The sequence below is a fragment of the Aeromonas allosaccharophila genome (assembly GCF_016026615.1).
GTDB classification, from domain to species: domain Bacteria; phylum Pseudomonadota; class Gammaproteobacteria; order Enterobacterales; family Aeromonadaceae; genus Aeromonas; species Aeromonas allosaccharophila.
Map to the genome: position 1 here is coordinate 1,318,228 of NZ_CP065745.1, position 230,686 is coordinate 1,548,913.

A 230,686-nucleotide genomic window follows, 5' to 3' on the forward strand; every position below is an offset into this window, starting at 1 on the left:
ATCAGGACCACCACACGCCATGCTGTCCCATTTGGCAGTGGGCAAATAGCTTCGATTAGCTAATGGGGAGGCAAGCATACTTTTATATGATGAGAACCATGGCTCAACCTCATTGGAAACTTTTTGTCTAACAAACTCTATGTCTGTTTTCTCAAGTAATACGCCGGGATGTTCAAAAGCGAATACATTATGTGCAGCACAGAGTAATGAAAAAACAAAAACAAGATTTTTTACTTTCATAACATCTCCAATGTCTTTATCGCGACAAATCCTTCATCAATTACAGTAAATGGGCCACAAATTAATCCTCGTCATTATGTGACCCACCATTGCTTAGTCAGCCCTATAAAATCAATGGGGCAGAAATGCCACCGCTTCACGAGTGAGTCGGCCAATCTCTTCCCACTGTTTCTCTGCGATCAGTTTCTTGTCAACCATCCAGGAACCACCACACGCGATGACCCGCGGGATCGCCAAGTATTCATTGATATTGTGAGGCGAGATCCCGCCGGTGGGCATCAGCTTGATCTGGGTATAAGGTGCCAGCAGCGCCTTGATCATCGCGCTACCACCCGATGCTTCGGCCGGGAAGAACTTCAGCGTTGTCAGCCCCATCTCCAGCGCCGCTTCAATGGTGCTGGGGTTATTGACCCCCGGGATGATCGGGATGTCGAGCTCCTGACAGGCCTTGACCGTATTGGGGTTAAAACCGGGGGAGACGATAAAGGTGGCGCCCGCCTCTTTGGCTGCGATCACCTGCTCACGGTTGAGCACGGTGCCCGCGCCAATCAGCATCTCTGGTTGGCTCTGGCGCAGCAGCCGGATCGCCTCGACCGCGGCAGCGGAGCGGAAGGTGATCTCGGCAACCGGCAGGCCGTTATTGGCGAGTGCCGCCCCCAGTGGAATGATATCTTCAGCCTGCTCGATGGCGATCACCGGGATCACTTTCAGGGCTTGCAGTTGTTCAGTAATGGATGACATTCGGTTGACCTCGTTTAGTGTGATGCCGGTTGGCTGGCCTGCGGCCTGATGAAGCTGTCGGTGACGGTGCGGGTGGCACTTTCCGGAATAATCGCGCCCTTGTGCTGAATGACCATCCCCGCCAGTCGGTGCCCCATGCGGGCGCACTCGTCGATCGCCCGTCCTTGCAGGTAGCCAGCCAGAAAGCCGGCATTGAAGGAGTCACCGGCCGAGGTGGTATCCACCACCTTGCTGACCGCTTGGGTCGGGATAGTGATGGCCGGTTCCCCGGTTTGCAGGGCCTGGTAACAGCAGCCAGCAGCTCCCTGTTTGACTACGGCCTGCTGCACCCCGGCCGCCTTGAGGCGCTGCAGGGTCTGGGTCACATCCTCGTCCCCCCACAGGGCCTGCTCATCGTCGTCGGTGACTAGGGCCAGCGCGGTGATGGCCAGCAGTTGCTGGTAACAGGCCCGGGCGTCAGCCGGACTCTGCCACAGGGCGGGGCGATAGTTGCTGTCAAAGATGATCGTTACGCCCGCCCGGTGCAGTTCACCCAGCCACAGCAGCAGAGCCTGCCGATCTGCGGCGGGCAGGATCGCCAGCGAAATGCCGCTGAGATAGAGCGCATCCACGTCGCTGACGGCCTGCTTGAGCTGTGGCAACTGTGGGTGCTGCATCAGGTAACGGGCAGCCGAATCGTTGCGCCAGTAGAGAAAGGTGCGCTCGCCTTGCACATCAAGCTGGATAAGATAGAGGCCGGGATGGCGCTGCTGGTCGATGAGCACCGTACTGGTGTCAATCCCGGCCTGTTGCCAGCGCGCAATGATTTGCTGACTGAGAGGGTCTTGGCCCATGGCGGTCAGATAGCTCACTTGAATATCGGTGCGTTGGGAGGCACGCGCGAGATAGATGGCGGTATTGAGGGTATCGCCCCCAAATGCCTGCTGCATGTCGCCAAAAGGCATGCCATTGAGCTCAATCATGCACTCCCCGAGCAGGGCAATCTTACTCAACATAATCGATTTTCTCCTTGTTTATCCGGATCCCATAAACCGTTAAAATCGTGTAACTGTTGATGAGGAAAAAACCCCCTTCCAATAAAATTCCCCCCCATGATCCCGCCCAGATATTGTGGATCAACCAAACGACAGTGCTGGCCAGCATACATAACCGCAGGGGCCCACCCTCCAGCCGAAACAAAGCGTAAGTGCTGAGCATTGTTCCCAACACCGTCAGAAACTGCATGGGATGTTCCAGATATGGAATTACAAGACCACATGATGCAATCATGAATATCAACATGACTGCTTGGGTACGGTAATAACCTGACACCCACGTTCTCACCGCACATAACAGACAGCTAATTGCAGCAGCTACCGCCCCCAGCATTAAAAAATGTATCGATAAAAGCGCACCATTGAGGCAAAGCAGTGATCGCAGTTTCATATCTTGCCGTTGTATAAATGCCAACGCACCAATCATACAAGCCAGCAATCCGATCAATTGCGCTAACATCTCAACATAATTAGTCATACAGTATTCCAGAAAAACGCCTATCAGGTGGTAATGCAGCAATGCTTGATCATTAACGAGCCAGCCAGCCACCATCCACGGCCAGGGTATAGCCATTAATATAATCTGAAGCTGATGATGCTAAAAATACCACTGGCCCCATCATGTCATCCGGAATTCCCCATCGCCCAGCAGGAATACGCTCCAGGATGGCAGCATTACGATCATCATCAGCACGCAGTGCAGCGGTGTTATTGGTTGCCATATAACCAGGAGCAATAGCATTCACATTGATACCATGACTGGCCCATTCATTGGCCAGCAAACGGGTCAGTCCCATTACTCCACTTTTTGAAGCCGTATAAGAGGGAACGCGGATCCCGCCTTGATATGAAAGCATGGATGCGATATTGATGATTTTGCCACCATTTTCCTGTGCCATAAATTGCTTGGCAACCGCTTGCGACATAAAGAAGAGGCTCTTGATATTGATGTCCATCACCTCATCCCAGTCTTTTTCACTGAAATTGATCGCATCATCACGGCGAATAATACCGGCATTGTTAACCAATACATCAATGTGACCAAAATGCGATACGGCCTGCTCAATCAACAGTGGCAGCTCGCTAACTTTACTGACATCAGCCTTGAGACTCAAAAACTTTTGGCCAATTGCTTCAACTTTGATCATTGTGTCCGTTGGTTCAACAATATTGATACCAACAATATCACAACCAGCTTGTGCCAAGCCCAATGCCATTCCTTGTCCAAGGCCCGTATCACAACCGGTTACGACGGCGACTTTACCTTTCAGATCGAATGCGTTAAGAATCATGCTATTTCCTATGGCACGAGATTGCGTGCACCAGATTTAAAGTAAGATGCCGGTCGAAACGAATCGACCGGCAATATGGATATACGATGTTTTAGCGCAGGTCCTTGATAGCAACATGATCCATGTCACCAAATACCTGGTTTTCACCGACCATACCCCAGATGAACGTATACGCCTGAGTACCCACACCAGAATGGATAGACCAACTGGGAGAAATGACTGCTTGCTCATTTTGCACAACAATATGGCGAGTTTCAGCTGGCTTACCCATCATATGGAATACGGCAGCATCGTCCTGCATATTGAAATAGAAATAGACTTCCATGCGGCGCTCATGAGTATGGCACGGCATGGTGTTCCACAAACTACCATCCTCAAGTTGGGTCATCCCCATCAGCAACTGGCAGGTTGGCAATACATCAGGAACCAGATACTTGTAAATAGTACGGCGGTTGCTGGTAGCAGCATCACCCAAGGTTGTCGGAGCTGCTTCATCCTGAGTGATCTTTCGAGTCGGGAAAGCAGTATGTGCCGGGGCGCTATTGTAATAGAGTTTTGCAGGTTTATCGCTGCTAACACTGGCAAAACTCAGTTCACGGGCACCCTTGCCAACATATAATGCCTCGGCACTACCAATTTCGTAGGTAGCACCATCAACCATGACAATCCCCGGGCCACCGATATTAATAAGCCCCAGCTCACGACGCTCTAAAAAATAGGTCACACCAAATGCCTTGCCAAGATCATTGGCAAAACCCAACTCTGATGTAACCGGCATTATTCCGCCAAAAACGATACGATCAATATGGCTGTAGGTCATACTGACCCGATCGGCCGCAAAGATATCCTCAACTAAAAATTCGTTACGCAAGCCTTCGGTCTCAAGTTGCTTAGCATGTTCGCTATGAATACTTTCACGAATATCCATGATTTATCTCTTGTATCAGGTAGATAGTAAAGAGTGATGATATAGCCGATGGGCTATCAGTCATGTAGGTGTACATTCATCATGTAGGTGTACATTCATCATGTAGCACCATCAGCGATCAACCCTCATATAGAATGCATTAGTTCAACAGGCTCAAAGAGTGAGTAAAAATAACTCTGATATCATTTCTGTCTTGCTTGGCATTGGTGTCTTTAGACCTGAACAGTGCCGGCAGTACCGTCATATTGATATCCTTCACTGCACCCGCATTAAATTTATAGGTGATCAAAAAATCCAATGACTGCATGGTGCCATCATAAGTTCTCTGCTCTTTTACTTTCGACACATCAGATACCACATGCCATGCATAGTTTGCTGACGTACCAAGTGTTAGATTCGGGAGGCCAAAATCGAGCATGTTATATTTGATGCCAACCTTAACAGCTTTCGCTCCTGCCACATTATAATCTTCTAATGAGGACAATGTTTGCTGAAAATCGCGTTTGTCAGAGTTAGCCCATGGTGTCAATCTAAAATTGTAATCCTTAGTTGACTCTGATTTATTTTGGCTATAACCAGTGAAATAGGTTACGTTGTCTTTGGCAAGAGACAAGCCTGCCGCGACATAATACTCAAGTGAAGGTTCTTTAACGTTTGATTTTTCCTCTAGATATTTACCACCTTGGTAATACCCTGTGGAGGTAAGGACCGCGCCATTGTCAAACTTATGATTATCTGTCATCAGTAGATGCCAGTTTTTTCTATACCCCTCACCCTCACCATATGCCAGGTCATAGACAATACCATCGGCATCATATACTAAGCCAGCTGATTGAATATGATTGATAATCGCACCAGATTTTACCCCACTCAAGTTGGCTGCCTCATTTTGGTGCCATGTGTTGGTCATATCATGGAAAGAATCTGTCCAATCATTTCTGAATTGATCAGCCCAGGCATATGTTAATTTCACCTTACTTAAGGCAAGTGAGGTATCAATGCCTCGATAAGAGTGAGGATTCAGGCCCCAGCTATTTTTAATAGTACCTGAGTTGATGGTTGTATATCCACCGGTAATATTGAATAAGAAGTTATCATTTCCATACTTTGCTTTAAGTGCCGCGATTGGAATTGCCGCATAGCTTTTTTCACAAGGATTTAATGTACCATCTCCCTTGCAGTCATAATCATAAAGGAGGATTTCAGACTGTCCTACTGATTGCCCTAATTTGATATTACTAGCGGCCATAAAATCAAGACCAATCACATCTTTATAATACCCGCCTTTATAATCAATAGATATATTAGCCGTTTGGTTTTCAATCCCACCTTGAGAACCATCGGCTGAATATGAGCCGGTCTTTAGATCCTTAACTGCGCGTTGTCTTACATATAAAGCACTATTAAGACTTAGTTTTGAGTCGTTGATAAATGCTTGTTGAAAATCATCATTAACTGCGCCAGCCTCAGCACTTCCGTATACTGACATGAGTCCCAGCATGATCAACGTGGGAGTGAAAATTTTTCCTTTCATAGCTAGTCACCTTTATAAGCATATTTTTAATAATTGACAGTTAGTTCCGGAACCTGATCTTTATAACGAGCCAAGAGCACTTCATTATGTTCAGATGAACCTACAATATTTCCACTTTTGAAGACTGGTGGATTTGAACCAGCATCAGATATGCTCTTTATTAAATCTGAGAACAATGCCTGAATGAGATATATTCCATTTATCGATGATATCGGCGTGAATGGAGTACAATCGCCATAGGTTAAAATTGCATCACCAATAGGCACATTATTATCTATCGAGATACAAGCAACATCTCTTAAATTACAGCCAGAGGAATGTCGAGATGGTTGCGTATCGCAATACTGATAGCTTGTAATTCCGACCGTGAATGCACCATGTGACTTGGCCCAGTTGATAGCTTCTACGGGTGCAGGATTAATCCCTGATGTTGAGATAACAATAAGAGCATCTTTATCAGTAATATTATAAGCTGACAATTGCTCTGTGATGTATCCCTCTTGCTTCTCCAAATATGATGATCTTGCTGCGCCGTCATGCAACATCAACGGCTCAATAAAAATTGGTCGCACACAGGCAATCCCACCAGCCCGATAAAAAACATCCTCAGCAAAAATATGTGAATGGCCACAACCAAAGATATAAATTATGCCATTATCACAAACTTTATCTGACAGTTTTTTAGCAATATCAGCAATAATCTGACGCTGCGATTCATGAATGGTTGACAAGCTCTTAATTACGCAATTAAAAAATGTGTCTTGCATTTTCATTACCAATAAGTTCGCCATTGATTTGAATAAACTCGATACAGGGCTTCCATATAATAGTAGTCCCCCCATACGTTGCATTCATCTATGCCTTTGCCTAGCGCAAAGGCATAGACACCATGTTTCAATAACCCGTCACAATCCTCATCATTTCTCGATGTCATGTGGTCACTGAGGCTTTTCAGTAGTTTTCGAGATATGTGCTGGTAATCTGCATGCTCAAATAACTTGCTCGCTTCAAGCAGCCCACAGATGGCAATTGACAATGCTGAACTGTCTCTGGGTTGATTATCTTCAGCCTGAAAATAGAGATCCCAATATGGAATGCCATCTTCAGGTAAATGTGAGAAAAAGTACTCACATACTGCCGTATATTTTTCACTATCAGCCAGTTCTGGATGATACTTATAAGTTAATGGCAACCCTAGCAGAGCCCATGCCTGACCACGAGCCCAGCATGATGAGTCACTATACCCCTGAAATGTTTCACCTTTCAGCGGCAACTTATTGACTCGGTCAAAAAAATAGGTATGATAACTTGAATTATCTTCTCTTAAGATATTTTCAGTCACTCGCTTGAAGTGATTCACTGCTACGCTAGCGTAATTCTCATCACCTGATATTTCGTGAGCCCGATATAACAATGGCAAGTTAATCAATGAATCGATGATGAGTCGATATTCTTGATCATTATCCATATCTCCCCAAGCTTGAATAAATTTAGCATCAGAGTGATATCTGGCAATCAACTTGTCGGCTGCCAACACAATGGCGGAGTCGAACTCTTCAGTTTTAAAGACCTGCTTGGCTGCAAGTAATGACAGGCTGTAAAGAAAGCCGATATCATGGTGATCCAATACGACATGATTCGTCAATCTGGACACAAAGCTATCGATTATTTCTTGCAGCTTGTTTTTAAAAAACACATCGCCAGTAAACTCATATGCGATGAGCAACATGCCGGTCCAAAATCCATTGGTCCAATCGTTGTTATCTTTTAGCAAGTACCTATTATTAACAGCACAAGCTGATGGAAACTTGTCACCCATCTTTATTGCAAGGGTTTTAATCTTATAACAAGCCCATCTCAACTCATCTTTGACTTCCACATCAGTAATTGGAGTCAAGGCATCAAACTGAGCACTATTTAGCTTTTTCATTTTGAAAGTCTCTAGATAGTAAATACTCGACTTCTGTATTCACTCAATAGTTCTAAATTATACTCGTTGCCACCAGGTTGATTAATAGACCGTAAGATTGGAACAGAAATACCAGCTGCACAAACTAATTCTGTAGCTCGAATTGATATACAGTTTGCTATATATGCGACAGCGAGCGATGAAGTAGGCCCAATTTTTAATTCAGATTCCGGGATCTCAATTGAGCAATCACCTTTAAAACAGCAGTTGTCAATAACTACATCTGCAAGATCAGCAAGCTTCAGACCACTTGAGTGCTTTGCAATGGACTTATCAGCATCTTTCCTGTTAACAATGGCAATTATCTTGATGCCTGCACTTTTTAGTTTTTGTGCCAATTCAACCTGCAATGCTTTATTGCCAGAGTTAGAAATTATGACAAAGGCATCGTGTTGTTGAAGATCAAGGAGAGAGGCAAAAACATCTCCAACTCCCTCAACATTTTCAAACCAGCCACTATGGCCATAAAAGTTATCCAGTGCTCTGGTATTTACAAATCCCCCAGCTCGACCAGCAAACTCTATAGCACCTGCAAATGAGTGGCCGCTACCGATAGCATAAATAATGCCTTTATTCTTGACCGTGTTTTTGAAAATTTCAGCAGCACATTCAATTTGCTCAGTTTGGGTCTCACTAATCTTGTCAATGATGCTAAAAATATTATTCTTAAACTCAACAAGATGGCTCATGATGCAGTCCAGAAATTACTAGTAAATGATGTAATAAGTTCTTCACCATCATCAGGAACCATTCTGGCAGTGATCTTGATACCTCGATTAATCAAATCCAGTATTTCTAGTTTTTCAGCATGGGTGACACTAATGGAACGCTTCACTTGCGTGGTCTCGGGACGGTTGGACATGTTCCCGATATTGAACTCTTTAATGTCAAGGCCTGCATCTACTAGTTTTTTTATTACGCCTGGATGCTTTACCAATACCAACACTTGCTGACCAGCATATTTACCTGCAGAGATATTCTCTATGGCTGTCTGGGTAGAAATGATGGATGTATTAACCCCAGCAGGTGCGGCCATTCTTAATATGTTCTTTTCAACATCATTGCCTGCTACTTGATCATCGATCACCATGATTCTGTTGGCAGAATAATAGCTGACCCAGCGTGTAGCGACTTGACCATGAATCAATCTATCATCAATGCGGATATGTGCGATGCCTTTCATATTATTACCTGTTTGAGATTAAAAAATGCCAAGATTATAAGTAACGATACCAAAGAACATCAGAATGAAAATCACTTTGGTTGAGTTCATGCCTTTCAGGCCTAATAGCCAATAGGTCAGCAGTACCACAAACAAGGGCATCAAGCCGGGCATCAGTTGATCAGCAATATTTTGCAGTTTCAGTGAAACATCGCCATAACTAAACTCAAAGCTCAACTTGGCTTTCACCACCGTCGGAATAAGAGCACCAACGACAGTTAATCCCAATATATTTGCTGATTTTGTGATTTTATTTAGTTTGGTGCTAAGTTGCCCTACCAGTTTAACCCCTTCGTTATAACCGACTTTGAGGCTATAGCGCATGAACATTAAACGAATCAAACCAAAGGCTGGCCACAGCAACAATCCCAGAGGATTACCTTGTAGTGCCAGATATGATGCAATCGAACCACAAATTGTCGTCGGGATAACAAAAAAGAGGGTATCTCCAATCCCGGCCAACGGTCCCATCAAACCCATCTTGGTCGATGTAATTGCATCTTTTCCTTCAGTGCCAATATCATTTTCCAGCGCGATATTAACACCCAAAATTGATGCTGCCATCGTGTTATTACAATTAAAAAACTGGACATGATTATCAGCGGCAGAAACCAGTTCTTTTTCGGATTTATACTTGTGTTTTAGAAATGGGATAATGCTATAGAGGTACCCCAAGCCTTGCATTGTTTTATAGTTCCAACCAGCCTGACCAAAAAAGAACCAGCGCCAAAACACTTTATTTATTATTTTATTCATCACCCATAACCTCATTTTGTACATTAGTGGTTGCTTGAACAACATCATCATTGCTGTTGAAATATGCTATGGCGATAGCCACACCAACTAATGCAACCCCTAACACAGGTACAGACAAATAGGCAGACAAAAAGAAACCAATGATCAAAAAAGACATGTTCTTTTTAATTGGCAAATATCTTAACAGAATGGCAATACCCAACGCAGGCAACATTCCACCGGCTACTTTCAGGCCATTCATAATCGCCTCAGGGATGTAGGAGACGATATCATTAACAAACACAGATCCTAACGACAAAGCCAAGAAAACAGGAATCATACGGGACAGCGATGTGGGAATGATCCCTAGCAAGTTCATTTTCGCCGCTTTACATGGCTCGCCATTTGCAATAAGTCGCTCGGCTTTATTCTGAATAAAGGTATTGGTAAAGCGAGCCAAAACATCTAATTGCACCATTAGCAGGCCGATCGGGATTGCAATGGTTGCACCAAACTCAGCGCCTTTACCGCTCATCACAGCAAATGCGGTACCAAGCAGTGCGCCAGTCATATAATCAGGTATTGATGCCCCACCAAAGTTACCGACACCCAATACCAACAGGTTCAATGTACCACCTACCATCAACCCAGTTTGAATATCGCCCATAATGACGCCGGCAAAAAATCCAGCCATAGTCGGTTTAACAAGACCAAAGGTTGTGTTATTACCATCATAAATAGCCAGGGCAGAATATGCAGTCAATAGCAATATTTGCCACATTTCTATATGTTCAAGCATGTTATTCATCACCTGTAGAGATTGCTGTATTATAATCGCTTGGTTGCATCATAGAAATTCCATCTATGGCCGTACCAATAACGGTATTCAGTTCAATACCAGTCACGCTATCACCATCCAGCATAATGGTTTCCAATACCATATTTAGATTCATGCCTGTGAGCAATGACACTTTATCAGCCAGATCATTATTAATGATATATGATACTGCAGTATTGTATGGCGACCCATTTTTCAAATCTGAAATGATAATTATGTTCTGACTTGTTGTTATTTTGCTAGAGATGTATTGAATAAGTTTAGTAGCAAATCCACCAACACCACCAACTGCGGTTAACTCAATAACATGTAGATTTTCTTGCGGACCTAGAATGAGTTCAGCTGACTTTTTTGCACCACTCGCGATACCATCATGAGATATCAACAGTATTTCCACTTCCTGCTCCTCTTACCGATTCAAATTTTAAATAGAATGACTCAACTCTTTTAAATGTCTCGATATACTCGATAATTTCACCAGATGTTTTATAGGTAGTTCTTAATATTTTGACTACGGCACTTCCCTCTGGAATGGACAGAGCTTTAGCTATATGAACATCAACGTTACTAACTACCGTCACCTCTTCAGTGAATGGCATCGAATACATATCAATTTTATTAAACTCTGCCAAATGCTCGTACAATGATAAATACCCACTTCTTTCAGCCAGTTTCTTTGGGTCTAAATAGTTTTCTGGTATGTACGATGTCTGCACTGCATAGGGAATATCATTATCTGACTTCAATCTTACAATCTTATAAAAATAAGAGTCGAATACTCTATTCAATATTTTGTTAATCGACTCAGAAGCCTCTTTCGCAACATCAATCAATGTTACTTGTGATTTGTTCAACTTGACACTCAGATCACTCTCTGAAACCAACACATGCTTGTTTCTTTTAGACTTGGAAATAAAAGTACCTTTTCCTTGCTGTCTAAATAAAAAACCCTCATTGACCAGTTCATGGATGGCTTTTATCACTGTTGCTGAACTGACACCATATTTTAATTTTAATTCTGCTTCGCTATAAAATTTTTGTCCGGGAGTATATTTCCCTTCATTAATTTCTTGTATCAAGTCATTCTTGATAGTCAAATACTTTAAACTGCTAGACATTTACTGACCTCATACAAAGTGACTTCTCATATTTAAGAATTTTAAACTATCTGGTTAGGCAAAGAAAAGTCTCGATACCCGACGTGCTGCGCTCAAAACATCCGCTGGATACGCAAAACACCATAAATGCTATTTAGCTCACAACCTCAGTGCTAAATCGGGTAAAACTATCGGTGCCATATCGTCATGCTGTCAGTCTGTCAGTCTGTCAGTCTGTCTCTTCACTATGAACACAGCTTAACAGGTTAACCGGTTAAGTTAATGTCTGATCGACTCAGTTTGTGATGAAGCTCTGCATTTTTATAAAAATTCCTTAAAAAACATAAAGTTAACATAAAAATCACTAATGGTCTGAGAATGCTGCTAATCCCGCATCTCATTGCACATCACTATTCGTGGCGTCAGTGTCATGGTTCGTCACAAGTGACGAACGTCACACTTCGACACCGCACAGTCTCGGTACCACCTCGCGACAAAGAATTTAAAATCATTTAAAAACAGCAAGTTAAAATCAATTTCACGCCAACGAACAATCTGGCCCGTATTTTGCCAACCAGCCCCTATTCTCTCCGTTCGCGACACGACAAGGTAGGCTATGAACCGCTTCGTTATCGCTGACCCCAAGCTTTGTATTGGCTGTGGCACCTGTATGGCGGCCTGCAGTGAAGTACACAAGGCGCAAGGTTTGCAGCAAGCCCCCCGTTTAACCGTTATGCGACACGAGCAGGCGACCATGCCGGTTCAGTGCCGTCACTGTGACGATGCCCCCTGCATCAAGGTGTGCCCGGTCGAGGCAATTCGCCAGACCGGCGATTGCGTGCAACTCAACGAGTCGCTCTGCATCGGCTGCAATCTCTGCGCCGTGGCCTGCCCGTTTGGCGCCATCCAGAGCGGTGGCAGCCGTCCGGTGGCCATGGCCAACAGCTACGACACCTATATCCCCTGCTCCATCCGCTCCAGCAACCCTTCCACCTCTGCTGGCCTGCGCTGCTTTGGCGAGGATCTGCTGAGCTGGGAGCCGGGCGTGCGCAGCATCGCCGTCAAGTGTGACCTGTGCGAGTTTCGCGCCGACGGCCCGGCCTGTGTCGGAGCCTGCCCCTCCCAGGCATTGAAGCTGGTCAATGACGGCGACACCGAACGCGCCGCACGTATCCGTCGCCTGCAAGCGGCTGACACCAACCCGCAAGGGGCCTCTGCCTTCTCGGCGCCCGCCACTGCGCTCCCTGCCTCCGATTTATCTACCACAGAGGGAGTTCGCTGATGTTGTCCCCCCTTGTTATAGGCACCCTTGTGCTCTTCCTCTTGGGCGCTGCCGCCGGTCTGCTGCTGCAAAAGCTGCCCGCACTGGCCAACCGCCTCAACAGTGGCTTTGCCCTGCTGGGCTCGCTTTCGGGCCTTGTCGCCGCCCTCCAAACCTTTGCTCATGGCGCCCCCGTCGATGGCCAGCTCTGGCTGCTGGGCTCAGTTCACCTCGACATGCTCTCCGCGCTGATGCTGCTGGTGATTAGCACCGTCGGCGTCGCCGTCGCCCTCTACTCCTTTGCCTATATCCGCGAATATCAGGGCAAGGGCGATGTGGCCATCGGCGCGCTGATGAACCTCTTCCTCTTTGCCATGGTGGGCATGGTGCTGGCCGACAACGCGCTCGGTTTCTTGCTCTGCTACGAGCTGGTGACCCTCACTACCTACTGGCTGGTCAAGACCAACCCGGATGCCGCCAAACAGAGCCGTCTCTACTTGGTGATGAACCATATCGGCATGGCGCTGGTGCTGGTCGCCTTCTGGCTACTCTGCCGTGAAAGCGGTTCGCTGGAGTTCGCCGCACTGCGCGAGCACCATCTGGCGGGCGCCCTGGCATCCCTGGTGTTCCTGCTCAGCTTCTGCGGTTTTGGCCTGCGCGCCGGTTTCGTGCCGCTGCACGGCTGGCTGCCGGTGGCCGAGCCCGTTGCGCCGTCCCATATCTCGGCGCTGATGTCTGGCGTGATGGTGAAGCTGGGTCTCTTTGGCATCTTGCGGGTCAGCATCGATTTTCTCGGTGCCAGCCAGCTCTGGTGGGGCTACATGGTGCTGATCTTCGGTGCCTGCTCGGCAGTGCTCGGGGTACTGTTTGCGCTGGCCGAGCACGATCTCAAGCGGCTGCTCGCCTACCACACGGTGGAGAACATCGGCATCATCCTGATGGGGATGGGGATCGGCATGATCGGCATCGCCAACCAGCAACCGGCGCTGGTGGTGCTGGGGCTGCTCGGCGCCCTCTATCACCTGCTCAACCATGCCATCTTCAAGAGCCTGCTCTTTATGGGCACCGGCTCTGTGATGTTCCGCCTGCACACCCGTGACATGGACAAGATGGGGGGGCTGGCCAAACTGATGCCCTGGACCGCGCTGGCGTTCCTGATCGGCGCCATGGCCATCTCGGCGTTGCCGCCGCTCAACGGCTTTGTCAGCGAGTGGTTTATCTATCAGGCGCTGCTGTCCATGACCAAGCTCGGCACCTCCGTCGTCGCACCGCTCGCGGTAGTGATGCTGGCGGTAACCGGCGCCATGGCGGTGATGTGCTTCGTCAAGGTGTATGGCATCTGCTTCTGCGGCGCACCGCGCAGCGAGAAGGCGAGCCACGCCCGCGAAGTGCCGGGCGCCATGGTGGCAGGCACCCTGCTGCTGGCAGCCGTCTGTCTGGTGCTGGGTCTGGGCGCCCCCTGGATTGCCCCCCATATCGCCAGCTATGGCCAAGCCTTGGTAAGCGGCCAAATGAACGTGGCCACCGGCGCCACCCTGCTGCCACTCGATAGCTCACAAGCGATCCTCTCCCCGCCCGTTATCGCTATCACCCTGCTGGGGCTGTTCCTCATTCCACTGCTGGTACTGGCCATCTTCAAGGGGCCCAAGCTGGGTCGTCGTCACGCCGGCACCCCGTGGGCCTGTGGTTACGCCTATGAGGAGCGCATGAGCCTCACCTCCGGCGGTGTCACCCACACCTTGCGCCAACTCTGCGCGCCGCTCTATCGCAAGCAGCCGCAGCTCGATCTGGCCAGCGCCCTGCACGGGGTGAGCGATACCAGTGGGACGACCGGCTGGCTGCTGCACGGCATTGTGCTGGCGCTCTTTATCCTGATGGCAGTAGGAGTCTGATATGCCTGTTCTTGAAATGCCGAGCTGGGGCATGGTTGCCCTCGCTCTGACCCAGGCCATCGCCATGCTGGCGCTGGCCCCGCTCGCTACCGGTTTTAACCGGGTGCTGCGGGCCAAGATGCACTCCCGTCAGGGGCCGGGCCTGCTGCAGGATTACCGTGATATCGCCAAGCTCCTGCGCCGCCAGGAGGTGACCCCCGAGCCTGCCGGTATCATCTTCAACCTGATGCCTGCACTGCTGATCGCAGCTCTCTTGCTGGTAGGAATGGCGCTGCCGACCCTGACTCACGAGTCCCCCTTCCCCATCGCCGGGGATCTCATCACCGACATCTATCTGTTCGCCATCTTCCGCTTCTTCTTTTCGCTGGCGGGTCTGGATAGCGGCAGCATGTTTGCAGGGATCGGTGCCCGCCGAGAGCTGACTCTCGGCATTCTGGTGGAGCCCATTCTAGTGCTCGCCTGCTTCATCATGGCGATGATGGTGGGCAGCTCGGATCTGGGCAATATCAGCAGCTATGTGGCGACCCAGCCGCTGGCCGCACCTATCGCCACCCTGCTGGCCGGTGCCGCCTGCGCCTTCGCGGTGTTTGTCGAGATGGGCAAGCTGCCCTTTGACTGCGCCGAGGCCGAGCAGGAGCTGCAGGAGGGGCCGCTCACCGAGTATTCCGGTGCGGGTCTTGCCCTGCTCAAGCTCTCCATCGGCCTCAAGCAGCTGGTAGTGGTGCAGCTCTTTCTGGTGATTTTCCTACCCTTCGGCAAGGCGGCCAACTGGAGTCTGCCTGCGCTCATCGGCGCAGCACTGATCCTCGCCTGCAAGCTGCTAGTGGCCTTTTTGCTGGCCGGCATCATCGAAAACGCCATGGCCCGTACCCAGTTCGTGCGCACCCACAAGCTCACCCGCTATGGCTTGGGGCTGGCCCTGCTGGCGCTGCTCGCCTATCTGGTCGGGATCTGAGCCATGCCCGCCAGCACAGCAACTTTTTCCGATTTCACCATTTGTGAATGCTCATTCCCGAACATTAAAGTGAGAACTGCATGACCATCGCCATTTCGGATCGCATCGGCTGCGACTACATCCAGCAGGTGCGAGCCCAACTGCCCCACGCCATCGTCGACGAGGAGTGGCAAACTGCCGATCAGGCCACCATCACCGTCAAACCCACCAGTCTGGTCGAGACGGCCAGCCTGATTTTCCACCAGCTGGGGGGCTGGCTTCCGCTCTCCTTTGCCAATGACGAGCGTAGCCTCAACGGCCACTTCGCCGTCTACCACGTCTTCTCCATGGAGGGCGAGACCAAGTGCTGGATCACCGTCAAGGTGCTGGTGGATGCCGATACCCAGGAGTACCCCTCCATCACCCCGACCATTCCGGCGGCGGTGTGGGGCGAGCGGGAGATCCGCGACATGTACGGCCTGCGTGCCATCGGTCTGCCGGACGAACGCCGTCTGGTGCTGCCGGACGACTGGCCGGAGGATATCCATCCCCTGCGCAAGGACGCCATGGATTATCGCCAGCGCCCGATGCCCACCACAGATACCGAGACCTACCCCTTCGTCAACGAGCTCGGCAGTGATGCCAACCGCATCGTGCCGGTCGGCCCGCTGCACATCACCTCGGACGAACCGGGGCACTTTCGTCTGTTCGTCGATGGCGAAGACATCATCGATGCCGACTACCGTCTCTTCTATGTCCATCGCGGCATGGAAAAACTGGCGGAAACCCGCATGGGCTACAACGAAGTGGCGTTTCTGACCGACCGGGTCTGCGGCATCTGCGGCTTTACCCACAGCGTCGCCTACACCACCTCGGTGGAGAACGCCATGGGCATTCCGGTGCCCGAGCGGGCCAAGATGATCCGCGCCGTGCTGCTGGAGGTGGAGCGCCTGCACAGCCATATCCTCAACATCGGTCTGTCGAGCCACTTCACCGGTTTCGACACCGGCTTCATGCAGTTCTTCCGGGTGCGGGAGAAATCCATGACCCTGGCCGAGCTGCTGACCGGTGCCCGCAAGACCTACGGCCTCAACCTGATTGGCGGGGTACGCCGCGACATCTTCAAGGAAGATCGCATCAAGGGTGCCCAGCTGGTGCGCGAGCTGCGTGATGAGCTCAAACCCCTGGTGGCCATGCTGCTGGATACCGCCAACATCTCCTCCCGCCTCATCGGCATCGGCAAGCTCGACCCGCAAATTGCCCGCGATTTCAGCTGCGTCGGCCCCATGGTGCGGGCGAGCGGCTTCAAGCGCGACGTGCGCCGGGTCCACGACTTTGTCGGCTACCGCGAGCTGCCGATGGAGATCCAGACCAAGGCGGGTTGCGACGTGCAATCCCGGGTGCTGGTGCGCATCCACGAGCTCTACGACTCCCTCGACATGATTGAGTTCGGCCTGGAGCACCTGCCGGAGGGGCCGCTGTTGACCGAAGGCTTCACCTACCAGCCGGGCAAGTTTGCGCTGGGCTTTACCGAAGCGCCCCGCGGCGAGAACGTCCACTGGAGCATGACCGGAGATAACCAGAAGCTGTTCCGCTGGCGCTGCCGCGCCGCCACCTACGCCAACTGGCCTGCTCTGCGCTACATGCTGCGCGGCAATACCGTGGCGGATGCACCGCTGATTATCGGCAGTCTGGATCCCTGCTACTCCTGTACCGACCGGGTCACCCTGGTCGACCCCAAGAAGGGCAAATCCACCGTGGTCTCCTACAAGGAGATCGAGCGCTACGGCATCGACCGCAAAAACTCTCCGCTGAAATAAGGGGTCATCATGATCAAGCTGTTCAAGACCATCCTCAAGGCTGGCACCCCGACCGCCAAGTACCCCTTCGCCCCCTACGAGGTGAACCGGGATTTTCGCGGCAAACCGAAATATCAGGCGGATCAGTGCATCGCCTGCGCGGCCTGCACCAAAGCCTGCCCGGCCAACGCGCTGGTGATGGAAGTGGACATGGAGACCGGCGAACGGCGCTGGGAGATCTCCATGGCACGCTGCATCTTCTGCGGCCGCTGCGAAGAGGTCTGCCCGACCCATGCCATCGCCCTCTCCCCCGAGTTCGAGCTGGCGGTGACCAACAAGGCGGATCTCTATGAGGAGGCCCGCTTCGCGCTGGCCCCCTGCACCCTGTGCGGCACCTACTTTGCCCCGAGCAAACTGGTGGCGCTGGTGGAGGACACCCTCAAGCAGGCAGGCACGCCGCTGGCGACCCCGGAGCGACTGCACCACTGCCCCGACTGTAAACGGAAACAGAGCATGCTGAGCCAGCCTGACTCGGCCATGACTACAACACCGATTGCCACACCGATAGCCACACAACAGGAGTGGATGTGATGAGCAAGATCAAAGGCATAGAACCGGTTGTCGGCCATGCCCATACCCGCGCCGTGCCGCTGGCACAGGATCCCGAGATCACCAAACTCAAGAAAACCCTGCTCAAAGACATTCGCCGCTCGGCCTATGTCTATCGGGTCGATTGCGGCGGCTGCAACGCCTGCGAAATCGAGATCTTCGCCACCATCACCCCGCTGTTCGATGCCGAGCGCTTCGGCATCAAGGTAGTCGCCTCCCCCCGTCACGCCGACATCCTGCTCTTTACCGGCGCGGTGACCCGGGCGATGCGGGTACCGGCCCTGCGCGCCTACGAGGCGGCCCCCGATCCCAAGATCTGCATCGCCTACGGCGCCTGCGGCTGTGACGGCGGCATCTTCCACGACCTCTACTGCGTCTGGGGCGGCACCGACAAGATCGTGCCGGTAGATGTCTATATCCCGGGCTGCCCTCCGACACCGGCGGCAACCATCTACGGTTTTGCCGTGGCGCTCGGCCTGCTGGAACAGAAACTCAAAGCCACCAGCCACGAGGTGCAACCGGGTGAGCGGGTCGAACTGCGCCACACCGGCATCCCCAATGAAATCCGGGTGATGATCGAGCGCGAAGCGCGCCGCATGGCCGGTTATCGTCAGGGGCGGATCATCGCCGACGAGTTTATGGCCCTGCTCGAAGGGGCGACCCAGCAGGATGTGGATCTGCGCATCCAGAGCTACCTCGATCAGCACGACGATCCGCGCCTCTCGGAGATCGTCAACAACCTCGCAAATGCCTGCCTCAACCGGGCGGCCGGCAAGGGAGAGGCGGTACATGGCTGACGAGGTTTTCTTCTATCGCCTCTCGCGCAAGTTCGTCGACGAGCAGTTTGACGTGCCGGAAGAGGCAAAGGAGGTGATGTACTACAGCCTCGCCATCGGCCACCACCTCGGCATTGTCGATTGCCTGCGGGCAGATCTGGTCTGCTCGCTGACGGGTTATCGCGACTGGGTAGCCAAGCTGCCAGAGGGGAGTGAAGCGCGCCGCAAGATGGAGGGGTTTCTCACTTTTGGCGAGATCACCATCTATCGCGAGCACTGCCATATGCTGGCCTGCGCCTTCGACCGACTGCGCAAAGCCGACAATCTGCTCGATGAGCAGGAGCTGGGCTGGACCAACACCTTTATGGATCAGCTCACCGCCCTCTTTAACGACCCCCATATGTACCTGATGGTAAGGAGCCGCTGATGGGCTGCAATCTCGTGTTGACCGTGGGCAATGCCATGATGGGGGACGACGGTGCCGGCCCTTATCTCGCCGACAAGCTGCAAGTCGCCCCCCTGTCCGGCTGGACCCATATCGACGGCGGCATCGCGCCGGAAAATGTGGTCTACAAGGTGCGGGAGCTGCAACCAGATCGGGTGGTGCTGGTGGATGCCGCCGAGATCGGCGAGAAGGCGGGTACCCTGCAGGTGATCCCCCCCGAGACCATCGCCGAGATGTTTATCTTCTCGACCCACAATATGCCGCTCAATTTCCTCATCGACGAGCTCAAGACCTTTGTCCCCGAGGTGATCTTTGTCGGGGTACAACCGGCCATCGTGGCGTTCTCCTTCCCGATGACCGAGATGGTGAGCGGGGCCATGGATTATCTCTATGGCCATCTGGAGGATGCCAAGGATAGCAGTTTGTTAATAAAACATCTGGCGCAGTGGAATATTGCCAATGCCGAGCGATAACTATTTATCGAGTTGTTAACGACCGTTATTGACTGACGCTTTTGGCAATGTGATCGAGGCCCGATGTTAAATTAAAAACATCGGGCTAATTGTGCTGAACTTGATATAAAACAAGGTTCTTTGAATTTTTCAAAAAATCGCTAACCCTCGCTTTTTTATGACAAAAAAAGCGTTGCCAGTCACAGAAATTTGCCACAAAATGGCGGCCGTTACGGAAGTTGATGGGGTCTGGTGGCCTCCTCGGTCTTCAAAACCGATGTGAGCCGAGAAGGCTTTGGCAGGTTCGATTCCTGCCTCTTCCGCCAAATTTATCTATTGAGCAAATACCATTTCGCCGATCTTTATCGGTCTGGCATTTATGTTTTATCGCTTGTTCAATATGTTTGAAAGAATACCTGAGTAAAAGGTGCTTGCCGCTTGCCAATATAATCCGAACACAGGTTAACTCGCTGGCCAAAAATTAATTTATCAGCATCGATGAAGCATTAATTTTATACGCGCTCATTTATGCACTCTGTTTGCAGACATCCGCAAACTGCCAGCAGTGCCATAACCCGTCAGCTCGGCCTCTCTATCGGCAAACCGGTGTGCATATCAAACCCACGCACTGCACTGGTAATCCCATGCCGAACCCGTCTCACGCGCCAGCCATCTCCCACCGCCAGCCCGCATCCGGTCCGGCTGCCGACGATTCACAGCCAGATTCACGGCCAGATTCAGAGCAACAGTCCAGCCAGCAACACACGCGCCGTTTGCCGCAAGTGGAACAGCTGCTGCAGCAACCTTTTCTCGCCGGTTTTATCGAGGCGCTGAGCCGCCCGCTGGTGACCCAGGCGGTGCGCGACACCCTGAGTGAACTGCGCCAGAGCGAGGCGTTTCGCCAGCATGGGGTTGCCTCCGAGCAGATCGAAGCGCTGATTGCCAAACGCTGCCGGCAGCAGTTGCGCCAGCGTCAGACCCGGGTGATCAACGCTACTGGTACCGTGGTACACACCAATCTGGGGCGCTCGCCGTTAAGTGCCGATCTGTGGGACGAGGTGCGTGACCTTAACACTGGCTACAACAATCTGGAGCTGGATCTCGCCACCGGTAAACGCGGCGGACGCAAGGGGCTGATCGCCCCCCTGCTCCGTTGCCTCACCCAGGCCGAGGATTCGCTGGTGGTCAACAACAACGCCGCCTCGCTCTTTTTGCTGCTGCAGGAGGTGGCCAAGGGGCGCGAGGTGATCGTCTCGCGCGGCGAGCAGATCCAGATTGGTGGCGGCTTTCGCATCCCCGACATTCTGGCCCTCTCCGGTGCCAAACTGGTGGAGGTGGGCACCACCAATATCACTACCGCCAAAGATTACCTCGATGCCATCACCGATCAGACCGCGCTGGTGCTGATGGTACACAGATCCAATTTCGCCATTCGCGGCTTTACCGAATCCCCCGATATCGGCGAGGTGGCCCGCGCCCTGCCCGAGCACGTGGTGCTGGCGGTGGATCAGGGGTCGGGCTTGACCACCGAGGAGTTTGCACCGGATGAAACCTCGGTGCGCCAGTACATCAAGGCGGGGGCGGATCTGGTCTGCTACTCCGGCGACAAGCTGCTGGGCGGCCCGCAAGCGGGCATCATCAGCGGCCGCAGCGATCTCATCAAGCGGCTGGAAAAACACCCCATGATGCGCACCTTCCGCCCGAGCCGCATCGTCTACTCCCTGCTCGAACGCCTGCTCATCCACAAGCTCAACAAATCTCCCGTCGGCGAGGGTATCGCCCAGCGCACCTTGAGCAACCTGGCCGCCATGCAGGCTAGAGCCTCCCAGCTGATGGCCGCCCTGCCCGGCTGCTTTGTGCCGGTCCCCGCCCAGTTGGTGGTGGGCGGCGGCACCTTGCCGGACGAGTTTTACCCGGCACCGGCGCTGGAATGCACCGACCCGCGCCCGGCCCAGCAGCTGCTCGATGCGCTGCGCGAACTACCGGTGCCGGTCATCGCCACCGTGCGCCAGCAGAAGGTGCTGCTCAATATGGCCACCCTGCTGCCGACCGAGATGGAACTGCTGATCGCCCAACTCAAGGAGTTGCTGCTGCCCGCCCCGTTCAATGCAACAAATGCGACCGAGGAGCCCTGATCCCATGACCCCCTATCGCGCCGTTATCGGCCTTGCCGGCCACGTGGATCACGGCAAGACCCTGCTGATCAAGGCCCTCACCGGCATCACCACCGCCCGCGCCCACGAGCAGGCCATCGGCATGACTCAGGATCTCGGCTTTGCCCACTTCGATGACGGTCAGGGCAACACCATAGGTGTCATCGACGTGCCCGGCCACGAGCGCTATATCCGCAACATGGTGGCGGGGCTCTGGAGTCTGGATCTGGTGCTGCTGGTCATTGCCGCCGACGAGGGGTGGATGCCGATGACCGGCGATCACCTGCGCCTGCTCAAGGCGATGGGGGTGCCGCGTCTCTTGGTCTGCATCAACAAGTGCGATCTGGTCTCCCCCGACGAGCTTTTGCTGTTGGAAGAGCGCCTGCTGGAGCGGGTGATGGACGAGAGCGGCATGGTGCCCGACATCGTCAGCGTCAGCGCCAAAACCGGCGCCAATATAGCTGCCCTGCACGCCGCTATCGTACGTCAGCTTGCCGATCTGCCAGCCTCACACGCTGCTCGCGAACAGGGCGCCCCGCGACTGTATGTAGACAGAGTCTTTACCGCCAACGGCACCGGCACCGTGCTTACCGGCACCTTGCAGCAGGGCTGCCTCAGGGTGGGGGACAAGCTGCGCCTCTACCCCGCCGATCGGGAAGTGCAGGTGCGCTCCCTGCAGGCCTATCACCAGAGCGTCGACGAGATTGGCGCCGTCTGCCGGGTAGCGGTGGGCCTTAAAAAAGTGCCCCACAAGGCGGTGGCCCGCGGTCACTGCCTTACCAACGCCGCTGGCCAGTGCGAGGCGGCAACCCACCTTATCGTGCGACTCAACGCCGAGAGCCTGAGCGACAAGACGCTACGCCCCTCTCTGCACAACAAGGAGGTCGAAGTGGCCCTCGGCAGCTGGCATGGCCGGGCCCGTTTTGTCCCCATCAAGGAGACCCGGCTGGCACGGCTGATCTTTACCAGCCCCATCCCCTGCTTCTTCGGCCAGCCGCTTGCCATCATTCGCCACGGCAGCAGCGAACTGCTGCACGGCGCCCGTATCGTCTGGTGCGGCGATATCCACCCCGCCAGACGCAAAACGCTGCACGCCCTGCTGGGCGAGCTGCCGGATCTGCTGGAACACTACAACCCCGCTACCCTGCAGCTGGGGCTCAACGGCTATGTGCTGGCAAGCCGCTTTGACCAGCGGCCCGAGCAGGTCACCCCCCTCGGTGAGTGGCTGCTGGATAACTGCTGGCTGGCCCAAAGCCGCGACCAGCTGCTCGCTACGCTGGCCAGCGAACCGCTCAGCGCCATGGAACTGGCGACCCGCTTTGGCATCGCCTTGCCGGTCACTCAAGCACTGCTCCAGCAGCTTAAGAGCGAGCAACTCATTCGCCTGCACCATGACAAGTGGCAACCGGGCAGCGGCGAGTCGGAAGATGATTTGGGGGAAGAGGCGCAGCTGGTGCTCAAAGTAGTGCGAGATCAAGGCAAGGAGGGTTACGAGCCCGGTAAACTGGGCCCCGGCGGCGTGGAGCTGGACCCCTTTATCACCCGCAAGCTGCCCGCCGCCCTGCAGCAGGGCTTGCAGCAAAAAGGCGCTCTGCAAAAGCAGCTGCGCAATCTGGCGCGACTCAAGTATCTGGTGCAGCTCGATGGCCCCATCTACTACGACGCCGCCCTTTACAACCAGATGGTCGCCGACGTGCTGGCGGGCCAACAGGTGGGAGATCTGATCGACATGGCATCCCTCAAGGAGATCACCGGTTTGTCGCGTAAATACGCCATTCCGTTCTGCCTGCGCATGGAGATGGATGGCTGGGTACGGCGCGAGGAGAACGAGCGCCGGGTGCTGCGTTTGCCGCAGACTCAAGATGAGATGGAGCCGGCATGAGCGCCACCATCGCCCCCTCAGGCTCTTCCAATCCGGTCGCCAACCGGCTGCGCCGCGAATTTCATATCGACGGTATCGTGCAGGGGGTCGGCTTTCGCCCCTTCGTCTATGGGCTGGCACTGCGCCACGGCCTTGCCGGTTATGTGCTGAACGACGCCAACGGCGTCACCATAGGTGCCGAGGGCTCCGCCGAGCAGCTGGCCAGCTTTGCCCGCGAACTGCGGGAACTGGCGCCGCCCTTAAGCCGAATCGATCACTTCAGCGAGCGGGAACTGCCCTTCGCTCATGATCCCGACTTCGATGGCCAATTTCATGGCCAGTTTCGAATTAAAGCCAGCCAGCAGCAGAGCGCCGCCACGGTCGCCATCTCGCCGGATCAGGGAATGTGCGAGGCATGCGCCACGGATGTGGCCAATCCCAACGATCGCCACCACCACTACCCCTTTGCCAACTGCACCCACTGCGGCCCGCGCTACACCATCATCCGCCGCCTCCCCTACGATCGGCCCCACACCGCCATGGCGGGCTTTGCCATGTGCCCGCGCTGCGCGGCGGCCTATGAAAACCCGCTGGACAGACGCTACCACGCCCAGCCGGTGAGCTGCCCCGAGTGCGGACCACATCTCACCTGGCGCTCCGGCCGCGGCGATGCGCTGGCCGAGCGCGAGGATGCCCTGCAGGCCGCTGCAAGCGCCCTGCATGCAGGCGCGCTGATTGCAGTCAAGGGGATGGGGGGGTATCACCTGATATGTGATGCCCGCAATGAACAGAGTGTTGCCAGATTGCGAACGCTCAAGCGGCGCGCGCGAAAGCCGCTGGCGGTGATGGTGGGCTCCCTTGCCGAGGCCAAATTCCATGTCACCGGCTGCGAGGCAGAGTGGACGCTGCTCGCCTCTCAAGCCAAACCCATCACCTTGCTGCGCAAGCGCATTAACGATAATCGGCTCTCAGAATCCCTACTGACAACCGCGCAGCTGGCCGAGGGGATCGCCCCCGGCATCCCTTACCTTGGCGTCATGCTCCCCTATACCCCGCTCCATCAGTTGCTGCTGGATGCCTGTGCCATGCCGCTGGTCGCCACCAGCGCCAATGGGCGCGGCAGCCCAATCCTTGTCGAGTGCGAGGCGGTGGTCAGGGAACTCGGCTGCGAGATTGACGGCATCCTGGATCACAACCGCCCCATACTGCACCCCTGCGACGACAGTCTGGTGCAGTGGGCAGGCGGGCGACGCCAGACGTTGCGCCTCGCCCGGGGCTATGCCCCCTGCACTCCCAGCCTGCAAGAGGCGGTCAAGGCGCCGTTGCTGGCGGTCGGGGCGCAACAGAAGAACCAGCTGGCGCTCGCCTTCGGCCGCCAGCGCATCTACAGCCCCTATATCGGCGATCTGCACAGCCTGCCGATGCAGGAGCACTTCGAGCAGACCCTGGCCACCTTTCGCGAACTCTACGATCTCAAACCCGAAGTTCTGGTCTCGGATCGCCACTCTGGCTACCTCAGCCACCAGTGGGCCAAAAGCTATTGCCAAGATCAGGGTGCAACCCACCTCGAGGTGCAGCACCATCATGCCCACCTGCTGGGGGTGATGGCCGAGCACAACATCACGGGCCCGGTGCTGGGTGTTGCCTTCGATGGCACCGGCCTTGGCGATGACGGCACCCTCTGGGGTGGCGAGCTGCTGCTGGCAGATGTTCAGGGCTTTACGCGGGTTGCCCACCTCACCCCCTTCAAGCTGATCGGCGGTGAGGCGGCCATTCACGAGCCGGTGCGCCAGCTGCTGGGGCTGCTGTTTGAATCGCACAGTCCTGAGCAGATCAGTGCCCTCGATATTCCGTTGATCAACAAGTTGCCATCAGAGCGGATCAGCAACCTGCACCAGCTCTGGCATCTCGGTCGCAACGCCCCCTACACCAGCTCCATCGGTCGGCTGTTCGATGCGGTGGCGGCGCTGCTGGGGGTGATCGATACCCCGGATTACGAGGGCGAAGCCGGGCTCTTGCTGGAGGCGGCCGCCTTGCAGCTGCTTCCCGATGAAACGCCCTTCCCCCTCGCCTTTGGCCTGCACCAGAGCGCAGAGGGGCCGCTGCAGATCCAGTGGGTCGAGCTCATCAATACCCTTGTCAGCGAGCGGCGCACAGGCACCGCCACCGCCAGCCTGGCCGCCGGTTTTATCTGCGCCATCAGCAATCTGGTCATCGCCCTGGCCGAGCGCTTCCCCGGCTATCCGGTGGCGCTCGGGGGCGGCGTATTTCAAAACCGGGTACTGATGGATCAGCTGGTGCCCGCGATCGAAGCGGCCGGCCGGCAGGTATTGGCCAGCGAAACCCTGCCGCTCAATGACGGTGGCATCGCCGCCGGTCAGCTCTGGTTTGCCATCCACCATCTTGCCACGCTTCAGCCTGTCACAACCGGTTGTGCCACCTTGTCGGAGTCCTGAAATCCATGTGTCTATCCATCCCCTCTCAGGTGGTGCAGCTGCACCCCGAAGATAACTGCGTCACCGTCGATACCCTGGGAGTGCAGCGGCGCGTCAGCTGCATGCTGCTCGAAGAGCCCCTCCAGGTGGGCGACTATGTGCTGCTCCACATCGGCTTTGTGATGAGCAAGATTGACGAAGAGGAGGCGCAGGCCAGCCTCGATAGCTTCCGCCAGATGGTGGCCCTGATGCCCAAGCAGGATATCTTGCCATGCTGACACTCAATGATCTCTTTCAGGGCTTTCGCCAGCCCGAAGTGATCCGCGCCCTCGCCGCCCAGATCACCGAACTGGCCAAAGATCTGCCCGAGCCGCTGCGGGTGATGGAGGTGTGCGGCGGCCATACCCACACCATCATGAAGTACGGCCTGCACCAGCTGCTACCGGCCAGCATCGAGTTTGTCCACGGCCCCGGCTGCCCGGTCTGCATCATGCCCAAAGAGCGCATCGATCAGGCCATCGAGCTGGCTAGCCAGCCCAGCGTCATTCTGGTTACCCTGGGAGACATGATCCGGGTGCCGGGCTCCAAAGGCACATTGGCCCAACAGCGCGCCAAGGGGAGCGATATCCGCCCGGTCTATGACCCCCTCGATGCCCTGCGCATCGCCCGTGAAAACCCGGACAAAACCGTGGTCTTCTTCGCCATCGGTTTCGAGACCTCTACCCCCATGACAGCGGCGCTGCTGGCTGCGGCTGAAGCTGAAGGGATTGAGAACCTCTTGTTTCATATCAACCATGTGCTGGTGCCGCCCGCCATTCACGCGGTGATGGCCGACGGGGTGGCCAAGGTGAACGCCTTTATCGGCCCCTCCCACGTCAGCGTCATCACCGGCGCCGATATCTACCTGCCCATCGTCGATCGCTATCAGGTGCCGGTAGTGGTGAGTGGCTTCGAACCGGTGGATGTGATGGAGGCGCTCTTGATGATGGTGCGCCAGAAGGTGGAAGGCCGCTACGCGCTGGAGGTGCAGTACAGCCGCGCCGTCACCGCCAGTGGCAATAAAGCCGCCCAGCGGCTGGTCGAGCGCTATTTCGAGACCCGCGAGCACTTTCGCTGGCGGGGTCTGGGGGATATCAACGCCTCCGCCCTGCGCCTGCGCGATGCGTTTGCCAAGCGCGATGCGGAGCGTCACTTTGCGCTCAATCAGACCCCCATCGACGATCACAAGGCGTGCCAGTGTGCCGATATCCTGCGCGGCTTGGCCAAGCCGAACCAGTGCAAAGTCTTTGGCCGGGGCTGCACCCCGACCCAGCCCATGGGCAGCTGCATGGTCAGCTCCGAGGGGGCCTGCAATGCCTACTACCGATATATGGGGATCCAGGAACAATGAGAGAAATCCAACTTAGCCACGGCGGCGGTGGCGTCGAGATGAACCAGCTGATCAACCAGCTCTTCTTTCGCCACTTTGGTAACGAGATCCTGCTGCGCGGTGAAGATGCCGCCCTGCTGCCGGTAAACGGCCCCGTCGCCTTTACCACCGACAGCTTTACCGTCTCGCCGCTCTTCTTCGAGGGGGGTGATATCGGCAAGCTGGCCATCGCCGGTACGGTCAACGATCTCGCCATGATGGGGGCCAAACCGGAATACCTCAGTTGCAGCTTTATCATCGAGGAGGGGTTCCCCTACGCCGATCTCACCCGCATCGTCGAATCGATGGCCGCTGAACTTGCCAAGAGCGGTGCCCGCATCGTCTGCGGCGACACCAAGGTGGTGCCCAAGGGAGCGGCCGACAAGATCTTTATCAACACCAGCGGGGTCGGCACCTTCCCCATGCCCGAACAGAGCCGGGGCATCTCGGTGCGAAACCTCAAGGCCGGTGACGCCATTCTGGTGTCGCGGGATATCGGCAGCCACGGCGCCTGCATCCTGATGGCCCGTGACGCCCTGCAACTGGGATCGGAGCTCAAGAGCGACTGCACCACTCTCTGGCCGCAGGTAGAAGCACTGCTAAAAGCTGGCATTACCCCTCACGCCCTGCGCGATGCCACCCGCGGTGGCCTCGCCGCGGTGCTCAACGAGTGGAGCAGCGCCTCCGGCGTTGCCATCGAGCTGGAGGAGTCCGCCATTCCGGTGTGCGATCCGGTGCGTGGCCTGTGCGAGCTCTATGGCTTCGAGCCCCATGATCTCGCCAACGAGGGAACCATGGTGCTGGCCCTGCCTGCCGAACAGGCGCAGGACGCACTGGGCATCTTGCGGCAATTCAACCCCGCCGCCAGCCAGATTGGCGTGGTGCAGACAAGCGATCGCCACAAGGTGATCCTCAACAACCCCTGGGGCAGCCGCCGTTATCTGGAGCTACCGCAGGGGGAACTGCTCCCACGGATCTGTTGATCGGCAATGTCGTTCACCCATATGCCGTTTTCCCAATTAGGGGGAGGAGTCACAGCTCTTCCCCATATCGGTTAAGGAGCCACCATGCACGAAATGTCTCTGGCCATGGCTGCCATCGATCTGGCGGCCGAGCAGGCCACCCAGCGGGGCTTTAACAAGGTGACCGCCCTCTGGCTCGAGGTCGGCAGTTTCTCCTGCGTCGACCCGGACACCATTGCCTTCTGTTTCGAGGCGGCCGCCAAGGGCACCGCCGTCGAAGGAGCCCAACTTCACTTCCTGCACCAAGCGGCAGAAGCCTGGTGTTACGACTGCAACAAGACGGTCACCCTCACCGAGCGCGGGCAAGCCTGCCCCGAGTGTGGCGGATACAAATTACGAGTCGCGCAGGGCGATAGCCTGCGCATCACCGACATCGAGGTAAGTTGATATGTGTAGCGTATGCGGATGCGGCCAGGCGCGGATCGCCGGCCATGAGCACGATCATGAGCATCATCACGAACATGAACATCACCATGAACATGGTCATGAGCACGACCATCATCATGCTCATGACGCGCATCACCATCATGACCACGAGCAGAGCGCACCACGTACTCTGATCATTCACCACCACTACCACCATCAGGGGGATGTCCATCACCACTACCACGGCGTCCGGGCGCCAATGGGTGCAGAGGGTCATGATCACCCCCATGACCATCATCATGATCATGCCCACCCGCATCAGCATGGCCATTCCCATGACCACGGGCATTCCCACGCTCATCCACATGACCACAGCCATGAGCATGAGCATGAGCATGAGCATGAACATGAGCATGAGCATGACCATGACCATGACCATGACCATGACCATGACCATTTGCAGGCTGATCTGCACTACGGCAAAGGGGAAGCGGGATTGTCGGTCCCCGGTATGGGGCAGCGCCAGCTGATCGCCATCGAGATGGATGTGCTGGCCAAGAACAATGCCTTGGCGGCCCACAACCGCGAACACTTCGACGAGGCGGCCCAGCTGGTGCTCAATCTGGTGTCGAGCCCGGGTTCAGGCAAGACCACTTTGCTGTGCGAAACCCTGCGCCAGCTGGCCGACAAACGTCCCTGCGCGGTGATCGAAGGGGATCAGCAGACCAGCGCCGATGCGGATCGCATTCGTGCCACCGGCGTCCCTGCCGTGCAGATCAATACCGGCAAGGGCTGCCATCTGGACGCCAAGATGGTCCACGACGCCTGCCACCAGCTGCCTGCCAATGAAGGGGGCATCCTCTTTATCGAGAACGTGGGCAATTTGGTCTGCCCCGCCAGCTTCGATCTCGGCGAGAAGTACAAGGTGGCGATCCTCTCGGTCACCGAGGGGGAAGAGAAACCCCTCAAGTACCCGGACATGTTCGCCGCCGCCCAGCTGATGGTGATCAACAAGATTGATCTGCTGCCCTATGTCAGCTTTGACGTGACCCGCTGCATCGAGAACGCCAAACGAGTCAACCCCTATATTCAGGTGATCCAGGTCAGCGCCACCACCGGCGAAGGGATGGATGCCTGGCTCAACTGGCTGGCCACGGCATGAAACAGTTAAGCGCCGCTGATAACTGTGGATAACAAGAGAGGGAGGCTGATGCCTCCCTCTCTTTATCTGCGCACTTTGCCAACGGCTCTCTTTGTCCAGAATGGCCAGAGTTTCATACTCGCCCCTCACCCTAGCCCTCTCCCCAGGGAGAGGGAACCGTCAGCTCCCTTCTCCCCTTGCGGGAGAAGGGTTGGGGATGAGGGGGGAACTAACTATCAGGCCGCGCTTTCAGCCAACACATCCATCGCAAGTGGCACCTCACCAAAGCGCAGCACCCGATGGCAGATCTGGCGCAACAGCGCCTGCTGGTGACTGAAGATCACCATGCCAAGCCCGCGCTGCTCGCACTCAATCATTAACTCCCGCCAGAGTTGACGCTGAATTTGCGGATCCAGCTGGGCGGTCACCTCATCGGCAATCAGCAGACGGGTACGGGGATCGAGGGCGCGCAGCAGCGCGATGCGGGCCAGCTCACCGCCGGAGAGCTGGCCGGGTTTACGACTGAGCCACGCAGGCTTGACCATAAAGCGAGCCAGCATGGCGTCATCGGGGCGCCACACATCCCAGAGCGCCTGCCCTGTGGTGCGATAGGGATTGAAGGTGAGTTCCGGATGCTGGGGCACCAGCTGGATGGGGTTGTAGCCTTTTATCTGTTCAGGCACCGGCTGCCCATCCAGCCGCATTTCCCCGCTTCCCCGAACCGGTTGCCAACTCGCCAATACCCGCCCCAGCGTGGTCTTGCCGTAGCCGCTCGGGGCAGAGATGCCGAGCCGCTCGCCCGCTTTCACCGTCAGCGACAACCCCTGCCAGAGGGGGCGTTCCCCCTGGGCGATGGTGAGCTCTCGTACTTCAAACATCAGGAAACCTCCGGCACAGAGAAGAGCGTGTTGAACTCCGGCAGTGCCTGCCAGTGGGCACGGAGCATCTCGCTCCCCTGCCCCTGGCGCAGGTGGTGGCAGCTCAAGGTATCGCTCACCTGCCCCTGATGCAGCGCCACGATGCGATCGGCAAAACGGGCCGCCAGCGCCAGATCGTGGGTGACCCAGAGGATGCCGCTGCCCTGATTGGCCAATTCACGCAACTGGCCTAGCAGCAGACAGGCCAGCCCCTCGTCGAGCCAGGCAGTGATCTCGTCCGCCAGAATGTAGCGGGCGCCACCGAGCGCCGCGGTGCAGGCCAGAATGCGCTTGGCCATGCCGCCGGAGAGCTGGCGCGGGTATCTGTCCAGGGTGGCAGCGGGCAGCTGATAGCGCAGCAGTTGCTCGCCAAGCCGCTCGCGAGAACCGCTCTGGCCGCACAGACGCGCCGCGCGGCAAAGCTGGCGCTCCACCGTCAGCAGCGGATTGAGGGCGCTCACCCCCTGCGGCACATAGCAGAGGGTGTGGCCGCGCAAACGGGCACGGCTGGCATCGCACAGGGGCACGCCATCAAGGGAGATGGCGCCGCGCATCCGCAGGTTGTCTGGCAGCAGGGTCAGGGCACTTTGCAGCAGCAGGCTCTTGCCCTCGCCACTCCCTCCCACCAGCGCCACTATCTCCCCCGGCGCCAGTTGCAGGCTGATATCGGTCAGCAATGGCTGCCAGTTGCGCCGCCCCAGCCAGGAGTAGTGGGCAGCTTCTATGGTCACATGGTCGAAGCTCAGCATTGTTCACTCCCAAACCAGAGTTGTTGTAGGGCGCGGGTAGCTTGATCAAACAGTAAAACCAAGGTCAGCAGCATCAGACCGGGGAAGAGGGCCAGCCACCAGCCGCCCCCAGCCAGATAGCGCAGGGCATCGGCCAGCAGCAGACCAAGGGAGGCCTCATGAGCTGCCAGCCCAAAGCCGAGAAAACTCAAGGCGGCGCTGTGCAACACCGCATGGGGAAACATCAGCAAGGTGCCGATAAACCACTGGGGCAACAACCCTGGCAGCAGGTGGGTGCGCCAGCGACGCAGCGCCCCCATCCCCTGACAGCGGGCCAGTACCACATAGTCACTGCAGGCGATCCGCCGCGCCTCCGCGCAGAGGATCAGCGCCAGCTTGGGCCAGTGGGTGAGCGCCACCGCCAGGATCACCCCGCGCATGCCGCCCCCCACGGTAAAGCAGATCAGGATCAGCAGCAGCATATGGGGCAGCGCCAGCATGGCGTCGATCACCATTCGCACCGCCGCATCGCATCTGGGATGAATGAGCGACACGCTTGCCGCCACCATGGCCAGCAGGCCACTGCACAGGGCCGTACTGATCCCCAGCTCCAGACTGGTGAGGGTGCCCTGAAAGGCCCGCAACCAGAGATCCCGCCCCATCTGATCGGTGCCGAACCAGTGGGCCAGCGAGGGGGGCTGCTGGCGCGCCAGCAGATCCATCGGTACATCCTGAGCCGACAAGCTCCAGCCGTAAGCGGCCAGCAGGGCCAGCCCGATCAGGGCCACGGCCAAGCGCACGATGGAGGGGAACGGATTAAACAGCATGCTCGCCCTCCCAACCCCGGTTGATGTGGGCCAGCAGCAAACTGGCCACCGTGTTGCCAATAAAGACCAGCAGGGTGCAGAACAGCACTATGCCCATCAGCAAGGGGATATCTCCCCTAAGCCCCGCATCCACGGTGGCCTGCCCGAGCCCCGGATAAGAGAAGACCTTCTCTGCCAAGAGCGACCCGCCAATCAGCTCACCGAGGGAAGCAAACTGCAGGCAGAGCGCCGGAGTCAGGGCGTGGCGCAACACATGAAAACGCAGCATGGGCCAGCCGCCATCCCCTTGGGCGCGGGCGTAACGGATAAAGTCGCTCTCCAGCACCTCGGCCACCCGCCCCCGGGTATGCAGGGCAATGTTGCCCACCCCGAGCAGCGCCAGCGTGGTAACCGGCAGCAGCAGATGGCGCGCCCGCATAGCCCAGTCAGCCTCATCGGCAGCGAGGCCCGGCGTCCAGGCACAGCAGACAGGGAGCAACGGCCAGTGCACCGCAAACAGCGCCAGCAGCAACAGGCCGACCCAGAAGGTGGGCAGGGTGGCGAGCAGGTAGGCAAAGCGGCAGATAAGGCGATCGGGCCAGCGGTTGAGATAGCGACCGGCGCACAGCCCCAACAGAATGCCAACAAAGCCGGAGAGCAGCCAGGCACCCGCCAGCAGCAGGAAGGAGGCGGCAAAGCGGCTGCCAATCACCTGAGCCACAGGGGCGTTATAGAGCATGGAGTAACCGAGATCCCCCTGCAGCACCTGGCTAAACCAGTGCCAGTAGCGCAGCCAGAGCGGCTGATCCAGCCCCCAGCGGGCGGCGATGCGGGCGTACTGCTCCGGTGGCACATGGAGCAGATCGTTGCCGATATAGGCCTTGATGGGATCGATGGGGGAGTAGCTGAGCAACACAAAGGTCGCGACCGACACCAAGCATAAAAGCCCTGCCAAACGCAGCAGGGCTTTCACAGTGACGCTCATCATGGTGGACGAACTTAGCGGCACGTCCACCGCCAATCCTGCAGGTTGTTGAGGAGTGACCAGCTACCGTGGATCTCTGGCGCTCCCTTGCCAAGATCAATACAGCGGTTGGCCAGATAAGTGTGCTGCACATTGAGCAGCCAGGCCCAGGCGGCATCTCCCTGTACCCCTGCGCCGGTCTTGCCATCCCACTCAACCTGCTGCCAGAACGGCACGGCCGCCTGCCAGTCGGTGGCATCGAGCGCCTGCTTGAGGTGGCCATCCACCACAGGGTTGCTGTAATAGCCCGGGTTGTAGAACTCCACGCCGCCTGAGCCGCTCTGGTAGTGGTGATAGAGCTCCATGGGGTCCAGACTCCCCCACCCCATCAGCACCGGATTGGCGTGCATCTCGCGCTCCACCTGCTCCCAGCTGCCAGATTTGAGGCTCACGTCGAGACCGATGGGTTTGAGCATGGCCCGCACCGCTTCCGCCAGATCCCGGCGAGTACTGTCACCGCTGGTGTACCAGAGGGTAAAGGCGGCGCGCAGGTCGCCCTTGTGACGAATGCCGTCACTGCCCATCTTCCAGCCTGCCTCGTCGAGCAGGGTGTTGGCATGGGCGGCATCGCCATCCTTGAAGGCGGTGGCCTTGTTCAGCCAGGGCAAGCCTTCCACCGCGCTGTAAGCGGGGATGGCGTGCCCTTCCAGCAGCTGATCGGCCAACAACTTGCGGTCGATGGCGTAGTTGATGGCGCGGCGCACCGCCACATCCGAGGTCACGTCGTTGCCGATGGGATACCCCTTGGCATCTTTTTTACCAGCAGCAGGAATGGGGAAGACGATGCCGCGATTCTCCACACTCGGACGCACCCAAAGTTTGAGGGTGTCGGGTACGGTGGGCGCCAGCGAGGGGGCGATGCGCACCAGATCGAGTTGATTGCTCTGGGCAGCGGCATAGGCGCTCTCTTCATCGATAAAGACAAACACCAGCCGTTTGAAGTCGTTGTTGCCACCGGCGTAATAGGGGTTCGCCTCAACTACCAGCTGCTGACCGGGCAGGAAGCTCACCAACCGGTAAGGGCCTGCGCCGACTGGCTTTTGGGCGTACGCTTTGGCGTCGTAATCCTTCTTCGACACGATACCGAGCGATCCCAGCACGTTGACGAAGGTACTCTGGGGGGCGCTCAGGGTGATGGCAACCTCGGTAGGCGAGAGCACTTTGGCCGAGACAAAGTTGCCCATGTCGATCTTGCCGCCGCCCTGGGCCGCGCTGTTGTAGGTAAAGGCCACATCCTCGGCGGTGAGCGGCGCGCCATTGGAGAATTTCAGGCCGGGCTTGAGGGTAATGAGCCACCCCTTGCCGTCCTTGTTCGGGGTCACCGATTGGGTGAGCACATTCTGCCAGCCGAGATCGGCGTTTTGTTTAAGCAGCGGGCTGTGCAGCAGCAGGTAGCTGCCGTGGCTCCAGCCGAGCAGAGGGTCAAACCCTTCGGTGGGTTCACTGCCGATGGCAAGCTTGAGTTCGGCGGGAACCGGTTGGGCAGCGGCCAAAGCTGTGTGGGAGGCGGTGCCCAGCAGCAGAGTCAGCAGGGCGGCCGCACGGGTGCCACCGTAATGGCGAAGGGAATTGCGAGAAACAGTCATGGGGATCCTTCTTGTTTGTACCACTCACGCGTTATCACTCAAAAAAGAGGGGGAATGCGTGTCAGAAAGTGCAAGTTAGGGGCCAAAATGGCCCCCTATTCTAAACTTGATTTCGTGTGAAACCTAGTATCAATCGGGCAATGCAGGGACCTTTCTCGCCGCACCAAACAGTCGTCTGCGCCCCAGATCCACGCCGCCAGCCCCTTGCTGCACTGGCAAGGAGAGCAGCATTTTTAGGGTGCTGCTTACCAGTGAGCGCCCCTGCTCGGCCCCGAGATGGGGATCGAGCGGCGACATCAGGGAGCAGGCCAGCAACTGACCGCTTTCGGGTAGTTCACCCACCATAAAGGTCATGTTGCCGCAGGGGAGCTGCAGGGCGAGGCGTTCGCTGCTGCTGCGCACCGGCCAAAGCTGATCCGGCCCCGGCAACACCACCACGCTCAGCATCCAGGGGGTGAGCACGCAGCCGAGCCACTGACCTTCAAACAGCACGCACTCTGCCACGATGGGCATGGTGGCGTGATAGAAGGGCAACGCCTGCATCTCTTCGCGAGCGATCCGCTCATACTGAGCCACCAGCAACGGTGCGGGATTGGTGGCAAAACCGGCAAACTCCGGCACGGCATCAAGCTCGCTTAAATGGGACTGCGCCATAGGCCCTCCCGCACTTGTTCAGCTTTTTCCTGCTCAGAGAGCGGGATGGCAGGGGCGCCGACACTGGCCAGCAGGGTCAAAATCCGATCCGTCGCCTCCCCCATGGCGGCCGCCACTACGGGGGTGAGGCCGATGCGCGGTTCGAGGGATTCAGGCTCTATGCCGATCAGAGTGAGCCGCTTGGGCGACTCCCCCGTCATGTGCAGCGCCGAGAGCACGTCCGCCAGCCCCAGCTGGTGCGGGGAGATCTTGCGGCCAAACAGGGTCGGGACCTCCTCATCCTTCAGGATCACGACGGTGCCCGGCGGATTACCGCTGCGCACCGCATCCGCCAGAATGATGTGGTCGCGACTGGCCATCGCTTCAAGCAGCTCCATGCCCGCTGTGCCGCCGTCCAGCAGCTCGATGCCGGGGGCGAAACGGTATTCGCGCCCCAGCCCCTCGACGATGCGCACGCCGACGGCCTCATCGCTCAAGAGCAGGTTGCCCACGCCCAGGATCAGGGTGTTCATCACAGCACCTTCACCTGAGTCGTTTCGCCATTCTGGGTATCCACCACGTGGACCGCGCAGGACATGCAGGGGTCGAACGAATGGATGGTGCGTACCACCTCCAGCGGTTTGGCGGGATCCGCCACCGGGGTGCCCACCAGCGCCTGCTCGTAGGGACCAGGCTCGTCATTGAAGTTGCGCGGGCCAGAGTTCCAGGTCGATGGCACCACCGCCTGATAGTTCTCGATCTTGCCGCCCTTGATGACGATCCAGTGGGAGAGCATGCCGCGCGGTGCCTCTTCAAAGCCCACCCCGCGAAACTCCTTGTCCGCCGGGATCTCGGCCTTGATATAGGCGGTGGTATCCCCCTTGCCGATGTTGTCCACCAGCGCCTTCCACTGGTGCGCCAGGGTGTCTTTGAGCACACAGCAGCGCACAGCCCGGCCGATGATGCGGCCCATGGTGGAGTGCAGCTGTTCGGTCTTGATGGCCGAACCGGTCAGCGCCTTGTAGATGCCATTCAGCTGATCGAAATGCGCCACCGTCTCAGGGTGTTTGGCGGCCAGCTTCACCAGCAAGTCTGCGAGCGGCCCCACCTCCACCACCTTGCCGTAGAAGGTGGGGGATTTGACCCAGGAGTATTTGCCGTCATCCTGCCAGCCGGTGTAGTTGGGCTCGGTCTTGCCATCCCAGGGTTTGAGGGGCTCGTCATCCTTGTACCAGGCGTGCTTGTTGCTCTCGGCGATACCGTCCATCAACCAGGCATCCTGATGGTTCTCGATGGGGCGATAACCCGCCAGATTGCCATTCTCGATGTAGCCGCCCGGCATCAGGAAGCTGCCGCCATTGGCGTCAGTGGGCAGCTCCGGCACGCTCAGGTAGTGCTTGGCCCCCTGCCCCAGGGTCAGCCACTCGGGATAGTGTGCGGCGATGATGGCGGCATCCACCTTGTAGACCTGCTCGATAAACTCGCCGAGCCGATCGATAAAGCTCTTCACATAGAGCAGCCGCTCGAGGTTGAGCACGCTCGGCGCATCCAGATTGATGGGGTTGGCCACGCCGCCCACAGCCAGATTCTGAATGTGCGGGGTCTTGCCGCCCAGAATGGCGACGATGCGGTTGGCATCGCGCTGGCACTCCAGCGCCTGCAGGTAGTGAGCCACGGCGATCAGATTCACCTCCGGGCTCAGCTTCATCTCCTTGTGGCCCCAGTAGCCGTTGGCGAAGATGCCGAGCTGGCCGCTGGCCACCAGCGCGCGGATCTTGTCCTGCACCTTGGTCAGCTCATCGGCACTATTGAGGGACCATGTGGACACCCCTTTAAGGATATCCGCCGCTTTTTGCGGATTGGCCTTGAGGGCCGCCGTGATGTCCACCCAGTCCAGCGCGGAGAGCTGGTAGAAGTGAACGATGTGATCGTGGATGTTGTGGGCCGCGATAATGAGGTTGCGGATGAACTGGGCATTGACCGGCACCTTGGCGCCGATGGCGTTCTCCACCGCCCGCACCGAAGCGATGGCGTGAATGGAGGTACATACCCCGCAGATGCGCTGCACAATCATCCAGGCATCGCGCGGGTCGTTGCCCTTGACGATCTCCTCCATCCCGCGCCACATGGTGCCGGACGACCAGGCTTTGGTCACTTTTCCGCCTTCGATTTCGCAGTCAATACGCAGGTGCCCCTCAATGCGGGTGATGGGGTCTATGGTGATACGTTGGCTCATACGTTGGCTTTCCCTCGGGCCTGATAATCTTGGTGAACACGTTCAAGTGATGGCAGTACCGGCAGCAGCCGGATCAACAGCAAATAGGCACACACCTCGATGGCGACGAAGCCCAGGGAGATCAGTACCTCCTCCGCGGAGGGGAAGTAGTGGTAGCCATTGCCGGGGTTGAAGGCGAGCAGGGAGTAATCCAGTCGCCAGAGGGCTGCGCCCAGCAGCATGCTGAGGGCCCCCAGGAACAACATGCGTGAATCGCGGCGGCTCTTGTCCCAGTGGAACACCAGCAGCGGGAAGATCATCAGCGCAATCTCGCTCCAGAACATGATGGAGAAGCGATTGAGATCGGAGAGGTACTCCGACTTGTCATTGATGACGATCTCGGCAAAGCGCAGCGCCACAAACAGGATCAGGAAGATGTCGATCACCTGGGTCAGCTTGTAGAAGAGCGACTTCTCGTTGGGGCCCCGCCCCGCCAGTCCCGCCTGCACCAGAGAGCCCTCAAACACCACGATGGAAAAGCCCATGATGAATGCGGTCAGAAGCGAGAAGACCGGCAGCAGCTCGTAGCTTTGCCAGAGCGGATGGATCTTCTCCCCCGCCACGATCATCAAGGAGCCCATCGAGGATTGGTGCATGGTGGGCAGCAGGGCCCCCAGCGCCAGCACGAAGAACATGATCTTGTTGAGGCGAATGAGTGACGCTTTCCAGCCGAACTTCTCCAGCAGCACGGGCGCAAACTCCAGCGCCATCACCCCGATATAGATGGTCATGCAGACCGCCGTCTCGAACAACACCGAGGAGGTGTTGAAGTGACCGGGCAGGTAGAAGTACGGCAGGTTCCAGTAACGCCCCACGTCGATAGTGATGGAGAGACCACCGAGCGAGTAGCCGAACAGGCTCGCCAACAGCGCCGGTCGCACCAGCGGGTGATACTCGCCCCGGTTGAAGACATAGACCGCCCAGGCCAGCGCCCAGCCGCCACAGGCGAAACCGGTACCGATCAGCAGGTCAAAGGAGATCCACAGCCCCCAGGGGTAACCCCCGTTGAGATCGGTAACTGAACCCAGCCCGAAGAAGAGGCGTTTCAAGATCAACATGCCGCACAGTACGGCAAAGGGGGCCAGCACCAGTACCGGCCAGCTGACCAGCTTGCCGCCGAGCGGATGCGCCTTGTGATTACTCATGATCCTTGCCCCCCTTTGCTGAACTCTGATCTTTAATCTGAGCGCTGCTCTGATCATGACCATCATCGTGATGGTGATCGTGACCGTTCTTCTTGCTATTGCGACGAATGAGCACCGAGAGTCCAGTCAGCACCACCATGGGCAGCACCATCCCCTTGTAGAGGGTGTGCTGGATATGCTCGGAGCGGGCACCGGAGGAGAGCTCCGGCAAGTCGGGCATGTCGAGCTTGGTGTAAGGCACTCCGGCCAGTACCAGCACCTGGGTGCCGCCCCCCTCCTTCTCGCCATAGACGTAAGGCTGGTAGTTGGGCACCTCGTGCAGGTAGGGATCGTTGGCGCTGAAGGTCTGGCGCGGATAGGCATACTCGCTGCCAGGAGTCGCCAGCAGGCGGCGCTTGGCCTCGGCCATCAGCTCCTCACGGGTGCCAAAAATCACGGCGCCGGTCGGGCACACCTCGACACAGCCGGGCAGTTTTCCCTGATCGATCCGCTCAAGCCCCTTCTGGTTGCAAAGCTCGCACTTGTGGATCGCCCCCAGCGGATTGTCGTAGTCATATTTGGGCACATCGAACGGGCAACCCACCATGCAGTAACGGCAGCCGGTGCAGACGTCCGGATCGTAGTGAACGATGCCAGTCTTGGGATCTTTGGTAAGGGCCTGCACCGGACAGACCGAGACGCAGTTGGGATCGACGCAGTGCATGCACTGCTTCTTGATGTAGGCATAGCCATCCACCAGCTGATCCTTGTGCTCGCCAGTACCGCTCTTCCACACCTGAATGATGTTGTTGGTGTAGGGTGTCAGCTTGTCGTTGGTAGACCAGGTCTGTGCGCCCTCCGGATTGGACGGGTTGCCATTCAAACGCTGACACTCCGCCACACAGGCCTGACAGCCGACGCAGAGGGTGGAGTCATACAACATGCCGAGCGACCCGGGAATGGGCGGTTTGTTCTTGGCCGCCGCCATGGCGGTACCGGGCACGGCAGCCCCTGCCGCCAGTGCACTGGCAGAGGCGAATTTGAGGAAATTGCGTCTGTTCACGGTTACTCCTCCCGTGATGGGTGCTGCCCGGCTTCGTGGCGCTTCTGCTGGCGACCGAGTTCACGCACCGTCATCAGACTCACCCCCACCAGCACCCCGAGGGCGCCACCGATCAGGCCCGTCGCGGTGGGCGAGGTATAGCCCCCTTCCTGGATCTTCACATCGGGTTTATCCACCCGCGGGGTCGGGTTCTCTACCTTGGCTAGCTGGAAGATCCCCTTGCTGAAACCGACCCCCTGCTCGTTGCAGCCATAACAGGGGTGGCCGATGCCGACCGGCCAGATGCCGCCGCCCACATCGCAGAACTCCAGGGTCGAGCAGTTGCCATAGGTCTCAGGCCCCTTGCAGCCCAGATGGTAGAGACACCAGCCCTGACGGTGGCCCTCATCGCCAAACTCCTTGGCAAAACGACCTGCGTCGAAGTGCGGACGACGCTCGCAGTTCTCATGGATAAGTCGCTCGTAGGCAAACAGCGGACGCTTCTTGCTATCCAGCGCCGGCAGCTTGCCGTAGGTGATGTAGTAGGCAACCGTGGTGAGAAAGTTGTGGGAATTGGGCGGGCAACCCGGGATATTGATGATCGGCGTACCGATATTGCCGAGGGCCTCTTCGAGACTGACTGCACCGGTCGGGTTGCCGCCGCTGGCAGGTACACCGCCCCAGGCGGAGCAGGAGCCGATGGCGATGACCGCAGCCGCATCGGCGGCGGCGCGGCGAATATGGTCGACGATGGGCTCACCGGCCACCATGCAGTAGACGCCACCATCTTTGAGCGGAATGGAGCCATCCACCACCAGCACATACTTGCCTTTATAACGCTTGATGGCGTTGTGCTTGTTCTCTTCCGCCTGATGACCAAAGGCCGCCGAGAGCACCTCGTGGTACTCCAGCGAAATGGTATTGAGGATCAGGTTCTCGATGGTGGGGTGAGTGGCCCGCAGCAGTGACTCGGTACAGCCGGTGCACTCCTGCGCTCCAATCCAGATCACCGGCGGCCGCTCGGGGCTGGTGAGCGCGGTGGCCATCTTGGCGACGGCATTCTGACTTAATCCCAGGGTTGCGGCCATCCCGGCACACAATTTCATAAAATCACGGCGATTAATCCCATGAGCCGATAAAAAATTATCCTCGACCATTCTACTTATTCCCGTAGTGAGCACTTGTTTGATAAATGCTTAATAGCGGAAATGCTAAGGACTCACCCACCCTGCAGTATTGATCTCTATCAATTTCGACCGGCTTACCCCTATTTCCATAGCGAGCCACATCACAAATAAAATTAATTACCCCTAAAGAGATATTTGGCAACCCCATAAATTCAATGAACTTAATTGGATATTAAATAATTAATCGCCACATTCACTCTCTTTCGCTGTTAGCCAAATTAACATGTTCGATATTTTCGCCATACGGCTCATGTCACAATAATGATACTCAACAATAAATGACCCATTAAATATATCTTTACTCACCCCATTGCATATTCCACGCAATCACCCCCAGGCAAAACCCGACTGGTCGCCCCAAGTCAGAGCGGTCTCACCGCCAGCTGCCACCGGTAGCAGGCACGCCCTGCACGGCGCGATTTACCTGCATGTCGCTTGTCGCTTGGTTTTGCCTGCATCTTGCCTGCGTTGCAGGGCGACTCCTCTTGCCATCGCACACAGCGCCGCCCCGGCTGGCCTCCCTGACGCTTAACCCGGATCAATGAAAAGATGCCGCCGAGGTATTCATATCACCATGACTTCACCCACTCTTTATTGCCCTGCCTGTCGATGAGTAAAATATCGCGTTCGCGCATATGTTTACGCATCGGCGTGAATCTGCATTCAAATTAACTGTGAGAGAAAAGAGAAGGTTGAAGGCGGCCTGCAACATAGTGTTCATATTTAACGCGCGACGCATTCGCTCATCCGGTTACAGATGTTACTGCCAGCATTCACACTATTTACCTTCACGTCACCCTGCGTAATTAACCAGAGCGTAAATATCCATCCCCATCGATAAAGATGATAATTATTCTTGTTCAAGAGCGATCACAAGAAATTAGCTGTGATGATGATGACAAACGAGAGGCGTGTTAATCATCAGCCAAGCAGTGACTCCAGCAACTGCAGCGCCTGATCGAACTCGAACTCGTTGACCGCCTGGCTCACCTCTTGAAATGCAGCACGCAGCGGCGATGCACTGCCAACCAGATCAGCCTCTATCTGCTGACAGAGCGCCAACGCCTGGGCATCGCTCTGTGCCAGCAAGTCCCCCAACTGCTGCAGTTGCGCCGCCAGCATCTCGGCATCGATGCCCCGGGGGGCAGCCACCGTCACGGAGGGATCTGCCAGCGCGGCTTCCAACCCAGACAGCAGCGGCGTCAGCTCGGCCATCAGGGATGGCAAGCGGGTTGCGACTCCTGCATCATCCCCCTCTTCACCGGCGCGCTCGAGCAGCGCCGCCTGCGTCGCCACACCGATCGCCCCTATGGTGCTTGCACTGCCCTTGAGGGTGTGAGCCAGACGCCGGGCCGTGACCTTGTCATCCGACGCCCACGCCGAGTGGAAACTGGCTGCAAACCCCAGCTGTCCCTGCCAGAAGCGCTGCAACATATTGCGGTAGAGCGCACTGTCGCCCCCCATCACGGCCATGCCCCGTTGCACATCAAGGCCGGGCACGCCTTGCCAAGGGGTCGCATCGTCTGCCACCTGCAAGTTGCTGGCGGCCGCCAGTGGTCTGGCGGGTGTGATCCAGTGCGAGAGGGTCGCCAGCAACAGCGGCATATTCAAGGGTTTGGCGATGTGGTCATTCATGCCTGCCGCCAGCGCCTTCTCTTTATCTCCGGCCATGGTGCTGGCGGTCATGGCAATAATGGGGATCCCGGCCAGCGCCGGATCGGTGCGGATCAACCGGGTCGCGGTATACCCGTCCATCACCGGCATCTGGCAATCCATCAGGATGCCGTCAAAGCCGCGATCTTGCGCCAGCAGGGCGAGCGCCTGCGCCCCATCACAGGCACAGACCAGCGTGATCTGCTGCTTACCCAACAGGGCCAACGCCACCTCCCGGTTCATGTCGTTATCATCCACCAGCAGCAGACGAGCACCCGCCAGTCCATGACCGGGCAGCGCCACCTGATGATGGAGGCTTGCATCCGATAACGCCTCCTGCCCCACGGCGTCGCCCCCCAGCGCCTGACGCAGTGCCTGACACAGAGCCTGACAAAGTGCCTGTGGGGTAAACGGATGGGCCAGCACATCACAGAGCGGCAACCCCTGCGCAGCAACATGGCTGGCCACCAGTGCAGGATCGCCCGAGGTGATCAGCAAGACCGCGGGCGGCGCTGCCAGCGTGGCAATCTCCTGCAGCATCTCTGGCAACCAGCGATCCCCCTCCTGCCAGCCCAGCACTATTCGATCCCAGGGTTTTCCCGCCGCGATGCCTTGATGCAGCAGTGCCAGCACTGCGGCGGGCTCGTCCGCGCAGACAAGCTCAACAGGCAGCGCCGCCAACTGGTGGAGGATGGCCGCTCGCGAAGCAGGGCGCGGTTCCAGCAACAGCAAACGCTGCGGCGCCAGCTGTATGGCCACATGTTGCTCTTTCTCATGACCCTTATCCGCCACGGTCGCAAACCGAATACGGAAGTGGAACTCGCTGCCCTGCCCCGGGGCGCTCTCCACCCGGATCTCCCCGTCCATCAGTTGCACCAGATTGTGCGTGATGGCCAGGCCAAGGCCGGTGCCGCCATATTTACGGGTGGTCGAGCTGTCAGCCTGCTCAAAGGAGTGGAAGAGACGCTGGCACTGCTCGGCCGTCATGCCGATACCGCTATCCTGCACACTGCCCTGCAGCCAGATCTCGCCATCGCGCTCGTTACTGCGGGCCAGTCGGACAATCACCTCTCCCTGCTCGGTGAACTTGATGGCATTGCTGGTCAGGTTGAGCAGGATCTGGCCAAGCCGCAGGGGATCGCCGCGCAAACGCTCAGGCAGATCACCGGCCAGATCGAACAGCAGTGCCAGCCCCTTTTCCCGCGCCCGAAACGCCGTCAGATCCGCCAGCCACTCGAACACCTCGTTGAGCCGGAAATCCACCTGCTCCAGTTGCAGCTTGCCCGCCTCCATCTTGGAGAAGTCGAGGATGTCGTTGAGGATCCCGAGCAGGTTGTTCGCCGCTCTGTCTATCTTGCTCACATAGTTGTGCTGCTCGGGGGAGAGACTGGTTTGCAGCGCCAGATGGGCCATGCCGATGATGGCATTCATCGGCGTGCGGATCTCATGGCTCATGTTGGCCAAAAATTCGCTCTTGGTTCGGGTGGCATCTTCGGCGATCTGCCGGGCTTCGAGCATGGCGGCCTCCGCCTGCTTGCGGTCGCTGAAATCGAAGATGATCCCGTCCAGATAGACGGCCTTGCCCTCGGCATCATAGGTGGCGAGCCCGATGGAGTAGACCCAGCGGATCTGACCCCAGCGATCGAAGATGCGGTACTCGTTGATATATTGCCGGTGCTCGGCAATGGCCTTGATGGTGTTGCGGTTGCTCAGTTCGAGGTCATCGGGATGGATCAAGTCACCAAAATCGCGGCTGTTGCCCACGCCGACAAAATCGCTGGCGGGATAGCCGGTCAATTTTTCCGCCTCGTCGCTGACGAACAACATGGTCCAGGGGTGATGAGGCAGGCAGCGATAGACCATGCCCGGCACGTTGCGCACCATGGAGTGGATCCGCTGTTCGCTCTCATGCAACCGCTGGCGATCCACCGCAATCCGATCATGGGCCTCCCGCATGGCCTGCTCGGCGGCACGGATCGGGGTGATATCGACCAGGCTGCCGACCGCGCCGCTACGCCCGCTCTCGGCAAGCTCGATCCCGGAGAGAAAATAGAGCATGTCCAGAGGACGGCCATCCGGCGAGAGCAGACGCACCTCATGCTGCGTTCTGGCCTGACTGCCCGCCACCCTCTGCAAGGTGTTGCCCTCATCCACCGCATTCAGTCCGGCCAGTTGCGGCAACTCCGCCAGCCGCTTGCCCTCGACCGGGCGGGCGCCACCAAATGCGCTGGTAAAGGCGCGATTCACCCCCAGCAGGCGGCCCTGATTGTCGGTATAGAAGAGAGGATGTGGCAGGGTATCGATCAACGCCTGCTGAAAGGCAAACTGCTCGTTGCGCTCGCGAATGCTGCGGCGACGCAACATCCGCCCCTGCCAAAGCAGCGCCGAGATCAGGCAGATCAACAGTGCGGTCCCGAACAAAGCCACTCGCCGCCATCCTGACACGGCTTGATCCACATTGCCCAACAGCAGCAGCGTCCACTGCCCTTTGGCATCGTGCCACTCGATAGGCATGCGGCTCACCAGATAGTTATCCTTCCCGATCCGCACTTCACGGCCGTCGAGTGCAGGCAGGATCACCGGTTGGCGATCCGGTGCAAAGTAGTGTCCATAGAGGCGAGAGGCAAAGAGCTGCTGTTGCCTGACGGCAGAGTTTGGCCCCACTACCGCCATTTGCCAGTCACTCTTGTTACTGGCCATCACCACCCCGTCGGGCGAGACCAGCAAGCCGATGGCATTGCCCCACCCGGCCAGAAAGGTATCGAGCAGCGTCATCTCGTAGCGCGCCACCACCACCCCGGTAATGTCGCTTCCTTGCGCCCGATCGTGAGAGACCGGCGCCGCCACATAGATCATCCGCTTGCCGGTATTGAGGCTGACCCCGGCATCCACCGTTTCCAGCCCCAGGATCCCTTGCCTGAAATAGGAGCGAAACGACACATCCTGCCCGACGACATGGCGGCCAAGCGCATCCCAGTCTCGGACAATCACCCCAGCTTTATTGGTAACAAAGGCATGATTGGCCTTCACCCCCTGTGCCAGCACCTGTAGTGCTTCGCTGGGGGTGAGCTCCCCCCGCTCGAGCAGTGATGCTTGCTGGATCTCGCGGTTGAGGCGGCCAGCCAGCTGCACCGCCCCCATCCCCTTGCTTGAGAGGGTCAGTTGCTGCAGATTGTCGCCCTCGCGCTGAATGCGGGTATCCAGCGACTGGCGATACTCCTGCCGCTCCAGTTCCAGATAGAAGGCATCGACCAGCGTGGCCACCATCAGGGAGAGCAATAGCACGGCGGCAATCTGCCAGAGACGGGATTTCATGGTTGAAAACATGCTCCCTCGTTCTGCCCGGCAACCATCTGCGCCAACGCCGCCTCACCGGAGAAGGAGTGGTGATTGAGGCGCTCACCGAACAGCGAATTTATCACTTTGAGGGGGCCAGTTTTATCATCAACCAGCAGCGCCAGAGGACGAGCGGCGTCCGGGGCAAGATGTTCCATATCTCGTGACTCTCCCTGCCAAGATGGAGGATGGCGGCCCTTGCCAGCCTTCCTCACACCATAACGGATCCCCGAACTGGCAGCCACGACAACCCGGTTGAAATGTGCGCACTACCATGCCCGCACCAACACGTGACAAGGGATAAACCGGATAAAAGGAAAAAGCGGATATGGGATAGTGGCGGCGGCGCGCATCACAAGAGGGTCCGCGCCAACAGCCGTGGTGATATCAGATTGATCTCTTTATCCCGTTGGGGGATGTGCCAGCTTGCAGATTGATATTTCCAGCGCAAGGTAGCAGAGGTATCGATTGACCAGAGTCATGCACCCTATATTATCATGCTCAAAATGAGCTGGCAGGATACAGCGACAGATGGGCACATCAGATAGCCATATGGACATAGCAAAAATAATTTCCGGGCCCACGCTGGTGCTGGAAAAAGATAATGTGCACAGCGATGCGCTCTGCCATCAGTTACGTGCCATTGGCATAAGCCAGATTACGGTGGTGGAGAGTGTCGAGGCGCTGGAGCGGTGCATGGCTGATAGCCCCGCCGCAATGATCATCTGCAATATCGATATTGACTCAGCGAACTTGCTCACGCTGCTGAAAAATATCCGCAGTACGGCACCTCATCACACACTGCCTTTTTTGACCCTGACCTCAGGGACCGATCGCCCATTGATCGAACAATTTGTCCAGGCGAAAGTCTCTGACATTATTTTGACCCCGCTCAAGCCCGATACCCTTAAAACCAGGATCACCCGGCTGCTGTTGGCAACCAGTCAATCGCAGCACCCACTCTCTCAATTCGACTTCGGCCGTTTGCACCGTTTTTCCAACAGCGATCTGGTCGCCAGCAATCAGGACAGTCCCACCATTCTGGTGGTTGACGATATTCCAGATAATTTGATGCTGATCACCTCGGTATTTCGCAAAGAGTTTCATCTCAAGTTGGTCAAGGATGGCGAAAAAGCGATCAGGATCTGCCAATCGGATAATCCACCCGATCTGGTGCTGCTCGATATCATGATGCCCAACCTGAACGGATTCGATGTCGCCAGAATTTTGCGTGAACATCCCCACTCAGAGCACATCCCCATCGTCTTTATGACGGCTCTGGATGATATCTATTCCCGTAAACGGGCGATGAAACTGGGGGCCGTCGATTTTATCACCAAGCCGATCGACATCGAGATGCTGCGTTTTCGCATTGCCAATCTGATGCGGCTGGTGCATGCCAGAAGAGACCTGCAAAAAGAGTTCGATCAGATGCTTGAGCTCAACGCGCTCAAAGAGAGCCTCGAGTTTAATATCCGCTATGAAATCCGGGAGCCGCTGCTCAATGCGCTACACCTGCTGGAAGAGCTGGCCGCCGACCCGTCGCTCAACATGGTCCAAAAAACCCAGCTCTCCATCACCAGAAAATCGGTGGGCGACGCGCTGGCATTGACCCGTCTGGCCTCCGAGATTTACCAGATTGAAACCGGCTCCTTTGTGTTGAAAGCGGGTAAAGTCCAGCTCTTTGATATTTTCAACCGGCTCTCGGTGCAGTTCAAAAATCTCTATGCCGAGAAAAAGCTCGATATCAAGCTGACCAAACCCAAAAATTATCTCTATGACGAGCTGTTCATCGCAGGTGACGAATTTCTCTGTTATTCCGCATTTCAAATATTGATACGGCTCGCCTGCGAACATGCAACCCCCTCCTCCTGTGTGGAGATTGTCTGTCTGAAAAACCCTGACAGCATTATCTTGAATATTGATAGCTCGACCTTGCTGGATATCAGCCACGCCTTGTCTCTGTTCGATAAATCCCCCTCCTCTGATAACAAGGAAGCGCGCAGTCGCAATGGCTACCATGGCAAAATCATGCTGGAAGCCAATGGCGCCACCGTAACGGTGTCGCTCGATGAAGAGACCCGGTTGCTGAATATCTCGGCGCACTTCCCGCAAAAAGAGGATTTCAACCCATATCCAGAGTGAACCGGGTCAACGTCCTCGTGCCCCGCCATGACATCGCCGCGGATTATTTTCCTCTTCTGCGATGAACGCATAAAACACGAAGGATTTATCACCACCCTGCTATTCATCGTCATCTGGTCATCGTCATCTGGCAGTTTAACGCAACGGGAATTGTTCATGCATGCAGCAATAAGGGCCAACACCATGAAGCCATCGATTATTCCGTTGGGTTATCTGTTTTATGTCCCATCCGGCAGTCCTATCCATTAAGGAGATAACATGAATCTCATTCGCCGCGTTATCCCCCTGTATGTCCACATTGCCCACCTGTTTCTGGGCTTGCTGCTGGTGTTTGCCCTGCTCACCCTTGGTCACCAATATCAGCAGACCAAAACCATGTTGATGAATGAGGCGGAAGAGAGATTCAGCCTGATCGGCCAACTGACGACGCAGGAGCTGGAAGGGCTGTTCCGCTCCTCGGCCCTGAGTGTCAATCTGCTCGCCCAGCAGCGCCTGACCGAAGCCGACACCCTGGCAGCACGCATGGCGAACATCCCCTATATGGCGACCCTGCTAACAGGACAGCCCTCGGCCAACGGGGTCTATGCCGGTTACAACAACGGCGATATGTTCTGGCTGATGCGCTGGCCGACCGACACCGATGTGCAGCACCTGACGCCTCCCGCCAATACCCGCTGGATCGTCCAAAGTGTCCGGCATTTGGAGGCTGCCACCCTCACGGATATCTTCGCGCTGGCCGACAACCTCGCCATCATCGCGCACAAACAGGTATCAGGGCTCACATTTGATGCAAGAGAACACCCCTGGTTTATTCAGGCCAAGCAGGCCGGACGACTGGTGCAGACGCCCCCCTATATTTCGCTCGATTCTCAGGAGATGTACCTGAGCTTTGCCAAACCGATGCAAAACAGCGCTGGCATCATCGGAGTGAGCCTAAATCTGCGTTCCATCGAACACTTGCTCAAATCTGCCATGATCACCCCCAATATGCGGCTGGCCATCGTCAATGAGCAGGGGGAGCTGATTACCAGCCATAAAGGCGGGATGATCATTCACGGTGAGAAGGGGGGATATCGACTAGCCAAAGTCACTGAAGCCGACCTTCCCATGCTGCAACATCTGATCGATGCCAGCCAACGTCAGCATATGGATAAACTGACGTTTCAATCAGAAGAACGCGATTGGCAAGGTATGCATGTTGAGCTGCCGGAAGCGGATGAATCACGGCTATCACTCTGGATCGCCGCGCCTGTCGATGAACTGCTGGCCAAGGCCATCACCATTCGCAATCAGACCTTCCTTCTGTCGGGGATCTTTCTGATCCTTGCGCTCTTCGCGGCCATCAAGCTGGCCAGAACCGCCGCCAGGCCCCTCGATGCCCTGACACAAGAAGCAGGAAAAATAGCCCACTTCGACTTCAACGAACCGGTCAGGGTCAACACCTATATTGCGGAAATCATCGATCTCTCCCAGGCCATGGGCGACATGAAATCGACCATTCAGCGCTTTTTGCAACTTTCCACCTCCCTCTCCAGCGAGACCAGTTTCCCCCGCTTGCTGGTGCGGCTGCTCACCGAAATGCAGCAACTGACCGGTGCAACAGGCTGCATGCTCTATCTCTCCGATAGCGGCAACAAGACGCTGGATCTGGCGGGGTTGTGCTGGAATGGCGAGGTGCAGGAGCAAACGCCGACCCACAGTATCGGAACCCTCAATCAGCCAACACATCCACTGTTCCAGAGCTTGCAAGGGGTGGAACTGGAACCGGTTGCGTTGGTCTCCAGCGAATTGCAGATCCTGTTCCCCTACATCGAAGAGAGCGACACGCCGCTGACCTTCTGGCCGATAGCCCTGAAAAACCGCGATGGCCTACTACTCGGCACCCTGGTGTTTCTGATCGATGAACGGAAGAAGTCCCTGACTCCGCAGCGGATGGCCTTTGTCAAAGCCCTCTCCTCCACCGCCGCCGTGGCACTCACCACCCAGCGACTGCTGGAGGAGCAGCGCAATCTGCTGGAAGCCTTTATCCAGCTCATCGCAGGGGCCATCGATGCCAAGAGCCCCTATACCGGTGGCCACTGTCAACGAGTGCCCGAACTGACCAAGATGCTGGCAGAGGCGGCATGTGAGGCCCGGGAGGGGCCATTCCAACACTTCTCGCTCGATGAAAAACAGTGGGAAGCAATACATATCGCGGCCTGGCTGCACGATTGCGGCAAGGTGACCACCCCGGAATTTGTGGTCGACAAGGCCACCAAGCTGGAGACCCTGTGCGATCGCATTCACGAGGTCAGGATGCGCTTTGAAGTGCTAAAACGGGATGCCGAGATTGCCTACTGGCAGGCACGTCTCCATGGGGGTGATGACCTCGCGTTACAGGCCACGTTGCAACAGCAGTGGCAACAACTGGATGAGGAGTTTGCCTTCATCGCCCGCTGCAACGAGGGGGGCGAATTTATGGCCACGGAGGATATTACAAGGCTACAGCAGATCGCAGGCCGTACCTGGCAACGCACGCTCTCCGACCGGATTGGCATCTCTCAGGATGAGCTGGCGCGCAAACAGCGGGCCACGGAGTCACCGCTGCCGGTCACCGAACCCTTGTTGGCCGATCGCCCGGATCACCTCTTCACCCGCAGCAACCGCGACCGCCTTGCCCCTGACAACCCCTGGGGATTTCAGGTCAACACCCCCGAATACCTCTATAACCGCGGCGAGCTCTATAACCTTGCCATCCGCCGGGGCACCCTCACCGACGAGGAGCGCTACAAGGTCAACGAGCACATGATCCAGACCATCATCATGCTCGAAAAACTCCCCTTCCCCGCCAACCTGAAACAGGTGCCGGAAATCGCAGGGGGACACCATGAGAAGATGGATGGCAGCGGTTATCCCAAGCGACTGAAACGGGACGAGATGAGCATCCCCGCCCGAATGATGGCCATCGCCGATATCTTTGAAGCGCTGACCGCCGGCGATCGCCCCTACAAAAAAGCCAAGTCCCTTTCGGAGGCGATCCGCATCATGGGATTCATGCAGCAGGATCACCATATCGACCCCGAACTGTTTGCTCTCTTTCTCCGCTCCGGCGTCTACCTGCGCTATGCCGAGCGTTATATGAGCCCGGAGCTCATCGACGAGGTGGATATCAGCCCCTATCTCGCCAATCCTTGACCGTCACGAGGCACATGGGGTGACCTGATATGTGCGGTCTGGGGATCTGCACGCAGACCAGTCTGTCTGACACCGGTGGTCAACCCGATGCGCAATAGATCTGAAGAGGAGATTCACCCGACAGCCATGATAATCCTCTCCATGGCGCCTTGTTTGTGGCAGGGTTTATGGCTGACCCCACAGACACTTGCCAATTGAGGAAATCGAACAAGAAATCGAGAAAAATCAAGATAGATAGCCAAATAAAATAACAAACTTAACTATCATTAACTTGAACGTTTGAGAGAACGTGACCACTTCACATGGATCCAGCGCAATGACCACTGAACGGGAACAGTTGATCCGCTCACTGTTTGATGAGTACATCGAGATGTATTCATCACGGGATGACCGGCTCACAACACGTTTTAGCGACAATTTCAGCGGTTTTGCAGGCAGCAGCGATATTCTGGTTGCCGATAGAGAAGAGTGGGTCCGGATAACCCGCTGCGATTTTGCCCAGATCCCGGACAGGATCCGCCTGGACATACTCGATGTAGCCCTGCAAGATCTGGCCGCTGACGTGGTGGCTGTCACCGCCTTCTTCCATATCCATCTACCAAAATCAGAACCCATCTTGTCTCGGCAAACGGCCAGGCTGGTGCTGATCTTTCGGCATGAAGCCATGGAATGGAAAATTGCTCACAGCAGTATCTCCATCCCTTACGGTCTGGCTCGCGAGAACGAGATTTACCCGATGACCAATCTGGAGGAGCGCCAGCATGAACTGGAGCTCATTATCGAACTCAGAACCAAAGAGCTGGCGGAAGCGAACCGGAAACTGGAAGCGCTCAGCAATACCGACGGGCTCACCAACATTGGTAACCGCCGTCTGTTCGACAACTCATTGAACCAGGCCTGGGAGCGGTGCATGCATACCGAGATGCCGATTGCACTCATCATGCTCGACATCGATCATTTCAAGCAGTTCAACGACCTCTATGGCCACGTTGCCGGTGACGAGTGCCTTCGATTGCTGGCCCATACCCTGGCACAATCCGGACGCCGCTCGGGGGAATTGGTGGCCCGCTACGGCGGAGAGGAGTTTGTCATCCTGTTGCCACATGTCGAGCATCAATCCGCCTACGAGATTGCCCAACACATACAGCGGCTCATTTTTGCACTCGCGCAGCCACACGCACAGAATGCCACCGGTCTGGTGACCGTTAGCATGGGTGTCGCCTGCCTCAGGCCATCGCATCACCGGCAGCCATCAGAGCTGGTAAAACTCGCTGATGCCGCGCTCTACACCGCCAAATCATCCGGCCGTAACTGCATCAGAATCGCTGAGCCACGACATTGATAGGCCGGTAGTTTTTTACCCTGTTATAAAAAACCATCCAGGATATAGCCTTGATCGGATTTTCGCTCACTGATGGCACCCTTGGTATGCCCCAAGATCGCCGCCGCAGGCTGTAGCGGTACACCATGATTCTTGAATACGGTTGCCACGGTATGGCGCAGGCTGTGGAAGTCTTTGTCTACGGGGCACTGATGACTGAACCACGCCCCCCCCAAAATGGCTGTCACCGTCTTGTCGATGAGGTAACTCAGGGAACAACTGCCCCTGCTCTTTCCTGCACGAAGTCGATAAAGCCACCAGCAATCAGCGAGGAGTGAATAGGGATCAGGCGAGCACTGTTAGCCGTCTTGAGCTGCGGGTCTGGGCGGTATTCCCTGATGTTCAGGCACCACACCTTATCGACCTGCTGCACATCGCCCGCGTACAGCTGACAGATCTTATTGGCTCTCGCGCCGGTATACAGGCCGAGCAGCGCAATCCACTTGCGGTATGGCTTCTGTTCTTTCACTCACGGGATCAACCGCTGTTTCTCCGCAGATATGTACCCGCTTCGAGCATAGACCTCTTTGACCCGCGGTAGCTTGAGCTCAGCGAAGTGGTTGACGATGCCCTCGTGGTGATTACCTAGCCAGACGAACAACAGAGAGAGCTTTTGGAGGTACTTGTTGATAGTCGTCGGGCTCTTGCCTGAGTTCAGTAACTCGTCCTTGAACTTGACCACATCGGCCTTGCTATACGCGGTGGAAGATCTGTCCCCCACCGTTTTGATGAAGTAGCCGATGTAGTTCTTCTGATTACTGAGTTCTTTGGGAGCCCATGAAAGCGCCTTCTCTTTCAGATAACGCTCACTGAGTTCTGAGAGTACAGGGGATGCAATGGCAGAGGGTCCCATAGGGGCTAACTCAAGGGTTGGATTGGCTGCAGAAACAGACCATATCTGGCACCATTTTGTCGACAATGTCCCCTCTCCCCTGATGCGGGTCGCGCTCGGCTGACGCATGCCGGAGCGGCGCGGCATGGTGGATGCTTGCGGTATTACTCTTTGCTCCCAACCAGCAGCGCAGGCATTGCCTGCCACACCCGTTCGGGGTCGGGCTCGGCAATGGCGGCGGCGATCAGCTGCTCGCTCCAGCGACGATGCAGCAACCACATCCGCTGGCCCACCTCGCCATCAGCCTTGGTGCACTGCTTGGTGACATCGGCGGTGCGATAGAAGTAGCGCACCAGACTCGTGAGCTCCGGCTCGGGCCAGCGACAGCCAAAATCACGCAGCAAGGCTGACCAAAACAGCACCTGTCCCCGCTCATGTTGCTGCTCGACAATTTGAAGATCGGGGATGAGATCCATGGCGTGCCACAAGGCGCCATAGCCGACAAAGCGGCGATCCAGTTCCTCCAGCGCCTCATCCAGCAGCACCAGCGCCTGCGGCCAGCTGGTCGCCTGAATGCGGATCTGCTCCTGCGCCTCGCAGACCGACGCCAGCCACCCCATGGCAAGGCGGCAGATGATCGCCTCCTTGTTGGGATAGAGGTGGTAGAGCGATTTGATCCCCACCCCCGCCCGATCGGCAATGGCATTGGTATTGAGGGCCGCAAAGCCCTGCTCCTGCAACAGGCTCAGGGTCGCCTCCTCGATACGGCTGGCCACCGCCTGGCTGCGTTGTTGCTTCGGTTGGCGGCGCATGGCAAACGCCCGGGGTAACGGCCCCTCGGTCACTGACTCCTCTGACATACCTCCTCCCTGATTTGTTGGCCCATCGGCAACTCGGCTTGTTTGTGCATCAACAAGCGTGATCTGCGCCTCACTCGCCACCGATTGATGTGACATGGTAAACAAAACGTTAAATATTTGCAGCAATTGCTGGCATTTTTTGACCAAGCAACCATAAAGAGATCGCGCAATGTGCAGTAAACACTGCACTCAACCCGACCCTCAAGGAGATCACTGCATGGATTGCAAGGCATCACATCGTTCTTTCTCTCGCTCATGTTTGCTGCTCACGCCGCTGCTGGCCGCCACACTGGCGGGCTGCCAGCAAACGCAGCCGCCCACCGCCACGCGCACCCTTTACCTCAACGGCAAGATCCACACCCAGGATGGCCAACGTCAGGTGGCAGAGGCGATGGTGGTGAGCGGCGACCAGTTCCTCTATGTGGGCAACCGGCAAGGGGCCGAGGCGCTCAGCACCTCCGACACCCGAGTGGTCGATCTGCAGGGGAAGATGGTGTTGCCGGGGTTGCACGACAACCATATCCACCTGTTTGGCACGGTGGCGCTCGATATGTGCGATCTCGACGGCAAGCCGGTCGATCTCGGCGAACTGGCGGCCAAGGTGAAGCGCTGCCTGCCACGCTACGCCCCCAAGGCGGGCGACTGGCTGGTGATCAACCAGTGGTCCCCCTACGAGGGCAACACTCCCACCGCCTCCTATAAAACCGTGCTGGCAGCCCTCGATGCCGCAGCGCCCGACAATCCGGTGGTACTGGCCGGGGTCGATGGCCACGCCAGCGCCTACAACTCGCGGGCATTGGCGCAGGCAACCGACCAGAGCGGCAAACAGACCGGTTTCACCGCCGCCACCCTGGCACCGGGCGGCCTCTTTGCCCCCTTCAAACCCTATGTGGATCTCGATAGCGGCGTCATTCGCGAGGGCGCACGCAGCGCCATCCCCGCCCCCGACAGCGGCCTGCTCAGCGCCCGTGACGAGCAGGCGGCGAGCCAGTATCGCCAGATCCTGCCCGCCGTCTCGACCCTGATGGCCTCGCGCGGCATCACCAGCATTCAGGATGCCTGCGCCACCGACTTTATCCGCGATCGCCTGCGGGAGATGGAAGATAAGGGGCTGCTCAATATGCGGGTCACCGCCGCCACCTGTTTTCACGAGGATGACTACAGCGGCAAACTCGATATCGGCGGCCATCTGGCCAAGGCGAACCAAGTGCGCGACCAGTTCGCCAGCGATCCCCTGATCAAGGCCGATGCGGTCAAGATCTTCCTCGACGGCGTACTGGAAGGGGATCCCTTCAGCACGCCCCCCTTCCTGCCCAACGCCGGTATGCTGGCCAACTACCAGACCCCCCACCTCGCCATGGATCAGGCAGGCGAGCAGGTCACCATCACCGCCAACAGCGAGGATGCTGGCAGTAATGGGCTGGCCAACTACCGCGCCGCCGATCTCACCCGCTACGTAGGGGAACTCGACAAGGCGGGCTTTGGCATCCATATGCACAGCATCGGCGATCGCACCACCCGCATGGCCCTCGATGCACTGGAGGCAGCCCGCGCCAGCAACGGTGATCACGGCATTCCCCACACCCTCGCCCATCTGCAGGTGGTGCATCCGGACGATCAGCAGCGGCTCGGCCAGCTTGGCCTCTACCTCACCTTCACCTACGCCTGGACCAACCCCCAGCCCGAATACGACATGCTGGTCACCCCCTTTATCCAGCCGACCCGCAAGGGACAGCACCTTCATGAGGCGATGTACGATCCCAAGGGGTATCTCAAGCAAGCGCTCTATCCGGTGGCCACCTCACGCAAGGCGGGGGCCATTCTGGTGGCTGGCAGCGATGCGCCGGTCGACAGCCGCGATCCGCGCCCCTTCGTCAATATGGCCGCCGGGGTCAACCATGCGCCCCAAAGCGGCGATGACTTTCGGGCGAGCCAGCGCATCACCCTCGACCAGATGCTGGATGCCTACACCATCAACGGCGCCCGCGCGGTGCGTCAGCAGGCCGTCAGCGGCTCCATCGAAGCGGGCAAGTCGGCTGACTTTATCGTGCTCGACCGGGATCTCTACCAGCTGGTCGCCAGCGGCACACCGGAGCAGATCGCCGATACCAAAGTCACCCGCACCGTCTTTCGCGGGCAGACGGTCTTTAGCCAATAGGCTCAAGCACAATGGCGAGCGTTAGCATCTGGTCAGCGGCGATCTGAGCGTATGCAGCCAGCACAACGCCTCTTAAAAGCAAAATGCCGACCTTCGGGTCGGCATTTTTACAGGTGAAATCAGAGGAGCATTATCAAACAACGCGACCAGCTGATTGGCCCCTGCAGCGGCAGGATTGATTCACTTGCGAAACAGCATCAGTCAATTCGATTTCAGCAGCGGAACAATCTTGGCCCGTTCAATGTGGCCGCAGGTAATGGCTGTGGAATACGAACCGCCCGTCCGAATACGCTGCGCTATTCGCCCCCCCACGGGTTATCAATCAGGGCGACAAAGTAATTCGTAGGTTGGCGCAGAGCGTAGCGAAGCCCAACAGGCGAACATTATTGCGCCAACCGGAGCGGGATAAACAAGGATCTGGCTGAGCCGTAAACAGATTGACAGACATATTTCACGGTAAACTTTGGGCTTCACTTCGTGAAGCACCGGTCTACCATTTTTAGCCCAGCATACGAGATAATACGTGTGTACCAATAAAGCTACAAAATAATATATTCAGCCCTATTACATACATGTTTCTTCACAGCTTCAGCCATGATAATGTGAATTTACATTTCAGAACCTTGCATACCACACCTTTTTTAAGAGGCTCACCATGAACCCAGAAAAAATTCAATCTGATATTGATGCGCTGTTAACCTATATGAATGATGATTTGGAAAATTTAGGTGAAACAATCAAAGCTGTTTATTTTGGATTTAATAAAAATGAAAGTGATCGAGTAGCTATCGATGAGAAACTAAATTGGCCAGAAGAACATTTATTTAAAATAATAAATATTTGCAACTCTCGCGGACTTGTAACAAAAAACTTTAGGAACTTTTCACAGATTAAATTAACCGAAGAGGGTCAAAGCAGGGCTATCTCCGTAAAACATGGTAAAAATCGCTCATATGAGTTAGGTGCCAGCATGCAAATCTCAACATTGAATGTTAATGCACCCTCTCAAATTGGAAATGGAAACACTCAAAATATACAAAATATTTTCAACCAATTAATTCAAGATATTGACAATTCTCAGGCTTCAGCCGAAGAAAAGGGCGAAGCAAAAAGCCGACTTGCTAAATTTCTCGAACACCCCCTAGTTAACTCCATAGTTGGAGGGGTAGCAGGTTCACTAACTGGACTTATTTAATTATGGAAGATCTACATAAAACGATTAAGTTACGCTGCACTTTCTGTCACTCAGAACAGTTTGCCATACCTTATTCTGACTACACGCCTCCGAGCCATAGTTTTGTTGTATGTGCTAATTGCGGCAGAGAAAATGATGTTACATCCTTATTGATAGCAGCAAAGTCAAAAGGACTTTCGATTGCACAAGATTATGTGGAAGAATTAGTAGATAAAATGAAATCAGATATAGAAAAAGCATTTAAGAACAGTAAATTCATAAAAATAAAGTAACTTTACAATCATTAAACAATGATAACTATATTTGTACAGGCTGTAGGTTCGAATAGCGAAGCGTATTCGGACGTATGCGATAAATTAAGAACCGGAATCATAATAAAAAAGCCGCCCAATGGGCGGCTTTTTATTAGAGATAACAGGCTAACAGAAATTACCAGCCGGTCACTTCGCGCAGGGCCTTGCCGATATCGGCCAGGGAGCGGACGGTTTTCACGCCAGCATCTTCCAGCGCGGCAAACTTCTCGGCGGCGGTACCCTTGCCACCGGAGATGATGGCGCCAGCGTGGCCCATCCGCTTGCCGGGAGGGGCAGTGACACCCGCGATATAGGAGACCACCGGCTTGGTGACGTGGGCCTTGATATAGGCGGCCGCGTCTTCCTCGGCGTTGCCGCCGATCTCGCCGATCATCACGATCGCTTCGGTCTGCGGGTCGTTCTGGAACATCTCCAGAATGTCGATAAAGTTGGAGCCCGGGATGGGGTCGCCACCGATACCGACGCAGGTGGACTGGCCAAAGCCTTCGTCAGTGGTCTGCTTGACCGCTTCGTAGGTCAGGGTGCCGGAGCGGGAGACGATACCCACCTTGCCCGGCTTGTGAATGTGGCCCGGCATGATGCCGATCTTGCACTCACCCGGGGTGATGACACCCGGGCAGTTGGGGCCGATCATCCGCACGCCGGTCTCTTGCAGCTTCACTTTCACATCCAGCATATCCAGAGTCGGGATGCCTTCGGTGATGGTGACGATGAGCTTGATGCCAGCGTCGATCGCTTCCAGGATCGCGTCCTTGCAGAACGGTGCCGGTACATAGATGACGGAGGCAGTGGCGCCGGTCGCTTCGACCGCGTCACGGACGGTGTTGAACACCGGCAGACCCAGATGGGTGGTGCCGCCCTTGCCCGGAGAGACGCCGCCGACCAGCTGGGTGCCGTAGGAGAGCGCCTGCTCGGAGTGGAAAGTACCCTGACCGCCGGTAAAGCCCTGGCAGATGACTCGGGTGTCCTTGTTGATCAGTACGCTCATCAGTTGGCCTCCGCTGCTTTGACGACTTGCTGCGCGGCATCGGTCAGACTCTTGGCCGCAATGATGTTGAGGCCGCTCTCGGCCAGCTTGATACCACCCAGCTCGGCGTTGTTGCCTTCCAGACGGACCACGACGGGCACCTTGACCCCCACTTCCTTGACTGCACCTATGATGCCTTCCGCGATCATGTCGCAGCGCACGATGCCGCCAAAGATGTTGACCAGCACAGCTTTGACGTTGCTGTCGGAGAGGATGATCTTGAACGCCTCGGTCACGCGCTCCTTGGTGGCGCCGCCGCCGACGTCAAGGAAGTTGGCCGGTTTGCCGCCATGCAGGTTGACGATATCCATGGTACCCATGGCCAGACCGGCGCCGTTGACCATGCAGCCGATGTTGCCATCGAGGGCCACATAGTTCAGCTCCCACTGGGCGGCGTGCGCTTCGCGGGGGTCATCTTGTGACGGATCGTGCATCTCGCGCAGCTTGGGCTGACGATAGAGGGCGTTGGCGTCGATGTTGATCTTGCCATCGAGGCAGTGCAGGTTGCCCTGCTTGGTGATCACCAGCGGGTTGATCTCCAGCAGCGCGAAATCGCAATCCAGGAACATCTGGCCCAAGCCTAAGAAGATCTTGGTGAACTGTTTGATCTGATCGCCGACCAGACCCAGTTTGAAGGCCAGTTCGCGGGCCTGATAGGCCTGCGGACCCACCAGCGGATCGATGGCCGCCTTGTGGATCAGATGGGGGGTTTCGTGGGCAATCTTCTCGATATCCACGCCACCTTCGGTAGAGGCCATGAAGACCACGCGGCGTGAGCCACGGTCAACCACGGCGCCCAAGTAGAGCTCTTTGGCGATGTCGGTGCAAGATTCAACCAGGATCTTGGTGACCGGCTGGCCGTTGGCGTCGGTCTGGTAGGTGACCAGATTTTTGCCAAGCCAGTTCTGGGCGAAGGCACGGATCTCATCCTTGCTCTTGGCCACTTTCACGCCGCCCGCTTTACCGCGACCACCGGCGTGTACCTGGCATTTGACGACCCAGATATTGCCGCCAATCTTGTCAGCCGCTTCGGCCGCTTCTTGTGGGGTAGCGCAGGCATAACCTTCGGAGACCGGCAGGCCATACTCGGCAAACAGCTGTTTTGCCTGATATTCATGCAGATTCATAGATGCTCTATCCGTGTTGTAGGTATTTCCGTCCGGGGCTGGTGTTTCTCAATCCCCTGTGAATGGGGGCCTGGGAGGCCCCTCGTTATCTTTCAATCGCTCGGGTACTACAGTGCTTAAACGCCCGGCAACACACCCGGCTAGGGGCTTTGGCCCCTTGCCTGCGTGCTACAGGCTTAGACGTCCAGCAACAGACGGGTCGGGTCTTCCAGCAACTCCTTGACGGAGACCAGGAAGCCTACCGATTCGCGTCCATCGATGATCCGGTGATCGTAGGAGAGCGCCAGGTACATCATCGGCAGGATCTCGACCTTGCCAGCAACGGCCATCGGGCGATCCTGGATCTTGTGCATCCCCAGAATGGCGCTCTGGGGCGGGTTGATGATCGGGGTGGACATCAGGGAGCCGAACACGCCACCGTTGGTGATGGTGAAGTTGCCGCCAGTCAGTTCATCCACGGTCAGCTTGCCGTCACGGCCCTTGCCCGCCAGATCCTTGATGGCCTTCTCGATGTCCGCCAGGCTCATGTTGTCGCAGTCACGCAGCACCGGCGTCACCAGACCACGCGGGGTGGAGACGGCGATGCTGACGTCGAAGTAGTTGTGGTAAACCACGTCATCACCATCGAGCGCCGCGTTCACTTCCGGATAGCGCTTGAGGGATTCGACCACCGCCTTCACGTAGAAGGACATGAAGCCGAGCTTGATGCCGTGCTTCTTCTCGAAGATCTCGCCGTACTGCTTGCGCAGATCCATGATGGGCTTCATGTTGACCTCGTTGAAGGTGGTCAGCATGGCGGTGGTATTTTTCGCTTCCAGCAGACGCTCGGCAATGCGCTTGCGCAGACGGGTCATCGGTACCCGCTTGTCGGTGCGACCACCCAGCGGGGCAACCTTAGCTGCCGGAGCTGCAGTTGCGACCGGTGCGGCTGCCGCAGGCTGGCTCTTGGCCTTGATGAAGGCTTCCACATCATCCTTGGTGATGCGACCACCCTTGCCGGTACCGGTCAGCTTGGTCACGTCGATGTCGTGCTCGCCAATCAGGCGGCGCACCGAGGGGCTCAAGCCATCGGCACCATCATCGGCCACCGCTTCAGCGGGTTTCTCTTTGGTCTCTTCACCGGCCACCGGAGCGGCGGTGAGGATGGCAATCAGTTGACGGGACAACACGGTCGCCCCTTCCCCTTGCAGAATATCCCCCAGCACACCGGCTTGCGGTGCCGGCACTTCCAGCACCACCTTGTCGGTCTCGATGTCGACCAGCACTTCGTCACGGGCGACCAGATCGCCCGGTTTTTTGTGCCAGGTGGCGATAGTGGCATCCGCCACTGATTCCGGCAGATCCGGTACCTTGATTTCGATAGTCATCCAATCAGTTCCTTTTTACTTCTATGCCAGAGGCTTTACAGGGTAAGGGCATCTTCCACCAAGGCTTTTTGCTGCTTGGCGTGGACAGACATGTAACCGACGGCCGGTGAGGCTGACGCGGGGCGACCGGCATAACGCAGGGTGGCTCCGGCTGGCAGCACGCCATCGTAGTGGTGACGGGTGCAGTACCAGGCGCCCTGGTTCTGCGGCTCTTCCTGACACCAGACAAAGTCGGTGACATGGCTGTAATCGGCCAGAATGGCGCGCACTTCCTCTTCCGGGAAGGGGTAGAGCTGCTCAATTCGCACCAGTGCCACATCGTGCTGCTCGGCCTTGCGACGGGCATCGAGCAGGTCGTAGTAGACCTTGCCGGAGCAGAAGACCACGCGCTTGACCGCTTTCGGATCCAGCGCATCGATCTCGCCGATGGCGTTCTGGAAGGTACCGTCAGCCAGCTCTTCGAGCTTGCTCACCGCCAGCGGGTGGCGCAGCAGGGATTTGGGCGTCATGACGATCAGCGGACGGCGCATCGGGCGCACTACCTGACGGCGCAGCATGTGGAATACCTGTGCCGGGGTAGAGGGCACGCACACCTGCATGTTGTGCTGGGCGCACATCTGCAGATAACGCTCCAGACGGGCGGAGGAGTGCTCCGGGCCCTGCCCCTCGTAACCGTGCGGCAGCAGCATGGTCAGGCCGCACATCCGGCCCCACTTCTGCTCGCCGGAGGAGAGGAACTGATCCACCACAACCTGGGCGCAGTTGGCGAAATCACCGAACTGAGCTTCCCAGATGGTGAGGCCAGCCGGCTCGGCGCTGGCGTAGCCATATTCAAAGGCCAGTACCGCGTTCTCGGTCAGCACCGAGTCGTACACCTCGAACGGCCCCTGCTCGTCGTGCAAGTTGCACAGCGGGGTATAGGTGCTGGCATCGGTCTGGCTGTGCAGCACGGCGTGGCGGTGAAAGAAGGTGCCACGGCCGGAGTCTTCACCGGTAAAGCGGATGCGGGAACCCTTGTCCACCAGAGTGGCGTAGGCCAGGGTCTCGGCAAAGCCCCAGTCCACCAGCTTCTCGCCCGCGGCCATCAGACGACGGTCTTCGTAAATCTTCTCGACCTGACGCTGCAGCACGTGGGTGGCCGGATACTGGCTCACCCGCTCGCCGAGGCTCTTGAGGTGATCCATCGGCACGGCACTCTCATAGGCCATGTTCCAGTCGTGGCCAAGATAAGGGGTCCAGTCGACGGAGTGCAGCTCCATTGGCCGCCACTCCTTGCTCACCCGCTCGCCGCGATCCAGCGCTTCGCGATACTCGTTGACCAGTTCGGTCGCCCGCTCCTGAGCGAGGCTCCCCTCGGCCACCAGCTGATCGGCGTAGATCTTGCGCGGGGTCGGGTGCTGTTTGATCTTCTGGTACATCAGCGGCTGGGTCGCACTCGGCTCGTCCGCTTCGTTGTGACCGTGACGACGGTAGCAGACCAGCTCGATCACCACGTCGCGTTTGAAGGTGTTGCGGTAATCCAGCGCAATCTGGGTCACCAGCACCACGGCTTCCGGATCATCCCCGTTGACGTGCAGCACCGGCGCCTGAACCGCCTTGGCGATGTCGGTGCAATATTCGGTGGAGCGCAGATCACGATGGTAAGAGGTGGTGAAACCCACCTGGTTGTTGATGACGATGCGCACCGTCCCGCCCACGCCATAGGCACGGGTCTGGGACATGTTGAAGGTCTCGGCCACCACGCCCTGACCGGACATGGCCGAGTCACCGTGAATGGTGATGGGCAGCACGCTGGAGCCATCCTTGTCACCGCGACGATCCATCCGGGCACGGACCGAGCCGATGACTACCGGGTTGACGATTTCGAGGTGAGAGGGGTTGAACGCCAGCGCCAGGTGGACGTTGCCACCCGGGGTCGCGAAGTCGGAGGAGAAGCCCATATGGTACTTCACATCACCGGTACCCCAGGATTCGCCATGCTTGCCGGCAAACTCGTCGAACAGATCCTGCGCCCGCTTACCGAGTACGTTGATCAGCACGTTGAGACGACCGCGGTGGGCCATACCGATGACGGCCTCTTTGCAGCCCTGCTCACCGGCGCGACGGATCAGCTCCTTGAGCATGGGGATCATGGCGTCGCCACCTTCCAGCGAGAAGCGCTTGGCTCCCGGGAACTTGGCGCCCAGATATTTCTCCAGCCCTTCGGCGGCGGTCAGGCTCTCGAGGAAACGGGTCTTCTCTTCGAGGGTGTAGCTCCCCTTCCCTTCAATGGATTCGAGACGCTGTTGCAGCCAGCGCTTCTCTTCCGTGGAGGTGAGGTGCATGTAGTCGGCACCTATGCTGCTGCAGTAGGTCTTTTTCAGCGAGGCGTAGAGATCGGAGAGCACCATGGTCTCGCGACCAATGGCGTACGAGCCCACATTGAAGGTGGCCTCCATGTCTGTGCCCTGCAGGTTGTGGAATGCCGGATCCAGTTCGGCAACGGTTTCACGCTGCCACAGACCCAGCGGGTCCAGATTGGCATTCTGGTGACCACGGAAACGGAAGGCGTTGATCAGCTGCAATACCCGCACCTGCTTGGCATCCACTTGCGGATCGGAGACGGGGGCACTGTAGCGAGAGGGATCCTTGGCCAGACGACGGAAATAATCGCGGACCTGGGAGTGGGGTTGTTCAACCGCATGGCCATTGACCTGGGGCAGCTCGCTAAACAGGCTGCGCCACTCGTCGGACACGGAGTCAGGATTTTCCAGGAAGGATTCGTACAAATCCTCGATATAGCTTGCATTCGCACCAGCCAGGTGAGATGACTCCAACCAGGCCTTCATCACGCCGTTATGCATTTCTATCCCTTGTACTTCTTGTTACTGCTGCGCAGCTTGTAGGGGTTAAATAGCCATCCTGCCACGGGTGGGATGGCTATCCAGAAGTCGGGCCAGCGCGGGGCCGGCCCTGATACTAAACAGCCCGATTGAGCAACATCGACTTGATCTGGCCAATCGCCTTGGTCGGGTTCAAGCCTTTCGGACAGACGTTCACGCAGTTCATGATGCCATGGCAGCGGAACACGCTGAATGCGTCGTCCAGATTCCCCAGTCGTTCGGTGGTCGCGGTGTCGCGGCTGTCAGCCAGCCAGCGGTAGGCGGCGAGCAGCCCGGCCGGACCGATAAACTTGTCGGGGTTCCACCAGAAGGAGGGGCACGAAGTGGAGCAGCAGGCACAGAGAATGCACTCGTACAGGCCGTCAAGCTTGGCGCGCTCTTCGGGGGATTGCAGGTGCTCACGCACCGGCGGCAACTTGTCATCGTTGATGAGGAAGGGTTTGACCTTCTCCCACTGGGTGTAGAACTGGGTCATGTCGATCACCAGATCGCGGATCACCGGCAGGCCAGGCAAGGGGCGGATAACGACGTTATTACCCTTCTTCAGCAGATCGGAGAGCGGGGTGATACAGGCAAGACCGTTCTTGCCATTCATGTTGAGACCGTCTGATCCACAGACCCCTTCGCGGCAAGAGCGGCGGAAGGCGAGCGTGGGATCCAGCTCTTTCAACTGGATCAGTGCGTCGAGCACCATCATGTCGGAACCTTCAGGAATATCAAGACGATATTCCTTCATATGGGGGACGTTATCAACATCCGGATTGTATCTGTAGACAGAGAATGTGACGTTCATAGGGCTGGCTCCGCAATCAGTAAGTCCGGACCTTGGGCGGGAACGCCTCACGGGTCTTGGGTGACATGTTGACAGCGCGACGGGTCATGGACTCGGTGTCCGGGTGATAGAGGCTGTGGCACAGCCAGCTCTCGTCGTCGCGATCCGGGAAGTCAAAGCGGCTGTGAGCACCGCGACTCTCGGTACGGAAGTTGGCCGCCACCGCCGTGGCAAATGCCGTCTCCATCAGGTTGTCCAGCTCCAGGCATTCGATGCGCTGGGTGTTGAACTCTTTGGAGGTGTCGTCCAGACGGGCATGTTTAAGGCGCTCGCGGATGAGTTTCAGCTCGGCCAGCCCTTCTGCCATCGCATCCCCTTCGCGGAATACGGAGAAGTTGTTCTGCATGCAGCGCTGCAGGTCTTTGCGGATCTGCACCGGGTCTTCGCCGTCACGGCAATTTTCCCAGCGATTGAAGCGCGCCATGGCGGCATCGATATCGGATTCGGAGGCATCACGACCGTGATCCATCTCGCCCAGAGTGTTCACCAGATGCATGCCGGCAGCACGACCGAACACCACCAGATCCAGCAGCGAGTTGCCACCCAGACGGTTGGCACCGTGTACGGAGACGCAGGCAATTTCGCCCACCGCAAACAGGCCGACCACCGGCACATCGTTGCCATCCTTGTCTTGCGCCAGACACTGGCCATTCACGTTGGTCGGCACGCCGCCCATCATGTAGTGGCAGGTCGGGATGATCGGGATCGGCTCTTTGACCGGATCCACGTGGGCGAAGGTGCGAGAAAGTTCGCAGATACCAGGCAGACGGGATTCCAGCACCTCTTTGCCGAGGTGATCCAGCTTGAGCTTGATGTGCGGGCCCCAGGGACCGTCGCAACCACGCCCTTCGCGGATCTCGATCATTATGGAGCGAGCCACCACATCGCGACCGGCCAGATCCTTGGCGTTGGGGGCATAACGCTCCATGAAGCGCTCGCCATCTTTATTGAGCAGATAGCCACCTTCACCACGGCACCCTTCGGTCACCAGCACCCCGGCCCCGGCGATGCCTGTCGGGTGGAACTGCCAGAACTCCATGTCCTGCACCCCTACCCCGGCACGCAGCGCCATGCCGACACCGTCACCGGTGTTGATGTGGGCATTGGTGGTGGACTGGTAGATACGACCGGCACCGCCGGTGGCCAGCACGGTGGCCTTGGCCTTGAAGTAGACCACTTCGCCGCTCTCCATATCGATGGCGGTACAGCCAACGATGTGACCGTCCTGGTTTTTCACCAGATCCAGCGCATACCACTCGGAGAAGACGGTGGTCTTGTTCTTGACGTTCTGCTGATAGAGGGTGTGCAGCAGGGCGTGACCGGTACGGTCTGCCGCCGCTGCGGTACGAGCCGCCTGCTCGCCACCGAAATTCTTGGACTGACCACCAAACGGACGCTGGTAGACAGAACCGTTGTCGAAACGGGAGAAGGGCAGCCCCATGTTCTCCAGCTCATAGATGGCCTCGGGGCCGGTCTTGCACATGTACTCGATGGCTTCCTGATCACCGATGTAATCGGAACCTTTTACCGTGTCATACATGTGCCACTGCCAGTTGTCGTCGTGGGCATTACCCAGCGCAACCGTGATGCCGCCCTGAGCGGACACCGTGTGAGAACGGGTTGGAAAAACCTTGGACAACAGAGCGCAGCTCTTGCCGGACTGGGCAATCTGCAGCGCGGCGCGCATACCGGCACCACCGGCACCAATCACCACCGCATCAAATTCACGAGTTGGAATAGTCACCTTACACACCCCACAGCACGACGAAACCCGTCATCAGATAGACAAACAGCACCACGACCAGGGCAAATTGCAGCGCCCCGCGCAGCCCTACCGGCTTGATATAGTCAGTCAGCACCTGCCACAGACCAATCCAGGCGTGGATCAGTACGCAGAGCAGGGTCAACAGGGTGAATACCTTGGTGAAGGTTTTGGCGAAGAAGCCTGCCCACACCTCGTAGGTGATGTCGTTGAACGCGACAAATCCCACCAGATAGAGGACATAACAGGTCATGATGAGGGCGGTGGCGCGGATCAGGATGTAATCGTGAACGCCGCTGCGCCCGAAGGTTGCAGAATTGGTTACCATACAAGCACTCCCGCCAATACAGCCAGGATCGCGGTGATCACAAAGGCCACACGGGCACTCTGATTACCGGATTCCAGCTCTTCCCAATAGCCCATATCCATGACCAGATGACGCAAGCCGCCCACAATGTGGTATGCCAGCGCAGTCAGGATCCCCCACAGCACGAGTTTGACCAGGAAGTTGTCCATGATGGCAACCACGGTTGCAAACCCTTCGGGAGAGGCGAGTGAAGTACCAAGCATCCACAGCAAGATGCCCAGTGCAACAAAGGTAATGACCCCTGAAACACGGTGCAGGATGGATGCAATGGCAGTGACAGGAAAGCTGATCGTCTGTAGGTCGAGGTTGACCGGTCTCTGTTTGTTTTTCACGCTTGCCCACTCAGCTCCATTGAGCACGTTAGTTATTGTTTTAACTCACACTTGAGGGCACGGAATGGTGATTGTTGGTTTTTTGTTACCAAAACACTCTGAAAAAGCCAAAACGCGAGTTTTCGGTTTCACATCAGGCTTTGCCAAAGCGTTTCAAACACCTGCAGCCATGACCCACGTGGCGCAGTATATCGGCGGCCTTAACCGAAGACAATCAATTAGCTACAAAGAAAACACAAAATCGCAAACTCGATCGCATATTTAATTTAACATTTCATTAATGCCATTAATGGGGTTTCAGCAAAATTGACATTGATAAGGAACTCTGTTTCAAATAAGGCGCTCCAGCCACCTCGGTATGGGTAACAACCTTTGCCAGCGTCATAAAAGTCGTAATAGAGTAGGACTGGAACCAAATTATAAAGAGCAAAGGAGACGTGCTATGGCTGATAAGATAGCCACCCTACACCTGCCCGGAAAAGATCCGGTCGAACTGCCGATCCTCTCCGGCACCATCGGCCCGGATGTCATCGATGTCAGAAAATTGGGATCACAGGGGTATTTCACCTTTGACCCCGGTTTCATGGCCACCGGTTCTTGCAAATCTGCCATTACCTACATTGACGGGGATCTGGGTGTCTTGCTGCACCGGGGTTACCCTATCGCCCAGCTTGCTACCCAGGCCACCTATCTGGAAGTCTGCTATATCCTGCTGTATGGCGAGGCGCCCACCAAGGCGCAATATGCCGAATTCGAACGTCTGGTCACCCGCCACACCATGGTGCACGAGCAGATCGCCTTCTTCTTCCGCGGCTTCCGTCGTGACTCCCACCCCATGGCCATCATGTGCGGTGTGGTCAGCGCCCTCTCCGCCTTCTATCACGATGCCCTCGACATCAACAACGAGCAGCATCGCGAGATCTGTGCCTTCCGTCTGCTCTCCAAGATGCCGACCCTGGCTGCCATGTGTTACAAGTACTCCATCGGCCAGCCGTTCATGCAGCCGCGTAACGCCCTCTCCTATGCAGGCAACTTCCTGCACATGATGTTTGGCGTGCCGACCGAAGAGTACAAGGTCAACCCCATCGTTGAACGCGCCATGGACCGTATCTTCACCCTCCATGCGGATCACGAGCAGAACGCCTCCACCTCCACCGTTCGTCTGGCTGGCTCCTCCGGTGCCAACCCGTTCGCCTGTATCGCCGCCGGGATCGCCTCCCTGTGGGGACCGGCCCACGGTGGTGCCAACGAAGCCTGCCTGCGCATGCTGGAAGAGATCGGCTCGGTGGATCGTATCCCCGAGTACATCGCCAAGGCGAAGGACAAGAATGATCCGTTCCGCCTGATGGGCTTCGGTCACCGTGTCTACAAGAACCACGACCCACGTGCCACCGTGATGCGCGAAACTTGTCACGAAGTGCTGACCGAGCTGCAGATCAAGGATCCGCTGCTGGACGTCGCCATGGAGCTGGAGCGCATTGCGCTCTCCGACCCCTACTTCGTCGAGAAGAAGCTCTACCCGAACGTGGACTTCTACTCCGGCATCATCATGAAGGCGATCGGCATCCCGATGAGCATGTTCACCGTGATCTTCGCCATCTCCCGTACCATCGGCTGGATTGCCCACTGGAACGAGTTCCACTCAGACCCGGACAGCAAGATCGGTCGTCCACGCCAGCTCTACGTGGGCCACCCGCTGCGCGAGTTCACTCCGCTCGAGCAGCGCTAACCACTGCACTGATATGGTTTGTTACAAAGGCGGTCATTGACCGCCTTTTTGTTTGCCGCTTTAATGCCCCCTTTCGCGTTGAAGGAGTCCATCATGAAACCACTGTTTATCAGCGCCGCCTTGCTGCTGACCGCCTGCCAGAGCGCCCCCGCCCCGTCACAGGGGGAGACCCTCTATATCAACAGCCAGCTGGTCGATTGCGTCGGGGTTGGCCCGATGCAGTGCATGCAGGTTCGCAGCGATGAGCAGCAGCCCTGGACGCTGTTCTACCAGAATATTGAAGGCTTCCAGTTCGAGCCGGGTTACCGCTATCAGCTCACTGTCAGCAAGGAGCAGCTCACCGATGTACCGGCCGATGCGTCCTCCCTGCGCTATCAGCTGATCAAGGTGGTCAATAAAGTCGCAGCCCGTTAATCGCAGTCTCTCTTTTAGCAACGCATCCCCGCGCCGGGTGGCAACCCGCGCATCTCGTCTGTAAAAAACGGGAGGCCTTACGACCTCCCGTTTTTTCTAATTCACCCGCACCCAGTATCACACTTACTGGCATACGCTATTTTCCTGCGGCCGTTTGATCACGAATCCCCGCTCGATCCCGGCCTTGAATCCCAGCTTCTCGTAAAGCCGATGGGCCGCCTCGCGCCCCTCCCCCGATAGCAGCATCACCTTGTAGCACCTCTGCTCCCAGGCGAGGGCCAACGCCTTCTCCAACACCCGCTGACTCAACCCACGACAGCGAAACCGCTTGGCGGTGATCACGTGTTCTATGATACCAAATGGCCTACCCTCGTTGGTCAGCGTCGGAACGATCCCCAGCTGACAGGTCGCCGCCAGCTGACCATCCACCTCGGCAACAATAAGCCGAATGCGGGGATCGCTCAGCAGTGACTCAAGGGTCGCGATAGCCATGTCGGCTGCCAGCGGAGGATCATCGGGTCGCAACTCTCTGTAGAGCGCCAGCAACCCGGCCAGGTCAGTCACTCTGCACGTTCTGATCATCTCCATCCCTTCTCTCCATCCAGACCGACGATATCCACACGGTGTCAGCGCAGACACGAACGGGAGCATACACGGCTATTCCCCGCTCGTTATATGGATCCTGCAACTCAACAGGAGCGATCAGCTCGGTGCCAACACCATATGCAGCAGCGGATAGGGCTTGCCCTGACCATCCAGCGGCGAGCGACCCGTCACGGTGAATCCCATCTTCAGATAGAAGCCCACCGCCTGTGCGTTCTGCTCGTTGACGTCAACCAGCTTCGCACCGCACTGGCCGATGGCATGCGCCACCAGCAAGCGACCCACGCCACTGCCCCGCGCCTCAGGAGCCACAAACAGCATCTCCAGCTTGTCCTCGAGCACGCCGCTAAAACCCGCAATGTGCCCCTCTTCTGTGCGGGCACAGTACAGTGTCACCGCATCGAAATAGTGCTCCAGGATAAGCGGTCTGAGGGCCAGGATCTCGGCCTCTGGCAGGAAGTGGTGGGTTGCCCGCACTGAGGCCTCCCACAGATCAATGAGGGTTTGATAGTCTTCCCCGTTTGCGTGTGCAATCTGCATGGTTGTTTATCCACTTTTTAACATGACTAACCTTCAGCGTTGTTCGCATTCGTTACCCATGACGAGGAGCGAACATGATGATGGCCATTCCAATCAGAGCAATGAACGAACCAACAAGATCCCACATACTCGGCCGAATACCATCCACTAACCAAAGCCAGAAGATGGCGACGAAGATATACACACCGCCATATGCCGCATAGACACGCCCTGCAGCGGTAGGATGCAACGATAGTAGCCATGCAAACAGCATGAGACTCAATCCTGCGGGGATCAGTAACCAGATGCTGCGACCCTGATTCAACCAGAGATATGGCAAATAACAGCCAAGGATCTCGAAAAAAGCCGTAATCAGAAACAAGGCGATCGTTTTTAGCTCAAGCATGCGCGGCCTGTGCCCCCTGAAAAATGGGGAATACTAAAGCAAGCCACTGGATAACGTAAGCCGAGCACTCTCTTTGACCATCCATTCAGGCAAACCTTCAGCAACAAACCTGAGCAGTCTGCCCAGCAGGAGCAGGGCAGACTGTGGTTGATTAGCGAGCCTGTACCGCCTGCAGCAGCACCGACACATCGGCGCCAAAGTTGCGGCTGCGGATCGCTTCGCGGATATCCGCTTCGCTATAACGGCTGCCCGGGTAGACCACCACACAGGAGGTGTCGCCCGGTTTGAGGAAGTGGGTCTCGCCAAACGGGGTATAACGGGTGGCACCGATACTGATCAGCGCATGGGGAGGATGCCCCGCCTGCGCCAGCAACCCCTGAATATGCTCCGCCGGCCCCTCGTCCTGCTGATGGTTGAACTTGTCGATGGCCCAGTCGAGCAGCTGACCGTGGAAGTAGCTGTAATCGATGGCAGCGCTGTCTACCCCGTAAGCGTGCAGCTCACCATCGCGCTCCAGATAGCAGGCGATGCGATAGTCATCAAGCTCGCAACCGGCGGCAAAACCGGAGAGCGGCAGCAAGTTAGCCGCCAACCCCTTGCTCTCTTCACCCCAGTTCTTCTTCTCGCTGATCTTCTTGGCGTTGGGACGACGGATGGAGCAGTCGTTGTAGGCACCAAAGGCGCGGGGATGGATCGCCACCACCTGCTTGCCGGCATACTCCAGCTCGCACCAGAGCGCCACTTCAGGCTCGATCTGCACCTTCTCGTCACCGCTGACCGCCGCCTCCGGCAAGAAGATCGCCTTGTCGCTCAACGGGAATACCCCGAGCTGACCCGGATGACCCGGCACGAAGAAGGGGAACAGCGCCTTGGGCGCCGTGGTATCGCGCACCACGACCGCCACGAAGTCCGACGCTTCGCCCGCCTGCTCCAGATGACCGGCGAAATTGCCCGCCACCCCGAGTCCGATAAACTTGCTCTCTGCTGTCACTTGCATCTTGCTCACCTGCATCTTGCCCACGCAAGGTAGCAGGCTCGTCGCCCACTACCGCTAAAGTGGCAAGATTAAACCACAAGGGCCCCGCCTTCGCCCAGTCCGGCCCTACGGTGGTGTGCGCCAGTCCGCTTTTTTGACCCTGGTTGGCGACCGCTTGAACACCTTTAGCGCCGTCGAACCAAACCAGTCATCGCCAAAAAACGGCCCGCCCACCGTTCGCCGCAGCTCGCCACAACAGGAAACGAAGCGTTTCCGATATGCGCAGCCATTCTCCTTGGGCCTGCGCCCCAACTTTGCTAGGCTGCCTGCCACACAGGCTCACAGAGGGATCTTCTTGATGTCACAGGCGCACTTTCAGGGCCGCTTCGAAGTCGAGTTCAAATATCGGCTGGCGGATCGCCCCGACTTCCTCAAGGCACTGCTCGCCCTCAATCCGGAGGTCATGCTGGAAGATAATCTTGAGCAGGATCGCTACTTCGACACCCCGGACGATGCCCTTGCCCAGGCAGGCAAGAGTCTGGCAATCCGCACCATGCAGCCCTCCGGCATCCAGCTCTGGATCGTCAAGGGGCCCGAGGCGGATCGCTGCGAGGCGGTCAATATCAATGATGCGGACAAGGCCGTCAGCATGCTCTTGACCATGAACTACCGGCAGATACTCGAGATCACCAAAAGGCGCAGCATCTACTTCATTGGCCCGTTTCACGTCACCCTGGATCATCTGGCCGGGATCGGGGATTTTGCCGAGCTCGCCATCATGACCGATGACGAAAACCGGCTAGAGGAATATCGACGTGCACTGAATAATCTTGCAAAAAAGTTGGGGTTAAAGAGACGTGAGCATCGTTCTTACAAAGAGTTATGTGAACTCAATCAAGAAGTCGATGACATTTTTTTGATATAAAAATCATCGTATTACCTACCATTTAATGCCTATAAATCAAACAAGGGAATGTATTTTGAAACACTATCTATGTGCAATCGTCTCATTGCTCGCCGCCGGATGCAGCTCTACATATCAACAATCTGATGTACAAGCCATCACCCAGAAACTCGATGCCACTCAAGGAGTGCTTATTTCTCAACCTCAAGATGGCTCTTATGAAACGACCCAATATCAGAACTCGGGGCAGATGACAGCCCAAGCAATCTATACTGCGTTTTCCAAAAAAGCCCACAACGTCGAGTTGACGGCCCAATGTCATGGCGATGCTTGCCTCAATACCATCTCACCAACCGAATTCAGATACTATGTAAAACCCGTCATTCTCCATTGGGAAGAGCGTGCAACAGAATGGTCAGGGAAACCAGATGTAATTGAAATACAAGTGGTTATCTACGATACACTGAGCAAAAAAAGCATCGCTAATAGTTCGTTCAAAGGGAAAAGCAAATGGCTGACGTTCGGTGGTGATCACCCGCAAGATCTGCTGACAGAACCCGCTGAAAAATACGTGAATAGCCTCTACTAGCGAAATAAAGAGAGATAACGATGATCGACAAACTCGCCTGGCTCACCTTTAAAGATCAGCAACTGCTCTGCGCCCGCTCCCACGGCAAGACGAGCTACTACATCCCCGGCGGCAAGCGGGAACAGGGCGAGAGCGATGAGGCGGCGCTGATCCGCGAGATTGAGGAGGAGCTGGCCGTCACCTTGCAGCCCGATACCCTGCGCTTTGCCTGCGAGTTCAGCGCCCAGGCCGATGGCAAACCGGCTGGGGTCGAGGTGCGACTGCGCTGCTACACCGGCGAAGCGAGCGGTACTCCGGTCGCCTCGGCCGAGATCGCCGAGCTGCGCTGGCTCGACAGCTCTCACCTCAATGAGCTCTCCCCCGTCTCCCGTCTGCTGTTTGCCTGGCTGGTTGAGCAAGGGCTTATTCGCTAATCCCACAAACGAGAGCGGTGCAAACAAAAGAGGTGAGCCAATGACTCACCTCTTTGCATCACAAGTTGCACTGCTCAGCGCAGTTGCACCGCTCGCGCCTGAACTTCCGGCAAGGCAAAGGCATCTTGCGCGGCGATGAGTTGCAGCTCGTAAGCCTGCTGGCGCCAGGTCTCTTGCAGCACCGCATCTACCGAGGCGTTGGTACGCTCGAACGCGCTCACCGCATCGTGGCCTGCCAGCAAATTCGCCAGCATCAGGGCGCTGATAAGATCGCCCACACCTACCGGCTGGCGGGCAAAGTCGTAGAGCGGACGGGCAATCAGGTAATCCCCTTGCGGGGTTGCCAGCAGCATTTCGAAGCGGCTGGAGTCCTGCGCCGCACGACCCAGATGCTTGACCAGCACCAGCTTGACGCCGCGAGCCAGCAGCTGATGGGCGGCGGCGCGGGTTTGATCCAGATCCGCCAGATGGGTATCACAGAGGGTCTCCAGCTCCAGCAGGTTGGGGGCCATCATATCGGCCACCGGCAGCGCCTGCTCGGTCAGGAAACGGGTGACACCGGGAGCGACGATACACCCCTTCTCCGGATGGCCCATCACCGGGTCACAGAAGTAGATGGCATCGGGGTTGGCTGCCTTGACGGCGTTGACCACGGTCAGGATCTCGTCACCCTGCTCGGCGGAACCAAGATAGCCACTCAGCACGGCGTCACAGCCGCTCAACGCCTCGATATTGCCCAATCCTTTCACCAACGCGCTGATATGACCCGCTGGCATCGCCATCCCCTGCCACCCCTGGGCATATTGGGTATGATTGGAAAATTGCACCGTGTTGATGGGCCATACATCCATACCAAGGCGGCGCATGGGGAAGACGGCCGCGCTGTTGCCGGCACAACCAAAGACCACGTGGGACTGAATAGAGAGAACGGATTTCATCGGGAATACCACAGCAAAGGATCAGCAAGGTGGGCAATATATCGGATGAAGATAACGATGCGCCACCTTGTCACGGGATGAACAGGCAATTTCCTGACTAAAGACAGGTTTTTTTCGCCATTTGGCCAGCGTCGGCAGGGTAAGCGGCGCCATGATGCCCGCGCCCCCATCCCTCACATCCCGTTACGTTCAACAGCATGACGGGCAAAGTGATAGACCCATCCCTCATCACGGGGCATGTCACTGGGTGGCTGAACCAGCTCGGGCAACACGGTCACCTTGCCACCTGCGGCATATTGCAGCGCCATCAGGGCGCACAGCGCCGCATCGTAACGATCGGTGCCGACCAGCACGTCCGCAGGCAGCAAGGCCGCCAGCTCGGGTCTGGCAGGGGATGCCTTGCCGCCCATTTTGGCCAATGCCGGATAGACCTCCAGCACGGCACGACTGGCCTTCGGGACAACGGTCGGCACCAGTTGCAGATCCGAGAGCTGTGGCAGCATGGAGAGCGCCAGGGTGGCGTTGTTGCCGAGCCGATCGAAGGTGGCAGAGAGCGGTTTCTTGCCGTATTGCTGATACAGCCAGCGCTCGCAGTCGCGATAGGCGTAGGGGTTGTCTATCTCACGCTCGGGAACGGCGCAGCTGTGTGGCTGGCCATTGAGCAGATCACGCAAGGCGCGGGGAAAGGCGAGCGGCGCATCGATACCGAGTGCCAGTTGCGGGCAGGCTTCTACCTGCATCAGGGTCAGCTCGTTTTGCAGGGCCGGGCGCAGCAGGGCGGCCAGATCCGGCGCCACCCGCGAGCTCAGGCGAAACAGCGGCGACACCCCGAGCCAGTGCAGGCGATTGGAACCGGCCTGCCAGCCCACCACAGCCACCGCCTGGGCGCTGCCCTGCCAGCCACGTACATCCCAGCCGATCCCGATTGCACTCATCTGCCCTGCCGTCATCAATTACCTCTTTTCGCCTGTCACACGTTGCAAGAGGCACAGGGTAATCAGCAGAGGCCCTTAACGCAAAGCGAACTGCTTTGTCAGAACGATTTTTGGAAGTTCACCAGCGGCAAAATGGGGAAAATGCCGTTGGCGGCGTAGTTGGCCAGCCCGATCTGCAAGCCATCAAGATGCTTGGTCGCATTGATAAAGCCAATCTGGAAGGTGGTACGCTCGGCGTAATTGACGAAGCCGACGTTGGCCAGTGCATTGCCCTTGGCGATATTGACCGCCCCCCAGTTAAGCCCCTGCACATTGTTGGTCAGGTTGACCAGCCCGAGATTGACGCCGGTATCCTGCCCCTCATGCCAGTTGATAGCGTTGATGGCCACCCCGCCAAACTGGTGGCGCACCCGACCGGCACCGAGGAAGATCCCGAGCTGCAGGCCGCTGAACTGATCCACATCGGAGAGGGCGAAGATCGGCAGATCAATACCCTTCACCTGACCGGTCCGACCGTAGAGCAGCGAGGCGCGCGCCCCTTCCACCTGATGGGACGCGGGCAAATTGACCCCGGGCAGCGAGACCTGCACCGGAGTACTGGCCTGCGCGACACCGCACAGAGTAAGGGCGCTGCATGCCAGCAGCAGGCGGGAGAGTGTCATGGGACGTTCCTTGGGCCATTGAGAGTGACCCGATCCTAACAGTCAGGGGAGAGTATGGGCACACCAGCAGGGACGAGGTGCGTCACGATACGTCACGGGTGGCCCTCTCACCTGTCCATCAGGTCTTGCGAAAGCGCCACCTTAAGGACAATCGGCCACTTTTTCGCAGCGATTGGCCCCTCTTCCTTTCTTTGCCTGAGCGAACTGCCTAAAATAGTCGCCCTGCTGTATCCGGCATTCATCCATCTAGAGGATTTTCCATGGAGACGTTTCTGCTCGAAGGCCACCCCTTCGTTGCCTTGTGTGACCTTATCAAACATCAGGGGTGGGCCGATTGTGGCGGCGCAGCCAAAGCCCTCGTTGCCGAAGGGCTGGTCGAGGTGGACGGTCAGGTCGAGACCCGCAAGCGCTGCAAGATCGTGGCCGAACAGGTGGTCAACTTCAACGGCATGAAGGTTGTGGTCAAAGAGGGCGTCAGCCCGGAGATTGGCTAAGCCCGTCCCGAGGTGCCACGCTCTGGCAACCCGCTAGCTGGCCTTGATCGACAGGGTCAGCACAAAACGCGCCATCGCCTCATCCCCGTTCAATGACGGACAGGTGGCCACCACCTGGATGGGGCGATTGATGCGCTGACCGCTTGCCAGCGACTCGTCGATCATGGCGTCGATCTCCTCCCCCGCTGCGCAGTCGAACTGCACATCCCCCTCCGGTCGTTTCAAAAACTCCCCCTGCACATCCTTGAAGGCGAAGTGCACCTTCTTGCGCCGCTGCCGCCCCTTCTCCATCACCAGCAGACCACCTACCAGATCGGCGCCGGTCGCCAGCACGCCAAAATACATGCTGCCCAGATGGTTGCGGGTACGCCAGCCAAGGGGAATGCGAATGCGCAGCGCCTTGGCGTTCATCTCTTCGATGATCGGGGCACAAAACCCGATGACGGGAATGTAGCGCCAGGCAAACAGCCGAAGCGCCAGATTGGCTTTGAAGCGTTGCAAATCCATATGCGAACTGATCCGATGAGTTAATGTAAACAACATGTTGCCTGCATCTGTGGCATTCGACAAGCACAGGGATCACGGTTACGACCTTTTGATCGGCGTAAAAAAAGAGGGAACCGCACCGGTTCCCTCTTCTCGTTCATCTCTCTGATAACAGCAAATGTGCCACTCAGGCGCGCTTCTCTTCGAGCCAGGCCCCCTGACTCTGCATCTCGAACAGCTGGGCATAGTGACCGCCGAGGGCCATCAGCTCGCTGTGGCTGCCCCGCTCGCTCACCTGACCGCGGGAGAGCAGCAGGATCTCGTCCGCATCGACGATGGTCGAGAGGCGGTGGGCGATGGCGATGGTAGTGCGGCCACGACGGGCGGCAGAGATCGCCTGCGACAGCGCCAGCTCGGTCTGGGAGTCCACGCTCGCCGTTGCTTCATCCAGAATGAGGATGCGCGGATCCCCCACCAGCGCGCGGGCAAAGGAGAGCAGTTGCCGCTGGCCGGCGGAGAGGTTCTTGCCCCCCTCCTCCATCAGGGTGTTGATCCCCTGTGGCAGGCTGCGCACAAACTCGGCCAGCTGTACCTCGCTCAGCGCTTGCCAGAGCCGCGCTTCATCTATTCCGGCGCGGCCGAGACGCAGGTTCTCCGCCAGGGTGCCGACGAAGATAAAGGGATCCTGCTGCACCAACCCAATGCTGCGGCGCACCGCCGCCAGCGACAGGGTATCCAGTGCGTGATCATCGAAGCGGATCTGCCCCTGATCCAGCGGATAGAAGCCCATCAGCAGGCTGATAATGGTGGACTTACCGCTGCCGGTATGGCCCACCAGCGCCAGCATCTGGCCCGGATTTGCGGCAAAGCTGACCTCCCGCAGCACCTGCTGCTCACCATCGTAGGAGAAGCTCACCCGCTCGAAACTGACCCGCCCTTCCAGCGGGAGCAGCTCGCCGTCGGTACTCTCGCGAGTTTCATCGAGCAGGGCAAAGACCCGCTCCCCCGCCACCATCGCCTGCTGCAGCTGGTTGAGCTGGTTGGTCATCTCGATGAGCGGCTCGATCATCCGTCCCAGATAGCTGATAAAGGCGTAGAGCACCCCCACCTGAATGGCACCCGCGCTGCTCAACACCTCATGGGCAAACAGCGCCAACAGGCCGATCAGCACCATCATGTAGAAGAGATCGATGAGCGGACGCAGCAAGATGCCGTTGATCTTGAGGCTCTTGATCCGTGCCGCCCAGTGTTGCTGATTCACCTCGGCAAAGGCGTTGGCAAAGTGACGCTCCTGCACCATGGCCTGGATCACCGGCATCCCCTGCAGCGACTCGTTGAGGCGGCTGTTGATGTCGGAGAGCAGGCTGCGGGTCGCTCGCACCACCGGCACGCTCAGTTTCTGGTAGAGCCACATCACCCCACCCACCGCGGGCAGCAACAGGGAGCAGACCAGCATCAGCCGCAGATCCAGCAGCGCCATGGAGATGAGAATGCCGCACAGCAGCACCACTTTTTGCACCAGCAAGCCGATCACCTGCACATAGAGGTTCATGATCGCCTCGGTGTCGTTGGTGATGCGGGAAATCAGCGAGCCGGAGCGATGCTTGTCAAAGTAACGGGCCGGCAAGCGGATGGCGGTGGCAAATACCTGCTCGCGCAAGGTTTGCACTACCGCCTGGGCGATGCGGTTAAAGCGCAGGGATTGCAAATAGAAACCCGCCGCCGAGAGCACCTGCAACCCCAGATAGCCTGCCGCAATCAGGGCAATGGTGGGCAGCACGATATTGCGTGGCGCCAGATAGTCATCGATAAAGAGCTTGATCAGCAGCGGCCCGGCCACTTCGGCGCCGGTGGCGAGCAGCAGGCAAATCCCCGCCTGAATGAGCCAGCGAGGATAGCGGGCGCAGTAGGCGAGCAGTCGTTTAATAGTCGGATTCACAGGCTCTCCTCCACCGCTTCTTCGAGACGCTGGTAACGCACCATATCTGCGTACCAGCCATTGTGCGCCATCAGGGCCCCGTGATGACCCCGCTCGCTGACGGCCCCCTGCTCCAGCACCAGGATCTCGTCGGCCTGCTCCACCGCCGTCATGCGATGGCTGACCAGGATCAGGGTGCGACGATGGGCCTTGAGGGCGTGCAGAATCTGCTGCTCGGTGTGGGCATCCACCGCCGAGAGCGCATCATCGAGCACCAGAATAGGCGCCTCCAGCAGCAGGGCGCGGGCAATGGCCAGCCGCTGTTTCTGGCCACCAGAGAGGGTCACCCCCTTCTCCCCCACCTCGGTCTCATACCCCTTGGGGAAACGCACGATGTCATCGTGGACACAGGCAATGCGTGCCACCCGCTCGACCTCCTCGCGGCTCGCATCGGGTTTGCCGAGGGCAATATTGGCGGCGATGGTGGTAGAAAACAGGAATGGCTCCTGCGGCACATAGGCAAACTGGCTGCGCAGAGTACCGAGCGGCAGCTGCTCAATCGGTACTCCCCCCATGGCAATCGAACCGTCAGTCGGATTGGCGAGGCGCATCAACAGCTTGAGCAGAGAGCTCTTGCCTACCCCGGTGCGTCCCACCACCCCGAGCATGCCCCCTTGCTTGAGGGTAACGTCGATATCCGCAAGCAGGGTGCGCTGCTCAAGTCGATAGCTCACCCCGTTGATCTGCAGCGGAAACGCAGAGGTAAATGCCGCTGGCTGGGCGGGCTCTTCGATATCGCTGCGCTCCCCAAGCAGGCTCTCGATGCGGGAGTAGGCGGCGCTGCCCCGCTCGATGATGTTGAACAGCCAGGCGATGGCAAACATCGGCCAGATCAGCTGGCCAAGGTACATGGTGAAGCTGGTGAGCTCCCCCAGAGTCAGCTCATCGCGCAGCACCAGCACACTGCCCCCCGCCACCGCGAGGAAGTAGGAGCAACCGATGCAGAGATAGATGACCGGATCGAACTTGGCATCGATGCGGGCCACCGCCATATTGCGTTCCCCCGCCTGTCTGGTCAGCTCGGCAAAGCCTTCATCTTCCAGCGATTCGACTGCATAGGATTTCAGCACCCGCACGCCGGAAAGGGCCTCCTGGGTCTTGTTGTTAAGCCTGGAGAAGGCCCCTTGCGCCGCCTTGAACTGGGTGTAGATCTGGGTGCCGAAGCGGTTCATGAAATAGGCCATCACCGGCAGCGGCAACAGCGAAACCAGCGTCAATTGCCAGGAGTACTGGCTGCACATGATGGAGAGCACCAATACCCCGACCATGATGGAGTCCACCAGCGTCAGCACCCCTTCGCCAGCGGTCATCTCCACCGCCTGAATGTCGTTGGTGGCATGGGCCATCAGATCGCCGGTACGGTGACGCTGATAAAAATCAGGGCTCATCCGGGCGAAATGGCTGAACAGACGATTGCGCAGGACATACGCCAGCCGGTAGGAGGCACCAAACAGCATCACCCGCCAGACGTAGCGCAACAGATAGATGAGCACGCCAAGCCCGAACAGCCCGGCCAGATAGCGCATCAGGGTGCCATTGTCGAGACCGCCCTTGGCGATGCCATCCACCACCCAGCCCACTACTTTGGGCGGAATAACGGTCAACAGAGCCACCATCAGCAGCAGGGCGATGGCGGCCAGATAGCGGGGCCACTGCTCCTTGAAAAACCAGCTCAATCGTAGAAATACGCTCACACCACCAACCTTTAGCGCTGTCTGCCCGTGACCGCTCCAAGGAGTAGCCATCTGACAGATCACACAGAACAATAGAAGAATGAAAACAATCGCCTCCGGCTGGAGGCGATTCGAACGAAAGCTCATCATATCCCGAACAGGGATGGTTGAGAATAATTACTATTTAATTCACTGTGACATGCGATCATCCCCTAACGAATAGGGATTATACGAATTTTCATGCTGCTCACCGGTCAACAAGAAGTGTGACACCTCTTCTCGGGTCTGGCTGAAGACCTGCTGCAACTGCTCCAGATCCGTCTCGCTCAGCACCTCGTTTTGCCGCAAACGCCACTCCAGCTCACCGGCCACCAGCTGCAGGCGGGCCGCCGAGATATTGGCCGACACCCCCTTGAGGGTGTGCAGCAGCTTGCTGGCCACCTCGGGTTGCTGGCGGCGCAGGGCGGAGCGGATCTCCCACAGATCGTCCTTGTGCTCCGACATGAACAGCTTGAACAGGATCTGCAGCGCTTCCTTGTCCTGCTCCAGCCGCTTGAGGGCATCCTGCAGATCGAGGATCCCCATCATATCCGGCGGTTTCACCTCCATGATCCCCGCCTGCTCAACCCCTTGCGGCTTCACCCACTGCAGCAGGTTGTTGTAGAGATCCAGCTTGCTCACCGGCTTGGTCACATAGCCATTCATCCCCACTCCCAGACAGCGATCCTTGTCACCGGGCATGGCGCTGGCGGTGAGGGCAATGATGGGCACATCGTGCTTGTCGACCATCTTGCGGATCTGGCGGGTAGCATCGAGCCCGTCCAGCACCGGCATCTGCAAATCCATCAGGATCACGTCAAAAGGCTGCTCGGCGACCCGCTCCACGGCCTCCCGACCATTACTGACCACGCACACCACCGCATCGACCCGCCGCAGATACTCGATGATCAGCTGCTGGTTAACCCGGTTGTCTTCCGCCAGCAGCACTCGGGTACCCTGCAGCAGGGATTTGAAGTGTTGCTGATCCCCCTGCGCCTCGGCCTTGCGCAGGTTGAGTTCATAGGAGCTGCCGTTGAGCAGCTCATCCACCTTGGCCAGCAGCGCGTTCTCGGTCATCGGCTTGGGCAGAAAATGGGTCAGCCCCATGCTGTCCATCCGGGCGTGCAACCCCTCTCTGGCCCAGGCGCTGATCATCAGGATGGGGATCCGCCGCCACTGGCTGTGCTGATACATCTCCAGCGCCAGATCGAGCCCATCCTCCTGACCCATGCGCCAGTCGAGGATCGCCAGCCGCAGATTTGGCCCCTCTTCACGGAGCAGCTGGCGGGCACGCGACAGGGAGTTGACCGGCAGCACCCGCACGCCCGCGCGAGTCAGAATGTCCCGGGCCAGATCCAGCACCAGCTCGTTGTCATCCATCACCATCACCAGCGGCTGGTTTTCGAAGAAGACCTTCCGTCCTGCCACGCCGTAGACTGCCTGCGCCATCGGGATATCGAACTGGAACAGGGAGCCCACACCGGGCTTGCTCTGGACAATGATCCTCCCCCCCATCAGTTCGACCAGCCGCTGGGAGATATTGAGACCCAGACCCGAGCCGCCATATTTGCGGGTATTGCCCGCCTCCAGTTGGGTAAAGGCCTGAAACAGCTGGCTCTGCTTCTCTTCGGCAATGCCGATACCGGTGTCACGCACACTGAAGCGGATCCGCATTGGATGGGGATTGGCCAGCTCGATGGAGACTTCGACTTCACCGCGCTCGGTAAACTTGATGGCGTTGTTCACCAGATTGACCAGCACCTGCCCCAGTCGCAGGGGATCCCCGCGCAAGAAGACCGGCACCTCAGGCGACTTGCGAATGATCACCTCCACATGTTTGCGCTCCGCCAGATCGGCAAACATGCCCGCCAGCGAATCGAGCTGCTCGCTGAGATCGAAGTCGATCTCCTCCAGCGTCAGCTTGCCGGACTCCACCTTGGTCAAATCGAGGATGTCGTTGATCAGCAGCAACAAGGTATCGGATGAGGATTTGATCTTGCCCAGATAATCCCGTTGTTGCTGATCCAGTTCGGTCTGCAGCGCCAGCGAGCTAAAGCCGATGATGGCGTTCATGGGGGTGCGGATCTCGTGGCTCATGTTGGCCAGAAAATCGCTCTTGGCCTGTGCCAGCAAGCCGGTCTGGCGCGACAATTCGCTCAGCTTCTGATTGCGACGCCACAGGGTGAAGGCCACCAGCGCGAAGCAGATCAAGGCCCCGCACAGCGCCATCAAATAGAAGCGGTTCATCAGCGAGGAGGCTCGCTCCAGCTTGTCGATTTTCCAGCGCACCAGACTCTCGATCACATGCATGTCGATCAGCTGGTAACGCAAGGCGTGATAGGCGACCACCTGTTGGCTCATGTCCTTGCTCAGGCGGATCAGGGTAGCGATTTCCGGCAGGTGGCCGTAACGGGATACCATCTGTTGCTGCAACCGGGCCAGCGTAGTCTGCTCACGTTTGTCCCAACTGCGCTGCAGATAGTTGCTCAGCTGCGCCAGCTCCTCTACATCGCGGTGCAGCGCACTGTCTGACGGGCTTATCTCGCCCACCTTTTTAATCTGGGCCTGCAGGGGCGCATTGATATACTCGATGGCCATCTCCATGGCATGGAGGCTGGCCAGCGCCATCAGATAGGTCTCCATATCCTCAAGCAGCGCCTGAGACAACTCGTCTTGCGCCAGCTCGGGATCGCTGCGTACCTTGCGCACAAAACCGTCAAGGGTGATGGACAACTGGTTCAGGCGCTGCTGGACATTGCTGTCATTGGCCTGCTCCCGCCCAAGCAGATAGACGGTATCGGCGTTGATCCGGTTCAGCACTACCTCGGCCGCTTCGTTCAGGTCGTGGGCCTGTTGCTGCTGACCGAGCGACTGCCAGCAGTAGCCCGAAAAGGCGAGCAGCAAGGCAACGATCAGCCCTGGCACAGCACGGTTTTTCCGTGATCCTTTTTTCATCCCGTCTCGACTCTCATCTGGTGGTCGCTGAATTATCCGGTTGGGCAATGAACCTTGGGGGGAATTATCCACTCCTGCCGGTCACTGTGTTACCGTTATTGCTCTGATACTTCGCTGTTGTTTCGCTATTGCGTCATTCTGGCCCCTCATCATATCTCCGGCCAGCGCAGATCGAGAAGGAACCAATTATGTCATTTGTCACTACTTATTGTAGCCACTGCTTTACCAGGAACCGCCTGCCCATTACCCATATCGATACATCCGCCAAGTGCGGGCACTGCAAGGCCCCCCTGTTTAGCCAGACCCCTTGCCTCGGGAAGGCGGATAACTTCGATACCCTGATCAACTCCGATATCCCGGTCGTGGTCGATTTCTGGGCCAGCTGGTGCGGCCCCTGCCAGCAGTTTGCCCCGGTATTTCATGATGTTGCCCATGAGCTCGAACCAAGAATGCGCTTTGTCAAAGTCGATACCGAGCAGCAGAGCGCCATTGCCGCCCGTTACGCCATTCGCAGCATCCCCACCTTGATGGTCTTCAAACAGGGCAAACTGGTGAACCAGATAAATGGCTCCTTGCCCAAGAGCATGTTCAAGCAGTGGCTGGAGCAGTTCATGGATGTTTGATTTATATTTCAGACATGTTTTATTTATGTGTTCATTTCCTCATTTTTATCAATGCTTGTGTGAGTCGAGGCTGATTTTCAACATGTGAGCCTGTTTCAAACAAGTGAATGGATGTAATCTCGGCAACACAAAAACAACCATAAATTAACCGAGAGAACATTATGCACACATCGGCTGTACCCTCTGCTCCATCTCGCTGGCTGGACATCAAATCAGGGATCGTCATCCTGGATGTCCTGCTACTTTGTGCCATGCTCGCCTGGCTCCCGTTTGATCCCATGGTCAACAAGGGGCTGGGCATTCTGGTCTTTATCGCCATTCTCTGGCTGACCGAAGCGCTGCACGTCACCATCACTGCCCTGCTGGTTCCCCTGCTGGCCACCGTGCTCGGGGTGTTTGACATGAGCAAATCCCTCACCGACTTCGCCAACCCGATCCTGTTCCTCTTTTTCGGCGGTTTCGCCCTCGCGGCCGCCCTCTCCAAGCAGGGACTGGATACCCTGATGGCAGGCAAGGTGATGCACCTGGCCAATGGCCATCTGGGTTGGGGCATCATCCTGCTCTTTACCATCACAGCCGCCATGTCAATGTGGATCAGCAACACCGCCACTACCGCCATGATGCTGCCACTGGCGATCGGTATGCTGGCTCGCCTCGATAGCAAAAAAGATCGCACTACCTTCGTGTTCGTTCTGCTGGGGATCGCCTATAGCGCCAGCATCGGCGGCATCGGTACCCTAGTGGGCAGCCCACCCAACGCCATCGCTGCCGCCCAGATGGGGATCGGCTTCACCGACTGGATGAAGTTCGGTATTCCGGTGGTGCTGATCTTGATGCCCTGCGGCATTGCCCTGCTCTATCTGGTGACCCGGCCACAGCTCAACCACCGCGTCGAGATCCAGGATGTCACCATCAACTGGACCCGCGAACGTAAAGTGACGCTAGCAATCTTCCTGACCACCGTTGTGCTGTGGATCGGCTCACAGCCTATCTCCAACGCCTTTGGCGGCATCCCGCAACTCGACACTCTGATTGCCATGGGCGCCATTGTGGCCATCGTGGTCAGCCGCGTTGCCAGTTGGGATGATGTCAACCAGAACACCGACTGGGGCGTGTTGATGCTGTTTGGCGGCGGTCTGACCCTGAGCGCCATTCTCAAGGCCACCGGTACCAGCGCCTTCCTGGCCAGCCATCTGTCGGCCGTGCTCTCCCACGCCAATATCTTCGTGATCCTGTTGATGCTGGCAGCGTTCGTGGTGTTTTTGACCGAGCTGGTCTCCAATACCGCCACTGCAGCCCTGCTGATCCCGCTGTTCGCCGGTGTGGCAGAGGCGCTGGGTGTCTCCCCCATCGTGATGGCGGTGTTGATCGCTATCGGTGCCTCCTGCGCCTTTATGCTGCCGGTCGCCACCCCACCCAATGCCATCGTCTTTGCCAGCGGCCACATCCGCCAGAAGGAGATGATGAAAGCCGGTATGGCCCTCAACGTGGTCTTCACCGTGTTGCTCGCCCTGCTGGCCTACTTCGTTGGCGATATCCTCTGATCCACCTCCCCCCGATAAACAAAAACCCCCGCATGTTTGCGGGGGTTTTTTCATTTCTGCATCTGATTAGCCGATGTTGCAGGGCTTCAGCGCCCAGATCCGATCCACATAGTCCTGAATAGAGCGGTCGGAGTTGAACTTGCCCATGGTGGCCGAGTTGATGATGGCCTTCTTCGCCCACAGCGCCGGATCCCGATACCAGGTATCAATCAGCTTGTGTGCATCCGAGTAGGACTGGAAGTCCGCCAAAGTCAGGTAAGGATCCCCCCCTTCCAGCAAGGAGCGCTTGATAGAGGCCAGCTCACCCGGACGACCCGGCGTGAAGTAGTCAGTATCAAACCAGTCCAGCACGGCTTTGAGCTCGGAGTTGGCATAGTAGAAGTCGTACGGGTTGTAACCGCGCGCCTTCAGCGACTTCACTTCGTCCACGTTCAGACCGAAGATGGCACAATTCTCGGCACCCGCCTCTTCAGCGATCTCGATGTTGGCGCCGTCCAGCGTGCCGATGGTGATCGCACCGTTGAGCGCCATCTTCATGTTGCCGGTACCTGAGGCTTCGTAGCCAGCAGTGGAGATCTGCTCGGAGACATCTGCCGCCGGGATCAGCTTCTCGGCCAGGCTCACGCGGTAGTTCGGCATGAACACCACTTTCAACTTGCCCTGGATACGGGCGTCGTTATTGACCCGATCCGCCAGCTTGTTGATGGCATAGATGATGTCTTTGGCCAGCTTGTAACCAGGCGCCGCTTTGGAGCCGAAGATGAACACGCGCGGGTGCATGTCATAGTCCGGGTTGGCCAGCAGACGACGATAGAGCGCCATGATGTGAATGAGGTTCAGCTGCTGACGCTTGTACTCGTGCAGACGCTTGATCTGAACGTCAAAGATCGCCTCGGCACTGACATCGATACCGGTTTCGTCCTTGATGACCTTGACCAGCTTCTCTTTGTTGTGACGCTTGATGGTCATGAACTGCTGCTGGAACGCCTTGTCGTCGGCAAACTTGGTGACGGCGCGCAGCTTGTCGAGCTGCAACGGCCACTCCTTGCCCACCACTTCGTTATAGAGCTCGGCCAACTCGGGGTTGCAGGCCAGCAGCCAGCGACGCGGAGTCACCCCGTTGGTCACGTTGCACATTTTTTCCGGCCACAGCTCGGCATACTCGGGGAAGAGATCTTCTTTCACCAGCTTGGAGTGGATTTCGGCCACACCATTCACTTTGGACGAACCGATCACGCACAGGTTGCCCATGCGCACCTTGCGCACATCTCCCTCTTCGATGATGGAGAGCTTGGCCTTGATGGCGTCGTTACCCGGCCACTTGGGCTCGACCAGCTCGCTCAGGAAACGGGCGTTGATCTCGTAAATCACTTCCAGATGGCGAGGCAACACCTTCTCGAACAGACTGACCGACCACTTCTCCAGCGCTTCCGGCAGCAGGGTGTGGTTGGTGTAGGAGAATACGTGATAGCAGATGGCCCAGGCGGCATCCCAGTTCAGATCTTCCTCGTCCACCAGCACCCGCATCAATTCGGGGATGGCGACAGTCGGGTGAGTATCGTTGAGCTGAATGGCAATTTGCGCGGCAAAGTTGCTGAAATCGGCACCATGGACCCGCTTGTAGCGGCGCATGATGTCCTTGATGGAGCAAGCACAGAAGAAGTACTGCTGGATCAGGCGCAGTTCTTTACCTGCATCGGTCTCATCGTTCGGATAGAGCACCTTGGAGATGGTCTCGGCCTGGGCTTTTTCAGCCTGGGAGTCGATGTAACCACCGGCGTTGAACACGTCCCAATCGAAAAACTCGGAGGCACGGGATTCCCACAGACGCAGGATGTTGACGGTGTGGCCACCAAAACCGACCACCGGAATATCCCAAGGCACCCCTTTGATCTTGCGACCGGCGTGCCATACCTTCTTCAGGCCGCCATTATCACCAAACACGGTCTCGACGTAGCCGTAGAGCGGCACTTCTTGCACCGACTCGGGACGGCAGATCTCCCAGGGGTTGCCATATTCACGCCAGGAGTCCGGGCGCTCGATCTGGCGGCCATCCTGGATCTCCTGACGGAACAGACCGTGTTCGTAGTGGATACCGTAACCAACCGCCGGATAGTTCAGGGTGGCCAGCGAGTCGATAAAGCAGGCAGCCAGACGACCCAGGCCGCCGTTGCCGAGTGCCATGTCGGGCTCTTGTTCGCACAGATCGGTCAGTTCCAGACCGAGTTCACCCAGCGCCTCTTCGCAAGTCTTGTAGAGGGAGAGGTTGTGCAGGTTGTTGGAGGTCAATCGTCCCATCAGGAATTCAGCAGAGAGATAGTGAATCGCACGAGTATCTTTCTTGAAATGAGTCTGCTGAGTGCGGGTCAGGCGCTCGTACACCTGTTCATTGACGGCCGCCGCAGTGGCTTTCCACCACGCTTCGGGAGAGGCTTTCTGTTCGCTTGTTCCCAAGGTAGAACGCAGGTGACGCACGATACTCGCCTTGAGCTGATCTTTATCCAGTTGGAGATCCTGGTCTGTCTTCTTCTTGGTAGCCATAAACCATATTCCTTCGTTACAAATAAAATTGTTATCCCGCTTGCGGGACCGGCGCTGTTGTTATCTCAAAATATGTACCGGCGTGAGAATACTAACTAAAGCGGCAGAATTAAAAGTTAACGCAAGTCACACTTTAACCGATAAAAACAGCCTGAAAAGCTTGAAAACCCTTTCCTTTAACTGATTGCGAAAAAACAAAAATTTCCTTTATTATCAGCAACTTAATGAACACATAAAAATATTATGGCATGAATAGGTTTTCAGAGATTGCCAAGCCTTGAAAATCCCTGAAAATAGGCAACAAGACGGCGCATTGAAACCGGTTTCAATGCGCCTGAAAAATTACCGTATAAATATGAAGCAATCATTGCACCCTCAGCGATGTGCCTTGAACTGATTGCTCAATGGATCGTAATGGTACCCAATCTGATCCAGACGCCCTGCCAACTGCTCTTCACTCATATCGTAATAGGCCAGCAACTCCTCCAGCCCGTCACACTCAAGCCTTAGCTTCTCATTGATGATGCCCAACAAGATGTTGGCATCCAGACGCTGCAAGGTACTGATATCCATGGCGGCACCTCCTTTAAATGACCTGTATAACCATGGGCGGTTACACAAGGTTTGTCCATAGAACGAAAAACACCCAGCCGGTTTTATATTAAATAACGTTTAAAAACATGATGTTATTAATAGCACATGCCAACACCATCACATTTTTCAGCAAAAACACCTTGTCTCTGCCTCAGGATAGAACTACTGTATGCACATACAGCTTGGATATTCATACAGGAAACCGTATATGAACCAGCCCCTGCACTCACTGCCCTTTGCGATGAATCGAGCCATGAGCAACCCCTGGCCAACCAGAACCGCCTGCAAGGCAGAGTCGGCTCATTATGGTGTGACTATCCAAGCTGAGGATCAGTTTCTCAGCGAGCTGAGCAAGTTAGGTGACTCTCATACCGGCTGGATCTTGTTGATCGCCCCGCCGGGACGCCCCACAGCAAGCCACATGGAAGAGCGAGGCATCGATCCCAACAGAGTACTGGTGGTACACAGCCCCAAAATCAAGAACTGGCAGCAAACCCTGGAACGCAGCCTGGGCAATGGTCACTGCGCCGCTGTGTTTACCTGGCTACCCGAGCAAATCGAGCTGGATCACGTCAAGCTACAGCGACTGGGGCAGCAATCTGGCGTACTCACCCGCTTCTTTGGCACTCAGCGCGCCAACCCCAACACACCTCTGCTGGCCTATGCAGAGCAGGATATCTATCTCAACCATTAAGACGAACGCTGACAAGGCAAATGTACAGCTCGTCGTGATCGCATCCCGTGCAACCCATGTGACAACGTTGCTGTGTTTTTTCTGAGGAAAAAACATGTCACGAGCATGATGACAGCACCAGGAAGCAATCCGGCACTGCCTGCTCTATACAGAACTAGTGAAACATGTGGAGCAGAAGGTAGCCTGATGACAACGATCTCTGCCCTCAGGCAACCCTCTTCTTGAAATAGTGGGTAACAAGGGGTATAACCACGCGTTTTATCAGGTGTATTAAGTGAGCGGTATGATGCAAGCCCCCTTTTGGCAGACCAAGAGTCTGCAGCAGATGACTGAGTCCGAATGGGAATCCCTCTGCGATGGTTGTGGCAAATGCTGCCTCAACAAGCTGATCGATGAAGATACCGACGAGCTGGTGTTCACCAATGTCGCCTGCAACCTGCTCAATACCAAAACCTGTCAGTGCTCTGATTATCTCAATCGCTTCAAAAAAGAGCCTGATTGTCTCCAGATCACCCATGACAAGATCGCCGAATATGACTGGCTCCCCTCAACCTGCGCCTACCGCCTGCTGGCTGAAGGTGACGCCCTGCCAGAGTGGCATCCTCTGCTGACCGGCAGTCGCTCCGCCATGCATCAGGCGGGTCAATCCGTACGTGGCAAGGTCATTCACGAGGAGCAGGCCGGTGAGTGGATCGATCACATCATCACCTGGGCAAGTTGATACGCTGACCCCGCCATGTTCATAGTGACAAGAGCTGCACATTGTGTGGCCCTTGTTGTTTCTGCAAGCACGTTGTAGTGGCATAGGCCGAGCAGCGCAATCCACTTACGGTATGGCTTCTGTTCTTTCACCCACTGGTTCAACCGCTGTTTCTACGCAGAGGTATACCCGTTTCGATTCCACTGCTGAATGTTGCCCCTATGCCCCCATCCGCGGTGGTTTATGTCCAAGCAAGATGTCTTCATCTATTTGCACGGGCCGCCACTCTGGAATATATGAACGAGCTCGATACAGGATGGTAAATCCATGGGTATCCAAGTCACCCTGTTGATGCAAGACCAAAACCGATAAACATATAGCTTGGATCCGGTTAAATAAGGTCATTATTTTCGAATGGCGATTGGTGCTGGCTTGATTATTATAGGGCTTGTTGATATAGCTAAACTCTGAGTTTAAAACAAACAGATGGGTAGTATTGTGAGAGATAACATCATGCTTATGTTGCAAGGGGTGGATGGAGAACATGTTCTCTTCCAGTATGCAACAGCGTTGGCAAAAACATTAAATGGGAAATTGACTTTAGTCCATGTCATTTTCAATCAAAAAGAAAATGCTCGCGTTCTTAACGTGGATATACGCAGTTCAATCAGTGACCGAGAACGAGCAATAAGGCAAAAGATAAATGAATGGAGATTAAGCACAGATATAATGCCCGAGATAGAAACGCTATTGACCGATAATATCAGCAATGACCTTCAAACTCTGTTAGAACAACGAAAAATAAATTTATTGGTTATTGGCCACCATCAACACTTGATCGACTATTCACTAACGCCCCTGCTTATAAAAACACTGTGTATCCCTGTACTTATCTATCCGTTAGATAAATATATATAGATTCGATATTCATCGCCAGATAGGCAAAATGGACTTTCTTTGAATGCGAGATACAATGTGCTTGGAGATGGCATTCCTCCATATGCATAAGCAAACAAACCGCCGCTGTGGCTAATGATGCCTACGTTTCAGTCCAGGTCAGGGCTGCGTAGCTATATGCACCACTGTCCTGGAGTCTCAGCACTAAAGGACGAAATGATATGCTTAATTCGATTCTAGCCATCAGTTGTGGTGCCTCACTAGGCGCTATATCAAGGTGGTTATTGGGAACAGCGCTCAATGCTATCTTTCCCACTATTCCCCCGGGGACTCTCATTGCAAACTTGCTGGGAGGCTATCTGATTGGAATCGCTATCGCGTTCTTTTCGGCAAACCCGGCCCTCTCCCCTGAATGGCGCCTGCTAGTGATCACCGGCTTTCTCGGTGGCTTAACCACCTTCTCCACATTTTCTGCCGAAGTGAGTTCATTACTGCAAGCAGGACGATTCGTTTGGGCTGGCGCAGCGATTGGTGTTCATGTGGTCGGCTCACTGGTGATGACCATTGCAGGAATGTGGTCGATGTCTATGTTGCAACGTCTATGACTGGAGGATTTATGAAAGGCTATCAATTAACTTTTTACACTCGGCAAGATCGTTCAATACAGGGTAAACCATTAGCACAATGGTTGGTTGAACAAGCGAAAAACCTCGGTATCCAAGGTGCGACATTATTAGCGGCTAATGAAGGGTTGGGACATGATCGCCGGTTACACTCTGCTCATTTTTTCGAACTGTCTGACCAACCATTGGAAGTAACACTCGCAGTAACGGAGAGCGAAGTTAACCTTATGTTTGATGCACTTAAAAATAATAATACCAGCGTATTCTATACATTAATACCGATAGAATTTGGCATGTCTGGCGAACGAGACTCTGATAATTAGATGCAACCAAATTATTCTACATAAGTTTAATATGCCGCCACTCATCAATATCTGATCAGTGGCGGCATCAATCAACCATCATGTTTTATGCTTTCATTGCCTGTTCCAGCGCAACGGCAACCGCGACAGAGGCGCCCACCATGGGATTATTCCCCATACCGATCAACCCCATCATTTCCACATGGGCAGGAACCGAGGAGGAGCCGGCAAACTGGGCGTCCGAGTGCATGCGCCCCATCGTGTCGGTCATGCCATAAGAAGCTGGCCCTGCCCCCATATTGTCCGGGTGAAGTGTCCGACCGGTGCCGCCACCTGATGCCACAGAGAAGAATTTCTTGCCCTCAAGCAGACGCTCTTTTTTGTAGACACCCATCACCGGATGTTGGAAGCGCGTGGGGTTGGTGGAGTTGCCCGTGATGGCGACATCGACTTGCTCATGGTGCATGATAGCCACACCTTCACGTACATCATCCGCGCCATAACAGCGAACCGCCGCTCTCTCCCCTGCCGAATAGGCCTTCTCACGAACAATATTGAGCTTGCCGGTGGTGTAATCAAACTCGGTCTGAACGTAGGTGAAACCATTGACCCGCGAAATAATCTGGGCTGCATCTTTTCCCAAGCCATTCAGAATGACGCGCAGCGGATTTGTCCGGGCATTATTTGCTGAACGGGCCAACCCGATCGCCCCTTCTGCCGCGGCAAATGATTCGTGGCCCGCACAAAAGGCGAAACAGTCGGTGTCTTCACGCAGTAGCATTGACGCCAGGTTGCCGTGCCCAATCCCCACCTGGCGATCGTCGGCGACAGAGCCCGGGATACAGAAAGCCTGCAAACCTTCGCCCAGGGTCTGTGCGATGTCAGCTGCCGATACCTGACCTTTTTTCAGTGCCGCGGCGGCGCCAATCAGATAGGCCCAGCCAGCATTTTCAAACGAAATGGGTTGGATTGATTTGACGATTGCCCTGACATCGACGCCTTGCTTCAGACAAATCTGTTCGGCTGCCTCCAGCGAGGCGATATCATAACTGGCAAGGAATGGGGTGATCTGTGCGATACGTCTCTCGTATCCTTCAAAGAGTGCCATGGTCTTGTCCTTATTCTTTGCGCGGGTTGATAGTTTTAACTGCCTCGGCAAACCGGCCATAAGTGCCCGTTGCCTTCCGTAGTGCATCCTCAGCCCCCATGCCTTTCGATATGTGATCCATCATCACGCCAAGCTGAACAAACTTGTACCCGATGATTTCATTGTCGCTATCAAGCGCCAATTCAGTGACATATCCCTCCGCCATCTCCAGATAGCGGGCGCCTTTCAGATTTGTGCCGTACATGGTACTGGTCACACTGCGCAGCCCTTTGCCGAGATCTTCCAGACCCGCACCAATAGGGAGCCCTCCTTCAGAGAATGCAGTCTGGCTGCGCCCATAGATGATTTGTAAAAACAGCTCCCGCATGGAGACGTTAATGGCATCACACACCAGGTCCGTGTTCATGGCTTCCAGAATGGTCTTGCCAGGAAGGATCTCGGCGGCCATGGCTGCGGAGTGCGTCATTCCGGTGCAGCCAATTGTTTCAATGAGCGCCTCTTCGATAATGCCGTTTTTGACATTTAACGTGAGCTTGCACGCCCCCTGCTGAGGGGCACACCAACCCACCCCATGAGTGAGGCCAGACACATCGGTCACCTCTTTGACCTTGATCCACTGCCCCTCCTGAGGGATCGGGGCAGGCCCATGATTGGGACCTTTGGCAACGACACACATCTGCTCAATTTCATGAGTTTGCATCATGATACGGATACTCCTTCGTCTCGGTGAGTTATCCAAAAACCATAGGCCCATACCAATGATGATGATGTGGGTATGATCAAAGAAATGCGCGAAAACCTTAATGTATGTGTGCGTACCTGCATTCGATGGGGATCAATGAAACGCGCACCGCCCCTAGCGCCCCCCGTGCTTGTGAAAACGCATAGCAAGGTGCAGCCAAGAGACATCATCCAAAGACACCGCGATGGTGTTTATAACGACATGATTAAAAACAATTTATTTATAAAAATGGGAGGCCATGCGGCCTCCCTGAACACCTGTTTCTTACCGATTTAAAACCAGCTTTGCACTGCCTCTCTGGCCGGGATCCCACCTGCATGTACCACCTTCTCATCAATGACGACAGCTGGCGTAGACATCACCTTGTACTTCATGATCTCGGGCAATGACTCGACTTTCTCAAGCTGGATCTCGACCCCCAGCTCATCTACCACCTGCTGGATCAGTTGAACCGTGTTCTTGCAGTTGGCGCAGCCCATGCCCAGCACTTTTACCTGTTTCATCTCATACTCCTCATCAAGAAATTAACGGCGATACGAAGTTAAACACCCACCCAACCAGCGTGAAGGAGACCAGCAGCACCAACAGCAAGGTGCCCAGCAATGGCCACTTCATCACTTGTTTGAGCAAAATAAACTCGGGAAAACTAGCCGCCACTGTGCTCATGCAAAATGCCAGTGTGGTGCCGATGGGCAAACCATTGACGATCAGGCTCTCCATCACCGGGATCACCCCGGTCGCATTGGAATAGAGGGGAATGCCGATCAGCACGGCAGCAGGAACGGACCACCATTGGCCTGCCCCCAGGTGAGCCGCAAGCCAGCCATCAGGGACAAAGCCATGGAGTGCGGCGCCGAGCCCGACCCCGACGATGACCCAGAGCCACACCCGTTTGAAGATGGTGAGGGTTTCCTCTTTGGCAAAGGCATGACGCTTGGCCAGCGAGAGGCGCGGGGCATCGGCATGCGGCTGGACGATATCACCTTGCTGATGCTGCCCTTGCTTGAGGGCCTCGACGGCAAAATCGGCCAGCCAGCGCTCGGCCTTGATCTTGTCCAGAAACGCCCCACCCAGCATGCCAACCGCCATGCCAACCACCACGTAAATCAGGGTGAACTTCCAGCCCAGCAGACTGACCAGCAACAGAACGGCCACTTCGTTGATAAGCGGTGAGGTGATGAGAAAGGCCATGGTGATCCCGAGTGGGATACCGGCTGAGGTAAAGCCGAGAAACACCGGGATACTCGAACAGGAGCAGAAGGGGGTGATGGCACCAAAGCCGGAGCCCAGGAGATAGCCCAACCCTCTATGCTTGCCCGCCAGATAGTCCCTCACCCGTTCGACATTCAGGGAGGCCCGCAGCATGGCCACGATATAGATCATGACCAGCAGTAGGGCAAAGATCTTGCTCACATCCTCCACGAAGAAATGCAGCGCATCCCCCAGCTTGGTTTGTGGGCTCAGGCCCAACTGCTGATAGACCAGCCAGCGGGCAAGATCGGTGAAAATCTGAAACATAATGGCTCCATCAACATCGGTGTTATCCAGAAGACGTTGCATGTCCGCAAAGGATGCTCATATTTTCTCTTTTTTTATTACTAGCGCCGCGATCTCATGGCTTGCGCCCGGCGCTTAGCACCATCAGTCACTGAATACCAGTGAGTCCAGGACCCCTTGCCCGCTATGAACGCCCCCTTCTGTCGATCCGGCCGATTTGCTACGAATGAGATATCCCGCAAAGCGCCGCGCTGGCAGGATGGTCATCTATCTGCACGGTGAAGATCCCCAGCTCACTGATCAAATCCGTCACCCGATGCAGCTCTCCTTTGCGTACTGTCCAGGCTGGCATGGCTCTGGGAACAGGATGTAAGCGGCGCATCAGTGACCAGGCCTGATATTGGAGTGGGTCAAGCATTGCCAATTTTGTCGGGACGTCCGCCCCAAACAGACAATGCCCACCGCCTTCCCCTTGGTTTTTAAGTACCCAGCTGTCGGAGGGGGCCGCTTTGATAAAGCATGCGCTATCAGGGGTCACAGGATGCATTTCCCCTAACACGCCTCTGACTGTGTCAGCCTCTTGCGGGGTCAGGCCAAATGCAGCGAATCCCTCTTCTCCCAGACGCGACAGCAGCATTTGTACTCGCTTGCTGGTCGCCAATTGCTGGGCGACCGTGGCATTGACGGCGACTCTGTGTCGCTCAATCAACACACGGGTCGCCATCAGCGCCTGACAGCATCTCTGCTCGTTGAGATCGGCTGCCTCATAATCCGAATATTGGTATCCGGCCCGCAGATAGACGGTATCGAGGGGGCCGACACCATCGAGGATCAACCTGTTGTTGGCGCCCGTGCTCAGCTGATTATGCAGTTCACGAAAGGTTCTGCGCCGGGTCTCAATTCCTTTGCGCTGGAGAGCCAGCTCAAGCAGGTGTTGATCAAACACATTGTTTTCATGCTCCTGCACAATCATCAGAAACCTTGCCGGGCCGGGGTCGCCAAACTCGCGCTTAATCTTGAAAGTGGCCTCGGCAATGCCAGCTGACAACCCTTCAATGGCATCATTGCCGACAAGTTCACCCATCGCCTCGGGTGACAACTGCCCATATTCAGCAGGCCATTGCCGTTGCAGATAGTGGTGCAGTTCATGTATTCGCTGACCAAATGGCCCCATGCCCGCGGCGATACCATTGAACTCGACCAGCTTGTGGCCATCGCGCTGGTCGTCCATAAAGTCGCTGCGCATGATAAGCAGTGACAGCCGGGGTGCCTTGGTGGCTGATGAGTGGATCTGTTGATGCATGCCAAGCAGCGCTGAGAAGAAGGGGTCGCCTGCCGTGATGGGGTGAATGGCATCGTATAAAAAACCATGATCCTCAGCGACGGCATAGATCAGCTTGCTTAAGGTCTGGGCCGCACTTTTCAAATGCTGGTAGTCTCCCCAGCGGATCGGGGTAGGCGTCAGGGTAAACGGGGTATGCACGGCAGAATAGAGCGACTCTTTAAAGGCGACACCGTGGGTTAATGCCCACTCGACTGCATCATCCCTGATTTTCTGAATGCCAAGAGAACTCATCATTCACTCCTGAATATTGACTCACGAACCGCAACATCGGGTTGCCCGGTACTCATCTCCCTCGGAGACGCCAACATGGCAAACCAGTTGAGCCATATCGGGCTGGCCCCAATGGCATGACGGTCAAGGCAGCCAGGAAACCCTGGATGAGTACCTGGCCGAAGCCAAAAAAATAAAGAAAAGGCCAAGGAGAACACCTTGGCCTTTTTGCTGAGCATCGTTCATGGCTTACTTCACCGCCGGGGTGAAGCAGCAGACCCGCCCCGAGCTGTCCAACCTGACCTGACAGTCCAGAGAAAGCTGCTGACGCAAGCGCGCCCTGGCTCGCAACAGACGCGACTTGGCGGCGGCAAGGGTCAAGCCGGATCGGGCGGCATAATCCGCCTGCTTCATGCCATCCAAATCACAGTGTCTGAGAATATCCCGATCAGCCTGAGCAAGCTTCTCCAGCACTCTGGGTAAACAGCCCGCCAAGGAGTCGACCGCATCGATCTCCCCCTGCTGCATGGCCAACTCGTCAGATAGTGGCAGCAACGGGCGTAATCTACGGCTTTTATCAATCACCAGATCTCTGGCGACTTCAAACAGCCAGGCCCTGGCATTCTCGATGGCGCAAAACTTGCCCTGCTGGCGAATTGCCCGCAAGAAGGTCTCTTGCAACAGGTCATCGGCATCCATCGGGCTGCCAGATTGCTTGAGTAGCCACCCATAGAGCTCATGTTCATGCTGCTGCCATGCCGTCATCAGGCAAGGTGGTGCCCCGGTTGGCTCGGTCACTTGATGCGTTTTCCCTGTGCATCTACCACCTGCTCTCCATCCTCCTTGGTGAAGGCCCCTTGCTGAGGGTTCGGCAGGATATCGAGCACCACTTCTGATGGACGGCACAGCTTGGTGCCAAGCGGCGTCACCACGATGGGGCGGTTGATCAGAATGGGATGCGCCAGCATGGCGTCAATCAACTCGTCATCGCTGAATCTCTCCTCGGCCAGCCCTAACGCTTCAAAAGGCGGCACGTTTTTGCGCAGCAAGTCGCGCACCGGCATGCCCATGGCAGCAATCAATGCAACCAGGACCTCACGGTTTGGCGGTGTCTCCAGATAGTGGATAACGGTCGGCTCAACGCCTGAGTTACGGATAAGCTCCAGCGTATTGCGGGAAGTGCCACAGGCCGGGTTGTGGTAAATGGTGATCTGGGTGTTATTCATGATTAAGCCTCTGCGTTGAGATAGTTGCGTTTCATTCTAAGCGCCACATTGACCAGAGCGATCAAGACCGGCACCTCCACCAGCGGGCCTATCACACCGGCGAATGCCTGATCCGAGTTCAACCCGAACACGGCAATGGAAACCGCAATGGCCAGCTCGAAGTTATTGCCGGTGGCAGTGAAGGCGATGGAGGCGTTCTTGTCATAGGGAATACCCAGCTTCTTGCCAACCAGGAAGCTGGTGAAGAACATCAGTACGAAATAGACCACCAGAGGCACGGCAACCCGCAGCACATCCATCGGCAACTCGACGATCATCTCGCCCTTGAGGCTGAACATCAGCACGATAGTGGCCAGCAAGGCGATCAACGTGATGGGAGAAATAGCCGGAATAAAACGCTCGGTGTACCACTTCTCCCCTTTCGCCTTGACCAGATAGTGACGGCTCAGGAAGCCTGCCAGGAAGGGAATGCCCAGATAGATCAGCACACTTTCAGCGATATCCAGCATGGTGATATCCACTGCGAAGCCCTGCAGGCCGAACAGCGGCGGCAGTACGGTAATAAACAACCAGGCCATGAAGCTGTAGGTGAGGATCTGAAAACCGCTGTTGAGCGCCACCAGGCCAGCACCATACTCCTTGTTACCACCACCGAGATCGTTCCACACCAGCACCATGGCGATGCAACGCGCCAACCCGATCAGGATCAGGCCCACCATGTAGTCCGGGTAGTCATGCAGGAATGTCAGGGCGATGACAAACATCAGGATGGGGCCGACCAACCAGTTCATGACCAGTGAGAGGGTTATCGCCTGACGGTCGCGGGTCATGGCGCCCATGGTGCCGTAATTCACCTTTGCCAGCGGCGGATACATCATCAGGATAAGGCCGATGGCGAGCGGCACATTGGTGGTGCCGACCGACATCGCCTCGTTCCACTGGGCCACCTGAGGGAACAGATAGCCAATCCCGACCCCGATGGCCATGGCGACAAAGATCCAGAGGGTCAGATTGCGGTCGAGAAAACTCATTTTTTTGCTGACGGGCAGATCGCAGCAGGCGTTGGTACTCATCAAGAGACTCCATGAGGGGTGGATGAAACAAAGGACTCAACCCGGGCAAATGCCCCTGTTGGTTGCACCTTGGCAGTAAACTCTCGCGGGTGCATGTCACACAGCCCGGTGGACAGGGTGACACAGCGCTTGCAGTGCTTTCACGCCCACCGGTTCGACAGCTTGCAAGGGCACCACGGCATAACGCTTCGCATGCTCCTGCTTGACCGCGTCGATATGGGGCTGCTGACGATACGCTCGCTGGGCCAGCAGTGGCGAGGTGACGCTGGCTGGGGCCAGCATATGATTGACCACCCAGGCCCAGGGCTCGATACCGGCGCGGCGCAGGTCGGCTTGCAGGTTGGCCGCCTCCTGTACCGGAGTGGGTTCGGGCAGAGTGACGATCATCACCTTGGTCTGTTTCGGGTCTTGCAACTGCATCATGGGGGTGGTGAAGTGCATCCCCTTGCCCCCCATCTGACGGGCAATCTCCCGGTGATAGGCGCCGGTCGCATCGAGCAGCAAGAGGGTGTGGCCGGTGGGCGCCGTATCCATCACCACGAAGCGCTTGCCCGCCTCGCGGATGATCCGCGAGAAGGCCTGAAACACGGCTATCTCTTCGGTACAGGGGGAGCGCAAGTCTTCTTCCAGCAGGGCCCGGCCCTGGGCATCCAGACTCGCCCCTTTGGTGGCCAGCACCTGGGCACGATAACGCTCGGTTTCGGCATGGGGATCGATACGGCTGACCTCCAGGCTGGGCAGTTCCCCTGCCAGTGTCTCTCCCAGATGGGCTGCGGGATCCGAGGTGGTCAGGTGAACCGGCAGGCCCCGACTGGCAAGCTCCACCGCCACCGCTGCCGCCAGGGTGGTTTTACCCACACCGCCCTTGCCCATCAGCATGATGAGCCCGTGGCCATCTGTGGCCAGCTCATCGACCAGTTGCTGCAATCCGGGGTGTTGTTCAGTAGCAGCGCATTCGATCTCATTAACCCCACTGACAGGGCTTGCACCGAGCAACTGGCGCAGGCTATCGACCCCCACCAAATTGGTCGCCAACAGCGGCACTTTGTCTTGTGGCAAACTTGCCAGCAGCGCTGGCATATCAGCCATCGCCTGCTGCTCACGTTGCCATACGGCTGTCGCCAGGAGGTCATCCGCCAGCTCGCTTTGCGGGAAGATGCCATTGATGACCAGTTGCTGATTGGCAAGGCCGATGGTCGCCAGCTCATCATGGGTACGCGCCACTTCCCGCAAGGTTGAGGCTTGCGCCCGGGCGACCAGAATAAGCCGGGTTTTCCCCGCATCGGAAAGGGCAGCCACGGCCTCTGCGTATTGGCTACGCTGTTTTTCCAGTCCCGCCAACGGCCCCAGACAGGAAGCATCGCCTTTGCCCTGCTCCAGAAACTCGCTCCATGCCCCTGGCAATTGCAACAGACGGATGGTATGGCCGGTCGGTGCCGTATCGAACACGATGTGGTCGTATTCCCCCACCAGGCTGCTGTCGGTCAACAGGGCGGTAAATTCGTCAAAGGCGGCGATCTCTGTGGTGCAGGCACCGGAGAGCTGCTCTTCAATGCTGCGCACCACGCTGTCGGGCAGCTTGCCGCGCACCGGGCCAACGATACGTTCGCGATAAGCCTTTGCGGCGGCTTGCGGGTCTATCTCCAGTGCTGATAACCCACTGACTGCCGCGATGGCGGTAATGCTGTTGCCTATTTGGGTATCGAACACCTGGCCTACGTTTGATGCCGGATCCGTGCTGACCAGCAGTACCCGTTTGCCACTACCACACAAGGCAACCGCACTGGCACAGGCCAGCGAGGTTTTACCCACCCCACCTTTACCGGTGAAAAAGAGAAACGGGGGCGCATCATTGAGAAACGAGTAGTTCAGCAACGGGGACATGAGAGACTCCTATCAGGAAGAACGAGGCAATTAACCGAACAGAGAACTTACCAGCCAGGCGATGACGCTTAGCAGCAACCACTGCTGCCGGAGCAGCATCCACTCTTGACGATCCCTTTGATGGCACCGGCTTTGTTGGACTCGGCTGCTGGCTGTTCACCTTCGGCACCATCACTTTCTGGTGCTTTCGGTAGCTCCAGTCCTGCATAGCGGATCAGTTCAGCGCGGCTGGGATAGCGACCGGTGAGCACCACCTGGCCATCAACCAGCGTCACCGGTAATCCTTCTTCACCGGACAGTTCCAGAAAGGAAGCCACTGCCGGGGTCTCGGCGAATACCAGAGGTTGCTGAGCCAAATTGAACCGAAACAGTGAAGCCCCCTGCTGCTTAATCCATTCGGCGTCACCGGCAAAGGTGACCAGTGCCTGATCCACCTCTGCGCCACATACGCCGCTGGAGCAACACAGGGCCGGGTCGAATACTTGTATCAGTCTCATGGTCTACTCCTTATTGCAGCATGGCTGCGCAGGTAATACATGGGGTGAGCAGCCAGACTCCGCCCTCATCACCCCGCAGGCTTCCGGATGACCGGCGCAGCACTCCTCGGTGAGGTAACCGATCAAGTCGAGCATCAGGGGAATATTGGCGCGGTAACGCAAGAAACGGCCCTCTTGCTCCACTGAGACAAGGCCTGCATGCAGCATGGCTTTCAGATGGAATGAAAGAGTGTTCGGGGCGATATCCAGTTCACTGGCAAGCTGGCCAGCGACCATCCCCTCCAGCCCTGCCTTGACCAGCAGACGCCATACATCGAGGCGGATACCGGATGCGAGAGACTCGAAGACTTTAGTGGCTGTATCTTTATTCATTTGAACCTCTTCATTCATTTCATGAGTACAACTATACAAGAGTAGTTGAAATGATCAACCCACCCAGACCTTGCTATTGATGTATTTAGGTACAGCTGCTGTTTACACAACACTCTTCACGGAAAAACGCGATGATCTCTTCCAGCACTTCATATTGAGAGACGCACAGCAGGGTACGACTCTCCCGGTTCTGCTTGACCAGACCAACCGAGACCAGCGCGGCAATGTGGTGGCTCAGGGTCGATGCGGGAATGGCGAGCTGCTTTTGCAACTCTCCGACAGGCAGGCCCTGCTCCCCCGCCTTGACCAAATGCTTGAAAATGAACAACCGAGTCGGATGACCCAGCTCTTTCAGTGCCTTGGCAACTTCTTCCAACTCCATAGCTCACTCTCCTTGATGGAACATATTTCGATAATACCAGAAATATCTTGACCACCCCAATGATTCGACTATTTTGGAAATATGGTAAATCAAAGAGGACATGAAAATGAATGACTGGTTAACCATGCTGACAGATGCATCTCAGATGTTTTTGTTCCTGGCCTTCGAGCTCTCTGTGCTGTTTCTGGTGATCAGTGCCGGGGTCAGCTTGATCCGCCAGAAGATCCCCGATACAAAAATCCAGGCCATGCTGGGAGCGCGAAAAGGAAGGGGCTATTTAATCTCTGCGGCACTGGGTGCATTGACGCCCTTTTGCAGTTGCTCAACCATTCCAATGCTGCGCGGACTCTTGTCTGCCAAAGCCGGTTTTGGGCCAACCCTGACCTTCCTGTTTGTCTCGCCGCTGCTCAACCCGATCATCGTCGGCCTGATGTGGGCCACCTTCGGCTGGAAAGTGACGGTACTGTATGCCGTGATTGCCGCAGGCGTTTCGGTGCTGGCGAGTATGCTGCTGGACATGCTGAGGTTTGAGCGTCATGTGATTGACCCCAAAGAGGCCAAGCAAAGTAGCTGTGGCACCGGTTGTGGCACCACAACAAGTAAGCCTACCAGTGTGAGTGCAACCACCTGCTGTGCAAGCAATGCTATCAAGTCCGTCAAACCGCTAAAGGCTCAGGCATCCTGCTGTACTGCGCAACCCGATGAGACCGCACCCACTCTCTCTTGTTGCGCAGATGGCACTGCGGCACTGACCCAGGCCCCGGTCATTCCCACAGCCTTCGCTAAGGCACGTATCGATGCCTGGCAACAATTCAAAGAAGTGCTGCCTTACTTGTTGCTGGGGGTGCTGATAGGGTCATTTATTTACGGTTTCATCCCCGCCGAATGGATAGCGGCCCACGCAGGGGCAGACAACCCACTGGCGATCCCGTTCAGCGCCATCGTGGGTATTCCGCTCTATATCCGGGCAGAAGCCGTTATCCCTCTGGCATCGGTATTGTTGGGCAAAGGGATGGGCATGGGGGCCGTGATGGCACTGATTATCGGTAGTGCAGGAGCCAGCCTGACCGAGGTGATCCTGCTCAAATCGATGTTCAGAACCCCGATGATTGTGGCATTCCTCACCGTCATTCTGGGAATGGCCGTCATGATGGGCTACCTGACCCAACTGCTGTTTGCATAAATGACAAAGGGCCTTCTGAAAAAGAAGGCCCTTTTGTGTGTAACTGGTTGCACCATGACCATCATGGGCGACGGAGCCCCAGCCAGCTTTATTTATTCACATGCGACGAGTTTGTTCCGAGTACGGAGAGATTTCTTGATGTCTTTGCGGCAGCCACAGGGGAACACTGTCACCTTGCGGTAGTACCAGATGCCTTGAGGAGTGAGCCAGAGATTCACTATGAAGACTCCTGATCCATCCACATCAAGTGGATTACCAAGAGGTCTGAAGGGGGTAATTAGCTGTAACTTATTGAATTGCAGAAACAAGTGGTGGCCCTACCAGCCACATCCCGGCACTCGAGTCCCCCGCCTTGGCTGCTACCTTCCGGTCCTGACCAGGTTGACGAGTTATCAATGCGAGAGGACCAATAGGACCACCGGCGAGGAGAATAGGCAAACTGGTCTCTCAATGCAATGGCTTTCTACCTTCCAACAGTTCGTTTGCCTTATTTTTCAACAATCTGCCGAATGAATCAGCTAAACAGCATAAATTTGGCCCCCACCAGCAGCATCAGCAGGGCAAATGCCTGCTTGAGGCGTTTTGGTGACAGACGATGCGCCAGCTTGGCACCAATGCGGGCGAACTGGGTACTGGTCAGCACAATGCCCAGCAGGGCGGGCAGATAGATGTAGCCAACACTCCACTCGGGCAGATCGGCATGACCCCAACCGGCATAGAGGTAGCTCAGGCTGCCCGCCAGCGCGATGGGCATGCTGCAGGCCGCAGAGGCAGCGACCGCATTGCGCATCGGCACCGAGTTCCAGCTCAGATAAGGGACGGTCAGCGAGCCACCGCCAATGCCAAACAGCGCCGACATCCAGCCGATAAGGGTTCCGGCGATGCCTGTGCCGAGCGGCCCCGGCATATGACGCTCCGCTTTGGGTTTGAGGTTGAGCCCCATCTGCAGCGCCATGCTCCAGGCGAAACAGCCGATGATGATATTGAGGGTACTGGCACTGAGCAGATTGGCAGTCATGCCACCGAGCCAGGCACCGACCAACATACCGGCGCCGAGTCGGCGGATCATCACCCAGTCGACGGCGCCCGCCTCCTGATGGGCTCGCAGCGAGCTGAAACCGGTGAAGATCATGGTGGGCAGCGAGGTGCCGAGAGCCAGATGGGTGATGATGTCAGGGTCAACGCCCTGGGCGTGAAAGGTCATAACCAGCACGGGCACTATGATGAGACCGCCGCCGATCCCGAACAGTCCCGCCAGCATTCCGGCGAATGCCCCCAGCAGGAGGTAACCCATAAACAGCATAAAAATTCCTGTCTTAAACGGAAAATGGCCACACCGGCCAGATAACAGATCAATATCAGCATGAAAAAAAAGAGATGGCGCGAGGGCCATCTCTTCATTGTGCCGGTTAGTGCAGTGGAATGGTACCGTCCATCACCTTGTAGAAGGCCAGCACGGCGCAGCCGAGCAGGGCCGCCGTCATCCCCTGCTCCAGCCGGTTAAGGCCGCGCAGACCGTGATGCTGACGCGCCTTCCAGTAGATGAAGATGCCCGGGCTATAGAGCAGCGCCACCAGCAGCAGGTACTCGGCACCGGCAGCATAGACCAGCCAACAGCCGTAGACGGTTGCCAGCAGGGCCAATAGCAGATCACGCTTGCGCTGATGGGGTTGACCCTCATAGGTCTCCCCTTTCAGTGCCAGCTTCAGGCCATAAGCGCCGGAGAAGACGTAAGGCACCAGCGCCGCCGAGGTAGCGATGTTGACCAGCGCCAGATAGGTGCTGTTCTGGAAGTAGATGATGATGAGGAAGGTCTGCACCAGACAGGTGGAGCACCAGAGCGACACCTGCGGCGAGCCGTTCTTGTTCTCCTTGGCAAACCAGCCCGGGAACACGCCGGTCTTGCCTGCAATGTAGGGCACTTCCGCGGCCAGCACGGTCCAGCTCAGCAAGGCGCCCATCACCGACACCACCAGACCGATGTTGATAAGCCAGGCGCCCCAGGGGCCGACCACGGCTTCGAGGATCATGGCGGTAGAAGGGTTCTTGAGCGCCGCCAGTTGCGGCTGACTCATGACACCCAGCGAGAACAGGGTCACCATCACATAGAGCGTCAGGGCGCCGAGCAGCGCCAGCACGGTGGCGCGGCCCACATCCTTGCGATGACGGGCACGGGCAGAGACCACCACGGCCCCTTCAATCCCGATAAAGACCCAGAGGGTCACCTTCATGGTGGACTTGACCTGATCCATCACGGAGCCCAGCTCCATGTTGTTCTGGCCCCAGATATCCAGGGTGAAAGTATCCATGTTGAAGGCCAGCAGGATCGCGACGCAGAAGACGATGAGCGGCACCATCTTGGCGATGGTGGTGACGATGTTCACCAGCGCAGCGACCTGCACCCCGCGCAGCACCAGCGCATGCACCGACCAGATCAGGATGGACGCGAGAGTGATGGCGACCGGCGTATTGCCATCGCCGAAGATGACGTTGTCCGGCGTATCGAAAAAGTAGCTCAGGGCGCTGAACACCACGATGGCGTAGGAGACGTTGGCCAGCAGTTGGCAGAGCCAGTAACCCCAGGCGGCGTTGAAACCGATGAAATCGCCGAAACCGGCTTTGGCATAGCTGAAGATACCGCCATCGAGATCAGGGCGGCGCATGGAGAGGTTCTGGTAAACCAGTGCGAGACAGATCATGCCAAGGCCAGTGATGGCCCAACCCAGGGCGACCGCCCCGGCACTGGCATGCGCTGCAATGTTTTGTGGCAGACTGAAGACCCCGGCGCCGACCATAGAGCCGATCACCAGCGAAATGAGGGCGCCCAGCCCTAGTTTCTTGTCCATCTCAATCCTGTTTATTTAGGCGGCGGCAGAGCGTCCGTATTCATACTGCACGCAATATGGGAGGGGCTAGAAATCCTGACCCCGTGAAAAAGGCGGCAACTATATTGCATGACTATTCCGACCGCAATCCCTCGTCCCGTCAATCATGCACCGCCTTGACCGCGCGCAATTTTACAGCACTGACCCACATGGCCTGTGAGCTGGCTCAAATTAACCAAGACCCGTTGATATTTCTCATTTTTCTGCCAACGTGACCTGACTCGCATGGTCCCCATGCATCGCCATTCAGCCCCTCGCTGTATAAATAATCTGCATAAAAAAGCCCCCGTGGAAACACCGGGGCCCCATGGTGTAAATCTCTATAAACGCAAACCGCCATCCAGTTCTATCATCCGTCCCGACAGATAGTCGTTGGCAAGAATAAAGCTCACCGTCTCGGCCAGCTGTTGCGCCTCGCCAAGGGTGCCGACCGGAATGGCCTGCTGCATCCGCGCCATCGCCTCCGGCTTCATCGCCGCCGTCATGTCGGTGGCAAACACCCCGGGGGCGATCCCCATCACCCGAATACCGTGGCGGGCCAGCTCCCGCGCCCAGGTCACCACCAGCGAAGCAACCCCCGCCTTGCTGGCGGCATAGTTGCTCTGGCCAATATTGCCGGCGCGGGCGATGGAGGAGATGTTGATGATAACGCCCCCCTGCCCCCCTTGCGCCATCAGCGCCGCCCCTTCGCGACCGCAGAGGAAGGTACCGGTGAGGTTGACGTCAATCACGCTCTGCCACTGGGCCAGCGTCATCTTCTCCACCAGCTCGCCCTCTTTCACCTTGATCAGCATGCCGTCGCGCAGAATACCGGCGCAGTTGATGAGGCCGTGCAGCACGCCAAAGCGTCCTTTAATGGCGGCAAAAACCGACTCAACCTCGACTTCGCTCGCCACATTGCAGACAAACAGCTCGCACTGGCTATCTTGATCGCACTGATCATTCTGACTGCGCACCATTGCGGCGGTCGCCTCCAGATCGGCGCAATTGATGTCGAGCAGCGCCAGCGTCGCCCCCTGTGCGCCCAGGGCAAGAGCGATGGCGCGTCCCAAGCCACGTCCGGCGCCGGTAATAACGATGACCTTATCTTTGATATCCATCAATGCTCCTTGTAGCTGGTCGAGGGGAGATGCTTTGAAGAGAGGTGGCCCGTCAGGCGGGATCCTGTTTATCCAGATAGAGTTCGACAATGCTGGAGAAATCCCGACTCCCCTGCCCCTGGGCGGCATGCAGGTTGAACAGGTTGCGCGCCAGCGCCCCCATGGGCACCGCGCTGTGGCCATGCTCGGCCAGCGCCATGGCCAGCCCCAAATCTTTCACCATCAGACGGGTCATAAAGCCCCCCTGATAGTGGCGGGCGGCAGGCACATTCTCCATCACTCCGGGCCAGGGGTTGTAGCGCTCCAGACTCCAGTTGTTGCCCGAGCTCTTGCCCATGATGGTGGAGAGCACGGCGGGATCCAGCCCCTCCTTCACCCCGAGCGCCAGCGCCTCGGCAGTGCCCGCCATATGGATCGCCAGCAGCATATTGTTGCACATCTTGGCGATCTGCCCCGCCCCCAGCGTCCCGGCGTGAAACAGGTTCTGCCCCATGCTGGCGAGCAGAGGTTTTGCCGCCTCAAAATCCGCCCCATCGCCGCCGACGATAAAGGTGAGCGTCCCGGCGGCAGCACCGGCAACACCGCCAGAAACAGGGGCATCGATAAAGCGCAAGCCGCGCGCGCGGGCCGCCTCCCCGACCTGACGGGCAGAATCGACATCGATGGTGGAGCAGTCGATCACCAGTGCGCCAACCGGCAGGGCAGCCAGCAGATCCTGCCCGCCTCGCTCACCGGCGCTCTCGCCCAGCCAGAGGGCGCGCACATGCTCTCCCGCAGGCAGCATGCTGATCACCACCTCGCAGCCGGTCACCGCCTCGCGGGCATCCCCCGCGGCGATGCTGCCAGCCGCAATGGCACGATCAATGTTGTCGGCAACCAGATCAAACACCTGCACCGTGTGCCCGGCCCTGGCCAGATTGGCCGCCATGGGGCCCCCCATGTTGCCGAGCCCGATAAACCCTATCCTTGTCATCCCGCTTGCTCCTTGCGTTGCTGATGGCGGCGTCCGCCGGTTGCCAAGATGTTATTCCTTGCAGGCCAATGGATTGCTCCCCTGCGGCCAGCGATAGAACTGATCCAGCCACTCCCCCTCTGGTGGTAGCTGCTGCCAGCGGGGATCTTTATCCTTGTCGATCAGCAGTGCCCGTACCCCTTCCACAAAATCGCCCTTGAGCACGCAGTTGACCGAGAGGGTCAGCTCCTCGGCAAATACTTCGGCCAGTGAGTTGCGGCGAGCCTGCCAATATTGGCGCCACAAAATGGCGCGGCTGATGGGGCTGCCGGTGCGGCAGATTTGCTGCGCCTGCTGGAGCACAGCTTCATGTTCCTCGAACTGGGCCTCGAACAGCCGCACCAATACCCCTTGCAGCGTGCGTCCTGCCAGCAGGGCATCGATCCTCTGTTGATGGGGTAACAGCACAGGCGTAGGCAAGCGGGCCGCCACCTCACCATGCAACCCTCTGAACAGCAGATCGATCTGCTCACGGGGATCACCACTGCCAGTCCAGTCGAGTACGGCGAGGTGTGACAGCAGCGCACTGCGCTCGCCACTGGCGATGGCGTGATCCGCCAGCCCAAGACCGATGGCATCACTCCCGTTGAAGCGGGCACCGGTCAGACCGAGCCAGAGCCCGAGCCGCCCCGGCATCCGACTTAAAAACCAGCTCGCCCCTACGTCGGGGTAGAGTCCTATGGTCACCTCCGGCATGGCGAACAGGCTTCTTTCGGTGACAACCCGAAAATCGGCTCCGGCAAACAGGCCAATGCCGCCCCCCATGCAGATACCGTCCGCCACGCAGATAAGGGGCTTGCGGTAACCGTGGATATGGTGGTCGAGCCGGTACTCCTGCTCGAAAAAGTCGCGGGCATACTCGAACAGTTCCGATCCGCTCGCCTCCTGCTTGCGGTAATAGAAGGAGCGGATATCGCCACCGGCACAGAACGCCTTCTCACCCGCCCCCTGCAGCAGCACACAGACGATGGCGGGATCCTGTTCCCAACGGGTCAGCGTCTGTTGCAGGATCTGGATCATCGGCAGGCTCAATGCGTTGAGAGACGCAGGGCTGTCGAGGGTCAACACCCCGATCTGATGGCCATCTTCGGTGGGATAACAGCTAACCTTGACCGGCTCACTCATAAACGGCTCCGTATGGATTTATTCTGTTGGGCCATATTGCCAGCGTGGTGAGCGTTTCTCCAGAAAGGCAGCCACCCCTTCACGCTGGTTGGCATCGCTAAAGAGATCGAGAAACAGCGCCTGTTCAAGGGGCAGGGCCGCATCGCGCGGGCCACTGCGGCCCTGATTGATCAGGGTCTTGCAGGCGCGCAGGGCGCTCGGGCTCTGACGCTCCACCAGATGGGCCATCTGGTGCGCCGCCTCCCACGCCTGACCGGTTTTCACCACCTCCTCCACCAACCCCATCTCGTAGGCCAGCGAGGCACTCACCTTCTCGCCGCAGAGGATCATCCGCTTGGCCCAGCCTGGCCCCACCAGCTCGGTCAGGCGCTGGGTGCCACCGGCACAGGGGAGCAAGCCCACCGAGGCCTCCGGCAGTCCCAGCAGCGCCTGCTGCTCGGCGATGCGGATATCACAGGCCAGTGCCACTTCCAGCCCGCCTCCCATGGCATAGCCATTGATGGCGGCGATGCTGACGCCGTGAAAACGGGTCAGCGCCTCGAAGGCCTTGCCAAAGGCGTCGACCACCTGACGAGCCCGCTCGAGATCCCCCTCGACAAACATATTGAGGTCAGCACCGGCGCAGAAGAATTTGTCGCCCGCGCCGCGGATCACCAGCGCCACCACGTCGGGGCGGCTGTCGAGCTCCACCATCATCTGCAAAAAAGCCTGCAGGCTGGCGAGGGTCCAGGCATTGGCAGGGGGATGGTCGAGGGTGATATAGGCAACGTGGCCATGATATTCGAGTCTGATCCTTGTCATAACATTATCCTTGTCGATGAAGCTGCAGCCATGATGACAGGCTTGAATGACACCAACCTGTGGCTGGCTCACAAAGCCGAAACCGGCATGGCATGGCGCAAATCGGGTGGCAGGAGACACACCCTTGCTGCGACCACCGGTTAACCCAGCGACAAGCCGGGGTCGGCCAGCAGGCGACGCGCGATGATGAGTCGCATCACCTCGTTGGTGCCCTCCAGAATGCGGTGTACCCGTGTATCGCGCAGATAGCGCTCGAGCGGATAATCGCGGATATAACCATAGCCGCCAAAGAGTTGCAGAGCCTCATCGCAGACCCGATAACCCACATCGGTGGCAAAACGCTTGGCCATGGCACACCAGGCACTCTTGTCCGGTGCCCCGCGATCCAGCTTGTCGGCGGCCTGACGTACCATCAGGCGAGCCGCCGCCAGTTCGGTCGCCATGTCGGCCAGGCGAAACTGCACACTCTGGAATTCGCTGATCGGGCGACCAAATTGCTGACGCTGCTGCACATAGGCCAGCGCATCATCCAGCGCCTGCTGGGCGGTGCCCACCGAACAGGTGGCGATATTGATGCGACCCCCATCGAGGGCCTGCATGGCGAATTTGAACCCTTCCCCCTCCTCACCCAGCCGGTAGTTGGCGGGAATACGCACCCCGTTGAACGCCACCTCCCGGGTTGGCTGACTGTTCCAGCCCAGCTTCTCTTCGGGCTTGCCATAGACGATGCCCGCGCTGTCGGCCGGCACCATAAAGGCAGAGATACCGCTCGCACCTTCACCACCGGTTCGGGCCATCACCACCAGCACGTCGGTGCTGCCCGCTCCAGAGATAAAGACCTTGGTCCCCTCGACAAGATAATTGTCACCCTCGCGCACCGCCCGGGTTTTGAGGGCTGCGGCATCGGAGCCCGCCCCCGGCTCGGTGAGGCAATAGGAGCCCAGCAGCTCGCCGCTGGCCAGTTTGGGCACCCACTGCTCGGCGACCTCGGTGGGCAACCAGCTGCCCAGCATCCAGCTCACCATGTTGTGAATGGTCAAATACGCCGTAGTAGAAGTGCAACCCATGGCGAGGCGCTCGAAGATGAGGCTCGCATCGAGGCGCGGTAGCCCCAATCCGCCAAACTGCTCCGGGGTATAGAGACCGCAAAAACCGAGTTCGGCCGCCTGCTTGATGGTCGGGATCGGAAACTCGTGTTCTTTATCCCAGCGCGCGGCATGGGGTTTGAGCGCCTCATCGGCAAAGGCGGCGGCCGCCTCCACATACGCCTGTTGATCATCGGTCAGGGTAAAATCCATCTTGTCGTTCGCTCCCTTGTTGCCCCGCGCTTATTTTCCTGAGTTAGTGCTTTATGACGCGGCGCCCACACACTGGTCATTCGGATCTGCCACTATGGCGCTGTTGTCGTGGTAGCTGATGACACTCTCACTACCATCTCTCTATCGACACACAACAGATTAACAATTGATTTACGTTTACGCTAACGTAAACTTAAGACAGAGGTGAAGTACAACAATGGACCGACCACTGCCAGCCGTAACGCCGAGTCAGCCGGTCGAACCCACCTTCCTACCCGACTGTCATATCCGCAAGGAGAGCATGGATGCAGATGGATGAGACCCTGAATGCCCTGACCGAACAGGTTGCGGCCTTCTGCCAGAAAGTGATCGCCCCACGCGCCAGCGAGATCGATCAGAGCAACGCCTTCCCCCGTGATCTCTGGCCCCGGATGGGTGAGCTGGGGCTGCACGGCATCACGGTGGCTGAGGAGTATGACGGGGTGAACCTCGGCTATCTGGCCCACGTGCTGGTGATGGAGCAGGTGAGCCGCGCCAGCGCTTCGGTCGGCCTCTCCTACGGCGCCCACTCCAACCTCTGCATCAACCAGATCCACCGCCACGGCACGCCGGAGCAAAAAGCCCGTTACCTGCCGCCGCTGGTGAGCGGCGAGCATGTGGGGGCGCTGGCCATGAGCGAGCCGGGTGCCGGCTCCGACGTGGTCAGCATGCGCCTCACCGCGGTGCGCGAAGGGGATCACTTCGTGCTCAATGGCAACAAGATGTGGATCACCAACGGCCCGGATGCCGACACCTTCGTCATCTATGCCAAGACAGATGCCAGTGCAGGCCCCAAAGGGATTTCCGCCTTTATCGTCGAGGCAGGCACTCCCGGTTTCACCACCGCCCAGAAGCTCGACAAGCTGGGGATGCGCGGCTCCAGCACCTGCGAGCTGGTGTTTGACAACTGCCGCGTACCGCAGGAGAACCTGCTGGGCCCCTTGCACGGCGGGGTCAAGGTGCTGATGAGCGGGCTGGATTACGAGCGGGTAGTACTGGCGGCGGGCCCCCTTGGCATCATGCAGGCCTGCATGGACGTGGTGCTGCCCTATGTGCGCGAGCGCAAGCAGTTCGGCCAGGCCATCGGCGAGTTCCAGCTGGTGCAGGGCAAGCTCGCCGACATGTATACCCGCCTCGCCAGCAGCCGGGCACTGGTCTACTCGGTGGCGAGCGCCTGCGATCAGGGCCGCACCAGCCGCAAGGATTGCGCCGCCGCCATCCTGTTTGCCGCCGAAAACGCCACCCAGATGGCGCTCGATGCCATCCAGCTGCTCGGAGGCAACGGCTACATCAACGAGTACCCCACCGGTCGGCTGCTGCGGGACGCCAAGCTCTACGAGATCGGCGCTGGCACCTCGGAGATCCGCCGCTGGCTCATTGGCCGCGAGCTAATGGGGGAGAACGCATGAGTCGTATCCACTCCCGTCTCGACACGGCGAGCCCGGAATATGCGGCCAATCGGGCCGCCATGCAGGGGCTGGTCGATGATCTCCATGCTCGCATTGCCGAGATCGCCCAAGGGGGCGGTGAGGCCAACAACGCCCGCCATCAGGCCCGCGGCAAACTGCTGCCCCGTGAGCGTATTAACCAGTTGCTGGACCCGGGATCCCCGTTTCTCGAGCTCTCGGCGCTGGCTGGCTGGCAGGTCTATGACGAACCGGTGCCAGCAGCCGGCATCATCACCGGCATCGGCCGGGTCTCTGGGCGCCTGTGTATGCTGGTGGTGAACGACGCCACCGTGAAGGGCGGCACCTACTACCCGCTCACGGTGAAAAAGCACCTGCGCGCCCAGGCCATTGCCGAGCGGCTGCGCCTTCCCTGCCTCTATCTGGTGGATTCCGGCGGTGCCTTCCTGCCGATGCAGGACGAGGTGTTCCCCGACCGGGATCACTTTGGCCGCATCTTCTACAACCAGGCCCGCATGTCGGCCCAGAACATTCCCCAGCTGGCGGTGGTGATGGGGCTCTGCACCGCCGGGGGTGCCTACGTCCCTGCCATGGCGGACGAGTCGATCATGGTCAGGGAGCAGGCCACCATCTTTCTGGCAGGCCCGCCGCTGGTCAAGGCCGCCACCGGTGAGGAGATCAGCGCCGAGGCCCTGGGGGGCGCCGAAGTGCACTGCGCCCACTCGGGGGTGGCAGATCATATGGCCCGCGACGATGCCCATGCGCTGGCCATCGCCCGCACCCTGCTCACCCATCTGGGCAGTGACCATGCTCCGATCTCGGGCTTGGCCTCGGGCAGCCCAACCTACGATGAGCCAACCTACCCGATAGAGGAGCTCTACGGTCTGGTGGGCACCAGTCTCAAACGCCCTTACGACGCGCGCGAGCTGATCGCCCGACTGGTGGATGGCTCGGACTTTGACGAATTCAAGGCGCTGTTCGGCACCACACTGGTGACCGGCGTTGCCCGTATTTGCGGCATGGAAGTGGGGATCCTCGCCAACAACGGCGTGCTGCACAGCGACAGCGCCCAGAAGGGAGCCCACTTTATCCAGCTCTGTAACCGCCGCGCCATTCCGCTGATCTTCTTGCAGAACATCACTGGTTTTATGGTGGGGAGTAGCGCAGAAAAGGAGGGGATCGCCAAGCACGGCGCCAAGCTGGTCACAGCGGTGGCCTGCAGCCGGGTGCCCAAGGTAACGATCATCGTCGGCGGCAGCTTTGGCGCTGGCAACTACGGGATGTGTGGCCGCGCCTATGAACCCGACTTTCTCTTTAGCTGGCCTAACAGCCGCATCTCTGTCATGGGGGGAGAGCAAGCTGCCGGGGTGCTGGTGCAGGTGCGTCGGGACAAACTGGCAGCCGAGGGCAAAGACTTAAGCGAGCAGGAGGCCGCCGCCATCCGCGCCCCGGTGATCGAGCAGTATGAGCGCCAGGGTCACCCCTACTACGCCAGCGCACGGCTGTGGGATGACGGCGTCATCGACCCGGCCCAGAGCCGCACCGTGCTGGCGTTGGCACTGGCTGCCTGTCAGGGTGCCCACATTGAACCCGAGCAGTACGGCATCTTCCGGATGTAAGGAGCAAACCTATGTCAGATCCACTCACTTCCTCCCAGAACCCGTTTCGGCTGGAACGGCATGGCCCGCTGGCCGAGCTGGTGCTGTCGCGCCCGGCCCGCCACAACGCCTTTGATGCCGAGCTGATGCTGGGGCTGCTCGACTGCCTCGATGATCTGGCCCATCTTCATGGTCATGATCTCGCCGAACGCCCTCACGCCCTGCTGCTGCGGGCCGAGGGCAAACACTTTTGCGCGGGCGCCGATCTCAACTGGATGCGCAATCTGGCCCACGCCGATTTCGAGCACAATCGCGAAGACGCCCGAGTACTGGCGCGGCTGATGCAGACCCTCGACGAGCTCCCCTTCCCCACGCTGGCGCTGGTGCAAGGGGCAGCCTATGGCGGAGCGCTGGGGCTGATCTGTGCCTGCGATCTGGTGCTGGCCAGCGACGATGCCCGCTTCTGTCTCTCCGAGGTGAGCCTGGGCCTGGTGCCTGCGGTGATCAGCCCCTACGTGGTACGCACCATGGGGATGCGTCAGGCGCGCCGCTACATGCTCAGTGCCGAGCCGTTCGATGCCATCACCGCCTGTCGGCTCAATGTGGCGCATCAACTCTGCAAACCGGATCAACTGCTGGCGGAGGGACGGGCGCAAGCCCTGCGTCTGTGCCGCAACGGGCCGGAGGCGATGAAAGAGACCAAACGGCTGCTGGCGGCCATAGAGGCCCACCCTTCCCGCCTGCACGAAGAGAAAACTGTCGAGACCATCGCCCGGGTTCGGGTGGGACTCGAAGCCCAGGAGGGGATGCAAGCCTTCTTCGACAAACGCCCTCCCGCCTGGCGTCCCCGTTTCAAGGATGAGACATGACCCATCACACCCCGATTAAAGGTCTGCTGATCGCCAACCACGGCGAATATAACCGGAGTGCGGATCAACACGTTTTGCACTTGTGCGCCTTGAACAACAGGGAGCCACAATGACTCATCACACTCCGATTAAGCGCCTGCTGATCGCTAACCGCGGCGAAATCGCCGTGCGCATCATCAAGACGGCGAAACGCCTCGGCATCCACACCATCGCCCTCTACTCCGATGCCGACGCCAATGCCATGCACACCCGTCTGGCCGATGAGGCCTGGCATCTGGGGCCCGCACCGGCCAGAGAGAGCTATCTCGACACCGGCAAGGTGCTGAAGATTGCCAAAGAGGCGCGCGCCGATGCCATCCATCCCGGTTACGGTTTTCTGTCGGAAAACAGCGACTTTGCCACCGCCTGCGAACAGCGCGGCCTGCGCTTTGTCGGCCCAAACGGTGCCGCCATTCTCGCCATGGGCGACAAATCGGGGGCCAAGGCGCTGATGCAGGCGGCCGGTGTACCTGTGCTTCCCGGCTATCACGGCACGGATCAGCGGCCGGACTTTTTGCGCGATCAGGCGAGCCAGATTGGTTTCCCGCTACTTATCAAGGCCGCCAGTGGCGGTGGTGGCAAGGGGATGCGCCGGGTCGACCAGCTGGCTGACTTTGACGAGTCACTGGCAGCAGTCAAACGGGAGGCCACGGCCGCCTTTGGCGACGATCGGGTGCTGCTGGAGCGCTATCTGCCCCAGGCTCGCCATGTTGAGGTGCAGGTGTTTGCCGATAGCCTCGGCAACGCCATCTATCTGGGGGACAGGGACTGCTCCTTGCAGCGACGCCACCAGAAGGTGATTGAAGAGGCGCCCGCCCCCAACATTCCTCCGGCTCTGCGCCGCGCCATGGGGGATGCAGCCGTGGCCGCTGCCAAGGCCATCCACTATCAGGGGGCGGGCACCATCGAGTTCCTGCTCTGCAAGGATGAGTTCTTCTTTATGGAGATGAACACCCGGCTGCAGGTAGAGCATCCCGTCACCGAAGCGGTGACCGGACAGGATCTGGTGGCCTGGCAACTAGCGGTGGCCGAAGGCAGGCCGCTGCCGCTGTCTCAGGATAAAGTGGTGCTGCGCGGCCATGCGGTGGAGGCGCGCCTCTACGCCGAGGATGTGGCGGCCGGTTTTCTGCCCGCCAGCGGGCCTATCCACTGGCTGCACTGGCCCGTTGGCGTGCGCATCGACACCGGCGTTACCGCTGGCGATGAGGTCAGCCCCTATTACGATCCCATGATCGCCAAGCTGATCGCCCACGGCCAGAACCGCGCCGAGGCGTTCGCCCAACTGGCTGATGCGCTTGCTGCGCTGGATCTTGGCCCGCTGATCCACAACGGCCCGCTGTTGCTGCGCCTGTGTGAAGAGCCTGACGTCCTGGCCATGGGCCACCATACCCAGTGGCCCATCCCCACCACAGCGCAGCCCATTCCTGAACTCGCCTGGCCGCTGGCGACCCTCTGGCTGACGAGCCGCCCTGCGGGCCCCTCCCCCTGGCAGCAAGCCTGCGGATTTCGGCTGGGGCCGGATCGCTGCTGGACGGCAGCGGTGCGCATCGGCGATGAGCGCCGGGTATTGACCCTTCACGATCATGACGGTCAGTTTGGGTGGCAAGGGGAGGCCTGTTGCTACCAAAAAGGCGATGACCATATCCGGCTGCAACAGGGGATGTGCTGGCGGCAGATCCCCATCCATTCGGTCGCAGGCTCGGAGGCAACCTTCATCATGACCCTGGCGGGTCAGCGCATCCGTTTCGCAGCCGATGATCAACAACACAGTCACCACCATGATCAGGTAAATGAGAAGGCGCAGGGCGCCATCGCCCCCATGCACGGCATCGTGGTGGCCGTGCTGGTCGAGCAGGGACAAGCGGTCAACAAGGGGCAACCCCTGCTGGTGCTGGAGGCGATGAAGATGGAACACCAGTTGCGCGCAGAGCGGGACGGGGTAATTGAAGCCCTGCAGTGCAAACAGGGCGAGCAGGTGAGCCAGGGGGCCGTACTGGTACGCTTTGCCGAAGAGATAGCCATACAGGAGGATCACCCATGAACCGATCACAGGACGTCCGTGACGACAGGGTCAGTCTGGTGGAGATGGGGCCGCGAGATGGCCTGCAAAATGAAGCCAGCCCGCTGGCACTGATCCAGCGGCTGGAGCTGATCCAGCGCCTGGCCGACAGCGGCCTGCAGCGCATCGAGGTGGGCGCCTTTGTCTCTGCCAAAAAGGTGCCGCAGATGGCAGACTCCGCCGCACTTTTTCAGGCGCTACCGCGCAAGGGGCCAACACGTTACGGCGCCCTGGTGCCCAATCTGCAAGGCTTGCAGGCCGCCATCGCCGCCCGCGCCGACGAGATTGGTCTCTTCACCGCCTGCTCCGACGGTTTTACCCGCGCCAATATCGGCATCAGCGTGGAGGAGTCGCTGGTGCGCTTCGCCCCGCTGGTGCAGGAGGCGCGCAGCCTCGGGATCAAGGTGCGCGGTTACCTCTCCACCGTCATCGCCTGCCCGTTCGATGGCCCAACCCGCCCGAAACGGGTCGCCGCCATGGCCGAGCAACTGCTGGATCTCGGCTGCCACGAAATTTCGCTGGGGGACACCATCGGCGTCGGCACTCCGGGCACGGTGGCGCCCATGCTGGATGCTGTACTGCACGAGATCCCGGCGGGGCGGCTCGCGGTCCATTTTCACGACACCTACGGCCAGGGGTTGGCCAACCTGCTGCCCGCGCTGGAGCGCGGTATTCGCACCATCGACTGCTCGGTGGCGGGCCTTGGCGGCTGCCCCTATGCGCCGGGCGCCTCAGGCAATGTGGCGTCAGAGGAGGTGGTCTACCTGCTGCATGGCCTTGGTATGACGACGGGGGTGGATCTCGACAAACTGGCGGCCACCGGCCAGTGGGTCAGCGAGCAGCTCGGTCGCCCCAACGGCTCGCGGGTCGGTCAGGCCTTGCACGCCAATGCCCAGCGGCTGCGTGCCCGCCTCTGCCAGACACTTGCCCACCCACAGGAGTCATGACCATGTCCCGTTCCCTGCCCGGCAAGGAGATCACCTACAGCATTTCGGAATTGGCCCACGAGTTCGATGTCACGCCGCGCACTATTCGCTACTACGAGGACGAGGGGCTACTCACCCCGCTGCGGGAGGGGCAAACCCGCATCTACAACCACCGGGACAAGATCAGGCTCAAGTTGACCCTGCGCGGCAAACGGTTGGGGTTTAGCCTGGCGGAGATCCGCGAGCTGTTCGAGATGTATGACACCGACCGCTCGAGCAAAACCCAGCTCCACTCCATGATCCAGCTCATCGAGGAAAAGCGCGGCGCCCTGCTCCAGCAACTGGAAGATATCCAGATGGTGATGACCGAGCTGGAGGCGGCGGAACAGCGCTGTGTTAATTCCCTTAACAGCTTGAAAAGCGGCGCAGATTAACCGAATCTGGGAACAAGCTATTGCCCTGGGGATCCCATGAGATATTGGTGCTGGTTTTTGCTCTTGTTCAGCCTGTCTGGCTGGAGCCATCCCCTCATCAAGGTTGGCGGATACCCCTATGCCCCCTTCGTGGTCAAGATCTCCGATTCCCACTATGAAGGGCTGACCCTGGATCTCATCGACCAGCTCAACGAGATCCAGCAGGAGGTGAAATTTATCTTTGTCCCCACCTCGGCCGCCAACCGCTACAAGGCGCTCGATCTGGGCCGCTTCTCGCTGATGCTGTTTGAAGACAGCAAATGGGGCTGGCAAACCGACAAGTTGAAGATGACAGCCCCCTTTCTCGGCGGTGGCGAAGTCTATGTGGCACTGCAGAAAGCGGGCCGGGATCAACGCTTTTTCGATGACCCCTCCCAGCACCACCTTATCGGGGTGACCGGCTACCACTACGGCGTCGGCCAGTTCAATGCCGATCCCGTCTACCTGCAGCGCAAGCTCAATATCACCCTGGTCAAGGACAACATCAGTGCCCTGCAAGCCCTGCTCAAAGGGCGCGGTGAGGTGGCCATTATCAACGTCTCTTACCTTAACCAGTATCTGCTGGCCCATCCCGGCACCGCTGAACAGCTGCTGATCTCGCAAAAATGGGATCAACATTACCAGCACCGCGCGATTCTTCACCCCGCGGCCCCCATTACCCCTGCCCAGCTGGAACAGTGGCTGGCAGCGCTGCAACAAAAGGGTGAACTGGATCGCCTTTGGACAAAGTACGGCGTACAACAGCACGCAACCCCATGATTACTATCCAGCTTTTCTGTACCATGGCGGGAACCAAATGGGAGTGCACCAAATGAACACCACCGAGCCCGCGTCCCCCAAGCCCCGCTTGCTGCGCTACCTTGCCTACGCTTTCCTGCTGTTTCTTATCCTGATCACCCTGCTGCTGTGGCAAACCCCTCGTCTGATCCAGCGCTATCTGCCCGGCTGGCTGGCCGAGCACTACGGTCTGCAGCTGACGCTGGGGGAGATTGACGTAGGACTGCGCAACCCATCTCTCACCCTCGGCGCGACTGCCCTGCTCGATGCCAAACAGCAGCCCATCATCCGTTTTGAGCAGCTCTTTATCAGCCCCGACCTGCAAGCCAGCTGGCAGCAGAAAGGGGTCGTGCTTTCCGCCGTCACTCTGACCAAACCCGTGGTGCTGCTGCAACGGCTGGCCGACAAAAAAGGGGACGTTCGACTCAATCTGACCGATGCGCTGGCCACCGTGCTCGCCCCTGCGCCCTCCCCCGAGCCCGAGGCAACGAGCGCCCCGCTGCTGGTCGATATTGCCAGCCTCGCTGTCACTGACGGGCATGTGCGCTATCAGGATCAACGCAAGGAGAGCGAACCCGGCTGGCTGCCGCCCCTCAATCTGGAAAAAGTGACCCTTAAGCTCGATAACCTGCGCACCGAGGCAAACCATCCGACCGCCTATCAGCTGAGCGCCGCCATCAACGGCAACAGCAGCCTCGCCGCCCACGGCAAACTCGATGTGATGAGCGGCATGGGTCAGGGCAAGGTGAGCCTCAAGCAGGTCGAGCTGAAACCCTTCGCCCCGCTCTGGGCCCCCTACCTCAAGCTGGATCTGGCCAAGGGCCACGCCAATGCAGAGGTGGAATACCAGCTCAAAGAGGGCAAGCAAGAAGTGCAGTGGCAATTGTCAAAAGGCAAGCTGACGCTGGACAACTGGCAGCTTAAAAAACGCAAGGGCGACGAGTTTGCCCGCTTCAGCCAGCTGGCCCTGAGCGAACTGGCGGTCGATGGCCAGAAACAGTCACTGCAGATCGGCAAGGTGACCCTGCAGCAACCCCTGCTCAAGGCCACCCTCAACGCGCAGCAAGAGCTGGATCTGGCGGATCTGCTCATTGCACCGGCCCCCGCCAAGCCCGTCAAAGGGGCCAACGCCGCAAATGCGGCGCCCAAGTCGGCACAACAAGCAAAGACAGCAGGTAACGGCAAGAAAAACAAGGCAGACAAACCCTGGCAGTGGCAGATCAGGCAGATCGCCATCGACAAGGGTGCTCTCACCCTTACCGAATCGAGCAGCGGCAAACCGCTGGCACGCCAGCTCTCCGGCCTCAAGCTGGCGCTGGGGCCACTGGGCAGCAAGGGGGAGCAACCGAGCAAACTGACTCTGGCCACCCATTTCAACCAGAACACTCCCCTCACCTTTGATGGCCAACTGACCCTGACCCCTTTCGCCTTAAGCGGCGACATCAACCAGCAGGGACTGCCCCTGACGCTGGCACAACCCTATCTGGCCGATCTGGTACGCATCAAGGTGCAAAACGGGCTGCTGAGCAGCAAGACCCGACTCGATCTTGCCACCACAACCCAGGGGGATCTCAGCAAGCTGAGCCTGCAAGGGGGGCTCGATGTCAACGGGCTCAAGGTGGTCGATCGGGCAGACAATCAGCGGCTGCTGGAGTTCAACACCCTGGCTCTCACCGGTCTGACGTACGACGGCATCAGCCAGCAGATGCGGATCAAGGAGATTGCCCTGAACAAACCCTTCGCCCGCATCGAGATCCACGAGGATGGCACCACCAACTTGCAACAGCTGCTCTTGCCACAACCGGCAGCGACCAACAGCACTCAAGCGGCTGCAGGCAGCAAAACTCCCGACTTTCGTTTCACCATCGACCAGCTGCGCACCGAGCAGGGCAACCTGCGCTTTGCCGATCGCAGCCTGAGTCAGGATTTCGTGGCCGATATCGCCTCACTGGGCGGCCAGAGCCGTCATATCAGCAATATTCCGGGGCAACGCTCCGATCTCGCCTTTAACGGCAAGGTGGATCGCTATGCGCCGGTGACCATCCGCGGCGGCACCAACCTGCTGGTTGCCAACCCGCTCCTCGACATCGCGGTCGCCTTCCACAATCTGGAGCTCACCACCTTTACCCCCTACTCGGGCACCTATGCCGGTTATGCCATCGACAAGGGCCAGCTCTCCATGAAGCTGCACTACAAGCTGGAGGGCAACCGGCTGGAGGGGGATAACGACATCACCATCAAGAAGCTGCAGCTGGGCGAGAAGATCAAGAGTGAGCAAGCCAAAGATCTGCCGCTGGGGCTGGCCATCGCCCTGCTGAGCGATGCCAACGGGGTAATACAGATGAACCTCAAGGTGAAGGGGGATCTCGAACAACCGGACTTCAGCATCGGCAATATCTTCTGGGATGTGCTGGGCAACACCCTGAGCAAGGCGATCACCTCCCCCTTCTCCCTGCTCGCCTCGCTGGCTGATGGCACCGACGATCTGGACGAACTTCCCTTCCTGCCGGGGGATCCCGATCTCACCCCCACCCAGCAGGAGAAACTGGTCAAGCTGGCGCAAGCCCTCAAAGATAGACCCAAGCTCAGCATGAATATTCGCGGCAAGGTTAACTTCAACGAGGAGCGCCCCATCCTGCAACGGCAAAAGCTGGAGCGGGTACTGGCCAAACTGACTGGCAATCAGGCGGATCTCGACCTGCTGGAACAGGACCCCGCCCTGCAAGAGGCGCTGGCCCAAGCCTACGAAGAGCGCTTTGGCGAAGATCTGGAAGATCTGGCCGATCGGCTCCATCTGGATGAAGAGAGCGCGGCACTGCGGGCCCAGGCAGTGATCCTGCTGCGGGATCAACAGCTCATCACCGCCAAATCCCTGCGCAATCTCGCCATGCGCCGGGCACAAAATACCAAGGAGTTTCTGGTCGACAGCCAGGGGATCACCCCGGAGCGGCTATTCGTGCTCGACAGCCAGGTCAAGGAAGAGGACAAGGAAGCCAAAGTGATCCTGACGCTGGATCAGTAACGCCGCCGCACAGCGCAAAAAGCGTAATAAAAATACAACCCCTCAACTATTTTGACACCTTTTGCTCACCAAACAGCCTGCTTTGGTGAGCATTTGGCCTCTGATGCAAATAATCACGTAGTTTTTTTACGATTTATCCCCCTTGCCCCCTTGCGGGCGCGCCACAGCCTGCCTAAAATCGCGCGTCTTTTGTTAACCCCCCACCTCTATTTTTGGAGAACGCCACGTGAGCGAAAAATTGGCCAACCCTGCCCCTCTGGGTCTGATGGGTTTCGGTATGACCACCATCCTGCTGAACATCCATAACGCAGGTTTCTTCCCCATCAGCGCCATGATCCTGGCCATGGGCCTGTGCTACGGCGGTATGGCCCAGATCGTCGCGGGTATCATGGAGTACAAGCGTGGCAACACCTTCGGTGTGACCGCCTTTATTTCCTACGGTTTCTTCTGGTTGAGCCTGGTGTTCCTGCTGGTGATGCCGACCATGGGTCTGGCCGAAGCCACCCCGCACGCCTACATGGGCTGGTATCTGCTGCTGTGGGGTGTCTTCACCCTGTTCATGCTGGTCGGTACTGTCAACTACCCGCGTGCCAAGCAGTTCGTGTTCGCCTCCCTGACCGTGCTGTTCTTCCTGCTGGCCGCCCGTGACTTCACCGGCAGCACCCTGATCGGCACCATCGCCGGTTTCGAAGGCATCATCTGTGGCGCCAGCGCCATCTACCTGGCCATGGCCACCGTGATCAACGAGCAGTTCGGCCGCACCGTGATGCCGATCGGCGATCACAAGAAAGCCGCCGCCGTACAGCTGAAAGCCGCTGCCTGATAGGCAAGCCATTCAGATAGTAAAAAAGCACCCTCGGGTGCTTTTTTACTATCTACGATGCTGGATTTGCTGCTCAGGATTCACAACAACCGACTATCTCCCTCTCCGGCTAATAGACGGGTTGGCGGAAAACGACTCGCCGGGTCCTGACTAAACAGCAGGCTCAGCTGACGGTAAACCTCGGGATAGACGCTACGAAGCCGCAGCGGATCGGTAAAGAAGCACTCGCAGCTGACGGCAAAAAACTCGGCGGGATGTTCGGCCGCATAGGGATCGATGGCGGTTACCTCGTCCCGATCGAGCTGCTGGCACAGTTCATCGAAGGCGGCCTGAAAGGCTTGCTGCCACAGCTGGCTGCTCATCTGCCCCGGCAACGGCGGCGTGCCGTCCGCCTCACCACCCAGCATGTCGAGCTTGTGGGCCAACTCGTGGATCACCAGATTAAAGCCGTCCCAGTCGCCATCCTGCTGCAGCTCGCTCCAGGCCAGCACCAGCGGCCCTTGCGGCCAGGATTCACCGGCGTTCTCCTCTTCAACCTCGCTCACCAGCCCGAACTCATCCTGCACCTCCTGGCGTCGGGTCACGGGTTCGGGAATGATGATTATTTCGTGAAAGCCGCGATACCAGTCAACGCCGAGGTGCAAGATGGGCAACGCCGCCTGCAGCGCCAGCACCGCCTGTTGACGAGGGCTGAGCGCTACCCCGATCAGGGTCAGGGTCTTGCGTTTGAGCAGCTGTTGCCCCAACCCGATAAGCGTGGTCTGCTCGGTGTCGCTGAGCCCTTGCAAGATAGGCACTGCCGCCAGCGCCTGACGCCACAGCGCCAACTCATCCTCACTCATGGACGTTTGCGGGCGAGCACCCAGCCATTTGAACCATCCCAGCACGCCTACTCCTTCTTTTGATGCAAAAAACAGGTCACAACAGTTTGACGAACCGTTTCGGCCGCTCCTGATAATCCTGCGTCAGATAGAAACGGTGGGCCGCCTCGCGCTTGAGACTGCTGGAGAGTTCCAGCTGGGCGCAACCTGCGGCCCGCGCCATCTGTTCGGCTCCTTTGAGCAAGGCTGCGCCCACTCCCGCCCCTCTTGCCCCTTCATCGACAACCAGCGCCGAGATCAGGCCCCATGCTGGTGCAACATGCAGCGGTGCCAGCTTGTGCCACACCAACACGCCGACCACCTTGTCAGCCTGGGAGGCGAGCAGCACCGAGCTCGCGGGATCCGGCGCCAACAGGCGCGCCGTCACGTCTGCGCCCTCGGCAGGATACCCCAATTGGGTGAACAGGTGGGCGATGGCGCTCCCGTCGTCGGCCTCAGGGGGACGGATCGTCAATATGTCAGAGGTATCTTTCATTGTTGGCCTCATGCATTGTTGGCCTCATGTTTGCTTTCCATTGTGTTACGCCCGTCACATTGCTCGGCGCAGATCAACAAGGAGGATCTCATCTTTACTCATAGAAAACGCTGCCTGCCATTATCCACCCACCCTTGTCAATTCACAAATTTGCAACAAAACGACATTTTTAGCTGGGAAGCACCGATACAACTCGATATGTTACAAGCCATGCATGGCGCGCCTTTGCGCTCTGCTTAACCCCTCAACCCCGTGCTCGTTTGTTAACTGGATTGTTAACAGTCAGGGCCGAAAACAGTGACAGAGAGCGAGGCCAAGATCTCGCCAAGACAGCGCCACAAACACAACAAAGGAGTTGTTGTACATGAATGAAATCGTCAATGCCATCAATGGTGTAATCTGGAGCCCTGCGCTCATCTACCTGTGTCTGGGGGTCGGTCTTTACTTCTCCCTGCGCACCCGTTTTTTGCAACTGCGTCATATCAAAGAGATGGTGCGGCTGATGTTTGATGGCAAGAGCACCGATGCCGGTGTCTCCTCCTTCCAGGCGCTGGCCATGACCCTGGCCGGTCGCGTGGGTACCGGTAACATCGCGGGTGTGGCCACCGCCATCACCTTCGGTGGCCCGGGCGCCCTGTTCTGGATGTGGATGGTGGCCTTCCTCGGCGCCAGCTCCGCCTTCGTGGAGTCCACCCTGGGTCAGGTTTACAAAGAGAAGATCAACGGTGAGTACCGCGGCGGCCCGGCCTTCTACATCGAGAAAGGGCTTGGCATGAAGTGGTATGCCTGGACCTTCGCCATCGCCACCATCTTCGCCTGCGGCGTGCTGCTGCCGGGGGTGCAGGCCAACTCCATCGGTTCCAGCCTGCAGACCGCCTTTGATATCGATCCGAACGTCACCGCCGCCGGTCTGGCGCTGCTGCTCGGTTTTATCATCTTCGGCGGAGTCAAGCGTATCGCCAGCTTCGCCAGTACCGTGGTGCCCTTTATGGCGCTCGGCTACATCATCGTGGCTTGCGTCATTATCGCCCTCAACATCTCTGCCCTGCCGGGCGTGATCCTGCTGATCTGGAAGAGCGCCTTCGGTATGGATGCCGGTTTCGGTGCCATTCTGGGTCTGGCCATCATGTGGGGTGTGAAGCGCGGGGTCTACTCCAACGAAGCGGGTCAGGGTACCGGGCCGCACGCCTCCTCTGCTGCGGCAGTAAGCCACCCGGCCAAGCAGGGTCTGGTGCAGGCGTTCTCCGTCTATATCGACACCCTGTTCGTCTGCTCTGCCACCGGCTTTATGCTGCTGATCACCGGTCTCTATAACGTACAAGGGCCGGACGGCGCCGCCCTCTACACCGGTATTGCCGGTATCGCTGCGGGCCCGGGCTATGTGCAGACCGCCATGGAGAGCATGATGCCGGGCTTTGGCAGCATTTTCGTGGCTATCGCGCTGTTCTTCTTCGCGTTCACCACCATCGTTGCCTACTACTACATCGCCGAAACCAACATCGCCTACATCAACCGCAAGATAAATCGCCCCTGGCTCACCTTCTTGCTGAAGATTGCGCTGATGGCCGCCACTGTCTACGGCACCGTCAAGACGGCGGATCTGGCGTGGGGCATGGGTGATATCGGGGTCGGTCTGATGGCCTGGCTCAACATCATCGCCATTCTGCTGCTGCAAAAGACCGCCTTCACCTGCCTGAAGGATTACGAGGCGCAACAGGCACAAGGGCTGGATCCGGTGTTCCACCCGGAGAAGCTCGGCATCAAAAACGCCGATTACTGGGTGGGCAAGCGCTCCGAAGAGAATCTGGAACTGGAGAAATCCGGTCACCCGTTCGAACCGGATCAGGATCGCAAGATCTCCTGAACCTGAACGACATAAGACATCAATAAAGATGGCAGCCTCGGCTGCCATTTCTTTTTCCTGTCACCTCATCTCAAAGCGGATTGCGGCGCGGCCCGAATGGCAGACGCCAGCGAAACAGGCTGTTAAAGGTAGCCCGCCACTGATTGGGGCGCCCCAGGATCTGCTTTTGCAGCCGGGTCTCCTCTTTGAGCATCGCCTCGTCACTGCGGGCCCAGGCCTGGCTGTAGAGCTGCTTGATCCCCGCCAGCGCATCGGGCGATTTGGTGATGAGGGTGCGGGCAAACTCCCGCGCCTCCACCAGCGGATCGGCACAAACCCGGCTCACCAGCCCGAGGGATTTGGCCTCGACGGCATCCAGCTCACGCCCGCTCATGGCCAGCTCCATGGCGGTATCCACCCCCATCAGGTTGCGCATGGTGACGCTGCCGCTCATGTCGGGAATGATGCCCCACTTGATCTCCATCACCGAGAACCGGCAATCGGGGGTACTGAAACGAAAATCGGCGCCAAGGGCGATCTGCAGGCCACCGCCAAAACAGACCCCCTGGGTCACCGCAATCACCGGCACCGGCAGCTGGTGCCAGCCATAAGCAACGCGCTGGGCCAGATTGGTCGCCTCGTCCGCTTCGCGCTTGAGAATATCGAGCGCCGCTACCGGCTGTCTCAGCATGGATTTCACATCCAGCCCGGCGCAGAAGGCCCGCCCCTCACCGTGCAGGATCACCGCCCGCAATCCCTTGTGCTGCGCGAGCTGCGTCAGTGTCTCATCGATGGCGCTGAACATGGCGCGGTCCAGCGCATTGAGTTTATCCCCCCGCGCCAGCATCACTTCGGCAATCCCGTCGTGGATCTCGCACTTGATCCTTGGTTTTTCCATCTCCCTTGTCCTCTCCTTGATCCCTGAAACTGACTCACTGGTCATACCACCACGTTATCAGAGTGTTATCATCCGGTACAGCTGAGACTAAAGTCGGCTGGTCGCCTCTCCCTCCCTTTGTCACACTGGGAGCTGCATGAGTGCCGCAAGCCAGCAGAGGACGCTGTCATGTCAACCCTGTTCAATTTTGCCAGACCACCGTTCGACCGACTGGACGAGGAGGCGCGCGAGCGGCTCTCACGCCACCTTTCGCTCTGCTATTTTCGGGCCGGGGATCTGCTGCTCAAGGAGGGGGACGAGCCTCCCGGCCTCTATCTCATCATCAAGGGGGCTGTAGAAGAGTCGGCCCCTCACCACCCGTTTGGTGATTACGGGGTCGATGATCTGTTCGATGTGCGCGCCCAGTTTGACGGCCGCTGCCGCCACCGCTTTACCGCGCTGGAAGATAGCCTCTGCCAGCTCATCCCTCGTCACACCTTTCTGACGCTCTGTGAGCAGGATCCGCAGTTTGCCAGCTACTTCACCGCCAATCTGGCCGAGCGCCAGCAACAGCAGGAGCAACGCGAGCAACTGGGTCAGAAGAATCTGGCGGAATTTATCCTGACCCGCATCGAACCCGGCCATCTGCAACCACCGCTTATCGTCGACAGCAAGCTGTCGCTGCTGGCGGCGACCGAAGCCATGGTGAGCAAGGGGACCGATTGCCTGCTCTACCCGGCCCACGATGGCTCCCTCACGCTGGCAACCCGCAAGACCTTGCTCCACGCCCTGACCCTCAAGGGATTGCCGCTGACAGCGCCCCTCTCGGTGCTGACCCCCACACCGCTGATTGGTCTGCCGCTGGAGAGCTATCTGTTTGATGCCCTGCTGCTGATGACCCGCCATCGCATCAAGCGACTGGTGGTGTGGCGCGGCAACGAGGTGGCGGGCATTTTGCAACTGACCCAGGTGCTGGGGCTCTTCTCGACCCACTCCCATGTGCTGACCTTGCGCATCGCCCGCGCCGACAGCCAGCCAGCACTGGAGGCGGTGGCCCGCGAGCAGCAGCAATTGACCCGCTCGCTGTTTGCCCAAGGGATCCACACCGCCTTTTTGATGAAGCTGATCGCCACCATCAACGAACAGCTGATCGCCAAAGCCTTTGCGCTGGTGATCCCCCCCGAGGTGCAGGATAACGTCTGCCTGCTGATGCTGGGCTCGGAGGGGCGCGGCGAGCAGATCCTCAAAACCGATCAGGACAACGCCCTGATCCTGCCAGAAGGGCTGACATGGCCCACCCAAGCCGCGGATCTGGCCGAATTCAGCGCCCTGCTGGAGCGACTCGGCTACCCCCTCTGCCCCGGACAGGTGATGGTGAACAATCCGGCCTGGGTAAAAACGGGCAGCGAGTGGCAAAGCGCCATTGCCAGCGCCTGCACCACGGCGAAAGAGGATGAGCTGCTCTGGCTCGCCACCCTGGCCGATGCCCACCCCATCGCGGGAGATCGCCAGCTGCATCTGCCTGTTGCCAGAGCACTGCGCGAGCAGCTGGCAGACAGGCGGGATCTGCTGGCAGAGATGGTGCGACCGGCTGTGGCCTTTCATGCCCCCCTCACCCTGTTTGGCCGACTGGAGCAGCCACCGGAAGGGTTGGATCTGAAGCGGGGCGCACTGTTCCCGCTGGTACACGGTATCCGCATGCTGGCCATTGAGGGGGGAATAATGGAGACCTCGACCCTGGGGCGCATCGATGCACTGGTGGCCGCCGAGCGGCTCAGTGCCGACTATGGCAGCAATCTGGCGGAGGCGTTCCGGCTCTTTATCCGACTGAGGCTGCGCAGCCAGCTCAAGGGGGGCAACAGTCGGGTGCAGACACAGGATCTCAGCCACAGCGAGCGGGATCTGCTGCGTCAGGCGCTGCATCAGGTGAAGAAGTTCCAGCAGTGGCTCACCTTGCACTTTCGTCTGAGACAATAACCATGTTGAGCCGCGCTCGACGCTACTGGTATGGCCGCGCCTTCCGAACGGGCGAGTTCGCGCCGCTCTTTGCCACCCCACCCGAAGATGAACGGATCGCCCTCGATTTCGAGACCACCAGTCTCGATCCCGAGCAGGCCGAGATCGTCTCCATCGGGGCGGTGCGCATTCAGGGCAACCGGCTGCTGACCGGCGAGGCGCTCGCCATCAAGGTGCAGCCACCGGCCAGCCTGACCAGCCAATCGGTGGTGATCCACGGCCTGCGCCATCAGGATCTGCAACAGGGGATGACGCTGGAAGCCGCGCTGCGCCTGCTTCTGGCCTTTATCGGCCCCCGTGAACTGGTGGGCTATCACATCGCCTACGACCTGCGCATTCTCAATCTCGCCTGCCAGAAATTGTGGGGATTAACCCTGCCCCAGCGAGGGATCGAGGTAAGCCAGCTCTATCACGACCACCTTTATCGCCGCTATCCCGATGCGGCCATCGACCTGCACCTGAGTGCCATCTGCCGTCACTTGGCGCTCCCCCCCCTGCCCGCCCACGATGCCCTTGCCGATGCCACTACAGCCGCGCTCATCTACCTGCGCCTCACCTGCGGCTCACCGCTGGCTTATCCCAAAGTCTAATTGCCCGCAAATAACATTTAATTCACATTTTGCTTACATGAGCAGGTCCCCTGCTCGTCGGGGTTACCCCATCCACCGCTGACACTTATGTCATGGAGAACTGCAATGGAACAGCAAAGCTACCTGAGGATCCAGCAAGATCCCAACTTCCAGGAGCTGGTCGCCAAGCGCCAGCGTTTTGCCTGGGCCCTCTCGGCTCTGATGCTGGGACTCTACCTGGCGTTTATTCTGCTCATCGCCTTTGCCCCCGGCTGGCTCGGCACCCCGCTCAGCGACAGCACCACCGTCACCCGTGGCATTCCGGTCGGGGTGGGACTGATCCTCTCCTCCTTCGTGCTGACCGGCATCTATGTGTTTCGGGCCAACGGCGAGTTTGACGAGCTGAATCAGAAGATCCTCAAGGGAGTGCAGTCATGAGCGCAAAAAGCATGAAAGGCAACTTGCTGCTGTTGGCCTCACTGGCCTCCTCCCCCCTGATGGCAGCGGATGCGCTGACCGGCGAGGTACAACGCCAACCCCTCAATGTGTCGGCCATCGTGATGTTTGTGGTCTTTGTGGCCGCCACCCTGTTCATCACCTACTGGGCTTCCAAGCGCAACCGCTCGGCCTCGGATTACTATGCGGCCGGTGGTCGTATCACCGGCTTCCAGAACGGTCTGGCCATCGCCGGTGACTATATGTCCGCCGCCTCCTTCCTCGGGATCTCCGCGCTGGTCTACACCTCCGGTTACGATGGCCTGATTTACTCCATCGGTTTTCTGGTGGGCTGGCCCATCATTCTGTTCCTGATCGCGGAGCGACTGCGCAACCTCGGCAAATACACTTTCGCCGATGTCGCCTCCTATCGCCTCAAGCAGACTGAAGTGCGCACCCTCTCCGCCTGCGGCTCACTGGTGGTGGTCGCCCTCTACCTGATCGCCCAGATGGTCGGTGCCGGCAAACTGATCGAGTTGTTGTTCGGTCTGCAATACCATGTGGCCGTGGTGCTGGTCGGTATCCTGATGGTGCTCTACGTGCTGTTCGGCGGCATGCTGGCCACCACCTGGGTGCAGATCATCAAGGCAGTGATGCTGCTCTCCGGTGCCAGCTTCATGGCCATCATGGTCATGAAATCGGTCAACTTCGATATCGGCGCCCTGTTTAGCGAAGCGGTCAAGGTACACGAGAAAGGGATCGCCATCATGAGCCCGGGTGGCCTGGTCGCTGACCCAATCTCCGCCATCTCGCTGGGTCTGGCATTGATGTTCGGTACCGCCGGTCTGCCCCATATCCTGATGCGTTTCTTCACCGTGAGTGACGCCAAGGAAGCACGCAAGAGCGTCTTCTTCGCCACCGGCTTTATCGGTTACTTCTACATCCTCACCTTCATCATCGGCTTTGGCGCTATCCTGCTGGTCAGTACCAATCCGGCCTTCAAGGATGCTACTGGCGCGCTGCTGGGCGGCACCAACATGGCAGCGATCCACTTGGCCAATGCGGTGGGTGGCAGCCTGTTCCTCGGCTTCATTTCTGCCGTGGCGTTTGCCACCATTCTGGCAGTAGTTGCCGGGCTGACCCTGGCGGGCGCCTCTGCGGTCTCCCATGACCTCTATGCCAGCGTGCTGAAGAAGGGCAAGGCCAACGAGACCGATGAACTGCGCGTCTCCAAATACACCACTGTGGTATTGGGTGTGGTGGCGATTGGTCTGGGGATCCTGTTCGAGAAGCAGAACATCGCCTTCATGGTGGGTCTGGCCTTCTCCATCGCGGCCAGCTGCAACTTCCCGGTGCTGTTCCTCTCCATGTTCTGGTCCCGTCTCACCACCCGTGGCGCCGTCTACGGTGGCTGGCTGGGACTGGTGAGCGCGGTGACCCTGATGATCCTGGGCCCGACCGTGTGGGTGAAAGTGCTGGGTCATGCCCAGGCTATCTTCCCCTACGAATACCCTGCCCTCTTCTCCATGGGCTTGGCCTTCGCCGGGATCTGGTTCTTCTCCATCACCGACAGCTCCCAGAACGCCGCTGACGAGCATGCCAAGTTCCTGCCGCAGTTCGTTCGTTCACAAACCGGGCTCGGTGCCTCTGGCGCCACCTCCCACTGATGATGGGATGACACACGCAAGCCGGCCTCGTGCCGGCTTTTTTCATGGTGGCTCCCTCTGCGGCCAAATAGCCATCTGACCGATCCAGATCACAGTTCTTGCTAAAACTTTTTGGGGATCTGTGCCATAATGCGCGCCATTTGACAGACCAACCGGGACACTCATCTTGTTAAGCAGCAATAACATCACCATGCAATTCGGCGCCAAGCCGCTGTTCGAGAACATCAACGTCAAGTTTGGCGGCGGCAACCGCTATGGCCTTATTGGCGCCAACGGCTGTGGCAAGTCCACCTTTATGAAGATCCTCGGCGGCGATCTTGAGCCCAGCGGCGGTAATGTGAGCCTGGACGTCAATGAGCGCATCGGTAAGCTGCGCCAGGATCAGTTCGCCTACGAAGATACCCGTGTCCTGGATGTGGTCATGATGGGTCACACCGAGCTGTGGGCAGCCATTGCCGAGCGCGATGCCATCTACGCCAACCTCGAAGCAACAGATGACGACTACATGAAGGCCGCCGAGCTGGAAGGGCTGGTCGCTGAATATGACGGCTACACCGCCGAAGCGCGTGCCGGTCAGTTGCTGCTGGGTGCCGGTATTCCCATCGAACAGCACAACGGTCCGATGAGTGAAGTGGCCCCGGGCTGGAAACTGCGGGTGCTGCTGGCACAGGCGCTGTTCTCCAACCCTGACATCCTGCTGCTGGACGAACCGACCAACAACCTGGATATCAACACCATCCGCTGGCTGGAGCAGGTGCTCAACGATCGTGAAAGTACCATGATCATCATCTCTCACGACCGTCACTTCCTTAACTCCGTCTGTACCCACATGGCGGATCTGGACTACGGCGAGCTGCGCGTCTATCCGGGCAACTACGATGACTACATGCTGGCCGCCACCCAGGCACGCGAGCGTCTGCTGGCCGACAACGCCAAGAAGAAGGCCCAGATCGCCGATCTGCAATCCTTCGTCTCCCGTTTCAGTGCCAACGCATCCAAGTCCAGCCAGGCCACCTCCCGCCTCAAGCAGATCGACAAGATCAAGATTGAGGAAGTGAAGGTCTCCAGCCGTCAGAACCCCTTCATCCGCTTCGAGCAGGAGAAGAAGCTCTACCGCAACATCCTGGAAATCGAAGGTGTATCCAAAGGCTACGGTGAGGCGCCCCTGTTCAAGGGCCTCAACATGATGCTGGAAGTGGGCGAGAAGGTCGCCATTCTGGGTACCAACGGTATCGGTAAATCGACCCTGATCAAGACCCTGGTCGGCGAGTTGGCGCCGGATACCGGCACCATCAAGTGGTCCGAGAATGCCCAGATCGGCTACTACGCTCAGGATCACGCCGAAGACTTCAACACCGATCTCAACGTGTTTGACTGGATGGCCCAGTGGAAACAGGAGAACGAAGACGAGCAGGCGGTTCGCTCTATCCTCGGTCGTCTGCTGTTCACTCAGGACGATATCAAAAAGCCGGTCAAGGTGCTCTCCGGTGGTGAACAGGGCCGCATGCTGTTCGGCAAGCTGATGATGCAGCGCCCCAACATCCTGATCATGGATGAGCCGACCAACCACCTAGACATGGAATCTATCGAATCCTTGAACCTGGCCCTCGAGATGTACAAGGGCACCCTGATCTTCGTCTCCCACGACCGCGAATTCGTCTCCTCCCTGGCGACCCGCATCCTGGAGCTGAGCGAAGACGGTATCCGCGACTTCGGCGGTACCTACGAGGATTACCTGCGCACTCAGGGCGTGGTTTAACCTCTGCTCTGCACACGCTAGCAATGACAAACCGGCACCTATGTGCTTAATGCCAGTCAGTTAAGCCTGACTGGCATTGTTTTTATTGGCTTTTTTCACACTATACCTCTGTGGCCTTGGCTTCACGCAGCGGGGGTTACTTCGATCCCTTCGCTCCGGCAACACAAACTGTCCCGCTTGTCTCTCCAGCTCAGCCACCCGCTTCGGGATAGTCCCCGGTGACATGTACGGCATGCAGCTCAGTTCATGGATGAGGTATACCGACGCCATGTGAAAACTCAGCTGGCTCGCCGTGTATCCCTTCAGGCTCGCCGCCATCTTCACCATCTGGCTGCGCAGCAGGTTGTACGCCAGCAGCACACCCCACAGCTCCTGTCGTATTCCAGCCGCCTTCTTGCTGCGCAGGGTCAGTCGGTGTTGTTGCAAACTGTGCTTCATCTCCCGATAGCCCGACTCAATTTCCCTGCGGTGGCTGTAAAACTCGATGATGTCGGCACCCGGGAAGCACATCGGGTCAACCATCGAGGTCCGTACCTGCCGCTCCTTACAATTGATAGTGCGGGTCAGCAAGCGGGTCTCCACCGTTTCGGGCAACTGTGGCCACTTCTTGCGTGCCTGTGGACTGGTCGTCAGATGCACTAGCACATCCTGACGCCCCAGCTGCGCACCATCTCGTTGACGGCGCAGCTCTCCATGACCGCTTGAACAAGCAGGTGGCTGGTGAGATCAATCTGGCAGAGCATGCGCACCTGCGGATAAGCGGTCTCGCCATGCTGGGTGCCGGCTTGGCAAACGCAGTAGCATTGTCCGGGGTATTGGGCGTGTGCCACATCCCGCCATCGACGGCGAGCAGTTGCAGCCCGGCCCAGCCGGGGTGATTGGCCTGCTGGTGCCAGCGCGAGGCGGTCTCGTGAAACAACCGCTCGATGCTCTTGTCCCCGAGCTTTTGCGGGCTTGCAGGAAGGCGCTGGGGGCAACAAAGGGACGGTCACCGGGCAACAGGATATCGAGCTGATTGACCAGCTGGGTCATGGGGACATGGCGGAACATGGCCATGCCGATGATGGCCCAGACCAGACGCTCCATGGGCATACGGCGACGGCGCAGGGTCACGACGCCCTCTTCACCGAGCAGAGTTGTGATGAGCTCGGGGGAAATGAGGTCGGAGAGTGACTCAAACTGAGTGGGATTGCTGGCGTGGAGGAAGTCGAGAGCCTGTACGATACGCATAAAAAATCCGAAACCAATCAACAGGTTTCGGATTTTTACACATCAGCAGGATCGGTCAATGGATCCTTAACTGATCGGCATTACCGTTGCCCCACCTTTTTTACCTGCCAATCGCAACCAAATTCCCCCTCTCGCACACGACCCGCCCAATCCGTTGCCACCGGTCATCTCTCTGGCTTGATCTCTGTCATAAACGTGCGTTTGCTCGCGGTTAACCCCCTTCAGCCCGACTAGAATCAGGGTAGATAGGCGGCCCCAGGGCCCGAGGAGGTTATCATGATCGAGTACACCAGCAAGCGCATCGTCTGCCCCCACTGCGGCCACCACACCATGGTCGAGCTGGATGCCAGCCAGGGTGATCAAGAGTTCTACGAAGATTGCATGGCCTGTTGCAATCCGATCCATCTGCGGCTCCATCGCGACGAAGCCCGCGACTGTTTGCAGTTGTTTGTGGATGCGGACGACGAGCAGATGTTTTGAATCTATGTCCTGAACAATGGTCCTGAACAATCGATGCCCGGGACACAGGCAACCCAACGGGTAAAATGCCAGTCAGTCAAGTCTGGCTGGCATTGTTTTTATTAGCTTTTTAATCGCTTTGCTGCCAGCGCGGCAGGTTGGTCCGAAGTGCCGCCCACCGCTCTTGCCCTATTCCTCCTACCTTCTTGCTGCGCAGGTCAAGCCCCTGTCTGTTGCCAGCTGCGTTTCTCATCGTCACTGGTTGCTTGGGAGAACTGCCCATATACATTGCCCAAAAGCGGAGAGTGCCGAAGGGTATCGTCAGGCCCATCAACGCAGCCGGCCAGCGAGCTGACCATGGCAAACATGATGAAGAGTATTTTGGAAACATATTCTTATTGCAGATAACAACTTGCAGATAACCACTTGCAGACAACAACCAAAACCAAATCTCAAATTGGTCACTCGTTGTCAATCTGACTATAGCGCGTTAACATTCCAAATCCCCTGTATGGCTGTCAGAGAGAAAGATGATGAGTGAAGAAAGCAGCACTCCTGCGCTGAATCGAGGCCCTGTTGATCACGATGTACGGGATCAGATCGTGGTTGCAGCCACCGAGCATTTCCGCCGCTACGGCTATGGCAAGACCACTGTGTCTGATTTGGCAAAATCTATCGGATTTTCAAAGGCATATATTTACAAATTCTTCGCGTCAAAACAGGCGATTGGCGAGAGTATTTGTGCAAACTGCCTCGATGAAATCCAGGAGGATGTTCGAAGAGCGATTGAACAGGTTGATCAGCCGCCCGAGAAGCTGCGCCGGATGTTTCAAGAGATCATTAAGGCAAGTTGTCGGTTGTTCTCCGCGGATCGAAATCTCTATGAAATAGCGGCTTCAGCCGCAGCAGAACGCTGGCAAGCCACCCTCGTCTATGAGCAGAACATCCAGACATTACTGCAAGATATCCTGCAGGAGGGGCGTAAAACCGGTGACTTTGAGCGAAAAACCCCGTTGGATGAAATAACCGCGGCAATTTATCTTGTTATGAGGCCCTATTTAAACCCCCTCATGCTGCAACACAACTTCGACTGCATTGACAAGGCTCCGACCCAGTTATCTAACCTGGTGCTGCGCAGCCTCGCGCCATAGCGATTGTGACCATTGACCAATTTGGTCACTTGAATCACATTACCTCCTGAACCGTTCTTCATGGAGGCTTGTGTATGTCTCGTCACCGCATACTTGCAATTATTACTGCGTTACCGCTGGCCCTGACGGCTTGTAGTGAGCAACAACCATCTGATCCACGTACGCAAGTACCGCTGGTGCGCACCGTCACGGTCCATGATGCTGAGGTTGGATCACGCTCTTTTACCGGGGTCGTCGCAGCTCGCATTGAGAGTGACTTGGGATTTCGTGTCTCTGGCAAGGTGCAGCAACGCCTCGTAGACACAGGGCAAACCGTTAAACAGGGTCAACTGCTGATGCGTATTGACCCTGTCGATTTGAAACTCGCCGCACACGCACAACAGGAGTTCGTTGCGGCGGCCAGAGCAAGAGCGAAACAAACCGCGGAAGATGAAATCCGTTACCGAAATTTACGCGGTACGGGTGCGATCTCCGTTGCCACTTACGATCAGGCCAAGGCGGCGATGGAGACAGCCCAAGCCGAACTGCGAGCCGCTGAAGCACAAGCAGCAGTGGCCCGTAATTCCACCGGTTATACGGATCTGATCGCCGATGTTGATGGCACCGTAATCGCAACTCTGGTGGAGCCTGGGCAAGTCGTTAATGCCGGGCAAGCCGTTGTGCGCATTGCTCACGCAGGGGCGCGTGAAGCCGTCATTCAATTGCCAGAAACATTGCGCCCGCCATTGGGCTCCCGGGGTCAGGCAACACTCTTCGGAAGACGCGATGGCACAGCGGCGGCAACGTTAAGGCAGCTGTCGGACGCAGCAGACCCGAGCACTCGCACCTTTGAAGCACGATATGTGCTGACGGGTTCACTGCAAAATGCACCTTTGGGTTCCACCGTTACCCTCCATCTGACCGAGGATCCGGTTGCGGCAACTGCGGGCATTCAGATCCCGGTCAGCGCCTTGTTCGATACCGGTAAAGGCCCTGGCGTGTGGCGTGTCCACGGCCAACCGACAAGGGTCTCATGGAGCCCTATTACGGTGTTGAACCTTGGCAGTGACGCTGCCCGCGTTGCAGGCCATATCAAGCAAGGCGATCTGGTGGTCGCCATGGGTGCGCACTTGCTTCATGAAGGGGAGTTGGTACGCACGCTCGCCCCCTCTGCCGATGTGACAACAGAGGATGCACGCCCATGAGCAAACGCCGCTTCAATCTGTCGGCGCTTGCGGTACGCGAACGCGCCATCACGCTGTTTCTGATCCTGCTGATCTCGCTGGGCGGGGTCACGGCCTTCTTCAAACTGGGGCGGGCCGAGGATCCCTCATTCACCATCAAGGTCATGACCATCATCACCGCCTGGCCCGGCGCCACCGCGCAGGAGATGCAAGATCAGGTCGCCGAGAAGATCGAAAAGCGACTGCAGGAGCTGCGCTGGTATGACCGCAGCGAAACCTACACCCGTCCGGGGCTGGCCTTCACCACGCTGACCTTGCTGGATAGCACCCCGCCGTCGCAAGTGCAGGATGAGTTCTATCAAGCCCGCAAAAAGATCGGCGACGAAGTGCGCAATCTGCCACCCGGCGTGATGGGGCCATTTCTCAACGATGAATATGCCGATGTGACCTTTGCCCTGTTCGCACTCAAGGCAAGGGGCGTACCACAGCGTGAGCTGGTCCGGGATGCGGAAATGCTACGCCAGCGCTTGCTGCATGTGCCCGGGGTGAAGAAGGTCAACATCGTTGGCGAGCAGTCTGAGCGGATCTATGTCGAGTTTTCCCATGAGCGCCTGGCCACGTTAGGCGTCAGCCCGCAAGACGTGTTCGCGGCCCTCAACGGCCAGAATGCCTTGACGCCAGCCGGCGCCATCGAAACCAGGGGACCCGAGGTGTTCATTCGCCTGGACGGTGCCTTTGACGAGCTGCAAAAAATACGCGATACCCCCGTCGTGGCGCAGGGACGCACGCTGACGCTATCTGATATCGCGACGGTGAAACGGGGTTATGAAGATCCGGCGACCTTGATCATCCGCAATGGCGGCGAACCTGCGCTGCTGCTGGGGATCGTGATGCGCGACGGCTGGAACGGGCTCGATCTGGGCGAAGCCCTGGATAACGAAATCACCGCCATCAATGCCGAGCAACCGCTGGGCATGAGCTTGAGCAAGGTGACCGACCAGGCCGTCAACATCAGTTCGGCGGTCGATGAGTTCATGATCAAGTTTTTCGCGGCGGTACTCGTGGTCATGCTGGTGAGTTTTGTCAGCATGGGCTGGCGTGTTGGTGTCGTGGTCGCCGCGGCCGTGCCATTGACGCTGGCCGTGGTCTTTGCCGTGATGCTCGCGACCGGTAAAAATTTCGACCGCATCACCCTGGGGTCACTGATCCTGGCTCTGGGGTTGCTGGTGGACGATGCCATCATCGCCATCGAAATGATGGTAGTGAAAATGGAAGAGGGCTATGACCGCATCGCGGCGTCGGCTTACGCCTGGAGTCACACCGCGGCGCCCATGCTCTCTGGCACCTTGGTCACGGCCGTCGGATTCATGCCCAATGGTTTTGCGCGCTCCTCGGCGGGTGAGTACACCAGCAACATGTTCTGGATCGTCGGCATCGCGCTGATTGCCTCCTGGGTAGTGGCCGTGGTGTTCACGCCATACCTCGGGGTCAAGTTGTTACCCGATGTCAAGAAAGTCGCAGGCGGCCACCATGCTCTCTACAACACGCCGCGCTATCAGCACTTTCGCAAACTGCTGGGCAACGTCATCGCCCGCAAGTGGCTCGTAGCAGGCTCGGTGGGCACGTTGTTCGTGGCATCTGTGCTGGGTATGAGCATGGTGAAGAAGCAGTTCTTCCCGATCTCGGACCGCCCTGAAGTCCTGATCGAAGTACAGATGCCCTACGGCACCTCGATTACCCAGACCAGCTTGGCGGCAGGCAAGGTGGAAGCCTGGCTGGCCAGGCAGGAGGAGGCCAGGATCGTCACCGCCTACGTCGGCCAGGGGGCTCCCCGTTTCTTTTTCTCGATGGGACCTGAGCTGCCCGATCCGTCGTTTGCCAAGATAGTGGTGCGTACGGACAACCAGACCGAACGTGAAGCCCTGAAACACCGTCTGCGGCAAGCCATTGCCGAGGGACTGGCCCCCGAGGCACGGGTGCGCGTCACCCAACTGGTGTTCGGCCCCTACTCCCCCTTCCCCGTGGCCTACCGGGTGGCAGGACCGGATCCGGCTGTGCTGCGCAACATTGCGGCTGACGTGCAACAGATCATGCACGCCAGCCCACTGATGCGCACGGTCAACACCGACTGGGGAGCCCGCGTGCCGACGCTGCACTTCACCTTGCAGCAGGATCGACTGCAAGCGCTGGGGCTGAACTCAAGCTCGGTAGCACAGCAACTGCAGTTCCTGCTCAGCGGCATACCGGTCACTGCGGTGCGGGAAGACATTCGCACGGTACAGGTCGTTGCGCGATCGGCGGGCAACAACCGGCTCGATCCGGCCAGAATTGGCGATTTCACACTGGTTGGAGCCAATGGACAGCGGATCCCGTTGTCGCAAGTGGGCAAGGTCGATGTCCGCATGGAAGAGCCGGTCATGCGCCGACGTGATCGGGTACCGACCATCACGGTACGGGGTGACATCGCCGAAAACTTGCAGCCACCAGACGTATCGACGGCGATCACCCGACAATTGCAACCCCTCATCGCTGCACTGCCAGCTGGTTACAGCATCGTAGAGGCCGGATCCATCGAGGAGTCAGGCAAGGCAATGGCGGCCATGTTGCCGATCTTCCCCATCATGCTGGCCATCACCTTGCTCATCATCATCCTGCAGGTGCGCTCGATGGCGGGCATGGTCATGGTCTTTCTGACCAGTCCGCTGGGTCTGATCGGCGTGGTGCCGACACTGTTGCTGTTCCAGCAGCCCTTCGGCATCAATGCGCTGGTTGGCCTGATTGCACTGTCGGGCATCCTGATGCGCAACACGCTGATATTGATCGGGCAGATCCGTGAAAACGAGCAGGCCGGGCTAGACCCTTTCCATGCGCTAGTTGAAGCGACCGTGCAGCGTGCTCGTCCGGTCATTCTGACTGCGTTGGCGGCAATCCTCGCCTTTATTCCGCTAACCCATTCGGTGTTTTGGGGAACGCTGGCTTACACGCTGATCGGCGGCACCTTTGCGGGCACGATCCTGACGCTCGTGTTCCTGCCCGCCATGTATTCAATCTGGTCCAGGATCCAGCCTGGTTGAAACAGGGATCAGCAAAACGTTGGAATGAGATAAACCCCGTCCTGGTGCTGAAGGTTATCGATGCCTCTTCGAGCTGGCAGATACAAATGAGATGCGCGCTCACCGCCCTGACACGGCACAGTGCCAGGGCGGTGATACCACTATTGGCGCGCCGCCAGCACCCGCTCCACGGTATCGACGATTGCCTGGGTCTGGGGATCGATCTCGATATTGGTCTGCCAACCCGCTTTGACCCAACCGAGGTTGGTGCGGGCCAGGGTCTCGGGGATCAGGTGAACGCAAAACTCCCGCTCGCGCACCTCACCGATGGTCAGACTGATGCCATCAATGCCGATGTAGCCCTTGGTCAGCACATATTTCATCAACTCGGGGGCGAGGCGATACCACACCTGACGGTTGTTGGGGGTGTCGATCACCGAGGTGACCTCTGCCATGCCGATGATATGGCCGGACATGGCGTGGCCACCGATCTCGTCGCCAAAGCGGGCCGCCCGCTCCACATTGACCTTGTCCCCCACCTGCAACAGGCCGAGGTTGGTGAGGCGCAGGGTCTCCTGCATCAGATCGAAGCTGACCAGATCTCCCTCGACCCGGGTGACGGTCAAGCAGCAGCCGTTGTGGGCAACCGAGGCACCGAGGGCCAGCCCTTCCCCCCACGCCGGGCTTGGCATGCGGATCACATGGGTACGGAAGTTGGGTTGCTGCTCGATGGCCACCAGTTCGGCGGTCCCCTGCACTATGCCAGTGAACATCTCTCGTCTCCTGCGACGGCAAAAAGGGCAGGTTAACCTCGGGCAGAGGGTGAGACAAGGGTACAGGCTGACAAGCTTGCGCCCGATCGCTATAGTGACGCCGTTCACATCCGGGTAAACAAGGAAAAAGAAATGCAGGTATATCAATGTTGTGAAGCGATCCGCATCGCCTATAACCAGATTGGCTCCGGCGAGCAGGGCTATGTGCCAAACGCCATCGCCGCCACCATCCGCGCCCTCAACGCCGTCGCCGCCGATGAGCGGGTACCCGCCGAACTGCGTGAGCAGGCGGCCTATGCCGCGGCCAACCTGCTGATCAGCGATCACGAAGACGCCTGATCCTGCCCCCTGGGGCGGCAACTATTTCGTCCTGGATGAATTTCAGGCTAGAATGCCTCCCCCGCCCTTTGCACTTTCGTCCGAAAGTGCAAAGGCTCTTCCCGATTTCCGCTCTTTTTTACTCTTATCTGATCCACTCGGAGGTGTCAGTGCAACGTTATTGGTCCGAGGCGAAGCAGCTCGTCCGTCTAGCCAGCCCCATTCTGGTCGCCCAGGTGGCCCAGGTCGCCATGAACTTCGTCGATACCGTGATGGCGGGACAGGTGAGCGCGGTCGATCTGGCGGCCGTGTCGGTGGCGTCCAGCTTCTGGTTACCGGTGATCCTGCTGGTGCAGGGCATCATCATGGCGCTGACCCCCATCGTCTCCCAGCTCAACGGTGCTCGCAAACGGGAAGAGGTGCGCCCGGCCGTTCATCAGGGCTTCTGGCTGACACTGATCGTCACCCCGCTGGCCATGATCGCGCTTTATTACAGCCCGCTGGCGTTGCAATTTATGGATGTGGAGCCGGTGATGGCCGCCAAGACCAGCGGCTATCTGCATGCCATTCTGTGGGGCCTGCCCGCCTTTGCGATGTTCCAGGTGCTGCGCAACTTCAGCGAAGGACTCTCCCACACCATGCCCACCATGGTGATCGGCTTTGTCGGGCTGGCGGTCAATATTCCCGCCAACTACATCTTCATTCACGGCCACTTCGGCATGCCGAAACTGGGCGGGGTAGGTTGCGGTGTGGCCACCGCCATCGTGCTGTGGGCCATGCTGCTGGCGATGATCCTCTATGTGAAGCTCTCCCGTCACTTCACCGAGATCCGGCTTTTCTCCCAGCTGGTTCGCCCCAACGGCAGCCAGATCTGGCGCCTGTTTCGCTTGGGGTTCCCCATCGCCATGGCGATCTTCTGCGAGGTGACCCTGTTTGCCGTAGTGGCGCTGATGCTGGCCCCCTTTGGCGCCGAAACGGTGGCGAGCCACCAGATTGCACTCAATTTCTCCAGTCTGGTCTTTATGCTGCCGCTCTCCATCGGGGTGGGTGTCACCATCCGGGTAGGCCACAGCATCGGTGAAGGCCAGCCCCATCACGCCCGGGTGGCCGCCCGTACCGGTCTTATGCTGGGCGTGAGTGTCGCTGCACTCACCGCTACGGTGACCGTGCTGCTACGGGAGCACATCGCCAGCATCTATACCGATGACCTGCAGGTGATCGCCCTGGCGGCCACCTTGCTGTTCTTCGCAGCCATCTACCAGCTCTCCGACTCGGTGCAGGTGGTCGCGGCCGCTGCGCTGCGCGGTTACAAGGATACCCAGGCGATCTTCTATGTCACCATCGTCGCCTACTGGGGACTGGGGCTGCCCACCGGCATGATCCTGGGTCTGACCGACTGGCTGGTACCGCGGATGGGGCCACAGGGCTTCTGGATTGGCTTTATCGTCGGCCTCACCAGTGCGGCCCTGATGCTGGGGGCAAGATTGCGCTACATCTACGGCCGTTTTGCCACTCCGGAGGCCTGCACCACCCTGTCGCGGGCTCAGTAACAGGGCTTGGTAAGCGACAACTCGCCTGCAAAATCAACAGGCTGCGCAAGAACTGGGCAAACAGTCTCCTTTGTGCATATGGCCTGTTGACAGCCTTGGGGGGCATGGGTAGTATGCCGACCACGCCAGCAATGCTGGTGCAGTGAAGTGGGTTTGTTGCTCGGTTGGTCAGAGCATGACCTTGGCATGGTGAAGATTGTGCCGTTGGTTCGAATTCATTTCATCAAGTGGGTTTATAGCTCAGTTGGTTAGAGCACTACCTTGACATGGTAGGGGTCGTTGGTTCGAATCCAATTAAACCCACCACTTTTTCTGTGATGCGTCCTTAGCTCAGCTGGTTAGAGCACCACCTTGACATGGTGGGGGTCGGTGGTTCGAATCCACTAGGACGCACCATTACAGAACACTGATTATGCGTCCTTAGCTCAGCTGGTTAGAGCATCACCTTGACATGGTGGGGGTCGGTGGTTCGAATCCACTAGGACGCACCATTCAGTTTGAAAGATATGCAGATATTCCAGATGTGGGTTTATAGCTCAGTTGGTTAGAGCACTACCTTGACATGGTAGGGGTCGTTGGTTCGAATCCAATTAAACCCACCACTTTCCTGCATAAAGAAGTCAAAAGTCGCATTGCGCACCCTGCGTCCTTAGCTCAGCTGGTTAGAGCATCACCTTGACATGGTGGGGGTCGGTGGTTCGAATCCACTAGGACGCACCAGATTAAAAAAGCCCGCTCATCGAGCGCAATGCTGTTCACTTAAGCGGAGCCGCATTGCGATTTACCGGAAAACGGGTCTTTGATATCTTCACCGCCCTGGGTCTCGATGGCCTGGGGCGTTTTTCTATGAACATGACGCCTATGCAGCCCCGCAACTCCGCCAACCTCCGTGGGGTATGGGCTGGCGATAACGCGCCCGCCATCACTGCCATCTGGTTCGCGATGAACTGACAGGCAAACTTGAAGCTCACTTCATTAGGCGCTCGCTGATGGGCTACGGCGGCCTGGCTCGCCTCCCGCCTGACCAGATTGTATCCAAGCAGCAATCCCCACAGCTCCTGATAAACCAGGTCCACTTTCTTGCTTCTCAGCGTGATGGCGTTGTGCTGCATCGCGCTTTTGATATCCCGGTATCCCAGCTCGATTTCCCAGCGCTCGTGGTACAGGGTTGCCACCTGCGTTGCGCTGAATCGCGCCACGGGCAGGGAGGTAAAGACCGTTTTCTCCTTGCCGGCCACCTCATAGGTCACTGCACGAACGTGCCAGTGCGTCGGCAACTCGGGGTTTTTCTTGCGTGCCTGAGGCGAGACCGTCATTTGCAACAGACGGTCACCGTCGCCATAGCGCTCCAGTTCCGTATATACCAGCCCCTTGCGTTCCGGGATGAGCCAGTGACGGTCGGTGTCTTCGGCCTGAATACGCAGCAACAGGTCGGCACCGAAGAAGCCTTTATCCAGCAGGGTCACCGAATTGTCCGGCAATGAGTGAATGAACTCGCTGGCCAGGGGAATTTCCCCTTTGCGGTACGGGCTGATGGCCGCGTTGGCAATGACATGCGAGCGGACATTCATCAGCGTGACCAGCCGCAGCATCGGGTAGGGTGTCTGCCGGTTGGTTGAGGTGTTACCCGAGCCGAAATGCGCCCTGAGTTCAGGCATATCCTGGGTACGGAACAGGGCTCCATCGATGGCAAAGACCTGTAAACCGTGCCACTGGTCTTCAGGATAACGTTCCCGTCCCCACACATCGGCACACTGCTTGAACAGCCACTCGAGCGGCTGTTTGCCGAGTCGCTGACGGGCTTGAGACAGGGCACTGTCCGCGAGCAAGGCGTCATTGGCCAACCCTTCTGCACAGATATTGAGGCGCCGAGCGACCTCGGAGATGGGCTCATTACGGAAAAAGGCCATCCCCACGACGAGCCACAAGACCATATCAGAAGGTAAGCGGCGGCGGCGAATAGTGGCCTTTTCAGACAAGGTGGCAGCGGCAGTAATCCATTCGTCGGGAATATGGTCGGCAAAAATGGCCAGCCGAGCCAGCATGTCGCCAGATGTCTCAATAACATCGTTCAGGTCGTTTGCAATAGACATAAAAAAATCCGGAACCAGTGACTGGTTCCGGATTGTCCTACAGCAGAAGGATCGGTCAATGGATCCTTAACTGATCAGCATTGCGCTCATCGAGCGGGCTTTTTGCATTCTGTCCAGTCACTCCCCTACCCCGCCAATCCGTTCAGTACCGACCGGGCAATGGCGCAGAGCCTTGTTCCAATAAAAAGCCCGTGTCATCCGATAAACGACACGGGCCGGATAGACGCCGCCAGACCTTCAGCTCTGCACGGCAATCTCGTACTTCTTTATCTTGCGATAGAGGGTGGCAATCCCTATCCCCAGCGCCTGTGCGGCCAATTTCTTGTTGCCAAGCCGCTGCAGGGTCTCTTCAATCATCTGTTTTTCCATGCTCTCAAGGCCGCTCTCACCCGGGACGGATTCAGGCAGCTTCTCCGACATGGCCGCGAGCGGTGCGGCGGCAGGGACATTGAACGCCGCATCCAGATTGGTCACCGGGATCGACTGGGCCGCCACGCGATGGGGCTCCTGATTGCGGATGATGTTGGGGGGCAACAGGCTGGCATCGATCACCTCGCCCGCCTGGCTGACGTTGACCAGATATTCGATGAGGTTGCTGAGCTCACGGACGTTGCCCGGCCAGCGATACCCTTTGAGCAGCGCCATCACCTCGGGCGCCAGACCGGGATAGACGATGCCGATGCGGCTGGTGTGCAGGTTGAGGAAGTAGTGGGTCAGCAGCTCCACGTCCCCTTCCCGCTCCCGCAGCGGCGGCAGGTTGAGGGGGATGACGTTGATGCGGTAGTAGAGATCCTCGCGAAACTTCCCTTCGGCGATGTATTGATCGAGATGCTGGTGGGTGGCGGCGATGATACGGATATCCACCGGCACCGGCCGGCTGGCCCCGATAGGGGTCACCTCCCGCAGCTCCAGCACCCGCAGCAGCTTGGCCTGCATGGTGAGCGGCATGTCACCAATCTCGTCGAGGAACAGGGTGCCCTGATGGGCCGCCTGAATAAGGCCCTGCTTGCCGCCGCTGGAGGCGCCGGTAAAGGATCCCTTCACATAGCCAAACAGCTCGCTCTCGAGCAGTTGTTCGGGAATGGCGGCGCAGTTAATGGCGATGAAAGGTTTATCCTGACGCGGGCTCAAGCGATGGACGGCGCGGGCCACCACCTCTTTACCGGTGCCGCTCTCGCCGCAAATCAGCACGCTGGAGGGGCTCTGGGCGATGCGGTGCAGCAGCCGCTTGAGGGTGCGCATCGGCTTGCTCTCACCGATAAGCTGATCGATCCGCACATCCGGATCCGGCTCCTGAACCAGACCTGAGTGGGACTGGTGAAACGCCATCAGAAAGAGCTGCTGGCCCTGCACATGGTGCAGCTGGCCGATGATCAGCTCCTGACGTCCTTCGAAGGTGATGATGTGCTGGATATGGCCACTCAGCCCCTGCCGGGAGAAGGTGAGCGGACGGATCCCCACTTCGCGCCCCTGCAGTTGTTCCTGCTGGCAACCCAGATGATGGAGCGCCGCTTCGTTGGCGTAGAGCAGTTGACTCTTGTCATCGAGCAGCAGGCAGCCCTGATCCATGTTGGTCATCAGATTGAGGAACACCTTGTTGACCCCGTCCGACAGCCCGCGCGAATCGAGCAATTTGGCCACAAAGATGGTGGATATGTGGCGCACATAGTCACACACATCCTGCAGATTGTTGTTGAGGCGCGCCTGCTGCTCGTCGCTGAAGGCCACCAGACTGATCACCCCGATACAGCGCTCGTCCACCATGATGGGCACCCCGAGGAAGGCGCGCTCACGGCAGCTCTCCTTGCAGGTACAACCGTCACACACCGGATCATCGCTGGTGTGGGTAACGATCTTCTCCCGCTGGTTATCAATCACATAGCGCAGCAGGCGGGAATCCCCCTCCAGCTGACGTCCGAAGAACTTGCCATAGGGCCCGGTGCCAGCCACCCGAACCATATCGGCATCCACAATCTCGACCTCAAGCTGCAGCACACTCGCCAGCATCTTGGCAAAGCGCAAGATGGTCGGCTGGATCTGCATCAACAGACATTGGTTGCTCACGGATCTCATCCATCATTCCTTTTTGTTCTTGTTATCCTCCCCCTAAAGGGAGTCATGCTGGCCAGATACTAAGGGATATCAGGAGCAACTACTTCGGGGGGGATCACGAAAAGGGAAAATGGACGCTATTCTCAGAACCTTCTGAGGTGCGGATAAAAACCAATAAAAACAGAAATATAGAAGATGGCTTCCGGCTTAGCCCGGCAGATGGAGCGCGAGCCAGACCGCCAGCGGGATCACCAGCACAGAGAGAGCATTGCCGCCGAGCACGATGCTGGCCACCTTGTCCGGCTGACAGTGATACTGCTCGCAGAGCATGTAATTCAACACCGCTGGCGGCAGCGAAACCGACAACATCAACAGCGGGATCCACTCCGTCTTGAGGGGCAACAACCAGATCGCCAGCAGCAACGACAATCCCCCCGCCAGCAAATAGAGCAGGTTGCACTTGAGCGCGAGCCCCAGGTGATCGAGTTCCCCTTCCATCAGCCGAATGCCCAATGCAAACAGCATCAGGGGCACCGAGATCTGACCGAGCAGCGAGGCCGTGGTGACCACATATTCCGGTAGCGTGATATGCAGGTTGGCCACCAGCAAACCGGCCAATGCGGCCCACAACACAGGGCTGCGCAGCCACAGCCAGCGGGAAGTATTGGCCGAGAGGATAAACATGCCGACCGAGAAGTGCAGCAGGTTGGAGAGGACAAAGAGGATCACGATGGCCCCCAGTTGCTGCTCGCCAAACGCCAGCACCATCAAGGGGATACCGAGATTGCCGGTATTGCGGAACATGGCGGGCAAGATCAGTGCCGCCCGCTCAATCCCTTTGAGTTTGAGCAGCGCGAGCAGCAGGCCGGGTAGCAGAATAACCAACGCCCCCGCCGCAATCAGCGGCAGATGCTCCGCCAGCGCCAGCGGATACTTGACCAGCGCGGAGAAGACCAGCGCCGGGGTAAACAGCTCGATATTGGCCCGATTGACGTAACCGAGGGCAGCCCCAGGTCGCAATCGCCCATAGAGGGCGCCGAGCCCGACGACCCCGAACACCGGAATGACGATATTGAGCAGGGCGCTGAGCATGGGCGGCGTCCGTTACAGTTCGCGGGCCGGTTTGCCCATCAACACCACCGGATCCAGCGTCACTTCCAGTGCGCCGTTGCTGACCCAGAGCTGGCCATCGGAAATGGTGCAGGTAAGGTGCATGGTGCGCTCGACCATGGCGGTAAGCGGCAGGGTCTGGCTGTCGGAGAGCTCGATGATGCTGAGGTTGTCGTGCTGGCTCAGCTTGCCCTGGTTCTGCTTCCACCAGACGCTGGTGCCACGGCCACCGTAGAGATAGAGCACGACCTGACGGGCGCGGTTGCAGGCTTTTTTCAGCCGTTTTTCATCGGGCTGGCCCAGTTCAATCCAGAGTTCGATTTCATCCGAGTAGTTCTTGCACCAGAGCTCGGGCTCGTCATCGGCGCTCAGTCCCTTGGTGAACTCCAGTCGCTCGGCGGCGTGCCAGGCAAAGGCCGCCAGCCGGATCATCATCCGCTCATCGGTTTCGGAGGGGTGGCGGGCCAGCGTGAGGGAGAAGTCCTGATACAGATTGCGATCCATATCAGACAAACTGATCTGGGCCTTGAATACGGTTGCCTTGAGAGCCATAGAAAACCTTGAACACCTGAATAAGAGAAAGATGATTGAAAAATACGGGCGCCAGTGTAATCAAAATCGGCGACGGGTTCGACCATCCTGACCAAACATTTCCCCTTCCCTGCCGGGATAAGTGCTTTAAAAGACACAAAAAACAAATGCCAGTCCGAAGACTGGCATTTGGCGGCATGAGAAGCGACTCACTTCTCGGCGGACTGTACTCCGAACGCGTTCAGCAGCATGCAACAGGTCACTGCCACCGCCACGAATCCGCTCAGAAAGATAAAGGGCATGGCCCCATATCCCAGTACTGTCCAGATGGTGTGTTCAAGAAGACTCATTGTTGTGTCCTTCATCCGGTGAAAGGTGTGTTCCTTCTGGCGGATATTGGCTCCGCTCTTGATGACTCCATTTGACCTCAATCAGCGGTTGGGTCCTATGCCACCAAAGTGATAAATGCAGGGTTCATTTGCGCTGGATCAAGCTTTTTGGCCAAATATCCATGCAGTTCAAGCAATTACCACCGCCAATCAAGGATAGACACAAACTCGGCAGAATAAAAAAACGCGCCGGATGGCGCGTTTCTTGGACAGCACAGGCAAGGGATCAGTTGTCGCACAGATCGCTTGGCATGTCCTGACGCAGGCGAGTCCACAGCTTGCCGGACTCGATACCGTACTGACGCACCGTCATGAAAACGGCTTCGTGGTTCTTGGTCTCCGCCAGATTGAGCAGGGTCTTGTAGTAGGCATCTGCGGTCTCGCGAGCTTGCTTGTCGGAGAAGTAGTAGCTGCCGACTCTGCTATACAACCCTTTGAAACCATTCAGGATCAGGGCGTAGATCGGATTGCCGGAAGCAAACGCCAGCTGGTGGTGCAGGCGATAATCGAACTCGGCATAAGCCTGGGCGTTGTTCTCGACCCCATCGGCGCCACGCAGGATCTCGGCGGCCTGCTCCGGATTGTGACGGATCGCCCCGCGGATAAAGATGGTGCAGATGTGGGTACGGGCGGAGAGCAGCTGAGCTATCAGATCAGGTACCTTGTCCTGATCCAGACGAGCCAACGTCTCCAGAATATTGAGGCCGGAGGTTTCCCAGAAATTGTTCACCTTGGTCGGCTTGCCATGCTGGATGGTCAACCAGCCATCACGGGCCAGTCGCTGCAGCACTTCGCGCAAGGTCGTCCGCGTCACCCCGATCAACTCGGATAATTCACGCTCGGCGGGCAGAATAGATCCGGGAGGAAAGCGATTGTTCCAGATGGACTCGATGATGTATTCCTCGGCAAACCCAGCTGGGCTCTGCGCTTTTATAACCATGAATTGACTCTGTTGTAATGCGTAAAAAGGCTGACGAATGATATCAAAGCGATGATGGCTGGCAAGCATAAGGTCAGTCCTCTGCTCACATATGGCAAATATAGTGTTGGGAATATGTATCTAATCGCCGCAGGGGAGCCAGCCAACCCCGACAAGGTGGTTATAAAACAGACACATGGGCAGAGATCCATCGGCTATCATTTATAATCGTCACGCTTTTTGATTAAAATCACGAGGAATCAGACAGATAAAGGCCAACATCCGGAGGCACAGGTCGAATCATCCTTGACTGCATAGAAGCAGATCCTAACAACAAAGTTGAGACCCATTATCATGCCAATAAGCCTAGGGCAGGCATTCGCCAAGAACTTCTTGGGCAATGCACCACAGTGGTATAAAAGCGCCATCTTGCTATTTCTGGTGATCAATCCGATTGCCTTCCACCTTGATCCTTTCATTGCGGGCTGGTTACTGGTCGTTGAGTTTATCTTCACCCTGGCCATGGCCCTCAAGTGCTACCCCCTGCAACCGGGTGGTCTGCTCGCGATCGAAGCCGTGTTGATCGGCATGACCTCCGCCGATCAGGTCAAACACGAGCTGGTCGCCAATATCGAAGTGCTGTTGTTGCTGGTGTTCATGGTGGCAGGCATCTATTTCATGAAGCAGCTGCTGCTCTATGTCTTCACCAAGCTGCTGATCGGCGTACGCTCCAAGATCCTGCTCTCCCTCTCCTTCTGTCTGGTCTCCGCCTTCCTGTCGGCTTTTCTCGATGCCCTGACCGTGATTGCCGTGGTGATCAGCGTCGCCACCGGCTTTTATGCCATTTATCACAAGGTCTCGTCCGGCAAGGAGTTTGGTCACAGCCATGACCATACCGATGATAAGGAAGTCGCCGAGCTCAATCGCCAGGATCTCGACGATTTTCGCGCCTTCCTGCGCAGCCTGATGATGCATGCCGCCATCGGTACCGCGTTGGGCGGTGTCTGCACCCTGGTGGGCGAGCCGCAAAACCTCATCATCGGCGAGCAGGCTGGCTGGAACTTCGGCGAATTTGCCATTCGCATGTCCCCCGTGACCATCCCTGTCTTTATCTGCGGTCTGCTGACCTGCGTGTTGGTGGAACAGTTCCGCTGGTTTGGCTATGGTGCCCGCCTGCCGGACACGGTTCGCGCCATCATGGAGGAGTACAACCGCTACGAAGAGGCAAAACGCAGTCAGCAAGACAAGGCCAAGCTGATCGTTCAGGCATTGATTGCGATCTGGCTGATCGTCGGTCTGGCCATGCACCTGGCAGCCGTTGGCCTGATTGGCCTCTCGGTCATCGTGCTGGCGACCTCCCTGACCGGGATCACCGAGGAGCACTCACTGGGCAAGGCTTTCCAGGAAGCGCTGCCCTTCACCGCCCTGCTGGCGGTCTTCTTCAGCGTGGTTGCCGTCATCATCGATCAGCAGCTGTTCAAACCGGTGATCCAGCTGGTACTGGCAGCCAAACCGGAGAATCAGCTGGCCCTCTTCTATCTGGCCAACGGGGTGCTCTCCATGGTCAGTGACAACGTCTTCGTTGGCACCGTCTATATCAACGAGGTGAAGACTGCGCTGATCAATGGCGCCATCGACCGCGCCCAGTTCGATCTGCTGGCGGTGGCCATCAACACCGGTACCAACCTGCCATCGGTCGCCACCCCGAATGGTCAGGCCGCCTTCCTGTTTATGCTCACCTCTGCATTGGCGCCGCTGCTGCGTCTCTCTTATGGCCGCATGGTCTGGATGGCGCTGCCCTATACCATAGTGCTGGGACTGGTCGGCTTCTTCGCCGTGGAGTTGCTGCTCGCCCCGACCACCGAGTGGTTCTATCAGCACGGATGGCTGGTGATGGAGAGTGCGCTGCCGGCAGTGCAGCCAGCGCTTCATTAATCCGTGACTACGGATCCCGGGGGCCCTTCAGGGCCCTTTTCTTTTCTGCCCCGCTCTGCTCTAATTCAGCCACTGTTTTTTCTGAGAGATCAATGAGATGATCGAGTTTCTCCGCCGTATCGCAGCCCATCGGCTGGCTTGGGGTCTGCTGGCAGCATCAGCCCTGTTCCTCGAGTTGTGCGCCCTCTTCTTCCAGCATGTGCTGGGCCTCTCCCCGTGCGTAATGTGCGTTTACGAACGGTTGGCGACCCTGGGTGTGCTGGCCGCCGGTCTGCTCGGCATGGTGGCGCCGGATAAGTGGTATGTTCGCTGGAGCGCCATGTTGCTGTGGGGCTACAGTGCCTTCCGCGGCTTCCAGCTGGCACTCCAGCATGTGGACTATCAGGTTAACCCCTCCCCGTTCAACGTCTGCAGCCCGTTTGCCGACTTCCCGAGTTGGGCCCCGCTCGATCAGTGGCTCCCCTGGCTCTTTATGCCGGAAGGGGATTGTGCCCAGATCACCTGGCAATTCTTCGGTTACTCCATGCCCCAGTGGCTGGTCGTCATCTTCGCCGCCTATCTGCTGGTCTTCACCGTGGTGGCCATCGGCAATCTGGTGAAAGGACGCTGCTGCAACTGATCTGCATCTCTGCGTAGATATAAGAAGGGGGGGCCATAGTGGCTCCCCCTTCTCGTTCTGTCTGACCGTATTTTGTCTGACTGTCGATTACGCCTTGGCGGCGCCCATCTTGGCCTTGACCGCGCCAATCACCATGGGCAACAGGGAGATACCGATGATACCGAAGATCAGCAGGGTAAAGTTCTGACGCACCACCGGCAGATTGCCAAAGAAGTGGCCTGCATAGACAAAGGAGAGTACCCACAGCAGACCGCCAACCAGGTTGAACGCCAGGAAGCGCGGATAGGTCATGGCCCCCATCCCTGCCACGAACGGCGCAAAGGTACGCACGATTGGCAGGAAGCGGGTGATGATGATGGTCTTACCACCATGCTTGGCATAGAAGGCGTGAGTCTTGTCCAGATAGTCGCGACGGAAGATTTTGGAATCGGGATTGCGGAACAGTTGCTCACCGAAGAAGTGACCGATGGTGTAGTTGACCACGTTGCCGAGCACGGCCGCGATGATCAGTACCCCGGCCAGGGTGTGGACGTCCAGCACGCTGCCCACGGTGAGGGCACCGGCGGCAAACAGCAGGGAGTCACCCGGCAGGAACGGCGTCACTACCAGCCCGGTTTCACAGAAGATGATCAGAAACAGGATGGCGTAAACCCAGACGCCATAGTTCTCGAACAGCTCTTTCAAATGCACGTCAACGTGCAGGATAAAGTCGATAGCAAAGAGGATCAGATCCATTTTTTCCATACCCATAAAGTGAACGGCGTGGAGTCTACGCCAATGCGATCCGGGTCACAATCTTCGGAACTGCCTCTTTTTCATCCCGCTGCGGCAGACGTCAAATAAAACCGTTTTACCGCAGCTTGCCACGCGATGCATCAGGAGCAACCCGAAGAAGCGGACTTCCCTATGTATGAGGCGCCTGCTCAAGATCGCTGCGCACGGCGGGGGGCAGGCAACGCTCCCAGCCCCACAACAACACCAGCAGCAGGGTCACGTCATCGAGCCAGCCCAGCAGGGGCACCACGTCGGGAACAAGATCCACCGGACTGATGCCATAGAGCAGGATAAGGATCACCAGTCCCTTCGCCCACCAGGGGGTGGCAGGGTGACGAAAACCCTGATAGAGACGACGCAGTCGTTGCCAGATAAGCCAGCGTTTGCGGCTCATGACTCGATCAACTCGCTGCGCAGCCGCTGGATCTGATCCCGCAGTGCCGCCGCCTGTTCGAACTCCAGATCCCGGGCATGCTGGAACATCTGTTCCTCCATCCGTTTGATCTCTTTGGCAATCTCGCTGGCTGAGCGGGCGTGGTACTCCCCTTGCGGCTCGGCGGCCTTGCGACTCCCCTTGCCTGCTTTGCCTGCACTGCGGCTGCCCCCCATGTCCATCACGTCCCCCACCGACTTGTTGAGCCCCTTGGGGGTGATGCCGTGCTTGAGGTTGTGGGCATGTTGCAGGGCGCGGCGCCGCTCGGTCTCCTCGATCGCCACCTTCATCGAGTTGGTGATGGTATCGCCGTAGAGAATGACCTTGCCGTTGAGGTTGCGCGCCGCGCGGCCGATGGTCTGGATCAGCGAGCGGGTCGAGCGCAGGAAGCCCTCTTTATCCGCATCCAGAATCGCCACCAGCGACACCTCCGGCATGTCGAGACCTTCCCGCAACAGGTTGATGCCCACCAGCACATCGAACTTGCCAAGGCGCAGATCGCGGATGATCTCCACCCGCTCGACCGTATCGATGTCGGAGTGGAGGTAGCGCACCTTGACGTCGTGCTCCGCCAGATACTCGGTCAAGTCTTCCGCCATCCGCTTGGTCAGAGTGGTGACCAGCACTCGCTCCTCCACCGCGACCCGCTTGCGGATCTCGGAGAGCAGGTCGTCCACCTGGGTAGTCACCGGGCGCACCTCGATCTCCGGATCGAGCAGGCCGGTAGGGCGCACCACCTGCTGCACCACATCGCCACCGGACTTCTCCAGCTCGTAGGGGCCGGGGGTCGCCGAGACAAACACCGTCTGCGGCATCAGCGCCTCGAATTCGTCGAACTTGAGGGGCCGGTTGTCGAGCGCCGAGGGGAGCCGGAAGCCGTACTCCACCAGGGTCTCCTTGCGGGAGCGGTCCCCTTTGAACATGGCGCCGATCTGCGGCACCGTGACGTGGGATTCATCGATGATGAGCAGGCCATCCCCCGGCAGGTAGTCAAACAGGGTGGGCGGCGGCTCCCCCGGCGCCCGGCCGGAGAGGTAGCGGCTGTAGTTCTCGATACCGGAGCAGTAGCCCAGCTCCTGCATCATCTCCATGTCGAACTGGGTGCGCTGGCTGATGCGCTGCTCTTCCACCAATTTGTTGAGGGACAACAGCTGCTCGCGACGGCTGCGCAGCTCCTCCTTGATATGCTCGATAGCCCCCAGAATGGTCTCGCGCGGGGTGGCGTAGTGGGTCTTGGGGTAGATGGTGTAGCGCACCACCGTCTGCTCGATGGCGCCAGTCAGGGGATCGAACTGGGAGAGCCGCTCCACCTCCTCATCAAACAACTCGACCCGCAGCGCCAGCTTGTCCGACTCGGCAGGATAGATGTCGATCACTTCGCCACGCACCCGGAAGGTGCCGCGTTGAAACGCCATGTCGTTGCGGGTGTATTGCAGCTCGGCGAGGCGGCGCAGAATATCCCGCTGGTTGATCACATCCCCCACTTTCAGGTGCAGCATCATGCTGAGATAGGCCTGGGGATCCCCCAGACCATAGATGGCCGACACAGAGGCCACGATCACCACATCGCGCCGCTCCAGCAGCGCCTTGGTGGCCGACAATCGCATCTGCTCGATGTGATCGTTGATGGAGGCATCCTTCTCTATAAAGGTGTCGGTGGTCGGCACATAGGCTTCAGGCTGGTAATAGTCGTAGTAGGAGACGAAATACTCCACCGCGTTGTCGGGGAAGAACTCCTTCATCTCGCCATAGAGCTGGGCGGCCAGGGTCTTGTTGGGTGCCAGGATCATGGTCGGGCGGTTCAGGGTAGCGATGACATTGGCCATGGTGAAGGTCTTGCCCGAACCGGTCACCCCGAGCAGGGTCTGGTGGGCCAGCCCCGACTCGATGCCATCCAGCAGCTGGGCAATCGCCGCGGGCTGATCCCCGGCGGGTTGAAACTGGCTGGCTAACTTGAACAATTTGCTCATGAACACTCCCGACACAAAACAGCAGAGGAGCAGTGTAACCGAGGGGCTGGCAGCGGTACACCCGCGCCATCACCCACACGAATGGCTTGACCACCTTTGGCACCTTCTGTATAGTGCTCCTCCTTGCTCGATGTTCCCCCGTAGTTCAGTCGGTAGAACGGCGGACTGTTAATCCGTATGTCACTGGTTCAAGTCCAGTCGGGGGAGCCAATTCCTCACCATCTCGGTGCAAGTTATCCACTTTAGTGCCCTCTCCTGCCAATTTTAATGCACAAGATCCCTCTTGCTGCTGACGCTCCCTTTTGTTACCCGTTCCGGCCCGACAGAGTTTTCTCCTGTCGTTTATAACTATTTGATTTTTATACAAACATTTTTCTTCCGGTATTTTTTGAACAGCACTTGCACCCCAGTAGTGGCGCGGCTTTGCGGGCAATGAACAAGATTCATGAACAGGGTTATCCACAGATTCTGTGGGTAAGTGCAGCAAACCCTGTCAGGACGCGGGATTGCCCGTTGTTGTCATCGGCAAGAGCCCGTTTTGCCAGCAAACCTGATTTTATGCTGTTTTGCCACGGACGCTGTAACAGGCTGGCAACAGGCTCTATTGGCACTTTCCTGAGACATCTTTTTGCCAGCCCTTTTCCCGTGAGCAAGCGGATAAAATCAAGCGATATTTGCATGGTTAGCACGGCGGCTCACCTGTGGTTGAATATGCCGAAACTGCGCTCCGGCGACCGGCTGGACAGCAGAATCTATAATATTGCCCACGACCGGGCCGCGTCGGTAGCGGGCAGCATTTTTCACTAATTGACATCCGCTGTGGCAGCAAAAACCTCCTGATTTCATCCGCTTGTCTCCCTATCCCGCCGCCTTGTCCGCAAATAGCGTCCGATAACGTCCGATTAATCGTCCCGTTGCGCTTCTTTATTGGGGATAGATACGGCACAATATCGACCCCACTTTTTTCCTCGGTTTTTCCGGGCATGACCATAGATTTCGTGACACTGCTACATCAAAGCGACTCCCTGCTGCTGTTCGTGGTATTGGCCTTCGGCCTGCTGCTGGGCAAAGTTCGTCTTGGCAACTTCCAGATTGGCAACACCATCGGCGTGTTGTTCACCGCCCTGCTGTTCGGCCAGATGGGCTTCGAATTTGCTGCCACCACTGAAAACGTCGGCTTTATGCTGTTCATCTTCTGTGTGGGGATCGAGGCGGGCCCTCACTTCTTCAGCGTCTTCCTGCGCGACGGCATCCACTACATCACCCTGACCCTGGTGATCTTGCTGACCGCCCTGCTGCTGACGGTGGGGCTCGCCAAGTTCTTCAATCTGGGGCCGGGCATGGCGGCGGGGATCCTGGCGGGTTCCCTCACCTCGACACCGGCGCTGGTGGGTGCCCAGGATGCCCTGCGCAGCGGTCTGCTCAACCTGCCCCATCAAACCGATATGCAGGCGGTGCTCGACAACATGGGTATCGGCTACGCCCTGACCTATCTGGTCGGTCTGGTGGGGCTGATGCTGGTGGTGCGCTACCTCCCCTCGCTAGCTCGTCTCGACCTCAATACCGAGGCGCAGAAAATCGCCCGCGAGCGGGGGCTGTCCGACAGCGAGAGTCGCAAGACCTATCTGCCCATCATCCGCGCCTACCGGGTCGGCCCCGAGCTGGCGGCCTGGATCGGTGGCCGTACCCTGCGCGAGACCGGCATCTACCCCCATACCGGTTGCTATGTGGAGCGGATCCGTCGCAACGGTATTCTGGCCAGCCCGGATGGTGACGCAGTCATTCAGGAAGGGGACGAGATCGCTCTGGTGGGCTATCCCGAGAGCCACGAGAAGCTGGACGTCAACTACCGCAACGGTAAAGAGGTGTTTGATCGCAACCTGCTCGACCTGCAGATCGTCACGGAAGAGATCGTGGTAAAGAACGACTCCGTGGTGGGCCGCCATCTGGTGGAGCTCAACCTCACCGAGAAAGGGTGCTTCCTCAACCGGGTGGTGCGCTCCCAGATCGAGATGCCGTTCGATCGCAACATCATGCTGCAAAAAGGCGACGTGTTGCAGATCAGTGGCGAGAAGCAGCGGGTCAAACTGCTGGCCAACAAGATCGGCTTTATCAGCATCCACAGCCAGACCACGGATCTGGTGGCCTTCACCACCTTCTTCGTACTCGGCCTGTTAATCGGCTCCGTCTCGCTGGTATTCGGCCAGATCGAATTTGGCCTCGGCAACGCCGTCGGCCTGCTGCTGGCGGGCATTCTGATGGGTTACCTGCGGGCCAACCACCCGACGGTCGGCTATGTGCCGCCCGGCGCGCTCAGATTGGCCAAGGATCTTGGTCTGGCGGTCTTTATGGTGAGCACGGGTCTGAAAGCCGGTGGCGGCATCCTCGACCACCTCAGCGAAGTCGGTATGGTGGTGCTCTTCTCCGGCATGCTGGTGACCACCTTGCCGGTGCTGGTGGGCTATCTGTTCGGGGTCTGGGTGCTCAAGATGAACCCCGCCCTGCTGCTCGGCGCCATCACCGGTGCCCGTACCTGCGCTCCGGCGATGGATGTGGTCAACGAGGCCGCCAACAGCTCCATTCCGGCGCTCGGTTACGCCGGTACCTATGCGGTGGCCAACGTGATGCTAACCCTGGCAGGCTCCTTTATCATCGGCTTCTGGTTCTAGCCAGTGGCCATCAAATTACCGCCAACAGAGAAGGGAGCCACAGGCTCCCTTCTTGCTATCTGACTGACTAGCAGGCTCATTGGTGTGACGTCACCTGACAGCAGCCATCTGCGCTGACCTCTGCCACAAACGCACTCCCCCTATCCCACGATAACTGATGTTCTGCTCTGCTCTGCTCTGCTCTGCTCTGCTCTGCTCTGCTCTGCTCTGCTCTGCTCTGCTCTGCTCTGCTCTGCTCTGCTCTGCTCTGCAGCATTGATGACAGAGCCCGAAGACAAAAAAAGCGCCCTGAGGCGCTTTTTTCATATCAACCGGATGATCAGGCTTTGAACTTGCTGAACACCAGAGAAGCGTTGGTACCGCCAAAGCCGAAGCTGTTGGACATGACGGTGTTGAGCTCGGCCGCTTCGTACTCGCGTACGATGGGCAGACCCACGGCCTTCTCGTCCAGATTCTCGATGTTGATGCTGGGGGCAATAAAGCCGTGTTCCATCATCAGCAGGGAGTAGACAGCCTCATGCACGCCCGCAGCGCCCAGCGCATGGCCAGTCATCGCCTTGGTCGCGGAGATCTTGGGACCGTTGGTACCAAACAGAGTCTGGATTGCTTCCAGCTCTTTGGTATCACCGACCGGTGTGGAGGTGCCGTGAGTGTTGATGTAGTCAACCTTGCCCACACCCTGCATCGCCATCTTCATACAACGCACCGCGCCTTCACCGCTCGGCGCAACCATGTCGTAGCCATCGGAGGTGGCACCGTAACCGGTCAGCTCGGCATAGATATGAGCACCACGCGCCAGCGCATGCTCCAGCTCTTCGATCACCAGGATGCCGCCGCCACCGGAGATAACGAAACCGTCGCGGTCCGCATCATAGGTACGGGACGCTTTTTCCGGCGTGTCGTTGTACTTGGTAGAGAGGGCGCCCATGGCGTCAAACTGGATGGTAGAGGACCAGTCCAGCTCTTCACCGCCGCCAGCGAACACCACATCCTGTTTGCCAAGCTGGATCAGCTCCATGGCGTGACCGATGCAGTGAGCAGAGGTAGCGCAGGCAGAGCTGATGGAGTAGTTGACACCCTTGATCTTGAACGGGGTTGCCAGACAGGCAGAGGTGGTCGAGGACATGGTGCGCGGCACCATGTAAGGGCCCACCCGCTTGACCCCTTTCTCGCGAGCGATATCGCAAGATTCGGAGGTGTTTTTGCCGGAGGCACCGCCTGAACCGACCACCAGGCCGGTACGCTCGTTGGAGACCTGATCTTCCGGCAGACCGGCATCTTCAATGGCCTGCTGCATGGAGAGATAGGCATACGCCGCCGCATCCCCCATGAAACGCATGACTTTACGGTCGATCAGTTCAGACGGATCGAGTTTGATGTTACCCCAGACACGGCTACGCAGGTTGTGCTGTTCGAACTGCTCGGAATAGGTGATGCCGGATTTACCTGCTTTCAGGGAGGCCAGCACTTCTTCCTTGTTGTTGCCGATACTGGAGATGACGCCGATACCGGTGATCACTGCTCTTCTCATTAATTCATCTCGTCTGGAAAAACTGGCGCCAAGTCTACCCGCTTTCGGCTGCCAAACTGGTCTGCTTTCACGTAGAATGCCCGCGATTTTGTGACGCGAGCCGAGGAAAACGTGAGTCAAACATCCTTACATCATGCCCGATTGGATTGGAATGAAGCGGGAACTCCTGTCTCCAGTGACTTCGGGGATGTGTACTTTTCCAATAATAACGGTCTAAGTGAAACCCGCTACGTCTTTTTGCAGCAAAACCGGCTACCTGCGCGATTTTCGCACCACGATAGTGACAGTTTCGTGATAGGTGAAACAGGTTTCGGCACAGGTCTTAACTTTCTGGCGACAATGCAAGCCTTCCTGGAACAGGCGCCCCAATCCGGCAACGGCTCCCGTCTGCACTTCATCAGTTTCGAGAAATATCCCCTGACTCAAGGCGATCTGCGCAAGGCGCTGGCCGCCTGGCCCGAGCTTGGCCACTTGAGCCAGGATCTCATCGCCCAGTGGCCGCTGCCGGTATCCGGCTGTCATCGCCTGCACTTTGCGGGCGGTCGCGTTCGCCTCGATCTCTGGTTCGGCGACATCAAGGATATGCTGCCGCTGGTACCGCACCGGGCAGAGGGTCTGGTCGATGCCTGGTATCTGGATGGTTTTGCCCCGGCCAAGAACCCCGAGATGTGGACGCAGGAGCTGTTTGATGGGCTGGCCCGTCTCGCTCGCGAGAACGCGACCATCTCTACCTTTACCTGTGCTGGCTTTGTGCGCCGCGGGCTGATCGCATCCGGTTTTGCGATGAAAAAAACCAAGGGCCACGGCACCAAGTGGGCCATGTTGATCGGTGAGCGCTGTGACAAGGCTCCCGCGCAGACGATCGCCAACCATTATGCGCGTCCGGTAGGCAGGGATGGCGAGATTGTGATCATCGGCGGTGGCGTCGCCTCGGCCATGACCGCACTCTCCCTGGTGGAACGGGGCCGCAAGGTGACCCTGCTGTGCGAAGATGGCGAACCGGCCACCGGCGCCTCCGGCAACCGCCAGGGCGCGCTCTATCCACTGCTTAACGGCGAGCACGATGCGCTGTCGCGCTTCTATTCGCTGGCCTTTGGCTATGCTCGCCAACGGCTGCTGGCACTGGTCGAGCACCATCCCATCGCTTTCGAATTATGCGGTGTGGTGCAGCTGGGCTATGACGACAAATCCCGCGCCAAGCTGTCCAAGATGAGCCAGGGCCCCTTCCCGCCCGAGCTGATGCAACCCCTTTCCGCCGCAGAGGCCAACACGATCGCTGGCCTGCCCAGTGGACATGACGGTATCAGCTATCCGCTGGGGGGCTGGCTCTGTCCGGCCGATCTCACCCGCGCAGCGCTAAAAGAGGCGCAAGCCAGCGGCCTGCTGCAGGTGGAATACCACACCCAAGTGGTCGCCATTGCCGAGCAGACCGATGCTTGGCACATAGAAAGCCTGGATGGCCGCTACTGGCAGACCCCTAATCTGGTGGTCGCCGCCGGTCACCAGTTGCCCGCTCTGCTCCCCTTTGCCGAACTGCCGCTCTATCCGGTGCGCGGTCAGGTGAGCCATGTGCCGACCACGGCTAGCTTGCGTCAGCTCAAGACTGTGCTCTGTTACGATGGCTACCTAACCCCGATGCACAACGAGCAGCACTGCATCGGCGCCAGTTATGGCCGCAACCAGAGCAGTCTCGAGTTTCGAGCCGAGGAGCAAACCCAGAATCAGGCGCGGTTGCAAGCCTGTTTGCCGGAGCAAGCCTGGCCTGCAGAAGTGGATGTGAGCGGCAATGAAGCCCGCGTCGGAGTGCGCTGCGCCAGTCGGGATCACCTGCCGGTAGTGGGGCCAATCGTCAGATTGCAGGGGCTGGCGGATCACTATGCCAATCTGCAGCGTGATCAGCATAATGCCCAACCGCTGCCTCTTCACCCCGGCCTCTATGTGCTGGGTGCGCTCGGCTCACGGGGTCTCTGCTCGGCGCCGCTCTGTGGTGAGCTGCTCGCCAGCGAGATCTGCGGCGATCCCCTGCCGCTGGCCGCCGATCTGCTGGAGGCGCTCCACCCTGCCCGTTACTGGGTACGCAAGCTGCTCAAGGGCAAAGCACTGGCCTGAACCGGACTCTGCAAGCAATCTGCAAACAAATAGAATGGCCGCCCATCGGGCGGCCATTCTATTTATCAAATCGTGCGATAGTGAGGAGGGTTGGCAGGATATCGGGCCCTATCCCCTATATAGAATAGCGCTCACTGGGGCCAATGTACCCCGAGCTGTTCGCCGTAGCCGGTCTGACGCTGAAAATCATCGAGTCGCCCCTTGACCTTGCTCAGCTCGCCGCTGCCCGCCGCCCACGCGGCATAGCGCAGCGCCTGACAATCTGCATGGTCGGGTAGCGCCGCAATCGCCCCGCCCACCTGATTGGCCCCTTGCAGCACCATCTCCTTGAAGCGGGACTCGTAGTCAAACATGCTTGAGAGCAGCCGCCCCCAGCGCTGACGGGCAGGATCGTTACTGCTCGCGCTCTCACGCCAGCGGGGCAGCAATACAGTGGCGTTGGTGGTGACCGTTACCCGTTTAAGCTGGCACTGCCCCTGCAACTGCTCGGTCTCCAGCTGCCAATCGAGCTGATAGCTCGCTTTCCCGAGTACGGGCTTGCCATTCACTTTGGGGGCACTGGAAACAATCGCACGGGCAAGCTGGTCCGGACTGGTTGCATTGACCTCATAAAAGCGGACATTGATGCGGGACTCTGGCACCACTTGTGGTCGGCTCGGCTGAGCCTGACTCATCAGGGGCAACAGCAACAACCCGACCCCCACTACTCCATAAACCTTGCTGACCATGCCAGACTACCTTCCTTGATTGCACGGGCGGAGTACCAACCTTGGTGAACCCCACCGCCACACAGATGACGGGTATAGCCTATGTGTGACGACGAAGCGGCGCAATACAATGATGGGCCCAGAAATCAGAGCACGCTCACAGGTTGCGTGAGCAGAGTATGGCACAAGGCCAAAACTGTATTTTTATTGAGCATGGCGGCTGATACGCTGCCAGTCGAGGTGGTAGTTTTTCACATTGATGTCATGACCATCTATCTGAATAAAATGATCATTTTTAAGACGGTTGGCAAAAAAGTCCTGATCTGCCCCCTCGTTGAGCCACAGCTCGCAAAGACCCCGTTTTCCCTCTTTGGCATAAAATCGCGGGGTGGCCAGTAGCGCGACCCCATCCACCCGGATGGCGTGACGGGCCAGGCAGTTTGCTTCGGTGGTTTTGGATGCCAGCGCGGCAAAACGGGGTCTGTTCCCCTCGGCGACCACCAGTACGCCGTAAGAGTGGGGTGCCATGAGACGCCGCATGGCGACCGCCTGATGGGGGCCGGTTTGATGAAAACCGTCATTGGTCACCGCAAACACGCAAGTAGGTGAAAATAGCAGTGAAAGCAGAAAAAGACAGCGTTTAACGCCTATAAAACCACCAATCGCCATATAAAAGCCTCAAAAGATACCCAAAGCTGGCAAGGGTAGGTAGCCAAACCCGCTGGGTAAAGTGCCTTTACCTTTCTTTAATTCTGTTCACGGGGTTAAACGTTGATTTAGCTCACACAACATCCGGTTTCCGGTCGCCAGCCTACCCCTATCGGAATAGACTCCCTCCACTCTCATCCAATCAGAAGGCAACATATGCTGGAACTCATTATTGGCACCCTGGTCACCCTGGTGGTGGGCCGTGCCATTTTCAAAGGATACTCCGCGACCGGGGTGCTGCTGAGCGGCGGCTTGCTGCTGCTGGTCGTCACCGCCATGATGGGCAAGCCGGTACTACCGAGCAAGGTCGTCAGCACCGGTTACATTGCGACCGATATCTTCGAATACATCCGCTTCCTGCTCAACGATCGTGGCGGTGGACTGGGGATGCTGATCATGGTGCTGTGCGGCTTCGCCGGCTACATGAGCCATATCGGCGCCAACACCATTCTGGTCAAGCTGGCCAGCAAACCGCTTGGCATCATCAAGTCCCCCTACATCCTGCTGGTGGCCGCCTATCTGGTTGCCTGTGCCATGTCGCTGGCGGTGAGCTCTGCCACCGGCCTCGGCGTGCTGTTGATGGCAACCCTGTTCCCGCTGATGGTCAACATGGGGATCTCCCGTGGCGCGGCAGCCGCCGTGTGCGCCTCGCCAGCCGCCATCATTCTGGCACCGACCTCCGGTGACGTGGTGATGGCTGCTCAGGCCGCCAACATGCCGCTGCTGGATTTTGCCTTCAAGCTGACCCTGCCCATCTCGCTGGTGGCGATCGCCTGTATGGCGGTGACCCACTTCTTCTGGCAGCGCTACCTTGACCAGAAATCCGGCGAGCACAACGAGCCGGTTGCCCCGGGCGATCTGGTGACGACGGCACCTGCCTTTTACGCCATCCTGCCGTTCACCCCCATCATCGGGGTGCTGATATTTGACGGTAAATGGGGCCCGCAGCTGGATATCGTCACCATCATCGTGATGTGCATGGTGTTGGCCAGCCTGCTGGAACTTGTCCGCATCCGCAATGGCAAGGAGCTGCTGGACGGTCTGCAGGTCTGCTGGCGCAACATGGCTGACGCCTTTGCCGGTGTGGTCATGCTGCTGGTCGGTGCCGGTGTCTTTGCTCAGGGTCTGATGACCATCGGCTTTATCGACACCCTGCTGACCCACGCCCAGGATCTCGGCTCGGGTGGCATGATCATGATGCTGTCACTGGTGGTGATCACCACCCTGGCCGCCTTCACCACTGGCTCGGGCAATGCCCCCTTCTACGCCTTCGTGGAGCTGATCCCCAACCTGGCCAGCAGCCTGGGCATCAACCCGGCCTATCTGGTGATCCCGATGCTGCAAGCCTCCAACCTGGGTCGCACCATTTCACCGGTCTCCGGTGTGGTGGTCGCCTGTGCGGGGATGGGCAAACTCTCGCCGTTCGAGGTGGTCAAACGTACCTCCCTGCCGGTGGGCGTCGGCCTGCTGGTGGTGATCATCGCCACCCAGATCATGGTGCCCGCCTGATCGCTGACCAGCCCGGCACCCTGCCGGGCTGGTATCCTCCCCCCCCTTTGCAGTAGACTCGGTGCTCATTTTCCCCTAAGGAGGACCGAGATGAGTATTACGGTTCAACTTGCCCATTTCAGTGATTGCCACTCCCACTTCGATGGCGCGCCCATGAGCTTCTCCCCTGTCGGTGAAGGCCAGTGGCGCACCCAGTGCGGCGGTTATGCCCGGATCCTGACCCGTCTGACCCAACTGCGTGCCAAAGCCGCAGCAGCTGGCCAGCGTTTTCTGTTTCTGCACGGTGGCGACTCCTTTCAGGGCTCGCTCTATTTCAACCGCTTCAAAGGGCGCGCCAACGCCGACCTGCTCGCCATGCTGGCCCCCGATGCCATGGTGCTCGGCAACCACGAGTTCGATCTGGGCAACGGCCCGCTGGTGGAGTTCTTGCGCCAACTCGATTTTCCGGTGCTGGCCGCCAATCTGGACAACAGTCAGGAGCCGGCCGACACAACCCTCGGGCTGTGGGATATCCCCCACCTCTACGACGCCCATCAGCCCTGGCATCGCCGGGTGATCGACGGGGTTCCCTTTGCGCTGCTTGGCATCACCCTTGCCCAGATGGCCGCCATCGCCAACCCGGATCCCCATACCCGTTTCCACGCGGTGGCCGACACACTCAGCAAAGTGCTGCGGGAGATAAAGAGCGAAGGGATCCGGCATATCGTGCTGCTGAGCCACCTCGGGCTGGATCAGGACAAGCTGCTGGCCGAACGCTTCCCAGAGCTCAGCCTCATCATCGGCGGCCATACCCACAGCCTGCTGGGAGATCTCGCGCCGCTGGGTCTGCCAAGCGAAGGCAGCTATCCGCTGATGAACAACGGGGTGGCCATTTTGCACGCCGGCCACAGCGCCCTCTGCCTCGGCGTCTGCGAGCTCACCTTCGATAAGGCGGGCCGCGTCGTGCAAAGTCAGGGGCAGCTGGAGTGGCTCCCCTGGCAGCCCTGGCCATTCGCCTCCACCCCACCCGCCGGGCTCACCTTCTGCGAGCCGGATCCACAGCTTGAACAACATCTGGCCAAACGCTACCGGCCGGAGATCGAGACCATGAGCCAGCGCATCGTCACCCGGCTGGCGGCGCCATTGCCCCATCAGCGGCTGCCGGATGCCGCCCAGCCCCACGGCAGCCAGCTCGCCCCGCTGGTGGCCCGTGCCATGCTGACGGCCGCCCGTGAACAGGTGGGTGAAGTGGACTTTGCCCTGCACAACGCCGGTGGCGTGCGCTGCTCGCTGGAGCCGGGCCCCTTGAGCGAAGCGGATATCGCCGGTCGCCTGCTGCCCTTTGCCATCCCACTGACTCTCTATCGGGTGCACGGTCACGAGCTGGCGGAAGCGCTGGAGAATGCCATCGACAACGCCACCAACAACGGCGTAGTCGGCAATGGCAACGGCAGCTTCCCCTACACCGCGGGAATACGATTCACCTATCAGGCCGATCGGCCCAAGGGCCAGCGCATCACCCGACTGGAGTGGGAAGCCGCCCCCGGCCAGTGGCAAGTGGTCAATCCCGAACAGGTCTATCGCGGGGTGTCGAGCGCCTATACCGCCTCCGGCAAGGAGGGCTACACCGCACTGGCGCGTACCCTGACCCAGCACAATCAGGAGCTCGGCATCACCCTGGCCGACGCTTTTATCCGCTGGGCTCGCCACCTGCCCACGCTGGAAGCGCAGCCGCCCCTGCTTGAGTACATCCGTTGATGCAGAGGGGGGGATGGCGTTGCCACATTCCCCTGACGGCCAATATTGCCGCAGCCAGCGCCCGGTTCCCTGCAAGAACCGGGCTTTTTCGAGAATATTTGCCCCACACGGGCCCACCCCATTGCATCGTACTCACTAGCTCGGCAAGATAGGCCCGCTTTCAAGACCAGCTGCAGGAACAGGCGACTTCATGAATCACTCCATCCGTTTCACCCCTCCTCGCGTCAACCCGGGCATCAAGTCAGCCATCGTGCTGCTGACCGCCCTGCTGGCGCTGCTCTTCTGTCTGCGCAACCCGCTCTTCCATGCAATGGCGCCGGGCTTTGATGCCTCGCTGTTCGCTGTGATGGGCAAGATGTGGAGCGAAGGGGGTGTGCTCTATCGCGACATGATCGACATCAAGGGGCCGATGATCTTCGCCCTCGATGCGCTGGGCTATGGAATGGGGGGATTTGTCGGGATCTGGGCGCTGGAGTGGGTGCTCTGCTGGCTCGGTCTGCTGGCCAGCTGGCAGGCCTTTGCCCAGCTTGGCCTCTCGTTCAAGGCACGTCTCGGCGCCATGCTGGCGGTGTTGGCTCTCTACGGTACCCGTTACTACTACGGCAACATGACCGAGGACTGGACCTTCCACCTCGCCCTCATCGCCCAGTGGGCCTTTATCACCCTGCTGCTGGACAAGGGATTTCGCTGGTGGCCCGCACTGGTGGCGGCCCTCACCTTCGCCATCGTCGCCTGGATGCGCACCAACAACGGCGCCTTCTGGGGCGCCTGGTATCTGGTGCTGTTCTGCCACTGGTGTCTGCACGAGAAGTGGCGCGACGCCATCTTGCTGCTCATATCCAGCCTGCTGGGGCTGGCGCTGATTGGCGGCCCGCTTTACGCCTACTTCCAGCAACATGATCTGCTGGCGGCCTTCAAATACTACGCCTTCGACATCTTCTTCGAGGGGAGCTACGGCAACGGCTTCTCCCCTATGGTGGGCGCCGTCGGCCTGCTGCGCACCGGCCTGGTGATGCTGCTGCCCGCCTTCATTATTCTGATGCTGAGCCGCCGTCAGGAGTGGTATCTGCCCGCCCTGCTGGCGACCCTGTTTGGGGTGCTGTTTACCCTGATCGCCAACTCGGTCTCCGGCCATGTGTTCGATCACTACGATGTGCTCTATCTGCAACTGGCAGTGCTGCCGCTGGCGGTATTGCTGGATCGCAGCGAACAGCAGGCAGACGCCATCGGCCTGCTCTGCATCTCGCTGGTGGTGCTCACCGCCAGCTGGCTGCTGGCGCAGCAGCTCGCCTTTGGCTGGAGCACCAAGGAGTGGTCCCTCGAGCGGGTCAACGAGGTGCTCGGCACCAGCCTGCTGTGGGCGCTACCGGTGCTGATCCTCATCCCCCTCTGGCGCGCCTGGGATGTGCGCAGTGCCACCCCCTGGCTGGCGACGCTGGCCATGCTGCTGCTGATGATCAACAACGCCTGGGAAGGCACCCTCAAGGGGCGCCCCTTCAATCCTGCCGCCCAGGTGCGGGTCGATCGCATCAAGGCCGAGACCAGCCCGAGCGACAAGATCTGGGTCGATGGCATCCAGCCGCAATATTATCTCTGGACCGATCGCCAGCCAGCCTCCGCCTACCTCTTCTTTGCCAACGTCAATCCACCCTATGACGTGCGCGAGCGAGTGCTGGCCGATATCCAGCGCCAGAATCCGAAGTTCATCATCGCCAAGCCGGATCGGGTGAGCGAAGAGCTTAAAAAGCCCAGCTCCCCCTCCCATCTCGCCTTCTATCAATACCTGACCAACCACTATGAAGAGGTGGATCCGGGTCTCTATCGCCGACGTTGATCATCCATGCGCCCCGCAGGGCGGCCATTGTTGCAATGGCCGCCCTTTTTCTTACGCCAGAACGCCTTTCCGCGGCGGCCCGTAGTAGGCAAGCCCGCCCGAGATAACTACAATGACGCTCTTTTTGATGTGACGAGTGACACCATGGCGGAACTGACTTATCTGGGCGGCTATCCCGACCCCCTCAAGGCACAGGTACAGCAGCTGATCGCGGCAGGCAAGCTGGGGGAAATGCTGGCCAAACGCTATCCGGAAAGCCACCCGATCCAGAGCGACAAGGCGCTGCTCGCCTACACCATGGAGCTGAAGAACCGCTACCTCAAGAGCTCGGCGCCCCTGTCAAAGGTGGTGTTCGATGGCAAGATCAACGTCATCAAGGATGCCCTCGGCCTGCACACCTACATCAGCCGGGTACAGGGCAGCAAGCTCAAGACCAAGAACGAGATCCGCATCGCCGCCCTGTTCAAGGAGGCGCCGTCCCCGTTTCTGAAAATGATCGTGGTGCACGAGCTGGCCCATATCAGAGAGAAGGATCACAACAAGAGCTTCTACCAGCTCTGCCAGCATATGGAGCCGGACTATCATCAACTGGAGTTTGATCTCAGGCTCTGGCTCACCTGGCGCGATATCGACAAGGCCAGCCGCTAGGCTGACAACCGTTTCAGGGAGGAAACATGTCATTTGCCGCCACCCGCTTTATTGCCACTGTGGTAATGGCCAACTTGGGCCGCGCAGCCCATCCCCGCTTCACGTCACGCGGGCTGCTGGTCCTGCTGCTTCTGCTCGCGGGCCACAGCGCCCAAGCCGATGAGCGCTGGCAGAGCGACAGCTATCTCACCGAGAGCTTTATGGCCATCGCCATGGAGCGGGAGTATGGCGAAGCCAAGCAGACCCGTTTTGCCCGCTGGCAGCAGCCGATCCGGCTGCTGCTTGTCAACGAGTCGGGCGACAAGCCGCTGCAGGCCGACGTGGTGAAGGTGCAGGCGGCCCATCTGGCCCGCATCACCGGCCACCCCATCAGCATGGTGACCGCAAAGCCCAACCTCACCCTGATCATGACCGACTACAGCAAGATGAAGAGCTGGGCCAACCGCACCATGGGGGGCGACCCGTCGGTCGGGATGGCACTCAAGGAGGGACTCTGCCTGGCCAACTTTGCAACCAATGCAAAACACGAGATCAGCCGTGCCACCATCATCATTCCGGTAGACTACAGCCGGGCCAAGGGGCGCTTTCTCGACTGCGTGGTGGAGGAGTTCACCCAGGTGATGGGGCTGCCCAACGACTCGGACAAGGTGTTTCCCTCCATCTTCAATGACAACAGCATCGACAGCTTTTTGACCGGGCTGGACTATGTGCTGCTCAAGATGGCCTACCATCCGGCCCTCAAGCCAGGGATGAGCAGCGACGAGGTACGCGCAGCCCTGCCCATTGCGCTGGCCGACCTGCGTGCCAAAGGGGAGATCCGCGAGGCCAATCGCCGGGTGCAGCAGCAGAGCCTGAAAAGCTGGGCGGGACTGTAATGGTCCGGGCTCAACCCCAGAGCCAGACAAGCTACCGCGAGCCTCTCACCACCAACAAAAAACGCAGCCACCTGGCTGCGTTTTTTGTTATCCGAGGATCGTCGGATCATTCGCGGGCATGCCCGTTTATCGAACGCCCAAGTTATCCATTGACCGTGCGGGATCAGGAGGCGACGTTCTCTTCCGGCATCCAGCTCTCGGCGTTCTCCCACACCTCCTGCACCATGGCTTCGGCCAACTCTTTGTCTTCCTTGCTGGCTCGGCTGACAGTCAGGGCCATGGCGCTGCCCGGCGCGACCCGCACATGGATGTCGGGGAATTTTTCGCCAAGCTGCTTGAGCAGCTCCTGACGCAGCGCCTCCATGGTCGAGGTCGGGATCTGATGTTTTCTGTCGATGATGATTTCAAGACGCATAGGAAACTTCTCCATGATTTATAACTGTATTTTTATCCAGTATTCATGGGAAGTAAAGTGCCATCTTGCATCAATCAGAAAAGATCCAGCTGCTGGCCGCAGATCCGGTCGAACGATTCGCCGATAAAGGGCAGGATGGCGTCGGCGATGGGCCGTAACTGCTTGTCGATATAGTGTTCGTAATCGATGGCGCTGCGCCGATACTCCAGCGGTTCGGGGCCATTGAGGGTCATCAGATAGGCGATGGCGCCCCGATGCTGATAGAGCTGGGGCAGACCGCGGCGCAAGTTCTCCTCATCGGCCAGTCGCGCCGCCCGCACATGGGGCGGCACATTCTTCTGATACTCCTCGAGCTTCTGGCGTAGCCGTTTGCGGTAGATAAGCAGATCGTCGTGACGACCGGCGCGAGTCTCATCCACCATGGTGCGCACATAGCCGCTGGGATCTTCATCGTGAAACACCAGCTCATAGAGGCGGGTCTGAAACTGCTTGGCCAGCATGGTCCAGTCGGTACGCACCGATTCGAGCCCCTTGAATACCAGCTGTTCACTCCCCTCGCTGGCCTTGCCAACCAGCCCCGCATAGCGCTTCTTGCTCCCCTTCTCCAAGCCGCGGATGGTGGGCATCAGAAAGCGGCGGTAGTGGGTCTCGTACTGGATCTCGAGATAACTCGGCAGATCGAACTCGCGCCTGATCAGTGCAGCCCAGTTATCGTTGATCATTTGCGCCAGTCGCTGGCCGATCTCGTCCGCCTCATCCGGGCTGGTCTCGCGCCCCAGATGGACAAAGGTGGAGTCGGTGTCGCCATAGATCACCTCGAACCCCTTCGCCTCAATCCACTCGCGGGTCTGCTGCATGATGCTGTGACCGCGCAGGGTGATGGATGAGGCAAGTCGCGGATCATAGAAACGGCAGCCCCCCGAGCCCAGCACCCCATAAAAGGAGTTCATGATGATCTTGATAGCCTGGGAGAGTGCCTTGTTGCTGGCCGCCTTGGCTCTATCCCGCGCCGCCCACAGGGTGGCGATGAGATCCGGCAAGAAGTGCCGCTCGCGGGAAAACATGGCGCCGCGAAAGCCGGGAATGGCGTGTTCTGGGTGTTGCAGCCCCTCCACCAGTCCCATGGGATCGATACAAAAGGTGCGGATGATGCTGGGATAAAGGCTCTTGAAATCGAGCACCAGCACATGGCGATAGAGACCGGGCTTGGAGTCCATCACATAGCCGCCGGGGCTCGCGAGCCCCCCGTCAGCAGGCAGATTGGGCGCCACGTAGCCGCCGCGATGCAGCCGCGGCAGATAGAGGTTGGTAAAGGCCGCCACCGAGCCCCCTACCCGGTCCAGCTCCAGCCCGGTGAGGGAGGCGCGCTCGATGGCAAAGGGGATGAGGTGGCAGTAGTCGAAGATCTCCCACACCAGTTTGCAATCTTCCAGGTTGTAGCGGGCCAGCGCCTCCTTGTCGGAGTGGAACAGCTCGGTGATCTTCTCCCCCCGATTGGCCACATCCTCGATATCCTTGCCACGGCCAAGCAGTTCGCTGGCCACCGCATCCAGACTGTAGCTGGCAAACTGCCAGGTGGCGCTTTTCAGGGTATCGATGCCATCGAGCACCATGCGCCCGGGGATGATGACGTTGCCGGTCTGGGGATCATTGCGCGATGAGCGCCAGAAGCAGAGCTCGCGCCCCCGCCCCAGCCGCAGACGCCGCTTGTTGAGCTCGGCGCGGCGCAGCAGCAGGCGAAAATCGAAATTAACCACGTTCCAGCCAATCACCAAATCGGGGTCGTGCAGGCTGAACCAGCTCTCCAGCGCGCCAAGCAGGGCGCTTTCATCCGCCACCCACTCGACCTTGGTGCCCCAGCTCTCGGCATCCGCCTCCGGTGCGCCGATCATGATGACCCGTGCATCCTGCTCGCTGTAAAGACCGACCGAGAAGAGCGCACCGTCCATGGCGCACTCCACGTCGAGGGACACCCATGAGAGGCTGGGCGTCACCGCCTGCGGCGCACAGCGTGCCTCGTTGACCTCCCAGTAGCCCTGCTTGCCGCCCTTCTTCACCGCCCGGCCATCGAAGCGCACGCCAGCTGTGATGAAACGCTCCATCAGAAAACGCTCCGGCAGCCGGATATCCGCCTCGAAGTGCTCGAGCCCGCGAATGAGCAACAGCTCGATGGCGCGGTGAAAGGCGCTCAGGGTGGCGAAATAGCAACCCACCACAGGGCGACCGTCGAAGGTGTGCATCGGCAGACGGCGAAACCGCCCGCTCACCCCGGCGCCTTTGAACAGCTCGGCCGCCTCCGCCATATGGCTCTGTGGCAGAAAGAAGACCGGCTCCTGCCCCGGCACCACCACCCGCACCGGTCCCTGCGCGCTCCAGAGCCACATCACGATTTCGGTGGTGGCGGCGTGCCCGTTGCGGCCGCGCACGTCCCGACCGTGGCGGGTCAGGATAAAACCGTCGAGCGGCGGGGTGGCGGGTACGATGGGCTGGGTTGCAGTCATGAAGGTAAAGGGGCTGTCCGAGAATGGGACTATTGTACGTTCATACAGTGCCAGCTCGCAATCGTCACGCAGGCTGCGAGGCGGGAGTCAAACTGGTAAGCTCGATCCGGTCGTTATTCCCGCCCATCCGGTTCTGACCACTCTTCGCCGACGAAAGGAGTCTCTGTGGCAATCTATTCCCTGCTGGATCAGCTGGCTATCCCCTACCAGCGTTTCGATCATCCCCCCGTGTTTACCTGTGAGGAGGCGAGCAGGCTGCTGCCCGACCTGCCCGCCGCCAAGACCAAGAACCTCTTTTTGCGCGATCCGAAAAGCGAGAGGCTGTTTCTGGTGGTGAGTCCGGAGGAGCGCCGGGTCGATCTCAAGGCGCTGGCGGTCATGCTCGGGGTCAAACGGCTGAGCTTTGGCTCCCCCGAGCGGCTCGATGCGGTGCTCGGTCTCACCCCGGGCTCGGTGACCCTGCTCGCCATGGTGCGCGATAGCGAACAGGCCGTGGAGCTGGTGGTGGACGAGGCCATCTGGCAGGCCGAACAGGTGCAGTGCCATCCGCTGGTCAACACCGCTACCCTGATCATCCGCCTCGACGACGTGCGCCATCTGCTGACCCATCTGGGCCGCAAGGCAATCGTGATGCGCTTGCCAGCGGCAACCTGCGATTAACACGAGGGTTGGCGGTGGGGGCAACATTGTCGCCAATACGGCCATATTGCTCGCAGCACAATTGACTGACAAAACAATAAAATGGCGCCATACCACCCGATAAATCGAGTCAGCAGTCGCTATCGTGCATGAAGTCGGGAGCAAGCGCATCAGGCCATTTAACCAATTGATAATAGGTTGAATTCATGTTGTGATCGGCCACTGCCAGCAGGCGATACCCCATCGCCCGTTCGTTCACAGGTGACCGTTCCAGAGAGCCCTCGATGCCAAGTCTGTTTTCCTCGGCCCAGTTGTTGAGTCTGGTGCTGTTCGTCACGCTGTCACATATGGGGGTCGCTACCATTTTCGCCGCCATGTGGTACAGCCATCGCCAGATCAGGGCGCTGCTCTACTGGGCGGGAAGCGAGCTGGCCATCGCCGGAGCCTTCAGCTGTCTGCTGCTGCGCCCCCTTGAGGGCGAAGCCTCGCTCGCCAATATTCTGCTGACCAACCTGCTGCTGATGGCGACCCCTCTGCTCTATGAACGGGGGATGCGCCACTTCTTTCGGCGTGAAGCCGACCCGTTGGGCTGGCTGCTGCCCGCCGTCACCCTCGGCGGTTTCGCCCTGTTTGCCCTGACCACCCTGCAGCAGCCCCTCTCTGATGTGCACAGCCGGATCATCGTGCTCTCCGGCGTACTCTCGCTGCAGATTGCGCTGCTTATCTGGCAGCTCTGGCGCTACCAGCGGCTGGCCCCTGTCTATCGGGTGTTGCGCTTTGCCATCCTGCTGCTCGCGCTGCAACTGCTGTTGCAACTGCTGCGGATCGCCAAACACCTCTGGCAGCCGGAGCTGGCGGCCAACTCCTTCACCGATCCGCTGCTCGGTCCGGTGATCCTGCTCAGCCTGCTCTTTACCATCGCCCGCAGTTATCTGTTGCTCAGTCTGGTTCACACCCGCCAGCAGCAGGCTATGCTGGCCACCCAACGCAAGCTGGAGCGGCGTGCCAATCAGGATGAGCTGACCGGCCTGTTCAGCCGCCACTATTTTGAACGCCAGGTGACCCTGTGCGCCCGCGAGATGGCGAACCCCGGCCAGCTGCTGCTGATCGATCTGGACAACTTCAAGCAGATCAACGACCGCCACGGCCATCCCGCCGGCGATGCCATGTTGCGGGCCGTGGGCCATGTGATCGCCAATACCCTGCCTGCCGAGGGGATGGCCGGTCGGCTCGGTGGCGATGAGCTGGCCCTGCTGCTGATGGCAGACCCGCAGAGCCTGCCCACCTACTGCCACGGCCTGCAGCAGCAGATCGCCGAGGCAACCGGAGCGCTGGCGGGAGGGCCAATCAGCCTCAGTATCGGCCTCACCTCGCTGCATCCTGGCGAGGGGTTTGCAGCGGCCTACCTGCGGGCGGATCGGGCACTCTATGCCGCCAAGCAGGCGGGGCGGCAACGGGCCTGCGTACTGGAGCCCCACCACAGCGAACCGCAACCGCTACAACCCAGCGTGCTCCTGTCATGAGATCGGTTCCCGCTCTGCAGTGCCGCCCGGCCAGGCTGGCAGATGCGCCGGCCTACCGCCGCTATGTCACCGAATGTGCCGAAGCGGGACTGCCGCTCTATCAGGTGGCGCAATTTGATCCGGACGGCTGGCTACAGAGCCTGCTGGACCACGCCGAAGGGCGCAATCTGCCCGACAGATACCTGTCTGCTACTACCTATTTTGCCCTCGATGGCGGAGAGATCATCGCCACCCTGCGCCTGCGTCACGGCGACAATGAGGCAACCCGCCAGTGGCTGGGTCATATCGGTTACGAAACCCGCCCCTCTCGCCGTGGTGAAGGGGCCGCGACCGTGCTGCTGTGCTGGGTGCAACAGCAGGTGCTGGTGGCACCGGTGCTGATAAGCTGCGGCGAAGATAATCTGGCCTCCCGCAAGGTTATTACGGCAGCCGGTGGCGTGTTGCTGGGGCGGCGCTTCCATCCAGGAGATCGCCGCTGGCTGGAGATGTACCAGCTAGCCCCCCGGCCGCAGTCGATGCAGCAATAAAAAGAGCGCCCCGAAGGCGCTCTTGTGGCGAGAGTGGCAAGCCGTTAGTAGCTGTCTTCCTGCTCGGCCTTCATCCGGGCCTGGCGGGCATAGGCCTCCTCCTCGGCACTCTCGATCTCGTGCAGCACGGAATCGAGATCGATGGCGGCACGGCTCTCTTCAAAGTGGCCGGTCAGCTCGCTCTCGGGGGTGAGCTTGCCATCTTCAAACAGCGCCCACATCTCCTGGGCATAACGGGTCTTGAGCAGCTCGGGGGCATACATGCCGTAGTAGTTGCGCATGTTGTTGACGTCCCGCTCCAGCATCACCTTGGCCTGGTTGTTGGCGGCGGCATCCACCACCTGGGGCAGGTCGATGATGACGGGGCCCTGGCTATCCACCAGCACGTTGAACTCCGAGAGATCGCCGTGAATAAGGCCGGCACAGAGCATGCGCACCACATAGCGGATCACCTGGTGGTGATCGATGACCGCCTGCTCGGGAGTGAGTGCCACATCGTTGAGACGCGGCGCGACATTGCCATCCTCGTCGGTGATAAGTTCCATCAGCAGGACGCCGTCGAGGCAGACATAGGGCTGCGGCACCCGCACACCGGCCGCAGCCAGCTTGAACAGGGCATCGACTTCGGTGTTCTGCCACACCTCTTCATGCTGCTTGCGGCCGTACTTGGAGCCCTTCTCCATGGCGCGAGCGCTGCGGCTGTTACGCACCTTGCGCCCCTCCTGATAGACCACGGCCTGCTTGAAGCTGCGCTTGGAGGCCTCTTTATAGACTTTGGCGCAGCGGATCTCGTCGCCGCAGCGCACTACATAGACGTCGGCCTCTTTGCCGCTCATCAACCGGCTGACGACCTCATCGACCAGGCCGTCATCAACCAGAGGTTGGATTCGATTTGGAATTTTCATGGCCGCCCTTTTACCCTATTTCCGCTCTCGAAGATAGCTCCGCGCACGCTCACCTGCCTCTCCCTTTCATAAGACACCCTTTTATCCCCTGTTTGCGCTGTTTTTGTCCAGCTGAGCGCCTGAAAAAACGGCACGGCCCGCTTACTTTAACCCGCCGCTGAAGCAACAAAAATGGCCCGCAAGCGGGCCAACTTTCAAGGCTCTGGCGGCAAGCCCTGACGAATGCGCCGGATCCCCGCTTCATAGAGGCCGTCATCCCCCTCCGGATGCTCCAGGGTTTCGAAGATCTTGAGAAACCACATGTACTGCTCGGGATGGCGGGCCACCTGCATCTCCACCACCCGGTTCATGGCATTGACATCCGCCAGCAGATCCGGGGTGGGATAGGGGTCGAACGGCGGCTCGATCTCCAGCAGATAGCGCCCCTCATCCTCGTCATAACTGGCGAAGATGGGTACCGCTCTGGCGCCAGTCAGTTTCACCAGCTTGGGCAGCGCGGGCAGGGTCGCCTTGGGGTGGCCGAAGAAGGGAACAAACACGCTCGCCTCGCGGCCGTGATCCTGATCCGGCAAATAGAAGAAGCTGGCACCGGCGCGGATCGTCTTGACCGCCGGCTTGATGCCGACACTGCGCTCATACACCTTGCCCGCCTTGGCCCGCTCGCGGTTGATGTACCAGTCAAACACCTGATCCTTCGGGCTTTTCATCATGGTACACATGTTGATGCCCATCATGGAGAAGTAGCGGCCGATCATATCGACCGCCCAGGTGTGTGGCACCACCAGGATCAGTGGTCGACCCGCGTCCTGCTCCACCTGCACATGCTCCCAGCCGGTGACCTTGATACGGCGGGTCAGCCGCGCCTTGCTGCGCCAGCTGAGCTCGCCAAAGCCCATAAAGGTCTTGAGCCCGACCCGGATCGATTTGAGCAGCAGCGCCTGGCGCCCGGCGGCGTCCAGTGCGGGAAAGCAGATCTTGAGGTTGGTATCAGCGATATAGGCCTGCTTTTTCGAGAATCGCAGCAGGGTCGGTGAGACCAGATCGGCAAAACGATCCCGCAGCCTCGTTGGGGTAAATGCCAGCAGGGAGAGCAGCCCCAGCGCACACCAGCTCCCCCACCATTTGGGATGGAGCAGGCGAGTATGAAATGAGGTATCAAATACCGGGTCTAACGGGGACATGGCGGCCATCAAGTCATCAAAAACAAACAGTTATTGTAGTTATCCTGACATTTTTTTCTACCCTCAAGCGGCTGGCCACCAGCCTGCAAGGCACTGATCAGAGTAGTTATCACAAAAAAATGGCCCACATGGGGCCATTTCAATGCATACAAATTCAGGATCAGCCGTGGGGCGACAATCCCTTGCGGATCCGGCGAATACCCTCTTCGTAGCGGCCATCCGGCCCCTCATGATCTTCACGGGTATCAAAAATCTTGAGGAACCACATGTACTGACCGGGATGACGGGTCAGCTGCTGCTGCACCATATCGTTCATCCGGCAGGTGTCGGCCATGACATCCTCGGTGGGATAGTTGTCGAATGGCGCGTCAATCTCCAGCCGGTAGCAGTGGTTCGCTTCATCGTAACAGGCGAGCAACGGCACCGCCTTGACGCCACTGACCTGCACCAGACGGGGCAAGGCAGGCAGGGTCGCCTTGGGGTGGCCAAAGAAGGGGGCGAAGATGCTCTTCTCGCGGCCGTGATCCTGATCCGGCAGGTAGAAGAAGCTGCGACCGCTCTTGATGGTTCTGATCACCGCCTTGATCCCGGCGCTGCGCTCATAGACGCGGCAACCGTTCTTGGCCCGTGCCCGGTTGAGGTGCCAGTCAAACACCGGATTGCGCGCCCGTTTCATCATGGTGCACATGGGCACCCCGCGCTGGGTGAAGCAGTAACCGGCGGCATCCACCGGCCAGGTGTGGGGCACCACCAGGATCACCGGCCGACCGGCAGCCCGCTCCGCCTCGATATGTTCCCAGCCACTCACCTGCATCCGGCTCATCAGGTAACGCTGGCTGCGCATGGTGAACTCGCCGAATCCCAGCAGACTCTTGAGGCCGACCCGGATCGAGGTCAGCGCAATGGCATCGCGCTCTTCCGGGCTCTTGTCCGGGAAGCAGATCTCCAGATTGGTTCTGGCGATATAGAGCTGCTTTTTGGACACACGCAACACCAGCGGCGCCAAAGCATCAGCCAAACGATCGCGCAATCGCACCGGCACAAAAGCCAGCAGCATAAGCAGGCCAAGGGCCAGCCAGCTGAACCAGTAACGGGGATGCAGAAAACGGGTTTCAAAGGAGGAGTTAAATACGGGATCTTGGGGAGACATGATTCGGGGTCAAGCAAAAAAGTTGTGGTGCATTGTAGTCATCCTGACAGGTAATACCAGTTAATTTCATGGCCAGCAACCCGACACGAGCGCGAGGTCAAAAAACCACAAAAAAATGCCCCGCACTGCGGGGCATCTTGCTTATTACACAACCAGAGTGGTGGCTCTTTGTCCATCCATCGTATGACTGGTTGTTTATCCCGTCGCTCTCTGAGCGCACTGCCTGACCATGTTCCGATGTCACCTCGTCAAGCGTTAGCGGTGAGCCCCCTGGCGAGCCATGCCGTTGTTCATTGCGGTATCACGCTGCGGCAGAAAGAACATCAGGTAACGCAGTGCCACATAGCCGACGATGACGGTGGCGACGCCCAGCTCGAAGTGGGCCAGCAGTCTGATCTGCTCCACATAGTGGGCAGCGTGCGCAAACCCTTCAACCAGATGGGCCACTTTGAACAGGGCGGTGGCACCGATCACCAGCGGGAAGGTGAATGCGGCATAACCCGGCGAGAAGGGCAGACGCAGCAGTTTGATGAAGGCCAGATAGATGATGCCGGTCATCAGGATGGCGATCCCCAGCAGCACGGCCACCAGCAGCAAGGAAGGATCCTGGCTGACGGTCAGGTAACCTGCCAGAGAGAGGCTGGCAGGGGCCGCCAGGATCGCGATGGTCGGTTTGGCTGCATCCGGCACTTCATGGCTGAAGATCAGGCGATAGAGCATCAGCGGCAGCATCAGGCCGTAGCAGATGATCCCGAACCAGAGCAGACCGTTGGCCAGCGGGGCAAACTGACCGCCCGGAAAGGCCACGTCCGCCACGATGATCCCCACCGGCGGCACGAACCAGCTCGGCACCATGTGATGGATTTCAAACTCTTTGGCGCGATGCCAGATAAAGGTGGCCAGGAACAGCAGGTGAACCGCCACGGCAAACAGCCAGAGGGCCTCGCCCGCTTGCGGCGCAATCATCCCCAGCGCTTTCGAGACCACCATGGTGCCCATAGCATAGGTCGGTACCACGCTGCCCACCACGGGGTGAGCGAGATCCTGCAACAGCAGGCGGGGGTGAAGCAGAAACTTGAAGGTCAGGATCACCAGCAACACGGCGGCAACGGCGGCGCCCAGCAGCTGCATCCGGCCATCGAAGTGACCGGCATTCTCCCAACACCAACCAAGGCTGGCGATGCCGAGCGCCAGACCCGCCATGGGGGTTGGGGCGGCAGCCAGTGATTTACGGGTTCTTGCGATCATGATGACACCTTTCTATTGATGACTATGGCGATAGGATAATGGCCCCTTATCGTTTACGATATCTAAATGAATTAAATCAATCGTTCAGGAAAACCAAACAGCATGAAACTGACCCTGCAGCAGCTGAAAGTGTTCGCCACCATTGCCCGCTACGGAAACCTTGGCCTTGCCGCCAATGAGCTCTGCCTGAGCAAGGGGGCCGTCTCCCAGTCGCTGCAGGAGCTGGAGCGCCAGCTCTCCACCCCGCTGTTTGACCGCATTCACCCCAGATTGCAGCTCAACAACGAAGGGCGCCTGCTGCAACCGGCCGCCGAAGAGCTGCTGACCCGGATGCAGGATATCGAGAACCTGTTCAGCCCCGATGCCGAGCCGAGTGGCCAGCTGCGTCTTGGCGCCAGCCAGACCATCGGCAACTACCTGCTGCCGACCCTGCTCGCCAGCAGCAGACAGGAGCTGGGGCTGCCCCCCAAGGTGACCATCAACAACACCCACCTGCTCTGCCATGCGCTGGCCAACTTCGAGCTGGATATGGCGCTGATCGAGGGGGAGAACCACCACCCCGACCTGCTCGCCGAACCCTGGCTGCAGGACGAGATGCTGGTGGTGGCGCCCCCCGGCCACCCGCTTGCCGACAAGGCGGAGCTCTCTCTCTCCCGACTGAGCGGCGAGACCTGGGTGCTGCGTGAAGCGCAATCTGGCAGCCGCGAGCAGTTTATCCAGCAGATCCAGCCCGAGCTGCCCCGCTGGCAGGCAGGGCTTGAGCTCAACACCCTGGAGGCGGTAATGCTGGCGGTGGAAAAGGGGCTGGGGATCTCCTTTATCTCCCGGCTGGCGGTCTCCGATCGGCTCAAGGATGGCCGACTGGTGGCCCTTCCCCTCACCCGCCGCTTCCCGCGCCAGCTCTCCCTCATCTGGCACAAGCAGAAGTACCACTCCGCCTCCCTGCGTCACTTTCTCCACTTCTGCCGGGCTCAGGTGAATGATGCCGAGGTGATCAGCCCGGACTAACCCCCGGCCAGATCATCGATAGCAAACCAGAGCGTCAATGACGGAAAAAGCAAAGAGGGAGCCACTGCTCCCTCTCTTTGACTTGCTTGCTGATTATCACTTCGCCAGACTGCGCAACCAGCTGATCTCCTCGCCCCAGATGGACTCGTCGATGGTCTCGAGGATCAGCGGAATGCGATCGAAGCGATCATCATTCATGATGTGGTGGAACACCGCCTCCCCCAGATTGCCCTCGCGCAGGCTGTGGTGACGATCGACCCGGCTACCGAAGGTGCACTTGGCGCCGTTGATATGCATCCCCTTGAGATAGTGAAAACCCACAGTGCGGTCGAACTCGGCAAAGACGGCGGCGCAGCTCTCGGCGGTGCGCAGATCGTAGCCCGCGGCAAAGGCGTGGCAGGTATCGAAACAGATCCCGACCCGGCTCTTGTCCTCCACCCCCTCGATGATGGTGGCGAGCTGCTCGAACGACCAGCCGAGGTTGGTCCCCTGCCCGGCGGTATTCTCGATCACCGCCGTCACCCCTTCACTGCGCTCCAGCGCCCAGTTGATCGACTCGCTCACCAGCTTGAGGCTGGCCGCCTCTGGGATCTGCTTGAGATGGCTGCCGGGGTGGAAGTTCAGATAACAGAGCCCCAGCTGCTCGCAGCGCTTCATCTCGTCGAGAAAGGCATCGCGGGATTTGGCCAGACCATCGGGATCCGGGTGGCCAAGATTGATGAGATAGCTGTCGTGGGGCAGGATCTGCTCCGGCAGAAAACCGGCCTTGTCACAGGCCGCCTTGAAGGCGCTGATGGTGGCCTCCGACAAGGGGGCCGCCTGCCACTGACGCTGATTCTTGGTAAAGAGGGCAAACGCGTTGGCCCCGATGGCCTGGGCGCGGGCGATGGTATTCTCCACCCCGCCGGCCGCACTGACGTGGGCTCCGATATATTTCATACAATCTCCTCAATACGGCAAGCCGCCATTATGCCGATCTCGCCCAATCCCGCCAAACCGGAATAGTCGATAAGCCTGATCGTTTTTGCGGGCTAAAAAGGATTCGTTCAGGTTCGAACTTTATGATATTCACTCCATGACCGAGGAGCTTGCGATGAACCTGCCGATGATTGACAACACCAAAGAACCCTTGCTGAAATTTGCCTCCATGCCCCCCCATCGCCAGTGGGCGACGGCGTCAGCGGCAGGGATTGCCCAATTCCTCGAAAATCAGGGCAAAACCGTGCATGCGCCCCGTTTCAAGGCCGAGCCGGACACCCGGCTGGCGGACGAGATCCGGGAGGATGATTTGCTGCCCTATCTCGCCAATGCCGTGACGCACTACTTCAGCACCCCGATGTCCATTGAAGAGCTGTTTCTGCACGCCAAATAAGCGAAAGCCACCCATTTTACAACGCATCTGGCTGTTACCCCGCCAGACCCCATACCGATGAGATCACCGAGCACACTTTTGCTCATCTCGATGTACGGTTGCCTCCCTCCTGCGCAGTGGTAGTCTGCGGGATGCTTGGATCAGGCATCCCGCAGCCTCGTCCACCATCCCCATCCCAAGGCGTTATGTGCGGCCGTGACGGCGCAGCCACACACCCTTGACTGCCCCGGCCAGCAGCAACAAGATCGCCACACCGAGCAACAACAAACCGATGGGGATCAAGCCGAAGGGTTCATGCAAAGTGCCATCTTCAGCGACGGTAGAACCAATCAGTTCAAAAGCCACCAGACAGCACACGCCCATGGCCGCCAGCACGGCACCGGTACGCATCATGATTGTCATGATCATCAAACACGCCTTTTCATCTTGAACGAGCCACCCATTCTCCATCCCGATGTGAAGGGAGGGTGAAGTGAACGAGGCTTTTCGATTAAGGACGGGCAACCAGATGCGATCGACAAAATACGGCGCTCGGCGGCGGGTGAGCAATAGCTGGCAAGGGCTTGAGCGGCGCCCACAAAAAAACGCAGCGTATCGCCTGAGCGATAACGGCTGCGTCTTTGGGTCTCTCGTCCGTCCCCCTTGCCGTGGCCCGAATGGCCAGCGACAAGGGAGCAAGAATGCGCGGGGAGAGTCGCCTTAGAAGGGCATTTTAAAACCTGGCGGCAGTTGCATGCCACCGGTCAGTTCGCCCATCTTGGTCTTGTTCTGCTCTTCCACACGACGCACGGCATCGTTGCACGCGGCAGCGACCAGATCTTCCAGCAGCTCCTTGTCATCTTCCATCAGGGAGGGGTCGATCTCGATGCGACGGACGCTGTGGCTACCGGTCATAGTGACCTTGACCATGCCAGCACCGGCTTCACCGGTCACTTCCATCTGAGCCAGCTGCTCTTGCGCCTTCTGCATACGCTCTTGCATCTGTTGGGCCTGTTTCATCAGGTTCCCCATTCCACCTTTACCAAACATATGTCGTCTCTCGTCTTGAAATCCGGCATCCAGCGCCGGTCTGTGGGCTTGTCTGTCCTAGATGGGGACAGCCAAACTGCTTTTCAACCGGAAGCGAGCTCCCGGCCACGGAATTTAGCGGTTGAGGGGCTCGATGCTCTCGTGATGAAGCACGGCACCAAACCGCTGAACTAAAAACTGCACGTTGGGATCCTGCTCCAGATCCCGGGTCACCTGCTCGCGCACCCCCAGATAGAGGCGGTGTTCGATCTCAAGGGGAGTCTCCTTGTCAGGCACCACACCGAGCGTCACCTCGACCTGCACCGGTTGCCCCAGCGCCGGGCCGATGATCTCGGCCAGATCGGCGCGCGCCTTGTCACTCACCAGATGGCGCTGCTCGGGCTTGAGGGTCAGCAGTACCTTATCCCCTTCCCGCGTCATCACCGAGTTGATGGCCAGCTGGCGCAGCCGTCCACCTACCTGAGTGTGGGCAATCAGCTCGGCCCAAGGGTCGCCACAACCATTGAGCAGTGACGAAGGGATAAGGCGGGTCGCCTCCCCCTCTTGCGGCTCCTCATCGCTCTCGAGCTCATCCCAGTCGATGGTCTCCATCACCGGTTGAGCGGGCTCGCTCTGCGCCACCGGGGCAGCAGCCAGCGCCGCAGTTGCAACGGGCGCGACCGGCTGGGTCGCTGGGGCGGGCGTCACCGCAGGCGCCGTAGCGCCGCGCTCACCGGGTCGATAGCTCGGCTGCCCATCGAGATCCCAGGGGGGCAGATCGGTTGGCTGGGCAGGTACCGTGACAGGAGCGTGGCTCATCACCGGCCCCTGCTCCGCAAAGCCCTGATTGAGGTACTCTTCGTATTCCCCGTTGTCACCCTGCGGCTCGTAACCGTCGCCATAGAGATCCACCGGCGGCAGATCATCATAGTGACCCATCGCCGCCATCCCCTGCCCGGCCGGTTGGCTGACCGGGGCTGGCTGTTGGGTGAAGACCGGTGCGGCAGCGGGCGCGACAGGGCGCGCTGGTGCAACCGGCACCGCGCGCGGCGCGGGCGCTACCGGGGCATCCTGACCACGCTGGCGGCTGCGCAGCATGTTTCGCTTGCCAAGCAGGCTCTGCATGCTCGATACCGCTGATACCGGTTCAGGCGCGGCAACAGGCGTTGCTGTCACTTCGAGCGCGGGCTCGGCTGCAGGCTCGAAGGCGACGTTCAGCGACTCGCCACGGGAATAGTCCGTATCGGCTGCGGCATGCTCGCCAGCATCAGCGGGCTGTGCGGCTGAGTGCGCAAGTACATCGTGCTGTACATTTGGCAGAGCGGGCTCGGGTTGATACCCCATGCCCGCCGCTTCGCGCAGCAGCTCATCCTGCTGGCTGAACAGTTCGGCGGCTTGCGCCTCCTCCTCGCTGTTGGCGGGGTTGCCGGTGTCATCCACCATCGCAGGCAGGGAGGCATCAACCGCGGGCACGGCGCCGCTGATCGGTGCCAGTGCGGCCGATTCAGCGGCCGGGCGCTTTCCCGGCAAGGAGGCTACCGGCGCGGCACTGCTCGTCATTGACGGGGGCAGCGCAGTGAGGCTGGCCGGATGCAGGGCATCGCGCCGTGGCGAGAAGGCGAGCATCCGCAGGCAGGTCATCTCCAGCGCGGTGCGGCCATCGGGGGCCCAGGGCAGATCTTTACGACCACCCAGCACAATCTGGTAGCAGAGCTGCACCTCTTCCGGACTCATCGCCTTGGCCAGTTGCAGCAGGGACTCGGCATCCGCCCCCTGCTCCTGCACACTGGCAGGTAGCAGCTGCGCCATGGCGATGCGATGGAGCAAGCCTTCCAGTTCGGCGTGGAGCTGATCAAAATCGGGGCCCAGGGTGGCGATCTCGGTGATCTTGGCCATGGTCGCAGGGGCATCTTGCCGCAAAATGGCTTCCAGCAGCTGGTGCAGATGGCGGTGATCGAGCGTCCCCAGCATCGCCAGCACGCTCTCGAGGCGCACGCTGCCATTGCCGTGGGCCAGCGCCTGATCGGTCAGGCTCAGGGCATCGCGCATACTGCCGTCGGCGGCTTTGGCCAGTGCCAGCAGGGCGCGCGGCTCGAAGGGCTGCCCCTCCTGATCCAGCACCCATTCGAGCTGCTTGGCAATCTGGGTCTGATCCAGACTCTTCAGATGAAACTGCAGGCAGCGCGAGAGGATGGTGATCGGCAGCTTCTGCGGATCCGTGGTGGCCAGCAGAAACTTCACATAGGGAGGCGGCTCTTCCAGGGTTTTGAGCAGCGCGTTGAAGCTGTGACGCGACAACATGTGCACTTCATCGATGAGATAAACCTTGAAGCGGCCACGGGCCGGGCGGTACTGCACGTTGTCGAGCAGCTCGCGGGTATCTTCCACCTTGGTGCGCGACGCCGCATCAATCTCCAGCAGGTCGACAAAGTTGCCCTGATCGATCTCGCGGCAGGTATCGCAGACGCCACACGGGTGGCTGCTGATCCCCTGCTCGCAGTTGAGGCTCTTGGCCAGAATACGGGCGATGGTGGTCTTGCCGACCCCGCGGGTACCGCTCAACAGATAGGCGTGATGCAGCCGTCCCTGATCCAGGGCGTTGGTCAAGGCGGTCAGCACATGTTGCTGGCCTACCACTTGTTCAAACGTATGGGGGCGCCATTTACGCGCCAGAACCTGATAGCTCATAAATCCATCATGCAGGGAAGACAAGGCATTGAGGCCGGATGCTAACACAAATGGACGGGAGGCTGTATCGGCTATCGGTCAGAGCGGGAGGGATCGCTTGAATTTCAAACCGATGCCCGCACGGGCACCGGTTCAACACAGGCCCGATGCAGAGGATCGGGCCAAAGAGGCATTACTCGCCGGCCAGTTCAACCAGTGAGAGCACCTTGATGCCAGCGGCAGTCAGGCGGGCATCGCCACCCAGAGACGGCAGGGAGATGATGAAGGCCGCATCGGCCACCTCACCACCGGCGCGGCGGATCAGCTTGACGGTCGCATCGACGGTACCGCCGGTCGCCAGCAGATCGTCCACTACCAGCACCTTGTCACCGGGCACGATGGCATCGGTGTGCAGTTGCAGGGTGTCGGTGCCGTATTCGAGGGCATAGGACTCCTCGATCACGTCGCGCGGCAGCTTGCCCGGCTTGCGGACCGGCACGAAGCCCAGTCCCATGGCGAAGGCAACCGGTGCACCGAAAATGAAGCCACGGGCTTCGGTACCAACAATCTTGGTGATCCCTTGATCACGATAATGATTGGCCAGCAGATCGATGGTGGCCTTGAAGGCTTCGGCGTTCTCGATCAGGCTGGTGATGTCACGAAACAGAATGCCCGGCTTCGGATAGTCGGGAATGGTCTTGATGCTTGCTTCGATAAATTTCAGGGTTTCCGGATTCATGTGTTGACCGCTTATTTTTTTGACCCAGGGGTGGCCATTTTTTCTCAATTCCCTTCTGCGGGAAATAAAAAAGCCTGTCACGCAAAAATGACAGGCCGACTCCATAGCATTATTGCTGCAATAGCTTAGGGACTTCACTTCGCCATTGCAACTGGCTCCAGCACCGGCAGCCGCATTAACCAGGTGAGCAGGATCACCATTATGACAACCAGCAGCCCCTTGACCCACAGCAGTGGCACCACCGCCAGCGACACCGAGAAAGTGAGCAAAATGAAGATAATGGCGCGCCGTCTGGCCTGACGACGAATACCGCGATACTGCTGCCAATCCACGATAGGCGGGCCGAACCAGGGATGGGTCAGCAGCCAGCGATGAAAACGGGGCGACGAGCGGGCAAACAGGGCGGCAGCCAGCAACATGAAGGGGGTAGTTGGCAGCAGCGGCAGCACAATGCCCACGATACCGGTGGCAAATGCCAGCCACCCGAGCGCCATCAGACACCAACGCTTCATTCCTTCTCCTTGCGTGATTTATCTCCCTCTAGCCTAACAGAGTTTGAGCGGGTGCTGACAGCGGGCCGCAACCCCACTACAATCTGCGCTCTTTTTTCTCCCCACTCTCGTCGGAAAGCCGTTATGCGCGTTATTTTGGCCCCCATGCAGGGGGTACTGGATCACCTGATGCGGGAGGTCCTCACCTCCGTCAATGATTACGATCTCTGCGTGAGCGAGTTTATCCGGATCGTCGATCAGTTGCTGCCCGCCAAGGTGTTCTACCGGCTCTGCCCCGAACTGCTGCAAGATGGCAAGACCCGCGCAGGCACCCCGGTGCGGGTACAACTGCTGGGGCAACACCCCGAGTGGCTGGCCGAGAACGCCGTGCGCGCCATCGAGCTCGGCTCCCCCGGCGTCGATCTCAACTTCGGCTGCCCCGCCCCCACGGTCAACAAGAGCAAGGGTGGCGCGGTGCTGCTCAAAGAGCCCGAGACCATCTACCGCATCGTCAAGGCGGTGCGCGACGCGGTGCCCGCCCATCTGCCGGTGAGCGCCAAAATTCGCCTCGGTTACGATGACAAGGAGCTCTATCTGGAGAACGCCCAGGCGGTCTTCCAGGGGGGCGCCAACGAGCTGGCCGTCCATGCCCGCACCAAGCGCGAAGGCTACAAGGCACCCGCCCACTGGGAGTATGTGGATGCCATTCGCCGCGCCCTGCCCATCCCGGTCACCGCCAACGGCGAGATTTGGGATCATCAGGATGCCCTCACCTGCGCCAGCGTCTCCGGCTGCGATGCCCTGATGGTCGGACGTGGCGCCATCTCCCTGCCCAATCTGGCCAACGTGATGAAAACCGGCTGCCCGCACATGAGCTGGGCCGAGGTGCTGCAGCTGATGGTGAGCTACACCGAGCAGGATCTGGCCAGCGAGAAGGCTGACTACTACCCCAGCCGCATCAAGCAGTGGTTCAGCTACCTCAAGCGGGAATATCCCGAGGCGGACCTGCTGTTTCAGGAGATCAGGGTACTCAAAGAGACCGACCCCATCCGCGATGCCCTGTTGCAAGCGGCCAAAAGCCACGGCTAACCACGTTTAACTTGACGCATATCATCTTGATAGAGTTATCGGGTCCCTATACTGCCCCGAATCTGTCGTCTGTCCTGTGGGGGATAATGTGTGTGAAATGACGCAAGCACAGTTGACTGTCTGGCGTAATCGCCTGCTGTCCGACTGGGCCCAAGTACGAGAAACGCTGATCGGTCAACTGAAAGCCTGCCGCCGTGACGAGTGGGCCGAGCAGGTCGGTCACTGCGATCAGGATCAACTGGTAGAACTGACCAGCCGGCTGGATCTGCCGAAGGTAGAGCAGAGCGTGGCCCGCCTCAAGCGGATCGACGCGGCACTCTGCCAGATGGATCTGGGCATCTACGGCCTCTGCTCAGATTGTGAAGATCCGCTGGCTATCGACCAGCTGGAACAGGATCCGACCCTGCAACGCTGCCCGCGCTGCGAAACCCGCTATCGCAAGGGATTCCACGCCCACGAACTGTGAGGGATGCACATCTGTGCATCCGCTCAACCCTCAGCACTGGTTACTCCGTCATTCCTGTCCAATACTCAACCGTATCAGCCTGCCCGAGGGGATGCGTTGTGTACCGACTCTTGTTGTTATGGTGTTTGTGTTGCCAGACGCTGGCACAGGAGTCATTGGTCGTCGGCTGGGTCAACTGGCAGCCCTTCAGCTTTCGCAATGAACAGCAGCAGATCCGCGGACTGGATGTGGAACTGCTCGACGCCATCTTCCAGCGCGCCGGTTATCAGGCCCGATTCAGTGAAATGCCCTGGGCACGCGTGCTGCACGAACTGCAATTTGGCACGATACAAGTTGGCATGTCTGCCAATATGACCGCCGAGCGGCAACAATACGCCCGCTTCAGCCACCCCTATCGGGAAGAGGAGACGGTTATCGTCGTCCGCCGCCAGGATGCCGAACGCTGGCGCGGGATCACCACCCTCGACCAGCTTGCCAATACCCCTGACTTTCATCTCGGACTGCTCAAGGGCTTTGATTACGGCGACACCTTCCGCCAATTGATGACCCAACCCGACATGCAGCCCCGCTTGCAGATGCGCTTGCGGCTGGAGCAACTACTGAAGATGTTGCAGGGTGGACGGATCCAGGGATTTATTCTCGATCCCCACGGGCTGCAGGAGTGGCACAATCAGGGGACGCTACCGGATGATCTGCATATTCTGCTGCATATCGAGCTGACACCGGTTCACCTGATGCTGAGCAAAGAGAGCACCACAGAGACGCACCTGCAACGGATCAATCAGGCCATCGAACAGCTGAAACCGAGCCCCGACTATCAGCAGATCCTCGATCGCTACCGGTTCACCCCCCAACATCCATCAGCCCCTCAACATCCATAAGCTCCCCTCTCTGTTTCTGTCTACCACACTCTTGCAACCTCTCGCGACAGACCCTTATTCCATCAGACACCACGGCACTCAGTGCCCCAATACAATCCCGGCAAGATGGGAAAAGTGGTGGATCTCGTGGGTTGCCCCACTGTCGCCCGCCTGCCGCTCGGGGTTGTACCAGCAGGTCGCCAGCCCCTGCGCCGCCGCACCGGCGATATCGGTTTTCGGGTTATCGCCCACCATCAGTACCCGGGCCGGATCCGGCTGCCCCATCAAGGAGAGTGTGTGCTGGAAAATGGCAGGATCAGGCTTGGTCACCCGGATCTCGTCGGAGATCACTAGCGGCTCGAACCACTCGCTCCAACCCAGTTTGCCGAGCCGCCCGCGCTGGGGCACGCTGAAGCCATTGGTGATGATCCCCATCCGCACCTTGCTGCGCAGTTGCTGCAGGGTGTCGAGCACGCCCTCAAGGGGCATGCTCAGGGCGACAATCTGCGCCAGAAAGGTGTTGTTCATCGCCATGGGATCGGCGTCAACCTGCTGGGCAAAGAGGGCAAAGCGGGTCTGCTGCAGCGCAGTTGCATCGATCTCGCCGTCGTTGTACTGCTGCCAGAGCCCGTGGTTAATGGTGTGATACTGCGCCATGGCGGCGTCATCGGCCTCAACACCATAGATCATTAGCGTTCGGGCCAGCGCCTCGGCGACCGGGAAATCGAGCAGGGTTTCATCCAAATCGAACAGCACCCAGTCATAGCTTGGTTGTTTCACAGAACTCCTTGTTATCAGTCAGATGGCTCAGTGGAATGTCGGCCGATGCGACCCAGCGGGCTGGCCAGCAGATCCAGGGTGAGGCGCACGCCAAAACCGGTCACTTCGCTGGAGACCACCCCATTGCCCCCCTTGTTGCGAAAACCGCTCAAATCAAAATGCAGCCAGGGGGTCTGCTCGGGCACGAAGTGAGCGAGAAAACGGGCCGCATCGATGTGATCCGGCGAACTGCCCGGCGCGCATTGCAGCAGATCGGCCCACTCGCTCTCGATATTGTCGTCGTAATCGTCATCGAGCGGGAAGGGCCAGATCCGCTCGCCGCTGCGCTGACCCAGATTGACCAGCGAGACCAGCCACTCGCTGCGGTTGGTAAAGACGCCGCTGTAGCGGCTGCCCAGCGCCCGCTTGCAGGCACCGGTCAGGGTCGCATAGTCGATCAACAGATCCGGGGTATCCTGCGCGGCCATCGCCAGGGTGTCGGCCAATACCATTCGCCCTTCGGCATCGGTATCGACCACCTCGATGGAGGTGCCATTGATGGCGGTCACCACCTCGCCGGGGCGATAGGCGTGAGGGCCGATATGGTTCTCGGCAATGGCCAGCCAGCAGTGTACCTCGTAGGGTAGCTGGGCTCGGCTGATGGCGTAGAGGGCCCCCAGCGCCACCGCGCTGCCCCCCATGTCCAGATGCATGCCATACATGCTGCCGGATACCTTGAGGTTATAGCCACCGGAGTCGTGGCAGATCCCCTTGCCAACCAGCGCAATGCGGCGCACCGGCTTGGGCGGATAGTAGCTGAGCTTGACCATGGCCCCCTGATTGTCTTCCGAGCCACGGGCGACCGCCAGAAACGCCCCCGCCCCCAGTTCGGCCAACTGCGCCTGATCATAATGCTGACACAGCCACCCCTCATCTTGCGCCAGTTGGCTGACGAACTCGCGATAGCTGGCGGCAGTGAGCTCGGAGGCGGGCAACACCGCCAGATGACGAGCCAATCCGTTGCCCCCCGCCTCACTGTAAAGGCGCGCCAGATCAAGCACCACCGCGGGAGAGACAATGATCTGCTGGTAGGTCCAACCGCTCTCGTTGCGACTCTTGCTGGTCGGCAGCGGCACATTGGCGGCCAACAGGGCAGAGAGCAGCAACTCGGCCAGCATCACTCGTTCAGCAGGGGGAAATCCCTCCAGATGCAGACCGAACCGCTCCAGTTTTAGCCCCGACAGCGGTGCTATCCAGTTTCTTACCTGCTTATAGAGACGGTGATCTCGGGTCACACTGCTGGCCACAAACACCACCTGCAACAGGGTATTGCCATGCATCAGGGTAAAGGGGGCCTTTTGTCCGAGGGCAAGCAGGGTTTTGACACCGGCAAACTGGGGCTGCGCCAATAACGCCTCTTTCTGCTCTTCGGCGATCACCAGCAACTGCAGCGGTAATCCCATGGCAAGGGCCTCGGCCAGGGTGGCATCCTGACTCTCGATAGCGGGGGGAAGATAGGTGAAGGGTGTGATCACAGGAGAGCGCCTCATCCATGAAGAGATACCTGATGATACCTAACAAATGGTTGATGCGACCAGTTTTGGTCTTGAAAAAGCGTCAGAAATAGCAGCAATCACCAGCTGACGACGGGCATCAAGGATGATTGTTCAATGAAACAAAGAGTAGCAATACAAGAAGGGAACGATCAGAAGTTGGTTGCGGGGGCCAGATTTGAACTGACGACCTTCGGGTTATGAGCCCGACGAGCTACCGAGCTGCTCCACCCCGCGTCCGAATTGTCACCCCAAAGCCGAGCAGTGGCTTGATGGCGTTTGTCTGCTTTCGATTGCTTACACAATCTCATGCTGACGAAAAAGTTGGTTGCGGGGGCCAGATTTGAACTGACGACCTTCGGGTTATGAGCCCGACGAGCTACCGAGCTGCTCCACCCCGCGTCCGAATTGTCACCCCAAAGCCGAGCAGTGGCTTGATGGCGTTTGTCTGCGTTCGATTGTTTGCACAATCGCCTGCTGACGAAAAAATTGGTTGCGGGGGCCAGATTTGAACTGACGACCTTCGGGTTATGAGCCCGACGAGCTACCGAGCTGCTCCACCCCGCGTCCGAATTGTCACCCCCAAGCCGAGCAGTGGCTTGATGGCGTTTGTCTGCTTCCGATTGTTTGCACAATCGCCTGCTGACGAAAAAGTTGGTTGCGGGGGCCAGATTTGAACTGACGACCTTCGGGTTATGAGCCCGACGAGCTACCGAGCTGCTCCACCCCGCGTCCGAATTGTCACCCCCAACCCGAGCAGTGGCTTGATGGCGTTTGTCTGCGTTCGATTGTTTACACAATCGTATGCTGACGAAAAAGTTGGTTGCGGGGGCCAGATTTGAACTGACGACCTTCGGGTTATGAGCCCGACGAGCTACCGAGCTGCTCCACCCCGCGTCCGAATTGTCATCCCCAAGCCGAGCAGTGGCTTGATGGCGTTTGTCTGCGTTCGATTGTTTACACAATCCCATGCTGACGAAAAAGTTGGTTGCGGGGGCCAGATTTGAACTGACGACCTTCGGGTTATGAGCCCGACGAGCTACCGAGCTGCTCCACCCCGCGTCCGAATTGTCACCCCCAAGCCGAGCAGTAGCTTGATGGCGTTTGTCTGCTTTCGATTGTTTGCACAATCGCCTGCTGACGAAAAAGTTGGTTGCGGGGGCCAGATTTGAACTGACGACCTTCGGGTTATGAGCCCGACGAGCTACCGAGCTGCTCCACCCCGCGTCCGAATTTTTCTCGAAGTGGCCGAGCAGTAGCCAGTTCGATTTTTCCTTTTCTGCCAACCTATTACAGCGGTTTGACAGGTCAGGTTCTCAGATGGTTGCGGGGGCCAGATTTGAACTGACGACCTTCGGGTTATGAGCCCGACGAGCTACCGGGCTGCTCCACCCCGCGTCTGAGGTCGCCAATAATAGGCGCCAGCGCACAGATTGCAAGTAAATATCTCAAAAAAAGTTTATTCGTAGATTAATCGGACAAAGAGTGCGGTCATTAGCAGCATCATGCTGTTTTTTCAGGCAATCGAGTCCTTGCAGGGCATCCGGCACTACACTCAATAAGCTGAACTCTCCTCATTTTGGGTAGGTAAAATATGCGCATCTCCGCCGGTCATTGCCGTCAGTTGGGGGCCACACCCGACAGCCACGGCGTCAACTTCGCGATCTGGGCCCGCCTGGCCAGCCGGGTGGAACTGCTGCTCTTCGCCAGCGCCGAGGACAGCACGCCAGAGGTGATCCCGCTCTCGCCCCGCTTCAACCGCACCGCCTACTACTGGCATATCCATATTGAGGGGCTGCCTGTCGGTCAACGCTACGCCTATCGGATTCAGGGCCCATGGCGCCCTTACTGCGGCACCCGCTTCGATGCCGAGAAGATACTGCTCGATCCCTATGGTCGCAGCATCGAGCTGGGCGCCAACTACGACCGATGGGCGGCGGCCCGGCCAGGCAGCAATCTGGCCTGCTGCGCCAAGAATCGGGTGGTCGATACCCGTCACTACAACTGGGAAGGGGACAAGCTGCCCGCCCACTCTCTCTCCCGCTCGGTGATCTATGAGCTGCATCTGGGGGGGTTTACCAAATCCCCCAGCTCCGGGGTCGATCCGGCGCTGCGCGGCACCTATCTCGGGCTTATCGAGAAGATCCCCTACCTGCAATCCCTCGGCGTCACCGCCGTCGAGCTGCTGCCGGTGTTCCAGTTCGATCCCCAGGATGCACCAAAGGGGCTCTCCAACTACTGGGGTTACAGCCCCATGTCCTTTTTCGCCCCGCACGCGCAATACGCCTGCGGCGATGATCCTCTCACCGAGTTTCGCGACATGGTCAAGGCGCTGCACCGCGCCAATATCGAGGTGATTCTCGACGTGGTCTACAACCACACCGCCGAGGGGGGCGATGATGGTCCCGTCTTCTCGTTTCGCGGCATCGACAACGAGGCCTACTACATCCTCGACAACAACCAGAAAGACACCAACTATTCGGGCTGCGGCAACACCTTCAACGGCGCCCATCCGGTGGTACTGCGGATGATCATGGACAGCCTCCACTTCTGGCGTCAGGAGATGCACGTCGATGGCTTCCGGTTCGATCTGGCCGCCATCCTGTCGCGGGACGAATCGGGCCAGCCGCAGGCCAATGCGCCCACCCTGCGCACCATAGATACCGATCCGAACATTGCCGACATCAAGCTGATTGCCGAAGCCTGGGATGCGGGGGGACTCTATCAGGTGGGGTCGCTTGCTGGCGCCCGCTGGCGTGAGTGGAACGGCCAGTTCCGGGATGATGTGCGCCGCTTCCTGCGCGGCGATGACAACAGCGTCACCACCTTTGTCGAGCGGCTGTGCGGCAGCCCCGACATCTACCACTATCACCACGCCGATCCCGAGAAGAGCATCAACTTCGTCACCTGCCACGATGGCTTTACCCTGTGGGACTGGGCCAGTTACAACGGCAAGCACAACGAGGCCAACGGGGAGGAGAACCGCGACGGCTGTGATCACAACTTCAGCTGGAATCACGGCCATGAAGGGATCACCGAAGATCCCCAGATCAACGCCCTGCGGATGCGGCAAGCCAAGAACATGATGGTGGCGACCCTGCTCTCGGTGGGATCCCCCATGTTGCTGATGGGAGACGAGCTGTTGCGCACCCAGCGGGGCAACAACAACGGTTACTGTCAGGATAACGCCACCTGCTGGATGAACTGGCTACCCAACGCCCGCGGTCAGGAGATGTTCCGCTTCATGAAGGAGCTGATCCAGTACCGCAAACACCTGTTCCAGCGCCCGGAGCAGGAGAGCATGCCGCTATCGCTCACCGAGATCCTGCGCCACAGCGAGATCTGCTGGCACGGGGTCAACGCCGGACAACCGGACTTCAGCCCCCACTCCCACGCCATTGCCATGTCGGCGCTGTCGAGCGAAACCAAGCTGGCACTCTATGTGCTGTTCAACGCCTACTGGGAGCCCCTCACCTTCAATCTGCCGAGTCCGCCCAAGGGGGTTGGCGGCTACTGGCGGCGGATCCTCGATACTGCCCTCCCCTCGCCGCAAGATATCTGCACCTTCGGCATGCCACTGGAAGGGCTGACCCGGGAGTATCTCGCCCAACCGCGCAGCAGCTGCCTCTTTATCTGCGGGGCCGACGACTTCTATTGATAGATAACTGCTGCTTGATTGCTGCTAATGGATTGCTACTAATGGATAGCTGCGATACCTGCAAGCCAGATAGGCAAAAGCCCCGAGTGTTGGCTCGGGGCTTTTCTTTTCAGCGCAGTGTCAGACCAGCTGGTGCAACACGCTAGTGGCGGCAATCTGGGCGATCAGCAGACCACACAGGGAGGTGGAGACCACCACTGGCGCGGTATCACGCTGCAAGTAGAGCGGACTGAACCAGAGCAGCAGGGAGGCCACCAGCAGGGCAGCCTGGGTCACCACCGCCGGGATCAGCGCATCGAGATTGGCCTCGCCCCCTTGCCAGCCCACCAGCACCGCCAGCCAGACAAGGCTAGCCATCGCCCCCACCAGACCGGCCAGCGGCAACAGGGTGTTGAATGCCTTGAGGCGATGACGGGCCCGCAGCAGCATCAGGTGGGCAAAGGCCGCCCCCAGCATCGCCATCTGCAGCAGACCGCTCACCCAGCCTTGCAGTTGCAGCAGCCCGAAGCCATAGACAGCGAGCGGCAACGCCGGTAGCCAGAGCAGCGTTGAGGGGACGGAACGCTTGCCCTCCAGCCGTGACTGGGCCAGCGACAAGCCGACCCCGAGCACCAGTGCCACACCACCACTCCAGATCAGCCAACTGGCTGCCTTGGCCTCTACCGCCAGCATCAGAGATAGCGCGGTAATGACCCAGATGGAGAAGAGCTGCTGACTGATGCGCGAGCGCTGGCCGGGGCAGATATCACCGCGCCACAGCACGATACCGAGGGCGATCAGGGCGCCAAGCGCCATCAATCCGGTGAGGGGAAAGAGCCAAAAAGGGAGTTGGACGAACACGACGCCTCCAGCAGTAAAGATTCGAGGTGCGCCACCGGGGCGCCAGAGAGGGGGCGAGTATACCCAAACCGGCGGCTATCCCCAATCGCGACAAACAATCGTGGGCAAACAATGCGGGGCAATTGCCGCCAGCACGGCCCACCTTGAAGGGCGCCCTGCTGGCAGCCATGCCCATAGTGACGGGATGCGGCGCCGGCTTCAGCCCTGACCGCGGGCCAGCGCCACCACCCGGGCAAACATCTGGCGGATCACCGGCGGAATATGCTCGGCACCGAGCCGCTCCGCCTCTTCCACCACCGCCAGCGCCATCCCCGGCTTGCTGCGGTGATGAATAGCCTTGTTGATGATGTGACTGGCACTCCACATGGCGCGCCCACCCACCCCGGCCTCACGGCGAAACACCGCTTCAAAACCGTTGTGATAGAGGTAGTGCTCGATGTCGGCGGCAGGAAGCTGGGTCAGTCGGTCTCGCTCCCGCTCGCCCTTGAGCTGGCCCCGAGCCGAGGCGGCATACTTGAGCCCCGCCTCGTCGCCATCGGTCAGCAGGTGCCACTCGATGCCAAAGTCCCGCGCCACCTTGATGAGTGGCGACTGGCCACACTGGGCAAACTCGATGATCCGCACCCCTTCGGCCCGCAGACTGTAACCGCAGATCTGCGCCAGCTCGGAGAGCAGCCAGATCTCGGTCTCCCCCTCCACCAGCAGCCAGCAACGGGCAAACAGCGACATGGGGCGGTTGATCCGCACATGGAAGGCGATCTTGCGCAGATCGTCACTGCTGTAGCGCTCGCCCCCCAGCTGGTGACAGAGAATATCCTGCTGACGGCGCACCAGCCGCCGCACCTGATTGAGCGGCAGGGAAGAGAGCAGATCTCCCGAGTTGGTGGTGAGCAGCTTCTGGCCAGGCAGTTGTTCCAGCAGCCCCCACGCCAGCGCCAGCATGGTCGGGTGCAGCCGGCTCTCCGGGTCCTCCAGGATCATTATGGGGCGGGCCCCCTCCTCCAGCTCGCGGTTGCCCCGCGCCTGCAACAGGGTGGCCGCCATCCCCGCCATCGCCAGTTGCAGCGCGCGGTTGTCGGCGCGGCGCAGCAGGGTATGCAGATTGCCCGGATTGCGCAGGGTCATGGGGCGATTGATGATGTCGCGCTGACTGCGCGGCTTGTTCTTGATGGGGGCCAATGCGTTGAAGTAGTGATCCATCAGCTGGCGCACCGCCTGCAGCGCCTCTTTGAGCTCCGGCTCGCCGATGCGCTGGGGTTCGTCGATCAGTTTGTCCGCCAGCTCGCTCAGGCGATGTTCGGAGAGATCTCCCCACTGCAGGGTCTCCACCCCGTTGCGGGCACTGCGGGCATCGCGCAGCCGGAACACCGGGTTCATGGTGATCAGCATGGAGACCAGCTCATTGGCATTGGCAATAGGCAGGCTCTTGCCCACGCCGTCGAGAAAGTCGTGCATGGTGAGCACAGCTCCATCCGCCTGCAGCTCGGCACTGGCGCGATAGTGAATGCGGTGGAATTTGTCTTTATGCAGCACCCAGGAGGGGCTGAGACGAGCCAGGCGACGGGAGTGCTGGCACATCTGGGGTCTGTGCTCACTGAAGGTGAGCACCAGTTGCAGGTGGCGCGCCGGCGCCAGTTCGGGATCTTCCGGTTGGTGAAAATCCTCGGCGGTGAACTGATAGGGCTCGGCATTTTGCCCCAGCAGGCACCAGAGGGCGCGCAGCAGGCTCGATTTACCCCAGGTGTTCTCGCCGATCAGCACTGTGGTGTGATCCAGCCCGAGCGACAAGCGATTTATACCGCGAAAACCTTTGACTTCAATACGTTCCAGAAACATCCGGCCATGTCCACATCATTGTGATGGGGCAATAGTGGCAAAATTACCGGAAAAATCCTATCGCAGGCGGGGGGATTTCAACGTGAACTGTGAGGCACTGCAGGTTCGGGAGGGGTAACAACAGCGGTGCGATCTTGCGGAGCATTCCAGTGGCTAAACCAGAGGTGACGAGTACGAGTTTGACGTTTGCGATAATTCAATGGGCATTCCTTTCAATGGATAAGTGGTAGAGAGTACACCTCTTTTGCCCAAAGTCTCAGGGTTATCTGTGACAGGAAGATGACAATTGTGCCCGCCACTGTCCCGGCGTCAAACCAAACGCCTCGCGAAAACGGTTGCCAAAATGGGCCTGGGAAGAGAAACCACACTGACTGGCGATGCTGGCCAGCGGCTCCGGGCCAGCCAGCAGTTGTTTGGCCCGTTTGAGCCGCAGCCCCAGCAGATAGCGGTGGGGCGGGCAGCCGAGACTCTGGCCGAACATGCGGGCGAAGTGATACTCGCTCAGCCCCGCCTGCTGCGCCAACTCTGCCAGCGTGACCGAATCGGCCAGATGGGCCTGCAGATACTCCTGCACCCGCCTGATCACCACCGGCGCCAGCCCGCCGCGTAGAGGCGGCAAACCGGGAGCTTCCTCGGTGTGGTGACGATAGGCGTGGAGGATCAACATCCAGGCGCCGTGGGAAAGCGCCAGCCGATCGACCCCGTGCTGCCACTCCAGCTGCATCAGCTGGCGCTGCACCAGTCCGGCCGCCTGCGGATCGTCGATAAAGGTCTTGTCCACCAGTTGCAGGTGGCGCCCCTCCTTGTCACACACCTCCTCGGCGATACGGGTGAGGTGAGCCGGGGTGAAGTAGAGATGAAAGAAGCGAAATTCTTCGCGCACCAGCCACTCGGATCTGTGGTGATCCGGCATGATGCACACCTTGCCGGTGCCACCGTGGCCACCCGGCCCATCGAGTCGCTCGGTCTGCTCGCCCCCCTGCAGATAGACGCTCAGGGTGTGGTGGCCCGGCTTGTGATAGCGGGTCTGGTCATAGCAGTTGCGCCAACTGGCTACCCCGAGCCCGGGTTCGAGCCAGCAGGCGTCCTCCAGCCTGGCACCGGTGCTGACCAGTGCATCAAATACCCCTGCTGTTTTCATTCGCTCCCGCCACCTGTTCCGGTTATTTGCGCGGCTCTCCCGCCTGCCATCCATCTTACCGACCGCGCCTGCAGATGACAGCGCAGGGCGATGAAAAACCGCAAGATGGTGCAATCCAGCCATCAGAGCTCGCCCCATAGTGGGTCATATCCTCCCTGACTCACCGGAACTGTGATGAACCTGATGCTCTATCTTGCTACCGTGCTTATCTGGGGCAGCACCTGGATTGCCATCGCCTGGCAACTTGGCCCCATCCCCATCGAGGTGTCGGTGCTCTACCGCTTCCTGCTGGCGGCGGTGGCACTGTTTGCCCTGCTCACCGCCAGCGGCCGCTTTCCACGCCTCCCCTGGCACGGCCAGCGTTACGCCGCACTGCTCGGTGCCCTGCTCTTTTCCACCAACTTTCTCTGCTTCTACCACGCCACCCGCTATATCCCGAGCGGCATGTCGGCGGTGATCTTCGCCAGTGCCAGCATCTTCAACGGCCTCAACCTCTGGCTGTTCGAGCGCAAGCGCCCCACCCTGCGCTGGCTGCAAGGCTCCCTGCTGGGGCTCCTGGGCACCCTGCTGCTGTTCTGGCCGGTGCTGGCGGATGCGCAACTGGGTGCAAACGGCTGGAAGGGGCTGCTGCTCGCCTGCGGCGGCACCCTCTGCTTTTCGCTGGGCAATCTGGTCTCGGCCCGGGGCCAGCGCCACGGCTATCACGTACTGCAACTGGTGCCCTGGGGCATGGTTTACGGCGTGGTGCTGTTGCTGGGCTGGGTCACATTGCTCGGCCAGCAACTGGTAGTGCCGACCGACAGCCACTATCTGGCGGCCATAGTCTATCTCGCCCTGTTTGGCTCGGTGATCGCCTTTACCGCCTACCTGACGCTGGTGGGGCGCATCGGTGCCAGCAAGGCCTCCTACGCCACCGTGCTCTTTCCGTTGGTGGCGCTCACCCTCTCCACCTTCTACGAAGGCTTTGTCTGGCAGCCGGTCTCGGTGGTCGGGGTGGTGGTGAGCCTCATTGGCAATCTGGTGATCTTCGCACCGCCCTTAAGCGAGTGGCGCATTCGCCCGGCCAAGGCGGCAAACGACACTTGCTCCTGAGCCAGTCAGCCCCTAAGGTAGCGCCATTCGATAGGCATGATGGCGATACGAGGGGGCGAGATGTTACTGGAAGGGCTGGAGACGCTGAGCCTGCTGGCGAGCGAAGGAACCATGGCCAAGGTGGCCAGTCGCCTTTACATCAGCCAGTCGGCGGTAAGCAAGCGGATTGCCCAGCTGGAGCTGCGCCTTGGCAAGAAGCTGATCGAGCCGGAGGGGCGCCAGATCCGGCTCACCCCGCAGGCAAAGGAGCTGCTTGAGCGAGTGGCCCCGAGTCTGGCCGAAATGAAGGGAGTGCTGGCTGATAGCCAGGATCTGGCTGATCACAGCCCGCTCCCCATCGCCTGCTCCGAAACCCTGCTGGCGGGCTACCTCGCCCACTTTATGCGCGACTATCTGGGCCGCGATCCCCATCTTGCCCTCTCTACCCACCACACCCCGGTGATTCTGGCGCGGGTGCGTAGCGGTGATGCCCTGCTCGGCATCTGCGCCGGTCGGCTCCCGCCCGGCCATGGCCTCGGCGCCGATTTGCTACTGGAAGAGCCCTTCTATCTGGTGGGCGAGGCGCAGCAGAGCCTGCCGCCAGCCAGCTCAGGGAGCAGGCGCAAGATCCTCGCCATGGATCTGGAGAACCCCTCCAACCGCTACCTGCGCGAACCGTTGGCAGAGATGGGGCTGGAGCCCGCCATGGAGCTCGACTCCTATCTGGCGCTCATCGAGCTCGCCAAGGCAGGTATTGGCCCGGTGCTGCTGCCCGCCGGCCTGCTGGGGCTGGTAGGAGAACAGGGGGAGATGGCGCGCCCACTGCCCGGACTGGGCCGTCCCCTCCATCTGGTCTACCGGCAGAGCAGCCTCAAGCGCGAGCGGATTGCCCAGCTGGTGAGCTCCCTGCACCAACACTTTCGCCACTGCAGCAGCACGCCACGCTAGCTGTGTAAACCCGCCAGATGTGACAACGGGGCCCAAGGGCCCCGTAAACATCCAATTTGTCGCCCACTCCCCGCGGCTCAGATCCAGGCAAACAGCTCGGGATACTGGCTCCAGACCAGCTTGGCAGACATCAGCAATGAGACGGTCACCAGCAGCGGCTTGATGAGCTTTACCCCTTGCTTGAGCACCATCTTGGAGCCGAAACGGGCGCCGATAAACTGCCCCAGCGCCATGCAAAAACCGACACTCCACACCACCTTGCCACCGAGGGCAAAGAACAGCAGGGAGGCGATATTCGAGGTGAAGTTGAGCAACTTGGTATGGGCGGTGGCACGCGCCATGCCAAAACCTGCCAGCGCCACGAAACCGATGGCAAAAAACGATCCTGTGCCCGGCCCGAAGAAGCCGTCATAAAAGCCGACACCGCCCCCCACCAGCAGCGCAAACAGCATGGGGGTGAGACGGCGGGAGCTCTCGGCATCGCTCACCCGTGGCGAGAAGTAGAAGTAGCAGGCAAAGGCCATCAGCAGGAAAGGGAGCAAGCGCTCAAGAATGGCGGCATCGATGGTCTGTACCGCCAGTGTGCCGATGGCAGCACCAATAAAGGTGCAGATCACCGCAGGCCAGATCATCGCCCACTCCAGCAACCCCTTGCGGGCATAGAACCAGGTGGCGGAGAAGGAGCCGAAACTGCTCTGCAGCTTGTTGGTACCGAGCACCAGCGCGGGCGGCATGCCGGTGGCGAGCAACGCTGGCACCGTCAGCAGGCCGCCGCCACCGGCGATGGCATCGATAAAGCCGGCGACAAGCGCCACACCAAACAGGGCAAACAAGGTAACCAATTCCAATTCCATCCATAGACCTCACGAGAGTGGGTTGCCCGAAGGGGTTGGGCAACCGGAGATAACCAAAACGGGGTTGTGCAGGGGCTGCACAGGCTGTCCGCTATCCTAGCGGGCCACCGTCGATGAATCTAACGAAACAGTGGCAGCCAATTGATTCCTGATTTTCATTGATGTGAGTTGCCACGCCCCTGCCCCAACCCTCAGAGGGCCCGTTACAGCGCGGGTGACGGGACTTTCGCTTCCTTGATGGCCGCCAGCGCCTCACACAGATGATCCTCATCGGCACCGGGGAAACGGCTGACCCGACCGGCCATGTAGCGGCTGCTGAACAGATTGAACCAGTGTTGCAATGCCTGCCCCGCCTTGAGCTCTCCCGCCACTTCCAGCACGCAGGCCGCCACCTCGGCGGTGCAGAGGTGCTCATCGCAGTTGGCCACTCGCATCCCGTAGGTGGAGAGCGCATCGGGCTTGATGGCGAGCACCGGAAATCCGTCGAGATAGGGGCTCTTGTTGAACATCTTGCGCGCCTCCGGCCAAGTGCCGTCGAGCAGGATAAAGAGCGGCTTTTTACCGGGCGCCAACGTCACCTCACCGGTCAGGCGGGCAGGCTCCTTCTCGCACGCGGGAAAGACCACATAGGGTTGCCAGGCGGGATCGGCCAGCAGGGCCAGCAACTCGGGATGGGGCTGGGTGCGCGACCAGAGAAATGCCCAGGTGGTGTCCGGCAACACATCGGCGATGAGGCGACCGGTGTTGGAGGGCTTCATCGGCTCGCTGTCATACATCAGCAGGCAGAAACCGGCCTCGGCTTTGAGCTCGGGGCGCCACTCGCAGGCACACCAGTCCTCGCGCAGCTGACAGGCCGAACAGCGGGCCAGGGTGCCGCCACGGGCAAGAAACGGTCGGGTAGAGATACTCTTGCGCCAGGCCCGCAGGCGGTTGACGGCGTGATCAGGAACAGGCTTCATCTAGGTTCACAACTGGAGTCAAAACAGGAACGGCAGCGATGCCAACAAGTCACGGCGCCACAGGGCGCGATAACAGGGGCGCTGCCGGAAAAGCGCAAGATTGTACCGAGTTACGCGCTGGCGGAACAGCGATCCCTGCCCCTTTCGCCAGACACAGTGCCAACTCCTCTTGCCTTACGACTCCTGACAGCTGCGCAGCAGCTCCAGCAACAGGCTGCCATCGCGCAGCGCCTTGTGCACCTGCACCGAGGTGGGCTTGGTGGGATCTTCGTAGAAGTGGGTGGATTCAATCTGCAGCCGCACCAGATATTCGGCGGGCAACTGGCTGGCCAGCGACTGGTGTAGCATGGGGAACAGCAGCCGATCGGCGCGAGTGATCTCCCCCCCCAGCAGCAGCTTGCCCGGATTGAGCAGGCAGATGAGGTTGGAGAGCACCTTGGAGAGGCGGCCCGCCGCCTGATGGAGAATATCCTGACAGAGGCTGTTGCCCGCCAGCGCCAGCTCGCACAGCTCTCGGATGGTGACGCTCTCGGGCAAGTCGTGCTCCTGCATCCGCTCGCGCAGATCCCGGTATTGCGCCTCCAGCGCCTGATTGGTCACCAGGGTGCAGGCACAACCAAAACCGCCGCAGTAACAGCGCTGGCCATAGGGCTCGAGCTGCAGGTGGCTGAGATCCCCGAGCAGTGCATTCTCGCTCTCGATAAGTTGGCCATTGACCACCATGCCGACCCCGATGTCGTTGTGGACAAACACCAGCACCGCATCGGCGCAATTCTTGGCGGCCCCCCACTCCCGCTCGGCCTGGATCCAGGTTCGCACGTCACCGCTCACCAGCACCGGCACGGCAAACGCCTGTTGCAGCGTGGGCCCCAGCGGCCAGTTGCGCAGATCGTAGAAGGGGAAGTGCTTGACCATGCCGGAGTGACGCTCCACCTGACCCGGCAGACAGAGGGCGATACAGGCCAGACTGAGGGACTTTTTCGGCAGAAACACCTTGATGGCGTGTACCAGACTGCCCAACAGATCGGCCCGCTCTTCTTCGGTAAAGAGGTGGCGCTGGCGAGCCAGCGAGCGACCGGAAAAGTCGAACAGCGCCATATCCACGTAGCCACGACCAAGACGCATGGAGAGAAACTGGAAGCGGCGCTCGTTGATGCGCAGCAGGGTCTGGCGACGGCCGCGCCCCACCGAACTTTCGCCACAGGTCACCACCAGACCGCCATCGAGCAGTTCACGGGTGATCTTGGTGATGCTGGCAGGGGAGAGGCCGGTCAGGCGGGAGAGATCGGTACGTGACAGCTCCTTGTGCTCCTCCAGACTGGCGTACACCAGGCCGTAGTTGAGCTGCCGGATCAAGTCGATACTGCCTTTCACGATCTCATTCATAGGATATGGATTAAGGGCTGACACAGGGGCCGCCAATTTTCACACATTATTGGGCAATCCCCAAATAAAGTGCGGCCTGAACCGGGGTTCAGACCGCATCTTGTGGTTGTCATCACGGACCCTTACAGGATCAATAACGGAACTGGGAGACCAGTTTGCGCAATTTATCACCGGTATTGGCCAGATCGCGGGTGGTGCTGTTGGATTCCACCGCCGCATCGGTCAGCTCGCTGACGATCTGCTGAATAGCTACCAGGTTCTTGTTGATCTCCTCCGACACCGCATGCTGCTCCTCGGCGGCGGTGGCGATCTGGATATTCATGTCGTTGATGGTACTGACCGCCGTCACCATGCTGTCGAGGGAGCTGGCGATGTGTCCCGCTTCCTGCACCGTCTCCTGACTGCGCTCTTCGCTCGCCTGCATCACATCCACCGCCTGTTTGACGCCGCCCTGCAGCCGCTGCAGCATCTCGTTGATCTCCTTGGTGCTCTGCTGGGTACGACCGGCAAGGGAGCGCACTTCATCCGCTACCACCGCAAAGCCGCGCCCCTGTTCTCCGGCCCGGGCCGCCTCGATGGCGGCGTTCAGCGCCAGCAGGTTGGTCTGTTCGGCGATGCCACGAATGACCTCTACCACGGAGCCAATCTTGCCGGTCTCGTGGGCCAGCTGCTCGATAACGCCGGAGGCGGTATGCACTTCGCCCACCAGCCGGTTGATGCTGTTGATGGCGGTGCTGACCACACCGCGCGCCGCGTCAGACTCACGGGCCGCATCGCTGGTTGCTGTCGCGGCATTGGAGGCGCTGGCCGCCACCTCCTGCGCGGTGGAGCTCATCTCGGTCACCGCAGTCACCACCTGATCGGTCTCGCGGCTATGACCCTGCATCTGATGATCGTAGTGTTCGCTCAGATTGTGCAGTTTCTCAACGGCGCTAAAGAGGTGATTGCTGGTCTCGCCCACCTGGCTCACCACCGACTGGATCCGCTCGACGAAGCGATTGAAGGCGCTGGCCAGTTGGCCAATCTCGTCCTGACTCTGCACCTTGAGGCGCTGGGTCAGATCCCCCTCCCCGTCGGCAATGTCATTAAGCGCCGACACCGCATCCGCCAGCGGTTTGGTCACCCGGTTACCCACGATCACCGTCACGACCAGGGTGATACCGAGGATCAGCAGGATCACCAGCACGCTGCTCTGCAACGAGGCATACATGTTGCTCTCGCGCTCTGCGCGCAGGGCGGCCAAATCGTTGTCGATATCATCGATATAAAAACCGGTACCGATGACCCACTGATACTTGTCCAGCACCATGTTGAAGGCCAGCTTGGGGGCATCGCGGCCGATGGAGGGTTTGGCCGTCCAGTACTCGGAGAAGCCATCCCCCTGACGGGCCACCTTGAGGATGTCCTGGATCAGCAACTTGCCCTTGGCATCCTTGTCGTTCCAGCGGTTTTTCCCCTCCAGCTCGGCACGGGTCGGCAGCAGTACTGTGTTGCCCTCGAAGTCATAGACAAAGAAGTAGCCGTCACTGCTGTAACGCAGCGGCCTGAGCAACTCTTTGACCTTCTGACGATTTTCCGGTGAATCCGGCAGGGCATATACGGCATCGACGGCGGTTTTGGCCATCATGATGTAACTGCTGAGCAGCGCCTTGCGCTCCTTGATGGCATCTTCCCTCGCCACCACCAGCTCAGACTCCAGAGCGCTCTTGGAGACCATGTAGTTACTGAGGTTGACCACCAGGGCCATCAGCAGCACGGGTACTGCACCCAGTAACAGGATTTTCTGTTTTAGCGTCATCTTTCACATCCTTGCAGCTGTTTTTATTGGAATTCCTAGCCTACTAATCAGTATAGGTGCTGGCAGGGCGAGCCCCCCTTTCGTTACAATTCCCTTAAACAAATCGGCCAGAATGTGAAAATCATGAATCTTTGTCCTTGCGGCTCAACCCTTTCTCTCGAATTGTGCTGTGGCTCACTTCACAGTGGCGCTGTGGCTGACACACCGGAGCAGCTGATGCGCTCGCGCTACAGCGCCTTCGTGCTCGGGCTGGGGGAGTATCTGGTCCATAGCTGGCATCCGGCTCACCTCGGCGGCCTCACGGCGGCAGAGCTTTCCCAAACAGATACCCACTGGGATGATCTCGAGATCATCGCCAGCCAGGGCGGCCCGCAGGATGAAACCGGGATGGTGGAGTTCAAAGCCTGGTTTCTGGAGGGGGATGAGCGCCACTGCCTACATGAGCGCTCCCGCTTCGTGCGTTATCAGGGGCGCTGGGTCTACACCGAAGGGGAGATCGATCCCCTGCCGCTCAAAACCGGCCGCAACGATCCCTGCCCCTGTGGCAGCGGCAAAAAGCACAAGAAGTGCTGCGGCTGACGCGTCAAACACGGTTTTGTTTCCCAAATCCATGCTACTTGGATGGAACTAACGAAGGGGATGGTGATCTGATTACCACCATCCCCTTCATGAAATAATGGTCCGATGGCTGATTTAGTAAAAAACACCATGCTAAACACATCGTCGCATTGGGGTAACAATGCAGTGACTCGATGCTATTAAGTGAATAAGGAACTCAGAAAACAAGCATCCCGTTGCATTTTGCAGCGGGCATGACGGATGCTAAGTAGAGAGGCTAGGCGGCAAGGAGAAAAGTGAGTAGTAAAGCGGTTGGTTGCATAAAATATCACTTGGTTAACTCTTTTGCCCCGAAATAGCGATTTTCGTACTGATAATCTTGGTTTTTTGGCGTTTTGGCCGCCTAAAAGAGGGCTACGCCATAAAAAATTCAAAAAACTTCTTTACCAGTGACCAATCGGTGAGTAAACTTCGTCGGCAATATTTTACACCCCCACTTCCTCAACGGTGAGATATTGCCATGCTCAGGATTGCCAAAGAAGCGTTAACCTTCGACGATGTACTGTTGGTTCCCGCCCACTCCGAAGTTCTTCCCAATACTGCCGATCTGCGTACCAAGCTGACCTCCACCATCAGCCTGAACATCCCCATGATCTCCGCTGCCATGGACACAGTGACCGATGCCCGTCTGGCTATCGCACTGGCCCAGGAAGGCGGTATCGGCTTTATCCACAAGAACATGTCCATCGAGCAGCAGGCTGCCGAAGTGCGCAAGGTCAAGAAGTACGAAAGCGGCGTGGTCACTGACCCCGTCACCGTACGCCCTGACATGACCATTGCCCAAATCAAGGAGCTGAGCCACAAGAATGGCTTCGCCGGTTACCCCGTGGTGACTGATGGCAACAAGCTGGTCGGTATCATCACCGGCCGTGACGTGCGCTTCGTGATTGACCTCTCCCAGACCGTTGAACAGATCATGACCCAGAAAGATCGCCTGGTCACCGTGCGTGAAGGGGCCCCTCGCGAAGAGGTGGTTGCCCTGATGCAAAAGCACCGTATCGAAAAAGTGCTGGTGGTGAACGCCGACTTCAAACTCAAGGGCATGATCACCGTTAAAGATTTCCAGAAAGCCGAGCGCAAGCCGCACGCCTGTAAAGATGACAAGGGTCGTCTGCGCGTGGGTGCTGCCGTTGGTGCCGGTGCCGGTAACGAAGAGCGCGTTGCTGCGCTGGTGGAAGCCGGTGTTGACGTGCTGCTGATCGACTCCTCCCACGGCCACTCCCAGGGCGTGCTGGATCGCATCAAGGCCACTCGCGACGCCTATCCGGATCTGCAGATCATCGGTGGCAACGTGGCGACCGGTGCCGGTGCCAAGGCGCTGGCTGCTGCCGGTGTCAATGCAGTCAAGGTTGGTATCGGCCCAGGCTCCATCTGTACTACCCGTATCGTCACCGGTGTCGGTGTCCCCCAGATCACTGCCATCTCCGACGCTGTTGATGCGCTGGAAGGCACCGGTATTCCGGTGATTGCCGATGGCGGTATCCGCTTCTCCGGCGACATCGCCAAGGCCATCGCCGCGGGCGCCAGCTGCGTCATGGTCGGTTCCATGTTCGCCGGTACTGAAGAAGCGCCGGGCGAGATCGAGCTCTATCAGGGTCGCTCATTCAAATCCTACCGTGGTATGGGCTCTCTGGGCGCTATGTCCAAAGGCTCCAGCGACCGCTACTTCCAGACCGACAACGCCGCTGACAAGCTGGTGCCGGAAGGCATCGAAGGTCGCGTGCCGTACAAGGGCCGCCTCAAAGAGATCATCCACCAGCAGATGGGCGGCCTGCGCTCCTCCATGGGGTTGACCGGCAGCGCCACCATCGACGACATGCGCACCAAGGCAGAGTTCGTGCGCATCTCCGGCGCCGGGATGAAAGAGTCCCACGTCCACGATGTGACCATTACCAAAGAAGCCCCCAACTATCGGATGGGCTGATACAAGACGGGGCTGCGGCCCCGTTTTGACACCGTTTTTATCCCCATGCTTTTTGTTAAAACATCAGCCTGATGCAGGAATAAAATGACTAAAGACATTCACCAGCACCGTATCCTTATCCTCGACTTCGGTTCCCAGTACACCCAGCTGATTGCCCGCCGTGTGCGCGAGATCGGTGTTTACTGCGAACTGTGGGCCTGGGATGTGACCGAAGAGCAGATCCGCGAATTCAACCCCAACGGCATCATCCTCTCCGGCGGTCCGGAGTCCGTCACCGAAGCGGGCAGCCCGCGCGCCCCCGAGTACGTGTTCAACGCCGGTGTGCCGGTGTTCGGCATCTGCTACGGCATGCAGACCATGGCCGAGCAGCTGGGTGGCAAAGTGCAATCCTCCACCGAGCGTGAATTCGGTTACGCCAAGGTCGAAGTGCTGGGCGACTCCGGCAAGACCAGCGCCCTCTTGCGCAACATCGAAGATGCCATCGCCGACAACGGCAACGCCCTGCTGGATGTCTGGATGAGCCACGGTGACAAGGTCACTGCTATCCCGGCTGACTTCACCACCATCGCCAGCACCCCGACCTGCCCCCACGCGGCCATGGCCAATGAAGCCAAGCGCTTCTACGGCGTGCAGTTCCACCCGGAAGTGACCCACACCCGTCAGGGTGCTCGCATGCTGGAGCACTTCGTCAAGGACATCTGTGGCTGCGAATGTCTGTGGACGCCGGCCACTATCATCGACGACGCCGTTGCCCGCATCCGCGAGCAAGTGGGTGACGACGAAGTGATCCTCGGCCTCTCCGGCGGTGTCGACTCCTCCGTGGTTGCCATGCTGGTGCACCGCGCCATCGGCGATCGCCTGACCTGCGTCTTCGTCGACAACGGTCTGCTGCGTCTGAACGAAGGCGAGCAGGTGATGGAGATGTTTGGCGATCACTTCGGTCTGAACATCATCAAGGTTGAAGCTGAAGATCGCTTCCTCTCCGCCCTGGCCGGTGTTGACGAGCCTGAAGCCAAGCGCAAGATCATCGGCCGCGTCTTCGTTGAAGTGTTCGACGACGAAGCGAAGAAGCTGAAAAATGCTCGCTGGCTGGCGCAAGGCACCATCTATCCGGACGTTATCGAATCTGCCGCCAGCAAGACCGGCAAAGCCCACGTCATCAAGTCTCACCACAACGTCGGCGGCCTGCCGGAAGAGATGAAGATGGGTCTGGTCGAGCCGCTGCGCGAACTGTTCAAAGACGAAGTGCGCCGCGTTGGCCTCGAGCTGGGTCTGCCCTACGACATGCTCTACCGTCACCCGTTCCCGGGCCCGGGTCTGGGCGTGCGCGTCCTTGGCGAAGTGAAGAAAGAGTACTGTGATCTGCTGCGTAAAGCCGATGCGGTCTTTATCGAAGAGCTGCGCAAAGCCGACCTCTACAACCAGGTCAGCCAGGCGTTCGCCGTGTTCCTGCCGGTGCGCTCCGTTGGCGTGATGGGCGATGGTCGCAAATATGACTGGGTGATTGCCCTGCGCGCCGTCGAAACCATCGACTTTATGACCGCCCACTGGGCTCACTTGCCGTACGACTTCCTCGGTCACGTATCGAACCGCATCATCAACGAGATCAACGGTATCTCCCGCGTGGTGTACGACGTCTCCGGCAAGCCGCCCGCAACCATCGAATGGGAATAAGCGGCTAGCGCCCTTCTACCCTTCGAGCATAAAAATGCAAAAAGACGCCCTTGAGGCGTCTTTTCTTTTTTCAATCGTTTGCGCCACACATCTTCTTTTTCTGACCTATCCCGTACCGCCTTGCCCCTCTCCAATCTGAATGGGGCGGCGATGGTGTCACTGCGCAACATATTCATGCTAATGGCGCTGCATGGTCGCAAGACGAACCGGGTGGCAGAGGAGAGTAAATGCAGGGCGCTGACGAGAGGGGGAAAGAGCAGGAACTGAGCAAGCAGTCACCCGCACAAGCTGATGGCAGAGGAGCTGGCCGTGCTCAATAAGGGGCAAGAAGGATTGTTGTGGTGCAGATCTCCAAATCGCTGGACAGGGATACACATCCCCCTATCTGAGTTGGTTGCATGGTTAGGCGGGAGGGGCATAGCGTCCAACTGGTTGGCTCCAAACTCGCCAAATAAGAGAGACGCCCTCGGGCGTTAATGCCGCTCAGTTAATGATCCATTGACCAATCCTCCTGATGTATAAAAAACCGAAACATGTTGATTAGTTTAGGATTTTATATGCGTAACGACCAGGCTCTCGGCTTTCTCCACGCCAGCCATCCCGCACAGTTTGAGTCACTCTCCGACCTGATTTCCCCCGACTCATCATGACGCTGCTCGGCGAAGAGGGTGTCGTTACCCTACATCGTCGCTATATGTCCATGGAGCATCTGGTCTGGGCCATTATCGGCATGGCTATCTTCCGCCACGTCCCCATGACCCAGCTGGTCAATCAACTCGATATCCTTCTGCCCGGCGAGCATCCCTTTGTCGCCCCAGCGCCTTCCTACAAGCTCGCGAAAAGCTTGACCACAAGAGCATCGAGCGCCTCTTTCACGAGACAGCCTTTCTCTGACATCAGCAGGCCAACCACCCCGGTTGGGCCGGACTGCAACTGCTCGCCGTCGATGGCGTGATGTGGCGCACGCCGATACACCGGACAACTCCGCTGTTTTTGCCAAGCTCGGCACCCTAGCGAGACCACCTATCCGCAGGTGCGCATGCTTTGCCATATGGAGCTCACTAGCCACCTGCTTGTCCAGGCTGTCATCAAGAATTGCGCCGTCAACGAGATGGTGCTGGCCGAGCAATTTATCGAACACACGCCAGACCACTCGCTGACCTTATTCGACAAGGGGTTCTATTCGCTTGGCCGGCTCCACACCTGACAAACCGCGGGCTGCGAGCGGCACTGGCAGTTGCCGCTCAAAAAGGACGCCCAACGCAAAAAGTGGCCTCAACTGCCGGACACGGTGGAAGCCCGCTTGCTGACCCGCAACATCAACGGCAAGGAGCGCCAAGTGTTGACCTCGATGGTCGACCCGATGCGTTTCCCGAGGGCTGACATCATCGAGATCTACAACCATCGCTGGGAAATCGAGCTGGGCTATCGGGAGATGAAGCACAGCCTACAACAACACCGATTGACCCTGCGCAGCAAGAAGGCGGCGGGATACGGCAGAAGCGTTGGGGCGTGTTGCTGGCGTACAACCTGCTGCGCAGCCAGATGGTGAAGATGGCGGCGAGCCTGAAGCGGGCAGCTGACCTGGAGAAACAAGCGGGACAGTTTGTATTGCCGGAACGAAGGGAGCGAAGTTACCCCCGCTGCATGAAGCCAAGGCCACAGAGGTACTGTGTAAAAAAAGCCAATAAAAACAATGCCAGTCATGCTTAACTGACTGGCATTAGTCGGTTGGCGGGGATGTTTATTGAGTCATCCTTCACTCCCATGAACGGGAGAGCGCACTTAGCTGGCCTTGCGCAGGATCAGCTCAAGGTAGTCGGCGAAGCGGTGACCGTGATGCTCCAGCAGTTTCGGGAACATGGAGATGGAGGTCATGCCCGGGAAGGTGTTGATTTCGTTCAGCAGGATCTCGCCCTCCTCGGTCAGGAAGAAGTCGATGCGCGAGAGGTGGGTCAGTTTCAGCTGACGGAACGCCTTGAGGGCGTACTCGTGGATCGCATCGGCCTGTGCCTGGGTCAACCCTTGTGCCTTGAGGCTGGTCTCGGTGTGGCTGGCGCTGCTGTACTTCTCTTCATAGCTGTAGAACTTGTCCTGCGGCACACAGATCTCGCCCGGATAAGTCGCCACCAGCTCGTCACCGTACTGGTAAACCGCCACTTCCAGCTCGCGCGGCTTGACCGCTTTCTCGATTAGTACCTGCTCGGAGTAGCCGAAAGCATCGGCAATGCCTTTAACCAGATCCGCTTCGTTGCTGGCAGAGTAGCAACCAACGGAAGAGCCCTGGGAGGCCGCCTTGATAAAGACCTTGCCCCACTTGGCCAGCGCGGCTTTGGCATCGCTCAGCGCCGCGTCGTTCTGCTCGGTCAGGAACAGGTAAGGGGTGTTGGGAATGCCGATGGCAGAGAGCCACAGCTTGGTGCTGATCTTGTTGAAGCAGATCTTGCTCGCCTCGGCATCGCAACCGAGATAAGGCAATCCGGCCAGTTCGAGGAAGGATTGCAGATCGCCGGTCTCACCCGGGTAGCCGTGGATGCAGGGCACCACGTAATCCACCGGACGGGCCACGCTGTCAAACGAGAGCAGCTTGTCGAGCCCCAGCTTGCACTCGCGGCCATCAGCACTGAGCCAGCGATCGGCGAACATCTCGACGCGGGTCACTTCGACACCGGGCAGGAGGCCCAGTTGTTGCTCGAGGAAATTGGCGCTGCGCAGAGACACTTCGTGCTCGGAGCCACCGCCGCCGCACAGCAGCAAGACATGCATGTTCTTCATTAGATGTGATCCCTTGGGAAAAGCGGCCTCGTCATGACCATTTGATAAGCCAACCACCATAAAAACCGGACGAAGCCAGATACGAACATAAGTGCGCGCCAGTGTAGCAAGGGAGATCAACCCTTGTCAGCTGATGGGAGACCCATGACCCCACTTCTTGCAGTGAAAAGTCTCCCCTGTGTCAAAATCGGGACACATTGCCCCTCAGCGCGGGGGATCGACCCGTCCCATCCCGTTGCCATTGACCCGAAACCAGCCGGCGATGCTGAAGCGCTCGCGGTTGGCAGGCAGCACCTCGTGGGGAAACTCCTCGGAGAGAAACAGCACCAGCCGCCCCCCCTTGGGGCTGACATCCATCAGAAACTGCTCGTCGTTGTCATAGAAGCGCAGCAGCCCACCGGCTTCCGGTTGCCAGTCATTGTTGAGGTAGAAGACCGAGGTCAGGCGGCGGTTGGATCGACCGGCAAAGGCATCGCGATGGGTGGCGTAAAAATCGCCGCTACGGTAGCGGGCGAAGTGCGCCTCGTAGTCAAACAGCCCCAGCATCAACATCCGGTTGGCGGCAAGACGCAGGGACTCCATCCGGGCGAGGTAGTCAGCCACCGGTGCCCCGAGGGAGGGCTCCAGCCAGTGGATCTGGTCACGGCGAATATCGGGATTGCCCTGATGCAGGGCGTCACGGCCGATCCCGGCCGGTTGCCATTCGCCTGGCAAACAGGATTTGAGGGCATCCACCTCGGCGGCGGTCAAAAAATCATCCACTATCACCCATCCCCGGGTGTAAATGGCATCCATGGCAGCTTGATAGTCCAAGATTGGCTCACAATGAGTGGAGAGAGGGCGCTTTTTAGCGACTTACCGGCCAAGTCACAAACCGGTTTACTTCTCTTGAGAAGTCCCACCATCAATACGCGATTTGTCGCCCGCTTCCCCGCTTTTTGTCGCCAGTTGTGATCCCGCCCCACCGGACGGCGTATTGGCTGTCGAAACTGTGATGGCCCTTGCAATCAAGGGGAAGAGAGAGTGCGGGTCTCTTGCCGGTTAAAGAGCCAACCGATACCGTACTCCAGTACCATTACGCTATTCATCCGACATCTATCGCCACAACCGACCGAACACCTCACGGACAACCAATAGAAGGATCTGCTTATGCCTCTGCCCGATCTCACTTTGCAACGACTGGATGGCACCCCCTATCCACTGGCTCAACTGGCGGGCAAGGTGGTGCTGGTGGTCAATGTCGCCAGTCGCTGCGGCTTTACGCCGCAATATGAAGGGCTGGAAGCCCTCTATCGGGAACTCGGCCCCAAGGGGCTGGTGATCCTGGGCTTCCCCTGCAACCAGTTTGGCAATCAGGAGCCGGGGGATGCGGACGAAATTGCCCGCTTCTGCTCCCTCGACTATCCGGTCACCTTCCCCATCATGGCCAAGTGCGATGTCAACGGCGAGCATGCCCACCCCTTCTACCAGTGGCTTAAAAAACAGAAGCCGGGTTTTCTGGGGCTGGAAAACGTCAAATGGAACTTCACCAAGTTCCTGATCGACCAGGAGGGTAATGTGGTGGACCGCTTCGCCCCCCAGGCCAAACCGGAGAACCTGGCCGAGCAGATCCGCGAGATGCTCTGAATCGCCCGACGCGTTTTGCGCCACTGCGTTGAATGATTGTATGGCGGCCGGTGCGACATCTACTGCGCAGCGGCCGCTATTTTGCTATATTACGGCCCCACTATCTTTTCCATATCGTGGCTGGCCCCAAAGTGCTGGCTGCCCGTTGAGCCAAAGGCTCATCTCAGGAGTGTCTCTCGAACATGTCATTCAACGAACTGGGTCTGTCTCCGCATATTCTGCGGGCCGTCAAGGAGCTGGGTTACGAACAGCCAACCCCCATCCAGCAGCAAGCGATTCCGGCGATTCTCGCCGGTCAGGATGTGCTCGGCGGCGCTCAGACAGGCACAGGCAAAACGGCCGGTTTCACCCTGCCGATGTTGCAGCGTCTGCTGGCCAACCACGGCCGTGGCCGTCGTCAGGTGCGCGCACTGGTACTGACCCCGACCCGCGAACTGGCGGCCCAGGTGGGCGAGAGCATCATCAAGTATGCCCACCACCTGCCGTTCAAGACGCTGATCGCCTACGGCGGCGTCAGCATCAAACCCAATCTGGACGCCATCAAGCTGGGTGTGGACATTCTGGTCGCCACCCCGGGCCGTCTGCTGGATCTGCTGACCCAGGGCGCCCTGACCCTGAGCGAGCTGGAAGTGCTGGTGCTGGATGAAGCGGATCGCATGCTCGACATGGGCTTCATCGTCGACATCCGCCGCATCATGAAGGCGCTGCCTGCAGAGCGTCAGACCCTGCTCTTCTCCGCCACCTTCTCCAACGAGATCAAGGCGCTGGCCGATGATCTGCTGAACGACCCCACCCTGATTGAGGTGGATCCGAGCAACACCGCCGCCGAGCAGGTCTCCCAACGCATCATTCAGGTGGATCGGGAACGCCGCCGCGAGCTGCTCTCCCACATGATTGGCCGTGGCAACTGGCAGCGGGTGCTGGTGTTTGTCCGCACCAAGCAGATCGCCGACCGCCTCGCCCAGCAGATGCAAAAAGATGGCCTCAATACCGTGGCGATCCACGGTGACAAGAGCCAGGGTGCCCGCAACCGTGCGCTGGCCGATTTTCGCAGCGGCGCTGTGCGGGTGCTGGTGGCGACCGATATCGCCGCCCGCGGTCTCGACATCGATCAACTGCCCTACGTGATCAACTTCGAACTGCCCCAGATGGCGGAGGATTACATCCACCGCATCGGCCGTACCGGTCGTGCCGGTCGCGGCGGCGAGGCGATCTCGCTGGTCAGCCATGACGAACTGGGTCAGCTCAAGGCCATCGAGGCGCTGATCGGCCAATCACTGACCGTGGAGATCCTGGAAGGGTATGAGCCAAGCGGCAAGCCGAGCCGTCAGACCCTGCCGGGCAGCAAACCGGTGCAGAACCCGCCCCGTGAGCGCGGCCATGCCAACGCCAAGAGCAATGCCAAAGGCAAGCCTGCCGCAGGTAAGGGCAAAGCCAAGAGCGATACCGCCAAGAAGCCAGCTCAGTCTCCTCAAAACAAGTCCCGCAAGCGGGAAGTGGTAGGCGAGGATATCGGCTTTACCCCGATGCGCCGCCTGCCCAAGGCGATGCGCGACAGCTATCAGGACAGCAGCGACGAGTAAGCTCGTGCGCGACGCTAACTGCCAAGCCCAAAGAGGGAGCCTGCAAGGCTCCCTCTTTCGTTATGGATCGCACGGATCCGTGCAAGTGCTCCACTAGGGCTCAGACCAGCGAATGACGCATCGCTGCGGCGCCATGGCTGGGCGGCGCTGAACCATCGAGCGGATTGAGTTGCAAGAACTCGAACAAGCCTGCCTGCATATTGACGTTCCAGAAGCGCCCGGCGAGGGTGAGTTGCAGCCGTGCGCTCTCTATCTCGGCCAGCCCGTGCTGCTGCCAGGCGGCAAAAAGCGGCATCAGATGGGTCAGCAAAGGCGCAGGCAGGCGATCCAGCGCCAGCACGCCACTGTCGAGGGCGCCGCGCAGCAGACCGTCCATCCGCGCATTGGGGTTGCGCCCCATCACCATGCCGGGCGCCCGCTTGCCACTGGCCAGCGCATCGTGCCAGGGGGCCAGATCCCGGCCATACATCAAGCCGTGACCAAGAATGCAGCCCCCCGCACCGGCGCCAAAGGGGAGGATCTCGGCGCCGCGCTTGGCCATCTGGTTATAGCGGCTCTGCTCGGCCGGACTGCGCCGCCAGTGGCTGCAAGAGAGGCGCTCCCAGCCGTGGGCTTCCAGTTGCGCTCCGCCATAGGCATACATGGCCGCCCGCTGCTGGCCATCGGCGAGCCAATCCAGGGCGCCCTTCTCCTGCGCCCGATCCAGATTGGTGCCCTGCATGGCGATCAGCTGGTAGAGATCCACCCCGTGCACACCGCTCGCCATCACATCACGGATATCCTGCTGCCACACGGCATCATCCTGACCGGGCAGACCAAAGATGAGATCCGCAACGACCACAGCCTCATCATCCCGGGTCAGCTCGCCAAGGCGGGCCAGCAACGTCTCCCTGTCATCGAAGCGGGCCGCCTGCTGACGGACCCGGCTATCAAAGCTCTGCACCCCGAACGAGAAACGGTTGAAGCCGCCCGTCAGCGCCGCCTGCCATTTCTCATTGTCAAAACCGTTGAGGCGCCCCTCCAGCGTCACCTCGGCATCGGCCGCCAGCGGAAAACGGCGGATCACGTCGGCCAGCATGGTCAACTCGTCGGCGCTCATGTCGGTCGGTGTGCCGCCCCCCACATAGACGGCTGAAAACGGCATGCTCTGCGCCAGCGGGGTGTCAGCTGCCTGCGCAAGGGAGGCGCAGAGCGCGTTGACGTAGCGGTTGATCCGCGCCGGATTGGCGCCATTTTCAAAAAAATTGCAGAAGCTGCAACGCTTGCGGCAAAACGGAATATGGATATAGAGGGCGCGCTCCTCAGCTTCACTCTCTCGCTGCCACCAGCTCTGCCAGCCAGCCTCATCCAGCGGGAAGGGGCGCATCCCTCCCCGACTGGCGTGAGCCGAGGTCTTGGCGCTAAAGGCAAACTTGAGGGGATCCGGCGAGGCAATGCCGGTCATTGAAGGGGTCAGAATCATGATGGTCACTATTCAGCAAATAATGACAATGATAACGATTATCGTTACTTGAAATTTGTTCTGGATCAACCCGCAGAGCCGCGCACCTCGTCGAGGTCATTTTGGCAACCTGCATTACCGATCTGCTTAACAGATTATTTACTAAAGAGCGGTTATGGTGTGCCGATAGAGAACCATCTCCCGCCATTTCTTCGTCTACGATCAAGACGATACGGGATCACATAACAACACCGAGCGCCTGGAACTTGCCCAACATGCATAACCTCTCCCTGAACTGGAAAATCTTCCTCCCCCTTGCGCTGGTCATCAGCACCACCTTTGGCCTCTGCTTCGAACTCTCCGCCTGGCTGCAACGGGATCTCGCCATCCGGCTGGCGGGCGAAAAAGTGGAGAGCGCCGCCAACACCTACATGGATCAGCTCAACGTCCTGATGATGACCGGTGGCATGGCCAACCGGCAAATCGTGCAGACCAAGCTCAAGAGTGAAGCGGGCATCGTCGAGGCTCGCCTGATCCGCGCCCCGGCCGTCAGCAACCTGTTTGGCCCGGGTCACCCGGATCAGAAAGCGCAGGATCCCCTCGATGAGCGCGCCATCAATCAGGGAGAGGCCATTATGGAGCAGCAGGGTAACCGGCTCACCCTGATCAAACCGTTCAAAGCCTACAAGGAGTATCGCGGCACCCAGTGCACAACCTGTCATCAGGTCAATGAAGGGACCGTGATGGGCGCGGTGCGGATCAGTTACGACCTCAGCCATACCTTTGGCGAGATCCGCCACAACAACCTGATCCTGAGCGGCAGTCTGGCCGCCGTCTTCAGCATCGGCTTTGGCTTGCTCTGGTGGGTGTTGCAACGCTACGTAAAACGCCCCCTGCGCCAATTGCAGCTCACCATGATCCAGATGGCCAAGGAGCGCAACCTCGCCCTCCCCCTGGTCAATCACAGCCGGGATGAACTGGGCCAGATGACCCGCGCCGTCAATGACATGGTGCAGGGCTTTCGCCACAGTCTGCAGGAGGTGGAAGGAGCAACCCATCAGCTCTATCAGGAGTCGAACCAGATCCGTCAGGTGGCGACCCAGACCGAAAACTCGGCCCGTCAGCAAGAGGGGATGACCACCCAGGTCGCCGCCGCCGTCAGCGAGCTGGCCGCCAGCTCCCATGAGGTGCGCGAACATGCCCGCCACAGCGCCGAGCTCTCCGCCCTCACCAATCAGGATGCCGCCGACACCAGCCGCCTCGCCCAGCACTCCATCACCGACATGGGGGAGATGTCGGCAGAAATTGATCGGGTGGATCAGGTGATCCAGCAGCTCGACAGCCGCTGCCTGGCGGTTGACGGTGTGCTGGAGGTGATCAAGGGGATTGCCGATCAGACCAACCTGCTGGCCCTCAACGCCGCCATTGAAGCAGCCCGGGCGGGTGAGCAAGGCCGCGGCTTTGCGGTAGTAGCCGATGAAGTGCGGGCTCTCTCCAACCGCAGCCGCGCCGCCAGCGAAGAGATCTCCCAGATGATCGCCGCCCTGCAAAAAGAGGCCCAGAGCGCGGTTACGGTGATCGGGGATGCAAAAAGCAAAGCCGGTGAGAGCATCAGCAAGACCGAGGCGACCCTGGCGGCCATGCAGAACATCATCGAGCGCATCGCCCGCATCAACGACCTCAATGCCCAGATGGCGCAGTCGGCTGAAGAGCAGGACCGGGTCTGCAGTGAGGTGGACAGTTCGGTGAGCGATATTCGTAACACCTCCAACGACACCCTGGGTCAGGCGCACGCCGCCAACCTCGCCAGCATCCAGTTGGTGGAGCAGTGCCAGAAACTGGAGGCACTGCTGAAAACCTATCGCTGGTAATTCGCGTCACCAACGAAAAAGCGCGACCCGAGGGTCGCGCTTTTGCTTTATGGATTCAATTTGGCCGAACGGCATCGTTGCTATTCCAGCGGCGCGCTGACTATTAACTGCGCCGCCGGGATGACTTTAGCTAGCGTTGCGGGTTGCGACGGCATCCGCCAGATTGCGCAGCAGCACTTCGGTATCGGCCCAACCGATGCAGGCATCTGTGATGCTCTGGCCGACGGTGAGCTCGCACCCTTCCACCAGATCCTGACGACCTTCCACCAGATGGCTCTCTACCATGACGCCAAACACCGCCTTGCTGCCTGCACGCAGTTGATCGGCTACGTCTTCAGCCACCATCATCTGATTCTTGAACTGCTTGCTGCTGTTGGCGTGGCTGAAGTCGATCATCACCTTCTGCGGCAGACCGGCTTTCTCCAGCCCCTTCACTACCTCGCTGACATGGGCCGCGCTGTAGTTCGGCTCACGACCACCGCGCAGGATGATGTGACAGTCCGGGTTGCCGCGGGTCGCTACGATGGCGGAGTGACCATACTTGGTGACCGACAGGAAGTGGTGCGGCGCACTGGCAGCACCGATGGCATCGATGGCGACCTTGATGGTGCCGTCAGTGCCGTTCTTGAAGCCCACCGGGCAGGAGAGACCGGAGGCCAGCTCGCGGTGTACCTGGGATTCGGTGGTACGGGCACCGATCGCGCCCCAACTCATCAGATCCGCCACATATTGCGGAGTGATCATGTCGAGGAACTCGGAGGCGGTTGGCAGCCCCATGTCGTTGAGATCCAGCAACAGCTTGCGACCGATGCGCAGACCGTCGTTGATCTTGCAGCTGTTGTCGAGGTACGGATCGTTGATCAGCCCTTTCCAGCCCACGGTAGTGCGCGGTTTTTCGAAGTAGACCCGCATCACGATCTCCAGCTGACCTTTCAGCTCGTCGCGCAACGCCTTGAGGCGCTTGCCGTACTCCAGCGCGGCCACCGGATCGTGGATGGAGCAAGGGCCAATCACCACCAGCAGACGCTCATCTTCACCGGCCAGGATATTGTGGATGGCCTGACGGGATTCAAACACGGTGGACGAGGCAACCTCGGTAGCCGGAAACTTCTCAAGCACCGCAACCGGGGGTAATAACTCTTTGATTTCACTGATACGAACGTCGTCGGTTTGATGCTGCATGACAAGGCTTCCTGCTAGATGACTGCGATTAAGAAATCTCAACATAGCCCGCGACAGCGCATGTGTAAATAGGAAATTACAGCAATCACAAAACTATTTTGCGGAGCAATCTTGCAAGTTATTGAAATGATGCTACGCGAAAGGACGATGCAGGTGAGGAAGGCAAAAAGGCCCGCTCAGCGCGGGCCAGAAGCGTCGGTGATGACGGGTTTGTCAGTGATCAGCCACGCTGGCTGATACTGGCCAGCTTGTCGAAGTAATCCGGGAAGGTCTTCGAGGTGCACTTGGGATCATTGATGGTGACCGGAGTATCCGACAGCGCCACCAGCGAGAAGCACATGGCAATCCGGTGATCGTTGTAGGTATCGATCTCGGCGTGCTTTAGCTGGGTCGGCGGGGTCACGGTAATGAAGTCATGCCCCTCTTCCACCTCGACGCCCAGCTTGCGCAGCTCGGTTGCCATGGCGTGCAGACGATCGGTCTCCTTTACCCGCCAGTTGTAGATATTGCGAATGGAGGTCGGCCCCTCGGCAAACAGCGCGGCAACGGCGATGGTCATGGCCGCATCGGGAATATGGTTCATGTCCATATCCACCCCGTGCAGCGGCGCCTGCTCGGCCTCGATGAAATCATCGCCCCAGGTGATGCGCGCCCCCATCTTCTCCAGCACGTCGGCGAAGTGGATATCACCCTGAATGCTGTGCTTGCCGATGCCGGTTACCCGCACCTTGCCCTTGATGGCGCCCGCCGCGAGGAAGTAGGAGGCGCTGGAGGCATCCCCTTCCACCAGAAAGTCACCCGGGCTGATATAGGTCTGGTTGCCCTTGATGTAGAACAGCTTGTAGTTGTCGTGCTCGATGACCACCCCGAACTGCTTCATGATGTGCAGGGTGATGTCGATGTAGGGTTTGGAGACCAGCTCCCCCTTGATGTGGATGCGGGTATCACCGGCCGCCATCGGAGCCGCCATCAAAAATGCGGTCAGGAACTGGCTGGAGACGGACCCATCGACGTGCACATCGCCGCCCCACAGCCCCTTGGCATCCACCACCAGCGGCGGATAGCCATCTTTTTTCAGGTACTGGATATGGGCACCCGCTTCACGCAGGGCATCCACCAGATGGCCGATGGGACGCTCTTCCATGCGCGGCTCGCCACCCAGGGTATATTCACCGGAGCCGAGGCACAGCGCGGCGCAAAGCGGACGCATGGCGGTACCGGCATTGCCGAGGAACAGATTGACCGGCTCTTTCACCGCAAAGCTGCGACCCAGACCGTGCACGGTGCACTCGGTCTTGTCGGCGGAGAGCTTGTACTTGACCCCGAGCTGGGTCAGCGCCGCCAGCATATGACGAATGTCATCGCTGTCGAGCAGGTTGGTCAGACGGGTGGTGCCACGGGCCAGCGCCGCCAGCAGCAGCGCACGGTTAGAGACACTCTTGGAGCCGGGCAGATTGACCTCACCGGCCACACGAGAAATGGGTTCCAAACGCAACGAATTCATAGACTTCCTGTGCTATCTCAAAATAAACGCCTGTCCGGACGTTAACAGCCTGCGTCCCGCTCGGCAAGGGCACTTTCAGGGGAAATCGCACGGCAAACGCCAGCGCGCTGGTTCTGTTGAAAAAAAGACGCCGGGGTATCCCCGGCGTCTTTGGTGGCAAACGTTCAGCCTTTAACCGTGGCGCTTGGCAAAGCCATCCATAAAGCTCACCAGGGCCTTCACTCCCTCCAGCGGCATGGCGTTGTAGATGCTGGCGCGCATGCCACCGACGATGCGGTGCCCTTTGAGGGCCAGCAGGCCGGCAGCTTCCGATTCTGCCAGGAACTGCTTGTCCAGCTCGGCATTTTTCAGCTGGAACGGGATGTTCATCCGTGAACGGCAGCTGACATCCACCTGATTGCCGTAGAAGGTCGACTGATCGAGATAGTCATAGAGGAAGTCGGCCTTCTCCTTGTTGCGCACTTCCATCGCTTCGAGGCCACCCTGTTCTTTAAGCCACTCGAACACCAGACCGGCCAGATACCAGGCGTAGGTGGGCGGCGTGTTGAACATGGAGTCGTTCTTGGCAGTGAGCTTGTAGTCGAAAATCGAGGGCACATCGGCTCTGGCCTGATCCAGCAGATCATCGCGCACGATGGCGATGGCAAGCCCGGATGGCCCGATATTCTTCTGGGCACCGGCATAGATAATGCCAAAGCGGCTCACGTCGATAGGACGGGAAAGAATGGTGGAGGAGAGATCCGCCACCAGCGGCACCTCGCCGGTGGCCGGGATGTCGAACATCTCGATGCCGTCAATGGTTTCGTTCGGGCAGTAGTGAACATAAGCGGCATCGGCGCGAAACGCCGGCGTCGGCAGCAGGTGGGAGATCCCCTGCTCGTTCTTGGCAACACCCTGGAAGGTCTGGATATCGCCATACTTTTTGGCTTCATCCACCGCGCTCTGGGACCAGACACCGGTCAGCAGAAAGTCCGCTTTCTTGTTGGCCCCGCCCAGCAGGTTCATGGGCACGGCGGAAAACTGACCGCGGCCGCCACCGTGCATGAAGAGCACCTTGTAGTTGTCCGGCACCGCCAACAACTCGCGCAGATCCGCTTCGGCCTTCTCGGCCACCGCCATGTAGGGCTTGCCGCGATGGGAAAGCTCCATGACCGAGGCTCCCAGCCCCTGAAAATTACAAAATTCGCGCTGGGCGCGCTCCATGACTTCAACCGGCAGCATGGCGGGGCCGGCGCAGAAGTTGTAAATCTGTTTGCTCATGACGCTTTCCGTGAGTGGATGAGAGTAATCGATGACTTGTCAGGTTTTACACAAGAGCAGCCAGCGGATCAAAGGCTTTTTGGGAGCTGGCTCAACCTTTTACCGTCACTCTGCATACCCCTTGCAGCAGAAAAAGCCCTGAACGGGTCAGGGCTTGCAGGGAACATGCACAGAAATGGCGGGCAGCGCGCATAAACGACCACAGCTCAGCCATTTCTGACAAATTTACAGTTTGGCGGTGAGCTCCGGCAGCAGGGTGAAGAGATCCCCCACCAGCCCGTAGTCCGCTACCTGAAAGATGGGGGCTTCGCTGTCCTTGTTGATGGCCACAATCACCTTCGACTCCTTCATCCCCGCCAGATGCTGGATGGCACCCGAAATACCGACCGCGATATAGAGCTCAGGCGCCACCACCTTGCCGGTCTGCCCCACTTGCAGATCGTTGGCGACATATCCCGCATCAACGGCGGCTCGCGATGCCCCCACCGCCCCACCCAGCTTGTCGGCCAGCGCCTCAATCAGGGCAAATTGCGCCTTGGAGCCCAGTGCCCGACCACCGGAGACCACTACCCGGGCGGTGGTCAAATCTGGTCTGCTGGAGCGCACCGCACGGCGCTCGACCAGCCGGGTACGACCAGCAAATTCGGGCACGGCCAGGCGCTCGATGAGAGCCTGTCCACCCGTCGCCGCCTTGGCAAACGCGGGAGCCCGCACCGTCATCACTTTGACGGGCGCCGAGCTCACCACTCTGGCAATGGCATTGCCCGCATAGATGGGGCGCAGGAAGATGTCACTGCTCTCGATAGCCGTCACCTCGGAGAGCATCTCCACCCCGAGCCGGGCCGCCACCTGTGGCAGCAGCGCCTTGCCCATGGTACTCGCCGCCATCAGGCAGTGGCTGTAACCCTGACACCAGCTGGCCAGCAGCTTGTCGACCCCATCCAGCAGCCCGTCGGCCAGCAGGGGATGTTCGGCAAGCAGAACCTTGTCGACACCGCCGAGAGCTGCCGCCTGTTCACCCGCCTCGGTCAGCCCCTGCCCGAGCAACAGCAGATCGACCTGACCGCCGATGGAGCCGGCTGCGGTCACCAGTTGTGCCACGTTGTCGGCCAGATGGCCTTGATGATGTTCGGCAATGATCAGCACGCTCATGGCAGCACCTTCGCTTCGTGTTTGAGTTTGTCCACCAGCTCGTCCACCGAGCCCACCATGATGCCGGCGCTGCGGGCTGGCGGCGCCATCACCCCGAGCAAGCGGGTCTGATTGGCCACCTCAACGGCGAGTGTCGAGAACGGGGCGCTATCAAGCGGCTTGCGCTTGGCCTTCATGATGTTGGGCAACGAAGCAAAGCGCGGTTCATTCAAACGCAGATCGGCGCTTACCACCGCAGGCAACGGCATGCCCAGGGTCTCGAGGCCACCGTCGATTTCGCGAGTCACCAGCAGCTCTCCCGCTTCCACCTTAAGGGCGGACGCGCAGGTCGCCAGCGGCCAATCATTGAGAGCAGCCAGCATCTGGGCCACCTGATTGTTGTCTGAATCGATGGACTGCTTGCCGAGCAGCACCAGATCCGGCTGCTCCTGCTCACACACCTTGTGCAAGGCGCGGGCGACAGTCAGCGGGGTGAGCGTCTCATCGGTGACATAATGCAGCGCCCGATCCGCCCCCAACGCCAGCCCATGGCGCAGTTGCTCGGCGGCAGCGTCAGGGCCGAAGGTCACCACCACCAGCTCGCTGGCGATACCCACTTCCCGCAGCCTGACCCCCTCCTCCACCGCAATTTCACAAAAGGGGTTGATCCCCATCTTCACATTGGCCAGCTCCACGTCGGAGCCGTCTCCCTTCACCCGGATCTTGACGTTGTAGTCGACTACGCGTTTGATTGCGACCAGCAGCTTCATGGGGTCATGCCTCGTCTCTTTGGATTGAATTCATTAGTGTGCCTCTGCGTTTGTTGCAGTACGCTCTTCCCTGATTTTTTGCTTTTTCTTGCTCAGTTTTGCTTACAACTGCTTTACGTTTACGTAAACTACCATCATTACCCTAGGCCAACCAGAGCGCAGAGGCAAGATGGAACGGGAAGCAATGGAATTTGATGTCGTCATCGTCGGCGGCGGTCCGGCGGGGCTCAGTGCAGCCATCGCCCTGAAACAGCAGGATGCCACTCTCTCTGTCTGTCTGCTGGAGAAAGGGGCGGAAATTGGCGCCCATCTGCTCTCCGGCGCCCTGTTTGATCCCGTCGCCTTGCAAGAGCTGCTGCCGGATGGCTGGCAGCAAGCGCCGCTCGGCGTGCCGGTCAGCGACGATCAGGTTCATCTGCTGCAAAGCGAGCAACGCTCCCTGCAACTCCCCGCCTGGGCGGTGCCACCCCGGATGCACAATGAGGGCTGTCACATCGTCAGCCTAGGCAATCTCTGCCGCTGGCTTGGCCAACAGGCGGAAAAACTGGGAGTCGAAATATACCCGGGGTTTACCGCCAGCGAACTTATCATGGAGGCAGGCCGGGTCAAGGGGGTCATCACCGGCGATCTGGGGCTGGATCGGGCTGGCAATCCAAAACCGGATCATGTGCCCGGCATGGCACTCTATGGCCGCTACACCCTCTTTGCCGAAGGGGCTCGCGGCCATCTTGGCAAGCAGCTGATCGCCAACTTCAATCTGGAAAACCCCGCCCAACCCCAACACTACGCCATCGGCTTCAAAGAGCTATGGCAACTGCCAGCAGGTAAAGGCAAAGCGGGGCAGGTGCTGCACGGCAGTGGCTGGCCCCTCGGCAAGCAGGGGGGCGGCAATAGCCACGGCGGTTTCTATCTCTATCACATGGAGGGGGATCTGGTGGCGGTCGGACTGATTGTCGATCTCAACTACCAGAATCCCTGGCTCAGCCCGTTCGATGAATTCCAGCGCCTCAAGCATCACCCGCTTATCGCCGACCAGCTGCAAGGGGGGGAGCGCATCAGCTACGGCGCCCGCGCCATCACCAAGGGGGGCTGGCACGCCCTGCCCCGCATGCACTTCCCCGGAGGGCTACTGATCGGTTGTGATGCGGGCACCCTCGACTTTTCCCGCATCAAGGGGATCCACACCGCCATGAAATCGGGGATGCTGGCGGCAAAAACCGTCGCGATGGCACTGCGGGGGGGCGATGAGGGGGGACGGGATCTGGCCCAATATGGCGACGAGCTGCAACAGAGCTGGCTGGCCCGCGAGCTCAAGGCGGCGCGCAACTTCGGCGCGGCTCTTCACCGCTATGGTCCCCGGTTGGGCGGTGCCTTCAACTGGCTGGAGCAGCGGCTGCTTGGCACAAACTCGCCCTTCAAACTGCTCGATAAGGCTCCCGATTACCGCCAGCTGCGCATGGCCAGCCGCTGCGAGCCGATCCATTATCCCAAAGCCGATGGCAAGCTGAGCTTTGACAAGCTTTCGTCTGTGTATCTGGCCAACACCAGTCACGACGAGGATCAGCCCTGCCACCTCAAGCTGCAGGACGAGCGCATTCCGGTCGAGGTCAATCTACCCACCTGGGCCGAACCTGCCCAACGCTACTGCCCGGCAGGAGTGTTTGAAGTACTGGAAACGGAAGGCGCCGCCAAACTGCAGATCAACGCCGCCAACTGCATTCACTGCAAGACCTGTGACATTAAAGATCCCAGTCAAAACATCATATGGACACCGCCACAGGGAGGCTCGGGGCCCAACTATCCCAATATGTGATGAAGTGCAGCGATACCAAGATGCGGTGACATCAAAGATACTCAGCCCCAAAACATCATATGGACACCGCCACAAGGGGGCTCCGGACCCAACTATCCCAATATGTGATGACGCGGGGCGATAGCAACAGGCAGCCCCAGCTACCCCTCCCCCCGCCAAAGGCGGGTTCTACCCCGCACGGCCGCTCAGGTGATCCGACCTCGCTGTTTTTTTGAACAAACAGGCTGGATCCCTGATGAATAGCCCCTGACAAGCGCGGCCCGCCCCTGTATAGTTCGCCGCATTCAGGTTTTCCATCG

Annotated in this window: 205 protein-coding genes, 15 tRNA genes, 1 other RNA gene, 3 pseudogenes and 1 riboswitch (1 of these 225 cut by a window edge); of the genes and pseudogenes, 95 read left to right on the plus strand and 129 right to left on the minus strand. The window is 58.6% G+C overall.

Annotation, left to right across the window (positions count from 1 at the left end):
• The 15 genes from I6G90_RS05780 to I6G90_RS05850 all read right to left on the minus strand — a co-directional run.
• A protein-coding gene (locus tag I6G90_RS05780) for an alginate lyase family protein (RefSeq protein ID WP_197930205.1) crosses the window boundary here: on the minus strand, positions 1-240 show its 5' end (the start). It extends 954 nt beyond the left edge of the window; 240 of the gene's 1,194 nt are visible here — the first part of the coding sequence; it begins with the start codon at positions 238-240; its stop codon lies off the left edge, out of view.
• Between the two features lie 111 nt (positions 241-351).
• Positions 352-981, minus strand: a complete 630-nt coding sequence (locus I6G90_RS05785; RefSeq protein ID WP_197930207.1) for a bifunctional 4-hydroxy-2-oxoglutarate aldolase/2-dehydro-3-deoxy-phosphogluconate aldolase — start codon at positions 979-981, stop codon at positions 352-354.
• A gap of 14 nt (positions 982-995) precedes the next feature.
• Complete coding sequence (locus I6G90_RS05790; protein ID WP_197930209.1) at positions 996-1,976, minus strand: sugar kinase; 981 nt, start codon at positions 1,974-1,976, stop codon at positions 996-998.
• Positions 1,966-2,493: a YgjV family protein gene (locus I6G90_RS05795; RefSeq protein ID WP_197930211.1), complete on the minus strand. Its 528-nt coding sequence runs from the start codon at positions 2,491-2,493 to the stop codon at positions 1,966-1,968. Before I6G90_RS05795 ends, I6G90_RS05790 begins: the two co-directional genes overlap by 11 nt.
• Before the next feature lie 52 nt (positions 2,494-2,545).
• Positions 2,546-3,307, minus strand: coding sequence for a 2-dehydro-3-deoxy-D-gluconate 5-dehydrogenase KduD (gene kduD / locus I6G90_RS05800; RefSeq protein WP_197930213.1), 762 nt, complete (start codon positions 3,305-3,307; stop codon positions 2,546-2,548).
• A gap of 91 nt (positions 3,308-3,398) precedes the next feature.
• Positions 3,399-4,235, minus strand: coding sequence for a 5-dehydro-4-deoxy-D-glucuronate isomerase (gene kduI, locus I6G90_RS05805; protein WP_197930215.1), 837 nt, complete (start codon positions 4,233-4,235; stop codon positions 3,399-3,401).
• 139 nt (positions 4,236-4,374) lie between these two features.
• Positions 4,375-5,769, minus strand: a complete 1,395-nt coding sequence (locus tag I6G90_RS05810; protein WP_197930217.1) for an OprD family outer membrane porin — start codon at positions 5,767-5,769, stop codon at positions 4,375-4,377.
• Positions 5,770-5,795: 26 nt separating this feature from the next.
• Entirely contained in the window at positions 5,796-6,542 is a 747-nt protein-coding gene (locus I6G90_RS05815) for an SIS domain-containing protein (RefSeq protein ID WP_197930219.1), read from the minus strand.
• Entirely contained in the window at positions 6,542-7,699 is a 1,158-nt protein-coding gene (locus I6G90_RS05820; RefSeq protein WP_197930221.1) for a glycoside hydrolase family 88 protein, read from the minus strand. The genes I6G90_RS05815 and I6G90_RS05820 overlap by 1 nt, the downstream gene beginning before the upstream one ends.
• A gap of 11 nt (positions 7,700-7,710) precedes the next feature.
• Positions 7,711-8,427: a sugar isomerase domain-containing protein gene (locus tag I6G90_RS05825; protein ID WP_005345238.1), complete on the minus strand. Its 717-nt coding sequence runs from the start codon at positions 8,425-8,427 to the stop codon at positions 7,711-7,713.
• Positions 8,424-8,921: a PTS sugar transporter subunit IIB gene (locus tag I6G90_RS05830; RefSeq protein WP_197930223.1), complete on the minus strand. Its 498-nt coding sequence runs from the start codon at positions 8,919-8,921 to the stop codon at positions 8,424-8,426. The genes I6G90_RS05825 and I6G90_RS05830 overlap by 4 nt, the downstream gene beginning before the upstream one ends.
• An 18-nt stretch (positions 8,922-8,939) precedes the next feature.
• Positions 8,940-9,716: a PTS system mannose/fructose/sorbose family transporter subunit IID gene (locus I6G90_RS05835; RefSeq protein WP_005345236.1), complete on the minus strand. Its 777-nt coding sequence runs from the start codon at positions 9,714-9,716 to the stop codon at positions 8,940-8,942.
• Positions 9,709-10,494 carry a PTS mannose/fructose/sorbose/N-acetylgalactosamine transporter subunit IIC gene (locus tag I6G90_RS05840; protein ID WP_005345235.1) on the minus strand — a complete coding sequence of 262 codons (786 nt, stop codon included), beginning with the start codon at positions 10,492-10,494 and terminating at the stop codon, positions 9,709-9,711. Before I6G90_RS05840 ends, I6G90_RS05835 begins: the two co-directional genes overlap by 8 nt.
• 1 nt (position 10,495) lies before the next feature.
• Positions 10,496-10,930, minus strand: coding sequence for a PTS sugar transporter subunit IIA (locus tag I6G90_RS05845; protein ID WP_197930225.1), 435 nt, complete (start codon positions 10,928-10,930; stop codon positions 10,496-10,498).
• Positions 10,905-11,651: a GntR family transcriptional regulator gene (locus tag I6G90_RS05850; RefSeq protein ID WP_197930227.1), complete on the minus strand. Its 747-nt coding sequence runs from the start codon at positions 11,649-11,651 to the stop codon at positions 10,905-10,907. The genes I6G90_RS05845 and I6G90_RS05850 overlap by 26 nt, the downstream gene beginning before the upstream one ends.
• Before the next feature lie 595 nt (positions 11,652-12,246).
• On the opposite strand from I6G90_RS05850, the gene I6G90_RS05855 reads away from it, so the two are divergent.
• The 16 genes from I6G90_RS05855 (at position 12,247) to hypA (ending at position 29,064) form a co-directional block, all read left to right on the plus strand.
• Positions 12,247-12,912 carry a 4Fe-4S dicluster domain-containing protein gene (locus tag I6G90_RS05855; protein ID WP_197930228.1) on the plus strand — a complete coding sequence of 222 codons (666 nt, stop codon included), beginning with the start codon at positions 12,247-12,249 and terminating at the stop codon, positions 12,910-12,912.
• On the plus strand, positions 12,912-14,783 hold the full coding sequence (hyfB, locus tag I6G90_RS05860) for a hydrogenase 4 subunit B (RefSeq protein WP_197930229.1): 1,872 nt from the start codon (positions 12,912-12,914) through the stop codon (positions 14,781-14,783). Before I6G90_RS05855 ends, hyfB begins: the two co-directional genes overlap by 1 nt.
• 1 nt (position 14,784) lies before the next feature.
• Positions 14,785-15,738: a respiratory chain complex I subunit 1 family protein gene (locus tag I6G90_RS05865; protein WP_017408180.1), complete on the plus strand. Its 954-nt coding sequence runs from the start codon at positions 14,785-14,787 to the stop codon at positions 15,736-15,738.
• A gap of 80 nt (positions 15,739-15,818) precedes the next feature.
• Entirely contained in the window at positions 15,819-17,537 is a 1,719-nt protein-coding gene (locus tag I6G90_RS05870) for a hydrogenase large subunit (RefSeq protein ID WP_197930230.1), read from the plus strand.
• A 9-nt stretch (positions 17,538-17,546) separates the two neighbouring features.
• Positions 17,547-18,107, plus strand: coding sequence for a formate hydrogenlyase complex iron-sulfur subunit (locus I6G90_RS05875; RefSeq protein WP_197930231.1), 561 nt, complete (start codon positions 17,547-17,549; stop codon positions 18,105-18,107).
• Positions 18,107-18,922: an NADH-quinone oxidoreductase subunit B family protein gene (locus I6G90_RS05880; RefSeq protein WP_005333324.1), complete on the plus strand. Its 816-nt coding sequence runs from the start codon at positions 18,107-18,109 to the stop codon at positions 18,920-18,922. The genes I6G90_RS05875 and I6G90_RS05880 overlap by 1 nt, the downstream gene beginning before the upstream one ends.
• Complete coding sequence (locus I6G90_RS05885; RefSeq protein ID WP_011706331.1) at positions 18,915-19,328, plus strand: formate hydrogenlyase maturation HycH family protein; 414 nt, start codon at positions 18,915-18,917, stop codon at positions 19,326-19,328. Before I6G90_RS05880 ends, I6G90_RS05885 begins: the two co-directional genes overlap by 8 nt.
• The gene (hycI, locus tag I6G90_RS05890) at positions 19,328-19,819 is read left to right on the plus strand and encodes a hydrogenase maturation peptidase HycI (RefSeq protein ID WP_197930232.1); all 492 of its coding nucleotides are present in this window, start codon (positions 19,328-19,330) and stop codon (positions 19,817-19,819) included. Before I6G90_RS05885 ends, hycI begins: the two co-directional genes overlap by 1 nt.
• 213 nt (positions 19,820-20,032) lie before the next feature.
• Positions 20,033-20,124: transfer RNA gene (locus I6G90_RS05895), tRNA-Sec, on the plus strand.
• A 318-nt stretch (positions 20,125-20,442) separates the two neighbouring features.
• A complete protein-coding gene (gene selA, locus I6G90_RS05900; protein ID WP_197930233.1) occupies positions 20,443-21,933 on the plus strand; it encodes an L-seryl-tRNA(Sec) selenium transferase in 1,491 nt (496 codons plus the stop codon).
• Between the two features lie 4 nt (positions 21,934-21,937).
• Positions 21,938-23,833: a selenocysteine-specific translation elongation factor gene (gene selB / locus I6G90_RS05905; protein ID WP_197930234.1), complete on the plus strand. Its 1,896-nt coding sequence runs from the start codon at positions 21,938-21,940 to the stop codon at positions 23,831-23,833.
• Positions 23,830-26,268 carry a carbamoyltransferase HypF gene (gene hypF / locus I6G90_RS05910; protein ID WP_197930236.1) on the plus strand — a complete coding sequence of 813 codons (2,439 nt, stop codon included), beginning with the start codon at positions 23,830-23,832 and terminating at the stop codon, positions 26,266-26,268. Before selB ends, hypF begins: the two co-directional genes overlap by 4 nt.
• 5 nt (positions 26,269-26,273) lie before the next feature.
• Positions 26,274-26,525: a HypC/HybG/HupF family hydrogenase formation chaperone gene (locus I6G90_RS05915; protein ID WP_197930237.1), complete on the plus strand. Its 252-nt coding sequence runs from the start codon at positions 26,274-26,276 to the stop codon at positions 26,523-26,525.
• Complete coding sequence (gene hypD, locus I6G90_RS05920) at positions 26,519-27,637, plus strand: hydrogenase formation protein HypD (protein ID WP_197930238.1); 1,119 nt, start codon at positions 26,519-26,521, stop codon at positions 27,635-27,637. Before I6G90_RS05915 ends, hypD begins: the two co-directional genes overlap by 7 nt.
• The gene (gene hypE, locus I6G90_RS05925; protein ID WP_197930239.1) at positions 27,634-28,638 is read left to right on the plus strand and encodes a hydrogenase expression/formation protein HypE; all 1,005 of its coding nucleotides are present in this window, start codon (positions 27,634-27,636) and stop codon (positions 28,636-28,638) included. The genes hypD and hypE overlap by 4 nt, the downstream gene beginning before the upstream one ends.
• A gap of 84 nt (positions 28,639-28,722) precedes the next feature.
• The gene (hypA, locus tag I6G90_RS05930; RefSeq protein ID WP_098969481.1) at positions 28,723-29,064 is read left to right on the plus strand and encodes a hydrogenase maturation nickel metallochaperone HypA; all 342 of its coding nucleotides are present in this window, start codon (positions 28,723-28,725) and stop codon (positions 29,062-29,064) included.
• Here hypA and I6G90_RS21290 read toward each other — a convergent pair.
• Positions 29,042-29,422: a hypothetical protein gene (locus I6G90_RS21290; protein ID WP_232254421.1), complete on the minus strand. Its 381-nt coding sequence runs from the start codon at positions 29,420-29,422 to the stop codon at positions 29,042-29,044. The genes hypA and I6G90_RS21290 overlap by 23 nt on opposite strands.
• On the opposite strand from I6G90_RS21290, the gene hypB reads away from it, so the two are divergent.
• A complete protein-coding gene (gene hypB, locus I6G90_RS05935; RefSeq protein ID WP_232254422.1) occupies positions 29,303-30,205 on the plus strand; it encodes a hydrogenase nickel incorporation protein HypB in 903 nt (300 codons plus the stop codon). The two genes, I6G90_RS21290 and hypB, sit on opposite strands and share 120 nt — an antisense overlap.
• Before the next feature lie 215 nt (positions 30,206-30,420).
• On the opposite strand, the gene I6G90_RS05940 is transcribed toward hypB, so the two are convergent.
• The 13 genes from I6G90_RS05940 to I6G90_RS06000 form a co-directional block, all read right to left on the minus strand.
• Entirely contained in the window at positions 30,421-31,062 is a 642-nt protein-coding gene (locus I6G90_RS05940; RefSeq protein ID WP_197930241.1) for an ATP-binding cassette domain-containing protein, read from the minus strand.
• On the minus strand, positions 31,062-31,850 hold the full coding sequence (locus tag I6G90_RS05945) for an ATP-binding cassette domain-containing protein (protein ID WP_197930242.1): 789 nt from the start codon (positions 31,848-31,850) through the stop codon (positions 31,062-31,064). The genes I6G90_RS05940 and I6G90_RS05945 overlap by 1 nt, the downstream gene beginning before the upstream one ends.
• Positions 31,844-32,656 (minus strand): ABC transporter permease, encoded by an 813-nt coding sequence (locus I6G90_RS05950; protein WP_197930243.1) that lies wholly within the window; start codon positions 32,654-32,656, stop codon positions 31,844-31,846. The genes I6G90_RS05945 and I6G90_RS05950 overlap by 7 nt, the downstream gene beginning before the upstream one ends.
• On the minus strand, positions 32,646-33,650 hold the full coding sequence (locus I6G90_RS05955; protein WP_197930245.1) for an ABC transporter permease: 1,005 nt from the start codon (positions 33,648-33,650) through the stop codon (positions 32,646-32,648). The genes I6G90_RS05950 and I6G90_RS05955 overlap by 11 nt, the downstream gene beginning before the upstream one ends.
• Positions 33,635-35,245 carry an ABC transporter substrate-binding protein gene (locus tag I6G90_RS05960; protein WP_197930246.1) on the minus strand — a complete coding sequence of 537 codons (1,611 nt, stop codon included), beginning with the start codon at positions 35,243-35,245 and terminating at the stop codon, positions 33,635-33,637. The genes I6G90_RS05955 and I6G90_RS05960 overlap by 16 nt, the downstream gene beginning before the upstream one ends.
• 129 nt (positions 35,246-35,374) lie before the next feature.
• Positions 35,375-35,899, minus strand: coding sequence for a hydrogenase-2 assembly chaperone (gene hybE, locus I6G90_RS05965; protein ID WP_197930247.1), 525 nt, complete (start codon positions 35,897-35,899; stop codon positions 35,375-35,377).
• Positions 35,881-36,411: a HyaD/HybD family hydrogenase maturation endopeptidase gene (locus I6G90_RS05970; protein WP_197930248.1), complete on the minus strand. Its 531-nt coding sequence runs from the start codon at positions 36,409-36,411 to the stop codon at positions 35,881-35,883. The genes hybE and I6G90_RS05970 overlap by 19 nt, the downstream gene beginning before the upstream one ends.
• A complete protein-coding gene (gene hybC / locus I6G90_RS05975; RefSeq protein WP_197930249.1) occupies positions 36,411-38,114 on the minus strand; it encodes a hydrogenase 2 large subunit in 1,704 nt (567 codons plus the stop codon). Before hybC ends, I6G90_RS05970 begins: the two co-directional genes overlap by 1 nt.
• The gene (gene hybB, locus I6G90_RS05980) at positions 38,111-39,298 is read right to left on the minus strand and encodes a Ni/Fe-hydrogenase cytochrome b subunit (protein ID WP_042648477.1); all 1,188 of its coding nucleotides are present in this window, start codon (positions 39,296-39,298) and stop codon (positions 38,111-38,113) included. The genes hybC and hybB overlap by 4 nt, the downstream gene beginning before the upstream one ends.
• Positions 39,291-40,340 (minus strand): hydrogenase 2 operon protein HybA, encoded by a 1,050-nt coding sequence (hybA, locus tag I6G90_RS05985; protein WP_197930250.1) that lies wholly within the window; start codon positions 40,338-40,340, stop codon positions 39,291-39,293. The genes hybB and hybA overlap by 8 nt, the downstream gene beginning before the upstream one ends.
• Before the next feature lie 2 nt (positions 40,341-40,342).
• Positions 40,343-41,476 carry a hydrogenase 2 small subunit gene (gene hybO / locus I6G90_RS05990; protein ID WP_197930251.1) on the minus strand — a complete coding sequence of 378 codons (1,134 nt, stop codon included), beginning with the start codon at positions 41,474-41,476 and terminating at the stop codon, positions 40,343-40,345.
• Between the two features lie 951 nt (positions 41,477-42,427).
• Positions 42,428-46,486, minus strand: a complete 4,059-nt coding sequence (locus tag I6G90_RS05995; protein ID WP_197930252.1) for an ATP-binding protein — start codon at positions 46,484-46,486, stop codon at positions 42,428-42,430.
• On the minus strand, positions 46,471-46,653 hold the full coding sequence (locus tag I6G90_RS06000; RefSeq protein WP_197930253.1) for a P-loop NTPase family protein: 183 nt from the start codon (positions 46,651-46,653) through the stop codon (positions 46,471-46,473). The genes I6G90_RS05995 and I6G90_RS06000 overlap by 16 nt, the downstream gene beginning before the upstream one ends.
• 373 nt (positions 46,654-47,026) lie before the next feature.
• On the opposite strand from I6G90_RS06000, the gene I6G90_RS06005 reads away from it, so the two are divergent.
• From I6G90_RS06005 to I6G90_RS06015, 3 genes are all read left to right on the plus strand, one after another.
• Positions 47,027-48,640, plus strand: coding sequence for a response regulator (locus tag I6G90_RS06005; protein ID WP_197930254.1), 1,614 nt, complete (start codon positions 47,027-47,029; stop codon positions 48,638-48,640).
• Positions 48,641-48,898: 258 nt separating this feature from the next.
• Complete coding sequence (locus I6G90_RS06010) at positions 48,899-51,814, plus strand: HD domain-containing phosphohydrolase (RefSeq protein ID WP_197930255.1); 2,916 nt, start codon at positions 48,899-48,901, stop codon at positions 51,812-51,814.
• A 316-nt stretch (positions 51,815-52,130) separates the two neighbouring features.
• Positions 52,131-53,156 (plus strand): GGDEF domain-containing protein, encoded by a 1,026-nt coding sequence (locus tag I6G90_RS06015; protein ID WP_197930257.1) that lies wholly within the window; start codon positions 52,131-52,133, stop codon positions 53,154-53,156.
• A 247-nt stretch (positions 53,157-53,403) separates the two neighbouring features.
• Here I6G90_RS06015 and I6G90_RS21295 read toward each other — a convergent pair whose 3' ends face one another.
• The 3 genes from I6G90_RS21295 to I6G90_RS06025 are packed head-to-tail and all read right to left on the minus strand — an operon-like array spanning position 53,404 to position 54,887.
• Positions 53,404-53,664 (minus strand): site-specific integrase, encoded by a 261-nt coding sequence (locus I6G90_RS21295; protein WP_232254423.1) that lies wholly within the window; start codon positions 53,662-53,664, stop codon positions 53,404-53,406.
• Complete coding sequence (locus I6G90_RS21300) at positions 53,665-54,174, minus strand: hypothetical protein (RefSeq protein WP_232254424.1); 510 nt, start codon at positions 54,172-54,174, stop codon at positions 53,665-53,667.
• 17 nt (positions 54,175-54,191) lie between these two features.
• Positions 54,192-54,887, minus strand: a complete 696-nt coding sequence (locus tag I6G90_RS06025; protein WP_232254425.1) for a TetR/AcrR family transcriptional regulator — start codon at positions 54,885-54,887, stop codon at positions 54,192-54,194.
• A 217-nt stretch (positions 54,888-55,104) separates the two neighbouring features.
• Between I6G90_RS06025 and I6G90_RS06030 the strand changes: the two genes are divergently transcribed.
• From I6G90_RS06030 to I6G90_RS06040, 3 genes are all read left to right on the plus strand, one after another.
• On the plus strand, positions 55,105-57,045 hold the full coding sequence (locus I6G90_RS06030) for an amidohydrolase (RefSeq protein WP_197930259.1): 1,941 nt from the start codon (positions 55,105-55,107) through the stop codon (positions 57,043-57,045).
• A 655-nt stretch (positions 57,046-57,700) separates the two neighbouring features.
• On the plus strand, positions 57,701-58,240 hold the full coding sequence (locus tag I6G90_RS06035) for a hypothetical protein (protein WP_197930261.1): 540 nt from the start codon (positions 57,701-57,703) through the stop codon (positions 58,238-58,240).
• Between the two features lie 2 nt (positions 58,241-58,242).
• A complete protein-coding gene (locus I6G90_RS06040) occupies positions 58,243-58,512 on the plus strand; it encodes a hypothetical protein (protein ID WP_197930263.1) in 270 nt (89 codons plus the stop codon).
• 157 nt (positions 58,513-58,669) lie between these two features.
• On the opposite strand, the gene sucD is transcribed toward I6G90_RS06040, so the two are convergent.
• From sucD to sdhC, 8 genes are all read right to left on the minus strand, one after another.
• Positions 58,670-59,542: a succinate--CoA ligase subunit alpha gene (sucD, locus tag I6G90_RS06045; protein ID WP_005333542.1), complete on the minus strand. Its 873-nt coding sequence runs from the start codon at positions 59,540-59,542 to the stop codon at positions 58,670-58,672.
• Positions 59,542-60,708, minus strand: coding sequence for an ADP-forming succinate--CoA ligase subunit beta (sucC, locus tag I6G90_RS06050; RefSeq protein ID WP_042059430.1), 1,167 nt, complete (start codon positions 60,706-60,708; stop codon positions 59,542-59,544). Before sucC ends, sucD begins: the two co-directional genes overlap by 1 nt.
• A 176-nt stretch (positions 60,709-60,884) precedes the next feature.
• Positions 60,885-62,075 carry a 2-oxoglutarate dehydrogenase complex dihydrolipoyllysine-residue succinyltransferase gene (gene odhB, locus I6G90_RS06055; RefSeq protein WP_197930265.1) on the minus strand — a complete coding sequence of 397 codons (1,191 nt, stop codon included), beginning with the start codon at positions 62,073-62,075 and terminating at the stop codon, positions 60,885-60,887.
• Between the two features lie 35 nt (positions 62,076-62,110).
• Positions 62,111-64,918, minus strand: coding sequence for a 2-oxoglutarate dehydrogenase E1 component (sucA, locus tag I6G90_RS06060; protein ID WP_075112361.1), 2,808 nt, complete (start codon positions 64,916-64,918; stop codon positions 62,111-62,113).
• 115 nt (positions 64,919-65,033) lie between these two features.
• Positions 65,034-65,750 carry a succinate dehydrogenase iron-sulfur subunit gene (locus I6G90_RS06065; RefSeq protein ID WP_005333549.1) on the minus strand — a complete coding sequence of 239 codons (717 nt, stop codon included), beginning with the start codon at positions 65,748-65,750 and terminating at the stop codon, positions 65,034-65,036.
• A 16-nt stretch (positions 65,751-65,766) separates the two neighbouring features.
• Complete coding sequence (gene sdhA, locus I6G90_RS06070) at positions 65,767-67,533, minus strand: succinate dehydrogenase flavoprotein subunit (RefSeq protein WP_182932439.1); 1,767 nt, start codon at positions 67,531-67,533, stop codon at positions 65,767-65,769.
• A gap of 1 nt (position 67,534) precedes the next feature.
• Positions 67,535-67,879, minus strand: coding sequence for a succinate dehydrogenase, hydrophobic membrane anchor protein (sdhD, locus tag I6G90_RS06075; RefSeq protein WP_005333558.1), 345 nt, complete (start codon positions 67,877-67,879; stop codon positions 67,535-67,537).
• Entirely contained in the window at positions 67,873-68,250 is a 378-nt protein-coding gene (sdhC, locus tag I6G90_RS06080; protein WP_021231296.1) for a succinate dehydrogenase cytochrome b556 subunit, read from the minus strand. The genes sdhD and sdhC overlap by 7 nt, the downstream gene beginning before the upstream one ends.
• Before the next feature lie 64 nt (positions 68,251-68,314).
• Here sdhC and I6G90_RS06085 point away from each other — a divergent pair, with 64 nt between their 5' ends.
• The 3 genes from I6G90_RS06085 to I6G90_RS06095 all read left to right on the plus strand — a co-directional run bounded on the left by I6G90_RS06085 (position 68,315) and on the right by I6G90_RS06095 (position 70,393).
• Positions 68,315-68,515 carry a hypothetical protein gene (locus I6G90_RS06085; RefSeq protein ID WP_197930267.1) on the plus strand — a complete coding sequence of 67 codons (201 nt, stop codon included), beginning with the start codon at positions 68,315-68,317 and terminating at the stop codon, positions 68,513-68,515.
• 177 nt (positions 68,516-68,692) lie between these two features.
• Entirely contained in the window at positions 68,693-69,979 is a 1,287-nt protein-coding gene (locus tag I6G90_RS06090) for a citrate synthase (RefSeq protein WP_042059419.1), read from the plus strand.
• A gap of 93 nt (positions 69,980-70,072) precedes the next feature.
• The gene (locus tag I6G90_RS06095; RefSeq protein ID WP_197930268.1) at positions 70,073-70,393 is read left to right on the plus strand and encodes a DUF4377 domain-containing protein; all 321 of its coding nucleotides are present in this window, start codon (positions 70,073-70,075) and stop codon (positions 70,391-70,393) included.
• A 123-nt stretch (positions 70,394-70,516) separates the two neighbouring features.
• On the opposite strand, the gene I6G90_RS06100 is transcribed toward I6G90_RS06095, so the two are convergent.
• The 4 genes from I6G90_RS06100 to I6G90_RS06115 form a co-directional block, all read right to left on the minus strand.
• Complete coding sequence (locus tag I6G90_RS06100; RefSeq protein ID WP_197930269.1) at positions 70,517-70,981, minus strand: GNAT family N-acetyltransferase; 465 nt, start codon at positions 70,979-70,981, stop codon at positions 70,517-70,519.
• A 114-nt stretch (positions 70,982-71,095) separates the two neighbouring features.
• The gene (locus I6G90_RS06105) at positions 71,096-71,536 is read right to left on the minus strand and encodes an acetyltransferase (RefSeq protein ID WP_197930270.1); all 441 of its coding nucleotides are present in this window, start codon (positions 71,534-71,536) and stop codon (positions 71,096-71,098) included.
• Positions 71,537-71,588: 52 nt separating this feature from the next.
• Positions 71,589-71,921: a YnfA family protein gene (locus tag I6G90_RS06110; RefSeq protein WP_058051605.1), complete on the minus strand. Its 333-nt coding sequence runs from the start codon at positions 71,919-71,921 to the stop codon at positions 71,589-71,591.
• A 151-nt stretch (positions 71,922-72,072) separates the two neighbouring features.
• Positions 72,073-72,918, minus strand: a complete 846-nt coding sequence (locus I6G90_RS06115; RefSeq protein ID WP_058051743.1) for a DUF5718 family protein — start codon at positions 72,916-72,918, stop codon at positions 72,073-72,075.
• A 337-nt stretch (positions 72,919-73,255) separates the two neighbouring features.
• Between I6G90_RS06115 and cyaB the strand changes: the two genes are divergently transcribed.
• The 3 genes from cyaB to I6G90_RS06130 are packed head-to-tail and all read left to right on the plus strand — an operon-like array spanning position 73,256 to position 74,803.
• Positions 73,256-73,822, plus strand: a complete 567-nt coding sequence (gene cyaB / locus I6G90_RS06120; RefSeq protein WP_197931169.1) for a class IV adenylate cyclase — start codon at positions 73,256-73,258, stop codon at positions 73,820-73,822.
• A 55-nt stretch (positions 73,823-73,877) separates the two neighbouring features.
• Positions 73,878-74,390: a DUF4823 domain-containing protein gene (locus tag I6G90_RS06125; RefSeq protein ID WP_197930271.1), complete on the plus strand. Its 513-nt coding sequence runs from the start codon at positions 73,878-73,880 to the stop codon at positions 74,388-74,390.
• Between the two features lie 20 nt (positions 74,391-74,410).
• Positions 74,411-74,803, plus strand: coding sequence for an NUDIX hydrolase (locus tag I6G90_RS06130; protein WP_197930272.1), 393 nt, complete (start codon positions 74,411-74,413; stop codon positions 74,801-74,803).
• Positions 74,804-74,877: 74 nt separating this feature from the next.
• Here I6G90_RS06130 and pdxY read toward each other — a convergent pair whose 3' ends face one another.
• From pdxY to I6G90_RS06145, 3 genes are all read right to left on the minus strand, one after another.
• On the minus strand, positions 74,878-75,741 hold the full coding sequence (pdxY, locus tag I6G90_RS06135) for a pyridoxal kinase PdxY (protein WP_197930273.1): 864 nt from the start codon (positions 75,739-75,741) through the stop codon (positions 74,878-74,880).
• Between the two features lie 173 nt (positions 75,742-75,914).
• A complete protein-coding gene (locus I6G90_RS06140) occupies positions 75,915-76,691 on the minus strand; it encodes a DUF429 domain-containing protein (RefSeq protein WP_197930274.1) in 777 nt (258 codons plus the stop codon).
• 83 nt (positions 76,692-76,774) lie between these two features.
• Positions 76,775-77,338 carry a VC2662 family protein gene (locus I6G90_RS06145; protein ID WP_058051609.1) on the minus strand — a complete coding sequence of 188 codons (564 nt, stop codon included), beginning with the start codon at positions 77,336-77,338 and terminating at the stop codon, positions 76,775-76,777.
• Between the two features lie 260 nt (positions 77,339-77,598).
• On the opposite strand from I6G90_RS06145, the gene ybcJ reads away from it, so the two are divergent.
• Positions 77,599-77,832: a ribosome-associated protein YbcJ gene (ybcJ, locus tag I6G90_RS06150; protein ID WP_005361116.1), complete on the plus strand. Its 234-nt coding sequence runs from the start codon at positions 77,599-77,601 to the stop codon at positions 77,830-77,832.
• Between the two features lie 33 nt (positions 77,833-77,865).
• On the opposite strand, the gene I6G90_RS06155 is transcribed toward ybcJ, so the two are convergent.
• The 4 genes from I6G90_RS06155 to I6G90_RS06170 form a co-directional block, all read right to left on the minus strand.
• Positions 77,866-78,339, minus strand: a complete 474-nt coding sequence (locus I6G90_RS06155) for a DUF4442 domain-containing protein (RefSeq protein WP_197930275.1) — start codon at positions 78,337-78,339, stop codon at positions 77,866-77,868.
• 166 nt (positions 78,340-78,505) lie between these two features.
• The gene (locus tag I6G90_RS06160) at positions 78,506-80,257 is read right to left on the minus strand and encodes an ABC transporter transmembrane domain-containing protein (protein ID WP_197930277.1); all 1,752 of its coding nucleotides are present in this window, start codon (positions 80,255-80,257) and stop codon (positions 78,506-78,508) included.
• Positions 80,254-81,990 carry an ABC transporter transmembrane domain-containing protein gene (locus I6G90_RS06165; protein ID WP_197930279.1) on the minus strand — a complete coding sequence of 579 codons (1,737 nt, stop codon included), beginning with the start codon at positions 81,988-81,990 and terminating at the stop codon, positions 80,254-80,256. Before I6G90_RS06165 ends, I6G90_RS06160 begins: the two co-directional genes overlap by 4 nt.
• Positions 81,991-82,158: 168 nt before the next feature.
• Positions 82,159-84,963: a hybrid sensor histidine kinase/response regulator gene (locus tag I6G90_RS06170; protein WP_197930281.1), complete on the minus strand. Its 2,805-nt coding sequence runs from the start codon at positions 84,961-84,963 to the stop codon at positions 82,159-82,161.
• A 188-nt stretch (positions 84,964-85,151) separates the two neighbouring features.
• Between I6G90_RS06170 and trxC the strand changes: the two genes are divergently transcribed.
• Positions 85,152-85,586 carry a thioredoxin TrxC gene (gene trxC / locus I6G90_RS06175; RefSeq protein WP_197930283.1) on the plus strand — a complete coding sequence of 145 codons (435 nt, stop codon included), beginning with the start codon at positions 85,152-85,154 and terminating at the stop codon, positions 85,584-85,586.
• 161 nt (positions 85,587-85,747) lie between these two features.
• Positions 85,748-87,130, plus strand: a complete 1,383-nt coding sequence (locus tag I6G90_RS06180) for an SLC13 family permease (protein ID WP_042063238.1) — start codon at positions 85,748-85,750, stop codon at positions 87,128-87,130.
• Positions 87,131-87,196: 66 nt separating this feature from the next.
• Here I6G90_RS06180 and I6G90_RS06185 read toward each other — a convergent pair whose 3' ends face one another.
• Both I6G90_RS06185 and I6G90_RS06190 read right to left on the minus strand, forming a co-directional pair.
• Positions 87,197-89,671, minus strand: coding sequence for a glycogen/starch/alpha-glucan phosphorylase (locus I6G90_RS06185; protein WP_075112373.1), 2,475 nt, complete (start codon positions 89,669-89,671; stop codon positions 87,197-87,199).
• Between the two features lie 375 nt (positions 89,672-90,046).
• A complete protein-coding gene (locus tag I6G90_RS06190) occupies positions 90,047-90,244 on the minus strand; it encodes a DUF4250 domain-containing protein (RefSeq protein ID WP_042062288.1) in 198 nt (65 codons plus the stop codon).
• Positions 90,245-90,473: 229 nt separating this feature from the next.
• On the opposite strand from I6G90_RS06190, the gene I6G90_RS06195 reads away from it, so the two are divergent.
• Both I6G90_RS06195 and I6G90_RS06200 read left to right on the plus strand, forming a co-directional pair.
• Positions 90,474-90,959 carry a cell division inhibitor gene (locus I6G90_RS06195; RefSeq protein ID WP_197930285.1) on the plus strand — a complete coding sequence of 162 codons (486 nt, stop codon included), beginning with the start codon at positions 90,474-90,476 and terminating at the stop codon, positions 90,957-90,959.
• 286 nt (positions 90,960-91,245) lie between these two features.
• The gene (locus I6G90_RS06200; RefSeq protein ID WP_042062284.1) at positions 91,246-91,680 is read left to right on the plus strand and encodes a YcgN family cysteine cluster protein; all 435 of its coding nucleotides are present in this window, start codon (positions 91,246-91,248) and stop codon (positions 91,678-91,680) included.
• A gap of 198 nt (positions 91,681-91,878) precedes the next feature.
• On the opposite strand, the gene I6G90_RS21470 is transcribed toward I6G90_RS06200, so the two are convergent.
• Positions 91,879-92,205 carry a Wadjet anti-phage system protein JetD domain-containing protein gene (locus I6G90_RS21470; RefSeq protein WP_197930287.1) on the minus strand — a complete coding sequence of 109 codons (327 nt, stop codon included), beginning with the start codon at positions 92,203-92,205 and terminating at the stop codon, positions 91,879-91,881.
• Between I6G90_RS21470 and I6G90_RS06210 the strand changes: the two genes are divergently transcribed.
• From I6G90_RS06210 to I6G90_RS06220, 3 genes are all read left to right on the plus strand, one after another.
• Positions 92,173-92,577 (plus strand): universal stress protein, encoded by a 405-nt coding sequence (locus I6G90_RS06210; protein WP_197930289.1) that lies wholly within the window; start codon positions 92,173-92,175, stop codon positions 92,575-92,577. The two genes, I6G90_RS21470 and I6G90_RS06210, sit on opposite strands and share 33 nt — an antisense overlap.
• A 54-nt stretch (positions 92,578-92,631) precedes the next feature.
• Positions 92,632-92,708: riboswitch (Fluoride riboswitch) on the plus strand.
• Between the two features lie 69 nt (positions 92,709-92,777).
• A complete protein-coding gene (gene crcB / locus I6G90_RS06215) occupies positions 92,778-93,161 on the plus strand; it encodes a fluoride efflux transporter CrcB (RefSeq protein WP_042657756.1) in 384 nt (127 codons plus the stop codon).
• An 11-nt stretch (positions 93,162-93,172) separates the two neighbouring features.
• On the plus strand, positions 93,173-93,502 hold the full coding sequence (locus I6G90_RS06220) for a DUF190 domain-containing protein (RefSeq protein ID WP_197930291.1): 330 nt from the start codon (positions 93,173-93,175) through the stop codon (positions 93,500-93,502).
• A gap of 85 nt (positions 93,503-93,587) precedes the next feature.
• Here I6G90_RS06220 and I6G90_RS06225 read toward each other — a convergent pair whose 3' ends face one another.
• Both I6G90_RS06225 and I6G90_RS06230 read right to left on the minus strand, forming a co-directional pair.
• On the minus strand, positions 93,588-94,589 hold the full coding sequence (locus I6G90_RS06225; RefSeq protein WP_075114538.1) for a GGGtGRT protein: 1,002 nt from the start codon (positions 94,587-94,589) through the stop codon (positions 93,588-93,590).
• Between the two features lie 10 nt (positions 94,590-94,599).
• Positions 94,600-95,292, minus strand: a complete 693-nt coding sequence (locus I6G90_RS06230) for an iron-sulfur cluster assembly scaffold protein (protein ID WP_042062682.1) — start codon at positions 95,290-95,292, stop codon at positions 94,600-94,602.
• 72 nt (positions 95,293-95,364) lie between these two features.
• Here I6G90_RS06230 and I6G90_RS06235 point away from each other — a divergent pair, with 72 nt between their 5' ends.
• On the plus strand, positions 95,365-95,607 hold the full coding sequence (locus tag I6G90_RS06235) for a hypothetical protein (RefSeq protein WP_197930293.1): 243 nt from the start codon (positions 95,365-95,367) through the stop codon (positions 95,605-95,607).
• Here the strand turns inward: I6G90_RS06235 and I6G90_RS06240 are convergent.
• The 11 genes from I6G90_RS06240 to I6G90_RS06285 all read right to left on the minus strand — a co-directional run bounded on the left by I6G90_RS06240 (position 95,604) and on the right by I6G90_RS06285 (position 103,817).
• Positions 95,604-95,834, minus strand: a complete 231-nt coding sequence (locus I6G90_RS06240) for a thioredoxin family protein (RefSeq protein WP_197930295.1) — start codon at positions 95,832-95,834, stop codon at positions 95,604-95,606. The two genes, I6G90_RS06235 and I6G90_RS06240, sit on opposite strands and share 4 nt — an antisense overlap.
• A 13-nt stretch (positions 95,835-95,847) precedes the next feature.
• Entirely contained in the window at positions 95,848-96,849 is a 1,002-nt protein-coding gene (locus tag I6G90_RS06245; protein ID WP_197930297.1) for a permease, read from the minus strand.
• Between the two features lie 123 nt (positions 96,850-96,972).
• A complete protein-coding gene (locus I6G90_RS21385) occupies positions 96,973-97,095 on the minus strand; it encodes a hypothetical protein (RefSeq protein WP_269668406.1) in 123 nt (40 codons plus the stop codon).
• Positions 97,049-98,407, minus strand: a complete 1,359-nt coding sequence (locus tag I6G90_RS06250; RefSeq protein WP_269668407.1) for a glutathione synthase — start codon at positions 98,405-98,407, stop codon at positions 97,049-97,051. The genes I6G90_RS21385 and I6G90_RS06250 overlap by 47 nt, the downstream gene beginning before the upstream one ends.
• A 225-nt stretch (positions 98,408-98,632) precedes the next feature.
• Positions 98,633-99,181, minus strand: coding sequence for a sigma-70 family RNA polymerase sigma factor (locus I6G90_RS06255; RefSeq protein WP_232254427.1), 549 nt, complete (start codon positions 99,179-99,181; stop codon positions 98,633-98,635).
• Complete coding sequence (gene arsC, locus I6G90_RS06260) at positions 99,178-99,609, minus strand: glutaredoxin-dependent arsenate reductase (RefSeq protein WP_042062686.1); 432 nt, start codon at positions 99,607-99,609, stop codon at positions 99,178-99,180. The genes I6G90_RS06255 and arsC overlap by 4 nt, the downstream gene beginning before the upstream one ends.
• A gap of 2 nt (positions 99,610-99,611) precedes the next feature.
• On the minus strand, positions 99,612-100,682 hold the full coding sequence (arsB, locus tag I6G90_RS06265) for an ACR3 family arsenite efflux transporter (RefSeq protein ID WP_197930299.1): 1,071 nt from the start codon (positions 100,680-100,682) through the stop codon (positions 99,612-99,614).
• Positions 100,683-100,778: 96 nt separating this feature from the next.
• Positions 100,779-102,566 carry an arsenical pump-driving ATPase gene (gene arsA, locus I6G90_RS06270; protein ID WP_197930301.1) on the minus strand — a complete coding sequence of 596 codons (1,788 nt, stop codon included), beginning with the start codon at positions 102,564-102,566 and terminating at the stop codon, positions 100,779-100,781.
• A 68-nt stretch (positions 102,567-102,634) separates the two neighbouring features.
• A complete protein-coding gene (gene arsD, locus I6G90_RS06275; protein WP_197930303.1) occupies positions 102,635-103,063 on the minus strand; it encodes an arsenite efflux transporter metallochaperone ArsD in 429 nt (142 codons plus the stop codon).
• 3 nt (positions 103,064-103,066) lie between these two features.
• Complete coding sequence (locus tag I6G90_RS06280; RefSeq protein WP_042062690.1) at positions 103,067-103,435, minus strand: ArsR/SmtB family transcription factor; 369 nt, start codon at positions 103,433-103,435, stop codon at positions 103,067-103,069.
• 85 nt (positions 103,436-103,520) lie between these two features.
• Entirely contained in the window at positions 103,521-103,817 is a 297-nt protein-coding gene (locus I6G90_RS06285; RefSeq protein WP_058051847.1) for an ArsR/SmtB family transcription factor, read from the minus strand.
• Between the two features lie 106 nt (positions 103,818-103,923).
• Between I6G90_RS06285 and I6G90_RS06290 the strand changes: the two genes are divergently transcribed.
• On the plus strand, positions 103,924-105,000 hold the full coding sequence (locus tag I6G90_RS06290) for a permease (protein ID WP_197930306.1): 1,077 nt from the start codon (positions 103,924-103,926) through the stop codon (positions 104,998-105,000).
• Positions 105,001-105,315: 315 nt separating this feature from the next.
• Here the strand turns inward: I6G90_RS06290 and ffs are convergent.
• The 8 genes from ffs to I6G90_RS06330 all read right to left on the minus strand — a co-directional run bounded on the left by ffs (position 105,316) and on the right by I6G90_RS06330 (position 113,221).
• Positions 105,316-105,412, minus strand: an RNA gene (ffs, locus tag I6G90_RS06295) — signal recognition particle sRNA small type.
• A gap of 102 nt (positions 105,413-105,514) precedes the next feature.
• The gene (locus tag I6G90_RS06300) at positions 105,515-106,303 is read right to left on the minus strand and encodes a sulfite exporter TauE/SafE family protein (protein ID WP_197930308.1); all 789 of its coding nucleotides are present in this window, start codon (positions 106,301-106,303) and stop codon (positions 105,515-105,517) included.
• Between the two features lie 106 nt (positions 106,304-106,409).
• Positions 106,410-107,846: an arginine-ornithine antiporter gene (arcD, locus tag I6G90_RS06305; protein ID WP_058051835.1), complete on the minus strand. Its 1,437-nt coding sequence runs from the start codon at positions 107,844-107,846 to the stop codon at positions 106,410-106,412.
• Between the two features lie 359 nt (positions 107,847-108,205).
• Positions 108,206-108,985: an SDR family oxidoreductase gene (locus I6G90_RS06310; protein WP_197930310.1), complete on the minus strand. Its 780-nt coding sequence runs from the start codon at positions 108,983-108,985 to the stop codon at positions 108,206-108,208.
• A 52-nt stretch (positions 108,986-109,037) separates the two neighbouring features.
• Complete coding sequence (gene mmsB / locus I6G90_RS06315) at positions 109,038-109,958, minus strand: 3-hydroxyisobutyrate dehydrogenase (protein ID WP_197930312.1); 921 nt, start codon at positions 109,956-109,958, stop codon at positions 109,038-109,040.
• Between the two features lie 51 nt (positions 109,959-110,009).
• Positions 110,010-111,122 (minus strand): enoyl-CoA hydratase/isomerase family protein, encoded by a 1,113-nt coding sequence (locus I6G90_RS06320; protein WP_197930314.1) that lies wholly within the window; start codon positions 111,120-111,122, stop codon positions 110,010-110,012.
• An 18-nt stretch (positions 111,123-111,140) separates the two neighbouring features.
• Positions 111,141-111,923 (minus strand): enoyl-CoA hydratase, encoded by a 783-nt coding sequence (locus I6G90_RS06325; RefSeq protein ID WP_197930316.1) that lies wholly within the window; start codon positions 111,921-111,923, stop codon positions 111,141-111,143.
• A gap of 140 nt (positions 111,924-112,063) precedes the next feature.
• Entirely contained in the window at positions 112,064-113,221 is a 1,158-nt protein-coding gene (locus I6G90_RS06330) for an acyl-CoA dehydrogenase family protein (protein ID WP_197930318.1), read from the minus strand.
• A 305-nt stretch (positions 113,222-113,526) separates the two neighbouring features.
• On the opposite strand from I6G90_RS06330, the gene I6G90_RS06335 reads away from it, so the two are divergent.
• The 9 genes from I6G90_RS06335 to I6G90_RS06375 all read left to right on the plus strand — a co-directional run bounded on the left by I6G90_RS06335 (position 113,527) and on the right by I6G90_RS06375 (position 125,252).
• A complete protein-coding gene (locus tag I6G90_RS06335) occupies positions 113,527-114,669 on the plus strand; it encodes an isovaleryl-CoA dehydrogenase (protein ID WP_197930319.1) in 1,143 nt (380 codons plus the stop codon).
• Complete coding sequence (locus I6G90_RS06340; RefSeq protein WP_197930320.1) at positions 114,666-116,285, plus strand: carboxyl transferase domain-containing protein; 1,620 nt, start codon at positions 114,666-114,668, stop codon at positions 116,283-116,285. Before I6G90_RS06335 ends, I6G90_RS06340 begins: the two co-directional genes overlap by 4 nt.
• An 11-nt stretch (positions 116,286-116,296) precedes the next feature.
• Positions 116,297-117,133 (plus strand): enoyl-CoA hydratase-related protein, encoded by an 837-nt coding sequence (locus I6G90_RS06345; protein ID WP_197930321.1) that lies wholly within the window; start codon positions 116,297-116,299, stop codon positions 117,131-117,133.
• A gap of 109 nt (positions 117,134-117,242) precedes the next feature.
• A complete protein-coding gene (locus I6G90_RS06350) occupies positions 117,243-119,213 on the plus strand; it encodes an acetyl/propionyl/methylcrotonyl-CoA carboxylase subunit alpha (protein WP_197930322.1) in 1,971 nt (656 codons plus the stop codon).
• Positions 119,210-120,178, plus strand: a complete 969-nt coding sequence (locus I6G90_RS06355; RefSeq protein ID WP_197930323.1) for a hydroxymethylglutaryl-CoA lyase — start codon at positions 119,210-119,212, stop codon at positions 120,176-120,178. Before I6G90_RS06350 ends, I6G90_RS06355 begins: the two co-directional genes overlap by 4 nt.
• Positions 120,179-120,180: 2 nt before the next feature.
• On the plus strand, positions 120,181-120,591 hold the full coding sequence (locus tag I6G90_RS06360; RefSeq protein WP_075112978.1) for a MerR family transcriptional regulator: 411 nt from the start codon (positions 120,181-120,183) through the stop codon (positions 120,589-120,591).
• A gap of 36 nt (positions 120,592-120,627) precedes the next feature.
• Entirely contained in the window at positions 120,628-121,389 is a 762-nt protein-coding gene (locus I6G90_RS06365) for a substrate-binding periplasmic protein (protein ID WP_139405932.1), read from the plus strand.
• A 52-nt stretch (positions 121,390-121,441) separates the two neighbouring features.
• On the plus strand, positions 121,442-124,429 hold the full coding sequence (locus I6G90_RS06370; RefSeq protein ID WP_197930324.1) for a DUF748 domain-containing protein: 2,988 nt from the start codon (positions 121,442-121,444) through the stop codon (positions 124,427-124,429).
• Between the two features lie 226 nt (positions 124,430-124,655).
• Positions 124,656-125,252, plus strand: coding sequence for an acetate uptake transporter (locus I6G90_RS06375; protein ID WP_042062716.1), 597 nt, complete (start codon positions 124,656-124,658; stop codon positions 125,250-125,252).
• An 80-nt stretch (positions 125,253-125,332) separates the two neighbouring features.
• Here the strand turns inward: I6G90_RS06375 and I6G90_RS06380 are convergent, their stop codons facing one another.
• Together I6G90_RS06380 and I6G90_RS06385 are read right to left on the minus strand one after the other, a co-directional pair.
• Positions 125,333-126,094: a M90 family metallopeptidase gene (locus I6G90_RS06380; protein ID WP_232254451.1), complete on the minus strand. Its 762-nt coding sequence runs from the start codon at positions 126,092-126,094 to the stop codon at positions 125,333-125,335.
• Positions 126,095-126,170: 76 nt separating this feature from the next.
• Positions 126,171-126,608 carry a GNAT family N-acetyltransferase gene (locus I6G90_RS06385; RefSeq protein ID WP_197930327.1) on the minus strand — a complete coding sequence of 146 codons (438 nt, stop codon included), beginning with the start codon at positions 126,606-126,608 and terminating at the stop codon, positions 126,171-126,173.
• A gap of 364 nt (positions 126,609-126,972) precedes the next feature.
• On the opposite strand from I6G90_RS06385, the gene I6G90_RS06390 reads away from it, so the two are divergent.
• The gene (locus I6G90_RS06390; protein ID WP_042062719.1) at positions 126,973-128,472 is read left to right on the plus strand and encodes an alanine/glycine:cation symporter family protein; all 1,500 of its coding nucleotides are present in this window, start codon (positions 126,973-126,975) and stop codon (positions 128,470-128,472) included.
• A 70-nt stretch (positions 128,473-128,542) separates the two neighbouring features.
• Here the strand turns inward: I6G90_RS06390 and I6G90_RS06395 are convergent, their stop codons facing one another.
• Entirely contained in the window at positions 128,543-129,349 is an 807-nt protein-coding gene (locus I6G90_RS06395) for a crotonase/enoyl-CoA hydratase family protein (RefSeq protein WP_197930329.1), read from the minus strand.
• A gap of 168 nt (positions 129,350-129,517) precedes the next feature.
• Between I6G90_RS06395 and I6G90_RS06400 the strand changes: the two genes are divergently transcribed.
• From I6G90_RS06400 to I6G90_RS06420, 5 genes are all read left to right on the plus strand, one after another.
• Positions 129,518-131,305 carry a putative nucleotidyltransferase substrate binding domain-containing protein gene (locus I6G90_RS06400; RefSeq protein ID WP_197930331.1) on the plus strand — a complete coding sequence of 596 codons (1,788 nt, stop codon included), beginning with the start codon at positions 129,518-129,520 and terminating at the stop codon, positions 131,303-131,305.
• 2 nt (positions 131,306-131,307) lie between these two features.
• Positions 131,308-131,934, plus strand: coding sequence for a 3'-5' exonuclease (locus I6G90_RS06405; RefSeq protein ID WP_197930333.1), 627 nt, complete (start codon positions 131,308-131,310; stop codon positions 131,932-131,934).
• A 105-nt stretch (positions 131,935-132,039) separates the two neighbouring features.
• Complete coding sequence (locus I6G90_RS06410) at positions 132,040-132,351, plus strand: DUF485 domain-containing protein (protein ID WP_005336970.1); 312 nt, start codon at positions 132,040-132,042, stop codon at positions 132,349-132,351.
• Positions 132,352-132,362: 11 nt separating this feature from the next.
• Complete coding sequence (locus I6G90_RS06415) at positions 132,363-134,015, plus strand: cation acetate symporter (protein ID WP_197931171.1); 1,653 nt, start codon at positions 132,363-132,365, stop codon at positions 134,013-134,015.
• Positions 134,016-134,181: 166 nt separating this feature from the next.
• Complete coding sequence (locus tag I6G90_RS06420; RefSeq protein ID WP_033137261.1) at positions 134,182-135,774, plus strand: ABC-F family ATPase; 1,593 nt, start codon at positions 134,182-134,184, stop codon at positions 135,772-135,774.
• Positions 135,775-135,834: 60 nt separating this feature from the next.
• On the opposite strand, the pseudogene I6G90_RS06425 reads toward I6G90_RS06420, so the two are convergent.
• A pseudogene (locus I6G90_RS06425) lies at positions 135,835-137,004 on the minus strand (transposase domain-containing protein).
• A gap of 276 nt (positions 137,005-137,280) precedes the next feature.
• On the opposite strand from I6G90_RS06425, the gene I6G90_RS06430 reads away from it, so the two are divergent.
• The 4 genes from I6G90_RS06430 (at position 137,281) to I6G90_RS06445 (ending at position 142,851) form a co-directional block, all read left to right on the plus strand.
• Positions 137,281-137,484, plus strand: coding sequence for a CPXCG motif-containing cysteine-rich protein (locus I6G90_RS06430; RefSeq protein ID WP_042059056.1), 204 nt, complete (start codon positions 137,281-137,283; stop codon positions 137,482-137,484).
• A 512-nt stretch (positions 137,485-137,996) separates the two neighbouring features.
• The gene (locus I6G90_RS06435) at positions 137,997-138,614 is read left to right on the plus strand and encodes a TetR/AcrR family transcriptional regulator (protein ID WP_197930335.1); all 618 of its coding nucleotides are present in this window, start codon (positions 137,997-137,999) and stop codon (positions 138,612-138,614) included.
• A 74-nt stretch (positions 138,615-138,688) separates the two neighbouring features.
• Positions 138,689-139,798 (plus strand): efflux RND transporter periplasmic adaptor subunit, encoded by a 1,110-nt coding sequence (locus I6G90_RS06440; RefSeq protein WP_197930337.1) that lies wholly within the window; start codon positions 138,689-138,691, stop codon positions 139,796-139,798.
• A complete protein-coding gene (locus tag I6G90_RS06445) occupies positions 139,795-142,851 on the plus strand; it encodes an efflux RND transporter permease subunit (RefSeq protein WP_197930339.1) in 3,057 nt (1,018 codons plus the stop codon). Before I6G90_RS06440 ends, I6G90_RS06445 begins: the two co-directional genes overlap by 4 nt.
• 140 nt (positions 142,852-142,991) lie before the next feature.
• Here I6G90_RS06445 and I6G90_RS06450 read toward each other — a convergent pair whose 3' ends face one another.
• Positions 142,992-143,603, minus strand: a complete 612-nt coding sequence (locus tag I6G90_RS06450; protein ID WP_058051544.1) for a riboflavin synthase — start codon at positions 143,601-143,603, stop codon at positions 142,992-142,994.
• Between the two features lie 132 nt (positions 143,604-143,735).
• Between I6G90_RS06450 and I6G90_RS06455 the strand changes: the two genes are divergently transcribed.
• The 7 genes from I6G90_RS06455 to I6G90_RS06485 all read left to right on the plus strand — a co-directional run bounded on the left by I6G90_RS06455 (position 143,736) and on the right by I6G90_RS06485 (position 146,191).
• Positions 143,736-143,942 (plus strand): YaeP family protein, encoded by a 207-nt coding sequence (locus I6G90_RS06455; RefSeq protein WP_005345813.1) that lies wholly within the window; start codon positions 143,736-143,738, stop codon positions 143,940-143,942.
• 149 nt (positions 143,943-144,091) lie between these two features.
• Positions 144,092-145,471 carry an MATE family efflux transporter gene (locus tag I6G90_RS06460; RefSeq protein ID WP_075112167.1) on the plus strand — a complete coding sequence of 460 codons (1,380 nt, stop codon included), beginning with the start codon at positions 144,092-144,094 and terminating at the stop codon, positions 145,469-145,471.
• Positions 145,472-145,700: 229 nt separating this feature from the next.
• Positions 145,701-145,777: transfer RNA gene (locus I6G90_RS06465), tRNA-Val, on the plus strand.
• 13 nt (positions 145,778-145,790) lie between these two features.
• Positions 145,791-145,867 (plus strand) — tRNA-Val (locus tag I6G90_RS06470).
• 18 nt (positions 145,868-145,885) lie between these two features.
• Positions 145,886-145,962: transfer RNA gene (locus tag I6G90_RS06475), tRNA-Val, on the plus strand.
• A 34-nt stretch (positions 145,963-145,996) separates the two neighbouring features.
• A tRNA-Val gene (locus I6G90_RS06480) sits at positions 145,997-146,073 on the plus strand.
• A 41-nt stretch (positions 146,074-146,114) separates the two neighbouring features.
• Positions 146,115-146,191 (plus strand) — tRNA-Val (locus tag I6G90_RS06485).
• A 35-nt stretch (positions 146,192-146,226) separates the two neighbouring features.
• Here the strand turns inward: I6G90_RS06485 and I6G90_RS06490 are convergent.
• The 6 genes from I6G90_RS06490 to fadR form a co-directional block, all read right to left on the minus strand.
• Positions 146,227-147,564: an IS4 family transposase gene (locus I6G90_RS06490; protein WP_197930341.1), complete on the minus strand. Its 1,338-nt coding sequence runs from the start codon at positions 147,562-147,564 to the stop codon at positions 146,227-146,229.
• 237 nt (positions 147,565-147,801) lie between these two features.
• The gene (locus tag I6G90_RS06495; RefSeq protein ID WP_197930343.1) at positions 147,802-149,637 is read right to left on the minus strand and encodes a sigma 54-interacting transcriptional regulator; all 1,836 of its coding nucleotides are present in this window, start codon (positions 149,635-149,637) and stop codon (positions 147,802-147,804) included.
• A gap of 186 nt (positions 149,638-149,823) precedes the next feature.
• On the minus strand, positions 149,824-150,708 hold the full coding sequence (locus I6G90_RS06500; protein WP_058051547.1) for an AEC family transporter: 885 nt from the start codon (positions 150,706-150,708) through the stop codon (positions 149,824-149,826).
• A 12-nt stretch (positions 150,709-150,720) separates the two neighbouring features.
• Positions 150,721-151,278: a YaeQ family protein gene (locus I6G90_RS06505; protein WP_058051548.1), complete on the minus strand. Its 558-nt coding sequence runs from the start codon at positions 151,276-151,278 to the stop codon at positions 150,721-150,723.
• 188 nt (positions 151,279-151,466) lie between these two features.
• Positions 151,467-151,607: a TIGR02808 family protein gene (locus I6G90_RS06510; RefSeq protein WP_005345965.1), complete on the minus strand. Its 141-nt coding sequence runs from the start codon at positions 151,605-151,607 to the stop codon at positions 151,467-151,469.
• A gap of 265 nt (positions 151,608-151,872) precedes the next feature.
• Positions 151,873-152,586 carry a fatty acid metabolism transcriptional regulator FadR gene (gene fadR, locus I6G90_RS06515; protein ID WP_026034983.1) on the minus strand — a complete coding sequence of 238 codons (714 nt, stop codon included), beginning with the start codon at positions 152,584-152,586 and terminating at the stop codon, positions 151,873-151,875.
• 333 nt (positions 152,587-152,919) lie between these two features.
• Here fadR and nhaB point away from each other — a divergent pair, with 333 nt between their 5' ends.
• Together nhaB and dsbB are read left to right on the plus strand one after the other, a co-directional pair.
• Positions 152,920-154,500, plus strand: coding sequence for a Na(+)/H(+) antiporter NhaB (gene nhaB / locus I6G90_RS06520; RefSeq protein WP_197930345.1), 1,581 nt, complete (start codon positions 152,920-152,922; stop codon positions 154,498-154,500).
• Positions 154,501-154,597: 97 nt separating this feature from the next.
• Positions 154,598-155,119 carry a disulfide bond formation protein DsbB gene (dsbB, locus tag I6G90_RS06525; protein WP_058051550.1) on the plus strand — a complete coding sequence of 174 codons (522 nt, stop codon included), beginning with the start codon at positions 154,598-154,600 and terminating at the stop codon, positions 155,117-155,119.
• An 87-nt stretch (positions 155,120-155,206) separates the two neighbouring features.
• Here dsbB and I6G90_RS06530 read toward each other — a convergent pair whose 3' ends face one another.
• The 3 genes from I6G90_RS06530 to uvrB all read right to left on the minus strand — a co-directional run bounded on the left by I6G90_RS06530 (position 155,207) and on the right by uvrB (position 158,296).
• Positions 155,207-155,854, minus strand: coding sequence for a DedA family protein (locus I6G90_RS06530; RefSeq protein ID WP_042657456.1), 648 nt, complete (start codon positions 155,852-155,854; stop codon positions 155,207-155,209).
• Positions 155,855-156,023: 169 nt separating this feature from the next.
• Entirely contained in the window at positions 156,024-156,287 is a 264-nt protein-coding gene (locus tag I6G90_RS06535) for a YkvA family protein (RefSeq protein WP_197930347.1), read from the minus strand.
• Positions 156,284-158,296 carry an excinuclease ABC subunit UvrB gene (uvrB, locus tag I6G90_RS06540; RefSeq protein ID WP_197930349.1) on the minus strand — a complete coding sequence of 671 codons (2,013 nt, stop codon included), beginning with the start codon at positions 158,294-158,296 and terminating at the stop codon, positions 156,284-156,286. Before uvrB ends, I6G90_RS06535 begins: the two co-directional genes overlap by 4 nt.
• 134 nt (positions 158,297-158,430) lie before the next feature.
• Here uvrB and I6G90_RS06545 point away from each other — a divergent pair.
• From I6G90_RS06545 to I6G90_RS06555, 3 genes are all read left to right on the plus strand, one after another.
• Positions 158,431-158,506: transfer RNA gene (locus I6G90_RS06545), tRNA-Asn, on the plus strand.
• Between the two features lie 222 nt (positions 158,507-158,728).
• Positions 158,729-159,103 (plus strand): hypothetical protein, encoded by a 375-nt coding sequence (locus I6G90_RS06550; RefSeq protein WP_197930351.1) that lies wholly within the window; start codon positions 158,729-158,731, stop codon positions 159,101-159,103.
• A gap of 176 nt (positions 159,104-159,279) precedes the next feature.
• The gene (locus I6G90_RS06555; protein WP_042059020.1) at positions 159,280-160,965 is read left to right on the plus strand and encodes an aspartate:alanine antiporter; all 1,686 of its coding nucleotides are present in this window, start codon (positions 159,280-159,282) and stop codon (positions 160,963-160,965) included.
• Between the two features lie 319 nt (positions 160,966-161,284).
• Here the strand turns inward: I6G90_RS06555 and fabB are convergent, their stop codons facing one another.
• Positions 161,285-162,496 (minus strand): beta-ketoacyl-ACP synthase I, encoded by a 1,212-nt coding sequence (gene fabB / locus I6G90_RS06560; protein ID WP_075112161.1) that lies wholly within the window; start codon positions 162,494-162,496, stop codon positions 161,285-161,287.
• A 90-nt stretch (positions 162,497-162,586) separates the two neighbouring features.
• Between fabB and mnmC the strand changes: the two genes are divergently transcribed.
• Positions 162,587-164,605 (plus strand): bifunctional tRNA (5-methylaminomethyl-2-thiouridine)(34)-methyltransferase MnmD/FAD-dependent 5-carboxymethylaminomethyl-2-thiouridine(34) oxidoreductase MnmC, encoded by a 2,019-nt coding sequence (gene mnmC / locus I6G90_RS06565; RefSeq protein WP_197930352.1) that lies wholly within the window; start codon positions 162,587-162,589, stop codon positions 164,603-164,605.
• 131 nt (positions 164,606-164,736) lie between these two features.
• Here the strand turns inward: mnmC and I6G90_RS06570 are convergent, their stop codons facing one another.
• Positions 164,737-165,333 (minus strand): DUF922 domain-containing protein, encoded by a 597-nt coding sequence (locus tag I6G90_RS06570; RefSeq protein ID WP_197930353.1) that lies wholly within the window; start codon positions 165,331-165,333, stop codon positions 164,737-164,739.
• 183 nt (positions 165,334-165,516) lie between these two features.
• A complete protein-coding gene (locus tag I6G90_RS06575) occupies positions 165,517-165,981 on the minus strand; it encodes a hypothetical protein (protein WP_197930354.1) in 465 nt (154 codons plus the stop codon).
• Between the two features lie 195 nt (positions 165,982-166,176).
• Here I6G90_RS06575 and dcuC point away from each other — a divergent pair, with 195 nt between their 5' ends.
• The 5 genes from dcuC (at position 166,177) to I6G90_RS06600 (ending at position 172,623) form a co-directional block, all read left to right on the plus strand.
• Positions 166,177-167,529 carry an anaerobic C4-dicarboxylate transporter DcuC gene (gene dcuC, locus I6G90_RS06580; protein WP_058051558.1) on the plus strand — a complete coding sequence of 451 codons (1,353 nt, stop codon included), beginning with the start codon at positions 166,177-166,179 and terminating at the stop codon, positions 167,527-167,529.
• A 90-nt stretch (positions 167,530-167,619) separates the two neighbouring features.
• Positions 167,620-169,266, plus strand: a complete 1,647-nt coding sequence (locus I6G90_RS06585; protein ID WP_197930355.1) for a bifunctional metallophosphatase/5'-nucleotidase — start codon at positions 167,620-167,622, stop codon at positions 169,264-169,266.
• Positions 169,267-169,456: 190 nt separating this feature from the next.
• Positions 169,457-171,100 carry a hypothetical protein gene (locus I6G90_RS06590; protein WP_197930356.1) on the plus strand — a complete coding sequence of 548 codons (1,644 nt, stop codon included), beginning with the start codon at positions 169,457-169,459 and terminating at the stop codon, positions 171,098-171,100.
• 144 nt (positions 171,101-171,244) lie between these two features.
• On the plus strand, positions 171,245-171,748 hold the full coding sequence (locus tag I6G90_RS06595) for a M48 family metallopeptidase (RefSeq protein WP_197930357.1): 504 nt from the start codon (positions 171,245-171,247) through the stop codon (positions 171,746-171,748).
• A 26-nt stretch (positions 171,749-171,774) separates the two neighbouring features.
• Positions 171,775-172,623 carry a DUF2927 domain-containing protein gene (locus I6G90_RS06600; RefSeq protein ID WP_197930358.1) on the plus strand — a complete coding sequence of 283 codons (849 nt, stop codon included), beginning with the start codon at positions 171,775-171,777 and terminating at the stop codon, positions 172,621-172,623.
• Between the two features lie 163 nt (positions 172,624-172,786).
• Here the strand turns inward: I6G90_RS06600 and I6G90_RS06605 are convergent, their stop codons facing one another.
• Together I6G90_RS06605 and I6G90_RS06610 are read right to left on the minus strand one after the other, a co-directional pair.
• Entirely contained in the window at positions 172,787-173,038 is a 252-nt protein-coding gene (locus tag I6G90_RS06605; RefSeq protein ID WP_005333426.1) for a DinI family protein, read from the minus strand.
• 74 nt (positions 173,039-173,112) lie between these two features.
• Positions 173,113-175,539, minus strand: a complete 2,427-nt coding sequence (locus I6G90_RS06610; RefSeq protein WP_197930359.1) for a DNA polymerase II — start codon at positions 175,537-175,539, stop codon at positions 173,113-173,115.
• Positions 175,540-175,704: 165 nt separating this feature from the next.
• Between I6G90_RS06610 and I6G90_RS06615 the strand changes: the two genes are divergently transcribed.
• The 3 genes from I6G90_RS06615 (at position 175,705) to I6G90_RS06625 (ending at position 178,228) form a co-directional block, all read left to right on the plus strand.
• Entirely contained in the window at positions 175,705-176,199 is a 495-nt protein-coding gene (locus I6G90_RS06615) for a prolyl-tRNA synthetase associated domain-containing protein (protein ID WP_197930361.1), read from the plus strand.
• A 263-nt stretch (positions 176,200-176,462) separates the two neighbouring features.
• Positions 176,463-177,701, plus strand: coding sequence for a GGDEF domain-containing protein (locus tag I6G90_RS06620; protein WP_197930362.1), 1,239 nt, complete (start codon positions 176,463-176,465; stop codon positions 177,699-177,701).
• The gene (locus I6G90_RS06625; RefSeq protein ID WP_197930364.1) at positions 177,698-178,228 is read left to right on the plus strand and encodes a GNAT family N-acetyltransferase; all 531 of its coding nucleotides are present in this window, start codon (positions 177,698-177,700) and stop codon (positions 178,226-178,228) included. The genes I6G90_RS06620 and I6G90_RS06625 overlap by 4 nt, the downstream gene beginning before the upstream one ends.
• A gap of 44 nt (positions 178,229-178,272) precedes the next feature.
• Here the strand turns inward: I6G90_RS06625 and I6G90_RS06630 are convergent, their stop codons facing one another.
• The 4 genes from I6G90_RS06630 to I6G90_RS06645 form a co-directional block, all read right to left on the minus strand.
• Positions 178,273-179,133 carry a PA4780 family RIO1-like protein kinase gene (locus I6G90_RS06630; protein ID WP_197930366.1) on the minus strand — a complete coding sequence of 287 codons (861 nt, stop codon included), beginning with the start codon at positions 179,131-179,133 and terminating at the stop codon, positions 178,273-178,275.
• Positions 179,134-179,327: 194 nt separating this feature from the next.
• Positions 179,328-180,323, minus strand: a complete 996-nt coding sequence (locus tag I6G90_RS06635) for an LpxL/LpxP family acyltransferase (protein WP_197930368.1) — start codon at positions 180,321-180,323, stop codon at positions 179,328-179,330.
• Between the two features lie 151 nt (positions 180,324-180,474).
• Positions 180,475-181,464, minus strand: coding sequence for a lauroyl-Kdo(2)-lipid IV(A) myristoyltransferase (lpxM, locus tag I6G90_RS06640; RefSeq protein ID WP_163128513.1), 990 nt, complete (start codon positions 181,462-181,464; stop codon positions 180,475-180,477).
• 255 nt (positions 181,465-181,719) lie between these two features.
• Positions 181,720-182,712 carry a TDT family transporter gene (locus tag I6G90_RS06645; protein ID WP_197930369.1) on the minus strand — a complete coding sequence of 331 codons (993 nt, stop codon included), beginning with the start codon at positions 182,710-182,712 and terminating at the stop codon, positions 181,720-181,722.
• Positions 182,713-182,814: 102 nt separating this feature from the next.
• Here I6G90_RS06645 and I6G90_RS06650 point away from each other — a divergent pair, with 102 nt between their 5' ends.
• Positions 182,815-183,720 (plus strand): LysR substrate-binding domain-containing protein, encoded by a 906-nt coding sequence (locus I6G90_RS06650; protein WP_197930370.1) that lies wholly within the window; start codon positions 182,815-182,817, stop codon positions 183,718-183,720.
• Between the two features lie 96 nt (positions 183,721-183,816).
• On the opposite strand, the gene nfo is transcribed toward I6G90_RS06650, so the two are convergent.
• On the minus strand, positions 183,817-184,659 hold the full coding sequence (gene nfo / locus I6G90_RS06655) for a deoxyribonuclease IV (protein WP_197930371.1): 843 nt from the start codon (positions 184,657-184,659) through the stop codon (positions 183,817-183,819).
• Between the two features lie 136 nt (positions 184,660-184,795).
• On the opposite strand from nfo, the gene I6G90_RS06660 reads away from it, so the two are divergent.
• Positions 184,796-185,092 (plus strand): hypothetical protein, encoded by a 297-nt coding sequence (locus I6G90_RS06660; protein WP_197930372.1) that lies wholly within the window; start codon positions 184,796-184,798, stop codon positions 185,090-185,092.
• 183 nt (positions 185,093-185,275) lie between these two features.
• On the opposite strand, the gene I6G90_RS06665 is transcribed toward I6G90_RS06660, so the two are convergent.
• From I6G90_RS06665 to I6G90_RS06685, 5 genes are all read right to left on the minus strand, one after another.
• Positions 185,276-185,500, minus strand: coding sequence for a DUF3955 domain-containing protein (locus I6G90_RS06665; protein ID WP_232254428.1), 225 nt, complete (start codon positions 185,498-185,500; stop codon positions 185,276-185,278).
• Positions 185,501-185,791: 291 nt separating this feature from the next.
• On the minus strand, positions 185,792-186,121 hold the full coding sequence (locus I6G90_RS06670) for a YbaB/EbfC family nucleoid-associated protein (RefSeq protein WP_033113565.1): 330 nt from the start codon (positions 186,119-186,121) through the stop codon (positions 185,792-185,794).
• Positions 186,122-186,235: 114 nt separating this feature from the next.
• Positions 186,236-188,788, minus strand: coding sequence for a DNA polymerase III subunit gamma/tau (gene dnaX / locus I6G90_RS06675; RefSeq protein ID WP_197930373.1), 2,553 nt, complete (start codon positions 188,786-188,788; stop codon positions 186,236-186,238).
• Positions 188,789-188,960: 172 nt separating this feature from the next.
• A complete protein-coding gene (apt, locus tag I6G90_RS06680) occupies positions 188,961-189,506 on the minus strand; it encodes an adenine phosphoribosyltransferase (RefSeq protein WP_042058966.1) in 546 nt (181 codons plus the stop codon).
• Between the two features lie 134 nt (positions 189,507-189,640).
• Entirely contained in the window at positions 189,641-190,018 is a 378-nt protein-coding gene (locus I6G90_RS06685) for a YbaN family protein (RefSeq protein ID WP_019445809.1), read from the minus strand.
• A 123-nt stretch (positions 190,019-190,141) separates the two neighbouring features.
• On the opposite strand from I6G90_RS06685, the gene dusC reads away from it, so the two are divergent.
• The 3 genes from dusC (at position 190,142) to I6G90_RS06700 (ending at position 192,433) form a co-directional block, all read left to right on the plus strand.
• The gene (gene dusC, locus I6G90_RS06690; RefSeq protein ID WP_197930374.1) at positions 190,142-191,086 is read left to right on the plus strand and encodes a tRNA dihydrouridine(16) synthase DusC; all 945 of its coding nucleotides are present in this window, start codon (positions 190,142-190,144) and stop codon (positions 191,084-191,086) included.
• Between the two features lie 97 nt (positions 191,087-191,183).
• On the plus strand, positions 191,184-191,552 hold the full coding sequence (locus I6G90_RS06695) for a TraR/DksA family transcriptional regulator (protein ID WP_197930376.1): 369 nt from the start codon (positions 191,184-191,186) through the stop codon (positions 191,550-191,552).
• 155 nt (positions 191,553-191,707) lie between these two features.
• Positions 191,708-192,433, plus strand: coding sequence for a substrate-binding periplasmic protein (locus I6G90_RS06700; protein ID WP_232254429.1), 726 nt, complete (start codon positions 191,708-191,710; stop codon positions 192,431-192,433).
• A gap of 78 nt (positions 192,434-192,511) precedes the next feature.
• Here the strand turns inward: I6G90_RS06700 and yjjG are convergent, their stop codons facing one another.
• The 10 genes from yjjG to I6G90_RS06750 all read right to left on the minus strand — a co-directional run bounded on the left by yjjG (position 192,512) and on the right by I6G90_RS06750 (position 196,122).
• Entirely contained in the window at positions 192,512-193,192 is a 681-nt protein-coding gene (gene yjjG, locus I6G90_RS06705) for a pyrimidine 5'-nucleotidase (protein WP_197930380.1), read from the minus strand.
• Between the two features lie 14 nt (positions 193,193-193,206).
• Complete coding sequence (locus tag I6G90_RS06710; RefSeq protein WP_197930382.1) at positions 193,207-194,706, minus strand: M17 family metallopeptidase; 1,500 nt, start codon at positions 194,704-194,706, stop codon at positions 193,207-193,209.
• A 178-nt stretch (positions 194,707-194,884) separates the two neighbouring features.
• Positions 194,885-194,961 (minus strand) — tRNA-Met (locus tag I6G90_RS06715).
• Positions 194,962-195,049: 88 nt separating this feature from the next.
• Positions 195,050-195,126: transfer RNA gene (locus I6G90_RS06720), tRNA-Met, on the minus strand.
• An 88-nt stretch (positions 195,127-195,214) separates the two neighbouring features.
• Positions 195,215-195,291 (minus strand) — tRNA-Met (locus tag I6G90_RS06725).
• Positions 195,292-195,379: 88 nt separating this feature from the next.
• Positions 195,380-195,456, minus strand: a tRNA-Met gene (locus I6G90_RS06730).
• 88 nt (positions 195,457-195,544) lie between these two features.
• A tRNA-Met gene (locus I6G90_RS06735) sits at positions 195,545-195,621 on the minus strand.
• An 88-nt stretch (positions 195,622-195,709) separates the two neighbouring features.
• Positions 195,710-195,786: transfer RNA gene (locus tag I6G90_RS06740), tRNA-Met, on the minus strand.
• A gap of 88 nt (positions 195,787-195,874) precedes the next feature.
• Positions 195,875-195,951: transfer RNA gene (locus tag I6G90_RS06745), tRNA-Met, on the minus strand.
• 94 nt (positions 195,952-196,045) lie between these two features.
• Positions 196,046-196,122: transfer RNA gene (locus tag I6G90_RS06750), tRNA-Met, on the minus strand.
• A gap of 196 nt (positions 196,123-196,318) precedes the next feature.
• Between I6G90_RS06750 and glgX the strand changes: the two genes are divergently transcribed.
• On the plus strand, positions 196,319-198,382 hold the full coding sequence (gene glgX / locus I6G90_RS06755; protein WP_197930384.1) for a glycogen debranching protein GlgX: 2,064 nt from the start codon (positions 196,319-196,321) through the stop codon (positions 198,380-198,382).
• Positions 198,383-198,502: 120 nt separating this feature from the next.
• On the opposite strand, the gene I6G90_RS06760 is transcribed toward glgX, so the two are convergent.
• From I6G90_RS06760 to I6G90_RS06770, 3 genes are all read right to left on the minus strand, one after another.
• Positions 198,503-199,222 (minus strand): hypothetical protein, encoded by a 720-nt coding sequence (locus tag I6G90_RS06760; protein WP_197930386.1) that lies wholly within the window; start codon positions 199,220-199,222, stop codon positions 198,503-198,505.
• 198 nt (positions 199,223-199,420) lie between these two features.
• Positions 199,421-201,058: an ATP-dependent endonuclease gene (locus tag I6G90_RS06765; protein WP_197930388.1), complete on the minus strand. Its 1,638-nt coding sequence runs from the start codon at positions 201,056-201,058 to the stop codon at positions 199,421-199,423.
• 262 nt (positions 201,059-201,320) lie between these two features.
• Positions 201,321-202,199, minus strand: coding sequence for a helix-turn-helix domain-containing protein (locus I6G90_RS06770; RefSeq protein WP_058051583.1), 879 nt, complete (start codon positions 202,197-202,199; stop codon positions 201,321-201,323).
• 174 nt (positions 202,200-202,373) lie between these two features.
• Here I6G90_RS06770 and I6G90_RS06775 point away from each other — a divergent pair, with 174 nt between their 5' ends.
• On the plus strand, positions 202,374-203,291 hold the full coding sequence (locus tag I6G90_RS06775) for a DMT family transporter (protein ID WP_197930390.1): 918 nt from the start codon (positions 202,374-202,376) through the stop codon (positions 203,289-203,291).
• A 60-nt stretch (positions 203,292-203,351) separates the two neighbouring features.
• On the plus strand, positions 203,352-204,218 hold the full coding sequence (locus tag I6G90_RS06780) for a LysR family transcriptional regulator (protein ID WP_197930392.1): 867 nt from the start codon (positions 203,352-203,354) through the stop codon (positions 204,216-204,218).
• A gap of 77 nt (positions 204,219-204,295) precedes the next feature.
• Here the strand turns inward: I6G90_RS06780 and I6G90_RS06785 are convergent, their stop codons facing one another.
• From I6G90_RS06785 to I6G90_RS06800, 4 genes are all read right to left on the minus strand, one after another.
• Positions 204,296-205,072: a TSUP family transporter gene (locus I6G90_RS06785; RefSeq protein WP_021231324.1), complete on the minus strand. Its 777-nt coding sequence runs from the start codon at positions 205,070-205,072 to the stop codon at positions 204,296-204,298.
• Between the two features lie 203 nt (positions 205,073-205,275).
• Positions 205,276-206,031 (minus strand): tRNA-uridine aminocarboxypropyltransferase, encoded by a 756-nt coding sequence (locus I6G90_RS06790; RefSeq protein WP_197930394.1) that lies wholly within the window; start codon positions 206,029-206,031, stop codon positions 205,276-205,278.
• A gap of 174 nt (positions 206,032-206,205) precedes the next feature.
• Positions 206,206-207,417 carry an ROK family transcriptional regulator gene (locus tag I6G90_RS06795; RefSeq protein ID WP_042060762.1) on the minus strand — a complete coding sequence of 404 codons (1,212 nt, stop codon included), beginning with the start codon at positions 207,415-207,417 and terminating at the stop codon, positions 206,206-206,208.
• Between the two features lie 130 nt (positions 207,418-207,547).
• The gene (locus I6G90_RS06800) at positions 207,548-209,215 is read right to left on the minus strand and encodes a methyl-accepting chemotaxis protein (protein ID WP_042657184.1); all 1,668 of its coding nucleotides are present in this window, start codon (positions 209,213-209,215) and stop codon (positions 207,548-207,550) included.
• 123 nt (positions 209,216-209,338) lie between these two features.
• On the opposite strand from I6G90_RS06800, the gene I6G90_RS06805 reads away from it, so the two are divergent.
• From I6G90_RS06805 to I6G90_RS06820, 4 genes and pseudogenes are all read left to right on the plus strand, one after another.
• Positions 209,339-209,794 (plus strand): YchJ family protein, encoded by a 456-nt coding sequence (locus I6G90_RS06805; RefSeq protein WP_197930396.1) that lies wholly within the window; start codon positions 209,339-209,341, stop codon positions 209,792-209,794.
• Between the two features lie 499 nt (positions 209,795-210,293).
• Positions 210,294-211,757, plus strand: a complete 1,464-nt coding sequence (gene guaB / locus I6G90_RS06810; RefSeq protein ID WP_075112381.1) for an IMP dehydrogenase — start codon at positions 210,294-210,296, stop codon at positions 211,755-211,757.
• An 84-nt stretch (positions 211,758-211,841) separates the two neighbouring features.
• Positions 211,842-213,431: a glutamine-hydrolyzing GMP synthase gene (guaA, locus tag I6G90_RS06815; RefSeq protein WP_197930398.1), complete on the plus strand. Its 1,590-nt coding sequence runs from the start codon at positions 211,842-211,844 to the stop codon at positions 213,429-213,431.
• A gap of 557 nt (positions 213,432-213,988) precedes the next feature.
• A pseudogene (locus I6G90_RS06820) lies at positions 213,989-215,144 on the plus strand (IS4 family transposase).
• Between the two features lie 72 nt (positions 215,145-215,216).
• Here the strand turns inward: I6G90_RS06820 and I6G90_RS06825 are convergent.
• Positions 215,217-216,206: a D-alanine--D-alanine ligase gene (locus tag I6G90_RS06825; protein ID WP_197930400.1), complete on the minus strand. Its 990-nt coding sequence runs from the start codon at positions 216,204-216,206 to the stop codon at positions 215,217-215,219.
• Positions 216,207-216,410: 204 nt separating this feature from the next.
• The gene (locus tag I6G90_RS06830) at positions 216,411-217,019 is read right to left on the minus strand and encodes a 2OG-Fe(II) oxygenase (protein WP_197930402.1); all 609 of its coding nucleotides are present in this window, start codon (positions 217,017-217,019) and stop codon (positions 216,411-216,413) included.
• Between the two features lie 336 nt (positions 217,020-217,355).
• Between I6G90_RS06830 and I6G90_RS06835 the strand changes: the two genes are divergently transcribed.
• Both I6G90_RS06835 and I6G90_RS06840 read left to right on the plus strand, forming a co-directional pair.
• A complete protein-coding gene (locus I6G90_RS06835; protein WP_042062312.1) occupies positions 217,356-217,832 on the plus strand; it encodes a glutathione peroxidase in 477 nt (158 codons plus the stop codon).
• A 182-nt stretch (positions 217,833-218,014) separates the two neighbouring features.
• Positions 218,015-219,415, plus strand: coding sequence for a DEAD/DEAH box helicase (locus I6G90_RS06840; protein ID WP_197930404.1), 1,401 nt, complete (start codon positions 218,015-218,017; stop codon positions 219,413-219,415).
• A gap of 100 nt (positions 219,416-219,515) precedes the next feature.
• Here the strand turns inward: I6G90_RS06840 and hutW are convergent, their stop codons facing one another.
• A complete protein-coding gene (gene hutW / locus I6G90_RS06845; RefSeq protein WP_197930406.1) occupies positions 219,516-220,877 on the minus strand; it encodes a heme anaerobic degradation radical SAM methyltransferase ChuW/HutW in 1,362 nt (453 codons plus the stop codon).
• Between the two features lie 254 nt (positions 220,878-221,131).
• Between hutW and I6G90_RS06850 the strand changes: the two genes are divergently transcribed.
• Positions 221,132-222,727: a methyl-accepting chemotaxis protein gene (locus I6G90_RS06850; RefSeq protein WP_197930408.1), complete on the plus strand. Its 1,596-nt coding sequence runs from the start codon at positions 221,132-221,134 to the stop codon at positions 222,725-222,727.
• A gap of 126 nt (positions 222,728-222,853) precedes the next feature.
• Here I6G90_RS06850 and aroG read toward each other — a convergent pair whose 3' ends face one another.
• From aroG to I6G90_RS06875, 5 genes are all read right to left on the minus strand, one after another.
• Positions 222,854-223,909 (minus strand): 3-deoxy-7-phosphoheptulonate synthase AroG, encoded by a 1,056-nt coding sequence (aroG, locus tag I6G90_RS06855; RefSeq protein WP_197930410.1) that lies wholly within the window; start codon positions 223,907-223,909, stop codon positions 222,854-222,856.
• A gap of 220 nt (positions 223,910-224,129) precedes the next feature.
• Complete coding sequence (gene aroA / locus I6G90_RS06860; protein ID WP_139425799.1) at positions 224,130-225,413, minus strand: 3-phosphoshikimate 1-carboxyvinyltransferase; 1,284 nt, start codon at positions 225,411-225,413, stop codon at positions 224,130-224,132.
• Between the two features lie 171 nt (positions 225,414-225,584).
• Positions 225,585-226,673, minus strand: a complete 1,089-nt coding sequence (serC, locus tag I6G90_RS06865) for a 3-phosphoserine/phosphohydroxythreonine transaminase (RefSeq protein ID WP_197930412.1) — start codon at positions 226,671-226,673, stop codon at positions 225,585-225,587.
• 225 nt (positions 226,674-226,898) lie between these two features.
• The gene (locus tag I6G90_RS06870; RefSeq protein ID WP_197930414.1) at positions 226,899-227,825 is read right to left on the minus strand and encodes an electron transfer flavoprotein subunit alpha/FixB family protein; all 927 of its coding nucleotides are present in this window, start codon (positions 227,823-227,825) and stop codon (positions 226,899-226,901) included.
• Positions 227,822-228,574, minus strand: coding sequence for an electron transfer flavoprotein subunit beta/FixA family protein (locus I6G90_RS06875; RefSeq protein WP_197930416.1), 753 nt, complete (start codon positions 228,572-228,574; stop codon positions 227,822-227,824). The genes I6G90_RS06870 and I6G90_RS06875 overlap by 4 nt, the downstream gene beginning before the upstream one ends.
• A gap of 169 nt (positions 228,575-228,743) precedes the next feature.
• Here I6G90_RS06875 and I6G90_RS06880 point away from each other — a divergent pair.
• Positions 228,744-230,495, plus strand: a pseudogene (locus I6G90_RS06880) (electron transfer flavoprotein-ubiquinone oxidoreductase).
• Positions 230,496-230,686 lie beyond the last annotated feature (191 nt).

Bases quoted from the DNA above. Each gene is read 5' to 3' on its own strand.
- I6G90_RS05785 (WP_197930207.1), bottom strand. From the start codon at position 981: ATGTCATCCATTACTGAACAACTGCAAGCCCTGAAAGTGATCCCGGTG.
- I6G90_RS05790 (WP_197930209.1), bottom strand. From the start codon at position 1,976: ATGTTGAGTAAGATTGCCCTGCTCGGGGAGTGCATGATTGAGCTCAAT.
- I6G90_RS05795 (WP_197930211.1), bottom strand. From the start codon at position 2,493: ATGACTAATTATGTTGAGATGTTAGCGCAATTGATCGGATTGCTGGCT.
- kduD (WP_197930213.1), bottom strand. From the start codon at position 3,307: ATGATTCTTAACGCATTCGATCTGAAAGGTAAAGTCGCCGTCGTAACC.
- kduI (WP_197930215.1), bottom strand. From the start codon at position 4,235: ATGGATATTCGTGAAAGTATTCATAGCGAACATGCTAAGCAACTTGAG.
- I6G90_RS05810 (WP_197930217.1), bottom strand. From the start codon at position 5,769: ATGAAAGGAAAAATTTTCACTCCCACGTTGATCATGCTGGGACTCATG.
- I6G90_RS05815 (WP_197930219.1), bottom strand. From the start codon at position 6,542: ATGAAAATGCAAGACACATTTTTTAATTGCGTAATTAAGAGCTTGTCA.
- I6G90_RS05820 (WP_197930221.1), bottom strand. From the start codon at position 7,699: ATGAAAAAGCTAAATAGTGCTCAGTTTGATGCCTTGACTCCAATTACT.
- I6G90_RS05825 (WP_005345238.1), bottom strand. From the start codon at position 8,427: ATGAGCCATCTTGTTGAGTTTAAGAATAATATTTTTAGCATCATTGAC.
- I6G90_RS05830 (WP_197930223.1), bottom strand. From the start codon at position 8,921: ATGAAAGGCATCGCACATATCCGCATTGATGATAGATTGATTCATGGT.
- I6G90_RS05835 (WP_005345236.1), bottom strand. From the start codon at position 9,716: ATGAATAAAATAATAAATAAAGTGTTTTGGCGCTGGTTCTTTTTTGGT.
- I6G90_RS05840 (WP_005345235.1), bottom strand. From the start codon at position 10,494: ATGCTTGAACATATAGAAATGTGGCAAATATTGCTATTGACTGCATAT.
- I6G90_RS05850 (WP_197930227.1), bottom strand. From the start codon at position 11,651: ATGTCTAGCAGTTTAAAGTATTTGACTATCAAGAATGACTTGATACAA.
- I6G90_RS05855 (WP_197930228.1), top strand. From the start codon at position 12,247: ATGAACCGCTTCGTTATCGCTGACCCCAAGCTTTGTATTGGCTGTGGC.
- hyfB (WP_197930229.1), top strand. From the start codon at position 12,912: ATGTTGTCCCCCCTTGTTATAGGCACCCTTGTGCTCTTCCTCTTGGGC.
- I6G90_RS05865 (WP_017408180.1), top strand. From the start codon at position 14,785: ATGCCTGTTCTTGAAATGCCGAGCTGGGGCATGGTTGCCCTCGCTCTG.
- I6G90_RS05870 (WP_197930230.1), top strand. From the start codon at position 15,819: ATGACCATCGCCATTTCGGATCGCATCGGCTGCGACTACATCCAGCAG.
- I6G90_RS05875 (WP_197930231.1), top strand. From the start codon at position 17,547: ATGATCAAGCTGTTCAAGACCATCCTCAAGGCTGGCACCCCGACCGCC.
- I6G90_RS05880 (WP_005333324.1), top strand. From the start codon at position 18,107: ATGAGCAAGATCAAAGGCATAGAACCGGTTGTCGGCCATGCCCATACC.
- I6G90_RS05885 (WP_011706331.1), top strand. From the start codon at position 18,915: ATGGCTGACGAGGTTTTCTTCTATCGCCTCTCGCGCAAGTTCGTCGAC.
- hycI (WP_197930232.1), top strand. From the start codon at position 19,328: ATGGGCTGCAATCTCGTGTTGACCGTGGGCAATGCCATGATGGGGGAC.
- selA (WP_197930233.1), top strand. From the start codon at position 20,443: ATGCCGAACCCGTCTCACGCGCCAGCCATCTCCCACCGCCAGCCCGCA.
- selB (WP_197930234.1), top strand. From the start codon at position 21,938: ATGACCCCCTATCGCGCCGTTATCGGCCTTGCCGGCCACGTGGATCAC.
- hypF (WP_197930236.1), top strand. From the start codon at position 23,830: ATGAGCGCCACCATCGCCCCCTCAGGCTCTTCCAATCCGGTCGCCAAC.
- I6G90_RS05915 (WP_197930237.1), top strand. From the start codon at position 26,274: ATGTGTCTATCCATCCCCTCTCAGGTGGTGCAGCTGCACCCCGAAGAT.
- hypD (WP_197930238.1), top strand. From the start codon at position 26,519: ATGCTGACACTCAATGATCTCTTTCAGGGCTTTCGCCAGCCCGAAGTG.
- hypE (WP_197930239.1), top strand. From the start codon at position 27,634: ATGAGAGAAATCCAACTTAGCCACGGCGGCGGTGGCGTCGAGATGAAC.
- hypA (WP_098969481.1), top strand. From the start codon at position 28,723: ATGCACGAAATGTCTCTGGCCATGGCTGCCATCGATCTGGCGGCCGAG.
- hypB (WP_232254422.1), top strand. From the start codon at position 29,303: ATGGGTGCAGAGGGTCATGATCACCCCCATGACCATCATCATGATCAT.
- I6G90_RS21290 (WP_232254421.1), bottom strand. From the start codon at position 29,422: ATGGCTGTGGTCATGTGGATGAGCGTGGGAATGCCCGTGGTCATGGGA.
- I6G90_RS05940 (WP_197930241.1), bottom strand. From the start codon at position 31,062: ATGTTTGAAGTACGAGAGCTCACCATCGCCCAGGGGGAACGCCCCCTC.
- I6G90_RS05945 (WP_197930242.1), bottom strand. From the start codon at position 31,850: ATGCTGAGCTTCGACCATGTGACCATAGAAGCTGCCCACTACTCCTGG.
- I6G90_RS05950 (WP_197930243.1), bottom strand. From the start codon at position 32,656: ATGCTGTTTAATCCGTTCCCCTCCATCGTGCGCTTGGCCGTGGCCCTG.
- I6G90_RS05960 (WP_197930246.1), bottom strand. From the start codon at position 35,245: ATGACTGTTTCTCGCAATTCCCTTCGCCATTACGGTGGCACCCGTGCG.
- hybE (WP_197930247.1), bottom strand. From the start codon at position 35,899: ATGGCGCAGTCCCATTTAAGCGAGCTTGATGCCGTGCCGGAGTTTGCC.
- I6G90_RS05970 (WP_197930248.1), bottom strand. From the start codon at position 36,411: ATGAACACCCTGATCCTGGGCGTGGGCAACCTGCTCTTGAGCGATGAG.
- hybC (WP_197930249.1), bottom strand. From the start codon at position 38,114: ATGAGCCAACGTATCACCATAGACCCCATCACCCGCATTGAGGGGCAC.
- hybB (WP_042648477.1), bottom strand. From the start codon at position 39,298: ATGAGTAATCACAAGGCGCATCCGCTCGGCGGCAAGCTGGTCAGCTGG.
- hybO (WP_197930251.1), bottom strand. From the start codon at position 41,476: ATGGTCGAGGATAATTTTTTATCGGCTCATGGGATTAATCGCCGTGAT.
- I6G90_RS05995 (WP_197930252.1), bottom strand. From the start codon at position 46,486: ATGTTTTCAACCATGAAATCCCGTCTCTGGCAGATTGCCGCCGTGCTA.
- I6G90_RS06000 (WP_197930253.1), bottom strand. From the start codon at position 46,653: ATGGAACATCTTGCCCCGGACGCCGCTCGTCCTCTGGCGCTGCTGGTT.
- I6G90_RS06005 (WP_197930254.1), top strand. From the start codon at position 47,027: ATGGGCACATCAGATAGCCATATGGACATAGCAAAAATAATTTCCGGG.
- I6G90_RS06010 (WP_197930255.1), top strand. From the start codon at position 48,899: ATGAATCTCATTCGCCGCGTTATCCCCCTGTATGTCCACATTGCCCAC.
- I6G90_RS06015 (WP_197930257.1), top strand. From the start codon at position 52,131: ATGACCACTGAACGGGAACAGTTGATCCGCTCACTGTTTGATGAGTAC.
- I6G90_RS21300 (WP_232254424.1), bottom strand. From the start codon at position 54,174: ATGCCGCGCCGCTCCGGCATGCGTCAGCCGAGCGCGACCCGCATCAGG.
- I6G90_RS06025 (WP_232254425.1), bottom strand. From the start codon at position 54,887: ATGTCAGAGGAGTCAGTGACCGAGGGGCCGTTACCCCGGGCGTTTGCC.
- I6G90_RS06030 (WP_197930259.1), top strand. From the start codon at position 55,105: ATGGATTGCAAGGCATCACATCGTTCTTTCTCTCGCTCATGTTTGCTG.
- I6G90_RS06035 (WP_197930261.1), top strand. From the start codon at position 57,701: ATGAACCCAGAAAAAATTCAATCTGATATTGATGCGCTGTTAACCTAT.
- I6G90_RS06040 (WP_197930263.1), top strand. From the start codon at position 58,243: ATGGAAGATCTACATAAAACGATTAAGTTACGCTGCACTTTCTGTCAC.
- sucD (WP_005333542.1), bottom strand. From the start codon at position 59,542: ATGAGCGTACTGATCAACAAGGACACCCGAGTCATCTGCCAGGGCTTT.
- sucC (WP_042059430.1), bottom strand. From the start codon at position 60,708: ATGAATCTGCATGAATATCAGGCAAAACAGCTGTTTGCCGAGTATGGC.
- odhB (WP_197930265.1), bottom strand. From the start codon at position 62,075: ATGACTATCGAAATCAAGGTACCGGATCTGCCGGAATCAGTGGCGGAT.
- sucA (WP_075112361.1), bottom strand. From the start codon at position 64,918: ATGCATAACGGCGTGATGAAGGCCTGGTTGGAGTCATCTCACCTGGCT.
- I6G90_RS06065 (WP_005333549.1), bottom strand. From the start codon at position 65,750: ATGAACGTCACATTCTCTGTCTACAGATACAATCCGGATGTTGATAAC.
- sdhD (WP_005333558.1), bottom strand. From the start codon at position 67,879: ATGGTAACCAATTCTGCAACCTTCGGGCGCAGCGGCGTTCACGATTAC.
- I6G90_RS06085 (WP_197930267.1), top strand. From the start codon at position 68,315: ATGGTGATTGTTGGTTTTTTGTTACCAAAACACTCTGAAAAAGCCAAA.
- I6G90_RS06090 (WP_042059419.1), top strand. From the start codon at position 68,693: ATGGCTGATAAGATAGCCACCCTACACCTGCCCGGAAAAGATCCGGTC.
- I6G90_RS06095 (WP_197930268.1), top strand. From the start codon at position 70,073: ATGAAACCACTGTTTATCAGCGCCGCCTTGCTGCTGACCGCCTGCCAG.
- I6G90_RS06100 (WP_197930269.1), bottom strand. From the start codon at position 70,981: ATGGAGATGATCAGAACGTGCAGAGTGACTGACCTGGCCGGGTTGCTG.
- I6G90_RS06105 (WP_197930270.1), bottom strand. From the start codon at position 71,536: ATGCAGATTGCACACGCAAACGGGGAAGACTATCAAACCCTCATTGAT.
- I6G90_RS06110 (WP_058051605.1), bottom strand. From the start codon at position 71,921: ATGCTTGAGCTAAAAACGATCGCCTTGTTTCTGATTACGGCTTTTTTC.
- I6G90_RS06115 (WP_058051743.1), bottom strand. From the start codon at position 72,918: ATGCAAGTGACAGCAGAGAGCAAGTTTATCGGACTCGGGGTGGCGGGC.
- cyaB (WP_197931169.1), top strand. From the start codon at position 73,256: ATGTCACAGGCGCACTTTCAGGGCCGCTTCGAAGTCGAGTTCAAATAT.
- I6G90_RS06130 (WP_197930272.1), top strand. From the start codon at position 74,411: ATGATCGACAAACTCGCCTGGCTCACCTTTAAAGATCAGCAACTGCTC.
- pdxY (WP_197930273.1), bottom strand. From the start codon at position 75,741: ATGAAATCCGTTCTCTCTATTCAGTCCCACGTGGTCTTTGGTTGTGCC.
- I6G90_RS06140 (WP_197930274.1), bottom strand. From the start codon at position 76,691: ATGACGGCAGGGCAGATGAGTGCAATCGGGATCGGCTGGGATGTACGT.
- I6G90_RS06145 (WP_058051609.1), bottom strand. From the start codon at position 77,338: ATGACACTCTCCCGCCTGCTGCTGGCATGCAGCGCCCTTACTCTGTGC.
- ybcJ (WP_005361116.1), top strand. From the start codon at position 77,599: ATGGAGACGTTTCTGCTCGAAGGCCACCCCTTCGTTGCCTTGTGTGAC.
- I6G90_RS06155 (WP_197930275.1), bottom strand. From the start codon at position 78,339: ATGGATTTGCAACGCTTCAAAGCCAATCTGGCGCTTCGGCTGTTTGCC.
- I6G90_RS06170 (WP_197930281.1), bottom strand. From the start codon at position 84,963: ATGAAAAAAGGATCACGGAAAAACCGTGCTGTGCCAGGGCTGATCGTT.
- trxC (WP_197930283.1), top strand. From the start codon at position 85,152: ATGTCATTTGTCACTACTTATTGTAGCCACTGCTTTACCAGGAACCGC.
- I6G90_RS06180 (WP_042063238.1), top strand. From the start codon at position 85,748: ATGCACACATCGGCTGTACCCTCTGCTCCATCTCGCTGGCTGGACATC.
- I6G90_RS06185 (WP_075112373.1), bottom strand. From the start codon at position 89,671: ATGGCTACCAAGAAGAAGACAGACCAGGATCTCCAACTGGATAAAGAT.
- I6G90_RS06190 (WP_042062288.1), bottom strand. From the start codon at position 90,244: ATGGATATCAGTACCTTGCAGCGTCTGGATGCCAACATCTTGTTGGGC.
- I6G90_RS06195 (WP_197930285.1), top strand. From the start codon at position 90,474: ATGAACCAGCCCCTGCACTCACTGCCCTTTGCGATGAATCGAGCCATG.
- I6G90_RS06200 (WP_042062284.1), top strand. From the start codon at position 91,246: ATGCAAGCCCCCTTTTGGCAGACCAAGAGTCTGCAGCAGATGACTGAG.
- I6G90_RS06210 (WP_197930289.1), top strand. From the start codon at position 92,173: ATGCTTATGTTGCAAGGGGTGGATGGAGAACATGTTCTCTTCCAGTAT.
- I6G90_RS21470 (WP_197930287.1), bottom strand. From the start codon at position 92,205: ATGTTCTCCATCCACCCCTTGCAACATAAGCATGATGTTATCTCTCAC.
- crcB (WP_042657756.1), top strand. From the start codon at position 92,778: ATGCTTAATTCGATTCTAGCCATCAGTTGTGGTGCCTCACTAGGCGCT.
- I6G90_RS06220 (WP_197930291.1), top strand. From the start codon at position 93,173: ATGAAAGGCTATCAATTAACTTTTTACACTCGGCAAGATCGTTCAATA.
- I6G90_RS06225 (WP_075114538.1), bottom strand. From the start codon at position 94,589: ATGGCACTCTTTGAAGGATACGAGAGACGTATCGCACAGATCACCCCA.
- I6G90_RS06230 (WP_042062682.1), bottom strand. From the start codon at position 95,292: ATGATGCAAACTCATGAAATTGAGCAGATGTGTGTCGTTGCCAAAGGT.
- I6G90_RS06235 (WP_197930293.1), top strand. From the start codon at position 95,365: ATGATCAAAGAAATGCGCGAAAACCTTAATGTATGTGTGCGTACCTGC.
- I6G90_RS06240 (WP_197930295.1), bottom strand. From the start codon at position 95,834: ATGAAACAGGTAAAAGTGCTGGGCATGGGCTGCGCCAACTGCAAGAAC.
- I6G90_RS06245 (WP_197930297.1), bottom strand. From the start codon at position 96,849: ATGTTTCAGATTTTCACCGATCTTGCCCGCTGGCTGGTCTATCAGCAG.
- I6G90_RS21385 (WP_269668406.1), bottom strand. From the start codon at position 97,095: ATGACCATCCTGCCAGCGCGGCGCTTTGCGGGATATCTCATTCGTAGC.
- I6G90_RS06250 (WP_269668407.1), bottom strand. From the start codon at position 98,407: ATGATGAGTTCTCTTGGCATTCAGAAAATCAGGGATGATGCAGTCGAG.
- arsC (WP_042062686.1), bottom strand. From the start codon at position 99,609: ATGAATAACACCCAGATCACCATTTACCACAACCCGGCCTGTGGCACT.
- arsB (WP_197930299.1), bottom strand. From the start codon at position 100,682: ATGAGTACCAACGCCTGCTGCGATCTGCCCGTCAGCAAAAAAATGAGT.
- arsA (WP_197930301.1), bottom strand. From the start codon at position 102,566: ATGTCCCCGTTGCTGAACTACTCGTTTCTCAATGATGCGCCCCCGTTT.
- arsD (WP_197930303.1), bottom strand. From the start codon at position 103,063: ATGAGACTGATACAAGTATTCGACCCGGCCCTGTGTTGCTCCAGCGGC.
- I6G90_RS06280 (WP_042062690.1), bottom strand. From the start codon at position 103,435: ATGAATAAAGATACAGCCACTAAAGTCTTCGAGTCTCTCGCATCCGGT.
- I6G90_RS06285 (WP_058051847.1), bottom strand. From the start codon at position 103,817: ATGGAGTTGGAAGAAGTTGCCAAGGCACTGAAAGAGCTGGGTCATCCG.
- I6G90_RS06290 (WP_197930306.1), top strand. From the start codon at position 103,924: ATGAATGACTGGTTAACCATGCTGACAGATGCATCTCAGATGTTTTTG.
- I6G90_RS06300 (WP_197930308.1), bottom strand. From the start codon at position 106,303: ATGCTGTTTATGGGTTACCTCCTGCTGGGGGCATTCGCCGGAATGCTG.
- arcD (WP_058051835.1), bottom strand. From the start codon at position 107,846: ATGGACAAGAAACTAGGGCTGGGCGCCCTCATTTCGCTGGTGATCGGC.
- I6G90_RS06310 (WP_197930310.1), bottom strand. From the start codon at position 108,985: ATGGATATCAAAGATAAGGTCATCGTTATTACCGGCGCCGGACGTGGC.
- mmsB (WP_197930312.1), bottom strand. From the start codon at position 109,958: ATGACAAGGATAGGGTTTATCGGGCTCGGCAACATGGGGGGCCCCATG.
- I6G90_RS06320 (WP_197930314.1), bottom strand. From the start codon at position 111,122: ATGAGTGAGCCGGTCAAGGTTAGCTGTTATCCCACCGAAGATGGCCAT.
- I6G90_RS06325 (WP_197930316.1), bottom strand. From the start codon at position 111,923: ATGACAAGGATCAGACTCGAATATCATGGCCACGTTGCCTATATCACC.
- I6G90_RS06330 (WP_197930318.1), bottom strand. From the start codon at position 113,221: ATGGATTTTACCCTGACCGATGATCAACAGGCGTATGTGGAGGCGGCC.
- I6G90_RS06335 (WP_197930319.1), top strand. From the start codon at position 113,527: ATGCAGATGGATGAGACCCTGAATGCCCTGACCGAACAGGTTGCGGCC.
- I6G90_RS06340 (WP_197930320.1), top strand. From the start codon at position 114,666: ATGAGTCGTATCCACTCCCGTCTCGACACGGCGAGCCCGGAATATGCG.
- I6G90_RS06345 (WP_197930321.1), top strand. From the start codon at position 116,297: ATGTCAGATCCACTCACTTCCTCCCAGAACCCGTTTCGGCTGGAACGG.
- I6G90_RS06350 (WP_197930322.1), top strand. From the start codon at position 117,243: ATGACTCATCACACTCCGATTAAGCGCCTGCTGATCGCTAACCGCGGC.
- I6G90_RS06355 (WP_197930323.1), top strand. From the start codon at position 119,210: ATGAACCGATCACAGGACGTCCGTGACGACAGGGTCAGTCTGGTGGAG.
- I6G90_RS06360 (WP_075112978.1), top strand. From the start codon at position 120,181: ATGTCCCGTTCCCTGCCCGGCAAGGAGATCACCTACAGCATTTCGGAA.
- I6G90_RS06365 (WP_139405932.1), top strand. From the start codon at position 120,628: ATGAGATATTGGTGCTGGTTTTTGCTCTTGTTCAGCCTGTCTGGCTGG.
- I6G90_RS06370 (WP_197930324.1), top strand. From the start codon at position 121,442: ATGAACACCACCGAGCCCGCGTCCCCCAAGCCCCGCTTGCTGCGCTAC.
- I6G90_RS06380 (WP_232254451.1), bottom strand. From the start codon at position 126,094: ATGAGTGAGGATGAGTTGGCGCTGTGGCGTCAGGCGCTGGCGGCAGTG.
- I6G90_RS06385 (WP_197930327.1), bottom strand. From the start codon at position 126,608: ATGAAAGATACCTCTGACATATTGACGATCCGTCCCCCTGAGGCCGAC.
- I6G90_RS06390 (WP_042062719.1), top strand. From the start codon at position 126,973: ATGAATGAAATCGTCAATGCCATCAATGGTGTAATCTGGAGCCCTGCG.
- I6G90_RS06395 (WP_197930329.1), bottom strand. From the start codon at position 129,349: ATGGAAAAACCAAGGATCAAGTGCGAGATCCACGACGGGATTGCCGAA.
- I6G90_RS06400 (WP_197930331.1), top strand. From the start codon at position 129,518: ATGTCAACCCTGTTCAATTTTGCCAGACCACCGTTCGACCGACTGGAC.
- I6G90_RS06405 (WP_197930333.1), top strand. From the start codon at position 131,308: ATGTTGAGCCGCGCTCGACGCTACTGGTATGGCCGCGCCTTCCGAACG.
- I6G90_RS06410 (WP_005336970.1), top strand. From the start codon at position 132,040: ATGGAACAGCAAAGCTACCTGAGGATCCAGCAAGATCCCAACTTCCAG.
- I6G90_RS06415 (WP_197931171.1), top strand. From the start codon at position 132,363: ATGAAAGGCAACTTGCTGCTGTTGGCCTCACTGGCCTCCTCCCCCCTG.
- I6G90_RS06430 (WP_042059056.1), top strand. From the start codon at position 137,281: ATGATCGAGTACACCAGCAAGCGCATCGTCTGCCCCCACTGCGGCCAC.
- I6G90_RS06435 (WP_197930335.1), top strand. From the start codon at position 137,997: ATGAGTGAAGAAAGCAGCACTCCTGCGCTGAATCGAGGCCCTGTTGAT.
- I6G90_RS06440 (WP_197930337.1), top strand. From the start codon at position 138,689: ATGTCTCGTCACCGCATACTTGCAATTATTACTGCGTTACCGCTGGCC.
- I6G90_RS06445 (WP_197930339.1), top strand. From the start codon at position 139,795: ATGAGCAAACGCCGCTTCAATCTGTCGGCGCTTGCGGTACGCGAACGC.
- I6G90_RS06450 (WP_058051544.1), bottom strand. From the start codon at position 143,603: ATGTTCACTGGCATAGTGCAGGGGACCGCCGAACTGGTGGCCATCGAG.
- I6G90_RS06455 (WP_005345813.1), top strand. From the start codon at position 143,736: ATGCAGGTATATCAATGTTGTGAAGCGATCCGCATCGCCTATAACCAG.
- I6G90_RS06490 (WP_197930341.1), bottom strand. From the start codon at position 147,564: ATGTCTATTGCAAACGACCTGAACGATGTTATTGAGACATCTGGCGAC.
- I6G90_RS06495 (WP_197930343.1), bottom strand. From the start codon at position 149,637: ATGAGATCCGTGAGCAACCAATGTCTGTTGATGCAGATCCAGCCGACC.
- I6G90_RS06500 (WP_058051547.1), bottom strand. From the start codon at position 150,708: ATGCTCAGCGCCCTGCTCAATATCGTCATTCCGGTGTTCGGGGTCGTC.
- I6G90_RS06505 (WP_058051548.1), bottom strand. From the start codon at position 151,278: ATGGCTCTCAAGGCAACCGTATTCAAGGCCCAGATCAGTTTGTCTGAT.
- I6G90_RS06510 (WP_005345965.1), bottom strand. From the start codon at position 151,607: ATGAGTCTTCTTGAACACACCATCTGGACAGTACTGGGATATGGGGCC.
- fadR (WP_026034983.1), bottom strand. From the start codon at position 152,586: ATGGTTATAAAAGCGCAGAGCCCAGCTGGGTTTGCCGAGGAATACATC.
- nhaB (WP_197930345.1), top strand. From the start codon at position 152,920: ATGCCAATAAGCCTAGGGCAGGCATTCGCCAAGAACTTCTTGGGCAAT.
- dsbB (WP_058051550.1), top strand. From the start codon at position 154,598: ATGATCGAGTTTCTCCGCCGTATCGCAGCCCATCGGCTGGCTTGGGGT.
- I6G90_RS06530 (WP_042657456.1), bottom strand. From the start codon at position 155,854: ATGGATCTGATCCTCTTTGCTATCGACTTTATCCTGCACGTTGACGTG.
- I6G90_RS06535 (WP_197930347.1), bottom strand. From the start codon at position 156,287: ATGAGCCGCAAACGCTGGCTTATCTGGCAACGACTGCGTCGTCTCTAT.
- uvrB (WP_197930349.1), bottom strand. From the start codon at position 158,296: ATGAGCAAATTGTTCAAGTTAGCCAGCCAGTTTCAACCCGCCGGGGAT.
- I6G90_RS06550 (WP_197930351.1), top strand. From the start codon at position 158,729: ATGAACAAGATTCATGAACAGGGTTATCCACAGATTCTGTGGGTAAGT.
- I6G90_RS06555 (WP_042059020.1), top strand. From the start codon at position 159,280: ATGACCATAGATTTCGTGACACTGCTACATCAAAGCGACTCCCTGCTG.
- fabB (WP_075112161.1), bottom strand. From the start codon at position 162,496: ATGAGAAGAGCAGTGATCACCGGTATCGGCGTCATCTCCAGTATCGGC.
- I6G90_RS06570 (WP_197930353.1), bottom strand. From the start codon at position 165,333: ATGGTCAGCAAGGTTTATGGAGTAGTGGGGGTCGGGTTGTTGCTGTTG.
- I6G90_RS06575 (WP_197930354.1), bottom strand. From the start codon at position 165,981: ATGGCGATTGGTGGTTTTATAGGCGTTAAACGCTGTCTTTTTCTGCTT.
- dcuC (WP_058051558.1), top strand. From the start codon at position 166,177: ATGCTGGAACTCATTATTGGCACCCTGGTCACCCTGGTGGTGGGCCGT.
- I6G90_RS06585 (WP_197930355.1), top strand. From the start codon at position 167,620: ATGAGTATTACGGTTCAACTTGCCCATTTCAGTGATTGCCACTCCCAC.
- I6G90_RS06590 (WP_197930356.1), top strand. From the start codon at position 169,457: ATGAATCACTCCATCCGTTTCACCCCTCCTCGCGTCAACCCGGGCATC.
- I6G90_RS06595 (WP_197930357.1), top strand. From the start codon at position 171,245: ATGGCGGAACTGACTTATCTGGGCGGCTATCCCGACCCCCTCAAGGCA.
- I6G90_RS06600 (WP_197930358.1), top strand. From the start codon at position 171,775: ATGTCATTTGCCGCCACCCGCTTTATTGCCACTGTGGTAATGGCCAAC.
- I6G90_RS06605 (WP_005333426.1), bottom strand. From the start codon at position 173,038: ATGCGTCTTGAAATCATCATCGACAGAAAACATCAGATCCCGACCTCG.
- I6G90_RS06610 (WP_197930359.1), bottom strand. From the start codon at position 175,539: ATGACTGCAACCCAGCCCATCGTACCCGCCACCCCGCCGCTCGACGGT.
- I6G90_RS06620 (WP_197930362.1), top strand. From the start codon at position 176,463: ATGCCAAGTCTGTTTTCCTCGGCCCAGTTGTTGAGTCTGGTGCTGTTC.
- I6G90_RS06625 (WP_197930364.1), top strand. From the start codon at position 177,698: ATGAGATCGGTTCCCGCTCTGCAGTGCCGCCCGGCCAGGCTGGCAGAT.
- I6G90_RS06630 (WP_197930366.1), bottom strand. From the start codon at position 179,133: ATGAAAATTCCAAATCGAATCCAACCTCTGGTTGATGACGGCCTGGTC.
- I6G90_RS06635 (WP_197930368.1), bottom strand. From the start codon at position 180,323: ATGGCCGCCATGTCCCCGTTAGACCCGGTATTTGATACCTCATTTCAT.
- lpxM (WP_163128513.1), bottom strand. From the start codon at position 181,464: ATGTCTCCCCAAGATCCCGTATTTAACTCCTCCTTTGAAACCCGTTTT.
- I6G90_RS06645 (WP_197930369.1), bottom strand. From the start codon at position 182,712: ATGATCGCAAGAACCCGTAAATCACTGGCTGCCGCCCCAACCCCCATG.
- I6G90_RS06650 (WP_197930370.1), top strand. From the start codon at position 182,815: ATGAAACTGACCCTGCAGCAGCTGAAAGTGTTCGCCACCATTGCCCGC.
- nfo (WP_197930371.1), bottom strand. From the start codon at position 184,659: ATGAAATATATCGGAGCCCACGTCAGTGCGGCCGGCGGGGTGGAGAAT.
- I6G90_RS06660 (WP_197930372.1), top strand. From the start codon at position 184,796: ATGACCGAGGAGCTTGCGATGAACCTGCCGATGATTGACAACACCAAA.
- I6G90_RS06665 (WP_232254428.1), bottom strand. From the start codon at position 185,500: ATGATCATGACAATCATGATGCGTACCGGTGCCGTGCTGGCGGCCATG.
- I6G90_RS06670 (WP_033113565.1), bottom strand. From the start codon at position 186,121: ATGTTTGGTAAAGGTGGAATGGGGAACCTGATGAAACAGGCCCAACAG.
- dnaX (WP_197930373.1), bottom strand. From the start codon at position 188,788: ATGAGCTATCAGGTTCTGGCGCGTAAATGGCGCCCCCATACGTTTGAA.
- apt (WP_042058966.1), bottom strand. From the start codon at position 189,506: ATGAATCCGGAAACCCTGAAATTTATCGAAGCAAGCATCAAGACCATT.
- I6G90_RS06685 (WP_019445809.1), bottom strand. From the start codon at position 190,018: ATGAAGCGTTGGTGTCTGATGGCGCTCGGGTGGCTGGCATTTGCCACC.
- dusC (WP_197930374.1), top strand. From the start codon at position 190,142: ATGCGCGTTATTTTGGCCCCCATGCAGGGGGTACTGGATCACCTGATG.
- I6G90_RS06695 (WP_197930376.1), top strand. From the start codon at position 191,184: ATGACGCAAGCACAGTTGACTGTCTGGCGTAATCGCCTGCTGTCCGAC.
- glgX (WP_197930384.1), top strand. From the start codon at position 196,319: ATGCGCATCTCCGCCGGTCATTGCCGTCAGTTGGGGGCCACACCCGAC.
- I6G90_RS06765 (WP_197930388.1), bottom strand. From the start codon at position 201,058: ATGTTTCTGGAACGTATTGAAGTCAAAGGTTTTCGCGGTATAAATCGC.
- I6G90_RS06770 (WP_058051583.1), bottom strand. From the start codon at position 202,199: ATGAAAACAGCAGGGGTATTTGATGCACTGGTCAGCACCGGTGCCAGG.
- I6G90_RS06775 (WP_197930390.1), top strand. From the start codon at position 202,374: ATGAACCTGATGCTCTATCTTGCTACCGTGCTTATCTGGGGCAGCACC.
- I6G90_RS06780 (WP_197930392.1), top strand. From the start codon at position 203,352: ATGTTACTGGAAGGGCTGGAGACGCTGAGCCTGCTGGCGAGCGAAGGA.
- I6G90_RS06785 (WP_021231324.1), bottom strand. From the start codon at position 205,072: ATGGAATTGGAATTGGTTACCTTGTTTGCCCTGTTTGGTGTGGCGCTT.
- I6G90_RS06790 (WP_197930394.1), bottom strand. From the start codon at position 206,031: ATGAAGCCTGTTCCTGATCACGCCGTCAACCGCCTGCGGGCCTGGCGC.
- I6G90_RS06795 (WP_042060762.1), bottom strand. From the start codon at position 207,417: ATGAATGAGATCGTGAAAGGCAGTATCGACTTGATCCGGCAGCTCAAC.
- I6G90_RS06800 (WP_042657184.1), bottom strand. From the start codon at position 209,215: ATGACGCTAAAACAGAAAATCCTGTTACTGGGTGCAGTACCCGTGCTG.
- I6G90_RS06805 (WP_197930396.1), top strand. From the start codon at position 209,339: ATGAATCTTTGTCCTTGCGGCTCAACCCTTTCTCTCGAATTGTGCTGT.
- guaB (WP_075112381.1), top strand. From the start codon at position 210,294: ATGCTCAGGATTGCCAAAGAAGCGTTAACCTTCGACGATGTACTGTTG.
- guaA (WP_197930398.1), top strand. From the start codon at position 211,842: ATGACTAAAGACATTCACCAGCACCGTATCCTTATCCTCGACTTCGGT.
- I6G90_RS06825 (WP_197930400.1), bottom strand. From the start codon at position 216,206: ATGAAGAACATGCATGTCTTGCTGCTGTGCGGCGGCGGTGGCTCCGAG.
- I6G90_RS06835 (WP_042062312.1), top strand. From the start codon at position 217,356: ATGCCTCTGCCCGATCTCACTTTGCAACGACTGGATGGCACCCCCTAT.
- I6G90_RS06840 (WP_197930404.1), top strand. From the start codon at position 218,015: ATGTCATTCAACGAACTGGGTCTGTCTCCGCATATTCTGCGGGCCGTC.
- hutW (WP_197930406.1), bottom strand. From the start codon at position 220,877: ATGATTCTGACCCCTTCAATGACCGGCATTGCCTCGCCGGATCCCCTC.
- I6G90_RS06850 (WP_197930408.1), top strand. From the start codon at position 221,132: ATGCATAACCTCTCCCTGAACTGGAAAATCTTCCTCCCCCTTGCGCTG.
- aroG (WP_197930410.1), bottom strand. From the start codon at position 223,909: ATGCAGCATCAAACCGACGACGTTCGTATCAGTGAAATCAAAGAGTTA.
- aroA (WP_139425799.1), bottom strand. From the start codon at position 225,413: ATGAATTCGTTGCGTTTGGAACCCATTTCTCGTGTGGCCGGTGAGGTC.
- serC (WP_197930412.1), bottom strand. From the start codon at position 226,673: ATGAGCAAACAGATTTACAACTTCTGCGCCGGCCCCGCCATGCTGCCG.
- I6G90_RS06870 (WP_197930414.1), bottom strand. From the start codon at position 227,825: ATGAGCGTGCTGATCATTGCCGAACATCATCAAGGCCATCTGGCCGAC.
- I6G90_RS06875 (WP_197930416.1), bottom strand. From the start codon at position 228,574: ATGAAGCTGCTGGTCGCAATCAAACGCGTAGTCGACTACAACGTCAAG.